The organism is Reyranella humidisoli (assembly GCF_019039055.1).
Lineage (GTDB): Bacteria > Pseudomonadota > Alphaproteobacteria > Reyranellales > Reyranellaceae > Reyranella > Reyranella humidisoli.
The window spans coordinates 2,946,422-3,167,463 of the sequence record NZ_JAHOPB010000001.1; the positions used below are offsets into that span (position 1 = coordinate 2,946,422).

Genomic DNA, 221,042 nt, shown 5'->3' on the forward strand with positions numbered 1-221,042 from the left:
TTACCGTCGTGGCGCTCGTGATCCTGGACCGCGCCTTCGGCCTGGAGCGCATGCTCGTAGGAAGGAGCGCCAGCCATGGCCGGTGAAGAGTACGATGTCGCGGTCGTGGGCGGCGGCCTGGTCGGCGTCGCCACCGCCTGGGGCCTGGCGCGCGAGGGCTGCAAGGTCGTCGTGCTCGACGAGGGCGACCGCGCGGTGCGTGCCAGCCGCGGCAACTTCGCGCTGGTCTGGGTCCAGAGCAAAGGGCTGGGCCTCGCGCCCTATGCCGGCTGGACCATCCGTTCGTCCCACGCCTGGCGCGGCTTCTCGGACCTGCTGAAGCAGGAGACCGGCCTCGACGTCTCGTTCCAGCGGCCCGGCGGCTTCCATCTCTGCCTGTCGGAGAAAGAGCTGGAGGCGCGCGCCAACATATTGAAGCGCCTCCACAATCAGCCCGGTATCCTCGACTACAAGACCGAGATCCTGACCCACGACCAAGTGAAGGCGATGTTGCCCGACATCGGCCCGGAAGTCGTGGGCGGCAGCTTCTGCGAACTCGACGGGCACGTGAATTCGCTGCGCCTGTTCCGCACCCTGCACACGGCGCTCAACGCACGCGGCGTCACCTATCTGCCGAGCCATCGCGTCGAGAACATCACGAAGGAGGGCGGCGAGTTCCGGCTCACGACACCGCACGGCGAGATCCGCGCCGCCAAGGTCGCGCTGGCGGCGGGTAACGCCAACATGCGGCTGGCCCCGATGGTCGGGCTCGAAGCGCCGATGCGGCCCGAGCGCGGCCAAATCGTCGTCACCGAGCGGCTGCGGCCCTTCCTCAACCATCCCGTCGTCACCCTGCGCCAGACCGACGAGGGCACGGTGATGATCGGCGATTCCAAAGAGGAGAGCGTCGATCCGAGCGGCCTCACGATCGGCGTCAGCGCCACCGAGGCCGAACGCGCGGTGCGCCAGTTCCCGCTGCTGGCCAACGTCAACGTGGTGCGCACCTGGAGTGCGATCCGCGTCATGACGCAGGACGGTTTCCCGATCTACGACGAGTCGAAGACCCATCCCGGCGCCTTCACCGTGTGCTGCCATTCGGGCGTCACCCTGGCCGCCAATCACGCGCTCACCATCGCACCCATGATCGCCCGCGGTGCGCTCGACGCCTCGCTCGTCGCTTCCTTCAGTGCCCGGAGGTTCCATGTTCAAGCGGCTGGCTGACAGCAGCCCTTCCGTCGGCATCGTTGTCGACGGCAAACCCTTGAGCGCGCGGGCCGGTGACACGGTCGCCGCTGCGCTGCTCGCCGCCGGCATCGGCCACTGCCGCACCACGCCGGTCACCGGCGCGCAACGGGCGCCCTATTGCCTGATGGGCGTGTGCTTCGACTGCCTCGTCACCATCGACGGCGTCGGCAGCCGACAGGGCTGCCTGATCCCGGTGCGCGAGGGCATGAAGGTGGAGACCCAGCTGGGTCGCCGGGAGGCGGGACGATGACTGAAGCCGCCGACCTCGCATCGTCGTACGAACTCGTCGTCATCGGCGGAGGTCCTGCCGGACTTGCAGCCGCTGCGTTGGCGGCGCGGGCCGGCGTGTCGACCGTGCTGTTCGACGAGAATCCTGGGGTCGGGGGTCAGATCTACCGCGCCATCACCACGACGCCCGTGAAGGACCGCGCGATCCTGGGTGAGGATTACTGGGATGGCGCGACGCTCGCCGACGAGGCGAAGGCCAGCGGCGCGCTAATCGTGAACGGCGCCACGGTGTGGAGCCTTGACCGGCAGCGCCTCGTCGGCGTCTCGCTCGGTGGCAAGGCGCGCCTGATCGAGGCCGGCCGCGTCATCATCGCCACCGGCTCTCAGGAGCGGCCGTTCCCCATTCCCGGCTGGACCCTGCCGGGCGTCATGACGGCGGGCGGCGCGCAGACTGCGCTGAAGGCGCAAGGGCTGGTCGCGTCGGGACGCACCGTGCTGGCAGGAAATGGGCCGCTGCTCTGGCTGCTGGCGGCGCAGACGCTGCGCGCTGGTGGGAAGATCGACGCCATCCTCGACACCACGCCGCGCCGCAACTGGCTGCAGGCGATGTTCCACCTGCCCGACTTCGCGCTGTCGCCCTACTTCGGCAAGGGACTGGCGCTCCTGAAGGAGGTTCGCGCCAAGGTGGCGATCCATCGCGCCGACACGATCGAGGCGGTGGGCACCGACCGGGTGCGCGAAGTCGTCTTCTCCGGCTCCGGTGGCACGAAGCGCTTGCCGGTCGACCTGCTGCTGCTGCACCAGGGCGTCGTGCCCAACGTCAATCTCGCCAATGCGGCTGGCGTGGCGCACGAGTGGAACGATCGCCAGCTCTGCTTCGTGCCGGTGCTCGACGCGGATTTCGGCAGCTCGGTGCCCGGGATCGCCGTGGCGGGTGACGGCGCCGGTATTGCAGGTGGCACCGCTGCCGCCGAGAGAGGCCGCATCGCCGCGATCGCCGCGGTGCGTGCGCTCAAGCCCGATTCCGTCGTGCCGGATACGCAGGCGATCCGCCAGAGCCTGCAGCGCGAGGAGATGGGCCGTTCCTTCCTCGACTGGCTGAATCGCCCCTCCGAGTCGTTCCGCCAGCCCGTGGGCGATACGATCGCCTGCCGCTGCGAGGAGGTGACGGCAAAGCAGGTGCGTGACACCGCGAAGATGGGCTGCGAGGGCCCGAACCAGATGAAGGCCTTCCTGCGCTGCGGCATGGGCCCGTGCCAGGGCCGACTCTGCGGCCTCACCGTCACCGAGCTGATCGCGGCCGAGCGCAAGTCGACACCCGACGAGGTCGGCTACTACCGGCTGCGTCCACCGGTGAAGCCGATCACCCTGGCGGAGCTTGCATCGCTGCCGATCAGCGAGGCCGAGCGCAAGGCTGTGGAGCGCTAGGATGGCCCGCACGGCCGATGTCGTGATCATCGGCGGCGGCATTCATGGCTGCTCCACAGCGCTGCATCTGGCGCTGCGCGGCCTGAAGCCAATCCTGATCGAGAAGGACTATGCCGGGCGTCATGCCTCGGGCGTGAACGCGGGCGGCGTGCGCCAACTCGCGCGCGACATTCACGAGATCCCGCTGTCGATCTCCTCGATGGACATCTGGGAGCGCATCGAGGAGCTGGTCGGTGACGATTGCGGCTTCGATGCCCATGGCACCGTGCTGGTGGCCGAGAGCGAGTCCGAGCTGGCGGGATTCCGCGAGCGGGTCGACGACCTCAACCTGCGCGGCTTCGGGCACGAGGAGCTGATCGACGGCGCCGAACTGCGCCGCCTCGTGCCGGCCGTGTCCGAGCATTGTCCCGGCGGCGTGGTCTCGCGCCGCGACGGCGCCGCCGATCCCTTTCGCACGACGCAGGCGTTTCGCCGTCGTGCCGTCGAGAAGGGCGCGGAGGTGATCGAGGGCGTGACCGTCACGGGGCTGTCGCGCAGCGGCGCCAACTGGCGGGTCGAGACGAGCGCGGGAGACTTCGAGGCGCCGAAGATCGTGAACGCCGCCGGCGCCTGGGCCGACCGGATCGCCGCAATGCTGGGCGAGCCGGTGCCTCTCACTGTGGTGGCGCCGATGCTGATGGTGACCAGCCGGCTGCCGGCCTTCATCAAGCCGGTCGTCATCCTTCGCGGCCGCAAGCTCTCTTTCAAGCAGCTCGGGAACGGCACCGTGGTGATCGGTGGCGGGCATCTCTCGACGCCCTATCGCGACAGCAACGAGACGGTGCTCGACTGGGAAAAGCTTGCGATCAGCGCGCGCACCGTCTGGGAACTGTTCCCCGCGATGCACGAGGCCACTATTGTACGCGCCTGGGCCGGCATCGAAGCCTATATGCCGGACGGTATCCCCGTGGTCGGCAAGAGTTCGACGTCGGACGGAATCTTCCACCAGTTCGGCTTCTCGACCCACGGCTTCCAGTTGGGGCCGGGCACCGGCGCGATGATGGCCGAGCTGGTGGCTACCGGTTCGACCAACACGCCGATCGATGGGCTCGGTATCGAGCGGTTTCAGGTGAAGCAGAAGTAAAGGTCCCTCGCTGACGCTCGGGATGACAATTCTGGCGGAATAACGGATGTGCGCCGACGCACTACGGTACGGCCGACAATGTTGTCATCCTGAGCGTCAGCGAGGGACCCTTAGCGGGCCACGCGCCAGTCGTAGCCGAGGCGCGGGAAGTGCACCGCGATCTGGCCGACTTCGTCGTTCTCGTGCAGGAGTGCAATCTCGTCGGCGTCGATAAAATGGACCTCGCCCTCGATCCAGTCCCTGGCGTTGTCGGAGGCGCGCACGCGGGCGCGCTGGCCGGGCAGGGGATCGCCCTCCTGCGGTTGCGAAGAACGCGGCGCTGCCGGCGTCGCGGCGCGCGCCTCGGCCAGCGCTTCGTCGGCATCGATGTCGATGCGGGTGCCGTGGCCGATCGCGGCCATTCGGTCGCGCCAGGCCAGCAGGCGGGGATAGGCGTTCAGCACCTGGCGGCAGTCGATGTGGCGGCCGCGGAAGAACCAGACGACGTGATAGGTCGCGAAATCGGCGATGCAGGGCGTGTCGCCCAGCAGGTATGGCCGTCCGTCCGCCAGCATGTCGGCGATCCATTTGACCTGCGGCCGCACGAGCTGGAGGTTGCGATAGGCGGCCTTGCGCACCGCCTCGATCGAAGGCTGCGGCAGCCCGTGCAGCTTGGCGCGATCGGCATGCAGCCCCTCGGGCATGTGGTCGGCATTGATGCCTGAGACGTAGAGCGCCGTTGGGCGCATGAACTGCTGCTCGGCCCACCAGGCGATGGCTTCCGCCGCGCCCGCGGTCTTCGCCGGGTAGAAGGTCGGCGCCAGGCTGCGCCGTTCCAGCTCCTGCGCGATCAGCTTTGTGTCGCACCAGACGTCGGCGCCATCCTGCAGCACGGGCGTGCGGCGATAGCCGCCGGTCAGCGGCGTGAGCTTGGGTTTGGGGGCGATAGGTGGGATTTCGACGGCGCGCCAGGTCAAGCCCTTGAGGCCCATCATCAGGCGTGCCTTTTCGGCGAAGTTCGAGAAATCGTACTGGTGCAGGATCAGGGTTTTCGGAGGCTCAACGCTTTGTGGCGACACGAGGGGAACGTCTCCTCTGAAAGGGGCACGGAACGGTGCTGGTCAACGAAAGGCACCGCTCGTGAAAAGAATGGCCATCGCGGTGGCCAGGATGGCCGCCGATGCGACCAGGAAGGATCCCAACAGGACGCGCCGGTTGCGAATCATGCGGCGCATGCGGATCGGCATTTCCACGAGGTGATAGGTGAGGCTCGCGAGACCCGCCGCAACGACTAGGGCCAGGGTGGCCTCGACTGGTGTCAGCAGGCGGCCCTGGACGGCGACCGCGAGAGACAACAGGGGCCAGTGCCAGAGGTAGAGGGCGTAGGAGATCTTGCCGACGTAGCGGATCGCCCTCACCCGAAGGACGGCGTAGTGCTCCCTGTCGAGTTCGAACAGCGCGAGCGCGCCAGCGGTGGCGAGGCACGCGACCAGGGTCTTCACCGTGACGGCCAGTGGTCCCGGATACGCCGGTACCAGGGGAGCGAGGATAATCGCGCCCACTGCGATGATCGACAGGATGGGACGGGGTGGCTGGGGAGCTTCCCGGATCTTCCGAACCAGGCAGAAGACCAGGACGCCAAGCGCCAACTGCCAGAATCGTCCGGGCAGCAGGAAGAAGGCGCTGTGCGGTGAAACGCCCATCGTGCCGAAGACGAGGTAGAAGACGAACGACAGAGCGGCGGCGCCGATCAGGGTCGGCCAGAAGAACTGGCGGCGCGTGGTCGTCAGCAGGCAGAGCCCCGCGAGGAGCAGGTAGAACTGCTCTTCGACCGCCAGGTTCCATGTATTCAGGAGCGGATTGGCCAACGGCGGCGTGAGCGCGTCGCCTCCGAGCCAGAAACTGAAGTTCTGGAGATAGAAAGGCTGCAGGAGGAGCGATTGCCCGAAGATCGCGAGGTCGACTGGCTTCAGCAGCACGAAGCTCGCGAGAGCTGTGAGCATCACCGTCAGGAAGAGGGCCGGCGCCAACCGACGGAAGCGGGAGGAATAAAAGTCGGCCAGCGTGGTTCGACGTTCCAGGACCGGAAAAAGATAGGCGCGCGAGATCACGTAGCCCGAGATGACGAAGAAGATGTCGACGCCCAGGAAGCCGGCCGGCACGAAGCCAGGATAGGCATGGAACAGGACGACCAGCGTCACCGCGATGGCGCGGAGCGTGTCGATCTCGGGCAGGTACCGGCGAATCAACGAGAGGCGTTCCTGGGGCGTGACTTCGGGATCACGCTGCCTTCAGGACTCCGTCGTCCGCCTCGAGGGGCAGGGGGTGCCAGTTGCGCGACACGACCCAATCGGGTCGCGGATTGTCGCCGAGCGCCGGCCTGTTGGCGACGGTGTTGCACGAGACGTAGATGTGCCAGCGGTCGTCCGCCGAGAGATTGTGGCCCGAGGCGTGCAGCACGTTGCAATGGAACAGCACGCAGGTGCCGGCGCGGCCGGTGACGGCAACGGGCTCCGGCGAGGTCTTGAGGATCTCGATCATGCGTTGCTTCGGCATTGCCCAGAATTTGTACGACGTCGATTCGTCGTAGACCGGCTCGATGCGGCCGATCTTGTGGCTGCCCGGAATGAGATAGAGCGCGCCGCCCATCTCCGTCGTGTCGGTCATCATCAGGTTGAAGGTCGCCATGTCGGGCTTCCGGCAGCCGTCGCGCATCCACGAGCCGTAATCCTGGTGCCACTGCCAGACCGTACCCTCGATGGCGGGCTTGGTGTTGATCTTGGTGTGATAGACGTAGACGCCGTCGTCCTTCAGCACCTGCTGCACCGGCCGCAGCAGGCGCGGCGTGCGGACCAGCGCGTGGAAAGGCTTCGAGCGGGTCGGTCCGTCATTCTCGTGGACCCGGAAGATGGTGCGGACGCCGCCGGTATGCTCGCGAACGACTTCCTCGCTTTCGACGCCGGAGAGCCGGGCGACTTCGCGGCGGAGGACGGCCACTTCGTTGCGGTCGAACAGGTCGGGGAAGACGAGGAACCCGTCGCGATCGAACTGCTCGATCTGCTGGTCGGTCAATTCCATGCCGCAGCCTCCCTTTCGTGTCGTTCTTCCGGCAACGCTAACTCAAGGGTCCATCACGTAATAGACCTTTTTCTCCCGCCGCATGCCGAGACGGTCGTAGAAGCGTTGCGAGCCGGAATTTCCCTCGCCGGTTGTCCAGATCACCCTCGTGTCGCCGCGCTCGCGGGCCAGTGCCCGGATGCCTTCGATCAGTCTCTCGCCGACCCCCGCAGAGCGTGCGGAGCCACCGACATAGAGTTCCTTGAGGAACAGCCCGTGGCTCAGGTTCGGGGCGGGGAAGTAGGGATTGAGAATGGCAAAGCCCAGGAGCACCCCGTCCTGCTCCGCGACCAGGCACATCGTACCGCCAGGCGGGGTGGCGATGAGGAAGGCGGCGCCCGCCTCACCCGCACCCCGGGCGACGGGCTTGCCGTAATGGCGCTCGTGCTCCTCCAGGAGGAGGGCGAGCTGGGCGTCGTCGCCCGGTTTTGCGTGCCTGATTTGCATGGACGCCCGTCTAACATCGCTGGCCCGCGTCCTCAAAGAACGGCAAAATTGGTGTCAAGCGGGAGTCATGATCAATGGAAGACGTCGTCAATATCGAGGACCTGCGCAAGCTCGCCAAGAAGCGGCTGCCCAAGATCGCCTACGACTTCATCGAGGGCGGCACCGACGACGAAGTCGGGCTCACGACCAACGAGCAGGCCTTCCGCAAGGCGCGCATCGTGCCGCGCTACCTGGTCGACGTCTCGGTGCGCGACCAGTCCACGACCCTGTTCGGCCGCACCTACTCGAGCCCGATCGGCATCGCCCCCACGGGCCTCGCCGGCCTGTTCCGCCACGGCGCCGACCTGATGCTGGCCGAGGCCGCGCGCGACGCCAACGTGCCGTTCATCATGTCGGGCTCCAGCACCGGCTCAATCGAGGATCTCGGCAAGCTGGCGCCCGACCATGGCTGGTACCAGCTCTATTCCGCCAAGGACCAGGCCGTCTCGGAAGACCTCATCAAGCGCTCCGCCGATGCCGGCCTCAGGACGCTGGTCTTCACCGTCGACGTACCGGAAGGCTCCAACCGCGAGCGCAACACGCGCAACGGCTGGGCACGCCCGCTGAAGCTCACCTGGAAGACCAAGTTTGAGGCGCTGATGCATCCGGCCTGGATGATGCAGTGGCTGAAGCACGGCACGCCCTATTTCGACAACTGGGCGAAGTATGCCGGCCCCGACGCCACGGCCGACAAGGTAGCGGACCTGGTCGCCTACCAGAATCGCGCGCCGATGACCTGGAAGCACGTCGAGCGCTTCCGTGAGCTGTGGAAGGGCAACTTCGTCCTGAAGGGCATCATGCATCCCGATGACGCGATCCGGGCGCACGCGCTGGGCGTCGACGGCGTCATGGTCTCCAACCACGGTGCGCGTCAGCTCGACCTGGCGCCGTCGCCGCTCGAAGTGCTGCCGGCGATCCGCGACGCGGTCGGCGACAAGATGACGGTAATGTTCGACGGCGGCGTGCGCCGCGGCCTCGACGCCATCATCGCGCTCTGCATGGGCGCCAAGTTCGTGTTCGTCGGGCGTCCGACGCTGTACGGCGTGACGGCGGGCGGTATTCCGGGGGCGGCCAAGGCGCTGCAGATCTTCCGGCGCGAGGTCGACATCAGCATGGCGCAGATCGGCGCGACCTCGATCGCCGACCTCGGGCCGCAGTTCATGATGTGGAAAGACGACGAGGATCTGCGCCGCAACAAGCGCTGATCCCGGCTACACTCGCTTCATCGCGTTTCGACGCGGGGTCCCGCTCTCTCGCCAGACCGTTCTTCGTTCTGGTCGGGAGAGTCCGGATGTTTTCTTCTTTCGCATCGTCGTCGCCGATTCTGGCCGGGGCGCTGGCCAGCCTTCTGGCAGGTCTCGCCACCGCGGTCGGCGCCGTTCCGATCCTCGTCATTCGCAAGCTGTCTGAGCAGGCGCAGGACATCATGCTGGGCTTCGCCGCCGGCGTGATGCTGGCGGCGTCGTTCTTCTCCCTGATCATTCCCGGCATCGACGTCGCGCAGGAGCAGGGCGCCACCAAGCTGGGCGCCGTCACCCTGGTGATCGTCGGCATTCTGTTCGGCGGCGCGAGCCTCTGGCTGGTCCATCGTTATCTTCCGCACGAGCATTTCGTGCTGGGCCGGCAGGGCCCACTGACGCCGCGCGTGCGGCGCATCTGGCTGTTCGTCATTGCCATCACCCTGCACAACTTCCCCGAAGGACTGGCGGTCGGCGTCGGTTTCGGCGGCGACGATCTCGGGAAGGCCGTGGCGCTGGCGATCGGAATCGGGCTGCAGAACATGCCGGAGGGGCTGGCTGTCGCGGTCGCGCTGCTCACCTTGAACTACAGCAGGGGCAGGCGTTCCTGGTCGCGCTGCTGACGGGACTGGTCGAGCCGGTCGGAGGCCTGCTTGGTGCCGGCGCCGTCACCTTCGCGCAATCGCTGCTGCCGTGGGGGCTGGCCTATGCCGGCGGCGCGATGATCTTCGTCATCAGCGACGAGATCATCCCCGAGACCCACCGCCGCGGCTTCGAGAACCGCGGCACGGTCGGCCTGATGATCGGCCTGGTGGTGATGATGTTCCTCGACGTCATGCTGGGCTGAGCAAAGAAAAAGCCTCCTCCGCCGGGGCGGAGGAGGCTCTTCTTGAACCAATTTGCGGTGGCTTACTGCACGACCTCGAAGAGGCCGGCGGCGCCCATGCCGCCGCCGATGCACATCGTCACGACGACGTTCTTGGCCTTGCGGCGACGTCCCTCGATCAGCGCGTGGCCGGTGCAGCGTGCGCCGGTCATGCCGAACGGATGGCCGATCGAGATCGAACCGCCGTTGACGTTCAGCTTTTCGTTGGGGATGCCGAGCTTGTCGCGGCAGTAGAGGACCTGCACGGCGAAGGCTTCGTTCAGCTCCCAGAGGTCGATGTCGTCCATCTTGAGGCCGAAGCGCTTCAGGAGCTTCGGGATCGCGTAGACCGGGCCGATGCCCATTTCGTCCGGCTCACAGCCGGCGACGACCAGGCCCTTGTAGATGCCGAGCGGCTTCAGGCCGCGCTTGGCGGCTTCGGCATCGCTCATGATGACCGAGGCCGAGGCGCCGTCCGAAAGCTGGCTGGCGTTGCCGGCGGTGATCCACTTGTCGGGACCGGCGACCGGCTGCAGCTTGGCCAGGCCCTCCAGCGTCGTCTCCGGACGATTGCCCTCGTCCTTGGTGAGCTTGACCGTCTTCTTGGTGGTCTCGTTCGTGTTCTTGTCGGTGACCAGCATCGTGGTCTCCATCGGCACGATCTCGTCGTCGAACTTGCCGGCCTGCTGGCCCGCCGCTGTGCGGAGCTGGCTCTGCAGCGAGTACTCGTCCTGCGCCTCGCGGCTGATCTTGTAGCGGGCGGCGACCGTGTCGGCCGTCGTGATCATGGCGTGGTAGATGCCCGGAACGTGTTCCTGCACCCACGGATTCACCAGGCGGTTCTTGTTGCCGCCCGGAGGACCCTGGACGAGAGAGACGGACTCGAGGCCGCCGGCGATCATCACCGGCACCTTGTCGACCAGCACGCGCTGCGCGGCCATCGAGATGGTCTGCAGGCCCGAGGAGCAGAAGCGGTTGACGGTCACGCCCGAGACGCTGACCGGGGCGCCGGCGCGCATCGCCGAGACGCGGGCGACGTTGGAGCCCGTGGTGCCTTCCGGCGCGGCGCAGCCCAGGATCACGTCCTCGACTTCGGCCAGGTCGACCTTGGCGCGCTCGGCGGCGTGCTTGATCACATGCGCGCCCATGTCGGCGCCGTGAGTGTCGTTGAACACGCCGCGGAACGCCTTGCCGATCGGCGTACGGGCGGTGGAGACGATTACTGCATCAGCCATTTTGAACTTCCTCTCTCTCTTCTTGGTTCCTCCCCATTCAAATGGGGAGGTGCCACGCGAAGCGGGGCGGAGGGGTCAGAGGCAGCGGTCGTGCGGCCTCTGACCCCTCCGTCTCGCGCTTCGCGCGAGCCACCTCCCCCGCTGACGGGGGAGGGTTGTTGGATCAGACGCTAGAGAACTTCTTGCCTTCCTGCACCAGCTTCTTGAGCAGCGGGGCAGGTTCCCAGAACGGGTCGCCGGAAGCGTCGCGATACTTCAGCAGCGCGTCGTGGATGGTCTTGAGGCCCACCACGTTGTCGGCCCACCACATCGGGCCGCCGCGATAGACCGGCCAGCCGTAGCCGTTGACCCAGATCACGTCGATGTCGAGCGAGCGCTGGGCCATGCCCTCTTCGAGGATCTTGGCGCCCTCGTTCACCATCGGGTAGAGCGCGCGCTCCAGGATCTCCTGGTCGGAGATGGCGCGGCGCGTGATGCCGAGCTTCTTCGAGGTCTCCTCGATGATCTTCTCGACCTCGGGGTCGGGGATCGGCGTGCGGTCGGGCAGATTGTACTTGTAGTAACCAGAGCCGGTCTTCTGGCCGAAGCGGCCCAGCTCGCAGATCGCGTCGGCGACGTAGCCGGTGTAGCGCACGTTGCGCTTTTCCTTCTCGTTCTTGCCCTGGCGGATGCGCCAGCCCACGTCGTTGCCGGCGAGGTCGCTCATGGCAAAGGGGCCCATCGGGAAGCCGTAGTCGTAGACGACCTTGTCGATCTGCTGGGGAAGGGCGCCTTCCTCCATCATGTAGGCCGACTGGATGCCCCTCATGCGAAGCATGCGATTGCCGACGAAGCCTTCGCAGACGCCGACGAGGACCGGGATCTTGCCGATCTTCTTGGAGAACGACATGACCGTGGCGATGACGTCCTTCTCGGTTGCCTTGCCGCGCACGTTCTCCAGCAGCTTCATGACGTTGGCCGGCGAGAAGAAGTGCATGCCGATCACGTCGCCGGGCCGCTTCGTGTAGGAGGCGATCTGGTTGACGTCGAGGCCGGACGTATTGGTGGCGAGGATGGCGCCGGGCTTGGCGACCTCGTCGAGCTTCTTGAAGACGACTTCCTTCACTTCCATCGTCTCGAACACCGCCTCGATGATGACGTCGGCGTCCTTGAGGGCGTTGTAGTCGAGGGTCGGCGTGATCAGCGCCATGCGCTTCTCGACGTCTTCCGCCTTCATGCCGCCGCGCTTGGCGGTGTTCTCGTAGTTGGTGCGGATCGTCTTGAGGCCACGGTCGAGCGCCTCCTGGCTGGTCTCCAGCAGGGTGACGGGAACGCCCGCGTTGGCGAAGTTCATGGCGATGCCGCCGCCCATCGTGCCGGCGCCGATGATGCCGCCGGTCTTGATCTCGCGCTGCGGCGTGTCGGCCGGGACATCCTTGACCTTGGCGGCCTCGCGCTCGGCGAAGAAGTAGTAGCGCTGCGCGGCCGATTCCGAAGAGGTCAGCAGCTCGCTGAACAGTTCGCGCTCGCGCTTCATGCCCTCGTCGAATGGCAATTCGACAGCGGCCTGTACCGTCTTGATGATGTTCCACGGCGCCTTGAAACCGCGCGCCTTGCGGGCGATCGACTTCTCGGTCTCGGCGAACAGGTCGGGTGATTCCAGGTTGACGGTGAGGTCGCGGACGCGGCGCAGCGGCGCCTTCTGCGCCAGCAGCATCTCGGCATGGGCGATCGCGCCCTTCAGCAGGTCGCCCTCGACGATCGCGTCGACGATGCCCTTGCTCTTGGCTTCGGGCGCCGGGATGTGGCGGCCCGAGAGCATGGCGTCGAGCGCGTACTTCGCGCCGGTGAGACGCGGCAGGCGCTGAGTGCCGCCGGCACCCGGCAGGAGGCCCAGATGCACTTCCGGCAGGCCCATGCGCGTGGTCGGGAGCGAAACGCGATAGTGCGCCCCCAGCGCCGTCTCGAGGCCGCCGCCCAGCGGCGTGCCATGCAGCGCCGCCACGATCAGCTTGGGCGAATTCTCCATGGTCGAGATTACGTCGTTCAGGTTCGGCCCCGACGGCGGCTTGCCGAACTCGCGGATGTCGGCGCCGGCGATGAAGGTCCGGCCGCCGCCGATCAGGACGATGGCGTCGACGCTGGAATCCTGGCCGAACGCCTCGACGCCCTCCTTGATGCCGGCGCGGACGGCCGCGGCCAGCGCGTTCACCGGCGGATTGTTGATGGTGAGGATTCCGATGCGCCCCTCTTTGGAGCGTATGACAGCGTCGGACATGGACGTTCTTCCCTGGTGAGACCCGTTTCGGACGGGTGGTCTTAGCAATCTCTGCCTGCCCCGCCCAGCGGCCTCGCGTTTCGCCTTGCGGAGATAGGTGCAGTTACACAGCCTAGCTCCTGACAAAGTCAGCCGCTATGCATCGCCGCACAAAAACGAAACTGGGAGGCCTTGAGCCAATGACCAAAGTAATCACCACCCGTCGCAGTCTCCTGCGTGCCGGCGCCGGCCTGATCGTCGCCGCCCCGTCGATCGTGCGTGCCCAGGGAGCGGCCTGGCCCAACAAGCCGATCACCATCGTCGTGAATTTCCCCGCTGGCGGTCTCACCGACGGCATCGCCCGAGCCTTCGGCCAGTCCGTGAGCCAGGCCACCGGCCAGCAGGTGATGATCGACAACAAGCCGGGCGCCAGCGGCAACATCGGCGCGGCCCTCGTCGCCCGTGCACCGGCCGACGGCTACACCTTCCTGCATTCGGTCTCGAGCACGCTCATCCAGAACCGGGTGATGTTCAAGACGCTGGGCTTTGATCCCGACAAGGATCTCACCGTCGTGTCGGGCACCTCTTCCGGCGTACTGCCGGTCGTCGTGCACAAGTCGCTGCCGGCCGAGGTGAACGACCTCAAGTCGTTCATCGAGTACGCCAAGAAGAACAAGGTGAACTTCGGCTCGTGGGCGATGGGCTCATCGGCCCACATCTTCGCCCAGACATTGAACGAGAAGTACGGGCTCACCATGGAGGTCGTAACCTACAAGGGCGAGGCGCCGATGTGGCAGGACATGGGGGCGGGCCAGCTGCAGGCCGCCATGGGCAGCCCGCAGGCGATGAACGCGCTGATCGTGAAGGGCGATGTCCGCGGCATCGCGGCGCCGTCGAAGGTGCGCGCCCGCGTATTTCCCAACGTGCCGACCTCGCGCGAGCAGGGCTTCGACGACGATGCCTTCACCGTATCGGGCTGGCTGGCGCTGGCTGCGCCCGCCGCGACGCCGAAGGATATCGTCAAGAGGATGTCCGATCTCTGGGTCGCCGCCGCCGACTCCGAGCCCGGCAAGAAGATGATGGACAGCTTCGCCCTCGTGGAGAAGCCGATGCCCCACGAGGAAGTCATGGCCGACTATGAACGGCTGAAGACGGTCCTCATCCCGCGCATCGTCGCGCTGGGCATGAAGCCCGAGTAGCGATCAAGCCGAGACCCGCTTCAGGGTTTCGTCAAACCAGCGCGCGAGGCCGGTCATGCGGGCGTCCTCGTGCTGCTGGCCCATGAGCTGCAGGCCGACCGGCAGGCCGCCGACGCTCATCAGCGGCAGGGTGACGACCGGCGCGAACAGCATCGAGCTGGGAGCGTTGAACACGAAGTCACCGGTCGGACGCGGCGCCAGCGGCTGGCCGGGCACGTCTCCGGACCAGACCGGCGCCGGACCGGGGCAGGCGAGCGTGATCGCCGCATCGGCAAGCGGTGCCATCGTTGCATGCATCCGCTGGGCGTTCTGGCGAGCCAGCAGCGCCATGCGATAATCGTCGAGCGACATCGTCTCGGCCTTCGCAAGCGTCGCCTTGGCACGCTCGCTGACGCCGGCCGGATTGTTGTCGACGATGCCGCGCTGTCCCCAGCGATTTTCCCAGCTTGTGACGCCACCGCAGACGTTGCGGCCGTTGGCGATCGACTGTTCCAGCGCCTCGACCCAGGGATGATCCTTGCGGCGGATCAGCTCGACGCCGGCGTCGCGCAGTTGCTTCAGCACGCCGTCGAAGGCGGCCTTGGTCGCATTATCGACCTCGGCCCAGCCCTCGGTCTCCAGCACGACGAGGCGGTTCGGCTTCACGGCGGCGGGCAGCGTCGAGGGACCCATCAGGCCGACCTCGCCGCGATCGCCGCCGGCGCGCCGGGCAATCTCGATCGCGACCTGCCACATGTCCTGCAGCGAATTGGCGTGCGGCCCGTGCGTGCTCTGGCTCGTCGCCTGGCGCTCGCCGCGATTGATGCCACCCTGCGTCGGCTTCAGCGCGTAGTTTCCGCAATAGGCGGCGGGGCGGATGATCGAGCCGCCGACCTGCGTGCCGATGGCGGCCGGCACCATGTTGGCGCCGACGGCAGCGGCCGAGCCGGAGGAGGAGCCGCCCGGCGTACGCGTCGCATCGAACGGATTGGTCGTGGCGCCGGGATGCGAGCCGCCCAGCTCGGCCGTCACCGCCTTGGCGAGGATGATCGCGCCCGCCTGGCGCAGCGCCCAGACGGCGGCATTGTCGCGCTTGGGGAAATTGCCCTTGAAGGCCTCGCAGCCCATCTGCGTGGGCATGTCCTTCGTTTCAAGCAGGTCCTTGATGGCGAGCGGCATGCCGTCGATGGCGGAAAGCGGCTTGCCTTCCTTCCAGCGTGCGGTGCTGGCGTCGGCTGTTTCACGGGCGCCCGCTTCGTTGATCGCCGTGAATGCCTTCACCACCGGCTCGCGCGCCGCCACCGTCTCCAGGCAGCGTTCGAGATAGGCGCGCGGCGTGTCGCTGCCGTCGGCGAAGCGCTTCGCGGCATCGTGGAAGGTAAGCGGCTTGAAATCCTTGTACGCGGTCATCGCTGGTCGGTCCTCTGTGGATTGGCTATCGAATATGATTCAAGGGTCCTTCGCTGCGCTCAGGATGACACCATTTTTTTCAGCGGCGCACTGCGCAAGCCCCAGCAACTTTGTCATCCTGAGCGCAGCGAGGGACCTTTGCTTCGTTCGTCGTGGCTCGGCAGACCGACCCTAGCATGGGACCTCAGCGCACCCGATAGCGCTCGATCGCATCCGGATCGAAGGTGAAGCCGAGGCCCGGACGGTCAGGCACGGCGATATGGCCATCCTCAACCGCGATGGGCTCGCGATAGAGCTTCGACGTCCACGGCATGTATTCGAGCCAGGTCGCGTTGGCGAAGGCGCCGAGCAGGGCGATGCTCTGCTGGGTGAAGAGATGGTTCGAGATGGCGATGTCGTGCGCTGCCGCGAGGTGCGCCACCTTCACGAACTCGCTGACGCCGCCGACGCGACCGAGGTCGGCCATCCAGATGTCGGCCGCGCCGTGCGCCAGCATCTCGCGGAAGCCGTAGCGCGTCGCTTCGGTCTCGCCGCTGGCGATCGGCGTGTCGAGCGCCGCCGCGACCCTCGCCGAGCCGCGATGGTCGTAAGGTGCGACGGGCTCCTCGAACCAGGTGAGATCGAATTCCTCGAGCTTCCGGCCGAGCCGGATCGCATGGTCGGCCGTGAAGCCACGGCTGGCGTCGCACATCAGGGACACCCTGGGGCCGATCGCCTGGCGCACGGCGGCGACGCGCTCGACGTCTTCTTCGACATGCGCCTTGCCCACGCGCATCTTCACGCCGCGAAAGCCCTCGGCCACGTAACCGGAAGCTTCCTTCGCCAGCTCGTCGGGCGTCGCCGACAGCCAGAGTCCAGCGCTGGAATAGACCGGGATGCGATCGTGGGCGGCGCCCAGCATGTGGGTGACGGACTGGCCGAGCGCTTTGCCCTTGGCGTCCCACAGTGCGGTGTCGACGCCCGCGAGGCCGAAGACCGTCACACCCTTGTGGCCGAGGAAATAGAGCTCGCGCCACATCCGGTCCCAGAAGCGTTCGGCGTAGCGGATGTCCTCGCCGACGAGGGCAGGCTTCAGACTGTCGACCATTGCGCGCAACACCTCGATCCGCCGTCCGCCCAGGGTGAAGAGGAAACTCTCGCCCGTTACGCCGACGTCGGTGTCGACGAAGATCAGAACGCAGCCGATGCGGTCGTTGCTGACGCCGCTGGAATTGCGCGTCGGCCGGTCGAGTGGCACTTCGACGAGAACGGTCCTGAGATCGGTGACGCGCATCGCTTCTGTTCCTCCAGGATCGGCTGACTCGAAAAAGGTTGCGTCACGAAAGTGTGTGACCAGCGCGATGAACCGGCGCCGAAGCAAGTGCGTACCATACAACGACAAGGCTGCAAGAGATGCGGTCCTGTCAGGCCTTCGGCGAGCGCGCCGCCGTCGGTCGCAACACATGAAGAATCATTCAACTGGAGAAAACCTATGCTCAAGCGTCATACGCTGATTGCAGCCGCGGCCCTGTGCGTTCTGTCCACGGCCCCCGCCTTCGCCCAGACAATGGCTCCCGCCTCCGGCACGGCCTCGACTCCGGCCAATCCGATGGTCGGCGGCGCGCCGATGTATGCCAACAAGAACATCGTCGAGAACGCTGCTGCCTCGAAGGACCACACTACGCTCGTTGCGGCGGTGAAGGCGGCGGGCCTCGTCGAGACCCTCCAGGGTCCAGGCCCGTTCACGGTCTTCGCGCCGACGGATGCGGCCTTCGCCAAGCTTCCGGCGGGCACGGTCGATATGCTGGTGAAGCCAGAGAACAAGGCCAAGCTCACCAAGATCCTGACCTGTCATGTGGTGGCCGCCAATGCGATGTCGCCGGCGATCGCCAAGATGATCGCCGACGACAAGGGTACGCATCCCGTCAAGACCGTGGGCGGCTGCGTGCTCCAGGCCAAGATGATGGGCGACAAGATCACGCTCACTGACGAGAACGGCAACGTCGCCACGGTGACTATCGCCGACGTGAAGCAGTCGAACGGCGTCATCCACGTGATCGACACGGTCCTCCTGCCGAAGGGCTAGGACGTCCCCCAGTCCTTCGCAGGACGGCAGCGGCGGGGCTTTTCCCCGCCGCTGTCATTTGCGCTAGGGTATCCGCATCCATTCGTCCGGGCGTCCGTTGTCCGGAATGCGCCCGAGTCGGCGCACGATGTTGTTGGAGGCGGATACATGGTCACGAAGCGACCGCGCATCGAGGGATTCGCCATCATTTCCAGCGAGGGCATGATCGCGGCTTCGGACGGCTCGTTTCCGGAGAACCTCAAGATTCCGGCAGACCACAAGTTCTACCAGGACTCCGTCGATCGGGCCGCCGCCGTCGCCAACGGCCGACACTCGTCCGAGGGGGGACCCAAGGAAGCAGCGCGCCGGCGCATCATCCTGACGCGGCGGGTCGAGCGCGTGATCGCCGATCCCGACAATGCCAACGCCGTGCTCTGGAACCCGGCCTCGGCTCCGTTCGAGGAGGCATGGCTCAAGCTCAACCTCGAGAACGGCACCCTGGCCGTCGTCGGTGGTACCGACGTGTTCGGCCTGTTCCTCAACATCGGCTACGACTCGTTCTTCCTCACACGTGCCGACGCCAGCGTCCCGCGCGGCCGCCCGGTGTTTCCCGGCGTCGGCAGGAATGCGACACCCGAAGAAGTGCTGCAGAAGCATGGCATGGTCCTGCGCGAGACGCGCATGCTCGACGCCGCCACCAATACGCGGGTCGAGGAGTGGGTCCCGAAGGGCTAAAAGTCGACGACCAGCCCGTCGTGCGCCGCTTCGAGCGCGATTTCGGAACCGCGGCCCAGGAGCTCGGCGCTCATGTGAGTGACGATCGTACGCTTGGCGCCGATCTGCGGCAGATGGTTGACCAGCGTGGTGTAGTCGATGTGGTACTTCATCACCTTGTCGAAGAAGTAGGCCTCGCAGATGAAGAGGTCGGCGTCGCGGGCCGCGGGGATCAATTCCTCCACCCATTCGGTGTCGCCCGAATAGGTGAGCACCTTTCCTTCGGTCTCGATGCGCAGGGCGTAGGAGGGGGCTCCGCTATAGTGGTTCATCAGGTAAGGCGTGACGGCGAGCCCGTTCGTCTCGACCCGCTCATGCAGCTCCAACTCGCGGATCTCCAGTTCGAACTTGCGCTGCACCTGGGTCGAGCCCGCGAACATCGCCTCCATGATCGTCATGAGACGGTCGCGAAACCCAGGTGGACCGGCCAGCAGCAGAGGCGCAGTGCGGCGGCTGACGAGCTGGGCGTCGAGCAGGAAGAAGGGCAGGCCTGCGAAATGATCGCCGTGCAGGTGGCTCACCAGTACCGTCGAGATCGCATTGGGCTCGACCTCCCATTTGCGGATGGCGACCATGGAGGAGGCACCGCAGTCCACCAGCAGGTTGCCGTGCGCCATGCGCTCGAGGTGGAAACAGGTATTGAACCGTCCGCCGCTGCCGAAGGCATCGCCGGAGCCGAGGAACTGGAGCCGCATGGATTAGGGTGCCTGCTCCAGGCTCGAGACCGAGTTGGTGAGCGTGGTGCGGCGCATGTCGCGCACTTCGGCCGAATTGAACCGGCGGGCGCGGTGCATGGTGGCGCGGTTGTCCCACATTACCAGGTCATGCGGCCGCCACACATGGGCATAGACGAACTGCCGTTGGGTGGCGTGCTCGGTGAGGTCACGCAGGAAGGCGCGCGCCTCGGGCATCGGCCAGCCCTCGATGCCGCCGGCATGGCTGGCGAGATAGAGCGACAGGCGGCCCGAGCCGGGATGGCGGCGCACGAGACGCTGGCGCACCGGCGCCCACTTCACGCGCTCGGCCTCGGTGAAGTCTTCGAAGCCCAGCATGCCGCGCGAGAAGATCTGGCTGTGCAGGCAGATGAGATCGTGCACCTCCCGCTTCTCGGCGTCGCTCAGTGCATCGTAGGCAGCGCGCATGTCGGCGAACTCGGTGTTGCCGCCGGCCGACGGGATCGTGCGCGCCGACAGCAGCGAATAGAGGGCCGGTACGTCCTTGAACGAGCTGTCGGAGTGCCAGAGCTGGTTGCCCAGGCTGAACAGGCGGCGGCGGTCGTCGCGCGCAAGCACGTTGCCGTGGCGGTCGAGATTGGAAATGTCGTTCAGGTCCATGCTCATGCGCCGTTCCTCCGGCGGCATGATGTCTCCGGTGGCCTGTTCGAGCGGCCCGAGCTGGCGGCTGAAGGCGAGCTGGCTCTCGTCGTCGAGCTTCTGGTCGCGGAACACCAGCACGCCGTACTGGTTCATCCCGTCGTGGATGAAGGCGACTTCCTCGTCGCTGAGGCGATGGGTGAGGTCGATGCCCCAGACTTCGCCGGCGAAGAACGGACGGTCCTGCGGATCGAGGGGGCGAATGGCTTTGCTCATGGTCCCGAGAGGCTAGCCCGGAAGCCGATGAACCGCGAGGCGCGACGGCGGCATTTTGCTATGTTGGCTCGCAATGCAGCATGACCCGTCCGTTCCGCCGCGCCGCAACATCGGCAAGGCGGAGCTCTTCTTCGGCTTCCTCAAGATCGGACTTCTGGGCTTTGGCGGCATCGCGCCGTGGGCACGCCATATCATCGTCGAGGAAAAGCGCTGGCTCACCGATCGGGAATTCGCCGAACTCCTGGGCGTCGGGCAGGTGCTGCCCGGCCCGAACGTGATGAACGCCTCCATTCTCATCGGCGACCGCAACCAGGGCCTGATCGGCGTGGCGCTCTGCCTGCTGGGGCAGTTGGTGATGCCCTTGATTATCGTGGTGGCGCTCGCCGTCTTCTACGATCGCGTCGCCTCGGTGCCCGAGGTCAACGCGGCGCTTATCGGGGCGGCGGCCGCCTCCGCCGGCCTGGTGCTGGGTACGGCGCTGAAGATGGTGCGCAACATCCGGCCGACCCTGCTGCCGCTCGGCATCGGCGCGGCGGGCTTCGCGGCGATCGGCCTGCTGCGCTGGCCGCTGGTGCCCGTCGTGCTTGTCCTGGTGCCGCTGGCCATCGCCGCCACCTGGCTGGGGCGCCGCAAATGACCGGCGTGCTCGTCGAACTGGCCCGCACGTTCGCGACCCTTTCGCTGGTCTCGATCGGCGGCATCAACGCGCTGCTGCCCGAGATCCACCGGCAGGTCGTCGACGTCCATGGCTGGATGACCGACCAGGCCTTTGCCAGCGCCTTCGCCATCGCCAATGCCTCGCCCGGTCCCAACATCATCTTCGTCAGCCTGATCGGCTGGCAGGTCGCGGGTCTGCCGGGCCTGCTGGTCTCGACCCTCGCCATCCTGATTCCGTCCAGCACGCTCGCCTATTTCGCCGGCCGTGCCCTCACGCGCTGGTCACATCATCCGGCCGTCGCGGTACTGCGCGACGCGCTGATCCCCGTCGCGCTCGGCCTGATGCTGGCCTCCGGCGTTTCCATGATGCGTACCGTCGACCGCGACGTCGTCACGGTCCTGATCAGCCTTGCGACGGCCGCCTTCGTCTATACGACCCGTCGCAATCCGCTGTGGGCGCTGGCGGCAGGCGCACTCGTCAACGTGGCGGCGCTGCATCTCTTCTAACTGTCGTCGTGAGCGAAATAGCTGTCGTCCGGAGCGCAGCGAAGGGCCTTGCGGAACGACCGAAGTACACCTTAACGAACGCCAGATCGTTCGCTTCGCTCAGGATGACAGCGGAGCAGGCCGCACCTTCGGCAGTTCCGACCACTCGCGGAACAGGCGGCCGTTGTCCTGGTCGAAGAGTTCGTCCAGCACCTTCGACGACTGGATGCGCTCCACGCGGAAGTTGCGATAGCCGTTGCGCAGCTCGCACCAGGCGCCGACCAGCGTGACGTCGACATAGTAGGCCATGGCGATCGGCCAGACGGTGCGGTTGGTTCGCCGGCCCTTCTCGTCGACATAGGCGATGTGGAGTTTGCGGCTGTCGCGGATCGCGCTCCGCACGTCGGCAAGATCGACTCCCTGGGGTTCGACCGTGTCCCCGGGCGAGACATAGACCGGCGTCTCGGTGAGTTGGCGGCGCAGTGCCTCCGGCAGCACCACCGTCACCTTGGAGAAGACGCTGTCGGCAGCCTCCTGCAGCTTGGTGTCACGCAAACGTCGAACGAGGCGGGCGCCGATGGCGATGGCTTCCACCTCGTCGGCGGTGAACATCAGCGGTGGCAGGTCGAAACTCTTGCGCAGCACGTAGCCGATGCCGGCGGCCCCATCGATCGGGACGCGGCGAGCCTGCAGGGTGGCGATGTCGCGATAGATGGTGCGGGGCGTCACTTCGAGTTCGCGCGCGATCGTTGCGGCGGTCACCGGCCCTGTGGCGGTGCGCAGATGCTGGATGATGTCGAACAGGCGATCGGAGCGTCGCATCAGGCCCATTTTATGGGCCTATTTCACTGCTGACACAACGTTGTCAGGAGGGCGTCGCTAGGGTGTCCGATCTTCCGGAGCGATGGAGAAATTGGTGCCCCGAATAGATACATCCATACCGCGCGTGCCGGCGCTCACCCCGGTCGCTCAACGCAACACGGTGCCGACCCAGCCGGTCTTCCGCGCCGACGACTTGGCCTATGTCTCTGGCCTGCCGCCGATGAATCCAGAGACCGGCGCCTATGACACCCTGCCGATCGACGCGCCGCCGCGGCGGATGCTCGACCATCTAAGATCGTGTTGGGAGCCGACGGGCTCGGCGTTGAAGCGCCTCGTGAGGCGCAACGTCTCCTGTTCGAACCCGGCCTATTTCGCGGCCATCGAGATGGGTCCCAAGTATTTCGGCGCTCCCAGGCCGGCGCGCATCTTCATGTACACCTTGGGCTGGTTAGGGCCCTTCGATCTCGGGATCCACCGTGTCGCCCTCACGAACTAGGCAAGCCCTCGTCGGAGCGGTGCTGCTCGCGGCGTCGGCCGTGGCCTATTCCAGCGGCGGCTTCTACACCCGGCTGATCGACCTCGACGCCTGGACGATGCTGTTCTGGCGCGGTCTGTTCGGCGGAATGTTTCTGGCCGGCATGGTGGCCTGGCGGGAGCGGGGGCGGGTCGGGTCGGCGGTTTTCGCGATCGGCCGCGACGGGCTGCTGATCGCGCTCGGCTCTGCGCTGGCGACGGTGTGCTTCCTGAATGCGCTGCGCCTCTCGACGGTGGCGGACGTGCTCGTGATCGATGCCACGATCCCCTTCGTGACGGCGGGCATCGCCTGGCTGGTGCTTCGAGAGCGCGAGGACTGGGTCACGCTGGCTGCGACCATTGCCGCCGCGGGCGGCGTCGCGATGATGATGGGCGCGGTCGGGGCGGAGGGCCGCCTGCCGGGTAACCTGCTTGCCTTCGGCATGGTCGTGCTGATGTCGTGCGTGCTGGTGTTGATCCGGCGCCATCCTGGGGTGAGCATGCTGCCGGCGGTCGGCCTCTCGGCGTTCCTGTGCGCGCTGATCGTGTTGCCCTTCGCGCGGCCGCTCTCGGTGAGCGGGGAGGAGCTGTTGCTGCTGGCGTTGTTCGGGGCCAGCCAGTTCGGTCTCGGCCTGTTGCTGCTGGCACTGGGCACGCCGCTGGTTTCGGCGACGCGCGGTGCGCTGATCGGCGTGCTGCAGACGCCGCTCGGAATCCTCTGGGTCTGGCTGGCCTTCGGCGAGACGCCGGGGCTTGCCACGCTGGGCGGCGGCTTCATTGTCGTCGCGGCGGTCGTTTGCGACATCGCCATCCGTCGCCCACAGGAGGAGATAACGTAACGAATCCAGTGGGTTGACGGGCGTGCTGATCAACCATACATTTGAACAGTTGTTCAAATGTCGAAAGTAAAGAAAACCCTCCTGTCCGACGACCACGCGGTGGCGCTGGCCGACCTGTTCCGGCTGCTGGGCGATCCGACCCGGCTCAAGATCGTGGTCTCCTGCCTGCGGGCACCGCTTGCGGTCTCGGACATCGCCGACCGGCTCGGCCTCTCGGTGTCGCTGGTGAGTCATCACCTGCGGCTCCTCAAGGGGGCGCGCCTGGTGCGGGCGGACCGGCAGGGCAAGCAGGTCTACTACGAGGCCGACGATCTCCATGTCCGCCGCATGGTCGAGGACATGGTCACTCACATAGCGGAGCATTGAGATGAGCGCCGGTTGCTGCGATCACGGTCACGAGCACGCCGGTGCCGCGGCGTCCTCGCCTGCCTACAAGCGCATCCTGTGGATCGCGCTGGCGGTGAACCTCGCCATGTTCGTCATCGAGATCGGCGCCGGCGTGGCCGCGCAGTCGGTCTCGCTGCTGGCCGATTCGCTCGACTTCCTGGGCGACGCCGGCAATTACGGCATCAGCCTGTTCGTGCTGGGCATGGCGATCCGGTGGCGCGCCCGCGCTTCGCTGCTGAAGGCCGCCAGCATGGGGGCGTTCGGCCTGTGGGTGGCGATCACCACCATCAACCACACGATGGCGGGCACCGTGCCGGCGGCGCCGGTGATGGGGATCGTCGGCGCGCTGGCGCTGGCCGCAAACTTCGGCGTGGCGCTGCTGCTCTATCGCTGGCGCGAGGGCGACAGCAACATGCGCTCGGTCTGGATCTGCACGCGCAACGATGCGATCGGCAACGTGGCCGTGCTGGCCGCCGCGGCGGGGGTGTTCGGCTCGGGTACCGGCTGGCCGGACTATCTCGTCGCGGCGATCATGTCCGGCCTGGCCCTGATGGGCGCCTTCCAGGTGACGCGCCAGGCGATTGCCGAGCTGCGTCAGTTCCGGAAAGGTACCCTTCAGGCGGTCGGGAGCCTGTAGCTCTCGAACTGCTTGCGCAGGGCGGTCTTGAGGATCTTGCCGGTGGCGCCGTGCGGGATGGCGTCGATGAACTGCACGTCGTCCGGCATCCACCACTTGGCGATCTTGCCCTCGAGGAACTTCAGCACGTCGGCCTTCTCGACGGCGGCCTCCGGGCGGCGAACGACGATGAGGAGCGGGCGCTCGTCCCACTTGGGGTGAGCGACGCCGATCACTGCCGCCTCGGCGACTCCAGGGCAGCCCATGGCGGCGTTCTCGAGATCGATCGAGCTGATCCACTCGCCGCCCGACTTGATCACGTCCTTAGAACGGTCGGTGATGACCACGGAGCCGTCTGTTTCGATCTTGCAGACGTCGCCGGTATGAAACCAGTCGTCCTCGACGAACTGGTTCCTGCCGTCGCCCTTCATGTAGCCCTTCACGATCCACGGACCGCGCACGACCATGTTGCCGGAGACGCTGCCGTCGTGCGGCAGGTCGTTGCCGGCATCGTCGACGATCTTCATCTCGCAGCCGAACACCGGGCGGCCCTGCTTGGCGGTGATGGCGAAGCGGTCGGCGTCGGGCAGGTCGCGCTCGCCCCTGTTGAACCGGGTCAGCGTGCCGAGCGGGCTCATCTCGGTCATGCCCCAGCCCTGGGCGACCTCGACCTCGTGTTCCTTCCAGAAGCGCTCGATCATCGCGTAGGGCACGGCCGAACCGCCGATCAGCGTGCGCTTGACCGACGACATCTTGAGCTTGTTCTGCTGGCAGTAGTCGAGCAGCGCCAGCCATACCGTGGGCACGCCGGCCGACAGCGTCACCTGCTCCTTGTCGAGCAGCTCGTAGATGCTGGCGCCGTCGAGCTTGAAGCCCGGGAAGACCAGCTTGGTGCCGCAGAAGGGGCCGGCATAGACGAGGCCCCAGGCGTTGGCATGGAACATCGGCACGACGGGCAGGATGGTGGTGTCGGGATCGAGCGCCAGCACCGGTCCCGAGCACATCATCATCGAGTGGATCATCGTCGAGCGGTGCGAGTAGAGCACACCCTTCGGATTGCCGGTGGTACCCGACGTGTAGCAGAGCGACGAGGCCGTCTTCTCGTCGAACTCGGGCCACTTGAGCGTGCCGGGCTTGTCGGCGATCAGCTCCTCGTAGCAGAGCAGTTTCGGGATCTTGGCCGAGGTCGGCATGTGGGCGCGGTCGGTCATGACCACGATGTGCTTCACGGTCTTGAGCTGGTCGTAGACGGCCTCGACGACCGGCACGAGGTTCAGGTCGACGAAGATGATCTGGTCCTCGGCATGGTTGGCGATGTAGGCAACATGCTCGGGCGCCAGGCGCGGGTTCAGCGTGTGCAGCACCGCGCCGATGCCGGAGATGCCGAAATAGAGCTCGAAATGGCGATAGGTGTTCCAGGCGATGGTGCCGACCCGGTCGCCGAGCTTGATGCCCAGACCCTGCAGGGCTTCCGCCAGCTGCTTGGCCCGCTTGTGCGCGTCCTTGTACCCGTAGCGGTGGATCGGCCCCTCGACGGTGCGCGTCACGATCTCGACGTCGGGATAGGCGGCGGCCGCATAGTCGATGATCTGCGAGATCAACAGCGGACGGTCTTGCATCAAACCCTGCATGGCGTTCCCTCTTTTACGCGTGCCGCTCGATATGAAGGCTTCTTAGGGTTAGGAGCGGCTTGATGTCCGGTTCTAGACCGAGTCCTTGCCCGCCGGGAAGGCTGACGCTTCCGTCACGCACCGAAAAAACGTCATGCAGGATGCCTTCGCGCAGCGGATTGGGATTGGCGTCGACTTCCAAAAGGCCGGGGCCACGTACGGCGGCCAGCAGGTGCAACGAATGGATGAGCCCGATCCCGCCGCCCAGGAAGTGCGGACAAAAGGTCCGGCCGGCGGCGAGGGCAGCGCGGGCTACCGGCAGGCAGCCCGAATGGCCGCCCCATTTGGCCGCGTCCGGCTGGATCACGCCGAACAGGCCGCTGTCGATCGCTTCCTGGAAAGGACCGGCGCCGCGCAGGTTTTCGCCGGCCGCAAGCCGGGTCGGCGCCACCGCGGCGACCTGCGTCCACTCGGCGAGCGGCCGGTCGGCCATTAATGGCTCCTCGATCCAGCCCGGTCCAAACTCGGCGAGCTTCGGCACCATCGCGCAGGCGGTGCGCAGGTCCCAGCCCTGATTGGCGTCGACCATCAGCCGTTCCCCGGCCCGCAGCTCTTGGGCGACCGGGCGCAGCGAGCCGAGATCGGTCTCCTCGCCGAAGCCTACCTTGACCTTGAAAGCGTGATAACCCGAAGCACGCATGCGGCCCACCGTGTCGTAGGCGGCGCGGCCGGGATTAAGGCCCGACGCGTAGACCGGGACCGGTCCATCGTCGGTGCCGCCCAGCGCGCGCCACAGCGGCAGGCCGCGCTTGCGCGCGCGCAGGTCGTGGATCGCGAGGTCGAGGCCCGCGGCCGCGGCGGAGAGGGCGCCGGCGTCTCCGCTCTGCACGCGCAGCACATGCAGTGCGCGGTCGATCTCGCTCCACAGGTTGACCGGGTCGTCGAGCGACTTGCCGAGCGCCCGTGGCGCCACGATGTCGGCGAAAAGAAGTGCGCGATGCTCGGCGGCTGCGTTGGGGAAGTTGCACCAGATCTCGCCCCAGCCGCGCGCGCCGTCGGAATCCTCGACGCGCACGAACACGGCGGCCCGTTCGGTCATGGTGCCGAAGGAGGTGCGGACCGGCTCCGCGATGGGGGTGCGGAAGACGTGGGCTTCGACGCGGGCGAGGGTTGCCCCGCTCATATTCACATGGTCCTCCCGAGCCCCGGCTTTCCGCCGGTGACGCGGGAAGTCTAGTCTTTCGTTTCGCTGAAGGTAAGCTTGTTGGCGAACGGGTCGGTCATGGTCACCGTGCGGGCACCCCAGGCTGGTCCTCGAGGCCCGGACGCGCGTAGCGATACTTCTATTCCGTGAGTTCGCGGTGAAGCGCCTCGATACCCTTCGTCTGGATCATCATCGCTGCACCCGGCGCGCCATCGCCGTGATGCTCGGTGAAATGGAGCACCACGCCGGCACGGGAGATCTGCGCGTAGACCGGTGCCTTGTGTCGTCGAAGCGATGCTCCCAGTTCCAGGTGAAGCCCAGGAAGTCGAGTTAGAACTTCCTGGCCTTGGCGACATCGAAGATGCGTTGAATGGGGATGACGGGGCCGAGCTTCGTCGCGTCGCTCAGTCGGCGGCTTTTGCGTCGGCGTTCAGCAGGTCGTAGGTCCGCTTCTGATACTCGACCATGTAGTCGGTGTACGAGGTCGTCGGGTATTTCGGCGGTCTGTCGGGACCTACCGTGGTCGGCACGGCGGCGATCGGCCAGTCGATGGTGTTGTCGCAGAAGAAGGCCAGCGCATAGCGCTCGCCGCCGCTGCGGTTGACGGCGCGATGCGGCGTGGCGAGGCAGACATCGTTGGTCCAGCGCTGCAACATCTGCCCGCCGTTCACGAGGTAGGCGTCGGGCAGGACGGGCGCCTCGATCCAATGCCCGTCCCGGCTGCGGATCGACAGGCCGGACACCTCGTTGGGCGCCAACAGGGTGAGGAAGCTCGTGTCGGTGTGGGGGGCAATGCCGAACTCATCGTCCGCAAGGGCCGGCTGATTCGGATAATGCGTCATGCGCAGCTTGTATTGCGGCTCGGCGAAGGGCGCGTCGAAGTATGTCGGGGGCAGGCCGAGGGCGCGGGCATAGAGCGGCACCAGCCTGCGAACCAGCCGCTCCATGGTGTCGCAATAGGCGACGACGGCCTCGCGAAAGCCCGGCAGGTCCGACGGCCACCGGTTGGCGCTGCGGAAGCGGCGGTCGGCCACGACGTCGGGATGGTCAGCCGGGAGATCGCGCGCGACGAAGAAGGCTTCGTTGAGATTTGGTTTGGTGACGGCCTGGACCGTGGATGTGCGCAGCGTATCGCCCCGCATCGGCAGGTAGCCGACATTGTGCTTGTCGATCCTGACTTCCATCTTCCGGTCCGGCGGCAAGGCATGAAACCGCGCCGCCTGATGGAAGGTGTTTCGGATCAGGTCCGGCGCCACGCCGTGATTGACGATGAAATAAAAGCCGACTTCGGTCAGCGCTGCGCGAAGCTCCCGGGCAGCGCGTTCGATCGCTTCGGGTTGGCCCGCAAGACAGGAGCCGAGATCGATGATCGGGATGTCGTCGGCGCGCGGGCTCATTCGGCGGCCTGCTGGGCCTCCGTGTTGAGCACGTCGTAGTTCCGCTTCAGGTACCAGGTCATGTAGTCGCTGTACCAGGTGGTGGGATACTTCGGCGGCTTGTCGGGACCGACCGTGGTCGGCACGGCGGCGACCGGCCAGTCGATGCCGCTGTCGCAGAAGAAGGGCAAGGCATAGCGCGCGCCGGCCGTCTTGTTGATGGCGCGGTGCGGCGTCGCCAGGAAGAGATCGTTGGTGTAGCGCTGCAGCATCTGGCCGCCGTTCACGACATAGGCATTGTCGATCGCCGGCATGTCGATCCAGGAGCCGCTCTGGCTGCGGATCGACAGTCCCTGCACCTCGTTGGGCGCCAGCAGGGTGAGGAAGCTGGTGTCGGTGTGCGGCGCCAGGCCGAACTCGTCGTCGATCGGTCCTTCCTGTGGCGGATAGTGCGTCATGCGCATCGAGAACATCGGCTCGGAGAAGGCGGTGTCGAAGTAGTTGGCCGGCAGGTCGAGCGCGCGGGCGTAGAGCCGGACCATCTTCTGGACCAGTCGCTCCATCTCGTTGCAGTAGTCGATCACCGTGTCGCGGAAGCCCGGGAGGTCGGGCCAGCGGTTCAGGCCACGGAAGCGGCGGCCCGACAGGACGTCGGGATGGTCCGGCGCCATCTCGCGCTTCACGAAGAAGGCCTCGTTGAGATTGGCCTTGGTGCCGGTCTGGACGGTCGAGGTACGCAGCGTGTTGCCGCGCATCGGCAGGTAGCCGGTATTGTGTTGGTCGAGCTTCAACTCGAGCTTCTTCTCGACCGGCTGGTCGTGGAAGCGCTTCACTTCGGCGAACATGCCGGCGATCTTCTCGCGCGCGATGCCGTGGTTCACGATGAAGTAGAAGCCGATTTCGGTCAGCGCGAAGCGCAGTTCCTTGGCGGTGCGGTCCATCGCACCGGGCTCGCCCGCGAGATAGGGCCCGAGATCGATGACGGGAATCGTTTCGGTTGCCACGGTCTGCTCCTCCTCGGGCTCCCTATTCGGCCCGGAAACGACGATAATGCCGCCGAAGCGCCGCGGTCCAGCGCGCGGACGGAAGGAATTTCGATGGTGTTCGGTATCCTGGCCCTGGTGACGGCGGCACTGTTCGCCGGTGCGGCCTTCTATGTGAGTTTCGCCGAGCATCCGGCTCGCTCTGAACTCGACGATCGCGCGCAGCTCCAGCAGTGGAAGCCGTCCTACAAACGCGGCACGCTCATGCAGGGTACGCTGGCCGCCCTTGGCTTGGTGCTGGGCCTTGCCGCCTGGTGGCAGAGCCGCGACGAACTCTACATCGTCGGCGCCATCCTGATGGGGGCCAACTGGGCCTACACGGCGCTGATGATCATGCCGGTTAACAACGAGCTGAAGGCGATCGCGCTCGACGATGCCGGTGAGGAGAGCCACACGCTGCTGCGCCGTTGGGGCAAGCTCCACGTCAAGCGCACGATGCTGGGCACCGGCGCGACGTTGCTGTTCCTCTGGGCGGCGTTGAGTTGAGATTGCCGTCGTCCCGACCGGAGCCTCGCGAAGCGAGGCGGAGTGGAGGGACCTGCTTTCCTCGGCTGCCGAAGCAGAAAAGAGGTCCCTCGACTGCGCTCGGGACGACGGAGGTTCCTACGCTGTCGGCAGCTTGTAGTCCTTGAAGTCCTCGCGCAGGCGGGTCTTCAGGATCTTGCCGGTGGCGGTGTGCGGGATCGCCTCGACGAACTGGACGTCGTCGGGCAGCCACCACTTTGCCACCTTTGTCGCCAGGAACTCGACCAGCTCCTTCTTGTCGATCTGCGCGTCGGGCTTCTTGTGGACGATCAGCAGCGGTCGCTCGTCCCACTTGGGATGCGCGATGCCGATGACGGCTGCCTCGGCGACACCCGGATGGGCCATGGCGGCGTTCTCGAGGTCGATCGAGCTGATCCATTCGCCGCCCGACTTGATCACATCCTTGGAACGGTCGGTGATCTGCATGTAGCCGTCGGGATCGATGGTCGCGACATCGCCGGTGGCGAACCAGCCGCCTTCACGCAGCACCTCGCCGCCTTCGCCCTTGAAGTAGCCCGAGGTGATCCACGGGCCGCGCACCAGCAGGTCGCCGAAGGCCTTGCCGTCGCGCGGCAGTTCCTTGCCGGCATCGTCGACGATCGTCATATCGACGCCATAGGGTGGGCGGCCCTGCTTCAGGCGCACCTCCAGCAGTTCCTGAGGCGACAGGCGCTGATGCTTCTCCTTGGGATGGTTCACCGTGCCGAGCGGGCTCATCTCGCTCATGCCCCAGGCGTGCAGGACCTCGACGCCATAATCCTTGTCGAAGGTCTCGATCATGGCGGGCGGCGCGGCCGAGCCGCCGATCACGGCGTACTTCACGGTCGACAGCTTGAGGTCGTTGGCCTTCATGTGGTTCAGCAGGGCGAGCCACACGGTCGGCACGCCGGCGGTGAAGGTGACGCGCTCCTTCTCGAAAAGCTCGTGCAGGCTGGCGCCATCGAGCGCGACGCCCGGGAAGACCAGCTTGGCGCCGACCAGGGCGGCCGAGTAGGGCAGGCCCCACGCATTGACGTGGAACATCGGCACCACCGGCAGCACCACCGAGCGCGCCGAGAGGTTCAGCGTGTCGGGCAGCGCCGCGCCATAGGCGTGCAGGATGGTCGAACGATGATGGTAGAGCACACCCTTCGGATTGCCCGTCGTGCCCGACGTGTAGCAGAGAGACGAGGCCGTGCGTTCGTCGAACTCCGGCCATTCGTAGGTGCCGGGCTTGTCGGCGATCAGCTCCTCGTAGACCAGCAGGTTGGGGATGTTGCAGTCCTTGGGGAGATGCGCGCGGTCGGTCATCGCCACGACATGGCGCACACCCTTCATCTGCGGCAGCAGCTTCTCGACCGCCGGCAGCAGGTTGAGGTCGACGAAGAGGAGCTGATCCTCGGCGTGGTTCACGATGTAGACGATCTGCTCGGGAAAGAGCCGCGGATTGATCGTGTGGCAGACCGCACCCATGCCGGAGATGCCGTAGTAGAGTTCGAAGTGGCGGTAGCCGTTCCAGGCCAGCGTGCCGATGCGGTCGCCGGTCTTGATGCCGAGCGCGAGCAGCGCCTCGGCCACCTTCTTCGCGCGCTTGTTGGCGTCGCGGTAGGTGTAGCGGTGGATCGGCCCTTCGACGGTGCGGGAGACGATCTCGGTGTCGCCGTGGTTGAGGGCGGCATGCTCGATGAGCTGCGAAATCAGAAGCGGGCGGTCCTGCATGAGGCCGAGCATCGGGCGTCTCTCCTGTCGTGTCGTCTGGCGGCTGGTTGCCAATTGGCTTAGGTTTGCCGGGACATTCTTTGGGGGAAAATCGATGAAACGGTCAAGCAGCGGCAGCGCCTCTGCAATCAGCGGGCTCGTCGGTGTCTGGGCGTTCCCCGCGGCGGCGCAGGCCGTGACGGCCGGCGAGGGGGCGGCGGCAAGCTTCCTCATGCTGATGACCGAGCGGTTCGAGTTTACCTTCGCCCAACTTCCCGCACTCGGCGCGCACCTCCTTGCCCTGCCGCAGGTCGTCGGCGGCCGAACCGCCTTGCTGCTGGTCGGAATTGTCGTGGCAGGCCTCGTTGCCGAAGGCATCGCGCGCCTGATCCTGAGCCGCGCTCGCGTCAGCGCCTTCGACCGCCTGGCCAGCAAGACGCCGCTGCGTGCCTTCTTGCGTGCCCTTCTGCTCGACGTCCTGGCCCTGGTCGCGCTGGCCGTCGCCGGCCGGCTCGTTCTGGGCCAGCTTGGCACGCCCGATAGCGTGGCCGGCAAGCTTGGCTCGCTGGTGCTTCATACGCTCGTCTATTGGCGCGGGTTCAATCTGGTGTTCCGGGCCTTCCTGCGCCCCAGCACGCCTGAAGGCCGCATAGCGCCGGTCGACGATGGCGCGGCGCGGCGTCTGCTCGTCGCCCTCAACCTCGTGGTTCTGCTGCCGATGCTGGCAAGTCTCGCGGCGCGCGCCCTCGCAGCGACGGGCGCCAACCGCGAGATCACCAGTGCCGCCATCATGCTCTACGTGCCCGTGATCGCCGTGCTGCTGCTGTTGATCGTGTGGCGCTACCGCCTGGACATGGCGGCCTGGCTCACGGCGATGGTCCCTTCGACGGGCTTCAGCCGCCAGCTCAAGCTCGATGCGGCCCGCAACTGGTGGATGGCGGGCCTCGCCTTCTATGCGCTGCTGGGACTGGCGGCCGTCTATGCCGCCCTGACGGAGAGCGGTACCGCCGCCCGCGGCATGGCCACCATCGAGTCGGCGTTGGTCGCCCTGCTACTGTTCGAGACGCTGATGCATCGCATCACGCGCCACATCGTCTCCGAACTGCCGATGGCGGGCGACGTGGTCGCCGATTGCGTGCGCCTGCTTGTTCGCCTCTATGTGGCGATCCTGGTCGCCGAGGCGCTGATGGTCCGCGTGCTCGCCGCCGCCACGCCCGAGGAATGGGGCCCCCACGACCGCGGCGCCAAGATCGCGGCGCTGAGCGCCGTCGCGATCTACGCCGGCTGGCGGTTCCTGAAGTACCGCATGGATTCCTACATCGCCTCCAACCCGTTGCCTTCGGCGGATGTGTCGGGCGATTCTGAGGAGGACGTGCAGGTCGCGGCTTCGCGTCTTCGCACTCTCATGCCGCTGCTGCGCGTCGTTGCCGGCGCGACCATCGCCGTCGTCGGCGGACTGCTCGTCCTGTCGGAACTCGGCGTCAACATCACGCCGCTGATCGCCGGCGCCTCGGTGTTCGGCCTCGCCGTGTCCTTCGGCAGCCAGTCGCTGGTGCGGGACATCGTGTCGGGCATCTTCTTCCTCGCCGAGGATTCCTTCCGCATCGGAGAGTATGTCGACTGCAGCAAGGTCAAGGGCACGGTCGAGGGGTTCAGCGTGCGCTCGCTGAAGCTGCGCCACCAGAACGGCCAGCTCCACATCGTGCCGTTCGGCCAGGTCGGTCACATCACGAACTTCAGCCGCGACTGGACCGTCGTGAAGTTCAATATCGCCTTCGCCAACGGCACCGACGTCGAGCTGCTGCGCAAGACGGTCAAGAAGATCGGCCTGCAGATGATGGAGGAGCCGACCTTCAAGCCCATCCTGCTGCAACCGCTCAAGATGCAGGGCGTCGTCGACATCAAGGACAACTCGCTGATCGTGCGCTTCAAGTTCATGGCGCGCCCGAAGAATCCGACCATGGTCCAGCGCATGGCGATCCGGCGCATGTACGACCAGTTCCCGGCACTCGGCATCCAGTTCGCTACGGGTAACAACTATCTGTTCCCCGTGCCGGCGACGCCGTCCGTGCCGCCGCAGGCCGCCGAGGCCGCACCCAAGGCCGCCGAATGAATATCCAAAGGAGTGACAGGATGCAGAAGCGCAAACTCGGGAAGTCCGACCTCGAATTCGTCCCCATCGCGTTCGGCGGCAACGTGTTCGGCTGGACGGCCGACGAGGCGACCTCGCACCGGCTGCTCGACGCCTTCGTCGATGGCGGCTTCTCGTTCGTCGATACCGCCGATGTCTATTCGCGCTGGTTTCCGGGCAACAAGGGCGGCGAGAGCGAGACCGTGATCGGCACCTGGCTGAAGAAGGATCCGGCCAAGCGCGACAGGATCGTGCTCGCCACCAAGTGCGGCATGGGCCTGCCGAGCGGCGCGCTGTCGGCCAAGAACATCAGGGAGTCGGTCGACGCCTCGCTTCAGCGGCTCAACACCGACCGCATCGATCTCTTCCAGTCGCACAAGGATGACAAGGACACGCCGCAGGAGGAGACCCTCTCGACCTATGGCGAGCTGGTGAAGGCCGGCAAGATCCGCTTCATCGGCGCCTCCAACTTCGACGCGCCACGCCTGGCCGAGGCCGCGAAGATCTCGAAGGAAAAGGGACTGCCCCGCTACGAGAGCCTGCAGCCGCATTACAATCTCATGGAGCGCGGCCTGTTCGAGGGCGCGCTCGAGGACGAATGCCTGAAGGAGGGGATCGGCGTGATCCCCTATTATTCACTGGCCAGCGGATTCCTGACGGGCAAGTACCGGTCGGAAGCGGATGTCGGCAGCGTCCAGCGCGGCGCGGGCGTGAAGAAGTACATCAATCCCAAGGGCATGGCGGTGCTGAAGGCGCTCGACGATGCCGCCGCCAGGACACATGCCACGCTGGCGCAGGTGTCGCTCGCCTGGCTGCTGCACCGCAAGTCGATCACCGCGCCGATCGTCAGTGCGACCAGCCTGAAGCAGCTCGACGACGTGCTCAACGCGACCACGCTGGAGCTCGATCCGGAATCGCTGGCCGCGATCGACACGGCGAGCGCGCCGGCTTGAGGAGTAGCGACCGATGCTCGTCTTTCGCCAACTCTTCGACCCGACCTCGTCGACCTACACCTACCTGCTCGGCTGCAGCGTCTCGAAAGAGGCGCTGCTGATCGATCCGGTCTTCGAGCAGGCGCGACGCGACGCGGCGCTGATCGGCGAGCTTGGCCTCACGCTGAAATGGACGCTCGACACCCACGTCCATGCCGACCATGTGACCGGGGCCTGGCTGCTGAAGCAGCGGCTGGGCAGCGGGATTGCGCTTTCGGCGGCGTCGGGCGCGGCTGGTGCCGACCGGCTGCTCCAGGACGGCGACCGCGTCGAATTCGGCCGCCGCGCGCTCGAAGTGCGGTCGACGCCCGGCCACACGTCGGGGTGCGTTACCTACGTGCTCGACGACGAGAGCATGGCCTTCACCGGCGACTGCATCCTGATCCGCGGATCCGGTCGCACCGACTTCCAGCAGGGCGATCCGCGCGCGCTCTATCGTTCCGTGCGCTCACGCATCTTCGCGTTGCCGGAGAGCTGTCTTCTCTACCCGGCGCACGACTATCGCGGCCTCACGGTCAGCAGCGTGATCGAGGAGAAGAAGTTCAATCCCCGGCTGGGCGGCGAGGTCGGCGAGAACGACTATGTCGGCTACATGAAGAACCTCGATCTGCCTCATCCGAAGAAGATCGACGAGGCCGTGCCCGCCAACCTGCGCTGCGGCCAGCCGGGAAATACGGCGGGCGTGCCGGCAGAGCCCGCGTGGGCGCCGCTGCGTTTCACCTTCGGCGGCGTCTGGGAAGTCGAGCCGCACTGGCTGGAGGAGCACCTCTCGGAGGTGAACGTGGTCGACGTTCGCGAACAGGCCGAGTTTTCGGGTCCGCTGGGGCACATTCGCGGCGCCACGCTCGTCCCCTTGGGCGAGCTTGCAGTGCGCGCCAAGGACCTGCCGACGGACAAGCCGATCGTTGCCGTCTGCCGCGCCGGCAGCCGCTCCGCGCACGCAACGGCCATCCTTCAGAAGGCTGGCCTTGCCGACGTCGCCAACCTTCCGGGCGGCATGCTGCGCTGGCGCGCCGAGGGCCGGGCCGTGGAGGGCGGGGCGGCGTAGGCGTCAGAACCCGTAAAGCTTCGACGGCGTGTCGATCAGGATGGTGCGCCGGGTCGCCTCGTTCGGCACCCAGTCCTCGAACGTCTTGAGCGTCGTCGGATAGGTCGTCACGCGGTTGAGGCCGGTGTCGGTGTGCGGCCAGTCGCTGGCCCACATCAGGCGCCCGGGACCGAAGGCGTCGAGCAGCATCGGCGCCGCCTGGCGTGCGCGTTCGGGCCCGACGCGATAGGCGCCGCTCAGTACGACGAACACGCGACCGGTCCTCGCGCTTTCCAGCAGCGCCTTGAAGCCGGGATCGCGCGCTGGACCCAGCGTGCGGTCGAACATGCCGTAGTGCGGGATCACCACCCTGTGGCCGCCGTCGAGCAGGAACGGCAGCATGTCGGGCAGGCGCTTGCTCTCGACATAGAGGTGAATCGGCCAGTCGCGTTTCAGCGCTTCGCCCAGCATGTCGGAATAGGCCGACCATTGCGGCGTCGGCAGGCCCAAGATCGGGAAGCGAAGCCCGCGCACGCCGATCCGCGCCATTTCCTCCCAGTCCTCGGGGCGCGTCTCGACCGAGGGCGAGATCCACGGCACGCCGCGGAAGCGCTGCGGCTCGGCCTTCAGCGCGCCGAAGAGATAGGAATTGTCGAAGCCCAGGAAGGAGGGCTGCAGCAGCACCGCCCGGCCGACGCCGTTGGCCTCCGCGAGCGCCAGCAGCGTCTGCCATGAGGCGTCGTAGTCGGGCGCATAGCGGGCATCGACGGCGAGCTTGAGGCCGCGCACGAAGGCGTGCGTATGGGCGTCGACCCTGGCTGAGGACGCGGCGCGCGCGGAACCGGCGAGTGCGCTCGCCGCAAGCGCCAGCGGCCCGAGCGCGCGTCGTGTGAGCCTCACGGCGGCAGGGTCGCGTCGCGCGACGTCTCGCGGAAGGTGAGGAGCGTGGCGATCGAGACGGCGGCGGCGGCCATGAACAGCCAGGCCGGGCTGAGATCGACTCCCGTGCGAGCGACGAGCCAGGCGGCGGTGAGCGGCGTCAGGCCGCCGATGACGCCGAAGGCGATATTGTAGCCCAGCGACACCGCCGTACAGCGGACGCGCCCCGCCACCGCCTCGGTCAGGATCGAGGGGATGATGCCGAGTCCCATGCCGGCCGGGATCACCAGGGCGAGTTGTCCCACGAGAATCAGCGCCGGGTCGGGATGATGCATCAGCCACAGGCAAGGCACCGCGCCGACGAAGCCCAACGCCATTGCCGTCAGCATGAGCGGTCGCCGCCCCACGCGGTCCGACAGCCAGCCGGATGCGAGCATTACCGGCAGCAGGAAGAACATGCTCGCCGTATTGATCTCCAGCGCGCGCGCCGGAGCGATGCCGTCGACATCCTGCAGCCAGGTCACGACGTAGAGGAACATCAGGTAGAAGCCGACGGCATTGAAGATCGTGATGCCGGCCACCCGCATCACGGCGCGGCCATGGTGGCGCAGCGTCTCCACCAACGGCGAGCCATGGCCCGACTGCGGCGGCGTTTCCTCGACGAGAACCTTGCGGATCCACCAGCCGACGACGCCGAGCACGAGGCCCAGCAGGAACGGGATACGCCAGCCCCAGGCGGCCAGTGCATCGGCCGGCAGGACGGCGGCGAAGGCGGCGCCGATCGCCGAGCCCAGCAGGAAGCCGCCGGTTGCCGCCAGCGAGCAGAAACTGCCGACCAGGCCGCGGCGGCCGGGCGGCGCCTGCTCGACCAGGAAGACCATCGAGGTCGTGGCCTCGCCGCCGACCGACAGGCCCTGGATCATCCGGAGCAGCGTCAGCAGGATCGGTGCGGCCATTCCAAGCGTCGCGTAGCCCGGCAACAGGCCGACCAGGAAAGTCGGCACGGCCATCGCGGCGATCGAGAAGGTAAGGGCGGCGCGGCGGCCGTAGCGGTCGCCGATGTGGCCGACCACCATGCCGCCGAGCGGCCGCATCAGGTAGCCCAGCGCGAAGATGCCGAAGGCGGCCAGTACCTGGGCGACCGGACTCTCCGCGGGGAAGAAGACGCGGCCGATGGTGGCCGCGAAGTAGCCGTAGATTGCGAAATCGTACCATTCGAGCAGGTTGCCGATGGTGCCGGCGGCGACGATGCGCCGTGTGCTGGGCGGGGTCATTGCGACCGACTATGCATGAGACGACGAAACGGCGTCACGTCTTCGGAGCGACCGTGGAGGGGGCGTCGGCCAGCCCGGTCCTGTCGGGAAACGAGGCGGTGGCGACGAAGGAAATTACCGCCGCCGCCATGACGAGGAAGGCGGGGCTGAGGTCGTTGTCGGTTCGGTGGATCAGCCAGGTCGCCGCGAGCGGCGCGAGCCCTCCCAGGATGCCCGCCGGGAGATTGAAGGCCAGTGCCACCGCCGTGCAGCGGATTGGGGCGGGGGTCGCTTCCACCATGAAGGCCGGTTCGATGCCGAATACGGTGCCGATGATGAGAACGAAGCCCAGTTCGCCGGCGAGGACCAGGAGGGGATCGGTGTGGTGCATGAGCCAGAACAGCGGTACCGCGCCGACCAGGGCCACCGCCATCGCGCCGAGGAGCAGCTTCCGCCGTCCGATCCGGTCGCTCAACCAGCCTGCGGAAAGGTAGATGGGGAGAGCTGCAGCCATGGCAATCGAGCTGAAGCCCAGGGCGCGCACCGGCGAGACCCCGTCGACGAACTGCAGCCAGCTCACCAGGTAGAGGAAGACGATGAAGAACGTCACGGCGCCCAGCGAGGCCATGCACGCCAGGCGCGCCAACAGCGGAAGATGGTGGTTGAACACCTCCCGCACCGGGGCCGCCACGATACCGGAGTCTCTGGGGGGCTCCGGCACGCCCCGGCGCAACCAGAGGCCCATCAACCCGACCGGAAGGCCGAGCAGGAACGGCAGCCTCCAGCCCCAGTCCTGCAGAATGTCCGGCGGCGTCACGGCGGTGAGGAGTGCGCCGGATGCCGATCCGAGGAGGAGGCCGGCCGCCCCGCCGCCGGTCGCCATCGCGCCGGCCAGGCCACGCCTGCGCGCGCCTGCATGCTCGATCATGAAGATGAAGGCGGTCGGGCACTCGCCACCCAGCGACAGGCCCTGCACCATGCGCAGGAGCGTCAGGAGCAGGGGAGCCGCCATTCCCAGGGTCTCGTAGCCGGGCAGGATTCCCACGAGAAAGGTCGAGAAGGCCATCGCCGTCATCGAAACGGTGAGCGCGGCGCGCCGGCCGTAACGGTCGCCGATACTACCCGACAGAAGGCTCCCCAGCGGCCGCATCAGGCAGCCTATGGCGAACACACCGAAGGTCGACAGCAGCTGCGCCACCGGATCCTGGTGCGGAAAGAAGGCCTGGCCGATGGTGATCGCGAAATAGCCGTAGATCGCGAAATCGAACCATTCGAGGACATTTCCGATAGCGCTGGCGCCGACGATGCGGGCCTTCTCGGGAAACACGGTGGCCCCCGGCGCGATCGCTGTCAGTTGCCCTTCTTCTCGATGTTCCAGAAAACGGGGATCGGGCTGGTGACAACGCCGCTCAGCCGGTCTGAACGTGTCGCGGTCGGCAGCGTGTACTGGCCGAGCGGAACGTGCGTGCCGTAGGTGATGGCGCGCGCCTGCAGGTCGGCCGCGATCTTCCTGCGGGCTTCCAGATCCGGCGCGCGGGCGAAGGCGTCACGCAGCCTTTCGACCTCGGCGTCGCACGGCCAGCCGAAATTGGCCTTGTCGCAGGAGGCGGTGAGCATGCTGTTGGTCAGCGGGTTCATCATGTCGACCGAGAGCCAGGCCGTCATGAAGCCGTTCCAGCCCCCATCCTGCGGCGGCGTCTTGCGCAGGCGTCGCGCCACGATGGCCTGGAAGTCGAGCGGTACCATCTGGACCTTGAAACCACCTTTCTCCAGAAGGTCCTTGGCGATCGGGCCGGCATTGGTCAGGACGGCGATGTCGGTCGTGTGCAGCATCACGATCGGCGTGCCGTCGTAACCGGCCTCCTTGAGGAGCTCCCTCGACTTGGCGAAGTTGCCGCGCACCAACCCGTCCATGCCGGCATTCGATTCGAGCGGCGTGCCGCAGACGAACATGGCATCGCAGGTCTGGTAGTATTTTTCGTCGCCGATCACGCCCTGAAGGAACGCCTTCTGGTCGAAGGCATATTCGGCGGCGCGCCGCACCTTCTCGTTGTCGAAGGGCGGCACCACCGTGTTCCAGCGGAAGACGTATTGCGCGCCGATCTTGTTGTAGACCTCGAGCCGCACGTTCTTGTCGGCCTGCAGCAGCGACTTCAGGTCATGCGGCGGGGCCTCGATATAGTCGATCTCGCCGGCCAGCAGCGCGTTTACCGCCGTCTGGTGATCGGGGATGGCCAGCCATTCCACGCGATCGACCTTCGCGACCTTGCCGCCGGCCAGGCCGGAGGCGGGCTCCGCGCGCGGCTTGTAGTCGGGGTTCTTCACATAGACGGTCTTTTCGCCGGGCTTCCACTCGTCGGCCTTGAAGATGAAGGGGCCGGAGCCGACGAACTCGCTGATCTGCTTGGCCGGATCGGTGTCGGCGATGCGCTTGGGCATCATCAGCGGCGTCGAGCCGCCGGGCTTGGCCAGCGAATCGATCAGCAGCCCATAGGGCTCCTTCAGTACGATCCTGAAGGTCCTGTCGTTCACCGGCTCGAAGGAGGCCACGAAGCTCAGCATCTTCACGCCGGTCGAATCGCGCGCACCCCAGCGCTTCAGGGAAGCGATGCAGTCCTCGGCGGTGACCGGCTTGCCGTCGTGCCACTTCAGCCCGTCACGCAGCGTGAAGGTGTAGGTGAGCTTGTCGTCGCTCAGCGTCCAGGTATCGACCATCTGGGGCTGCGGCCGCAGCTTCTCGTCCATCGCGAACAGCGTGTCCCACACCATGTAGCCGTGGTTGCGCACGATGTTGGCGGTGGTCCAGATCGGGTCGAGGACCTTGAGGTCCGAATGCATCACCGCCTTGATCGTCTTGGTCTGGGCGAAGGCGGGGGAGGCGAGCAGGAGCGCGGCGGCGGAGCCGGCCGTCAGAAGGGTACGCAAACGCATCGGTGTCAGGCCTGCCAGCGGGAGGTGGCGCGCTCGCCCGGCGCGATCTGTTCTTCTGTCGGTGCGGCGACCTTCGACATGTGGCCGTAACGCTGGGCGGCGAACCACAGCGCATAGTCGCCGAACTTGATCGGCGGATATTTGGCGGGCTTCTCCGCCGACTGGCACGACGGCAGGCACTCGATCATCGTGTCGTGGTCGGGATCGCAGAAGAATGGGATGGCATAGCGGATCTGACCCGAGACATTGCGCACGCGATGCGGCGTCGACAGGAAGCGCTCGTTGCTCCAGCGGTGGAGGATGTCGCCGCCGTTCACGACGAAGGCATTCTCGATCCCCGGCGCGTCCATCCAGCTTCCGTCGGGCAGCAGGATGGAGAGCCCCTGCACCTTGTTGGGCGGAAGCAATGTCATGAAGCCTGAGTCGGTGTGCGGCACCAGGCTCTCGACGCTCTCGTCGGCGCCGTCGATCTGCGGATAGCGCGACATGCGCAGGATCATGTGTGGCTTGGCGAAACAGGCGTCGAAATGGGTCTCAGGCAGGTCGAGCGCCAGCGCGTAGAGCCGCACCAGCTTCTGGCAGAGCTTCTCCAGCGTCGCGATGTATTCCAGCGTCGTCTCACGGAAACCCGGCAGGTCGGCCGGCCACTTGTTCGGCGCATGGAAGCGGCGGCCTGAGATCACGTCGGGATCGCTGGCATCGCGCTCGCGGCGCAGGAAGTAGGCCTCGTTCTGGCTGGGCTTCTTGCCCTGCGCGGCGGCATTGGGTGGCGCCTTCTGGGCGATCGGCATGTAGCCGATATTGTGCTCGTCGACCTTGACCGCGAGCTTGGCCTCCATCGGCTGCGCATGAAAGCGCGCGGCGGCGGCATAGGTGTCGTCGATCAGCTTCTGCGGCACGCCATGGCCGGTGAGATAGTAGAAGCCGACATTCTCGAACGCGTAGCGCAGTTCGGCGGCGGCCTTCTCGGCGGCCCCCGGCACGCCGGCCAGATAGTCGGCGACATCGATCAGCGGAATCTCGCCACCGATGAGGGGGGGAGCAACCGGCTGCCCGCTCACGGATTGGATGGATGGCTGCATCGACGACCTCCGACTAAGTTCCTCGAACGCTAACATGCGCACCGGAGCCCCTGCAAAAAGCAAGCCGTGTCCGTTTCGCAAGAGTGCTAGAAGTCTACCGTGCGCCAGTACGGCGTTCCCCGGAAAGGTGAATCTTGCAACCCGTCTGGATCTCGCTCGCGGCCTGCGGCGTCATGCTGCTCGGTGCGGTCATCGGTGTGCTGCTGCGCCGCAGACTGCCCAACCATCATCTCGACGACCATGCCCGGGACATCGTCCGGCTGGGAGCCGGCCTCGTGGGGACGATCGCGGCGCTGGTCCTCGGCCTGCTCATCAACTCGGCAAGCAGCATCTATGAGGCCCAGCGCGCCGAAGTGCGCCAGATCGCTGCCAATCTCATCCTGCTTGACGCAGTGCTTGATCAATACGGTCCGGAAGCGAAGCCGCTGCGCTCCCTGCTGAGGGTGGCCGTCGACCAGATGATCGAGCGAATCTGGCATGACAGGCCGGCCAGCGAAAATCTTGCGCTGTACGGCAGCGGAACGCTGGCGTCGGAGGTCTACGCCGGTCTGCATGCCCTGCCAGGTGGGACGGCCGTCAAATCGGCCCTCGCCACCCAGGCCCTCCAGCTCGCTCTTCCGATTTCGCAGGCGCGGCTCGCGCTCTTCGAGCAGTCGAGTTCCGGCTTGCCGCTGCCGGTCCTAATCGTGCTGATTTTCTGGCTCACCGTACTGTTCGCCAGCTACTGCCTCTTCTCGCCGGTGAACCCGACATCGGCCGTGGCGCTCGGACTGGTCGCGCTTTCGGCTGCGGCGGCCCTTTTCCTGATTCTCGAAATGGTCGAGCCCTTCTCGGGCCTCATGCAGATATCGAGCGCGCCGATCAGGGCTGCTTTGCCGTCGCTCGCGCCCTGAGCGCCCGCGGCGGACCTCACCGGTTCGGTTGTCTCAAGGCCCGACGGATAAGTTCCGGTGTCGACGATGCGCCGAGTTTCACCATCGCACGTGAGCGATGGATCTCGACGGTGCGATGGCTGATGCCGAGCGTCCGGCCGATGAACTTGTTGGCGGCGCCCTCGAGCACTTGGACCAGCACCTCCGTTTCGCGCCGGGTGAGGGAGTCCAGAGCGGCTTGTGGAAGCCGCCGCAGCAGTTCGGCGCCGGTGTAGGTCGTGGCCTGCAGATCCAACGGCTTGCCGGCGATCTCCGAAAGCCGCAGGCGCGCCGTGCTGCCGATGATGCGGCAGGCGGTGACGACCGGCCTGCCGCTGCTCCGCTCGACCTGCTGCGCCATCCCGCTCGTGTATCCCACCGAGTTCATCACGATCAGGTCCGCGCCCGACACGCGGTCGATGGCCTGGGTGAGATCGGAACTCTGGCTGCCGCCGATGCTGGCGAGCGAACTCTTCAGCATCGTGCCGTAGTCGCTCTCGCTCGCCGCCGATTGCTGGCTCGCCAGTGGAAAGATGATGCCGATCCGAGAATTGCTGGCGGTCAGGGCGGAAATCCAGGCGTCCAGCGCGTCCTGACCGTGGATGAGCGGCGTCCGCGTCGCAAGGCGCGCCCGCATGCCGGTCATTGCCAGGATGATGAGATCGAAGTTCTGCCCGTCGAGCTCCGTGACCAGGGCCTCCGTGCGGCTCGTCACGAAGCCGGCCTCGACGATGACGTGCCGGCCATCGCGCAACCGGGTGAGGTAACTCAGCTCGTCGTGGCACGGTGCGCTTTTCGCGATCAGGTCCTCGGAATCATTGTCGAGGGCACCGAACTCGTCGAGCGTGGCCTCGCCCAGCAGCGGCCGGATTTCGTCCATGACGTCCGGGCGTGGCGCGTGGCCCATGGTGACGACGGCAATGCGCGGAATGCGCCTGGTGCCCACCTGTCTCCTCCTCATACGTGTTCGCACGTATAGATCGCCGCCTGATTAATCCATAGACATGCCGTAACACGGGGCAAGATGTCATGCGGGCTGGACCTCGTCGCGCGACGAAAAACGCCGCTCGATGGTCCCGATCTTGCAAGGCCTCGCTCCGGCGGACCCCTCGTCCATCCCGACAAGAGCGACCTCGCCCGAAGCACCGGACCATGCCCCTGACCGAAATCACAATCGACGACATCGAATCGCTGGCCGTCGGCGCCTGGGTCCTCGGAACCGGTGGCGGCGGCAGTCCCTATCTCGGTCTCCTCAACATGCGCGCCCTCTACAAGGAGGGCTATCGCGTGCAGCTCATGCCGGCGTCCGAACTGGCCGACGACGATTGGGTTGCTGCTGTCTCCAACATGGGCGCGCCGCTGGTCGGGCAGGAGCGCCTCACCGACAGCCGCACCATCGCGCGCGCTGTCGACCTGATGGAGCGCCACACGCGCTACCGCTTCCGCGGGATCATGGCGCTCGAGATCGGTGGCGGCAATTCGATCCAGCCCCTGATGGCCGCCGCCCACCTGAAACGCCCGGTGATCGATTCCGACATGATGGGGCGCGCCTATCCGGAGGCACAGATGACGTCGGTTGCCGTGGGCGACCTCGAGCCCTGTCCGCTGACCACCGTCGACGTGCGCGGCCTCGAATCGGTCGTGGAGAAAGTGCCCACCTGGAAGTGGATGGAGCGCGTCAGCCGCAAGATCTGTGTCGAGTACGGTTCCATCGCCTCGACCTGCAAGGCGCCGCGCACCGGCGCCGAAGTGAAGAAGTGGGGCATCCACGGCACCACGACCAAGGCCATCGCGATCGGTCACGCCGTGCGTGAGGCCCAGCGCACGCACGGAGATCCTATCGCGGCCATCCTCTCCGTCGAGCCGGGCAAGGTGCTCTACAAGGGCAAGGTCATCGATGTGGAGCGACGGGCGACCGAAGGCTTCCTGCGCGGTCGGACGCGCTTCGACGGCATGGAAGAGTGGCGCGGCGCCGCCATGGAGATCAATTTCCAGAACGAATGGATCGTCGCCTGGCTCGACGGCACGCCCATTGCCATGTCGCCTGACCTGATCTGCGTGTTGGATTCGGTCTCGGGCGAGGCGGTCGGCACCGAGACCATCCGCTACGGCCAGCGGGTCACGGTGATCGCCCTGCCGCCGCCGCCGGTGTTCCTCAGCCCCAAGGGTCTGCAGCATGTGGGGCCCAGGGCATTCAGCTACGACATCGAGTTCAAGAGCGTGTTTGCATGAGGGTGCGGCGGTGAAGTTGCGCGACATCACCGAAGACGACATCGAATCTCTGGCCGTCGGCGCCTGGGTGCTGGGTACCGGCGGCGGCGGCAACCCGTATCTCTCGCTGCTCAACATGCGCGTGCTCTATCGCGAGGGCCGGCGCGCACGGCTGATGCCGGCATCGGATCTCGATGACGAGGCCTGGGTCGGCGTCATTGCCAACATGGGCGCGCCGCTGGTCGGCATCGAACGGCTGACCGACCACCAAACCATCGCGCGCGCGGCGCGGCTGATGGAAGAGCATACCGGACGCCGGTTCGATGCCGTGATGGGCATGGAGATCGGCGGCGGCAACGGCATCCGTCCGCTCATGGTGGCCGCGCATCTCGGCGTGCCGGTCGTCGATTCGGACACGATGGGCCGGGCCTATCCCGAAGCGCAGATGACGTCGGTCGCGGTCGGCGGCCTGAAGCCCTGTCCTCTCACCGCCGTCGACGTGCGCGGGCTCGAATCGATCGTCGAGACCGTACCGACCTGGACGTGGGCGGAGAGGATCGTGCGTAAGATCTGTGTCGAGTACGGCTCGACCGCGCCGACATGCCAGCCGCCGCGCACCGGCGCCGAGGTCAAGCGCTGGGGCATTCATGGCACGACCACGAAGGCGATCACCATCGGGCGCGCGGTCCGTGATGCGCAGCGCACGCACGACGATCCCGTTGCGGCCATCCTGGCCGTCGAGCCGGGCAAGCTGCTGTATCGTGGCAAGGTGGTCGACGTCGAGCGGCGGGCCACTGAAGGCTTCCTGCGCGGCATCGTGCGCTTCGAGGGCATGGACGACTGGCGGGGCGCCGGGATGCAGATCAATTTCCAGAATGAATGGATCGTGGCGCGACTGGACGGCGAGCCGGTCGCCATGACTCCCGACCTGATCTGTGTGCTCGACTCGGTGTCGGGGGAGGCCGTCGGCACGGAGACGATCCGTTATGGTCAGAGGGTGACGGTCGTCGCGCTACCGGGGCCGGATATCTTCCTCACCCGGGCGGGACTGGCCCATGTCGGCCCGCGTGCCTTTGGCTACGATATCGAGTTCAGGAGTGTGTTTGCATCATGAGGCGGATCGGTATCGACGTCGGCGGCACCAACACGGATGCCGTCCTGATCGAAGACGGCAAGGTCGTGGGCGCGGTCAAGGCGCCGACCAGCCAGGACGTGACGACAGGCATCCTCGATTCGCTCAGGAAGCTCGGCGCCACGGGTGTTCTCAAGGGCGAAGATGGCGCGCTGAAGAAGATCGACGGCGTGATGATCGGCACCACGCACTTCATCAATGCGGTGGTCCAGCGCCGGCATCTCTCGAGGGTGGCGGCGCTGCGGCTCGGCCTGCCGTCGGGCGCCTCGCTGCCGCCCTTCTGCGATTGGCCCGAGGATCTCGCAACACTGGTTCGCGGCGGTGTCTGGATGGTCGAGGGCGGCCATGAATATGACGGCCGTCCGTTCATGCCGCTCGACGAGGCGGCCGTCCTGAAGGCGGCCCGGGAGATGAAGGCGGCGGGCCTCCGCGCCGTTGGCATCTCGGCGGTCTTCTCGCCGCTCGATCCCACCCATGAGAAGCGGGCAGCGGAGCTGGTCGCCTCCGTCATTCCGGACGCCGCCATCACCTGCTCGTCGGACCTCGGCCGAATCGGCCTGCTGGAACGCGAGAATGCCGGCCTGCTGAACGCGGCGCTCGCCGACCTCTCGCGCGACACGATCGCTGCGTTCGAAAAAGCGATCCGCGATTCCGGCATCGATGCGCCGCTGTTCATCACCCAAAACGACGGCACGGTGGCCGAAGCGAGTCAGGCGCGACGCCTGCCGGTCTACAGCTTCGCCTCGGGGGCGACCAACTCGATGCGCGGGGCGGCCTATCTCTCGGGCCTCAGCGACGCGATGGTGATCGATGTCGGCGGCACCACCACCGACGTGGGCCAGCTGAAGCTCGGCTTCCCGCGCGAGGCCAATTCAGTGGTCAAGGTCGGCGGCGTTCGCACGCTCTTCCGCATGCCCGACCTGTTGTCGATCGGCCTGGGCGGCGGCAGCCACGTGGTGCTCGACCCGCTGTCCATCGGCCCGGTTTCCGTGGGCTATCGCCTTCTGACCGACGCCCTGGCCTTTGGCGGCACGCAGCTCACCACCACCGACGTGGCCGTCGCCGTGGGGCTTTTCGAGCTGGGCGACAGGTCCAGGGTTGCCCATCTCGATGCCGCGACCTGCGCGAAGGTCTTTGCCGAGGCGGCGCGGCTGGCGGAGGAGGCGATCGACCGGATGAAGACCGAGGCGGGCGACGTGCCGCTGGTCGCGGTCGGCGGCGGCGCCTTCCTGATCCCCGACAGGATGGCGGGCGTGTCGCAGGTGATCCATGTCGAGCACGGCGACTGCGCCAATGCCGTCGGCGCGGCCATCGCGCAGGTCTCTGGCGAGTGCGACCAGATCTTCAAGGACATGAGCCGCGTCGAGGCGATCGAAGCGGCACAGGCCATCGCCAACGACCGAGCCGTCGCAGCCGGCGCCGACCGCGCGACGCTGCATACGATCGAGAGCGAGGACATGCCGCTGGCCTACCTGCCCGGCAACTCGGTGCGCGTGCGCGTCCGGGTCGTCGGCGACGTCGCGGCCACGTCATGATCGTCGCGGCATGAATTCAGCGGCACGCCCTTCGCCGATCGCCTGGCTGATCGCGCCGGCCGGGCTGCTGTTCGTGCTGTTCTTCGTACTGCCGTTCGGCGTGATGACGGCGATGTCTTTCTTTTCCGGCAATCCCGTCACCAACCCGAACGCTTTCCTCACGACGCGCCACTACGAGCGCTTCATCTTCGATCCCGCCGGCATCTTCCATGATGCGCTGTGGTCGACCCTGCGCATCGGCCTCATCACGACGGTCATCGCGCTGCTGATCGGCTACCCGCTGGCGCACTGGATGGCGCGCATGCAGTCGCGACTCGGCCATGCGCTGGTCCTGATGGCGGTGATCGCGCCGATGCTGACCGGCATCGTCGTGCGTACCTTCGCGTGGATGACGATCCTGCAGGACAAGGGCGTCATCAACACGACCCTCATGCAGTGGGGCCTGATCGAAAAGCCGCTGCCGCTGATGTACAACGAGTTCGGCACGATCGTCGCGCTGGTCCATATCTACGTACCCTTCATGGTGCTGACCCTGACCGGGGTGATCGGCCGCATCGACGAGCGGCTGGAGCAGGCGGCGCGCAGCCTGGGCGCGGGACGTGTCCGGGCCTTCGCCGAAGTGACCCTGCCGCTCAGCCTGCCCGGCATCCTGGCGGGCTCGCTGCTGGTCTTTGCGCTGTCGATCAGCGCCTATGTCACGCCCTCGCTGATGGGCGGCACCGATGTGCTGACCCTGCCGATGCTGATCGCCCAGCAGGTCGGCACCAGTTTCAACCCCAACTTCGCGGGTGCCCTCGGCGTGATCCTGCTGCTGGTTTCGCTGGCCATCGTCATTGCCTACAACCGCATCCTCGCGCGGCTTGCGGGCGGGCAGGGAATGGCATGAGCGCCCAGCCCAACCGCCGGCCGTTCAATCCGGGCCGCGCCGCCTACCTCGCGCTGAACGCGCTGCTGCTTGCGTTCCTGCTGCTGCCGATCGCCATCGTGCTGGTGTTCGCGCTGAATCCGACGCCCTACATTTCCTTCCCGCCGGTCGGCGTCAGCCTGCGCTGGTTCGAGAAGTTCTTCGGCAGCGCGGAGTTCATGAACGCGCTCTGGCTGTCGCTGTGGGTGGCGTCGGTGGTGCTGGTCCTGTCGATCCTGATCGGCGGCGCCTGCGCGCTGGCGCTGGCGCGCGGCAACCTGCCGGGGCGCGCCGTCCTCACAGCCTTCTTCATGTCGCCGCTGATGCTGCCCGCGATCCTGACCGGCCTGGCGTTGTTCCAGGCCTATCTCCTGTCCGGCATCGGCCGGCCGGTCTGGGGCCTGATCATGGCCCACACGCTGGTCGCCGTGCCCTACGTCATCCGCACGACGCTTGCGGTGCTGCACAATTTCGACCGGCGAATCGAGGAGGCCGCCGCCGTGCTGGGCGCGAGCCCCTTGAGGGTCTTCTTCGAAGTCACCCTGCCGCTGATCCGACCGGGCGTGTTCGCGGGCGGCGTCTTCGCGTTCATCGTGTCTTTCGATCAGTTCCCGGTTTCGTTGTTCCTGGTGGTGCCCAAGGGCGAGACCCTGCCGGTGGTGCTGTTCAACTACATGAAATTCGACCTCGACGGCGCCATCGCCGCCGCCTCGATGGTCTCGATCTTGCTCGCATTGTCGGTGGTTCTGGTGCTGGAGAGGCTGATCGGCCTCAAGGCTTACGTTAAGCTCTGATGGAAACAAACAGGGGGTTTGCCATGATTACACGTCGCAAAGCGTTGCGTGCCGGTGCGGGTCTTGCGGCCCTCGCCACGGTGGGAGCACCGTCGATCCTCCACGCCCAGACAAAGACGCTCAAGATCACGACCTGGGGCGGCAAGTGGGGTGAGATCATGAAGGCCGCCGTGCTGCCGGCCTTTGAAAAGGAGTTCAAGTGCACGGTGTCGGCCGATCAGGCCTTTCCGTTTCTGCCCAAGCTGCAGGTGAGTTCGAAGAACGACCCGATCTACGACGTGCTGCACACCAATTCGAACGAACAGTGGAACGCCGTGACCGAAGGCTTGGTCATGAACAAGATCACGGCCAAGGAAGTGCCCAACGTCGCCGACGTCTATCCCTATGCGGTGAGCGACAAGATCGTGGGTGTCACGATCTTCACCAGTGCGATCGGTCTCGGCTTCCGGACCGACAAAGGCCTCACCAAGCCGACCTCGTGGAAGGACCTGGCCGATCCCAAGCTTGCCGGCTCGCGCGGCGGCTATCTCATCCCGGTGAACAGCCTGGGACAGGCGCACCTGATGATGCTGGGCAAGGTCTACGGCAAGGGCCTCACCGATCTCGACGCTGCCTACAAGGCGCTCGAGGCGCTGAAGCCGATCAAGCTGGTCGATTTCACCGGACAGATGGAGAAGATGCTGCTGTCGGCCGAGGTGTCGATGGGCGTCATCCACGATTCGGGCGTCTATCGCTATGAGGGCGCGAACATGCAGCCCGTCGACTTCGCGAGCCCCTCCGAGGGCGTGCTGGCGCTGGAGCAGGTGCTGAACGTCACGCCGGGCTCCAAGGTCAAGGAACTGGCCTTCGCCTATATCGACTACATGCTGCGGCCCGACGTGCAGAAGCTGCTGGCCGAGGCGGTATGGTATTCGCCGGCCAACAAGAAGGTGAAGCTCGAAGCCAAGTACGACGCTAAGCTCCTGACCACGCCGGAGAAGGTGGCGACGCTGATCCAGCCCGACTGGAAGTGGTACAATGCCCGCCGCGAGGACATCGACGCTCGCGTCACGAAGATCCTGAAAGGGTAGTGGCAGAGCGTGCGTTCATGACTTCCGCCGCCATCAAGCTCGACCAGGTGACCAAGACGTTCGACGGCCGCGTGATGGCCGTCGACGCGGTCACGCTCGACATCGCCGCGGGCGAGTTCTTCTCGCTGCTGGGACCTTCCGGCTGCGGCAAGACGACGAGCCTGCGCATGATCGCGGGCTTCGAGCATCCCGATTCGGGTCGCGTCCATGTCGGCGGCAAGGACATCACCGATCTTCCCGTGCACAAGCGGGACATGGGCATGGTGTTCCAGTCCTATGCCCTGTTCCCACATCGCACCGTGGCGGAGAACGTGGCCTTCGGCCTGCGCATGCGGGACGTTGCGAAGCCCGAGATCGAGCGGCGCGTCGCGGCGGCGCTGGCGCAGGTGGCGCTGACGGGGCTCGAGACGCGCAAGCCCGGTCAGCTCTCCGGCGGCCAGCAGCAGCGCGTGGCGCTCGCCCGCGCACTGGTCGTCGAGCCGCCGGTGCTGCTCTGCGACGAGCCGCTGGGCGCGCTCGACCGCAAGCTGCGCCAGCAGATGCAGTTCGAGCTGAAGGAATTGCAGAAGCGCCTCGGCGTCACCCTGGTCTTCGTGACGCACGACCAGGAAGAGGCGCTCGCCATGAGCGACCGTATCGCCGTGATGAACGGCGGCAGGGTCGAGCAGGTCGGCACGCCGACCGAAATCTACGAGCGCCCGCGGACGCGCTTCGTCGCGGACTTCATCGGCGAGATCAACATCCTGGAAGAGGGTGGACGTCCGCGCGCGCTGCGGCCCGAGAAGATCCGGCTGGTCGCGCCCGACGGCGCGCGCGTGGCCGGAACTGTCGAGACGGCGAACTATCTCGGTGGTTCGACACTCCTGCGCGTCCGTCCCGTCGCAGGAGCCTCGATGCTGGTGCGCGAGACGCATGCTGGCGAGCGGGCGTCCCGCGCGCCCGGCGATGCGGTGGGCCTTGCCTGGAATGATACCGACGCGGTTGCCCTGGAGGGCTGAGCCATGAGCATGCTGGGGATCGTCACCATCGGCCAGGCGCCGCGCGATGACATCGTCGCGCTGTTCGCGGCCCAGGCGCCGCCGGGAACGAAGGTGGTCCTGCGCGGGGCGCTCGACGGCCTCAGCGACGAAGAGGTCGACGCGCTGCCGCCGCTCAGCGGCGCCGACACCCTCTACACCCGCCTGCGCGGCGGTCGGGACGTGAAGATTTCCAAGCTGGCGGTGATCGCCCGCTCGCCCGCGACGCTGGCCAGGCTGCGCGCCGACGGCTGCGATGCGATCGTCTATGCCTGCACTGGCGAGTTTCCGCCAATGGAGGGGGATGCCGGCGTACTGTTTCCGTCGCGGGTGCTGAGCGGCATCGCCGAGGGCCTGTTGCCGCGCGGCAGGCTCGGCCTGCTCGTGCCGTTCGCCGAGCAGGGCGAGAAGCTCGCCACCAAGTGGGCGCGCAGCGGCGTCGACGTTACCGTTGAGGCGCTTGTGCCGAGTGCGTCACCGGAAGAGGCTGCCGCGGTCGCGCGACGTCTCGCGGCAACGCGGCCCGATCTCGTCGCCCTCGACTGCATGAGCTATGCGCCGGCCATCAAGGCCGCGGTGAAGGCCGAGGTGAAGGTGCCGACCCTGCTCGCCATCACGGCGACGGGCCGAGTGCTGCGCGAACTGCTGGACGACAATTAGGAGCCGCTGCCGACGGTGAAGGGTATCTCGCCGTCGACCTGCGGCGAGCCGCCGATCAGCCAGTGCAGGCTGTAGCGGCCGGGTGCCAGGGTCGGGGCGCGGGCGAACAGAACGTCGGGTGCCGATTCGAGTCGCGGGTGCAGGACTTCGATGACCCGTCCATCCCGCTTGATGGTGAGACGGGAATCCTCATGGTCGACCGGCCGGCTGAACCGCACGTAGAAGGCGCTGCTGCGCCCGCCGATCACGGCATTCGCCTGTGGCGCTGACTCCAGGACCCGGAGTTCCTCGGCGCGCGCCGGGCCGATGAAGGCGAGCAGGATGGCGGGGGCGCCGGCAAGAAGGGAGTGTCGTCGCGTGATCATGATGCGCGACTTCATCGCATGGCGGCGCCGTCCTGCCTAGATGAGCCACCCATGTCCCGCGGTGCTGGTGAAGTCGAGCTGGACGACGAGGTCGTTGAAGTCGCGGTCGCCGCCGCCGTAGAGGTCTTCCCAACCCCAGGTGTTGGCGCCGTAGTTCCACAGGTGTGCGACATTCTCGCCGCCGACCACTTCGTTGGCCTGGCTGAAGGCCCAGAAGGTGTCGTCGTTGGTCACGTTCGTGAGCTGCATGGCGATCAAATCGCCGGCATCGACGCCGGTGATCTGCGCCTGCCCGGCATTGCCATCGCCGGGGCCGGCAATGGTCGTGCCGCCGCCCGTGACGGCATAGGCTCGGGTCGCCGCGGCGGCGGCATAGCCGGCCTGGCCGGGGGCGAGTCCGCCGATCGTGCCATTGTAGTCGTCGACCTCGTAGAGCATCAGCGAGAGGTCGGCGCCGGCAACCTGGCGCATGCGCACGACGACGGTGAAGTCGTCGGCGCCGTTTGCCGTCTCCGCGACCGCGACCGACTGTGCGAGGCGCACCGTGTTACCGCTGTCGGCATAGAAATCGGCGAAGCCGGACGAGGCACTGAGGCTGGCCTGCGCGGCGACCGTTGTGTTGCCGTTGAAGGTGACCGACACGCTGTCGCCGGACGCGACCACGGCCTGGGTGAGGCTGCCCTGGGCCTGGCCGTCGAACAGTGCCAGCAGGTCGCTGTCGAAGTCGCTCTGCAGCGATTGCTGCGCGAGCTGGCTGGTCCAAGCGTAGGGGCCGTGGGCGGTGCTGCTGGCATCCGTCGTGTCGGTGCCGGTTTGCACGGCGACCGTGGCCGACGCCGTCGCGGTGGTCTGCAGCAGCAGGGTCTGCGCGGTGCCGCTGGTCCAGCCGCCCGTGCCGTTGGAGTCGATCAGGTCGGGCACGCTGCCAAAATAGATCTGCGAATGGGCGATCTCGGTGAGCGCGCGCGCCAGCAGCACGCCGTTGGGGGTACCCAGCCCCGTCACCAGGTCGTAGCCCGACGCGGCCGAATAGCCGTAGCCGGTCGGCGTGATGTCGACGCCGTCGCTGGTGTAGCCGCCGCCGTAGAGGAAAGAGGAAGTGCTGTTGCCGATGGTGATGTCGCTGAACGAGGCCGGCGATATGACCGCGGCGGTGTAGAGCAGGTCGTTCATGTAGCCCAGGTTGGGCAGGCCCTGGTCCGTGAAGACGGCATTGATCTGCGAGGCCAGGCTGGCCCAGAGCGGCGTCGCCGCGCTGGTGCCGTCATCGTTCTGGTTCTCGGTCATGGCCGCATTCGGCACGACGTAGAGCATGTTGCCGCCGGCGTTGGCCGAGACGTCGGGGATGCCACGCCCCGGTTGCTGCGAGGGATCCGACGTCATGGGATCGAGCCCGAAGGCGACCTGGTAGGCGGGCGCAAGCTGGCTGATATCGACGCCGCTCGCGCCGGTGTTGTTGTGGATGTAGCCGGTGCCGCGAGGATTGGCGATCGAGGTGCCGTCGACGTAGTAACGGTTCCACACCGTCTCGACGAGGCGGTTCGCGTCACCACTGGCCGGGAGCTGCATCAAGCCGCCGGCGATCAGTTGCCAGAGCGTCGGAAGGTCGCCTGCGTTCGCGTCGTCGACCAGGTCGCTCAGCGTGCTGTCGCCCTGCGCGGCGGACCCGGTGCTGATCGATGTGCCCCCGACGATGACCGCGTACGGGCTGTTGTGTGTGGAGCTGGCGTTGGGCAGTCCGTTGCCGAAGGTCTCGCCCGAGCCGCCGTCGCCGGCATCGTTGAACACCGAGATGTTGCGCAGCGCGGCGTCGACATAGAGCCCGTTCGACGCGATCAGGAAGGGCGAACCGGGTGCCGACAGCGACGCATAATTGAACGACGAGGTGATGACCGCGGGATTGTTGATCGTGTCCCAGAAGGCCGACTGGTAGGCGGTGAAGGCATTGCCGTGGGCGCCGTTGGCCGTTCCGGAGCCGGCGTAGACGACCAGCGTGCTCTGCGGATTGACGGCCGTCACGACGCCGACGTCGAGCGAGCGTTCGCCGGCGGGATTGAAGGCGGTGGGCGAACTGGGCGTCGGATACTCCTGTCCGCCGCCGGCCACGGAGATTACGTTGGCCGAGGTCGATATGCCCATCGAGGTGCGATAGGCGTCGAGCGCGGCCTGGAAGCCCGACCCGGTCGGATCGCCGGGCAGCGCCGTACCGACGCCGGGCTCGACCAACCCGATGGCGCCGGTCATCACCGCGTCGGGCGAGGTCGGATCCCAGAGAGAGCCCGCGAGAGGGAAGTTGTAATAGTCCTGTGCAATCGTCTGCGGATTGGCGTTGACCGTCGCGGTGCCGGCGGAATTGCCAGGGCTCTGCCAGCCCTGGGGCAGGGTGACGCCTGGCGTCGGCGGCGGGGCGTAGTCCGGATACTGACCAAAATCACCGGAATCGAACCACAGGCCGGTGACGCCATTGTCGGCGAGCTCGGCCGGCAGCGAGAGGTTGCCGCTCCAGTAGTGGACGGTCTGGGTGCCGGTGCCTGGAGACGGCGACGCGACGTCGACCGTCATCAACGTCGCACCGGGGCCGAACAGCGTCGTGAAATTGTCCTGGGTGACATTGACCCAGATGGTCCGCGATTCGGGCGAGGAGATGTATTGCGCGTCGGCCGTCCCACCGATGTCGTAAGTCGTGATGTGGAGATCGGCGAGGGCGCTCACGACGTTCGTGTAAGCCGTCGGATCGGCGCCGTAGGTCGACCATATCGCTCCCTGGTCGGCGAGGGCCGCCTGCCGCGTCGCCCAGTTCGAGGCCAGCAGATCCGTGGGATCGTTTGCGCGGTCGAGGACCAGCGCCACGTTGATCGAGAAGGTCGATAGCGGCGTGCCGCCGCTCGGCGCGTCGGCGTTGGTGCGCCAGCTCGCGAAATCGAGGTAACTCGAATTCGCCAGTTCTACATAGGTGGGCATGGCGTCTGTTTGCGTCCGGCGGATGTTTGAAGGGAGGCTGTCGCTCAGCATAACGAGCGCGGACATGTGGGCAATATGGGCCACCGGCGCACGGCGGCATCGCGTTGTGTACGGCGCGTGACGGAGAAGCCTCCGCGCCTAGTCGCGCTCCATCACGCGCTCCAGCCGCCGCGTCAGGAACCAGCCGAGAAGCAGGAAGGCGACCAGCATCGCGAGGCCGAATGCTGACAGCGCATCGCTCATCGTCCTGTCGGAGACGTATCCGAAAGCGTAGCCCGTCGACACGGCGATCCCGGCCCACAGGCCGGCGCCGATGAAATTCAGAGCGAGGAAGCGAGGCCAGCCGAGCGTCGAGGCGCCATACGCGAAGCCCGCGACGTTGCGGATGATCCGCGGGTAGCGGTGGATGAGGATCATCCAGACATGATGGCGGTTGGCGAGCCGCGCCGCGGTCTCAACGGCGCGCTGTAGTCTCGGGAAGGAGCCAAGCCAGCGCGTGCCGAAGCGGCGGCCGACCCAGAAACGCACCACATCGCCGGCGAAGGTCCCCGCCCAGCATCCCGCCAGCGCCTGCTCGTAGCCTAGCGCACCGGCCTGAGCGGCATAGCCTGCGAAAATCGCCAGCAGGAGACTGTTGGCCATCGAATAGAGGGTGAGGAAGGCGTAGGCGGCGTCGCCGTGCTGGCGGATGAAATCCAGGAAGGATGCGAGATCGCCAGCGAACATCGTCCCTGCCTACAACGAAAAAGGCGGCCCCGCGAGGGGCCGCCTTTCGTCGTATTTCAGCAGTCAGAGCTTAGGACGGGCCGATCGGACGGCCGGGCCAGCGATAACCCGGAGCCGGCAGCGGGATCTTCGCCGAGATCAGGGCGTCCTCGAGCGGCGGGATGCCGGCGGCGTAGTCGCCCGCGTCACACTTTGCCATGGCGGCCGCCGCACGCTCTTCGACCTGCGAGGTGCGATACTGGCGGTACTTGTCGCTCAGCGCCTTGCAGTAAGAGCGGGGATCCGAGAACACGGTGCTCACCGTGGTCTGGCCGCCGACGACGATCTCGACGCGACGGTTCTGCGGCTCGCGCACGTTGTCGCCGGTCTGGACCAGCAGGCCTTCCTCGCCACGGCCGTTGACCGTGATCGCGGTCGCCGGCACGCCTTCGCGCACGAGCTGTTCCTTGACCGAGTTCGCGCGGCGCAGCGACAGCGCCATGTTGTACTGCGGCGAGCCCGACGTGTCGGTGTGACCGGTGGCGACGATGTTGGCAGCGCCGCGGGTCTTGTAGGCCTGGGCGGCCTGGCGGACCGTGTCGACGGCCTGGCTGGTCAGGTTGGAACGGTCCCAATCGAAGAAGACCATGAAGGTCTGCGCCTGGACCGGCGGCGGCGGCGGGGGAGGCGGCGGCGGAGGCGGCTCCGACGCGCAAGCGCCCAACAGGAATGTCGCCGCGGCGACGACCAGGAGTTTCTTCAGCATGGAATGGTTTCCCTCGATTTTTCGGATCTGAGCCCACGGTGGGTTCGTCCGTAGACCCTAACGGCGCAGCCGGGCTGAAGTTCCGTCGGCATGCATAAAGAATCTTTCTGGCGTCCGGATGGCCGGATCTGGCCGGAGAGGATCAGTAGTCCCACTCCGCCTTTACACCCACGCGGCCGGTGGAGTTGGCGCCGATGTCGCCCTCGACCTTGATGTTGTCGAAGACGTCGAGCTGGACCACGCCGCGGCTCGAATTCCCGGCCGCCCCCTGCCTCGCCCCGACATAGACGCCCGGCGCCACGTACCGTCCGGCCTCGAGGGAAACGCCGTTGGCGCTCGAACCGCTAGGCTCGCTGCCTCTGGAGCCCGAGGAGCCGATGCTGAGCTGGTCGAGGCCCAGCCCCTTGCGCAGGCGGCTTAGCACGCCTTCGCCCGGGGACTGGCCGGCCAGCTCGGCCATGGCCTGCGCGACCTGCACCAGTTCCGAGGCGCCGAGCTGGGAGGCGGGCTTGCCGAAGATCAGCAGGGCCATCGCCTCGTCCGGCGGCATGGACGGCGTCGAGGTGATCTCGATCCTGGGCTCGCGGGAGGTCCCGGTGATGGCGACGCCGATCGTCGAGGACTGGGCCGAGGTGGTTGCCAGGAAGTCGAGCCGGGGGTCGATCGTGTCGAGATTGTCGAGCGTCACGATCCCCTTCGAGAAAGTGAGCCGCCGGCTGCCAAGGCTGAAAGTGCCACGCCGCATGGTGAAGCCGCCGATGACCGCCGGGGCGGCCGGGCTGCCGCTGACGGTCAGCTGGCCGCTCATTTCGGCGTCGAGACCGCGGCCGCGCACGAAGACAGCCTGCGGCGCGCGCACGTCGAGCGCCAGCTTGATCGGCGTCGCGTCGGGCGACGGCGGGGGCTTCCGCGACGGGCGGCGGGCCGGCGTCGGCTGGTTGGCCGCGATCGCGGCTCCCGGCTTGTTGATCTCGCGGACCTCGATGGTCGGGAAGGACGCAGTCTCGCCGCCGCCCACCGAGATCTCGGCGCGATCGATCGTGACGGGGCCCGAAATCTCGATGCCCGAGGAGGTCGCGCCGGTGATCCTGAGCGTGCTGCTTACGGTCGCCACCAGGTCGGGCCGGCTGACCAGCAGCGCGCGCTGGGTGGCCAGGCCGACGTCGAGCACCAGACCACGCTCGGCATCGAAGCGCATCGAGCCGCTGCCGGTGACGGTCCCGGTGCCCGCCTGGAACGTGAGGCGCTGGATCTGAAGCGCGTCGCCCTGAAGGTCGAAGCGGCCCTGGCCGTTGGCCAGTCTCAGGCCCGATTCGGGCATCGCCACTGCGCCGCCCTCGAAATCCACGACGCCCGTGCCGCTGATCTGCTTGCCGTCGACACTGAGAGAGAGGTTGGGCCGCAGCCGTCCCGTCACATTGCGGATGTCGTTCCCCAGCAGCGGGGCGAAGGGGGCGATATCAATGGCTCCGCCGAGCGCAATCTTGGCAGCGACAGGTCCGGCGCCGCGCGGGAGGGTCGCCGTGCCCTTGATCGACAGGTTGGTGTTGCCTGCGGCCGCGACGCGCGCATCGAGGCTCACCTGCTGGCCGACCATCGTGGCGGTGCCTTGAAGGGAAAGTGCGGGGATCAGCGCCGCGTCTGGGCGCCGGACCCGGATACCCGTCGCGGCATAGCTCGCCTCCACGCGCGGCGCCGCCATGGCGCCGGTGACGCGCGCCTTGGACTGCAGCGTGCCTTCCAGTCCGGTCCCAGGAGCGAACGTATCCACCAGCGCAAGAGGCAGTCCCGCGATCTCCACCTGCAGATCGCTCGCCGCCGGATCGAGTGCACCGCGCACCGCGACGCGGCCCGCGCCGACGCGCAGGTTGGTCGGATCGATCACGATGCGTGCGCCGGCGACGACAACCTTCGTCGGCGCGTTCAAGCCTATGGGGATGTTCAGATAGCGACCGGTGAACTTCGACAGGCCGATGCGGATTTCCTCCGCCGCGAATTCGATCCTCGCCGCGAGATCGGCCGAGAGCTCCGCCCCCGAGCCCTGCAGCGTGACGTCGATGCCGCTCTGGCGATCGCCCCTTGCGGTCGCCTTCAGTGCCGAAAGACCGCCGGCGCCGCGCAGCCGGGTCGCGGCCAGCGTCAGGTCGGCGGCGGCGCGGCCGGCAGGATCGTCGACACGGCCCGAGAGATCGAGTGTGCCCGCGCCGACGCCCTGGCCCACCAGGTCGCTGCCTTTTACGAAGATGTCGAGGCGGCCGGCTGGCGCGCTGGGGTCGGCGGTGACGTCGGCCACCAGCGAGCCTTCGAGACCGAACGTCTTCAAAGCCTCGATGTCCCTCAACTGCGAGACGGTGAGCCGCGCATGCCCGGTGGTGCGCGCCGAAGAGACGACGAGGTTGGCGATGTCGAGCACCGCGCTGGACCAGCGGCCCTGGAAGCTCGGCACCGAGAGACCCGCGGTCGCGTCATGCGCGAAGCGGCCGTTCAAGGTCAGGGGCTGGTTCTGTACGTCGCCTTCGGCCTGCACCGTACCGCCGAGCTTGCCATCGGCAGACAGAGACACGGTCGTGTCGAGGACGAGGCGCCGCGAGGCGATCGCCTGACCGGGGGCCCGATAGGTGACGTCCCGCGTTTCGGCCTTGAGCTTCAGCGATGTCTCGGGACCGCCGAAGCCCACGGTGGCGTTGACGGTCGCTGCGCCGCCCACGTCGGCGCGGAAGGCGGCGAGGCGCGGCAGATCGAGCACGAGATCGAGCGTGCCGGCCTGCTCGCGGCCGCGACCCGAGACGGTGAGCGTGCCGCTGTCGCTGCCGAGCCTGACATCGCGCATCGTCCAGGCGCCGTCGGCGGTCAGCGTGGCGTTGCCCGCGAGGCTCAGTGCGGCGACCAGGCCGGAGGGGACGTCCGGCGTGCCGAAATCGTCGGCGCGGCCCTGCCAACTCGCAGTGAGATTGCCCTTGTCGATCCCCGCATTGACCTGGACCTGAGCCTTGCCCATGAGCGCGCGGCCGGCCATCGCCGAAAGCGGCTCGAGGCTGGGCAGGTCGACGGTGGCACGCACCTCACCCTTGTCGGTCGACGGCACATAGTCGCCATCGCCCCGGATGCGTGCGAGTGGCAGCGAGACGTCGAAGGATCGCACCGTGATCTTGTCGCCCGTAACACCGGCCACGTTCGCGTCGAGCGTGACCGTGCCGGGTTGCGGCAGTCGCGGGTCGAGCGTCGCGAGCTTCAGCTCCTCGACCTTGCCCTTTACGCGGATGCCACCCGTGAGCTTGCCGTCGGCCTTCAGGCTGAGGCCCTTCCACGCGACACCCTGGGGGCGAACGTCGACGGGGCCGGCCTCGAGCGCGGACTGGAAGCTGGTGTCGTTGCCGTCCTGCAGCCAGCGCAGGGTGCCTTTCGCCGTCGCCCCGTCGCCTGCTTTGGCCGTCAGTTCCGCCGTGCCGTCCTGCTGATCGCCCTGCGCCGAGAGCTTCAGGGAGATTTCCGGCAGGTCGGGCCGCTGCATCAGCGCCGCGACCATGCCGCCGGGATCCTCGTCGAGCGTGATGTCAGCGGCGATCTTGCGCGGCGAGCGGTCGACACGCAGGTCGGCGGTCAGCCGCCCGTTCGGGCCTTCCAGCCGGTCCGCGCCCAGCCTGGCGCGGATTTCGCCCAGATCGCGGGCGACAGCCGCGTTGCCCGTGATCTTCCAGTGCGAATCGATGCCGCCCAGCGCGGCCGCCAGATGGAGATCGTCGACCTGCAGCGCCTGCAGGTCGATGTCGAAGGGAAGGCGCACGCCCCCGCTGCCGCCGGGCGTCGCAGCCGTCTGTTCTTCCTGCGGCGGGCGCAGCACACCGATCCGCGAAGCCGACAGGATTTCTACACGCAGGTTCCGTCGCAGGAGGGATCCAAAGGACCAGGTGAGCTGCGCGTTTTCGACCTGCAGCCACGGACCGGTGCGGTCGGCGATCTCGATTTGCGCCACGCGGAGATCGGTCGGAACGAACCCGTCGATGCCCGTGATGCGAATCTTCTGATCGGGCGAGGAGGCGGCGCTGGAAATGGCGGACGCCAGAAGCCGCTTCCCGGGGGCGGTCTGCACGCCCACAAAGGCGAGACCGAGCACCGCGACGAGCGCCACGAAGATATAGGAGCCTATGCGGAGCGCGCGCATCAGAAGGCCTGTCCCAGGCTGACATAGATGCCGAACGGCGGATCGGTCGGCCGGCGGTTCAGGGGGAGACCGACATCGGCCCGGATCGGCCCGAAGTCGGTATAGTAGCGGATGCCGACGCCGGCGCCGACGCGCGGCGGGAGCTGCGAGAAGTTTGGCAGGAAATCGGGGTAGGCGCTGCCGGCATCGACGAAGGCCACCGCGCCCCACGCCTGGCCGATCCTCTGGCGCAGTTCGACGTTGGCCTCGACCACGCTCGCGCCGCCGAGCGGATTGCCATAGGCGTCGAGCGGTCCGGCGGTCTGGTAGACGAAGCCGCGCACCGAGCCGCCGCCGCCGGCATAGAAGAGCTTGTCGGGAGGGATGCCGCCGATGCTGATGGCGGGCTCGGTGCCGAACGAGGCGCGCGTCGCCAGCACGGTGCGACCGGGCTCGGCGATGTCCCAGTAGTGACGGCCGGTCAGGCGCAGGATGGTGAACATGTCGCCGCCGGGTCCGGTGTCGATCCACGGTTGGACGTTGAACTCGATACGATACCCGCGCGTCGGGTCGAGGTCGCTGTTGGCACGATTGTAGAGGACCGTGCCCTGCAGGCCGAGCATGCGATAGCTCTGGGTGACGCCGTTGCGGGTGATGTCGGCGATCTCTGTCGCGAATCCGACGCGGGCCTGCCAGCGCGGCGAGAAGGTGCGGTCAAAGCCTGCGTAGAAAGTGGCGGCCTTTCTCGTATAGGCGGGGACTACTTCGCGCAGTGCTGCCGCTTCGATCCGAAGATCCTGTCCCGGCAGCCACCAGTCGGGTTTGCGGAAGGCGGCCCGGAAGGCAAAGCCGGTGTCGAGAATCGCGTAGCCTTGTCCGAGATGGTTGATCTCTCCTGACAGGCGCAGGCTCTCGGCCTGGCCGAACAGGTTGCGATGGACCCAGAAGCCCTCGACTCCGAAGCCGAGCTGCGTCTCGTAGCTCACGCCGAAGCCGATGGAGCGCTGCAGCCGGTCGGTCAGCTCGACGTCGATCGGCAGTTCGCCGTCCGCGTCGAGTTCGGTGGCGGGCTTGATCCGCACCGCGTTGAACGTGCCCAGCGACGTCAGCTTGCCGCGCAACGCCTCGACCTTGGCGGGGGAGTAGGCTTCGCCCTCCTTGAAGGGCACGCGGCGCTGCAGCCAGACCGTGTCGACCTTTTCCGTGCCGGAGAAACGCACCTTGCCCATCCTGGCGAGCGGTCCGGGTTCGGCGACGAACGTCACCTCGGCTTCGCGCGTGGCGTGGTCGACGATGACCTCACGATCCTTGATCGCGGCCAGCGCGTGCCCCTGTTTGCGCAATTCCTCCAGCAGCTTGTTCTGCGCCGCGATGATGGCCGAGGCGTCGGCGGGATCGCCAGGCGCGAGCCCGATTCCTGCAGGGTCGATGCCGGGAAGGGATTGCGGCGCGCCGGGGGGACGAATGGCAACCGATCCGATGCGGTAGCGCGGACCGGTGTCGATGGTGATGTTGATCGTCGCCGCTTCTGCGTCGGGGCGCGATTCGAGCGCCTCCAGGGCGGAGGCATCGGCAATCGGCTTCCCGTCGATCGTGGCGTTCAGGGTGGCGTCGTAGAATCCGCGCGACCGCAGCGCGGTGCTGAGTCGCGAGGCGACGGCCTGCGCTCCCTGCAGAACGCCCAGGGCGTCGCCCGTCAACGGCTGCTGCTTCTCGAAGTCCTGGGACAGTTCCTTGAGTTCGCTGGACATCGTCTCGTTGCCCGAAACAGCGAGGACGATGTTCCCCGTGCGGGCGTCGGCGGCGCGCGGCAACAGGCTCGCCACACCGCCCAGCGCCAACGAGACGAGGCAGCTTATGCGCACCCAGCGCAGGAACTCGCTTCTTAAACGCACCATGCCCGTCAGCCATACAACGCGAGGCGACGGAAAGGGATGCCTCTCTGCCTCCGGGGACGGTGCTAAATCCGTGGCCCGGAAGCCTGCGGAATCAGCACGGTATTCGGCAGGGCGGAGCGCCGGGTTGGTCAATGAACTTGATCATGAACAGTGTGCGGAAAGGCTGCTGGATCCGCGGATCGCTGGGGCCGCTCGCCGGCGCAAACGGGGGCTTCATTCAGGGATCAGCCCGTAGTCCGGGTGGGAGGCCTCGCTCCGATCGGGCCACTGAGACCCATGCTTGTAGCCGCAGGCTGAGGATCGACATGAACATCAAGAATTCCGTAATGTCGCCAGTCGCAACTGCTTAGGTTGGCGATGATAGAGAGCAAAAAGACATATAAATCATATTGTTAAGTATATTTGTTAATGTGATTTTTGAATATGGCGACCGGTTTCTGTTTTCTGTATTTCATGCGACAGATGAAGTCTGAATTTTCTGGAGGAACACTGAATGGCATCGCCGCTTTTCGACCTTACCGGCAAGGTCGCCGTCGTCACCGGCTCGAGCAAGGGCATCGGCAAGTCGATCGCCCTGCACCTCGCGCTGCAGGGTGCCAAGGTGGTGGTGTCGAGCCGCAAGGCGCCTGCCTGCGAAGAGGCAGCCGCTGAGATCCGGGCGGCCGGCGGCGAGGCCATCGTCATTCCCTGCAACATCTCCGACAAGGCCCAGTGCGAGAAGCTGATCGAGGAGACGCGCAAGCAACTCGGCCCGGTCGACATCCTGGTCTGCAATGCCGCCTCCAACCCGTATTACGGGCCGAACGAGAAGCTGCCCGACGACGTATTCATGAAGGTGATGCACAACAACATCCTGTCGAGCATGTGGCTGATCAACTTCTGCCTGCCCGACATGCGTGCCAAGAAGGATGGTTCGATCATCATCGTGTCCTCGATCGGCGGCGTACGCGGTACGCCCGTGATCGGCGCCTACGGCATCTCCAAGGCGGCCGACATGCAGCTCGCGCGCAACCTCGCGGTGGAGTACGGCAAGGACAATATCCGCGTGAACACGATCGCCCCGGGCCTGGTGAAAACCGACTTCGCCAAGGCGCTTTGGGACGATGAGAAGTACCTCGCCGTGCGCCTGAAGGGTGCGCCGCTCGGCCGGATCGGCGAGCCGGACGATATCGGCGGCATTGCCGTGATGCTGGCCGGCAAGGCCGGCGCCTTCATCACCGGCCAGACCATCATCGCCGACGCCGGCGTGACCATCGGCAGCGGCGGCTAGGGCGGGCCAGAACGGCACGCGGCCGCCGACGACAAGGCCGCACGGGAGGAAACAATGAAGCGCACAAGCGTTCTCGTAAGCGTCCTCGGTACCCTCGGCGTCCTGCTCGCAACGGCCGCCGGGGCTCAGTCCTATCCCACCAAGCCGGTGCGCATCGTGGCACCGTTCCCGCCGGGCGGCGTCGCCGACGTGCTCGCCCGGGCGATTCAGCCCGGGCTGCAGGAGGCACTGGGCCAGCAGGTCGTCATCGACAACAAGCCCGGCGCCGGCAGCACTATCGGCGCCGAGATCGTGGCCGGCGCTGATCCCGACGGCGGCACGCTGCTGTTGGCCTCGGCCGAATAGCGGAGACCGCATGAGCCTCTATCAGGTCCAGAAGCTGATCTATCGGCTCAACCGCGACCCGCGCGCGCAGCAACGCTATGCCGAGGAGCGGGACGCGGTGCTGGGTGAGTACGACCTCACGCCGGAAGAGACTGGCGCGCTGGTGAAGCCCGACATCGGGCTGCTGTATGTGCTGGGCGTCAACGGCCAGCTCCTCATGCATTTCGCGGCGCTGCACCGCATCGACTGGCCGGACTATCTTGAGCGGATGCGGCAGGGCCTCAAGGATCACGGCCCGGTACGCGAAGGCGTCTATGCCGCCACCGGCTACGAGGGCGTCGAGGCCCACGACGCCCGCCTCAAGGCAGAACGGGAGACACGCTGATGCCTCTGGTCTATTGCGGCGCCTGCAGTCATGCCCCCGGCATGACGGGCCGCGCCGAGCGTGCGGATACCCAGACGCGCCAGGCGCTGGAAGCCGCGTTCCGGCGCATGGGCGACGACATCCGCGCGACGAAGCCCGATGCGCTGGTCGTGATCGCGGCCGAGCACTTCGCCAATTTCTTCATGGACAACATGCCGGCCTTCGCCATCGGCATGGCCGATGGCTACGAGGGGCCGATCGAGGACGAGGCGTTCCTGCGGATCAAGCGCACGACCGTGCCCGGCAACAAGGCACTGTCGCGCCGGCTGATCGAGAACGTGATGCAGACGGTGGACGTGGCCTATGCCGAGGAATGGAAGTTCGACCATGGCATCTCGGTGCCGCTGCATTTCCTGACGCCCGACTACGACCTGCCGATCGTGCCGGCCAACATCAACTGCCAGGGTCCGCCGCTCGCGCCGCTGGCGCGTGCCTGGGCCTTCGGCGAGGCGCTGCGCCGCGCCGCCGATTCGGTGCCCGAGCGCATCGCCCTGATCGGTACCGGCGGCCTCTCGCACTGGCCGGCAACGCCCGACTCGGGGAAGATCAATCGAGAGTGGGACAAGGAGTTCCTGCGCCGCTGGTCGGCCAACGATCGCGAGGCGCTGCTGTCCTACACGGATGCCGAGACCTATCGCGAAGCAGGGCAGGGTGGCTTCGAGATCCGCACATTCATCGCGGCCGCGGCGGCCGCGAAGGGCGCTAAAGGAACGGTCGACTTCTGCGAACCGGTCCCGATCTTCGCGGTGAGTTGCACGCTCGCGCACATGCACATCGCAGCATGAAAAGATAAGGATCCTTCGCTTCGCTCAGGATGACACAGTTGTTGTGGTCCGCGCGGTGCGCCATCCGCAAGATGGGCGCAGTGCGCCGCTCAAGAAAACGGTGTCATCCTGAGCGAAGCGAAGGATCCTTGCGCGTTCGACGGCCAGTCGAAGCCGTCAGGGCTTCTTCTTGAACGTCACCACCAGCACGTCGCGATAGGCGGGGTGGGCCGGATTCTCCGGCTCGACCGGCGTGACGCCGTGATAGCAGCGGGCGTCGTCGACCAGCGCGGCATCGAGCGGATCGGTGAGGGTGAAGCTGCCGAGCGCGCGCTTGTCGAGGTCGTGCACCGTCGTGGTGCCGCTGGCGATGTTGCGGCGGTTGATCAGCAGCACCAGCACATAGTCGACACCGTCGCGGTGCATGCCTTCGGGCGTCGGCTTGCCCTGCTCGCCGGTCTTCGCCTCGATGCGGAACTGGTGGACCTCGACGTGCCACTTCGCTGTCTCAGGCGCGAGGCGGCCGAACAAGGCGCGGCAATATTCGAGGATGGTCCGCATGGAGGCGCCGCCACCGATCTCGTCGTTCAACGGCTTGAACCAGCGCTCGATGCCGCCGTTCAGGTTGTTGTAGCTGAGGCCCTGGTAATGCGGCTGGTGTGCGCCACGCACAATCGCGCCCTGGCGCTCGGCTTCGTAGACGCCGAAGCGGCGCTTCCGGTAGCGGCCGCCATCGCCCATGTAGGTGTCGACCTCGAGATCGTTCCAGCTCTCGGCAAAGGCCGGCCAGTCGGCGAGCGTCCCGAAGCGCGCAAACGCAGTGCGCATGTCGGAGGCTTCGACGAAGGCATAGCCCGCGCGCTCGACGGAGGCGCGGATGCCCGAGGCATTCTGGAGACCGGTTCCGATTTCGCTCATGCGGCCAAGCATAGCACCGCATGTCCATCGTTCGGCAGGTGAGGCGCATGAAGGTTTCTAGGGATTGCGCCGACCACGGCCAGGCCGCATCGCGGCTGACATCAAGGTGGATTTGCCGCGGCCCTCTACGTCACAATCGCCGGGCTTCGTCGCTCTGGCCCGTGAACTGCGCGGGCTGGTCGGCGCCGAGAGGGAGAGCGAGTGATGGCTTATGCAACGACCGACGATGGCGTGAAGCTCTACTACGAAGAGACGGGGGCGGGCGCGCCGATCGTGTTCGTGCACGAATTCGCCGCCGACCACCGCTCGTGGGAAATGCAGATGCGCCATTTCGGCCAGCGCTATCGCTGCATCACCTACGGCGCGCGCGGCTATCCGCCGTCGGACGTACCCGAGAAGCCCGAGAGCTACAGCCAGAACCGCGCCACCGACGATATCCTGGCGGTGATGGATCATCTCGAGATCGACAAGGCCCATATCGTCGGGCTGTCGATGGGCGGCTTCGCCAGCCTGCATTTCGGCTTCCGCCATCCCGCCCGCGCCCGTTCGCTGGTCGTGGCCGGCGTCGGCTACGGCGCAGAGAAGCACGAGCAGGCGAAGTTCAAGGCCGAGGTCGGCATCGTTGCCAGGTCGCTGCTGGAAGAGGGCATGGCGGCCTTCGCCGGCAAGTACGCCTACGGCCCGACGCGCGTTCAGTTCGAGAACAAGGATCCGCGCGGCTTCGCCGAGTTCAAGGCCGCCCTGGCCGAGCATTCGGCGCTGGGCTCGGCCAACACCCAGCTCGGTTGCCAGGGCGAACGGCCCTCGCTCTACGACCTGGTCGACAAGATGCGCGCGATGACGGTGCCGACGCTGGTGCTGACCGGCGACGAGGACTGGCCCTGCCTTGCGCCGTCGATGCTGATGAAGCGCGAGATCCCGTCGGCGGCGCTGGCGGTGATGCCGAACTGCGGCCACACGATCAATCTCGAGGATCCCGACCAGTTCAATCGCATCGTTGGCGATTTCATCGTCCAGGTCGAAGCTGGCCGCTGGCCCAGGCGCGATCCGCGGGCCATTTCGGGCTCGATCACGGGGATGAAGTCCTAGCGCCATTCCGGTCGAGGAAGAATCGCCACTGCAAAGACCACCTCACCCTGAGAAGCGCTCCGCAGGAGCGCGTCTCGAAGGGTGGGCACGCGCACCGAGTTTGTTGCCCATCCTTCGAGACGGCGCTTCGCGCCTTCTCAGGATAAGGTCGGTGGGTCAATGTGAGACGGAAAGACTCTAGAGGCGCCACGGCCTATTTGTTGAAGCGACGGAAGGATCCTTCGCTGCGCTCAGGCTGACACCTTTGTTTGAATCGGCGCACTGGGCCAATGCCACTACCCGTGTCATCCCGAGCGTAGCGAGGGATCCTTAGGCGGTGAGTCCCCCGTCGCACACGAACTCGGATCCCGTCGAAAAGGTCGACTCGTCCGAGAGCAGGAACAGGATCATGTGCGCGACCTCGTCGGCCTGGCCGAGGCGGCCGAGCGGGTGGAGGTCTTCGAGTGCCTGGCGGCCGGTCATGTTGCCCACGTTGCTGTCGAGCCGCGGCGCGATCATCGGCGTGTCGATGTAGCCCGGATGCACCGAATTGCAGCGGATGTTGTACTTCTGCTGTGCACAGTGGAGCGCGATGTTCTTGCTGAGGGTGCGCACCGCGCCCTTGGAGGCGCAGTAGGCCATGGCGTAGGAGGCGCCACGCAGGCCCAGCACCGAGGAGATGTTCACGATCGAGCCGCCGCCTGCCGCCTTCATCGCCGGGATGGCGTGCTTGCAGCCGAGGAACGTGCCCAGCGAGTTGATGTCGTTGACGCGGCGGTATTCCGCAAGCGTGCAGTCCTCGATCGAGTTGCGCACGCCGACGCCTGCAGCATTGAGCAGCCCGTGCAGTGCGCCGAATTTTTCGACGGTGGCGGCGACGGCGGCCTGCCAGCTCTCTTCCTGCACGACGTCGAGCGGCACGAAGTGCGCGGCCGCGCCGAGTTCGGCGGCGAGCGCCTGGCCCCTGGTCTCATCGCGATCGGCCAGCACCGCCTTGCCGCCCTCGCGCACGACCATGCGCGCGGTCGCCGCACCGATGCCCGACGCGCCGCCGCTCAACAGGACGACCTTGTTCTCAAGACGGGGCAAGGAGCGACCTCCTCTGCAATCCGGCAGTCAAACCTCCGTCGGAGGTGAACTCCGCGCCGGTGACGAAAGACGAGCGGTCCGAGGCCAGCCACAGCACCAGCTCGCCCAGATCCTGCGGCTCGGCCATGCGGCCGATCGGATGGCGCGATCCCAGGAAGGCCTTGCCCTGCTCGCGGCCGACCGCCTGCCACAGCGGATTGAAGATCGCGGTATCGACGCCGCCCGGATGCACGGAATTGCAGCGGATCCCGTATTTCTGCTCCGCGCAGTAGAGAGCCACGCTCTTGCTCAACAGCCGCACCGCGCCCTTGCTGGCGGTGTAGGCCGTGGGGCCGGCGCCGCCGACCAGGCCGGCGATCGAGGAGATGTTGACGATCGAGCCGCCGGACGCGGCCTTGCCGGCGCCGAGATGCTTCATGCCCTGGATGGCGTACTTGCAGCCGAGGAACACGCCCTCGGAATTGATCGCCTGGACCTTCTGCCAGTTCTCTACGGTGGTGTTCTCCGGGTTGCCGGGGCCACCGGAGATGCCGGCATTGTTGACCATGATGTCGAGCCGGCCTTCATGCTGCAGGACGTCTGCAAGCAGAGATTGCCAGGACTCCTCCGATGCAACGTCGTGCATCACGAAGCGGCCTGCGGACGCCTCCTTCGAACCCTCGGCCAGATCGGCCACGATCACCACGGCGCCGGCCGCCGCAAGCAGGGTCGCCGATGCAGCGCCGATACCGGACGCGCCGCCGGTGACGACCGCCACCCTCCCGGAAAGTTCATCGCTCATGTCGAGGCGACCATAGCGGCTAACCGCGCGCTGCGTTAGCGTATCGTCAGGAGGATCGCATGGCGAAGTTGACGCATGTTCTCGGACTGATGGCGGCGCCGCTGGCGCTGGCGGCCTGCACGCAGACGGCGGGCGGACCGCCGCCCGGCATGACGGCGGCCCAGGGGGCGGCCTATTGCAGCAAGCTCACCACGGTCTACAGCGAGTACGTCGCGGGCGTCAGCACTTCGATGGGCGGCGTCGGCCGTGGCGGCGGGCAATCCGACATCGATGCCCGGGTGGCGATCGCCCAATGCCAGGACGGCAACACCGCCGCCGGCATTCCGGTGCTGCAGCGCGAGCTGCGCGACAACAAAGTCGAGGTGCCGGCGCCATGATCCGGATTACGCGCTCGCTGGCCCGCCTTGCCGGGCTCGCTCTCCTGCCGCTGCTGGCGGCGGCCTGCACACAGACGGCCAGCGGCCCGCCGCCCGGCATGTCGGCGGCCCAGGCCGCTGCCTATTGCAGCAAGCTCAGCTGGGCCTACGGCGAGTATGTCGCCAGCGGGCTGGGCGACAGCGCGGGCGACGACGACAACACCAACGCCGACATCAACGCCCGTCTGGCGATCGCCCAGTGCCATGAGGGCCAGACCGGCGCCGCCATCCCGGTGCTGCAGCAGGAGCTCCGCCGCAACAAGGTGCCGGTGCCTCCGGTCTGATCCGGCCTGCGCAAAAGAAAACCCGCGCGGTCTCCCGCGCGGGTTCGTTTTTCTCACCTGCGGACGAAGGCTAGAAGAGCAGATCGCCCTTCACCAGTACCCAGCGGCCGTTCTTGACTTCCTGGATCTGGGTGATCGTCGTCGCCAGATGGTTGGTCTTGGAGAACTTGGTCGGTGGTGAGCCGAAGATGTCCTGGTAGACGCTTCCCGACTCCATCGCATCGAGCAGCTTCTGGCCCGTGAGGTCCTTGCCCGCGACCTGCGCGTAGTGGGCGAAGGTCATGACGGCGTTGTAGCCAATGACGGCCTGGCTGTTCGGCTCGACATTGAACTTCTTGAAATAGGCTTCGCACCAATCCTTGACGGCACCTGTCGAGGTGTCGCGATAGGGAATGACGAAGCCCGCCGCCGCGTACAGGCCCTCGACCAGTTCCTTTCCGAGCGCGGGGATTTCGAGCACGTTGACCGGCGTCGCGCCGAGCCAGACCGGCGCGAACCCGATCTTCTTGGCCTCTGCCATCAGGCCGATCGTCTCGCGAATGACGGTACCCATCACCACGAGGTCGCATCCGTCGGACTTCATCTTCGCGGCCTGGGCGCTGAAGTCGGAGGCGCCGCGCTTGTAGGTCGTGACCGACGCGGGCTTCATCTTCATGGCTTCGAGCTGCTGGGTGAAGCCGTCGAACACGTTCTTACCGTATTCGTCGTCCTGGTACATGATGCAGGCGGCCTTGGGCTTCTTCCATTCGACCATGTACTTGACCGCGGCCCGCGTGCTCTCGACGTAGGGCAGCAGGTTGTTGAACTTCAGACGCTCCTGCGGCTTCTTCGGGTCGAACTTGAAGGTGAACTCCGCTGCCGTCAGCGGGAATAGCTGAGGGACGCCCGCGTCGAACAGGATGTCCTGCGAAGCAAGGACGGTCGGCGAGCCCATCGGGCCCACCATGGCGAACACCTTGTCCTTCTCCACCATCTTCTGGCTCGCCAGCACCGCCTTCTTCGGGTCGTACTGGCTGTCCTCGGCGACGAGGCGGATCTTGCGCCCGTGGATGCCGCCCTTGGCGTTGACGTCATCGACGGCGAGCTGCATGCCGTTGAGGACGGGGACGCCCCATACCTTGATCGGACCTGAAAGGTCCTGATGAGTACCCAACACGATTTCGGTGCTGGTGACGCCCTGATTGGTGACCTTGGTCTGCGCGACGGCGGGCAATACCGCCAGCGTGGTCGTGCAGGCAAGCGTCACCGCGAATGCCTTGAAATGCATGTTTCGTTTCCTCCACTGCTGCGCTCTTTGTCTTTTCGGCGGGTGGCGCAAACGACCCGGTCCGTCGTCGCTTTGCGCGACTTATAAGCAATTAGAGCAGTTTCGCAGCGGTTATGCACGACGAAACGGAGGACTCTGGCTTTCAAAAAAAGCCCGGCGCTGGCTTGGGTCTTTGCGGCAGAGGGGACCACCTCTATCCGCTCCTGAGTTCGCGCTTCAGCACGATCCAGCGGCGGTCCGTGACCTGCAGCAAGCGCGTACATGGTGACTGCGGCGGCAGTCAGCCCGGGCTCGGGGACGGCCTCGTTGCAGCCGTCCAGTACGTTCCCGCCGAACTCGTCGTCATGGTTGGTCACGCAGGGCTTCTTGGTGACCTGCTCCTGCATCAGGTGGCGCGCACTGGCGCGCACGCTCCTCCAACTAGACTCTACGGAACTCTCTCGGACCCGGTTCGCCCCGGCTCAGGCCGCCTGGGGGCGGTACATCGCGTCGATCTGGTCCTTGTACTTGGTGTTTACGAACGACCGCTTGAGCTTCATCGTCGGTGTCAGTTCCTCGTCCTCGGGCGTGAGCTGCTGCTCGATCAGGAAGAAGCGTTTGATCGTCTCGACGCGGGCGAAGTTAGCGTTGACCCGCTCGATCTCCGCCCAGATCAGGTCCTGCACTTCCTTGGAACGGCACAGGCTGGTGTAGTTGGTGAAGGGCACGTCGAGATCCTGGGCGAATTTCTCGACCGTCTCGCGCTCGATCATCACCAGGCAGGTGAGATAGGCGCGCTTGTCGCCGATCACGACGGCGTCGCTGATGTAGGGCGAGGCCTTGAGCTGGTTCTCGATCTCCGACGGCGTGATGTTCTTGCCGCCCGCCGTGATGATGATGTCCTTCATCCGGTCGGTGATCTTGACGTAGCCTTCCTCGTCGATCAGGCCGACGTCGCCGGTGTGCAGCCAGCCATCCTTGTCGACCGTCTCGGCGGTCTTCTCGGGCTGGTTCAGGTAGCCCATGAACACCATGTCGCCCTTGATCAGGATCTCGCCGACCGAGGAGATCGCGACCTGGCCATAGGGAACCGACTTGCCGACCGTGCCGAGCTTGATGCCGTTGGCCGGCATCGCCGTTGCCAGCCCGCAATTCTCGGTCTGGCCATAGACCTCGTACATGTCGAGGCCGAGCGCCAGGTACCAGCGGATCAGCTCAGGGGAGATCGGCGCGGCGCCGGTGAACAGCCAGCGGCAGCGGTCGAGGCCGATCATGCGGCGGATGTTCTTCAGCACCAGCCAGTAGGCGGCCTGGAAGCGCAGCTTTTCGAAGGCGGTCGGTTCCCGCCGGGCCAGCCGGGCGTCGGCGATGGCGAGGCCGGCGGAGATCGCGCGCCGGTAGGCCCATTGCTGCAGCGGCGTGGCATCCTTCAGGGCGATCGTGATGCCGGCGTAGAACTTCTCCCAGACGCGGGGCACGGCGCCGAACAGGGTGGGCTGGACCTCGCGGATATTGTCGGGAACCGTCTCCGGGCTTTCGGCGAAGTTGCTGCAGACGCCAGTCGCCACCGAGTAGTAGCTGCCGGCGACGCGCTCGGCGACGTGGCAGAGCGGCAGGAACGCCAGACGCTCGTCGCCCTCGTACCAGGAGAGCGACAGCTCGGGGTGCATGCAGTTCTGCATCGTGTAGACGACGTTGCGATGGCTGTGCATCGCGCCCTTGGGCGGCCCGGTGGTGCCGGACGTATAGACGAGGATGGCCAGGTCGTCGGGCTTGCGCGAGTCGACCAGTTGTTCGAAGAGCGCATCCTTGCCCTGGCCGTAGTTGCGGCCCGACGCCATGAACTCGTCGAGCGAGATCACCATCGGATCGTCGAAGGTGCGAAGCCCCTCCATGTCGAACACGACGATCTTGCGTAAGCTGGGACAGCGGTCGCGCACGTCGAGCGCCTTGTCGAGCTGTTCGTCATCCTCGACGAACAGGACGGAGGTCTTCGAATCGTTGATCAGGTACTCGACCTGCTTGGCCGAATCGGTCGGATAGATGCCGGAGGAAACGCCGCCCGCACAGAGGATGCCGAAGTCGGCGTAGTTCCATTCCGGCACGGTGTTGGCCAGTACCGAGGCGACGTCGCCCGGCCGGAAGCCCATTTCGTGCAGCGCCAGGCTGATGGCGCGCGAGCGCTCCAGCCACTGGTTCCAGGAGATGGCATTCCAAATCCCGAAGAGCTTCTCGCGCATCGCCGGCTTGTCGCCGCGCGTCCGGCAGGACAGGACGAAGCTCTTCGGAAGGGTCTCCGCAACGGTCAGTGTCGCTTTGGTGGGCATTGTTTCCTCGCGTCCCGTCAGCGCCAGTTCTTTTTCTTCTTCCAGCGGCGTTCGCCGCGGGCGCCTTCTTCCTTGGCGCCGAGATAGAACTCCTGGATGTCCTTGCTGCCCATCAGGCGCTCGCAGGTATCGTCCATCACGACGCGGCCGACCTCGAGCACGTAGCCGTAGTGGGCCGTCTCCAGCGCCATCTTGGCATTCTGTTCGACCAGCAGGATCGAGGTGCCTTCCTCGGCGTTGACCCGGCGGATGATGCTGAAGATCTCCTTCACCAGCAGCGGTGACAGGCCGAGCGAGGGCTCGTCGAGCAAAAGGAGCTTCGGCCGGTTCATCAGGGCGCGGCTGATCGCCAGCATCTGCTGCTCGCCGCCCGACAGCGAGCCGGCGGGCTGGTCGATGCGCTCCTTGAGGCGCGGGAAGTAGACGAAGATCTTTTCGAGGTCCTTGGCGACGCCGTCGCGGTCCTTGCGCAGGAAGGCGCCCATGGCAAGGTTCTCGCGCACCGAGAGGAACGGGAAGACCTCGCGACCCTCCGGCACGTGACTAAGGCCCAGGCGCACGATCTTGTCGGCATCCATGCGCTGGATCGGCTTGCCCTCGAACTCGATCGTGCCCTTGAGCGGATCGAGCACGCCGGAGATGGTCTTGAGGATCGTCGTCTTGCCCGCGCCATTGGCGCCCAGCACGGTGATGATCTTGCCGCGCGGCACGGCGAGGCTGACGCCACGGATCGCCATGATCGGGCCGTAGTAGCTCTCGATATTGGAGACCTTGAGGATCGGATCGTCGCTCATCTCTTCTCCGCTCAGGCGCCGAGATAGGCCGCGATGACGTCGGGATGCGCCTGCACCTCGGCCGGCGTGCCCGAGGCCAGCACCTTGCCGTAGTTCAGCGCCAGCACGCGGTCGGATACGCGGTTCACCAGGGTCATGTCGTGCTCGACCATCAGCACCGTGACGCCGAGTTCGGTCCGGATGTCGCGGATCCAGAACGACATGTCGTCCGTCTCCTCGACGTTCAGGCCCGAGGACGGTTCGTCGAGCAGGATCAGCTTGGGTTCCGAGCACAGCGCGCGCGCGACCTCGACCACCTTGCGCACGCCGTAGGGCAGGCCCGCGATCAGCTTCTCGCGATAAGGCTGCAGGTCGAGGAACTCGATCACCTCCTCGACCTTGCGTCGATGCTCCTTCTCCGCGCGCCGCACGGAGGGCAGGAACAGGATTTCCTGCCAGAGCTGCGTCGTGGCGTGGCAGTGCCGGCCGACCAGCAGATTGGCCAGCATGGTCGCGTTCTCGAACAGCTCGATGTTCTGGAAGGTGCGGGCGATGCCGAGCTTGGCGATCTGGTGCGCCGGCACGTCGGTAATGTCGCGGCCCTCGAAGAACAGCTTGCCCGAGGTCGGGTCGTAGAGGCGCGAGATCAGGTTGAAGATCGAGGTCTTGCCGGCGCCGTTGGGGCCGATGATGGTGAAGATCTCGCCCTTCTCGACGCTGAAGCTCACGCTGTCGACCGCCTTGAGGCCGCCGAACTGGAGGGAGATGCCGTCGACCGTGAAGAAGCTCATCGGTTGCGCTCCGACTTCACGTAGGTCTTCTGTCGCTTGAAGGTCGCCTTCTTGTAGAGCGGGAACAGCTGGAAGAAGAGCTTCACCTTGAGCCAGCGTCCGTAGAGGCCGTAGGGCTCGAACAGGATGAACATCATGATGATCAGGCCGTAGATCGCGCCCTTGAGTCCGGCCGCGGAACCGATCGAGGACATGGTTTCGCGCAGCTTGCCAGAAGCCTCGGGCGACATGCCGAGCGACGACGCGAGGCTGGCCCCGAGCACCGGCACGTCGTCCTTCAGCGCCGTCAGGAAGGGGTCGACCATGACGATGAAGATCGCGCCCAGCACCGCGCCGTGCACGCCGAAGGCGCCGCCGATGATGATCACCATTATGAACTCGATGGAGAGCAGCAGGGTGAACATTTCGGGCGAGATGAAGGACATCTTGTGGGCGAACAGGACGCCCGCCATGCCGGTGAGGGCGGCGCTGATGGCGAAGGACTTGACCTTGTAGCCGGCCAGGTCGATGCCCATGCTCTTGCCCGCGGTCTCCGAATCGCGGATGGCGATGAAGGCCCGGCCGGTGGGGGAACGCAGCAGGTTCAGCGCCAGCAGGATCGAGCCGACCAGAACCAGCAGACACAGGAAATAGAACGCGTCGCTGTCTCGCGGCATGGGCTGGCCGAGCAGATCGAGCGTCCTGACCCGCATGCCCTCGTTGCCGTGCGTCACCGATTCCCAGCGGGCCAGGATTTCCTCGACGATGAAGGCGAAGGCGATGGTGGCGATCACCAGGTAGATGCCACTGAGGCGCAGCGCCGGGAAGCCCACCATCGCCCCGACCGCGCCGGTGATGATCGCCGCTGCCGGGAAATAGACGATGAACGGTATGCCCTTGCTCTGCATGAAGCCGGCCGTATAGGCGCCGATCGCGAGGAAGGCGGCGTGACCCAGCGAGGCCTGGCCGGTGAAGCCGGTGAGGATGATCAGCGCCACGCCCACGATGGCGTAGATGAAGACGAATACGATCTGGCTCTGCAGATAGCTGCCGATCAGGTAGGGCGCGGCGATCATCACCGCCAGCAACGCGCCGTAGGACCACCAGTAGCCGCCGTGTTTCAGCAGCTTGATGTCCTGATTGTAGTCGGTCTTGAAGACGAAACGCATGGGCTCAGACCTTCTTGCGCATGCTGGGACCGAACAGCCCGTGCGGCCGCACCAGCAGGACGATCAGGAGCACGACGTAGGGGGCGACATCCTTCCAGCCCTGCGGCAGGTAGAAGCCGGCCAGCGTCTCGATCACGCCGATGATCAGGCCACCGATCACCGCGCCGGGGATCGAGCCGAACCCGCCCAGAACCGCGGCGGGAAAGGCCTTAAGGCCGAGCGCCAGGCCCACGTTCGAATGGATGAAGGTGATGGGCGCCAGCAGCACGCCCGCCGTCGCCGCCACCGCCGCGCTGATCGCCCAGATCAGCGAGACCACGCGCTTCACGGGAATGCCCATGTAATAGGCGGCCAGCATGTTTTCCGAGGTGGCGCGCATGGCGGTGCCCATCCGCGTGTAGTTGAAGAAGGCGTAGAGCACGATGCACAGGATGACGGTGGCCACGATCACGGAGAGCTTGTCGTGGGCGATCACCAGGTCGCCGAGCTTCAGTACGCCGGTCGAGAAGGGGGTCTCGATCTTGAGGTCGTCAGTGCCCCAGATCATGCCGGCCAGGGAGCGCAGGAAGTAGCCTAGCCCGATGGTGGCCATGACGATCGAGAATTGCGGATAACCCAGGATGGGCCGGATGAGGATGCGTTCCGTGGCCATGCCGAACACGGCCATGCCGCAGACGGCGAACAGGAAGCCCAGCCAGTAGTCGAGACCGATCAGCCCGATGAAGGTGAAGACGAAGAACCCGCCCAGCATCATCAGGTCGCCCTGGGCGAAATTAACGACTTCCGTCGCCTTGTAGATGAGCACGAAGCCCAGCGCGATCAGGCCGTAGACGCAGCCGAGCGCGATTCCGCTCACCAGCTGCTGGATGAAATCGAGCATTCCCCTACCCTGTAAACCGGCCGTTTGTTGGCTTCGCGTTTAACTGGATTGATATGACATGGCAGCGCTGCGGAGAGTCAATGGATTTTCGCTCTGTGCGTTGTACTGTTGATCGATCAAGCGTCATCACCGGAGAAGCCCATGTCGCTCGCCGAGCAGGCCATCCCGTCGGGGAGGCCGCCGTCGCCGTTCTATACCGAGGAGCACGAGGCCTTCCGGAGCACCGTCCGCCGGTTCGTCGAGCGCGAGATCATGCCCCATGTCGACCAGTGGGACGAGGCGGAGGAGTTCCCGCGCGAGCTCTATCGCAAGGCCTCGGCCGCGGGGCTGATGCAGCTCGGCTTCCCGGAGGAATATGGCGGCGTCCCGACCGATCCGTTCTTCGGCATCGTCAAGGCCGAGGAGATGGCGCGCCACGGCAGTGGCGGGCTCAACGCCAGCCTGAACAGCCACACGATCGGCGCGCCCCCTATCGCGGCCCTCGGGCCGGAATGGATGAAGCGCAAGGTGCTGCCCGAAATTCTGGCCGGGGAGAAGATCAGCGCACTCGCCATCACCGAGCCCAGCGGCGGCTCCGATGTCGCGAACCTCAAGACCACGGCACGGCGCGAGGGCGACCACTATGTGGTCAACGGCTCCAAGATGTTCATCACCTCCGGCATGCGCGCCGATTACTACACGGTCGCGGTCCGCACCGGCGGGCCGGGGGCGGGTGGCGTCTCGCTGCTGCTGATCGAGCGCGACCGCGAGGGCTTTGCCCGCACCAAGCTTAAGAAGATGGGCTGGTGGGCGTCGGATACCGCCCAGCTCTTCTTCGACAATGTGAAGGTCCCGGTCGAGAACCTGATCGGCGAGGAGAATCGCGGCTTCATCGGCATCATGCTGAACTTCAATTCGGAGCGTCTGGGCATGTCGGCCGGCGCCTGCGGCTACGCCAAAGTCTGCCTCGATGAGGCGATTGCCTATGCCCGCGAGCGCCACACCTTCGGCAAGCCGCTGATCGCCAACCAGGTGGTGCGTCACCGGCTGGTCGATATGGCCATGCGCATCAACGCCGTGAAGTCCACGCTCGAGCTGCTGGCCTACCGGGTCGGTCAGGGCGAGAAGCCGGTCGCCGAGATCTGCATGTTGAAGAACCTCGCGACCTCGACCATGGAGTTCTGCGCCAACGAAGCAATGCAGGTGTTCGGCGGTGCGGGCTATCTGCGGGGCGCCAAGGTCGAGCGCATCTATCGCGAGACCAAGGTCATGTCGATCGGCGGCGGCTCGACCGAGATCATGAAGGATCTCGCCGCCCGCCAGATGGGGCTTTAGATGGAAAAGGACGCGCGCATCGCGCTCTTCCAGCAATGGTTCTCCGACAACATCCCGCACAACAAGGCGCTGGGCCTTAAGGTGATCGGCGCCTCGCGCGGCTTCGCCTCGATGCAGCTCGAGTGGCGCGAGGAGCTGGTCGGCAATCCCGAGACGGGCGTGCTGGCGGGCGGTCCGCTCACCGCCATGCTCGACGGCTGCTGCGGCATGTCGGTCGCCACCATGCTCAAGGCGCCCGAGCCCTTCGCGACGCTCGACCTGCGCATCGACTATGTTCGGCCGGCGGAGCCCGGCAAGCCGGTGATCGCCGAGGCCGAATGCTATCGCATCACGCGGTCGGTCGCGTTCACGCGGGCCTTCGCCCATCACGGCGATGCCAAAGACCCGATCGCGGCCGCCGCCGGAACCTTCATGCTGGGGACCAAGGGCAAGGCCACCAGGCCGGCACTGGCGGACAAGCCATGAGTGCCTTGCTCGAACGCCTCGCTGAGGCACGCAAAGAGGGCAATGTGGCGCGCCTGGCCGAGGCCATTCCCTATGCGCGCTGGATGCAGATCGCGCCGGAGAACGGCACCGGCGAGCTGCTGACCCGCATGCGCTTTCATCCGGAGCTGATCGGCAACACGTTCCTGCCGGCGATCCACGGTGGAACCCTGGGCGCCATGCTGGAAATGGCGGCGATCTTCCATCTCCTTTGGGAGACGGAGACCGAGACGGTACCGAAGATCGTCAACATCACCGTCGACTACCTGCGCTCGGCACGCCCGGTCGACGTGATCGCCTGCGCCAAGGTGACGAAGCAGGGGCGGCGCATGGTCAACGTCTTCGCCGAAGCCTGGCAGGAGGATCGCTCCCGCCCCGTCGCCACCGCCAATGCCCATTTCCTGGTCAAGTCCGACGCCGACGCGCCGCCGTCGCTCTGAGAAGAAGGATCCTTCGCTGCGCTCAGGATGACACCGTTTTCTGCCGGGGCGCTCTGCGCCAGCCTCAAAAATCATGTCATCCTGAGCGCAGCGAAGGATCCTTGCTCGGTCGCCGATAAGCTCACCCCAGCGGGTTGCTCAGATCGACGCCGTAGTGCCGGGCGTTCAGCGCCATGTAGTGATCGCGGCCGTGGACCGGATCGCCGCGAACGGCGGCCTCGACCATATCCATGAAGGTGTGCCACCCCATGGCGTTGAGCTTCACGAAGCGCTCCTGCACCGGCAGATGCTCGAGCGTGAACGTCGTGCCCTCGACGGCCGCCGCCAAGGTCAGGATCAGGTAGGATTCGGGATACGGCGAGGTCGCGTCGCCCGGATTGTAAACGTTCCATGTGTAGGCAATCCGGCCGGGCGGTTGCCATTGCGTGACTACGCCCCGGATATGGCCGCCCATCAGCGAGACGGCGCCGCCGACCCGCGGTTCGATGGCTCCGTCGCCGTACCAGCCGGGAAGGCGGCCGGTGTCGGCGAGGAAACCCCAGGCCTGGGCAGGCGGGCCGGGAAGGCGCCGTTCGAAGCGCACCATATGCGCATGGGTGAATTGCGCGCCGTCGCTCATGGACTTTCCCGCCTCTTGGCTTAAAGAAAACGCCGCATGGATTACGATTCCCTCAAGACAGCGGGCGACGACGTCGTTCGTGACGGCGCCAGCTTCGAGGCCTATCGGCTGCCGGGCGACTTGATCGATTCACAACACCCGATAATCGTGGCCTATGCAAGGCGTGTGGCCGGCGAGGGCAGCGACCGGGACAAGGCGCTGCGCCTCTACTACGCCGTGCGCGACGAGCTGCGCTACGATCCCTACAACACGCCGATGAAGCGCGACGCCTATCGCGCCAGCACGACGGTGGCGGCGGGTCACGGTTACTGCGTGAACAAGGCGGGCGTCATGGCCGCGGTCTGTCGCGCCGCCGGCATTCCGGCCCGCCTCGGCTATGCCGACGTGCGCAACCACATGACGACGCAGCGGCTTTCGGAGCTGATGGGCAGGGACGTCTTCTACTATCACGGCTACACCGACGTCTGGCTGGACGGGCGCTGGATCAAGGCCACGCCCGCCTTCAACCGCGAGCTCACCGACAAGTTCGGCCTGAAGCCGCTCGACTGGGACGCCGTGGGCGATTCGATCTATCACCCGTTCGATCTGAGCGGGCGCCGTCACATGGAATATCTCGCCTACCGCGGCGTCTTCGCGGATATCCCGTTCGAGGAGATCCGCGGCGCCTTCCGCCACTATTACCCACGCCTGACCAAGGCGCAGGAGGAGATGGCTCCGGGTGGCGATTTCGGCGCCGAGGGCGCGGCAGAATCAGGGATCGGGGCGAAGACCAAGTGAATCTCGCACCGCGGTCGCCCGCCTACATTGCCCTGCTGGTTGCACTGGGCAGTTTCGGCCCGCTTACCATGAGCATCTACACCCCGGTCATGCCGTCGGTCGGCCACGAACTGCTGGCGACACCGGAGAATGTGAAGCTCACGCTCACGACCTACATGCTGGGCTTCGCGGTCGGGCAGCTCTTCTACGGGCCGCTCAGCGACCGTTACGGGCGCCGGCCGGTCCTGCTGGGCGGGCTGCTGTTCTTCACGATCACGAGTTTCGCCTGTTCCTTCGCGCCGTCGATCGGCGGATTGATCGGCCTGCGCATCCTCCAGGGGCTGGGTGCGGCCTCAGGCTCGGTGCTGGGCCGGGCGCTGACGCGCGATGCCTACACGTTCAAGGAAATGCCGCTGGTCATGAGCTGGATCTCGCTCGGCCAGAACATTGCACCCTCCCTGGCGCCGACCGTCGGCGGCTTCCTCGGCGAATGGGCGAGCTGGCGGGCGACCTTCTGGTTCGTGGGCGGCTTCGGCACGATCCTGTTCCTGGTGACGCTCGCGGGTCTGCGCGAGACCAACAAGTTCCGCAGCGAGCGCATCGACCTGTCGAGCCTGCTGCGTGGCTCGGGCGAGATGCTGCGCGACCGGCGTTTCCTCGGCCACATCCTGCCGCTGGGCTTCGCCTTCGCGCTGAACTTCGGAATGCTGGCGGGCGTGCCCTTCGTGCTCCAGGAGAGCATGGGCTTCAGCCCGCGCGAATTCGGCCTGATCGTGCTGCTCTCGGTCGGCGGCTTCACGCTGGGCACCTTCGTGAACAACCGGCTGGTGGGCCGCGTCGCACCGGTCGACATCATCATGTTTTCCGGCTGGTTCCACGTGGCGGCATTGGTCGGGATGGCGGCTCTTTCGCTCGCCGGCATCGTCACCTGGTGGGCCATCGTCGGGCCGCACATGCTGCTGAGCTTCGGGACCGGCATGATCGTGGCCAATGCCAATGCCGGCGCCGTGGGGATGTATCCGCGGCTGGCCGGCACGGCCTCGTCGCTGGCAGGCCTCGCGCAGATGGGCATGGGGGCGATGGGCACCGTCGCCGTGGCCGCACTCACGGTCGTCGGCAGCCGCTATATCGCCATGCCGATGGTGATTGGACTGGCGCCGTTCGCCGTTGCCACGGTGCTGAGCGCGCGGTTGTTGCGCGGCGAGCCGCGGACACCGAAACTGGATCAATAGAAGAGGGAGAGAGAAGACCATGACGAACATGCTGAAGGACAAGGTCGTGCTTGTGACCGGCGCGGGCGGCGGCATCGGCCGCGAGATGGCGCTGCTGGCAGCCCGTGAAGGCGCCAAGGTCGTGGTCAACGACCTCGGCGGCGCGGTCGACGGCGAGGGCAGCGGCAGCGCGACGGCGGCCGAGAAGGTCTGCGAGGAAATCAAGGCGGCCGGCGGCCATGCCGTTCCGAACGGCGACAGCGTCTCCGATCCGGCCGGCGCCGAGCGCATGGTCAAGGCGGCCGTGGAGAATTTCGGCCGCATCGACGGCGTCATCAACAATGCCGGCATCCTGCGCGACCGCATCTTCCATCGCATGAGCCACATGGACTGGAAGATGGTCATCGACGTCCATCTGAACGGCTCGTTCAACACCAGCCGCGCCGCCGCCAACTACTTCAAGGAGCAGAAGTCGGGCGCCTTCGTGCACTTCACCTCGACCTCCGGCCTCGTCGGCAATTTCGGCCAGGCCAACTACTCGGCCGCCAAGATGGGCATCATCGGCCTGTCGCGCTCGATCGCGCTGGACATGGCGGCGTTCAACGTCCGTTCGAACTGCATCTCGCCGTTCGCCTGGACGCGCATGATCGGCACCATTCCCGCCGACACCGATGCCCAGAAGGCGCGCCTGGAGCGCTCCAAGAAGATGACCCCGGCCAAGATCGCGCCGATGGCCGTCTACCTGCTGTCGGACTCGGCACAGGAGCAGGGCATCACCTCGCAGATCTTCGGCGTGCGCATGAACGAGATCATGCTGTTCAACGCCAACCGCCCGGTACGCTCCGTGCACAACTCCGAGGGCTGGACCCTGGAGGACATCGCCGAGCACGCCGTACCGTCGATGAAGCCCTACTTCACCGACCTGAAGCGCTCGCCCGAGTACTTCACCTGGGATCCGATCTAGGTCCCAGACGCCAACAGCCCCTCATCCCGGGAAGGCGACGCCTTTGCGGGATGAGGGTCGCCAACCGGAGTTGAGAGATGGCCGCCGAGAGCATGAAGAACGAGCCAAAGATCGATCCCAAGGAGATCCTCGAAGGGATCGTCGAATGGATCGAGATCGAGAGCCCGAGCCACGACGCGAAGGCGGTCAATCTCATGGTCGACAAGGTCGAAGGCCAGTTCCGCGACCTCGGCCTCGACCTCGATCGCACGCCGGGCCGCGACGGTTTCGGCGACATCCTGGAAGCGAAGACCCCGGCCGAGTGGAGCACGGGGCAGGGCAAGGGCATCCTGGTCCTCGCGCACCTCGACACGGTGCATCCGCTGGGGATGAAGGAGAAGGAGCTGAAGATCCGCCAGGAAGGCGACAGCGTCTTCGGTCCCGGCATCTACGACATGAAGGCGGGCGGCTACATCGCCTATTACGCGCTGCGCCACCTGATCCGCCAGGGCAAGAAGACCAAGCTGCCCGTGACGTTCCTGTTCATTCCCGAGGAAGAAGTCGGCAGCCCGACCTCGCGTGCCCGCATCGAGGAAGCCGCCCGGGGCCACAAATATGCACTGGTGATGGAGCCGGGGCGCGACGGCGACAAGGTCGTCACGTCGCGCAAGGGCGTCGGCCGCTTCACCCTGACGGTCAAGGGCCGCGCCGCCCATGCCGGCGTGCGCCATGAAGACGGCCGCAGCGCCATCCTGGAAATCGCCCGCCAGATCGTGCGCATCGAGGAGAAGACCGACTACGCCCGCGGCATCACCTGCAATGTCGGCCTTATCCGCGGCGGCTCGGGCGTCAACGTCACGCCGGCCGAATGCACCATCGACGTCGACCTGCGCGTGCCCAGCATGCAGCTCGCCGAGGAGATGACGCACTGGTTCCTGAACCTCGAACCGATCGGCAAGGAAGTAGAGCTGACGGTCGAGGGCGGCATGAACCGGCCGCCCTACCAGAAGGACGCGGGCATCACCGATCTCTTTCAGAAGGCGCAGGCGATCTATCGTGAGATCGGCAAGGAACTGAACGACGTGCCCCTGACCGGCGGTGGCAGCGACGGCAACTTCACCGCCGCGCTGGGCATCCCGACGCTCGACGGCCTCGGCGCCGACGGCAAGGGCGCCCACGCCATCACCGAGCAGATCTATTATTCCTCGCTGCAGCCCCGCACCTACCTCTGCGCCCGCCTGCTCGAGACGCTGGAGTAGGAGCTGCGTGTCGCCCGAGCGGAGCTCAGGGTGACAACATCGCCTAATACGCCGCGGTAAACCGCTTGCGGAGGTGCTTGGGCTTCTCGATCTCGTTCACGATGGCGACCGCGAAGTCCTCGCGGCTGATCCGGCTCTCGCCGTTCTTGTCTTCCAGCAGTTGATCCTTGCCGAGCCGGAACTTGCCGGTGCGGTCGCCGGGCTGGATCGAGGCGGGCGGCGAGATCGCCGTCCAGTCGAGATCCTTGATCTTGCGCACCTCTTCCAGCGCCAGCGACGCAGGCTTCGAGGTCGGCGGCTGGATGCCGCGATCAGCCATGTGGTCGAGATGGGTGCGGCCGTCGGCGCGCAGCAGGCTGCCGGCGCCGACCACGAACAGGACGCGCTTCACGCCGCTGGCACGCACGGCCTCCAGCACGTGATGGACGCTGGCCTCGTTCCACTTCACCGAGGCCACGACGATGTCGTGGCCCTTGAGGATGGACGCCATCGACACGGCGTCCGTGGTGCTGCCCTGCCGGACGGTCATGCCGGGGCGCGGCTTCAGCTTCGAGCCGTCGCGCGTGATGGCGGTGACGCTGTGTTTGCGGGACAGCGCCTCATCGAGGACGTGGCTGCCGATATTACCCGTGGAGCCGATGAGGGCGATGGTCGTCATTCTGGCGTTTCCTTCATGAGATCGCGCAGGGCCGCGACCGTTTCGGCCGGCGCCTCCTGGGGGACGTTGTGGCCGATGCGCGGCAGCATGCGCCGCTCGTATCCGCCGGTAAACTTCTCGGATTGCCCGTCGCGATCCGACGCGGGGCCCACGCCGTCGGCGGCGCCGTGCAGGTTGATGGTCGGCACCGCGATCGCCGGCTGCTTTGCCAGCTCCGCTTCGAGCGGCTCCAGCATCGGATCGCCCTTGGTATAGCCGTAGCGGTGCCGATAGGACTGGATCACCACGTCGACGAAGTCGGGATTGTCGAAAGACGACGCCGTCCTCTCGAACGCCGCCTCGTCGAAGGTCCATTCCGGCGACCACAATTTCCACAGGAGCCGGCAGACGTCGCGGCGGTCCTTCGTCAGGCCCGCGCGGCCGCGCTCCGTATTGAAGTAGTACTGGTACCAGAGCCGATGCTCGGCGGCTGCCGGCGCCGGCTCGACCGAAGCGGCGATGTTCTGGAGATTGTAGCCGGTGCAGCTCACCAGGCAGCGCACACGCGCGGGCCACAGCGCCGAGACGATGCAGGCCGCCCGGCCGCCCCAGTCGTAACCCGCCAGTGCTGCGCGTTCGATGCGGAGCGCCTTCATCAACTGGTGCAGGTCGTGGCCCAGCGCCGCCTGCTCGCCCGAGCGCAGCGTGTCCGGGGACAGGAAGCGGGTCGGGCCGTAGCCGCGCAGATACGGCACCAGCACCCGGTTGCCGTCGGCCGCCAGCGCCGGCGCCACCTCGTCGTAGGCACGCACGTCGTAAGGAAAACCATGCAGCAGGATCACCGGCGCGCCATCGGGCGGGCCGTGTTCCTCGTAGGCGACGTCGAGGACGTCGGTGCGGACGGATTTGCGTTGCATCCACCAACATATAGCTGCACCCAGCCGGCGTTGACAGTCGCCCGTGCCGCGACCAGCCTCGCAGAATGAGCCGGATCGGCGAATTCCTGACCCTGGAGCAGACCCGGAGGCTCGGCGCCCGGTCTAACCTGATGGGCGCGCTCCTGGTGCTGCATGCCTGGGGGCTGATCGCGGTCGCCATGGCTCTCTTCGCCTGGTGGCCCAATCCGTTCACGTTCCTGCTGGGGGTCATGCTGATCGGCGGCCGCCAGCTCGGCATCGCGATCCTGATGCACGACGCCGCGCACGGGCTGCTGTTCGCGGAACGTCGCCTCAACGACTGGGTGGGAAGCTGGCTCTGCGCCTATCCGGTCTTCACCAGTCTCACGCTCTACCGGCCTTACCATCTGCAGCATCACCGCTTCACCCAGCAGCCCCAGGATCCCGATCTCGGCCTGTCTGCGGCGTTTCCGACCAGCCGCACCAGCCTTCGGCGCAAGATCGTCCGCGATCTCACGGGGCAAACCGCCTTCCTGCGGCGGGGCGAGCAGCTTCGTCGCGCGCTCGGGCCCGCCGACGCGCCGCTCGCCATGCAACTGGGCAACCTGTGGCGCAAGGAGAAGGGACCGCTGGTCGCGAACGCTGTCCTGCTCGCGGGCCTGTCGGCCATCGGTTACTGGTGGCTGTACCCCGTGATGTGGCTGCTGCCGCTCGCGACCTGGTATCAGCTCGTGAGCCGCATCCGGAACATCGCCGAGCATGCGGTGGTGCCAGACAATGACGATCCCCTGCGCAACACGCGCACAACCCACGCCAATCCCCTGATGCGGCTGCTGGTGGCGCCCTACTGGGTGAACTATCACCTCGAACATCACCTGTTCATGTTCGTGCCCTGCTGGCGCCTGCCGCAGGCGCATCGCGCCCTTCTGACGGCAGGCCGCGGTCCGTCGATGGAGCTGAAGCCGGGTTATCTCGCCGTCCTGAAAGCCGCCACCACGGGCGCGTCGCGCGACGGCCATGGCCCGGGCGAAAGGACTGCACAGCACATTTGAAGCAGCCCACAAAAGAAAAGGCGGCCCGGGCGGGCCGCCTTTTCGTCTCTTCCTGTTCGACTCGTCTTGCTTACTGAGCCGGGCAGGCGTGAATGTTCATCTCCGGGCCGAGATCGTACGGCGGCGGCACCTGCGCCAGCGTCGTGACCTTCGGGTCCATTGCCCAGTCGAAGGCACGCTTGCCGCGGGAACAGAAATCCTTGTCCGTCGGTGCGCGCTGCGCCGTGCGGTTGGCGATCTCGGTCACGAACACGTCGGTGTTGAAGCGCTTGCGGCCGGCGATCTGCGACAGCGAGCGGGCGTTGGTTGCGAACTCGGCGCGGAACTTGCCGACGAAGTCGGCGTAAACCTGCTCATACGCGCGGCGTCCACCGGGGCCCTGGCACTGAAGGGTCACCACCTGCAGCTCCTGCTGCACCATGCGGGCGCGCACGATGGAGAGGTCGGCCTCATTGTAGCAAATGGCCCGGATCTGATTCGCGGGAGGCGAAGGCGGAACGGCTGCCTGATAGTCGGCCGCCGGGGCCTTCGCGGGCGCCGCTGCGGTCTTGGTCTGGCCAAGCGTGCAGCCGCCCAAGGCCAGGATACTTCCTGTAAGAACTGCCGCCTGTGTAAGCCTCTTGAACATCCGCATACTCCCAACGCCGTTGGCCCGGAAACCGCAGCGGGTACAACAGTTAGACGCCCGTTTCAAATCCAAATACCAGTTACGGGGGAGGAAGCGCCGAATTCGCTCAATTTTCACTGTAAAGCTTTGGTGAGCGCCCGGTCGAAGATCTCGAGGCCGAGGTCGATTTCCGCTTCGTCCACCGTGAGAGGAGGCGCGATGCGGAAGATGCCGAAGCCGCCGCGAACGGTGCTGGTCATCATCCCAAGCTCCAGGCAGGTGCGGGCCACCGTCTGTGCGAGTTCGGGGTCGGGCGTGCGGGAGCGCCTGTCCTTGACCAGGTCGAGGCCCAGCAGAAGCCCCCGTCCCCGTACATCGCCGATACAGTCGTAGCGCTGCTGCAGCGCCATCAGTCCGTCCTTCAGGCGCTTGCCGAGAGTTGCCGCGTGTTCCGTGAATTTATCCCGCAGGATGACCTCGATCACCTTGAGCCCGACGGCCGCAGGCAGGGGGTCGGAGGCATGCGTCGTATAGAATAGGAAACCGCGCTCGGCGGCCACGTCCTCGATCTCGGGCGTGGTCAGCATGGCGGCCAGCGGCAGGCCGGCGCCCAGGGTCTTGGAGAGGGTGAGATACTGCGGCACGACGCCGTCGCGTTCGCAGGCGAACAGGGTGCCGGTCCGGCCGAGGCCGGTCTGCGCCTCGTCGAAGATCAGGTGCATGTCGCGCTCGCGGCATTTTCCGGCGAGAGCCGCCATCCAGCCTTCGGGCGGTTCCAGCACGCCGCCCGAACTCAGGATCGGCTCGACGATGCAGGCTGCCAGCGCGCCGCTCGACTGGCGGTCGATTAGCTCAAAGCCGAAGTCGAGTTCGCTCCGCCAGTCATAGACGCCGCGATCGTCGATGAAGCGCGAACGGTAGGTGTCGGGTGCGGGCAGGACCAGCGCGCCCGGCTGCGGCGGCCCATAGCCCTTGCGGCTCGACGAGTAGGTGGCTGCGGCAGCGCCGCCGGTGACGCCGTGCCAGGAACGGCTCATCGCCACGATCTCGTGCCGGCCGGTCACCAGCTTGGCCATGCGGAGCGCCGCCTCGTTCGATTCGCCGCCGGTCGAGACCAGTAGTACGCGGTCGAGCTTGCCAGGCGAAATTCTGGCGATCAGGGCCGCCAGCTCGACCACGGGACGCGACAGGATCGTCGAGTAGAGGTGGTCGAGCTCGCCGATGTAGTGACGCGCCACCTCGACGATCTCGCGATGACTGTGGCCCAGGATGGCACTCATCTGGCCGGAGGTGAAATCGAGGATCTTCCGCCCGTCGGCGTCGGTGAAGTAGTTGCCCGCCGCGCTCTCGGCGATCAGGGGCGAGAAGGCGCCGCCATAGCGCACCAGGTGGGCGTTGGCCTTGGCCCAGAACTCAGGATCGGCGTTGCGGCTCATGCGGCCTCCAGAGCGGCCTTGACCAGCGGCATGCGGTCATTGCCGAAGAACATGTCGTTGCCGACGAAGATCGTCGGGCTGCCGAAGCCGCCGCGGGCGATCAGCTCGTCGGTATTGGCGCGCAGCCGCGCCTTGCAGGACTCCGTTTCTATGCCGGCGAAGAAGCGCTGGCGCTCGATGCCGGCGCGCTGGGCGATGTCGGCCAGCACCTCTTCCCGGGAAAGGTCGCGGTCGCCGCCCCAGTAGGCCTCGAAGGCGGCGGTGGCGTAGGGGGCGAGTTTCCCCTCGTCGAGCGCGACGAAGGCACCGCGCATGCATTTGACGCTGTTCACCGGGAAAATCGACGGCGGGAATTTTATGGCGAGACCGTAGAGGCGGGCCCAGTCCTGCATGTCCTTCAGACTGTAGGCCTGCTTGAGCGGATTGGGCTTGGCGCGGTTCTCGTAGACCGTCTGGTTGACTGCGTTGAACACGCCGCCGACCAGGATGGGCTTCCAGACGATCTCGGCTGCCGTTTCCCGCGCCACCGCCTGGATCGCGTGGAAAGCAAGATAGGTCCATGGACTCGAGCAATCGAAGTAGAAATCCAGCTGCCGCGCCATTTCGTCCCCCTGGAAGCCGTTCGCCTTGTCGTTGCCATACATGGCGCGTATTTTGCAAATCCATGACGGTACCGACTGGCCAGTGTAGAGAAATGGGCCCTAAAAAAATCGCCATCGTCGTGCATCAGCAGCATTCGCGGCCCGGGCGGGTCGGCGCCCTGCTTGAACAGCGCGGATACGAACTCCATCGACTTTGCCCCAATCTGGGCTGCAACCTGCCCGAGGACATGTCCGACTATGCCGGCGTGGTGATCTTCGGCGGCCCCATGTCGGCCAACGACTGTGGCACGCTGGCGGGCATCAAGTGCGAACTCGACTGGATCCCCAAGGTCGTCGATGCCGGCGTCCCCTTCCTCGGCCTCTGTCTTGGCGCCCAACTCCTGACGCGCGCGGCGGGCGGGCGGGTTGGGCCGCACCCCGAAGGCCTGGTCGAGATCGGCTATGTCGACGTCGAGCCGACGGAAACGGGCCGCGCCTGGTTCAGGGCGCCGATGAAAGTCTATCAGTGGCATCGGGAAGGCATGACCATTCCGGACTGCTGCGAACTGCTCGCGACCAACGACCGCTACCCGGTCCAGGGCTTCCGCTGCGGGCCGAATGCGTTCGGTTTCCAGTTCCATCCCGAGGTAACGCTCGAGATGAAGAGCATCTGGACCCTGAGCGCGGCGGAGCGCCTGAAGATGCCGGGCGCACAGCAGCGCGGCGTCCACCTCTCGATGCACGCGCTCTACGATCCGCCACTCGACCGCTGGATCAACGGCTTCCTCGACCGCTGGCTCGCGACCGATCAGCGGATTTCGGCTCCGTCCACCAGAGAAGCCGTTGCGCAACCCGAGTTCGCCGCCGCCGCCGACTAGCGGCGCTTCTGGCGGCAAGTTGGTCCCACGCGCCGGCATGGGCTAGGGTCCCTGTGAAATCCAGGGAGACGCTCAATGTTGTCGGGTGCGCTGATATTCGTGTTGGCCGTCGTCCTCGTGGCGCTGGTGCTGATCTTCGCCGGCGTGAAGACGGTGTCGCAGGGCACCAACTGGACCATCGAGCGGTTCGGCCGCTACACGCGCACCCTGGCGCCCGGGCTGCATTTCATCGTGCCCTTCGTCGACACGGTCGGCCGCAAGATGAACATGCAGGAGAACGTCCTCGACATTCCGGGACAGAAGGTCATCACCAAGGACAATGCCACCGTGCAGGTGGATGCCGTTGCCTTTTACCAGGTGGTCGATGCGGCGCGCGCGGCCTACGAGGTCCAGAACCTTCATCTCGCCATCACCAACCTGGCGCTGACCAACATCCGCTCGGTCATGGGCAACATGGCGCTCGATGAAGCCCTGTCGAAGCGCAACGACATCAACAACACCCTGCTGGCCGTCATCGACCAGGCGACCGGCCCGTGGGGCGTCAAGGTCCTGCGCATCGAGGTCAAGGACATCGCGCCGCCCGAGGATATCGTGGTCGCGATGGGCCGGCAGATGAAGGCCGAGCGCGAGAAGCGCGCCACCATCCTCGAGGCCGAGGGCGTGCGCGAATCGAGCATCCAGCGCGCCGAAGGCGAGAAGCAGTCGGCCATCCTGACCGCCGAGGGCCGTCGCGAAGCCGCCTTCCGCGATGCCGAGGCACGCGAGCGCATGGCGCAGGCCGAAGCCAAGGCCACCTCGGTAGTGGCCGAGGCGATCGCCGGCAACGGCGTGCAGGCGACCAACTACTTCCTCGGCACCAAGTACGTCGAAGCGCTGTCCAAGATGGGCTCGAGCCCCAACGCCAAGGTGTTCTTCCTGCCCGTCGAAGCCGCCGGCGTCATGGCCTCGATTGCCGGCATCGGCGAACTGGCCAAGGAGGCGCAGGCGCGCGGCGTCGAAGCCAGCGGAAGGCCACGCGGCTCCGTGCCAAACGCGGGCTAGACCACGATGTTCAAGATCGTCTTCTGGTACTGGTGGGCGGTCGCGGCGGTGCTGCTCGTCTTCGAGATGATGCTGCCGGGCGTCGTCTTCCTGTTCCTGGCCATTGGCGCGGCGGCGGCGGGTCTCTTCCTGCTGGTCGTGTCGGACCTGTCGCTCGAGCTACAGCTCCTGACCTTCGCCGTGATTTCGGTCGTGGCGGCGGTCGGGCTTCGCCGAACGCTGCGCCGGCTGCAGCATGCCGACAATCCCGCGACGTCGACGCTCAATGCCCGCGCCGATGCGCTGATCGGCAGGATCATCGTTCTCGACGAGCCGATCCTGAACGGGCGCGGCAGGGTCATTCTGGGCGACGGGAGCTGGAGCGTGACTGGCCCTGACATGGTGAGGGGGGCCAAGGTGAAAGTGAAATCCGTGAGCGGCACCGAGCTGGCCGTCGAGCCTGCGCCATGAGACGCCGGGTTCTATTGGCGCTCCCTGGACTGCTTGCGTTCAAGACCGCGAGCGCCCAGACGCCCTATCCGACCAAGACCGTCCGCTTGATGGTCGGCGCCAATGCCGGAGGCGGCACCGACATCGTGGCCCGCATGCTGGCGGAGAAGCTGGCCGAATCGATGAAGGGCACCTTCGTCGTCGAGAACAAGCCGGGTGCTTCCAACACGATCGCCGCCGATCTCACGGCCAAGGCGCCGCCCGACGGACACACGATCCTCGTCGCGACCAACACCGGGCAGGCCATCGCACCGCATCTGCTCAAGCTCGGCTTCGATCCGATCAAGGACCTGATCCCGATCGGCCTCGTGGTGAACGTGCCCAACGTGCTGGTTGTCGGCGCCTCGGTGCCGGTCAACTCGGTGGCCGAGCTGATCGCCGCGATGAAGGCGAAGCCCGGCGAGTTCAAGTACGCCTCCTCGGGCGTCGGCAGTACGCAACACATCGCGGGCGAGGCTTTCGACGTGGCGGCAGGCGTGAAGGGCCTGCACGTCCCCTACAAGGGCAGCGCTCAGGCGCATCTCGATATCATCGGCGGCAACGTCCAGATGATGTTCGACACGACTTCCTCGTCGATGGGCCAGATCAAGGCCGGCAAGTTCAAGCCTCTGGCGGTGACGTCCGATCGCCGAAGCAGCGAGCTGCCCGGCGTGCCGACGCTCGCCGAGGCGGGCCTGCCGGGTTTCGACATGACGACCTGGTACGCCGTCTATGTGACGGCGGGCACGCCGCCCGACGTGGTGGCGAAGCTGCAGGCTGAACTGATCCGCATCGTGGCGCTGCCCGATGTCCAAGCGAAGCTGCGCGGGCTCGGCGGGGAGCCGGGCACGATGAGCGTGGAGCAGTTCACGCGCTTCAACGCGCAGGAATACGAGCGATTCGGCCGCCTGATCCGCGAGGCCAACATCAAGCCGGAGTAGTCTCCGGGGCGAGATTTCCGTCATCTCGACCGGAGCGCGCAGCGCGGAGCGGAGAGATCTTTTTTCCACGATTAGCCGGCTTTTGGTGGAGCGAAGGTCTCTCCACTCCGCACCTTCGGTACTCCGGTCGAGACGACGTTGCTCGATAGCTTGCCAATAATTAACCAGAAAGTTAAATATAGACCTCCTCAAGGAGGATCGCGATGGAACGGTCTTACGGCTGGGTGATCGTCGGCGCCGGTGCGCTGATGGGTTGCGTCGCCATCGGCGCATTGTTTTCGCTGGCGGTCTTCCTGCAGCCGATGTCGGAGGCGACCGGCTGGTCGCGCACCGGCATTTCGAGCGCCATGACGCTCGACTTCCTGGCAATGGGCGTCGCAGCCTTCGGCTGGGGCGCGCTCAGCGACAGGTTCGGCCCGCGCATCGTCGTCCTGTCGGGCACCCTCCTGCTGGGGCTTGGTCTCGCGCTCGCCAGCCGGGCCACCAGCCTGCTCGAATTCCAGCTCATCTACGGCATCGTGGTCGGTGTCGCCGCGGGCGCGGTTTTCGCGCCGATGATCGCCACCGTCACCGGCTGGTTCGACAGGCATCGCAGCCTTGCCGTCTCGCTGGTGTCGGCCGGCATGGGCGTGGCGCCCATGACCATCTCGCCCTTTGCGCAGTGGCTGATCTCCGCTCACGACTGGCGGACCGCGATGTTGACCATCGCCATCGGTGCCTGGGGGCTGCTGGTCCCGGCGGCCCTGCTGGTCCGCCGCCCGCCGGAGGTCACGGCCGCGTCGCCCGGAATGCCTGCGGAAGGTGGGGAGGGAATGAAAGTGGGGCAGGCGCTGCGCTCGCCGCAGTTCATCGTCCTGTCGCTCACTTTCTTCTGCTGCTGCGCGGCCCATTCCGGCCCGATCTTCCACACGGTGAGCTATGCGCTCGCCTGCGGCCTGCCTGCCATGACGGCGGTGACGATCTACAGCGTCGAGGGACTGGCGGGGCTGGGCGGCCGCATCCTGTTCGGCCTGCTGGGCGACCGGTACGGCGCGCGCAGGATCGTCGTCATCGGGTTGATGGTCCAGGCAATCGGGGCGGGCAGCTACTACTTCACGCGCGACGCCGGTGAGTTCTATGCCGTCGCGATCCTGTTCGGCATGGCCTATGGCGGCGTCATGCCCCTCTATGCGGTGATCGCTCGCGAATATTTTCCCCTACGGATCATGGGCACGGTGTTCGGCGGCGCGGCGATGATCTCCAGCCTCGGCATGGCGCTGGGCCCGGCCGTCGGCGGCTGGATCTTCGATACCTTCCACGGATACGGCTATCTCTACATCGCGTCCTTCGGCATCGGCCTCGCGGCAGTGGCCATGGCGCTGGCTTTCCCGCCGCTTCCGTCGTCGCAACGCGGCATGGAGGTCCAGCCGGCATAAAATCTGCGCAGGCAGCGCAACGCCGGGGCCGCTCTCCGAGTTGATCGGAAAACGCAACCCGGAGATTTCGATGAAAGTGGCTCTGTCTGCCCTTCTGGTCGTCGCTGTCGCTAGCGGCGTCGCCTACGCCCAGCCGCAGCGCTTCAATTCCGACTTCAGCACCATGCAGGAGTCCGGTCCGCCGGTCGCCGGCGGCAACGGCACGACGGTCGGTCCGAATTGGAAAAACCAGGCGACGTCGCCAATGCCCAGCTCCCAGGAAATCAGCGAGCTGCCGCGCTACCCGATCACGGAAGAGCCGATCTGGGTAAAGCCGATGCCGACCCGAAAACTGCCGCCGCGCGCCCAGCAATAGGGCTAGATGATCGCTTCGCCGTCCTTGAGGAAAGCTTCGAGGGCCTGCTCGTGCGGCGCGAGGTCTAGCCCCTGCGCGGCAATCCACTCGTCGTTGTAATAGGTGTGGCCGTAGCGCTCGCCGCTGTCGCAGATAAGCGACACCAGCGAGCCCTTGCGGCCCTCCGCCTTCATGCGCGATGTGAGGATGCACAGCGCCACGAAGTTGGTCCCGGAGGAGCCGCCGACCTTCCGTCCGAGCAAACGCGACAGGACCCGCATGCCGGCCAGCGACTGCGCGTCAGGCACACGCATCATGCGATCGATCATGTTGGGCATGAACGAGGGCTCGACCCTCGGTCGGCCGATCCCTTCGATGCGGGAGCCGCGATCGCAGGTCGCTTGCATGTTGCCTTTCGAGAAAGCCTCGAAGAAAGCCGAGAACTCCGGATCGGCCACGCACAGACGCGTCGCGTGGCGCATGTAGCGAATGTAGCGGCCGAGCGTCGCTGTCGTGCCCCCGGTGCCGGCGCTCATCACGATCCAGGTCGGCACGGGATTGGGCTCGCGACTCATCTGCTCGAAAATCGATTCGGCGATGTTGTTGTTGCCGCGCCAGTCGGTCGCCCGCTCGGCGTAGGTGAACTGATCGACGTAGACGCCCTTCAGTTCGGTGGCGAGCTTCTCGGCGGCGGCATAGATGCCGCTTCCGTCGGCGATGAGATGGCAGATGCCGTGCCGCCGTTCGATCTCGGCGATCTTCTCCGGCGAGGTCGAGGCCGACATCACGGCATGGAAGGGAAGGCCGAGCAGTCGCGCGAAATAGGCTTCGGAAATGGCCGTCGAGCCCGACGAGGCTTCGACGATCGGCGTGTCGTGCCGGATGCGCCCGTTGCAGATGCCGTAGAGGAACAGCGAGCGCGCCAGCCGGTGCTTGAGGCTACCGGTCGGATGGGTCGATTCGTCCTTGAGATAGACGTCGATCCCGTCGAGCACCGGCAGGTCGAGGCGCAGCAGGTGGGTATCGGCCGAGCGGCGCTGGTCGTTGCGGATCAGCTCCAGCGCGTGGCGGGACCATTCGGCATCGTTGTGACGAGCCACCGCCTCGTCGAGAAGCTGCAGGTGCGTCATGGTCCGCTCGTCCGGTTCCCGGTTCTTTTCGTCAGCCGCCGATGATCTTCTTCTCGATCATGCAGTGGATGCCCTTGTTGCCGTCGACCGTCTGCGTGACGTGCAGATCGGCCTGCAGGCTGCAGAGCATGTACGCGTCCTCGGGCTTGAGGCCGGTCTTGGCGGTGATCAGCCGAATCATGTCGCGCAGCGCTTCCTTGGCGGCGTCGTCGAGATCCTGGTCGAAGCCGTGGGTGATCCAGTGCGTCGCCGTCTCGGCGCGCGGATTGTTGAGCTTCATGCCCTTGTGAAGGGTGAACTTGAAGGTGCCGCTCAGGCTTGTCTCCAGCGCCGTCAGGTTGACCTCGCCGTCGCCCTGCACGCCGTGGCCGTCTCCCGTCGAGAACAGGCCGCCGTCGGCGAAGACGGGGAAATAGACGGTCGTACCCACGCGGAAGTGCTTGTTGTCGATGTTGCCGCCGAAGGCGCGCGGCTCGACCGAGCTGCACTGGCCCCATTCCGGCGGCGGGGCGACGCCCATGATGCCGAAAAAGGGCTTGAGCTCGATCTCGGTGCCCCACGGCATGGTGCAGATGCCGCGGTTGGAATCGATCGGAATGTGGGTGAGGCGGAAGAAGGGAAAGTCCTCGGGCAAGGTGCCCATCAGCGGCCGCTGGACGTTCCAGCCCCAGTTGGTGCGGAACTTGATGTCGAGCACCTCGACCGCGAGCACGTCGCCGCGCTCGGCGCCCTCGACATGGACCGGGCCGGTCAGGATGTGACGGCCGATATGCGGCTTCAGCTTGGCCAGGATCTCACGGTGCTCGGGCAGGACGTTGAAGGGCTCGCCCGGCAGGATCTCGGCGGCGCCGGAGACGCAGTGGATGGTGGCCGTGTCGCCCGACTTGATGCGAAGCTGCGGCGGAAGCTGGCTGTCGAAGTAGCCCCAGTGGCAGGTCTCGGGTGAAGAATGCAGCTCGTGGTTGGCCATTTCGATCCTCAACTGTAGTGTCCTGCGCCCGAAGCACATACCGTGCCCGGGGAATCATCTCAAATCGGGTCAGAATCTTCCGTGAACTACCGCCATGGTTATCACGCCGGCAATTTTGCCGACCTGCTGAAGCATACCGCGCTCTGCGAACTGCTGCGTCTGCTGACGGCCAAGGACAAGAAGCTCCTCGTACTCGATACCCATGCCGGTGCCGGCGGCTACGATCTTGCCGGGTCGCAGGCGCGCCGAACGGGCGAAGCGGAGGCGGGCATCGTGCGGCTGATGGCTGAGCCCAGGGCCGGCATGCCGGGCGCGGTCGCGCGCTATCTGGCGGCGGTCCAGGCCTACGATCGCAAGTTCGGCCCGGCCGGTGGAGCGCTGCAGCGCTATCCCGGATCCCCGCGCCTGGTGCGCGCGGCGCTGCGGCCGGGCGACCGGTTCATCGCCTGCGAAAGGCACCCCGAGGAGGCGCTGAAGCTCAAGCGCGAATTCGCAGGCGACCGTGCGGTCGAGGTACGCCAGGCCGACGGCTACCACGCGGTGAAGGAATTGCTGCCGCCGGCAGAGCGCCGCGCGCTTGTGCTGATCGATCCGCCCTTCGAGGCCAACGACGAGTTCGAGGTGCTGACTCGCGCCGTGCGGCACGGGCTGCGCCGCTTCGCGACCGGCTGTTATGCGGTCTGGTACCCGGTCAAGGACGAGGCGCCGGTGGCGACGTTCATCGATTCGCTGGCCGGGGTGAAATACCTCAACATGGAACTCGACCTGGGGCCGAGCACGCCGGAAGGCAAGCTCGCGATCTGCGGGCTGGTCGTGATCAATCCGCCGTGGAAGTTCGAAGAGGCGATGCGCGAGGCCCTGCCATGGATCGCCGCGCACCTTGGCGACGGCGTCAGCGCGAGCTTCTCCACGTCGCCGCCAAACGCGCCGGCTCAGGCGTGAGCGGCGTGACGAACAGCAAGGAAGCTTACTTCTTTTTCATCTTCTTATCGGCCGCCTCGGGACGCCAGCCCCAGGCCTCGTAGGCGGCTTCGGCGATCCTCGGATCGAGCGCGCGATCCTCGAGCGTCACACCGTCGCCCAGCGCATCGGCCACGATCCGCAAACCCGCCAGCCGGGCATGCATCTTGTCGTCGCTGGCGACGAGGTGCCAGGGCGCATGCTCGGTGTCGGTCTTCTGCAACACGTCCTGGTAGGCATCGAGATACTGCTCGCGCTTGGCGATGTTGCGGAAATCCTCGAGGCCGATCTTGTAGTGTTTGCTGGGCTTGCTCAGACGCTCGATCATGCGTCGCTTCTGCTCCTCGGCACTCACATGCACGAGCAGCTTCACAATTCGCGCCCCGTCGTCGGTGAGCTGGCGCTCGAACTCGTTGATCTCGCGGTAGGCACGCTTCCACGCGGACCGGTCGCAGAAGCCCTCGATGCGCTCGACCAGCACGCGGCCATACCAGGTCCGGTCGAAGATCGCCCAGTTGCCGGGGGCCGGCAGTCGGTTCCAGAAGCGCCAGAGATAGTGCCGGCCCTGTTCCTCGGGAGTCGGTGCGCTGATCCGATGCACCTGCACCGATTTGGGTTCCAGCCCGGCCACCAGGCGTTCGATCAGACCGCCCTTGCCGGCGGCATCCCAGCCGTCGATGCAGATCACCACGCGTCCACCCGTGCGCAAGTGGTGGATATGGAGGTCGAGCAGCCGCTGCTGCAGGTCCTTGAGCTGTTGTTCGTAGCTGTCCTTGTCGATTGGACCGTCGATCATCTCGATCTTGTCCAGGCGCGGCCATTTGCCCATCGAATCCTCCGGTCGTGATCGTGACAGCGGGGCGGCGGCGAGGCAATCGCTCGGAGATTGACAGCGCTAACCTACGCGACGACTAATCAAGTCGGATGGCCGAAGCGGAACCCACAATTCGTTACACGGAGCGCGCGGGCAGGCCCGTCGTCGAGGTCGGCGGGACGTGGACCGTCTTCAGCGTGCGCGGCATCCGTGAAAAAGCCGGGAAGGCGCTGAAGGCCGCCGGAGCCGTGGAGAAGGGCAAGCGCACCGTCGACGCGACCGGGCTCGAACGGGTGGACACCGCCGGCGCGCTGGAAATCCTGGAACTGGCCGGCGGAGAGGCCGAGGTCGAGACCAAGAACGACGAACAGGCTGCGCTCTTCAAGATCGTTCGCGAAAACATGTGCGAGCCCCACCCCGCTCATAATGTCAACGGGCTGGTGCATTGGCTGGACGAGATCGGCCGCAGCTCGATCGACTTCTACAAGCAGGTCATCAATCTCTGCGCCTTCTTCGGCGAGATCCTGGTCGTGGTCATCGAGGCTATCCTGCAGCCCAAGCGGTTCCGGCCCAATGCCGTGATCCAGCAGATGTACGAGGTCTGGATCCGGGCTCTGGTGATCGTGGGCGTGCTCTGCTTCCTGATCGGTGTCGTGATCGCCTACCAGGGCGTCCAGCAGCTCCGCCAATTCGGCGCGGAGACCTTCACCGTCGAGGCGGTTGGCATCGGCATGTTCCGCGAACTTGGCCCGCTGCTCACCGCCATCATCGTCGCCGGCCGTTCGGGCAGCGCCTTCACCGCCCAGATCGGCACGATGCAGGTCAACCAGGAGGTCGATGCAATGCGCACCATCGGCCTCAACCCGATCGAATGGCTGGTCCTGCCGCGCATCACCGCGCTGCTGATTTCGATGCCGCTGCTGGCCTTCTGGGGCGACATGGCGGGACTGCTGGGTGGCGCGGTCGCCTGTACCGTCTATCTCGACTTCACCTTCGTGCAGTTCTTCGACCGGCTGCGCGACACGGTCGGCGCTTGGCACTTCTATACCGGCATGATCAAGGCGCCAGTGTTCGGCATCGTCATCGCCGTCATCGGCTGCTTCGAGGGTCTGCAGGTGAGGGGCAGTGCCGAAAGCGTCGGTCAGCTCACGACAAAGGCGGTGGTCGAATCGATCTTCTGCGTGATCGTGCTCGACGCGGTCTTCTCGATCATCTTCCTGCTCGCGGGCGTGTGATGGCCGAAGCGGGCCTGGCCAGCACCGAGGATTTGCCGCCGAAAGCGCCTTTGGTCGAGGGCGGGCAGATCAGCGATCATCGCGACGGGCGAGAAGTCGTGCTGCGCCTGCGCGGGATCCGGACCCAGTTCGGCGACAAGGTGATCCACGACAATCTCGATTTCGACGTATTCCGTGGCGAGATTGTAGGCCTTGTCGGCGGTTCCGGCACCGGCAAGTCGGTGCTGCTCCGGACCATCATCGGCTTGAACCGGGCGCGTGAGGGTACGATCGAGATGCTGGGCGTGGACACCAGTACGCTGCATGGCAAGTCTCAGCGCGAAATGCTGGCCCGCACCGGCGTGCAGTTTCAGGACGGCGCGCTCTTTTCGTCCCTCACCGTCACTGAAAACATCATTGTGCCGATCCGCGAGCATGCCGAGCTCGAGGACCAGACTATGCGCGAAATCGCTGCCCTGAAGATTGGCATGGTTGGGCTGCCGGCAGACACCGGGATGAAGAAGCCTTCGGAACTGTCGGGGGGCATGCGCAAACGTGCCAGCCTGGCGCGGGCGCTGGCGCTCGATCCGGAACTTCTGTTCCTCGACGAACCCACCGCCGGCCTCGACCCGATCGGCGCGTCGCACTATGACGAGCTCGTGAAAGGCCTGTGCCGCAACCTCGGGCTCACGATCCTGATGGTCACGCACGACCTCGACAGCCTCAACGCCATTTGCGACCGGATCGCGGTCCTTCTCGACAAGCGCGTCGTGGTTGGTACCATGGCGGAATTGCTGGAATACGATCATCCCTGGGTCCGGGAGTATTTCCACGGACCGCGGGGACGTGCAGCGCGGCAGGAGCATAAGTAAGCGTCGATGGAAAGAAAATCGCCCTATGTGCTGATCGGCGCGGCGATGATCCTGTTCGTTGCGGCCGTGGCAGGCTTCGTGATCTGGAAGCTGCGCGCCGGCGATCGCACCTCCTATGCCTATTACGACATTCTCTTTTCGGGCGACGTGCAGGGTCTGACCAACGATTCGCCGGTGTTCTATCGCGGCCTCCGCGTGGGACGGGTCGCCAACATCCAGCTGACCTCGCGTGTCGATACCCAGCGCTCGACGGGCCGTGAGCGGCTCACGGAGAAGATCGAGGTCACGGTCGCCGTCGACTGGTCGATCGACATTCGTGACCGGTCCTATGCGGTGTTCGAAAAGCCGTTCATCGCCGGTGCGCCCTTCATCCAGATCGTCGGCCGCCTCGACGTCGACCAGGTGAAGCCCAAGAAGAAGCTGGGCGACAAGCCCTATCCCGAGATTCGCGAGGGCGCCTCGTTCCTGCAGGCCACCTCGACCTCGGCGCAGGAACTGCTGACCAAGGCGAGCACGACCGTCGATCGCCTGAACGACCTGTTGAGTCCCGACAATATCGGCGCCGTAACCGACTCGCTGAAGAACCTCCAGACGGCGACGAATGCGTTTGCCAAGTCCGATACCGCGATCCAGGCGACCCTGGCCGAACTGCCGGGCGCCATCGCGGACTTCCGCAAGACGTTCGCCAAGCTGGACAATCTCACCAACTCGTTGACCCTGATCGCCCAGGAAATCGGACCGCAGGATGCCGAGACCCGGAAGGCGTTGGCCGGGAAGGACCCGGGCGAGCTTCGCAAGACGCTGAACGAGACAAGGGCGGCGCTGGCCAACATCAATTCCGCCGCAGGCCAGCTCAGCAAGCTGGTGACGGACAACAGCCGCCCGATCAAGAACTTCACCGAGACCGGCCTGACCGAATTCTCGCTGGCCCTCCGGGACCTGCGCCAGCTCACCGCCAACCTCAACGTCATCGCCACACGGTTGGAGCGGGACCCGGCCAATTTCGTGTTCAGCGGCAAGCAGGGATACACGCCGAAATGATCCGTTGCCTGGCCGCCTGCGCTGTCGCCGTCGCGCTCCTGACCGGCTGTTCCTTCGTCAGTGCCGTCGACTCGGCCGGTGAGCCGACCGATCTCTATACGATCTCGCCCAAGAGCACCTTCGACGCCGATCTGCCGGCCGTTTACTGGCAGCTCGCGGTCGATGCCCCGGTGGCGGCGGCCAGCCTCAATACCGGCCGCATCGCCATCGCCATGACGCCGACCTCGACGGATTACTACGCCAAGGTGGCGTGGACCGACCGGGCGCCGCTCATGGTGCAGACGCGCATCGTCGATTCCTTCGAGAACACGCGCAAGATCGTGGCGGTCTCGCGCGAGTCGATCGGCCTGCGTGCCAACTACGTGCTGCAGCCCGACCTGCGCAATTTCGAGGCGATGTACTTCTACGGCCAGCCGCCGATCGTGAAAGTGCGGATCATCGCCAAGCTGGTGCGCATGCCCGACCGCCAGATCATCGGCGTCGCCTCCTTCGAGCGCTGCGTGCGGGCGCGTGCCGACAAGGTGCCGAAAGTGGTCGAGGCCTTCGATCAGGCACTGGGCAGCGTCATCAAGCGGCTGGTCTCGTGGACGCTGAAGACGCCGCCGGCACGCCCGCCGAGCGAGTCGGCGCCTTACGACATCGAGCGCTTTCGCAATCCGGCCAACGCCATCATCGACAGCGAAAATTGCCCCAGGGGCCAGGACGCCTCGATGGTGCCCTACGCCGACGAGTAGGCTGGCGACGCGGCTTCAGGCGCGCTTTTCGACCATTTTCCAGGCGAGATCGGCCATGGCGCGGGCGCGGTTGCCGTACTTGGTCGCCGTTTCGGACGAGGCATTGCCGTCGAGGCCGCGCTTGTAGACGCCCTGCACGATGGCGGCGAGGCGGAACAGGGAGAAGGCCAGGTAGAAGTCCCAGGCCGGCACTTCCGTGCGGCCGGTGCGGCGGGCATAGGCCGCCAGGTATTCCCGCTCGGTGGGGATGCCGAATTCCCGCAGATCCTTGCCGGCATAGCCGCCCGAGGCGCCGAAACCCTCGCCGAAATGGTACATCATGCAGTTGTAACCGAGGTCGGCCAGCGGATGGCCGAGCGTCGACAGTTCCCAGTCGAGCACGGCGATGACGCGCGGCTCGGTCGGATGCACGATCGTGTTGCCGAGGCGATAGTCGCCGTGATTGATGCGCGTCTCATCGCCCGGCGGGATATTCTCCGGCAGCCACTTCTTCAGGGCTTCCATCGATTCGATGTCCTCGGTGCGGGCGAGGTCGTACTGGCTGGACCAGCGCGCGAGCTGACGCTGGATGTACTGGCCCTCGCGGCCATAGTCGCCGAGGCCGACAGCGCGGTAGTCGACATTGTGCAGGCGGGCCAGCACGTCGTTCATCGAATCGAAGATCTTGCCGCGGTCGGCCGGCGAGATTCCCGGCATTTTCACGTCGGCGAGAACGCGGCCGGGCAGGAACTGCATGATGTAGAAGGTGGTGCCGATGACCGAATCGTCCTGGCAGAGCGCATAGGGCTTGGGCACCGGCACGTCGGTATGGTCGGCCAGCGCCTTGATCACGCGATACTCGCGATCGACCTGGTGGGCCGAGGGCAGCAGCTTGCCCGGCGGCTTCTTGCGCAGGACGTACATGTTCCCACCGCCGTCGGTGACGTGGAAGGTCGGATTGCTCTGCCCACCCTCGAACTGAAGCACGCTGATCGGGCCGCGAAAGCCCTCGACATTGGCCTTCATGTAGTCGGTGAGCCGGGCCTCGTCGAAGACGTGGGCCTGGCGGACGGGCGTGAGATTGTCGGGCAGATTGGACATGGGATTGTTCTAGAACCGTGGCTGGGGGAATTCGAGACGCGTTTGCGAGGGGATCCGCAGGGCGGTCAATGACGCCGATCAGTTGATGTTGCGCTCCAGGCCTTCCCAATAGGGCTTGCGCAGCTCGCGCTTCAGCAGCTTGCCGGTCGGATTGCGCGGCAGGACATCGATGAAATCGACCGACTTTGGCAGCTTGTAGCCGGCGATGCGTTCGCGAGCCCATCCGATAAGGTCGCCGGCCGTGACCTCGGAGCCTGTCTTGCGCACGACGACGGCCTTCACGGCCTCGCCCCAGCGCTCGTCGGGCACGCCGATCACCGCCACGTCGGAAACCGCGGGATGACCGAACAGCGCGCTCTCGACCTCGGCCGGATAGATGTTCTCGCCGCCCGAGACGATCATGTCCTTCACCCGGTCGTAGATGAAGAGATAGCCTTTCTCGTCGAGATAACCTGCGTCGCCGCTCAAGAACCAGTCGACGCGAATCGCACGCTTCGTGGCGTCGGGGAGGCGCCAGTAGCCGCGCATGACCTGCGGCGAGCGGATGGCGATCTCGCCGACCTGGCCGGTGGGCATGTCGGCGCCGGTCTCGTCGACGATGCGCAACTCTACTCCGACCTGCGCATAGCCGCAGGACAGCAGCTTCTTGGGGTCGGACGGGTCGTGATCCTCGGGCGGAAGGAGGGTGATGGCGCCGGTCGTCTCGGTGAGTCCGTAGACCTGCTGGAAGCCGCAGCCGAAGGTCGCCATCGCCTGTTTCAGCAGCTCGGCGGGGATCGGCGCGGCACCGTAGACGATGAGGCGCAGGCTCGACAGGTCCGTCTCGCGGATCTGCGGCGCCTGCACCAGAAACAGGATCATCGCCGGAACCAGCAGCATGACTTCGATGCGGTCCCGTTCGATGATTTCCAGCACGCGCGCCGGCACGAACTCGCGCACCACATGGTTGGTCGCGCCTGCAAAAAGACCGGCGATGGCCCAGCCGGCCCCGCCGATGTGGAACATGGGCAGGCAGACGATGTTCTGCGTACCAGGTTTCATGAGCCAGCTTTCCGTCCATTGCTCGAACATGAAGGCGAAGTTGGCGTTGGTAAGCTCGGCGCCCTTCGGCAGGCCCGTGGTGCCGCTGGTGTAGAACTGGACGGCAGTGTCCTCCAGTCGGGCGGGCACACGAGGGTCGATGTCGGGATGCCGGTCGCGCCACTCGGCGAAGGCTTCCCAGGCGCCGTGACGAGGACCCAGGGTCACGATCCTGCGGACGCTCTTGAGCTGGTCGCGAATCTTCTCGACCACCGGGAAATATTCCTCGCCGACGAACAGGATTTCGGCCTCGGCGTCGTTCACGATCTGCAAGACCTCGGGCGGCGCCAGCCGCCAGTTCACCGAGACCATCACCGCGCCGGCCTTGGCGACGCCGAACAGCAGCTCGAAATAGACGTCGCTGCTCTTGTCGAGATGGGCGACGCGAGCCTGCGGCCTGACGCCTTCGGCGATCAGTCCCGAGGCGATCCGGCTGGAGGCTCGGTCGAGGGCGCCGTAGCTGGTCCGCCGGCCTTCATAGACGATCGCCACCGTGTCCGGGTGCGACGCGCCGTGGGCGCGCACGATGTCGGCCAGGCCCACCATCTCAATACTCATACGACGCTTCCCCCTGCCAAACGCCCGTCCGTCGTTGCAGCCGGGCAGTATCATCCTTCGGCGGTTTTGAAGTGAATTCAAGAGCTTGATCGCCTAGTGTCGGCCGCGAAACACGGCGATTGCACGAGGCACCATGGGCAAGCGGATTCTGGTCACCGGCGGCGCAGGCTTCCTGGGCTCCCACCTGTGCGAGCGCCTGCTCGAGGCCGGCCACGACGTGCTGTGCGTGGACAACTATTTCACCGGCACCAAGGCCAACGTCATGGCCTGCCTCGACAATCCCCGCTTCGAGCTGATGCGTCACGACGTGACCTTCCCGCTCTATGTCGAGGTCGACGAGATCTACAATCTCGCCTGCCCGGCCTCGCCGGTTCACTACCAGCACGACCCGGTGCAGACGACCAAGACCAGCGTGCACGGCGCCATCAACATGCTGGGTCTCGCCAAGCGTGTGCGAGCCAAGATCTTCCAGGCCTCGACCAGCGAGGTCTATGGCGATCCGACCGTGCATCCCCAGGTCGAGAGCTATCGCGGCAACGTCAATCCGCTGGGGCCGCGCGCCTGCTACGACGAGGGCAAGCGCTGCGCCGAGACGCTGTTTTTCGACTATCACCGCCAGCACAATCTGCGCATCAAGGTGGCGCGCATCTTCAACACCTACGGCCCGCGCATGCACCCGAACGACGGGCGCGTGGTGTCGAACTTCATCGTGCAGGCGCTGAAGGGCGAGGACATCACGATCTATGGCGACGGCATGCAGACCCGCGCCTTCTGCTATGTCGACGACCTGCTCGACGGCTGGCTGCGCCTGATGGACCACACGCCCGACGACTTCACCGGCCCGGTCAACATCGGCAACCCGGTCGAGATGCCGATCCGTCATCTGGCAGAGAAGATCCTCGACAAGGTCGGCGGCAAGGGCAAGCTGGTGTTCGCGCCGCTGCCGGTCGACGATCCGATGCAGCGCTGTCCCGACATCACTCTGGCGCGGGAGAAGCTGAAGTGGGAGCCGAAGGTCGCTCTCGATCAGGGCCTGACGAAGACGATCGCCTTCTTCGACGAGCTCCTGAAGAGCAACCGCGACGTGAGCCGCGTCGGTCGCTAACCGCCGCTTCCCCATTCAGATGAGGAAGTGCCCTCGTCTTACGAGGGCGATGGGGTCATGACCCCTCCGTCGCATGAAATGCGGCACCTCCCCATTTGAATGGGGAGGCAACTGATCGAAGCCCAAATGCGAAGCGCCGCGAAGTTTCCCTCGCGGCGCTTGAAGATACTTGCAGGACGCGTGCCTTACTGGGCGGCGAGGGCCTGTTTCGGCAACGCGTTGACGACCGAGACCTTGCCCGAGGTCATCTCGTCGTAGATCCACTTGTAGGTCTTCTCCATGCCGTCCTCGAGACGGATGGACGGGGCCCAGTTCATCAGCTTCTTGATCAGCGTGTTGTCGCTGTTGCGACCGCGCACGCCCTTCGGAGCGTCGAGCTTGTAGCTGCGCTTCAGCTTGATGCCGGCGATCTTCTCGACCATGTCGACCAGCGTGTTGATGCTGACCAGCTCGTCGCTGCCGATGTTCAGCGGCTCGATGATGTCGCTGTCGGCGAGCTTGATCGTGCCCTGCGTGCAGTCGTCGATATACATGAACGAGCGGGTCTGCTCGCCGTCGCCCCAGATCTCGATCTCGTGCTTGCCCGACAGCTTGGCGGCGATGACCTTGCGGCACATCGCGGCCGGGGCCTTCTCGCGGCCGCCGTCATAGGTGCCTTCCGGCCCGTAGACGTTGTGGTAGCGCGCCACGCGGGTCGCGATGCCGAAATCCTCGCGAAAGTGGCGGGCCATGCGCTCGCTGAACAGCTTCTCCCAGCCGTAGCCGTCTTCCGGCAGCGCGGGGTAGGCGTCTTCTTCCTTCAGCGCCGTGACGTTGGCGTCGGTCTGCTTGTCGCCGTTGTAGACGCAGGCCGATGAAGAATAGAAGAAGCGCGGCACGCCGGCTTCCTTGGCGGCGACCAGCATATGGGTGCTGGTAAGCACCGACAGCATGCACTCGGCCTTGTGGGTCTCGATGAAGCCCATGCCGCCCATGTCGGCGGCGAGGTTGTAGATCATCGCGGCGTCCTTGGCGGCCTTGCGGCAGGGCTCGAGCAGGGCGAGGTCGCCCACCTGATTCTCGACGCCCGGAGTCTTCTGGTACCACTCGTCGAGCGGCTTCACATCGACCGCACGGATCTTGGTGTGGCCCCGCTGCTGCAGGACCTTGACCAGATGGCCGCCGATGAAGCCACCGGCGCCGGTGACGACGACGAGATCACTCTTGGACATGAACGAAAGCCTTTCGAATCGAAGCGAGGGGTTTTATCCGACTTATCAACGACTTGGCGAGTCTGGCGCCGCGCCTCGGTCGAGCACGCGATCGGGGGCCCGGAAGGGAAACGGGCCGCGCGAGGAAGTCCGTTTGATCGGAAGTACCCGCCTCGTCAAGCCGCCGCCGTGCCGCATGCCTTGTGCATGATCTTGCGGTAGAGAGGCGTCGCTGAATCTCCAGGGCCGGTGAAAAAGATGGTCCCACCCGAAAATTGATCTATACCAACAACATAGGCGTAATTTTTCGCGATGCCCGACCTTTTTGCATGACCTATATCCTCGGCCTCAACGCCTATCATGCCGACGCGGCTGCCTGCCTGGTAAAGGACGGCGAACTGGTCGCGGCGGTTGAAGAAGAGCGGTTTCGCCGGATCAAGCACTGGGGCGGTTTCCCCAGCGAATCGATCCGCTACTGCCTCCGCGAGGCCGGCATAGCGCTGGCCGAGGTCGATCATGTGGCGATCAACAGTGACAACGCCGCCAACCGCTGGCGCAAGCTCGCCTATGCGCTGACCTCGGGTGTCAGCCTGAACTATGTTTTGAGCCGGCTGCGCAATCGCGGCGAACGGGCCGACGTCGCCGGCAACCTGAAGCAGCACCTGCCGGAGCAGGAGTTCCGCGGGACGGCCCACACGGTCGAGCACCATCTCTGCCATCTGGCCTCGGCCTTCCTGGTCTCGCCCTACGACAAGGCCGTCGCGGTCTCGGTCGACGGGTTCGGCGACTTTTCCTCGGCGGCCTGGGGGCTGGGCGAGGGTGGCAATCTCGCGGTCGACGGCCGGGTCTACTTCCCGCACTCGCTGGGCGTCTTCTACGAGGCGATGACCCAGTTCATCGGCTTCCCGCACTATGGCGACGAGTACAAGGTCATGGGCCTCGCGCCCTACGGCCAGCCGACCTATGTCGACCAGATGAAGGAAATCGTCCGTCTCAAGAATGACGGTACCTTCGCCCTCGACCTGCGCTACTTCCGCCACGCGTCCGGCGAGGGCGCGAATTACCAGGTGACGGACGGCATTCCCTCGGGTGGCCGCCTGTGGAGCGACGAACTCGTGAAGCTCCTGGGGCCTGCACGCGATCCGGCGGCGCCCCTCGAGGACAAGCACCGCGACATCGCACGCTCGGCCCAGGTTACCTACGAGAACGCCTTTTTCCACCTGCTGAATACGCTGCATGCGCGTTACCGAGCCGATGCTGTCGTCCTGGCGGGCGGCTGTGCCTACAATTCGGTGGCCAACGGCAAGGTGCTGGAGCGCACGCCGTTCAAGAAGCTCTACGTCCAGTCGGCCGGCGGCGACGCCGGCGGCGCCATCGGCGCGGCCTTCGCCACCTGGCACAAGACGGAGGGCGCAACAGCGAAGCGCCACTTCGTGATGGACCATTCCTACTGGGGTCCGTCGGCGACGCCGGACGAGATCGCGGCCGCCATCGACCAGCGCCGCGCCGACTTCGAGGCGGCAGGGTGCCGCATCGAGCGCATCGCCGACGAGGCGACGCTGTGCCGGCATACGGCGCAGGCGATCTCCGAGGGCAAGGTGATCGGCTGGTTCCAGGGCCGTATGGAATGGGGGCCGCGCGCGCTCGGCAACCGCTCCATCCTGGGCGATCCTCGCCGCGCCGACATGAAGGACATCCTCAACCTCAAGATCAAGCGGCGGGAATCCTTCCGGCCGTTCGCGCCCTCGATCCTGCGCGAGGCCGTCCCCGAGTGGTTCGAGACCGACGACGACGTGCCGTTCATGATGCAGGTCTTCCGCATCCGCGAGGAAAAGCGGGCCGAAATCCCGGCCGTCACCCATGTCGACGGCACCGGCCGCCTGCAGACCGTCACCTGGTCGGGCAACCCGCGCTATGCGCGCCTGATCTCGGCGTTCCGCGACCTCACCGGCGTGCCGATCGTGCTCAATACCAGCTTCAACGAAAACGAACCGGTGGTCTGCAAGCCGGAGGAGGCGATCGACTGCTTCCTGCGCACCAGGATGGACGTCCTCGTGCTTGGCGACACGCTCATCCAGCGCTGATCGGCTGGCGCAGCAGGACCGGTTCCGGCAATTGAGCTATCCTGCCTGCAAGGCATTCGCCAGCAAGGCATTCGAGTGGGGGACGGCATAGTGCGTGTTTTGGTGGCGGGGGGCGCGGGCTATATCGGCTCGCATACGTGCAAGGCGCTTGCGCGCGCCGGCCACCTGCCGATCGTCTACGACAATCTCCACACCGGCCATCCCTGGGCGGTGAAATGGGGGCCGCTGTTCCAGGGCGACATCAACGACCCCGTGGCACTGGGTGCGGCGATCCGTGAGCACCGGCCCGATGCGGTCATCAATTTCGCCGCGCTGGCCTATGTCGGAGAGTCGATGGCCGAGCCGACGCGCTATTACCGGGCCAACGTCGCGGGCATGATCACGCTCGTCGAGGTGATGCGGGCCCACGGCATCGGCTCGATCGTCTTCTCGAGCAGTTGCGCCACCTATGGCATCCCGGAGCGCCTGCCGGTCGTCGAGGGCATGTGCCAGCGGCCGATAAATCCCTACGGTCGGACCAAACTGATGGGTGAGGAGATCCTGCGCGATGCCTGTGCCGCCCACGGGCTGGGCGCCATTTCGCTTCGCTACTTCAACGCGGGCGGCGCCGATCCGGAGGGCGAACTGGGCGAGGAGCACGATCCCGAGACGCATCTCATCCCGTTGGTGTTGCAGGCGGCGCACGGAACGCGGGCGAGCATTTCCGTATTCGGTACCGACTACGACACGCACGATGGCACCTGCGTGCGAGACTACGTGCATGTGACCGACCTCGCGGCGGCTCACGTATCGGCGCTCATGCGATGCAAGCCGGGCACGTACCAGGCCTACAATCTCGGTGCCGGCTATGGCGCCAGCATCGGCGAGATCATCGCGCGAGCCCGTGTCGTCACGGGCCGAAATATCCGAACCGTCGAGGCCCCCCGGCGTCCTGGTGATCCGCCCGTCCTGGTGGCCGACGTATCGGCGGCACGGAAAGCACTCGACTGGTCGCCGGCCCATTCGTCCATCGACGACATCATCCGCAGCGCCTGGACCTGGATGACGGAAAGCCGGTCGGGCGCGATGCAGGCCAAGGCCCGCTGAGCGACGCCCCATGGACCGCGATCTCGTCACGCCGCTGCTGATCACCTTCAACGAGATCGCGAACATCGAGCGGACGCTGGCGAAGCTCGATTGGGCCCGGCGCATCGTCGTGATCGACAGCGGCAGTACTGACGGTACGCTCGACGTGCTGGCGAAGGATCCGCGCATCGAGGTGATCCATCGGCCGTTCGACAGCTTCGCGGAGCAGTGCAATTTTGGCCTCGCGCAAATCCGCACGGACTGGGTCCTGTCGCTCGACGCGGATTATGAGTTGAGCGATGGCTTCGTCCCGGAACTGGAGAGCCTGCAGCCGGCAGCCGAGGATGTCGGCTACAGGGCAGCCTTCGTCTACCGCATCCATGGCCATGCGCTCCGTGGCACGCTCTACCCGCCGCGCGCCGTGCTCTACCGCGTCGCGGGTGCGCGCTACGAGAACGAGGGGCACGGGCATCGTATCCGCCTGCAGGGGAGGGTCTCGAACCTCAGGAGTGCGATCTATCACGACGACCGCAAGCCGCTGTCGCGCTGGCTGGGTTCGCAGCTCAAATACGCCGCGCGCGAGGCCGTCCACCTTCTCGAGACGCCGCGCGAGCGGCTGGGGCGCGTCGACAGGATACGCCTGATGGGATGGCCCGCGCCGATCCTGGTGCTGGGCTACGTGTTGTTCGCCAAAGGTGCCGTGCTCGACGGCAAGGCGGGCTGGTTCTACGCCTTCCAGCGGCTGCTGGCGGAGGTGTTGCTGGCGCTGGAACTGCTGGACCGGCGTCTGTCGGCCGCTCAGGGTTTCAGCAGGCCCGGCCAGTAGTGACCGTCCGGCGTCGGCCGCTTGCCGAAGATCGCCTGGCCGACGCGCACGACGTTCGATCCTTCCTCGATCGCTTCCTCGAAGTCGCCCGACATGCCCATCGACAGTTCGGTCAGGCAAGGGTTGAGCTTGATCGCCTCGTCGCGCAGGCGGCGTAGCAAGTCGAAACAGGGCCGCACCTTCTCCATGTCGGCATTGAGCAGGGCCAGGGTCATCAGGCCCCGCGGCTTCAGGCGCGAGTATCGTCCGAGTGTCTCGATGAAGGACGGCAGGTCGTCGGGATGCAGGCCGTACTTGGTGTCTTCGTCCGACGTATTGACCTGGATGTAAACGTCGAGGACGCGGTCCTCGATCTCCAGCCGCTTGTCGAGGAGTTCGGCCAGCTTCGCGCTGTCGAGCGCGTGGAACTCGCGGGCGAAGCGCGCCAGATACTTTGCCTTGTTGCTCTGCAGATGGCCGACGATGCACCAATCGATGGGGAGGTCCTGCAACGCGTCGCGCTTGCCCATCGCCTCCTGGATCTTGTTCTCGCCGAACGGATGGACGCCGGCGGCATGGGCGAGGCGCAATATGTGCGCTGGCACGGTCTTGGTGATGGGCAGCAGCCGCACCGACGACCTGTCGCGCCCGGCCCGCGCGCAGGCGGCGGCGATACGCGCCTCCACGGCGGCCAGATTGACCCGGAAGGCGGCCTGCGGATCGGGACCGAAGCGTTCGGTATCTTCGGGAGAGAGCGTCAGGAGCGGGTCAATGTGGGAGGTCATGCAGCACGGCCCTGTCGCTGGAAGTGCGGGAGAAGGCCGGCGCGCCACCGCCCGGGAATGGTGCCGGGTGAGGGGATCGAACCCCCGACCTTCGGTTTACAAAACCGCTGCACTACCGCTGTGCTAACCCGGCGCCGGACCTTGCGGCGGGACGTTTACCTCAAACCGCCGGCCGTTGTCGCGCCCACTCGTAAGCCGCGACGGCGGCGGCATTGGAGACGTTGAGGGCGGACAGGGCGTTGCTGGTGGGAATTGTCACCAGCCGGTCGCATTTCTCCGCGGTCAGCCGCCGCAGCCCTTCGCCTTCCGCGCCGAGCACGATGCAGGTGCGGCCCTTGAGGTCGAGGTCGCCGATCTTCGTGTCACCGCTCTCGGCCAGCCCGTAAGTCCAGAAGTCGGCTTCCTTGAGCTGGTCCAGGGTGCGGGCAAGGTTGACGGCGCGCACCAGCGGCACGACTTCGAGGGCCCCGGAGGCGGACTTGGCCAGGGTGCCGGTATCGGAAGGGGTGTGGCGGTCTGTCACGATCACCCCGGCGGCGCCGAAGGCCGCGGCGGAGCGCAGGATGGCGCCGACATTGTGCGGGTCGCTGACCTGGTCGAGCGCCAGGACCAGGGCATTGTCGCCGCAGCGGCCCAGTATGTCTTCGATACCGGGCTCTTCCAAGGGTGCCACGAGGGCGGCGATGCCCTGGTGGACGGAGCCGTTGGGCAGCCGCTGGTTGAGATCCTCGCGCGACGTGATGGTCATGTCCGTCTTGCCGATCTCCGCGGCATGGTTATCGGCCATTTCCTTCGTGGCGAAGACGCGCTCGATGCGGCGGTCGGGATTGGCGAGGGCCGCGAGCACGGCGTGACGGCCGAAAATCCAGATGGATTGGTTACCGGTGCGGGACTGGCGGTGGGGGCGGTTGGGGCGAGGGCGCATGGCGAGCCTTGTATGGCGCTGAGCCCCTGTGGGCAATGCTGCGGCCGCGCTGCTACCCCGGCGGTGGGGTGCGGCACAGCCGGCAGCCGGACTGCGCGGGTTTTGCGGGTGCCGGGACCTTCTGTTCCATTGGCTTTTAAGGAAGTGCTTGCAGCCGACCGGGCGGCACTGTATCTCCGCGCCCCTACAGGCTTTTTCGTTCTATGCCCGTTGGGACGGAGGGGTGGCCGAGCGGTCAATGGCAGCAGACTGTAAATCTGCCGACTTCGCGTCTACGAAGGTTCGAATCCTTCCCCCTCCACCATCGGACCATTGCGCGGGATTGGCTGTAATCGGGCGTTGCGGGTGTAGCTCAATGGTAGAGCAGAAGCCTTCCAAGCTTACGACGAGGGTTCGATTCCCTTCACCCGCTCCAGGATTGGCCTCGTCGGCCAGTTAGTTCGGTCTGTGTCTGAAAGAATCACGAGGGTCGTGACACCATGTCGAAGGCGAAGTTTGAGCGGAACAAGCCGCACTGCAACATCGGTACGATCGGTCACGTTGACCATGGCAAGACGTCGCTGACGGCGGCGATCACGAAGATCCTCGCGAAGACGGGCGGCGCGACGTTCACGGCCTACGACCAGATCGACAAGGCTCCGGAAGAGCGCGAGCGCGGCATCACGATTTCGACGGCGCACGTCGAGTACGAGACGGCGAACCGCCACTACGCGCACGTGGACTGCCCGGGCCACGCCGACTACGTGAAGAACATGATCACGGGCGCGGCGCAGATGGACGGCGCGATCCTGGTGGTTTCGGCGGCTGACGGCCCGATGCCGCAGACGCGCGAGCACATCCTGCTGGCGCGCCAGGTCGGTGTTCCGGCGCTGGTGGTGTTCATGAACAAGTGCGACATGGTCGACGATCCGGAGCTTCTGGACCTGGTCGAGCTTGAGGTTCGCGAGCTTCTGAAGAGCTACCAGTTCCCGGGCGACGACCTTCCGGTGGTGCGGGGCTCGGCGCTGATGGCGCTGGAAGACAAGAACCCGGAGCTGGGCGAGCAAGCTGTCCTGAAGCTGATGGAAGAGGTCGACAAGTACATTCCGCAGCCTGCGCGCGACAAGGACAAGCCGTTCCTGATGCCGATCGAGGACGTTTTCTCGATCTCGGGCCGCGGCACGGTGGTTACAGGTCGCGTCGAGCGCGGCATCGTGAAGGTGGGCGAGGAAGTCGAGATCGTGGGCCTGAAGGCCACGACGAAGACGACGGTGACGGGCGTCGAGATGTTCCGCAAGCTGCTGGATTCGGGCGAGGCGGGCGACAATATCGGCGCGCTGCTGCGCGGCGTCGGTCGCGAGGACGTGGAGCGCGGTCAGGTCCTGGCGAAGCCGGGCTCGATCACGCCGCACACGAACTTCGAGGCCGAGGCGTACATCCTGACGAAGGAAGAGGGCGGCCGTCACACGCCGTTCTTCACGAACTACCGTCCGCAGTTCTACTTCCGGACGACGGACGTTACGGGCGTGGTGACGCTGCCGGAAGGCACGGAGATGGTGATGCCGGGCGACAACGCCCGCCTGGTGGTGGAGCTGATCCAGCCGATCGCCATGGACGAGGGCCTGCGCTTCGCCATCCGCGAGGGCGGACGCACCGTCGGCGCCGGCGTCGTCACCAAAGTCGTAAAGTAGTGCTATAGAGGATCGCCGCCGGCACCAAACGGCGGTGATTTGACTGCAGGAGTGTAGCTCAGTTGGTAGAGCATCGGTCTCCAAAACCGAGGGTCGTGGGTTCGAGTCCCTCCGCTCCTGCCATTATTTGAAGAACGGCGATCATGACAAAGAATCCGCTCGAGTTCGTCCGTGAAGTCAGGGCCGAGGTGGCGAGAGTCACCTGGCCGACTCGGCGTGAAACCATGATCACCACCAGCATGGTGTTCATCTTCGTCGTCATCGCGGCGCTGTTTTTCCTCGTGGCCGACAAGGTCATTGGCTTCGTCGTGAAGCTTCTGCTCGGAGTTTCCTGACATGGCTCATCGCTGGTACGTCGTTCACGCCTACTCGGGCTTCGAGAACAAGGTTGCCCAGTCGATCCGCGAGCAGGCCGGCAAGAAGGGCCTCGACGACGAGATCACCGAGGTCATCGTGCCGACCGAAGAGGTTGTCGAGATTCGCCGCGGGGCCAAGGTCAACACCGAGCGCAAGTTCTTCCCGGGCTATGTGCTCGTGAAGATGGATCTCACCGACGACTCCTGGCACCTGGTCAAGAACACGGCCAAGGTCACGGGCTTCCTGGGCGGTGGCGGACGCGGCAAGCCGGTGCCGATCTCTGATGCCGAGGCCAACCGCATCCTGAAGCAGGTCCAGGAGGGCGTGGAACGGCCCAAGCCGGCCGTCAGCTTCGAGATCGGCGAGCAGGTGAAGGTGGCCGACGGCCCGTTTGCCTCTTTCAACGGCACCGTCGAGGATGTGGACGAGGAACGGGCACGTCTGAAGGTCGCCGTGTCGATCTTCGGTCGGTCGACCCCTGTCGAACTCGACTACGCGCAGGTGGAAAAGATCTGATCCGTTCCCCTGCCGGGGGACAAATAGAGGGTTGTGGCGGGCGATCTTATTTGGTAGATCGCGCGCCCTCGGAAGGGCTGGCCATGCGCCGGCCTTTTCTCATGAGGCTGGTTTTCTCAAAAAATCCTTTTGGATCAATGAGTTGACCGGAATATTGGTGCGGGAGGCCTGCCATGGCCGGACCGCGCCGCCCACAGAAAGGGGCATGCATGGCTAAAAAGATCCAAGCCTACGTCAAGCTGCAAGTGCCGGCCGGGAAGGCCAATCCGTCTCCGCCGATCGGGCCTGCGCTCGGTCAGCAGGGCGTCAACATCATGGAATTCTGCAAGCAGTTCAACGCTCGCACGCAGAAGATGGAACCGGGCATGCCGATCCCGGTGGTCATCACCGTGTTCCAGGACCGCAGCTTTTCGTTCGTCACCAAGACGCCGCCGGTGAGCTACTTCCTGAAGAAGGCGGCCGGCGTCGAGGCCGGCGCCAAGACGGTCGGTACGCAGATCGTCGGCAAGGTCACGAAGCAGCAGGTCAAGGAGATCGCCGAGCAGAAGATGCCCGATCTCAACTGCGATACCGTCGAGTCGGCGATGGCCCAGGTGGTGGGCTCGGCCCGCTCGATGGGCCTCCAGGTGGTGGAGTAGGACCATGGCCCAGGGCAAGCGTTACAAGACGGCGTCCGCTACGGTCGACCGCGATAAGATGTACCCGCTCGACGAGGCGGTTAAGATCGTCAAGGCCAACGCCAAGGCGAAGTTCGACGAGACCATCGAGGTCGCGATGAACCTCGGTATCGATCCGCGTCACGCCGACCAGGCGGTGCGCGGCATGATCGAACTGCCGAACGGCACCGGAAAGTCGGTGCGCGTGGCGGTGTTCGCTCGCGGCCCCAAGGCGGACGAGGCCAAGGCGGCCGGTGCCGACCTGGTGGGCGCCGAGGACCTGGCCGAGAAGATCAACGGCGGCGAGATGGCTTTCGAGCGCTGCATCGCCACGCCGGACATGATGGGCATCGTCGGCCGTCTCGGTAAGGTGCTGGGCCCCCGCGGCCTGATGCCGAACCCGAAGCTCGGCACAGTGACGCAGGACGTCGCTGCCGCGGTAAAGGCCGCAAAGGCCGGCTCGATCGAGTTCCGCGCCGAGAAGGCTGGCATCATTCATGCTGGCGTCGGCAAAGCCTCGTTCAGCGAGGAGGCGATCACCGCCAACGTCAAGGCGCTGGTCTCGGCCATCAACCGGGCCAAGCCGTCGGGCGCCAAGGGCACCTTCATCAAGAAGGTTTCGCTCAGCTCGACGATGGGTCCGGGCATCAAGCTCGACCCGGCCACCGCGCTGACGAGCTGAGGCGCGGGCTAAAGTTTTAGAGTTTCCGTCGCAGGCCGCGAGGCCCGCGACGGAGGGAGCGAAGGAACCGCAAGGTTTTGAGCTCCACCTGTCCGAGACCGCCGGTACTTGGCCTCCAGGGGCCTCGTGTAATGGGGAAACCCGCCAGCGCAGACGGGGGCAAGGGAATCGACGCTGCACCGTTTGGTGCGCGCACGCGCCCGAACTTCCGGGGCAGGCGAACCGGACCGCAAGGTCTCCGTTCGCGCTAACCCGCTAACGGAGGCTGCGCAGTCTGTAACGCAGCCGGTCCGATCCGGATTCCCCGGGTTGGACCTAAGTTGGAGAAAGCCGTGAATCGTTCGGAAAAGGCCGAAGCGATCGTCGAGCTGAACCAGATCTTCAAGGACGCCAACCTGATGGTGATCACTCGCCAGTCCGGTCTGACCGTCCAGGAAGTGACGGACCTGCGTCGCAAGATCAGGGCAGCCGGCGCTAGCTACAAGGTCACGAAGAATCGGCTCACGCTGCGTGCCCTCGAGGGCACGCCCTTCACGGCGCTCGGTCCCATGTTCACGGGTCCGACTGCCATCGCCTATTCCAAGGATCCGGTCGCAGCGGCGAAAGTCGTCGCGGCCTATGCCAAGGACAACGAAAAGCTGACCATCGTCGGCGGTTCTCTGGATGGTGAGACATTGGACGTCGCTGGCGTCCAGGCCCTCGCCACCCTGCCGTCCCTCGATGCTCTGCGCGGGAAGATCATCGGCCTCCTGCAGGCTCCGGCGACCAAGGTCGCCGGCGTGCTCGTGGCACCGGCTGGTCAGCTCGCTCGTGTGTTCGGGGCTTATGGAGCCACGGAAGACGGCGCGAAGGCGGCGTAAGTCGCTACCAAATCGACGTCACGAAATCGAAGTTCGGGTTACTAGGAGACTAAAATGGCTAATCTCGAAAAGCTGGTCGAAGAGTTGTCGGCCCTGACGGTCCTCGAGGCCGCTCAGCTCAGCAAGCTGCTGGAAGAGAAGTGGGGCGTCAGCGCCGCCGCTCCGGTCGCCGTCGCCGCCGCTGGTGGCGCTGCTGCCGCTCCGGTTGAGGTGAAGGACGAGTTCAGCGTCGTTCTCGCCGCCGCCGGCGACAAGAAGATCAACGTGATCAAGGTGGTCCGCGAGATCACCGGCCTGGGCCTCAAGGAAGCCAAGGATCTGGTCGAGGCTGCGCCGAAGCCGATCAAGGAAGGCGTGCCGAAGGCCGATGCCGAGAAGCTCAAGGCCAAGCTCGAGGCCGAAGGCGCCAAGGTCGAACTCAAGTAAGAACGTTTACCGGCCGGGCCGGCTTCCTTCGGGAGGCCGGCCCGTTCGGGCCTCTTTTCCGAACGGATTTCCCTGCGGGGTCCGTTCCGACAAGTGGCCCTCTGCAACGGATGGGGCGAACGGCTGGCGGGCCGGGAGCTCCGAGAAAGCAGCGGGTGTTTATCACCGCCCTTGAACCTTCGAGGACGCAGGATGGCCACGGCCTTCAACACGCGCAAACGGATTCGTCGTTTCTTCGGCCACATCGAATCGGTGGCCCCGATGCCGAACCTCATCGAGGTCCAGAAAAGCTCCTACGAGAGCTTTCTCCAGCGCGTCACGCCGGCGGCCAAGCGCACGCAGTCGGGCCTCCAGGAGGTCTTCCGTGGCGTGTTCCCGATCAAGGACTTCGCCGAGCGCGCCAGTCTCGAGTTCGTCAAGTACGAGTTCGAGGAACCCAAGTACGACGTCGAGGAGTGCCAGCAGCGCGGCATCACCTACGCTGCCCCGCTCAAGGTGACCCTGCAGCTCGTGGTGTGGGACATCGACGAGGAAGCCGGCTCGCGCTCGATCCGCGATATCAAGGAGCAGGACGTCTACATGGGCGACATGCCGCTCATGACCGACAACGGCACCTTCATCGTGAACGGCACCGAGCGCGTGATCGTCTCGCAGATGCACCGCTCGCCGGGCGTCTTCTTCGACCATGACAAGGGCAAGACCCACAGCTCGGGCAAGTACCTGTTCGCCGCCCGCATCATCCCGTACCGCGGCTCGTGGCTCGACTTCGAGTTCGACGCCAAGGACCTGATCCACGTCCGCATCGACCGTCGCCGCAAGATCCCGGTGACGACGCTGCTGCTGGCGCTCGACAACGACGCCACCTGGAAGAAGCGCACGACGGCTATCGCCAAGAACCAGACCCTCGATCCCGCCGAGGCCCAGGGCCTGTCGCCCGAGGAAATCCTGGCGGCGTTCTACGGCCAGGTCGTCTACAAGCGCGACAAGGACGGCTGGAACACGCCGTTCGAGGCCGACTCGATGCGCGGCGTGAAGCTGACGCACGACCTGGTGAACGGCAAGACCGGCAAGTCGGCCGCCGAGGCCGGCACCAAGATGACGCCGCGCCTGCTCAACAAGCTCAAGGAAGCGGGCCTCAAGGAAATCCGCGTCTCGCAGGAAGAGCTGATCGGCCGCTATGCCGCGCTCGACGTCATCAACGAGAAGACGGGCGAGATCTACGTCGAAGCCGGCCAGGAGATCACCGAGGCGGTCCTCGAGCTCTTCAACGAGAACGACATCGACCTGCTGCCGACGCTCGCCATCGACCACGTCAATGTCGGCCCGTACATTCGCAACACGCTGGCCGCCGACAAGAACACGAACCGCGAAGAAGCGCTGCTCGATATCTATCGCGTCATGCGCCCGGGCGAGCCGCCGACGCTTGAGCAGGCCGAGACCCTGTTCCAGGGCCTGCTGTTCGACATCGACCGCTACGATCTGTCCCCGGTCGGCCGCGTGAAGATGAACATGCGCCTTGAGTTCGAGGGCGTTCCCGACACGCAGCGCACGCTGCGTCGCGAGGACATCCTGGCGGTGGTTCGCGTGCTGCACGGCCTGAAGGACGGCCGCGGCGAGATCGACGACATCGACCATCTCGGCAATCGCCGCGTTCGCTCGGTCGGCGAGCTGATGGAGAACCAGTACCGCGTCGGCCTGCTGCGCATGGAGCGCGCGATCCGCGAGCGCATGAGCTCGATCGACATCGACACGGTGATGCCGCACGACCTGATCAACGCCAAGCCGGCGGCGGCGGCGGTGCGCGAGTTCTTCGGCTCCTCGCAGCTCTCGCAGTTCATGGACCAGACCAACCCGCTGTCGGAAGTCACCCACAAGCGCCGTCTCTCGGCGCTTGGACCGGGCGGCCTGACCCGCGAGCGCGCCGGCTTCGAGGTGCGCGACGTGCATCCGACGCATTACGGCCGCATCTGCCCGATCGAGACGCCGGAAGGCCCGAACATCGGTCTGATCAACTCGCTGGCGACCTACGCGCGCGTCAACCAGTACGGCTTCATCGAGAGCCCGTACCGCAAGGTCACGGCCGGCCGCGTCAGCGACGAGGTCGTCTACCTTTCGGCGATGGAGGAGGGCCGCTACACGGTCGCCCAGGCCAACGCCGAGATCGACGCCAAGGGCAAGTTCGTCTCCGAGCTGGTGCAGTGCCGCAAGGGTGGTGAGTACATCCTCGGCCGTCCCGAGACGATCGACTTCGTCGACGTCTCGCCCAAGCAGATCGTGTCGGTCGCCGCGGCGCTCATCCCGTTCCTCGAGAACGACGACGCCAACCGTGCGCTGATGGGCTCGAACATGCAGCGCCAGGCAGTGCCGCTCATCCAGGCCGAATCGCCGCTGGTCGGCACCGGCATGGAAGAGGTGGTGGCCCGCGACTCGGGCGTCGCAATCTCGGCCCGCCGCACCGGCATCGTCGACCAGGTCGACGCCATGCGTATCGTCGTGCGCGCCACCGACGACGTCGGCCCGAACCGGCCGGCGGTCGACATCTACAACCTGCTGAAGTTCCAGCGTTCCAACCAGAGCACCTGCATCACTCAGAAGCCGCTCGTTCGCGTCGGCGACACTGTGAAGAAGGGTGACATCGTGGCCGACGGTCCGTCGACGCAGAACGGCGAGCTCGCGCTCGGCCGCAACGTGCTCGTCGCCTTCATGCCGTGGAATGGCTACAACTTCGAGGACTCGATCCTGCTCTCCGAGCGCATCGTGCGCGATGACGTCTTCACCTCGATCCACATCGAGGAGTTCGAGGTCATGGCCCGCGACACCAAGCTCGGGCAGGAGGAAATCAGCCGCGACATCCCGAACGTCGGCGAGGAAGCGCTCAAGAATCTCGACGAGGCCGGCATCGTCTACATCGGCGCCGAGGTGAAGGCGGGCGACATCCTGGTCGGCAAGGTGACGCCGAAGGGCGAGAGCCCGATGACGCCGGAAGAGAAGCTGCTGCGCGCCATCTTCGGCGAGAAGGCGGCCGACGTGCGCGACACCTCGCTGAAGGTGCCGCCGGGCGTCGAGGGCACTGTCGTCGAGGTCCGTGTGTTCAACCGCCGTGGCGTCGACAAGGACGAGCGCGCTCTGGCGATCGAGCGTGACGAGATCGAGCGTCTCGCCAAGGACCGCGACGACGAAAAGGCCATCCTCGAGCGCAGCTTCTACAGCCAGCTCCAGGAAATGCTGATGAACCAGGTGGTCGCCGGCGGGCTGAAGGGCCTGAAGCCGGGGACGAAGATCATCGACACGGTGCTGGGCGAGTACACGCCGGGCCAGTGGCGCCAGATCGCCGTCAAGGCGGACAAGAAGCAGGCTGAAATCGAGGCGGTGAACAAGCAGTTCGACGAATCGATGAAGCGCCTGCAGGACCGGTTCGACAGCAAGGTCGACAAGCTGCAGCGCGGCGACGAGCTGCCGCCGGGCGTGATGAAGATGGTCAAGGTCTTCGTGGCGACCAAGCGCAAGCTGCAGCCGGGCGACAAGATGGCCGGCCGCCACGGCAACAAGGGCGTCATCTCGCGCATCATGCCGCTGGAAGACATGCCGTACCTCGAGGAGGGCGGCCCGGTCGACATCGTGCTGAATCCGCTCGGCGTGCCGTCGCGCATGAACGTCGGTCAGATCCTCGAAACCCATCTCGGCTGGGCCGCGTCGGGTCTCGGCAAGAAGATCGGCAAGATGATCGAGGATGCCCGGGAGATCTCGGTCGCGCAGATCAAGAAGCAGCTGCGCGAGATCTACGGCGAGAAGTCGTTCAAGAGGGACATTGCGGACCTGAGCGACGAGCAGACGATCGATCTCGCCCGCAACCTCAGCAAGGGCGTTCCCTTCGCGTCGCCGGTATTCGATGGCGCGCACGAGCCGGACATCGTCGAGATGCTCAAGATGGCCGACCTCGACTCGTCGGGGCAGGTCACCCTGGTCGATGGTCGCACCGGCGAGCCGTTCGATCGCAAGGTGACGGTCGGCTACATCTACATGCTGAAACTGCACCATCTCGTGGACGACAAGATCCACGCCCGTTCGATCGGACCGTACAGCCTCGTCACCCAGCAGCCGCTGGGCGGCAAGGCGCAGTTCGGCGGACAGCGCTTCGGTGAAATGGAAGTGTGGGCGCTCGAGGCCTACGGCGCGGCCTACACGCTGCAGGAGATCCTCACCGTCAAGTCGGACGACGTGGCCGGTCGCACCAAGGTCTACGAGGCCATCGTGCGCGGCGACGATACGTTCGAGGCGGGCATCCCGGAATCCTTCAACGTGCTGGTCAAGGAGCTGCGCTCCCTCGGCCTCAACGTCGAATTGAACCAGTCGGCCACCTGAGCGTGACCGACCTTCCGACTTCGCGAATTACGTCCACAGAACAGTAGGACAACGATGACCGACCTTATCAACGTACTGGGCCAGCCGCAGGGCACGCCGACCTTCGACGAGATCCGCATCTCGATCGCCAGCCCCGAGCGCATCCGCACGTGGAGCCACGGCGAGATCAAGAAGCCGGAGACCATCAACTACCGCACCTTCAAGCCGGAGCGGGACGGCCTGTTCTGCGCCCGCATCTTCGGGCCGATCAAGGACTACGAGTGCCTGTGCGGCAAGTACAAGCGCATGAAGTTCCGCGGCATCACCTGCGAGAAGTGCGGCGTCGAAGTGACCCTCACCAAGGTGCGCCGCGAGCGTATGGGCCATATCGAGCTGGCCTCCCCGGTCGCCCACATCTGGTTCCTGAAGTCGCTGCCGAGCCGCATCGGCCTGCTGCTCGACATGACGCTGCGCGACCTCGAGCGCATCCTCTATTTCGAGAACTACGTCGTCAGCAATCCCGGCCTGACGCCGCTCAAGTACCGCGAGCTGCTGAACGAGGAGCAGTACCTCAACGCGCTCGACGAGTACGGTGACGGCTCGTTCGAGGCCGAGATCGGCGCCGAGGCGATCCGCGGCATGCTGCAGGCGATCGATCTCAACGAGGAGCGCCCGCGCCTGCGTGAGGAGTTGCGCGAGACGACGTCGGAGGCCAAGCGCAAGAAGCTGGTGAAGCGACTGAAGCTCTGCGAGAACTTCATCGAATCCGGCGCACGCCCGGAATGGATGATCCTCGAGCTGGTGCCGGTGATCCCGCCGGAGCTGCGCCCGCTGGTGCCGCTCGACGGCGGCCGCTTCGCCACGTCCGATCTCAACGACCTCTATCGCCGCGTCATCAACCGCAACAACCGCCTGAAGCGGCTGATGGAGCTGCGCGCGCCCGACATCATCGTGCGCAACGAGAAGCGCATGCTGCAGGAGTCGGTCGACGCCCTGTTCGACAACGGCCGCCGCGGCCGCGTCATTACCGGCGCCAACAAGCGTCCGCTGAAGTCGCTGTCCGACATGCTGAAGGGCAAGCAGGGCCGCTTCCGCCAGAACCTGCTCGGCAAGCGCGTCGATTACTCGGGCCGTTCGGTCATCGTGGTCGGCCCGGAACTCAAGCTGCACCAGTGCGGCCTGCCGAAGAAGATGGCGCTCGAGCTGTTCAAGCCGTTCATCTACTCGCGCCTCCAGAACTACGGCATGGCCAACACGATCAAGGCCGCCAAGCGCATGGTCGAGAAGGAGCGCCCGGAGGTCTGGGACATCCTCGAGGAAGTCATCCGCGAGCATCCCGTCCTGCTGAACCGTGCGCCGACGCTGCATCGCCTGGGCATCCAGGCGTTCGAGCCGGTGCTGATCGAGGGCAAGGCGATCCAGCTTCATCCGCTGGTCTGCACGGCCTTCAATGCCGACTTCGACGGCGACCAGATGGCAGTGCACGTGCCGCTGTCGCTGGAAGCCCAGCTCGAAGCGCGCGTGCTGATGATGTCGACCAACAACATCCTGTCGCCGGCGTCGGGCAAGCCGATCATCGTGCCGTCGCAGGACATCGTTCTCGGCATCTACTACATCACGCTCGAGCGCGAGGGTGAGCCGGGCGAGGGCTCGACGTTCTCCGACATGGGCGCCCTCGAACACGCCCTGCACAGTCGCGCGCTTTCGATGCATGCCCGCATCAAGATGCGTCTGGAGACCTATGACGACAAGGGCGTGCTCGCCCGCCGCGTCGTGGAGACGACTCCGGGCCGCGTCCTGCTCGCGCAGATACTGCCCAAGCACGAGAACCTGCCGTTCTCGCTGATCAATCGCCTGCTGACCAAGAAGGACCTGCAGAACGTCATCGACTCCGTCTACCGCCACTGCGGTCAGAAGGAGACGGTGATCTTCGCCGACCGCCTGATGGGACTCGGCTTCTATCACGCCTGCCGTGCCGGCATCTCGTTCGGCAAGGACGATCTCGTCATCCCCGCCGCCAAGGTGAAGCTGGTCGCCCAGACCACCAAGGAAGTGAAGGAATACGAGCAGCAGTACCAGGACGGCCTGATCACCTCGGGTGAGAAGTACAACAAGGTCGTCGACGCCTGGTCGCGCTGCTCCGATCGGGTGGCCGAGGAAATGATGAAGGGCATCTCGACGCCGCAGCCGGGCCGCCCGGTCAATGCGGTGTGGATGATGGCCCATTCCGGCGCGCGTGGCTCGGCCACGCAGATGAAGCAGCTCGCGGGCATGCGCGGCCTGATGACCAAGCCCTCGGGCGAGATCATCGAGACGCCCATCCTGTCGAACTTCAAGGAAGGCCTGTCGGTTCTGGAGTACTTCAACTCCACCCACGGCGCCCGCAAGGGACTGGCCGACACCGCGCTCAAGACGGCGAATTCGGGTTACCTGACCCGCCGTCTGGTCGACGTGGCGCAGGACTGCATCATCATCGAGGAGGATTGCGGCACGGAACGCGGCCTCACGATGCGCGCGGTCGTCGACGGCGGCGACGTGATCGAGCCGCTGTCGGAGCGGGTCCTCGGCCGCACCTCGCTGGACGACATCATCGACCCGCTCACCGGCGTGGTGATCAGCAAGGCCGGCGAACTCATCGACGAGGTCAAGGTCGAGCAGATCGACAAGGCCGGCATCGAGGAGCTTCGTATCCGCTCGGTGCTGACCTGCGACACCAAGATCGGTGTCTGCGGCAAGTGTTACGGCCGCGACCTGGCCCGCGGTACGCCGGTCAACATCGGCGAGGCGGTGGGCGTCATCGCCGCGCAGTCGATCGGCGAGCCGGGCACCCAGCTCACGATGCGTACCTTCCACATCGGCGGCGCCGCGCAGCGTGGTGCGGAGCAGTCGAACATCGAAGCCAGCCATGACGGCACCATCCAGGTGCGCAACCGCAACGTCGTGGTAAACAGCGCGGGCGTGCCGGTCGTGATGGGCCGTAACACCGAGCTGGTGCTGGTCGACGGTACCCAGCGCGAGCGTGCCAAGCATCGCGTGCCCTACGGCGCGCGCCTGCTGGTCGACAGCGACACTCCCGTCTCGAAGGGCCAGAAGCTCGCCGAGTGGGATCCGTACACCCTGCCGATCATCACCGAGAAGGCGGGCAAGGCGATCTACGTCGATCTCGTCGAGGGCGTGTCGATGCGCGAGGTTATCGACGACTCGACCGGCATCTCCAACCGCGTCGTGGTCGACTGGAAGGGCCAGCCGCGCGGCGGAGACCTGCGTCCGCGCATCGCTATCCACGATGCCGACGGCAACCCGATCATGCTGGCCAACGGCCAGGAGGCCCGGTACCTGCTGTCGCTCGACTCGGTGCTCTCGGTCGAGAACGGCCAGGACGTTCACGCCGGTGACATCCTGGCGCGTATCCCGCGCGAGGGTGGCAAGAACCGCGACATCACGGGCGGTCTGCCGCGCGTGGCGGAGCTGTTCGAGGCGCGCAAGCCCAAGGATTTCGCGATCATCTGCGATATCTCGGGCCGCATCGAATTCGGCAAGGATTACAAGAACAAGCGCCGCATCCTCATCGTGCCGGAAGGCGAGGGCGCGGAGCCTGTCGAGTATCTGATCCCGAAGGGCAAGCGCATTGCCGTCCAGGAAGGCGACTTCGTGGAGCGGGGCGACCTGCTGATCGATGGAAACCCGGTGCCGCACGATATCCTGCGCGTTCTGGGCATCGAGAAGCTGGCGGAATACCTCGTGAACGAGATCCAGGAGGTCTACCGGCTGCAGGGCGTGAAGATCAACGACAAGCACATCGAGACGATCGCTCGCCAGATGCTGCAGAAGGTCGAGATCACCGACGCCGGCGACACGACGTTCCTGATCGGCGAACAGGTCGACAAGGCCGAGTTCGAGGTCGAGAACGCCAAGATCGTCGCGGAGAAGCTGCGGCCGGCCAAGGCCGACCCGGTCCTCCTCGGCATCACCAAGGCGTCGCTGCAGACCAAGTCGTTCATCTCGGCGGCCTCCTTCCAGGAGACAACCCGCGTCCTGACCGAGGCGGCCGTCAGCGGCCGCGTAGACACCCTTCAGGGCCTGAAGGAGAACGTCATCGTCGGCCGTCTGATCCCGGCGGGTACCGGCGGGGTCGTGAACCGCCTCAAGGCCATTGCCGCCCAGCGCGACCGGGCGATCCTGGCCGCCGGCATCGACGGCGAGGACCTGCCGGTCCCGACGCTCGAGGAAGAACACGCGGCCGATTGATATCGGTCCACGAGACTGAAAAATGGGAAGGCCGCGCTCGCAAGAGGGCGGCCTTCTTCAATTGTGGCCGCGGCGTGAAAAAGCCACCAGATATAGTTGTTAGATTCTTGCGCCCTTCGCTTCATGCGAGTCAGGAACGAGTCGGATTCAAACGACTCAGAAATAACCAACGATATCAATGCGAAAAGCGATGGAGCGCGCTTGACGCTTGGGAACAGCGGCCATATAAGCGCGCCACCTCGTCGAGGGGCTGGTGGTTGGCGTGAGCCAAAACGCAGCCTGACGCCGAGGACCGCTACAAGTCAGGCCACCAGGCCACAAAGCTATTCATCCGCGCGGGGCAGTGCGTTAGTCGCTATGCCCGCGCATATGCTTTGTGCCGACGCGTCGATGTTGGGCGGACCCGAGACGGCGTTAAGGAAACCGGAAATCAATGCCGACTATTAACCAGCTGATCCGCAAGCAGCGCCACGGCCTCAAGGCCCACAACAAGGTGCCGGCGCTCGAGGCTTGCCCGCAGAAGCGTGGCGTTTGCACCCGCGTCTACACCACGACGCCCAAGAAGCCGAACTCCGCGCTGCGCAAGGTCGCCAAGGTGCGTCTGACCAACTCTTACGAGGTGGTGAGCTACATCCCGGGCGAGGGTCACAATCTCCAGGAGCATTCGGTGGTCATGATTCGCGGTGGTCGCGTGAAGGACCTTCCGGGCGTTCGCTATCACATCATTCGCGGCACCCTCGATACGCAGGGTGTCAAGGACCGCAAGCAACGCCGTTCGAAGTACGGCGCGAAGCGTCCGAAGTAGGCGAGGGAGAAAAGCATGTCCCGTCGTCGCGCAGCTGAAAAGCGTGAAGTCCTGCCGGACGCCAAGTTCGGCGATATCGTTCTCAGCAAGTTCATGAACACGCTGATGGAGCGTGGCAAGAAGTCGGTCGCCGAGCACATCGTCTACGGTGCGCTCGATGAGGTCGAGGCCAAGCTCAAGCAGGATCCGGTTCCGGCCTTCCACGAGGCGCTGGAGAACGTGAAGCCGGCCGTCGAGGTCCGCTCGCGTCGCGTCGGTGGTGCCACCTATCAGGTGCCCGTCGAGGTCCGTCCGGAGCGTCGTCAGGCGCTGGCCATCCGCTGGATCATCCAGGCCGCCCGCGACCGCTCCGGCCACAGCATGACCGAGAAGCTCTCCGCCGAGCTGCTCGACGCCTTCAATCGTCGCGGTAACGCGGTGAAGAAGCGCGAGGACACCCACAAGATGGCCGACGCCAACAAGGCGTTCGCGCACTACCGCTGGTAAGCGCTCTCCAGGCCCCCTCCAAGAAAGCCCAGTTCCATGGCTCGTACTACCCCCATCGCCGACTACCGTAACATCGGTATCATGGCGCATATCGACGCCGGCAAGACGACGACGACCGAGCGCATCCTGTACTACACCGGCAAGTCGCATAAGATCGGCGAAGTCCATGACGGCGCCGCGACCATGGACTGGATGGAGCAGGAGCAGGAGCGCGGCATCACGATCACGTCTGCGGCCACGACGTGCTTCTGGCGGGTCGAGAGCGGCCCCTACAAGGACGTGAGCTATCGCGTCAACATCATCGACACGCCCGGCCATGTGGACTTCACGATCGAAGTCGAGCGTTCGCTGCGCGTGCTCGACGGCGCCGTCTGCGTGTTCGACTCGGTGGCCGGCGTGGAGCCGCAGTCCGAGACGGTGTGGCGCCAGGCCGACAAGTACGGCGTGCCGCGCATCTGCTTCATCAACAAGATGGATCGCACCGGCGCGAACTTCTATCGCACGGTCGACATGATCGTGGACCGCCTTGGTGCCAAGCCGCTTGTCACCCAGCTCCCGATCGGTTCCGAGGGCGAGTACAAGGGCCTGGTCGACCTCGTCTCGAACAAGGCCATCATCTGGCTGGAAGAGACGCTCGGCGCCAAGTTCGAGGTCGTCGAGATCCCGGACGAGATGAAGGAAAAGGCCGCGGAATACCGCGCCAAGCTGCTCGACATGGCCGTCGAGCAGGACGACGTCGCCATGGAAAAGTTCCTGGATGGCGAGGAGCCGGACTACGACACGCTGATCAAGTGCATCCGCACGGGCACGATCAACTATGCGTTCGTTCCCGTGCTGTGCGGTTCGGCCTTCAAGAACAAGGGCGTGCAGCCCATGCTTGACGCCGTCGTGAACTATCTTCCGGCCCCGAACGACGTTGCCGACGTCAAGGGCGTCAAGATGGGCACGGACGAGGCGATCACGTTGCCGTCGAGCGACGACGCGCCCCTGTCGGCGCTGGCATTCAAGATCATGACCGACCCGTTCGTCGGTTCGCTAACCTTCGCGCGCGTCTATTCGGGCGTGCTCGAGTCGGCCACCGGCGTGCTGAACAGCACGAAGGACCGCAAGGAGCGTATCGGCCGCATGCTGCTCATGCATGCCAACAACCGTGAAGACGTGAAGGAAGCCCGTGCCGGCGACATCATCGCCCTGGCCGGCCTCAAGAGCGTCACGACCGGCGACACTCTGTGCTCGCCCGAGCATCCGGTCATCCTCGAGCGGATGGACTTCCCGGAGCCCGTCATCGAGCTCGCCATCGAGCCGAAGTCGAAGGCCGACCAGGAGAAGCTTGGCCAGGCGCTGGGCCGCCTCGTCCAGGAAGATCCGACCTTCCGCGTCACGACCGATGCCGAAACCGGCCAGACCGTCATCAAGGGCATGGGCGAGCTCCATCTCGAGATCAAGGTCGACATCCTGCGCCGCACCTACAAGGTCGAGGCCAATGTCGGCGCCCCGCAGGTCGCGTATCGCGAGACGCTGGGTCGCAAGGCCGACATCGACTACACCCACAAGAAGCAGTCCGGCGGTTCGGGCCAGTTCGCCCGCGTGAAGCTGACCTTCGAGCCGGGCGAGCCCGGGTCGGGCTACTCCTTCGAGAACAAGATCGTCGGCGGTTCGATTCCCAAGGAGTTCATCCCGGGCGTCGAAAAGGGCCTCGAAGCCTCGCGCGAAACTGGCGTGCTTGCCGGCTTCCCGGTGATCGACTTCAAGGTCACGTTGACCGACGGCAACTACCATGACGTCGACTCCAGCGTACTCGCCTTCGAAATCGCCGCCCGCGCGGCGTTCAAGGAGGGGCTTGCGAAGGCCCAGTGCAAGCTCCTGGAGCCGATCATGAAGGTCGAGGTGGTCACGCCCGACGACTACATGGGCGACTGTATCGGCGACCTGAACAGCCGCCGTGGCCAGATCCTGGGCATGAACGCGCGCGGCAACGCGCAGGTTATCGACGCCATGGTGCCGCTGGCCAACATGTTCGGCTACGTGAACACGCTGCGCTCCATGACGCAGGGGCGTGCTGCGTATTCCATGACGTTCGACCACTACGCGGCCGTGCCGCAGGCGGTGGCGGACGAAGTGGTCGCCAAGCTGGCTGGCTAACAAACCGAATTTAAGTAAGGAAGACGACTATGGGTAAAGCTAAATTCGAGCGGAACAAGCCGCACTGCAACATCGGTACGATCGGTCACGTGGATCACGGCAAGACGTCTCTGACGGCGGCGATCACGAAGATTCTGGCGAAGTCGGGCGGCGCGACGTTCACGGCCTACGACCAGATCGACAAGGCTCCGGAAGAGCGCGAGCGCGGCATCACGATTTCGACGGCGCACGTTGAATACGAGACGGCGAACCGTCACTACGCGCACGTGGACTGCCCGGGCCACGCCGACTACGTGAAGAACATGATCACGGGCGCGGCGCAGATGGACGGCGCGATCCTGGTGGTTTCGGCGGCCGACGGCCCGATGCCGCAGACGCGCGAGCACATCCTGCTGGCGCGCCAGGTCGGTGTTCCGGCGCTGGTGGTGTTCATGAACAAGTGCGACATGGTCGACGATCCGGAGCTTCTGGACTTGGTCGAGCTGGAAGTGCGCGAGCTGCTGAAGAGCTACCAGTTCCCGGGTGACGACCTGCCGGTGATCCGCGGCTCGGCGCTGATGGCGCTTGAGGACAAGAACCCGGAGCTGGGCGAGCAGGCTGTCCTGAAGCTGATGGAAGAGGTCGACAAGTACATTCCGCAGCCTGCGCGCGACAAGGACAAGCCGTTCCTGATGCCGATCGAGGACGTTTTCTCGATCTCGGGCCGCGGCACGGTGGTTACGGGTCGCGTCGAGCGCGGCATCGTGAAGGTGGGCGAGGAAGTCGAGATCGTGGGCCTGAAGGCCACGACGAAGACGACGGTGACGGGCGTCGAGATGTTCCGCAAGCTGCTGGATTCGGGCGAGGCGGGCGACAACATCGGCGCGCTGCTGCGCGGTGTCGGCCGCGAGGACGTGGAGCGCGGTCAGGTTCTGTCGAAGCCGGGCGCGATCACGCCGCACACAAACTTCGAGGCTGAGGCGTACATCCTGACGAAGGAAGAGGGCGGCCGTCACACGCCGTTCTTCACGAACTACCGTCCGCAGTTCTACTTCCGGACGACGGACGTTACGGGCGTGGTGACGCTGCCGGAAGGCACGGAGATGGTGATGCCGGGCGACAACGCCCGCCTGGTGGTGGAGCTGATCCAGCCGATCGCCATGGACGAGGGCCTGCGCTTCGCCATCCGCGAGGGCGGACGCACCGTCGGCGCCGGCGTCGTCACCAAAGTCGTAAAGTAAACGTAACGGACGCGACAAGGCGAACATCATGGCCATGGACAACACAAACATCCGGATCCGGCTGAAGGCCTTCGATCACCGCGTGCTCGATTCGTCGACCAGCGAGATCGTCAGCACGGCCAAGCGGACGGGCGCACAGGTGCGTGGGCCCATCCCGTTGCCGACCGGCATCGAGAAGTTCACGGTCAACCGTTCGCCGCACATCGACAAGAAGTCGCGTGAGCAGTTCGAGATCCGTACGCATAAGCGTGTGCTCGATATCGTCGATCCGACGCCGCAGACCGTGGACGCGCTGATGAAGCTCGACCTCGCCTCCGGCGTGGACGTCGAGATCAAGCTCGGCGCCTAAGCGGACCAGGAAAGAAGGAAGAAGACCATGCGTTGCGGTCTCGTCACCCAGAAGGTCGGCATGACCCGCGTCTTCAACGACGCCGGGGAACATGTGCCCGTCACCGTTCTGAAGGTGGATCAGCTGCAGGTTGTTGCTGTCCGCTCGGAAGAGAAGGACAAGTACGTCGCCGTGCAGCTCGGCTATGGCAAGGCCAAGGTAAAGAACGTGACCCAGCCGATGCGCGGTCACTTCGCCAAGGCCAAGGTCGAGCCGAAGAAGAAGCTCGTCGAGTTCCGGGTCGCCAAGGACGCCGTTCTCGAAGTCGGCGCCGAGCTGGTGCCCAGCCACTTTGTGCCGGGCCAGTTCGTCGACGTCGTCGGCACCACGATCGGCCGCGGTTTCACCGGCTCGATGGTTCGCTGGAACTTCCACGGCCTCGAGGCCAGCCACGGCGTGTCGGTCTCGCACCGTTCGCATGGCTCGACCGGTAACCGCCAGGATCCCGGCCGTACGTTCCCCGGCAAGAAGATGGCCGGCCACTACGGCAACGAGCGCGTGACCACGCAGAACCTGAAGGTCGTCGCCGTCGACGACGAGAAGGGCCTGTTGCTGGTGTCCGGCGCCGTTCCCGGCCCGGCCAACGGCTACATCATCGTCAAGGACGCCTCCAAGCGCGCCCGTCACAAGGATGCTCCCTACCCGGCCGGCCTGCGCAAGGCTGCTGGCGAGGCGGCTCCGGCGGCTGAAGCCGCTCCGCAGGCTTAAGGATCAGGTCATGAAGATCGCGGTCAAGACCATCGAGGGCGGCAGCGCCGGCGAGATCGATCTCGCCGATGCGGTGTTCGGCGTCCCCGTTCGCAAGGACATCCTGCAGCGCTGCGTCGTGTGGCAGCTGTCGCGCCGCCAGCAGGGCACGCACAAGACCAAGGGTCGCTCCGAGATCACGGCGACGGCCAAAAAGATGTACGCCCAGAAGGGCACCGGTCGCGCCCGTCACGGCAACGAGGCGGCGCCTCAGTTCCGCGGCGGCGGCAAGGCCTTCGGTCCGGTCGTGCGCAGCCACGCCAGCGACCTGCCGAAGAAGGTCCGCCAGCTCGCGCTGCGCACCGCGCTGTCGGCTAAGGCGGCCGAGGGCAAGCTGATCGTGGTCGAGGCGGCGGCGCTGGCCGAGCCGAAGACCGCCCAGCTGAAGGGTCACTTCGGCAAGCTCGGCGTCACCAGCGTCCTGGTGATCGGCGGCGCCGAGATCGACACGAACTTCGCCCGTGCCGCGGCCAACATCGCTCATGTCGATGTGCTGCCGCAGCAGGGCGCGAACGTCTACGACATCCTGCGCCGCGACACGCTGGTGCTCACCAAGGATGCCGTGAAGCACCTCGAGGAGCGTCTGCAATGAGCGCCAAGCGGTACATCCCCGCAACCGTCTCGCGTTCGCGCATGTACGAAGTGATTCGTGCACCGCTGATCACCGAGAAGACGACCAACGGCTCGGAGCACAGCCAGGTGACCTTCAAGGTCGCCGCCGACGCGACCAAGCCGGAGATCAAGCAGGCCATCGAAGGTCTGTTCAAGGTCAAGGTCAAGGCGGTGAACACCGTCACGGTCAAGGGCAAGAGCAAGGTTTTCCGCGGCCGTCCCGGCGTGCGGAGCGACTGGAAGAAGGCGATCGTCTCGCTGGTCGAGGGTCACAAGATCGACGTGACCACGGGCCTGTAGGACGGGAGACAGACAAATGGCCTTGAAGACATTTAAGCCGATCACGCCGTCCCTGCGACAGCTGGTCATCGTCGACCGTACCGGCCTCTGGAAGGGCAAGCCGGTCAAGGAACTGACGCGCGGCAAGAGCAACACCGGCGGTCGCAACAACCACGGTCACATCACCAGCCACCACATGGGCGGCGGTCATAAGCGCCGCCTGCGCCTCATCGACTTCAAGCGTCGCAAGTTCGGCGTGACGGCGACGGTCGAGCGGCTGGAATACGACCCCAACCGGACGGCGTTCATCGCGCTGGTCAAGTACACCGACGGCGAGCAGGCCTATATCCTGGCGCCGCAGCGTCTGAAGGCCGGCGACGAGATCGTCTCGGGCGAGCGCGTCGACATCAAGCCGGGCAACGCCATGCCGCTCGCCAACATGCCGGTCGGAACGATCGTGCATAACGTCGAGCTGAAGGTTGGTCGCGGCGGCCAGCTGGCCCGTTCGGCCGGCAACTACGCCCAGCTCGTCGGCAAGGATGCCGGCTACGCGCAGATCAAGCTCAGCTCCGGCGAGCTGCGCCTGGTGCCGGGCGGTTGCCTGGCCACCGTCGGTGCCGTTTCGAACCCCGACAACCAGAACATCGTCATCGGCAAGGCTGGTCGCCAGCGCTGGCTCGGCCGTCGTCCCACCGTCCGCGGTGTCGTGATGAACCCGGTCGACCATCCGCACGGCGGTGGTGAAGGCCGCACCTCGGGTGGCCGTCATCCGGTCACGCCGTGGGGCAAGCCGACCAAGGGCAAGAAGACCCGTAAGAACAAGGCGACGGACAAGCTGATCATCCGCCGCCGGCATGCGACGCGCTAGGAGATAGGACAGTGGCACGTTCCGTTTGGAAGGGCCCCTTCGTTGAAGGCAGCCTGATCAAGAAGGCCGAGAAGTCGCGCGGCAGCATCCGCAGCGAAGTGATCAAGACATGGTCGCGTCGTTCGACCATCCTGCCGCAGTTCGTCGGCCTGACGTTCGGCGTCTACAACGGCAAGAAGTTCATCCCGGTGAACGTCACCGAGGAGATGGTCGGTCACAAGCTCGGCGAATTCTCGCCGACCCGCACCTTCACTGGCCATGCCGGTGACAAGAAAGTGTCGAAGGATTAACGCGCGATGAGCAAGCCATCCGCTCCCCGCCGCGAGGCGGACAACGAAGCCAAGGCCGTCCTGCGCGCCGTGCGTATCAGCCCGCGCAAGCTCGACCTCGTGGCCGCGACGATCCGCGGCAAGAAGGCCGCGACGGCCGTCAACGAGCTCACCTTCTCCAAGAAGCGGATCGCCCGCGACGTGAAGAAGGCTTTGAATTCGGCCATCGCCAATGCCGAGAACAACCACAACCTCGATGTCGACCGCCTGGTCGTCGCCGAGGCGTCGGTCGGCAAGGGCCTGGTGATGAAGCGTTTCCAGACGCGCGGCCGCGGTCGTGCGGCAGGCATCGTCAAGCCGTTCGCTCATCTCACGATCGTGGTGCGCGAGCGCGCCGAGGCGGAGGACAAGTAATGGGTCAGAAGGTCAATCCGATCGGCCTGCGGCTCGGCATCAACCGGACCTGGGATTCGCGCTGGTACGCCGAAGGCGCCGAATATTCCAAGATGCTCCATGAGGACATCCAGATCCGCAAGGTGCTGCGCGAGCGGCTGGCTCAGGCGGGTGTCGCGAAGATCGTCATCGAGCGTCCGGCCAAGCGTGCCCGTGTCACGATCCACACCGCCCGTCCGGGCGTCGTGATCGGCCGCAAGGGTGTCGACATCGAGAAGCTGCGGACCGACCTCGGCAAGATGACGAAGGGCGAGGTCGCCCTGAACATCGTCGAGATCCGCAAGCCCGAGATCGATGCCACGCTGATCGCCGAGAACATTGCCCAGCAGCTCGAGCGCCGCGTCGCTTTCCGTCGCGCCATGAAGCGCGCCGTCCAGTCGGCGATGCGCCTGGGTGCGCTCGGTATCCGCATCAACTGTTCGGGCCGCCTCGGCGGTTCGGAAATCGCTCGCATGGAATGGTACCGCGAAGGTCGCGTGCCGCTGCACACGCTGCGCGCCGACATCGACTACGGCACCGCCACCGCTTTCACCACCTTTGGCACCTGCGGCGTCAAGGTCTGGGTGTTCAAGGGCGAGATCATGGCGCACGACCCGATGGCGCACGACAAGCGCGCCGAGGAAGCCGCGCCGCAACGTACGCCGGCGCGCCCGGAGCGCACCGAGCAGAGGGACGCGTAATCCACCATGCTGCAACCCAAGCGCACCAAGTACCGCAAGGCCTTCAAGGGCCGTATCAGCGGCGCTGCCAAGGGCGGCTTCAACCTCGACTTCGGCTCCTACGGGCTGAAGGCGATGGAGCCGGATCGCCTGACCGCGCGCCAGATCGAGGCGGCCCGCCGCGCCATCACGCGTCACATGAAGCGTGCCGGCCGCGTCTGGATCCGCGTGTTCCCGGACGTCCCCGTCTCGAAGAAGCCGGCTGAGGTCCGCATGGGCTCCGGCAAGGGCGCGCCCGAATTCTGGGCGGCCCGCGTGAAGCCGGGCCGCATCCTGTTCGAACTCGAGGGCGTCTCGGGCGTTATCGCCAAGGAAGCCCTGGCGCTCGGCGCCGCGAAGCTGCCGATCAAGACCCGCTTTGTCAGCCGCGTCGGCGCCGAAGGCTGAGGGAGAAGGACATGAAGGCCACCGATCTGCGCCCCAAGACCAAGGACGAGCTCAAGAACGAGCTCGGCAACCTTCGCAAGGAGGCATTCAACCTGCGCTTCCAGAAGGCTGGGGGCCAGCTGCAGAAGACTTCCCGCGCGCGCCAGGTTCGTCGCGACATCGCCCGCATCAAGACGGTGCTGGGCGACAAGGCCGCCGGTTAAGGAGCACGAAATGCCGAAGCGTATCCTGGAAGGCGTCGTCGTCAGCGACAAGATGGACAAGACCATTGTCGTCAAGGTCGAGCGCCGCGTTCAGCATCCGATCTACAAGAAGTTCATTCGCAAGTCGAAGAAGTATCACGCGCACGACGAAGCCAACGCCTTCAAGGGCAAGGTTGGTGAAATCGTCCGCATCCGCGAGTGCCGCCCGCTGTCCAAGACCAAGAGCTGGGAAGTTCTGGTCGAAGGCGCCCAGGCTTAAGCGGTCGGAGCAAAAGTCATGATTCAGATGCGAACCAACCTCGAGGTCGCCGACAATTCGGGCGCCCGTCGAGTCCAGTGCATCAAGGTGCTGGGCGGCTCCCGCCGCAAGTATGCAAGTGTCGGCGACGTCATCGTCGTGTCGATCAAGGAAGCCATTCCGCGCGGCAAGGTGAAGAAGGGCGAGGTGCATCGCGCCGTCGTCGTCCGCACCTCGTTCGCCCTGCGCCGCCCCGACGGCAGCGCCATCCGTTTCGATCGCAACGCCGCCGTGCTCATCAGCAAGCAGGACGAACCGATCGGCACTCGTATCTTCGGACCGGTGACGCGCGAGCTGCGCGCCAAGAAGTTCATGAAGATCATCTCGCTTGCGCCTGAGGTGCTCTAGCCATGGCAATCAAACTGAAGATCAAGAAGGGCGACCGGGTGAAAGTCATCACCGGTGGCAGCAAAGGCAAGGTGGGCGACGTTCTGCGCGTTCTTCCCAAGGAGAACCGCGTGGTCGTTTCCGGCGTGAACATGATCAAGCGCCACACCAAGCCGAGCCGTGCGGAAGCCGGCGGCATCATCGAACGCGAGGCCACGATCCACGTCTCCAACGTGGCCCTGCTGGATCCCAAATCGGACAAGCCGACGAAGGTCGGGTTCCGGTTCCTTGAAGACGGCCGCAAGGTGCGCATCGCGCGTGCCTCCGGCGAGACCATCGACCGCTAGGAGAACGGGCCATGCCCGCGCGTCTGCAAGAACACTACACCAAGACCGTGCGTGAAGCGCTGATCAAGGAGTTCTCCTATCAGAACCCCTTCCAGGTGCCGAAGCTCGAGAAGATCGTCATCAACATGGGCGTCGGCGAGGCGGTCAATGACCGCAAGGCCGTCGACGGCGCCGTGGCCGACCTGACGGCGATTACCGGTCAGAAGCCGGTGATCACCCGGTCGCGCAAGTCGATCGCGACCTTCAAGCTGCGTGAAGGCATGGCGATCGGCACCAAGGTCACGCTGCGCCGCGACCGGATGTACGAATTCATCGACCGCCTGATCAACATCGCCCTGCCGCGGGTTCGCGACTTCCGCGGACTGAACGGCAAGTCGTTCGACGGCAATGGCAACTACGCCATGGGCCTGAAGGAGCAGATCGTGTTCCCTGAAATCGACTACGACAAGGTCGACCAGGTGCGCGGTATGGACATCATCATCTGCACGACGGCGAAGACGGATGCGGAAGCCAGGTCGCTTCTCCGCGCTTTCGACTTCCCGTTCGTGAACTGAGGCCGGAGAAACACATGGCCAAGACTAGCTCGGTCGAGAAGAACAACCGGCGTGCAAAGTTGGCGAAGCAATACGCCGGCAAGCGCGCCAAGCTGAAGTCGATGGCGGTCGACGACAAGTTGACGCCGGAAGAGCGCTTCGGGGCCCGCCTCAAGCTGGCGGACCTGCCGCGCAATTCGTCGCCGACGCGTGTCCGCAATCGGTGCGAACTCACGGGCCGCCCGCGGGCCGTGTATCGCAAGTTCAAGCTGTCGCGCGTTGCGCTGCGTCAGCTGGCGTCGCTGGGTGCTCTGCCCGGCGTCGTGAAGTCGAGCTGGTAAACGGGGACCGTAGACCATGGCGATGACAGATCCCGTCGGCGATTTGCTGACCCGTATCCGCAACGGCCAGTCGGCGCGCCTCGACAGCGTGACGGCGCCGGCTTCGCGGCTTCGGTCGAGTGTTCTCGATGTGCTCCAGCGCGAGGGCTATATCCGCGGCTGGTTCGAAGAAGAGCTGCGCCCCGGCGTTAAGGAGCTCCGCATCGAGCTGAAGTATGACAACGGCCGTCCGGTCATCAAGGAGATCAAGCGCGTCTCCACTCCGGGGCGTCGCGTCTATTCCAAGATCCGCGAGCTGCCGCGCCACTTCAACGGGCTCGGCATTTCGATCCTCTCCACGCCGCGCGGTGTCATGTCCGACGCCGAGGCGCGGGCCGCCAATGTCGGCGGCGAAGTCATCTGCAAGGTGTTCTGACCATGTCGCGCGTCGGTAAAAATCCGGTCGCCATCCCGGCCGGTGTCACCATCGAGCTCAAGGGCCAGCACCTCAAGGCCAAGGGCAAGCGGGGCGAACTCCAGCTCATGGTCCATGACGACGTCACCGTCGCCAAGGAAGCCGAGGGCCTGGTCTTCAAGCCGCGGAACGAGAGCCGTCGCGCCCGCATGCAGTGGGGCACGGCACGTAACCTGGCCAGCAACGTCGTCCGCGGCGTTTCCGACGGGTTCACCATCAACCTCGAGATCAACGGCGTGGGCTATCGCGCCGCGGCCGATGCCAAGATGCTGAAGATGCAGCTCGGCTTCAGCCACGATGTCGAGATTCCCATTCCGGCCGGCATCCAGATCAAGGCTCTGAAGCCGACCGAAATCGAGATTTCCGGCGCCGATCGTCAGCGCGTGGGCCAGATTGCGGCCGAGATTCGCAGTCTGCGTCCGCCGGAGCCCTACAAGGGCAAGGGTATCAAGTACTCGACCGAGACGATCCGGCGCAAGGAAGGCAAGAAGAAGTAGAGGCGAGAGAACCATGTCCGACCGCAATGCTCTTTTCGCCCGCCGCCAACGGCGCACGCGCTATGCGCTGCGCCAGGCCGCCGGCGGCCGTCCGCGTCTCAGCGTTTTCCGCTCAGGCAAGCACATCTATGCCCAGGTCATCGACGACCGTAAGGGCGTGACCCTGGCCGCAGCCTCGTCGCTCGACAAGGATGTCCGGGGGGCGCTCAAGACCGGCGCCGACAAGGGCGCTGCTGCCGAGGTTGGCAAGCTGATCGCCGCCCGCGCCGTCGCGGCTGGCGTCAAGGAAGTCATCTTCGATCGCGGTGGCTACACGTATCACGGCCGCATCGCTGCGCTGGCCAATGCCGCCCGTGAGGGCGGCCTGTCGTTCTGATCGGGAGTTAGAATATGGCTCGTTCACCCGGTGGTTCCGGCCGTTCTCCGCGCGATCGCGATCGGAGCCGCGACCGCGACCGCGACGAGGACAATGAACTGACCGACAAGCTGGTCACGATCAATCGCGTCGCGAAGGTCGTGAAGGGCGGTCGTCGCTTCGCGTTTGCCGCCATCGTCGTCGTTGGCGACCAGCGTGGACGCGTCGGCCACGGCGCCGGCAAGGCCCGTGAGGTTCCCGAGGCGATTCGCAAGGCCACGGAAGCGGCCAAGCGCGGCCTGATCCGCGTGCCGCTGCGCGACGGCCGCACGCTGCATCACGACGTCAAGGGTCGCTTCGGTGCTGGCAAGGTGACGCTGCGCGCCGCCCCGGCCGGTACCGGCATCATCGCCGGCGGCCCGATGCGTGCCATCTTCGAGACGCTCGGCATCAAGGATATCGTTGCCAAGTCGGTCGGCACGTCGAACCCGCACAACATGATCAAGGCGACGTTCAAGGCGCTCGAGCAGCTCAACTCGCCGCGCATGGTCGCCACCCGCCGCGGTAAGAAGGTCGGCGACCTTCTCGGCCGCCGTGACGAGACGACCGCGGAAGCGGCGGCTTAAGGAACCGGACCATGGCCAAGACAGTCAAGATCACCCAGACCGGCAGCCACATCGGCCGCACGGACGATCAGCGCGCGACGCTGATCGGCCTGGGGCTCAACAAGCGTCATCGCACCCGTGAGCTCGTGGATACGCCCGAAGTTCGCGGCATGATCAACAAGGTGCGCCATCTCGTGCGCGTCGAAGAGGAAGCGCGCTAAGGCCCTTGGGCCGCGGCGCGGAGGTAATTACCATGAGACTGAACCAGATCTCGGACAACCCGGGCGCCCGCAAGGGCCGCATGCGCGTCGGCCGCGGTATCGGCTCCGGCAAGGGCAAGACCGCCGGTCGCGGCGTCAAGGGCCAGAAGTCCCGTACCGGCGTCGCCATCAAGGGCTTCGAGGGCGGCCAGATGCCGCTTTACCGCCGCATCCCGAAGCGCGGCTTCCGTCCGCCGCACCAGAAGAGCTATCAGGTCGTCAATTTGGGCACGCTCCAGAAGGCGATCGACGACAAGAAGCTCGACGCCGCCAAGGTGATCGACGCCGAGGCGATGCTGGCAGCCGGCCTGTTCAAGAATGCCGCGGACGGTGTCCGCCTACTTGGCAAGGGCGAGATCAAGACCAAGATCGAAGTGAAGGTTGCGGGCGCCTCGGCGTCGGCGATCGCCGCGGTCGAGAAGGCCGGCGGCAAGGTCGAACTCCCGCCCAAGCCCGTGGCCGAAGCGGCCTGATCCGGACGGCGTCAACGGGGGCGTCGCTTCCCCCTTGTGTCGTTCACGCGTGAGGTTTCATGGCATCCGCCGCCGAGCAACTTGCTTCCAACCTGAACTGGGGTTCGATCGGTAGGGCGACCGAGCTGAAGAAGCGGCTGTGGTTTACCGTGGCCGCGCTCGTCGTCTTCCGTATCGGCGCCTATATCCCGGTCCCCGGTGTCGATCCGGCCGCCCTGGCCGAGATCTTCAAGCAGAATTCCGGCGGCATCGCGGGCCTGCTGGACGTGTTCTCCGGCGGCTCGATCGGCCGCATGTCGGTGCTGGCGCTCAGCATCATGCCGTACATCTCGGCCTCCATCATCATGCAGATCCTGACGACGGTCGTTCCGTCGCTCGAGGCGCTGAAGAAGGAAGGCGAGGCGGGCCGCAAGAAGATCAACCAGTATACGCGCTACGGTACGGTCATCCTGGCGACCTTCCAGGCCTACGGAATTGCGGTCGGACTCGAGAGCCAGGTGGCCACGGCCGGCCCGGTCGTGATCGATCCGGGTGTATTCTTCCGGTTCGTGACGATCATCACGCTGGTCGGCGGCACACTGTTCTTGATGTGGCTGGGCGAGCAGATCACCGCGCGCGGCGTCGGCAACGGCGTCTCGCTGATCATCTTCGCCGGCATCGTCGCGGCCCTCCCGGACGCGCTGGTGCAGACCCTCGAACTCGGCCGGACGGGCGCCCTGTCGGCGCTGTTCATCATCGCGCTGGTGCTGGGTATCGTGCTGGTGGTGGCGGTGGTCGTCTTCGTCGAGACCGCGCAACGACGAATCGTCGTTCAGTACCCCAAGCGCCAGGTCGGCAACCGCATGTATGGCGGCGAGGCCTCGCACCTGCCGCTCAAGATCAATACCGCCGGCGTCATTCCGCCAATCTTTGCCTCTTCGCTGCTGCTGTTCCCGGCGACCATCGCGTCGTTCCAGGGCAATTCCGGCGAGCCGGGCTGGATGCAGTGGATGTCGACCTATCTCGGCCACGGCCAGCCGCTCTACCTTTTTGCCTATATCGGCCTGATCGTCTTCTTCTGCTTCTTCTACACGACCGTTGTGTTCAATCCGGCGGACACAGCTGATAATCTGAAGAAGAACGGCGGCTTCATTCCGGGCATTCGCCCGGGCAAGAACACGGCCGAGTATCTCGAGTACATTCTGAATCGCCTCACGGTGATCGGCGCCCTTTATCTCTCGGCAGTGTGTATCCTGCCGGAACTGCTGATCGCCCGCGGCGGCGTGCCCTTCTACTTCGGCGGCACCAGCCTCCTGATCGTGGTTTCGGTCACGCTCGACACTGTGACCCAGGTGCAGGCGCATCTGCTGGCTCACCAGTATGAGGGCCTCATCAAGAAGGCCCGCCTGAGGGGCAAGGGCCGATGAACATCATTCTTCTGGGACCGCCGGGCGCCGGCAAGGGCACGCAGGCGCAGCGGCTGCAGCACGAGCGGGGGCTGATCCAGCTCTCGACCGGCGACATGCTGCGGGCGGCCGTGGCCTCGGGCAGCGAGCTCGGCCAGAAGGCCAAGGGCATCATGGAGCGGGGCGAGCTGGTCCCGGACGAGCTGATGGTCGGCCTGATCAAGGACCGTATCGCCCAGCCGGACTGCGCCAAGGGCTTCATCCTGGATGGTTTCCCGCGGACCGAGGCCCAGGCCAGGGCACTGGACAAGATGCTGGCCGAGACGGCCAGGAAGCTCGACCGGGTGATCGAGATGGAAGTCGACGAGAAGGCGCTGACGGAGCGCATCGTCGGCCGGTTTTCCTGCGCCAAGTGCGGCGCGGGCTATCACGACAAGTTCAAGCGGCCGAAGGCCGAAGGTGTCTGCGACGTCTGCGGGTCGAAGGAATTCACCCGCCGCAAGGACGATAATGCAGAGACCATGAAGACTCGCATGGCTGCCTACAGGGCTCAAACCGAGCCCTTGTTGCCCTACTACAGCGCCCGCGGGGTGTTGCGGAAGGTCGATGGGATGGCCGCGATGGACGAAGTTTACCGCCAGATCACGGGAGTTCTGGTGGGGACTTGACAAGGGTTAGTTCCATTGACTCGGGGGCGCGGGTACATATAATCGCGCGCTTTTCCGGGGCCAGCGGAACTGTGACGGGCGCGCGCGAGCGCGCCATAAGTCTTTGAAGGAGTTGGGACTTTGGCTCGTATAGCCGGTGTGAACATTCCGACCGCCAAGCGTGTCGTGATCGGACTTCAGTACATCCACGGGATCGGCGCGGCGAAAGCCAAGGAGATCTGTGGAAAAGTGGGGATCGACGAGTCGCGGCGCGTGAACACGCTGAGCGACGACGAGGTCATTCGCATCCGCGAGACCATCGACCGCGACTACTCGGTCGAAGGCGATCTGCGTCGCGAAGTGGCGATGAACATCAAGCGTCTGATGGACCTCGCCTGCTATCGCGGCCTGCGTCATCGCCGCGGCCTGCCGGTCCACGGCCAGCGCACCCATACCAATGCGCGCACCCGCAAGGGTCCGGCCAAGCCGATCGCCGGCAAGAAAAAAGTGACGAAGTAAGAGGGGATAGAGGTCATGGCCAAAGCTGCAGCCGCCACCGGCGCCGCGCGTCCCCGTCGCAAGGAACGCAAGAACATCATCGCGGGCGTCGCTCACGTGAATGCTTCGTTCAACAATACGATCGTCACGATCACCGACGCCCAGGGCAATGCGATCGCCTGGTCGTCATCTGGCCAGCAGGGCTTCAAGGGCTCGCGCAAGTCGACCCCGTTTGCCGCGCAGATGGCCGCCGAAGGCGCCGGTCGCAAGGCGATGGAGCACGGCATGCGCACCATCGAGATCCTCGTGCGCGGTCCCGGGTCGGGTCGCGAGTCGGCGCTGCGCGCGCTGCAGGCCGTCGGCCTCGCCGTGACGTCGATCCGCGACGTGACGCCGATCCCGCACAACGGCTGCCGCCCGCCGAAGCGTCGTCGCGTCTGATTTCGAGTGGAGGCGGCGCTCAGGCGCCGCCCGCTCTTTGAGAATGTATGGCGAGTCCTGAGGGGCTCGCTCGAACCGGTCTAGAGGGGTAGCCCACGTGCTTCAGAAGAACTGGCAGGACCTGATCAAGCCGGAGAAGCTTGTCACCGAAGCCGGCGTCGATCCCGGTCGCGTCGCGACCATCGTCGCCGAGCCGCTCGAGCGCGGTTTCGGTCTCACTCTCGGCAATGCTCTGCGTCGCGTACTCTTGTCGTCGCTCCAGGGTGCGGCCGTCACGTCGATCAAGATCGACAACGTGCTGCATGAATTCTCGTCGATTCCCGGCGTCCGCGAGGACGTGGTCGACATCGTGCTGAACATCAAGGCGATGGCCGTGAAGATGCAGGGCGACCGCCCGCAGCGTCTGTACCTGCGCGCCGTCGGCCCCGGCGAAGTCACCGCCGGGATGATCGAACTGCCGGGCGACGTCCAGATCATGGACCCGAAGCACCTGATCTGCACGCTCGACGACGGCGCGTCGATCTCGATGGAATTGATGGTCGCCACGGGCAAGGGCTACGTCCCGGCGTCGGCGAACCGTCCCGAAGATGCCCCGATCGGCCTGATCCCCGTCGATTCGGTGTTCAGCCCGGTCAAGCGTGTCTCCTACAAGATCGAGAACAGCCGCGTTGGCCAGGTCACCGATTACGACCGCCTGTCGATGACGGTCGAGACCAACGGCACGACGATGCCGGCCGATGCCGTGGCGCTCGCCGCCCGCATCCTGCAGGACCAGCTGCAGCTCTTCATCAACTTCGAAGAGCCGCGCGAAGTCCGGAAGGAAGAGCAGCAGGACGACTTCCCGTTCAACCGCAATCTTCTGCGCAAGGTCGACGAGCTCGAACTGTCGGTTCGCTCGGCCAACTGCCTGAAGAACGACAACATCATCTACATCGGCGATCTGGTTCAGAAGACCGAGGCGGAGATGCTGCGCACGCCGAACTTCGGCCGCAAGTCGCTGAACGAGATCAAGGAAGTGCTGGCTGGCATGGGCCTCCACCTGGGTATGGAAATCCCGGGCTGGCCGCCGGACAACATTGAGGAAATGGCCAAGCGGCTGGAAGAGCCGTACTAGGCCGGTAGAAGGAAATAAGTCATGCGTCACAATAATCGCGGCCGGAAGTTCCACCGCACGGCTGAGCATCGCAAGGCGATGTTCATGAATCTCGCCGGTGCCCTCATCAAGCACGAGCAGATCACGACTACGCTGCACAAGGCGAAGGACCTGCGTCCGATCGTCGAGAAGCTGGTCACGCTCGGCAAGCGCGGCGGTCTGCATGCGCGTCGTCAGGCGATCGGCTTCCTGCGCGATCCCTACATCGCCGACAAGCTGTTCACCACGCTGGGCCCGCGCTACTCCAAGCGCAATGGCGGCTACCTGCGCGTTCTAAAGGCCGGCTACCGCTTCGGCGACGCCGCCGAGATGGCGGTGATCGAGTTCGTCGAGCGCGACACCACGGCCAAGGGCCAGGACAGCGGTCCGTCGGCGGACCAGGCCGAGCAGCAGGAAGCGGCGTAAGCCACTTCCTCTCGCATCGAGATCGAAAACGCCCGGTCGAAAGACCGGGCGTTTTTCTTTGTGCCCGGTAGAGGGTTAGTCTCGCGGCATGACCTTTACCTTCAGACTAGCCCTCCCGTCCGAGCGCGCCGACGCCGACCGCATCCTGCGCGCGGCCTTCACGCCCTATCTCCGGAGGCTCGGCCGCGAGATCCCGCCCGACTATTACGGCTGGCTGCCGGCCTCGATCGAGCGCGGCGACCTGTTCGTGGCGGAGGAAGGCGGCGTGGTAGTGGGCGTCGCGGCGACCGAGCGGCGCGAGAAGGAACTCTTCCTCGACCGGCTCGCCGTCGATCCGGCGAAGCAGGGCGCGGGGCTCGGCCGGTGGTTGCTCGAGCGGCTTGACGAGGTGGCCCACGCGCGTGGCGACCTCACCCTTTCGCTCGTTACCGCCGAGATGATGGATCATCTCATCAAGCTCTACGGCAGCCACGGCTTCGAGATCGTCCACCGTGGCCCACCGGACCACGGCAAGGACGTGCATACACGCGTCCGCATGGTGAAGAAGCTGTAGAGGGATGAAGCAGCTTCAGAACTGCTCCTCGGAGAGCACGAACACCGTCCGCCCCGCCGCCTTGAGCGGGCCTAGTTCGGCCAGAGCCGGCGGCAGGATCACCTCGGCATAGAAGCGCGCCGTCACCAGCTTGGCTTCCAGGAAGGCGGGATCGCCGTCGCGCTGACCCAGCCTCGTCTGGGCGACCAGGGCGCCGCGGGCGAGCAGCCAGCCGCCCAGCGCCGTGCCGGCCAGGCGCAGGAAGGGTACCGAGCCCGCCAGGGCGTTCACCAGCTCGGCCTTGACCGACTGGGCGACCCATTTGGTCGCGTCTTCCAGCGCGTCGGCCGCGGCCTCGAGGCCCGTGCGGATGGCTTCGAGGTCGTCGCCGGGCGCGGCCTTCATATCCTCGGCCGTGGTGCGCATCTCGGCGACCAGCGCCAGCATGGTCTCGCCGCCGTCCTTGGCGACCTTGCGGCCGACCAGGTCGCGCGCCTGGATGCCGTTAGTGCCCTCGTAGATCGGCAGGATGCGGGCGTCGCGGAGATGCTGGGCGGCGCCGGTCTCCTCGACGAAGCCCATGCCGCCGTGGATCTGCACGCCCGTCGAGGCGATCTCGTTGCCGAGATCGGTGAACCAGGCCTTCACGATCGGGATCAGGAGATCGACCCTGTCCTGGATCCTGCGGGCCGCCGCCTTGTCGGGCTGCTTGAGGGCGCCGTCGATGCCGGCGGCGGTATAGTAGCCCAGCGCCCGCATCGCCTCGATCTGGGCTCGCATGCTCATCAGCATGCGGCGCACGTCGGCATGATGGACGATCGAGACCGAGGCCGGCGCCGCACTGCCATCGTCCTTCGACTGGACGCGGCTGCGCGCGAAGGCGGCGGCCTGCTGATAGGCGCGCTCGGCGATCGCCAGGCCCTGGATGCCGACCGACAGGCGGGCGTTGTTCATCATGGTGAACATGTAGGACAGGCCCCGGCCTTCCTCGCCGACGAGATAGCCGACGGCGCCACCATCGTCGCCGAACGACATCACGCAGGTCGGGCTGGCATGGATGCCGAGCTTGTGCTCGAGCGACACGCAGCGCAGGTCGTTGCGCTTGCCGGGCGTGCCGTCTTCGTTGGCCAGATATTTCGGAACGATGAACAGCGAGATGCCGCGCACACCGGCCGGCGCATCGGGCGTCCGCGCCAGCACCAGGTGCACGATGTTCTCGGCCATGTCGTGCTCGCCGTAGGTGATGAAGATCTTCTGGCCGGTGACGAGATAATGGTCGCCGCTCTTCACCGCGCGGCTCTTGAGCTGGCCAAGGTCGGAGCCGGCCTGCGGCTCCGTCAGGTTCATCGTCCCCGTCCATTCGCCAGAGATCATCTTGGGCAGGTAGGTGGCCTTCTGCGCGTCCGAGCCGTGATGGTGGATGGCGTCGATTGCGCCCTGGTTCAGCAGCAGCACCAGGCCGAAGCCCATGTTGGCGGCCTGCCACATCTCCTGGACCGTGGTCGCGAGCAGCCACGGCATGCCCTGGCCGCCGAATTCGGGGTCGAAGGGCAGGGAATTCCAGCCGCCTTCGACAAATTCCTTGTAGATGGCGGCGAAGCCCGGCGCGGTGCGGACCACGCCGTTCTCCAGCTTGGCGCCGACCTTGTCGCCCTCGCGGTTGAGCGGGGCGAGGCCGTTGCCAGCCAGCTTGGCGGCCTCCTCGAGCACGGCGTCGATCGTGTCGTCCGTGGCATGCTCGTAACCTGGCAGGGCGGCGACGCCGGAAAGGCCGGCCACTTCGCGCAGGGCGAAACGCATGTCGGCCAGCGGGGCAGTGTAAGTCATGTAAAATCCTCCGTTCCGCAATATGCCGCGCTCGGTCGCTTTTGGCGACCGGCTCGGCTATTTTGGAGGTCACATGACAAACTCAGTCCTCTTCGCCATCGACGGCCCCACGGCCACCATCACGCTGAACGATCCGGCCAAGCACAACCGCCTTGATCCCGCGGGGCTGAAGCTGCTGCGCGAGGCGGTGGAGAAAGCCGACGCCGACCCCAACGTGCGCGTGACGGTGATAACCGGCGCCGGCGAGAAGACCTTCTGCTCCGGTTATGATCTGGGCTCGATCCCGGCCGGCGAGCGCAAGGACGAGGGCGGCGACAATACCTTCGAGGTCGTCATGGATCGCATCGAGGCGATGCGCATGCCGACGCTGTGCGCGCTGAACGGCGGCGTCTATGGCGGCGCCACCGACCTCGCGCTGGCCTGCGACTTCCGGCTGGGCGTGAAGGGCATGCGCTTCTTCATGCCGGCGGCGCGCTTCGGCCTGCACTACTATCCGAGCGGCCTGCGCCGCTATACGCAGAAGGTGAGCCCGAGCTTCGCCAAGCGCGCCTTCCTGCTGTCGGAGGATTTCCACGACACCGAGCTGCTGGCCGTCGGCTATCTCGACTGGCTGGTCGACCGTGCCGAGTTCAAGGACAAGGTGGCCGAGAAGGCCGCGCGCCTCGCGGGCCTCGCGCCGCTGTCGATGTCGGGCATGAAGCGCGCCATCGAGCAGTTCGCCCAGGCGGCTCCCGACATGTCCTCGATCCGCCAGACCCAGCGCGCCTGCGCGACGTCCGACGATCTCAAGGAGGGGCTGGCGGCGCTCGGCGAGCGGCGCACCCCGGCCTTCAAAGGCCGGTAAATGACGCGTGCCGGCATCCGCGGGTGCCGGATTGTCGCAAGATTGCCGCGATTCAATGCAGGATGCCGGCAACATCTCAGGCCGTGCCGCCACCCGGCGGCCGGTGTATCTTGCAGACGGGCGGCAATCCGACAGGGCCGCTGAACCGAAGACAAAATGCAACGCCGCCTAGCCGCCATCGTCCACGCCGACCTCGCCGGGTTCACCCGGATGATGGAAGGCGCGGAGACACGCACCTTCCGTCATCTCAAGTCGGCCCAGACCGAGGTCTGGCGCCCGGCCATCGACTCTGGCCGTGGCCGCCTGGTCGGCACGGCGGGCGACGCCATGCTGGCCGAGTTCGGCTCGGCCGTGTCGGCGGTCGCCGCCGCAATCGACATCCAGGAGCGGATGGCCCGCTTCAACGACGCGTTGAGCGAGGAGCAGCGCATGCTGTTCCGCATCGGCGTGCATCTGGGCGAAGTCATCATCGACGACGAGGACCAGAACATCTTCGGCGACGGCGTGAACCTGGCCGCGCGCATCCAGACCCTGGCCGAGCCGGGCGGCATCGCCGTGTCGCGCGCGGTGCGTGACCTCGTCGAGCTGCGTGTGGAGTACGTGTTCCACGACGGCGGCGAGCACCAGCTGAAGAATGTCAGCCGCGCGGTACAGGTGTTCCACGTGCGTCAGGCCAGGCTCGTGTCGCCCGGCACGACGACGCGCATGGTGCCGCAGATCACTCTGCGCTTCGAGGGGCCCGATTCGGCGGGCCGCAAGCACACGTTCGAAGTGTCGATGGAGAAGCTCGTCGGCCAGTCCCAGGGCATGTGCATCGGCCGCGCCGCCGACCAGTGCCAACTGGTCGTGCCGCACCCGACGGTGTCGCGGCGCCACGCCAAGCTCAGCCTCGCGGGTGAAGCGCTTCAGGTCGAGGATCTCGGCTCCACCAACGGCACGGCGGTCAACGGCGCTGTCCTCAAGGCCGGTGCTCCCGTGGCGCTGCAGGCAGGATCGAAGCTGCGGCTCGGCGATGTCGAGCTGGTCGTTCATCACACCTAGCGGCGTGCAACGCCCATGAACGAACCCACTACGATCGCCGGCGCCACGCCGCCCGAGCCCGAAGTCGACTACGTTTCGCTGAAGGCGGGCCAGACGATCGGCCGCTACGAGATCGTGTCGGTGCTGGGCCAGGGCGGCTTCGGCATCACCTATCGCGCCCGCGACGTGCAGCTCGGTCGCGAAGTTGCGATCAAGGAGTATCTGCCCTCGGCGCTGGCGGTGCGTCAGGACGGCTCGACCGTTCTGCCGCGCACAACCAAGATGGCCGACGATTTCGGCTGGGGCCGCGACCGCTTCGTCACCGAAGGCCGCACGCTGGCGAGCCTGCATCGCGTGCCGGCGATCGTGCAGGTCTTCGATTTCCTCGAAGCCAACGGCACGGCCTATATCGTCATGGAGCTGCTGAGCGGCGCCACGCTCGAGGACCGCATCAATAACGGCGGCAGGCTCAAGCCCGAGGAAGTCGATCGCATCCTGTGGCCGCTGCTCGACGGACTGGAGCAGGTTCATGCCGCGGGGTTCCTGCATCGCGACATCAAGCCGGCCAATATCCTGCTCGACGCCGCCGGCAATCCGACGCTGATCGACTTCGGCGCTTCGCGCGCCGCGATGGTCGGCCGCACGGCGGCGATGACGGCGATCTTCACGCCGGGTTACGCGGCGGCCGAGCAGATGACGTCCGCGAAGCAGGGGCCGTGGACCGACATCTACGGTCTCTCCGCCACGATCTATCACGCCATCGCCGGCAAGGCGCCGCCCAACGCCTTCGATCGCATGCTCGACGACTGCTACGAGCCGCTCGCCAGGATCGCATCGCCGGGTTTCTCGCCGGGCCTGCTCGCCGGCATCGACGCGGGTTTGACCGTCGCGGCGCGCGACCGGCCGCAGTCGATCGCGGGCTGGCGGCCGATCCTCGGCATGACGTCGGCGCCCGAGCCCGGCGCCACGATGGTGATGGGCAAGGCAGACGATCCGCCGGCCGGGCGCGTTTCGGTGCTCGGCCCTGCGACGCCCCCCGTTGCAGCCGACGCCCCGCTGCCGCCGCCAACCAAAAGCAAGGCGGGGCTGTGGGCCGGCATTGCCGTGGTTCTGCTGCTGGCGCTCGGCGGCGGCGGCTACTACGCCATGGCAACGCGCGGACCGGATCCGGAGATGGTGAAGGCGCGCGCGGCGGCCGAGTCGGCCGAGGAAGCGCGACGCCAGGCAGCCGAAGAGGCCGACAAGCTGCGTGCAGAGAAGGCCGAGCAGGATGCCAAGGCGAAAGCCGAGCAGGAAGCCCGGGCAAAGGCCAATCTCGAGGCGAAGCAGAAGGCCGACGCCGAGGCGGCGCGGCGCCAGTTCGAAGAAGACACGCGTCGCAAGGTCGAGAACGAGATCGCCGAGAAGAAGCGCGCCGACGAGGAAGCGCAGCGCCAGGCCGCCGAGGAAGCCGCCGCTCGCCAGAAGGCGATCGAGGACGCGCGCAAGGCCACCGAGTTCGTCGCCGGCAACTTCGACCATTTCGGCAAGACGCTGATGCTGATCGGCCTCAAGGATCGCAGTGGCGAGATCAGGCTGCAGGGCGTCGACAGCGTCGACGATCCGGCCCTGCACAAGCTCGCGGCCGACGCGCTGGCCACGCAGCCGCGAAACCTGCGCTGCCGCCAGACCGATCGACTGACCGACGGCACGCCGCTCTACCGTTGCCTGATCACCAGGCGCACCGCAAAGGACGGATTGGCGGACATCCCGGACTCCGACAGAGACGACCTCGCCCTGGTCCTCGTGCGGACCGGACTGCTACTCGCCTCGTGCGATGCGCCGCGCTCCTATGCGGATGCGGAGGACGAAGCCCGTGGCAGCAAGCAGTACCTTTGGAGTAGAGTGACCGTCCCAGATTACAAACGGAGATGCACGAGATGACTGCATTGACTGCTGCCACGGCCTTTCCCTCCGCAAGGAAGGTTGCGCTGAGGGTCGTGGGTGTGATCGCGGCCCTCGGACTTGCAGCCGCCTGTACGAACGATCGCGGCCAGCCGACCAACCAGACGACCGGTACCGTCATGGGCGCCGCGCTCGGCGGTGTCGTGGGTGGCCTGGCCTTCGGGTCCGTCGGCGGTGCCGTCGGTGGCGCTCTGGTCGGTGGCCTGGCGGGTAATCTCGTCGGTCGTGCGCTCGACGATCAGGAACGCCGTCGCCTGGCCGAGGCCACGCAGTATGCGTTCGTCGCCGACAACAACGTGCCGACGACCTATACGGTCGAGCCGACCAAGACTTCCTCGTCGTCCTCGACGCAGGCGCCGCCGACCGTGGTGAGCGCCAAGCCGGTCGCGCCGGCCAGCAGCCGTGCCGACGGCAGCACCTGCCGCCCGATCGAACTGACCGCCACCAAGAACGGCCAGACGACGACCGAGACCACGACCTTCTGCAAGTCGGCGGGCTCCCAGGAGCTGAAGCCCGTCTCAGTCTGATCGGCTGACATCCCACCAAAGAAGCGGCCGGCGGTCCCTGATCGCCGGCCGTTTTCGTTGTCGCAGGACTGGTCCCGTCGACACAACTCCGTCATTTTCCTGGGCGAGGAGAGAGACATGGCAGGCAATCGACAGGCAGCGAAGCTGCGCGACTTCCTGGCGCGGGGCGAGTTTATCCTGGCGCCGGGCATCTACGACGGCATTTCCGCGCGCGTCGCGGACCGCATGGGGTTTCCGGCGCTCTACATGACGGGCTATGGCGCGACCGCATCGATGCTCGGCCTGCCGGATGCGGGGCTCGCGACCTATTCCGACATGCTGGGCCGTGCCGAGATGATCTGCTCGGTGGTCGAGACCCCACTGATCGCCGACGCCGATACCGGTTACGGCGGACTGCTGAACGTGCAGCGCACGATCCGCGGTTACGAGGCGGCGGGCGTTGCGGCGATCCAGATCGAGGATCAGGAGATGCCGAAGAAGTGCGGCCACACGCCGGGCCGGCGCGTCGTGCCGGCCGAGGAGATGGCGGTGAAACTCCGCGTCGCCTCGGATGCGCGCCGGCACGAAGAGACCCTGATCGTGGCGCGCACGGACGCGCGCACCGCGCTGGGGCTCGACGAGGCGCTGCGCCGGGCGAAGCTCTACGAGGAATCCGGTGCCGACATCATTTTCGTCGAATCGCCCGAGAGCGAGGCGGAACTCGAGCGCATTGGCCGGGAAGTGAGCAAGCCGCTGCTGGCCAACATGGTCGAGTTCGGCAAGACGCCGCGCGCCGAGGTCGATCGGCTGAAGAAGTGGGGCTTCGATCTCGCGATCTACCCGGTTCTCGGTCTCACAGTGGCGGCGGAAGCGATGCGCCGTTCGTTTGCCCACCTCAAGGCGGCGGGCACCAGCGTCGGCGACACGGCGCCGCAGTACGACGACATCCACGGGCTGATGGGATTCGGCGAGGTCTGGGAATTCGAGAAGCGCTGGGCACCATGAACGGCAAGCAATTCCTCGAAATGCTGTCGCGCTTGCCGCCACGCGTCTGGATCCAGGCGATCCTCGGGCTGATCGGCTTCGTCGTGCTGGCGGTGCTGGGCTTTGCCGTGATCGCGGGCGTAGCCGCCGTCCTGCTCGTGCTGTTGCTGGCCTTCCGGGCCAAACGCTGGATCCTGAGTTTCTTCCGCCGCGACGTGGAGCCCACGCCGCCGGCGCGTCCGCATCACGACGGCAAGATCACCGACGTCCAGTTCGAGATCGTCGACCGCACCAACGACCGCACGCCGCGGCCGTAACAGATCAAACCCGGACGATCTTGCCCGGGTTCATCAGGTTCTGCGGATCCAGCGCGCGCTTGATGGTGCGCATCGTGTCGATCTCGACCTTGCTGCGGTAGTGGGCGAGTTCGTCGACCTTTAGCAGGCCGATCCCGTGCTCGGCCGAGATCGAACCGCCGTAGCCCACGACGATATCGTAGATCGCGGCGTTCACGGCATGGGTGTGCGGCATGAAGCGCGCCTTGTCCCAGCCGGCCGGCGCCTGGCAGTTGAAGTGGAGGTTGCCGTCGCCGACATGACCGAAGGCGACCGGGCGACACTCGGGGAGAACCTTCCTCATCGCCGCAAGACCCTCGGTGACGAAGGAGGGGATCCTGCTCACGGCAACGGAGATGTCGTGCTTCACGGAAGGGCCTTCCTTCTTGGAGGCTTCCGAGTGGTTCTCGCGAAGCGCCCACAGAGCGCGCGCCTGCGCCTCATTCTGGGCGATGGTGGCGTCGAGCACGAGGCCTTGTTCCATCGCCTCGCCGAGATAGGTCTCCATCTTCTCGCGCAGGCCGCCCGCGTTTTCACCCTCGCGCCGGGCGCGCGTCGATGACCATTCGAGCAGGACGTACCAGTCGTGCTTCTCAGACAGGGGGTCGGTGGCGCCGGGGATGTGCTGCAGCACGAGGTCGATGCCCTGGCGGCCCATCAGCTCGCAGGAGGTGACGTTGTCCTCGGACGCGGCATGCGCGCCACTCAACAGCGCGACGGCGGCCTCGGGCGAGGGGATTGCTACCCAGGCGGTCGCCACGTCCTTGGGCTTGGGCCAGAGCTTCAGCACCGCGCGGGTGATGATGCCCAGTGTGCCCTCCGCGCCGAGATAGAGGTCGCGCAAATCGTAGCCGGTATTGTCCTTCTTGAGCGCGCGCAGCCCGTTCCAGATCTCGCCCTGCGGCGTCACGACTTCGAGGCCGAGCACGAGCTGGCGGGCATTGCCGTAGTGCAGGACCTGCACGCCGCCGGCATTGGTCGAGAGATTGCCGCCGATCGTGCAGCTTCCCTCGGCCGCCAGAGACAAGGGGAACAGGCGATCGTTCGCCGCCGCCGTCTCCTGGATGGTCTTCAGGATGACGCCGGCCTCGACGGTCATCGAATATCCGATGAGATCGATGTCGAGGATGCGTGTCATGCGGTTGAGCGACAGCACGATCTCGCGGCCCTTCTCATCGGGCGTGCCGCCGCCCACCAGGCCGGTGTTGCCGCCCTGCGGCACCACGGCGACCTTCTCGGCCGCGCACAGCCCCACGACGGCGGCGACCTCCTCGGTGTTGGCTGGCCGTACCACGGCGAGCGCATTGCCCGCGAAGTTCTCGCGCCAATCCGTAACGTAAGGGTGCTTGCCCTGTTCGTCGGTGATCAGGCCCTTGTCGCCGACGATGGCGCGCAGCTTTTCGACGAATTCGGTCTCAGACACGCAGCACCTTGCCGGGGTTCATGATGTTCTTCGGATCGAGCGCGCGTTTGATGGTGCGCATCGTGTCGAGCTCGATGCGGCTGCGGTAATGGGCCAACTCGTCGAGCTTGTCGATGCCGATGCCGTGCTCGGCCGAGATCGATCCGTCGAGGCTCGTCACCAGATCGTTCACCGCGCGGGTGATGGCGGGTGAGTATTGCTTGAGCGTCTCGCGATCCATCCCCTTCGGTCCCATGAAGGAGAAATGGATGTTGCCGTCGCCGATATGGCCGAGCGGATAGGGGCGGATGCTGGGCAGGATGTCGAGCGCGGCCTTGAGCCCGCGTTCGATGAACTCCGGCACCTTCGAGATCGAGACCGAGATGTCGTAGCTGAGGCCCGGCCCTTCGGCGCGCGACGCGGGCGCGACCGATTCGCGGATCACCCACATGTTGCGCGCCTGCGCCTCGCTCTGGGCGATGACGGCATCGATCACGCGGCCGGCTTCCATCTGGTCGGCGAGGAACTGCTCCATCTTTTCCGACATGCCCTCGGACCCCTCGGTCTTGGGACGCGCCGACGTCCATTCGAGGAGCAGGAACCATTCCGTGTCGGCTTTCAGAGGATCCTGCGTGCCGGGGATGTTGCGGAGCACCATGTCGGTACAGGTCCGGCTCATCAGTTCGCACGAGCCGACATTGTCTTCCGACGCGCCGTGCGCCTCGGACAGGATCTCGATGGCTGCCTGCGGATCGCGGATCGCGAGCCAGGCGGTCGCCACGTCCTTGGCGGCGGGCCACAGCTTCAGCACCGCCTTGGTGATGATGCCCAGCGTGCCCTCGGCGCCCATGAACAGGTGCTTCAGGTCGTAGCCGGTATTGTCCTTCTTCAGCGCGCGCAGCCCGTTCCAGATGTCGCCGTTGGGCAGCACCACTTCGAGGCCCATGACGAGGTTGCGCGCGTTGCCGTAGCGCAGCACCTGCACGCCGCCGGCGTTGGTCGAGAGATTGCCGCCGATCATGCACGAGCCCTGGGCGCCCAGGAACAGCGGGAAGAAGCGGTCGTGGCTGGCCGCAGTCTCCTGCAGCGTCTGCAGCACGCAGCCCGACTCGACGGTCATCGAGTAACCGACCGGATCGACGTTCAGCACCTTGTTCATGCGGCCGACCGACAGGACGATGCCGGTATGCGAGGGCCAGGGCGTCGCGCCGCCCATCAGGCCGGTGTTGCCGGCCTGCGGGACGATGGCGATCCCGTTGTCGTGGCAGAGCTTCACGACCTTGGAGACTTCCTCGACGTTCGCCGGGCGCACGACCACGGCGGCGTTGCCCACGATCGAGCCGCGCCAGTCGGTGACGAAGGGCTGCTTGCCCTGGTCGTCGGAGATCAGGCCCTTGTCACCCACGATGGCACGTAGGCTCTCGAGGATCGCGGGTGTGACGGGGGCCGTCGGAATCGTCGGGATGATGGCGGTATCGGGCATTGTTTCCTCGCTTTGGCGGCAGACTAGCGCTGCCTGTTGGAGCCGTCATCCGCTGCGGCCCGCCTCAGCCTGTCGTTGATCGCAAGGCCGAGGCCGGTGTGCGGAATGGGTGCGACGGCGATGCGGCCGATGCCGGGCCGGTCGAGCGACCGCATCATGGCGAACAGGTTGGCGGCGGCCTCGCCCAGATTGCCGGTGGGGCTCAGGTTCATCGTCAGCATGGCGCCCGCGGGCACGCTTTCGCCAAAGGCCAGCAGGCCTTCGTCGGGCGTGACGGACGTCGCCTCAAGCCGGACGGGCCGCGACGGTGCATAGTGGCTTTGGAGTTGGCCCGGCGACTTGCGCGCTGCATCGCCGCTCGGAATGGCGTCGCTGAGGGCGATCTGTCCGATCACCGCTTCGATCGCCTCGCGTGTCGCGCCGCCAGGACGCAGCAGGATGGGCGTTGCGGCCGTGAGATCGAGCACGGTGGATTCCACGCCGACGAGACAGGGGCCGCCATCGAGGATCATCGGCGCGCGCGCACCCAGAGACTGCGCGACATGCTCCGGGCGTGTCGGGCTGACCTCGCCGCTGCGGTTGGCGGAGGGCGCGGCGATCGGCCGGCCGGTCGCGCGCATCAGCGCCTGCGCCACTGGATGAGAGGGCGCCCGGATCGCAACCGTGTCGAGGCCGGCGGTCGCGAGCAGGGCGATGGTCGAGCCTTCGGCCCGCGGCAGCACCAGGGTCAGGGGACCGGGCCAGAAGCGGGCCGCGAGCTTCTCCGCCGTGTCGTTCCAGCGCACGAAGGCGCGGGCGGACGCGGCATCGAGGACATGGCTGATCAGGGGATTGAATTGCGGCCGGCCCTTGGCCTCGAAGATGGCCGCGACGGCACGCTCGTTGGTCGCGTCGCCGCCCAGGCCGTAGACGGTCTCGGTCGGGAAGGCGACGAGGCCGCCGTCGCGCAGCGTTGACGCGGCCTCGGCAATGGATTGCGCCGTCGCCTCGATCACGCTCATCGCGCCGCCAGGCTGCGGGCGATGAAATGCGGATTGGAGAAGCGCGGCTTGCCGTAGAGCAGGGGACGGTCGTCGGTGGTGACGACTTCTCCGCCAGCGGCCTCAAGCACGCCCTGCGCCGCGGCCGTGTCCCACTCGTTGGTCGGCCCAAAGCGCGGATAGATGTCGGCCTTGCCCTCGGCGATCAGGCAGAACTTCAGCGATGACCCCGCCTGCACGCGGTCGGCCACGGTGAGGTTGTTGTTGCGGAACCAGATGTCGAGGTCGCTGTAGATCGCGTGGCTGCGGCTGGCGCAGGCGGTCAGCCCGTGGCTCGGCGGCGTGCGTGTGCGGATGGTCTCGAAGGCGCCGTTGCCCTCGCGCTTGTCGGCGCCCAGCCCCCTGGCACCGCGCCACAGGGTTTCGGTGGCCGGTGCCAGCACGATGCCGAGGGTCGGGCGGCCGCCTTCGATCAGCGCAATGTTCACCGTGAACTCGCCGTTCCTCTTGATGAACTCCTTGGTGCCGTCGAGCGGGTCGACGAGCCAGAAGGGCCGTCCGTCCTGAAGTGTGGGGACGCGACCGGCGGCCATCTCCTCCTCGGCGATTATCACGGTGTCGGGCGTGAGTTTGCGCAGGCCGGCCAGGATGACCGCCTCCGCCGCGTGATCCGCGTCGGTGACAGGGCTCTTGTCGGCCTTGTCGCGGGCGCCGAGGTCGCCGGCATAGATGCGCATGATCTCGCGCGCGGCCTCTTCGGCGATGGCGGAGCAGGCGTCGCGAAGCGTCTCGATCGGGGGAAGGGCATTGGTCATGGGCGGTTCTTATAGACGTTGCGGCCTTCACCTTGACACCAAACTTCGGCGACGCGAGTATTATGGAACAGTGTTCCAATATATAGCACTCCTGGAGGAAGCATGCCCGTCAAAGTGATCGGAATGATCGGGGTGGCCCCGCCACAGGGGACCGCGCTGCATGTGATCGCCGGGGGCATCTCGCCGACCTTCCTCCGCGAATTCTCGCAGGCCCACGAAGCCGCGGGCTTCGACTACGCGCTCGTCGGCTACTACGCGTCGTCGGCCGAGGGCTTCAACGTCGCGAGCTACGCGGCCTGCCAGACAAGGACGCTGTCCTTCCTGATCGCCCATCGCCCGGGCGTCGTGGCGCCGACCATCGCGGCGCGCGCCGCGGCGACGCTCGACCAGCTCTCCGGCGGCCGTCTGGCGCTGCACATCATCGTGGGCAACAGCGATGCCGACCAGCAGCGCGAGGGCGACTTCTCGCCCAAGGAAGAGCGCTACGTGCGCGCCGCCGAGTATCTCGACGTGATGCGCAAGGTCTGGACCTCGACCAAGCCTTTCGACTTCGAGGGCAAGTTCTACCGCTTCAAGGACGTGTTCTCCGAGGCTAGGCCCTTCCAGCAGCCCTATCCGCCGCTGTTCTTCGGCGGCTCCTCGCCGGGTGCGATGGAGATGGGCGCGCAGCATTGCGATGCCTTCGCGATGTTCGGTGAGCCGCTCGCCGAGACGGCCGAACGCATCGCCCAGTTCCGCCGGATGACCCAACCGTTCGGTCGCACGCCGCGCTTCAACGTCTCGTTCCGCCCGATCATCGCGGAGACCGAAGGCAAGGCCTGGGACAAGGCGAAGAAGATCCTCGACGACCTGAAGTCGAGCGGCACCATGCCGACCAAGGCGCAGGACAAGTCGGCCGAGCGCCTGGTCGAACTGGCCAAGCGCGGCGACGTGCACGACGAGCGTCTGTGGATGCCGGTCGCCGGCGCTGCTGCCGGCAAGGGCAACACCTCGTGCCTGGTGGGAACGCCGGAGCAGGTCGCCGAGGCGATGCTGAAATACTACCGGCTGGGCGTGGCCTCGTTCCTGATCCGCGGCTTCGACCCGTTGGGTGACGTCACCGATTTCGGCCGCGAATTGATCCCGCGCCTGAAGGCGGGCGCTCTCGAGATCGATCGCGAACTCGCGGCAGCGGCCTAGGTCCGTTCGTCGCGCAAGACGGAAGACAAGCGTACAAGCAGGAGGAAGCGTGTTCAGGAAGCAATTTTGCGTGGCTCTCGCGGGTGCCGTCGCCCTCTCGCTCGGCTTGGTGGGCGGGGCATCGGCGCAGCAGTATCCGGACAAGCCGATCAAGCTGATCGTGCCCTATCCGCCGGGAGCGACCAACGACCTGCTGGCGCGCGTGCTGGCCGAACCGCTGGCGAAGGAACTGGGCCAGCCAGTGATCGTCGACAACAAGGGCGGCGCCGCCACCGCGATCGGCGCGACCGCGACGGCAAACGCGCCGGCCGACGGCTACACGATGCTGCTGGGCACGGGCACGACCTACACGCTCAATCCGCTGCTGAAGAAAGGCCTGGCCTACGACACCGATCGCGACTTCAGGATGGTGTCGATCATCGCCGAGGTTCCGGTGGTGTTCATCGTCAACCCGAAGTTCCCCGCGAAGACGCTGTCGGAGTTCGTGGCTTACGCGAAGGCCCATCCGGGCAAGGTGAACTATTCCTCGTCGGGCCTCGGTTCCTCTCTGCATCTCGCGGCGGAACTGTTCGCCCAGCAAGCCGGGATCAAGATCACGCATATCCCATACCCAGGCAGCGCCGGCGCGATGCGCGCCCTGCTGGCCGACGAAGTGCAGATGTTTTCGGAAGTGGTTTCCGGCGCGCTGCCGCACATCGCCCAGAAGACGGTGGTGCCGCTCGCCATCACCAGCGCCAAGCGCCTCGCCGTCGATCCGTCGATCCCGACCGTCGCCGAAAGCGGCTATCCGGGGTTCGAGGCGCTGGGCTGGTACGCATTGGCCGTACCGAAGGCCACGCCGGCGCCGGTGGTCGCGCGCATCGAGGCCGCGATCAACAAGATCCTGGCCTCGGGGGTGCTGCAGGCTCGCTTCGAGCCGCTGGCGATCGTGATCCCCGGCCCGCAGGAGCCGGGGTCGGCCGACAAGTACATGGCGAAGGACCGCGCCCTCTGGGAGCCGCTGGTCCGCGCGCTCAACATCACGCTCGACTGATGGATACGACGGTCGTCAAGGCACTGACGGTGCTGGAGGCCCTGGCCTCCAGCGGGGCGCCCCTCGGCGTCACCGAGCTGGCGACGAAGCTCGGCCTGTCCAAGAGCAACGTGCACCGCCTGCTGCAAACCCTGTCGAGCCGTGGCTACGTCAGCCAGGTCGAGCAGCGCTACACCGTCACGACCCGGCTGTGGGAACTGGGCGCGATGATCATCAGCCGCCTCGACGTCGCGCAGATCGCCACGCCGGTGATGCAGCGCCTGGTCGCCGAAGTCGACGAGACGGCGCATCTGTCGATCCTCGACATGGCCTCGTGCGAGGTGGTGTCGATCCACAATGTCGAGAGCACCCAGCCGGTTCGTGCCTACTCGCGCATCGGCCAGCGCACGCCCGCGCATTGCGTCGCAACCGGCAAGGTGCTGCTTTCGGTGCAGTCGCCAGAGGCGTTGCAGGCGTTGCCCGAGGAACTGCAGCGCTTCACGCCGCATACCCTTTACCGGCGCGACGATCTCCTGGCGGCGCTGGTGAAAATTCGCCTCGATGGCTATTCGACCAACGCCGGCGAGTGGCGCGAGCAGGTGGGCGGCGCAGCTTCCGTTATCTGGGACCACGCCGGCCGCCCGGCCGCCGCGATCGGACTGACGGTGCCGGTGGAGCGCCTCAAGCCCGAGGTGATGGACCGCTACATCCCGCGGCTGATGGCAGCGGCGGATGAGATCTCGCGCCTGATGGGCGCGCCGCAGCGCGCTCGCTGACGTCTACTTCTTCAACACGCGGCCGGCGACGGCATCGAGCTTGGCCACCATCTCCGCCGATCGCGCGGTCGGCGAGGTGATGAGGGCATGTTCGAGCGCGTGATCGCAGCCGGCCGGGCAGGGGGCGGGACGCGACGCCTTCAGGCGCGGCGCTATCATGGCGACCAGCGACTTGGCCTTCTCGGCATTTTCGAGCAGCACGCGGACGATGTCTGCGACCTGCACATGGTCGTGGTCGGGATGCCAGCAGTCGAAGTCCGTGACCATGGCGACGGTCACGTAGCATATCTCTGCTTCGCGCGAGAGCTTCGCCTCCGGCATGTTGGTCATGCCGATCACGTCGCAGCCCCAGCTGCGGTAGAGGCGCGACTCGGCCAGGCTGGAGAATTGCGGGCCTTCCATCGCGAGATAGGTGCCGCCCATCTTGATCGGGAAGCCGGCCTTCTGGCCGCAGTCGTAGACGACTTCGGCGAGGCGATTGCAGGTCGGCTGCGCCATCGAGACGTGCGCCACGAGCCCATCGCCGAAGAAGCTCTTCTCGCGGGCGAAGGTGCGGTCGATGAACTGGTCGACGACGACGAAATGGCCCGGCGGCAGATCCTCGCGCAGGGAACCGCAGGCCGACAGCGACAGGATGTCGGTGACGCCGCTGCGCTTCAGCGCGTCGATGTTGGCGCGGTAGTTGATCGAGCTCGGCGAATGGCGGTGGCCGCGGCCGTGGCGCGGGACGAAGATGACGTCGAGCCCGTCCAGCACGCCGAACAGAAACTCGTCGGAGGTCTCGCCGAACGGCGAGGCAACCTTGCGCCACTCCGCGCTCTTGAGGCCGGCCATGTCATAGAGGCCGCTGCCCCCCAGAATACCCAACACCGTCATATGCTTCTCCTGGTTGGCGGTGGTGTATCATTCCCGTCCGGCAAAGGGGAGAGAAGCATGGGCAAGCTCGACGGCAAGATCACCATCGTGACGGGGGCGACCAGTGGCATCGGACGGCGCACGGTCGAACTGTTCGTCGCGGAGGGCGCGAAGGTGGTGGCCACCGGGCGGCGCGAGGAGCTGGGCCGTACGCTCGAGGCCGCGCTGGGCAGGGACAATTGCCTTTTCGTGACGGCCGACGCGACGAGCGAGGAAGACGTGAAGCGGATGTTCGACGTCTGCCTGTCGAAGTGGGGCCGGGTCGACTGTCTGTTCAACAATGCCGGTGGGCCGGCGCCGGTCGGTGGCATCGAGACGGTGCCAGTCGAGGGCTTCGACGCGGCGATGGCGACCCTGGTGCGCTCGGTGATGCTGGGCATGAAGCATGCCGCCCCGCTGATGATGGCGCAGGGCTCGGGCAGCATCATCAACAATGGCAGCGTCGCGGCGCGCCGGGCGGGCTACTCGACGTCGATGATCTACGGGGCGGCGAAGGCGGCGGTGAACCATCTGACGGTCTGCACCGCCATGCAGCTCGGCGAAAAGAACGTGCGCGTGAACTCGATCTCGCCCGGCGGCATCGCCACCGGCATCTTCGCCAAGGCGCTGGGCCTGCCGCCGGACAAGGCCGATTCCTATGCCGAGTCGATGAAGGCCAGCATGGCAAAGGCCCAGCCGATTCCGCGTGCGGGCATCGTCGATGATATCGCGAAGGCGGCCATCTTCCTGGCGTCTGACGATTCGACCTTCATCAACGGCCACGATCTGGTCGTCGATGGCGGCATGGTCGGCGGTCGCTTGTGGACGCCGCACCAGGAAGGCGTGAAGGCGATGCGCCAGGCCTTCGGCGTCGACGAGATCTGACATGGCTTCTCTTTCCGGCAAGGTCGCGCTGGTGACCGGCGCCTCGCGCGGCATCGGTCGCGCCGTCGCCCTGTCGCTCGCCCAGCAAGGCGCTGCGGTCGCCGTGAACTATCGGGAGCGGGCGGCCGATGCGGAGGACGTGGTCGCTGCCATCAAGAAGGCGGGCGGCAAGGCAATATCCGTCGCCGCCGACGTGTCGGACAGCGCCGCCGTCACGACCATGATCGTGGCGGTGGAGCGCGCGTTGGGGCCGGTCGATGTGCTGGTGAACAATGCCGGGCTCGCGATCATGAGCAGCATCGACGATCTCACCGAGGAAGACTTCGACCGTACCATCGCGGTCAACCTGAAGTCGGCGTTCCTCTGCACCAAGGCGGTGCTGCCGGGCATGCGGGCCCGCAAGTGGGGTCGTATCGTCAATGTCTCTTCAGGCGCAGCGCGCGGCGCGGGCGGCATCGGCCCGCACTACAACGCCTCCAAGGCCGGCATGGAAGGCCTGACGCGGGGCTACGCCGCGCGTGTCGTGAAGGACGGGGTCACCGTCAACGCCGTGGCGCCGTCGCTGATCGAGACGGACATGGTGCGCGGCGGCCTTGCTTCGTCGCCGGACCGCATCCCGCTCGGCCGCTTCGGCACGTCGGAGGAGTGCGCGCAGACGGTCCTGATGGTGATCGGCAACGCCTACATGACGGGCCAGACCGTGGCGCTGAGCGGGGGCCTGTCGTTCCTGTAGTTCACTTCTTCGGCTCGACGTGCCCGCCGAAGGCGTGGCGCATGGCGGACAGGAGCTTGTTGGCGGTGCCCTCGCGGTCGCGCGAGCGGAAGCGGGCGTAGAGGGCGGCCGAGAGGACGTCGGCCGGCACGGCTTCCTCAATAGCGGCGTTGATGGTCCAGCGCCCCTCGCCGGAATCATCGACGAAGCCGGAATATTTCGAGAGGGCCGGGTCCTCGGCCAGCGCCGACGAGGTGAGGTCGAGCAGCCACGAGCTGACGACGCTGCCGCGCCGCCAGACCTCGGCGATGTCGGCCAGGTCGAGGTCGTAGCGCCGTTCCGCGGGCACCGCCTCGGACGAGACCTTGCGCAGGATCTCGAAGCCCTCGGCATAGGCCTGCATCAGCCCATACTCGATTCCGTTGTGCACCATCTTCACGAAGTGGCCGGCGCCGCTCGGACCGCAATGGAGGTAGCCGCGCTCGACACGGGGATCGCGCGTCTCGCGCCGCGGCGTCTTCGGGATCGTCCCCTCACCGGGGCTGAGGGCGGCGAAGATCGGATCGAGGCGTTCCACGGCTTCCTTGTCGCCGCCGATCATCAGGCAATAGCCGCGCTCCAGCCCCCAGACGCCGCCGCTGGTGCCGCAGTCGAGATAGTGGATGCCCTTTTCCTTCATCTCGCGGGCGCGCCGCACATCGTCCTGGAAGAAGGCGTTGCCGCCGTCGACGATCGTGTCGCCAGGCGCAAGCAGCCGGCCGAGTTCGGTCACGGTCTGCTCCGTGATCTCGCCCGCCGGCAGCATCACCCACACGTTACGCGGTTGGCTGAGCTTGTCGACCAGGTCTGCGAGATCGGCTGCGCCAGCGATATTCTGCCCGACGAGGCCCGCGACCGTCTCGGGATTCTGGTCGAACACGACGCAGTCGTGGCCCTGCCGCACCAGCCGGCGCACGAGGTTGGCGCCCATCCGTCCCAGACCGATCATGCCGAGTTGCATCCGTCTCTCCCGTTCGTTTCCTGATCCCGGGTCCATGATAGACTTGGCCGCAATGAAGACCATCGTCGTCGTGATGGGCGTCTCGGGATCGGGCAAGACCACCGTCGCCAGCCTGCTGGCCGAACGGCTCGGTTGCGCGTTCCAGGACGGGGACGATCTTCACCCGCGAGAGAATGTCGAGAAGATGCGCAGCGGCACGCCGCTCACCGACACCGACCGGCTACCCTGGCTGCAGGCGATCGCCCACCACATCGACGGCTGGCGGGAGCGGGGCGAGGCGGGGGTCGTCACCTGCTCCTCGCTGAAGCGGATCTATCGCGACGTCATCGTGGGCGACCGACGCAACGTGGCGCTGGTCTACCTGAAGGGTACGCAGGCACTGATCCACGGCCGTCTCACCGCGCGCACGTCGCACTTCATGCCGGTCGGCCTGCTCGACAGCCAGTTTGCGACGCTGCAGGAGCCTGCTGAGGAAGAGCGACCGATCGTTGTCGACATCGGCCCCGAACCTGCGCGGATCGTGGACGCGATCGTGCGCAGGCTGGAACGACGATGAGGATCATCGGCAAGGCCAGCTCGATCAACGTGCGAAAGGTCCTGTGGGCTTGCGACGAGATCGGCATCGCCTACGCGCGCGTCGACGATGGGCCGGAGCTTTCGCAGAATCCCAACGGGCTGGTGCCGGTCATCGTCGACCGCGATTTCGTGCTGTGCGAGAGCAACACGATCCTGCGCTACCTCGCCCACAAATGGGCCGCGCGGGCGCTGCTGCCCGACGAGCCGCGCCGGCGCGCCGAGGTTGAGCGCTGGATCGACTGGCAGGCGACCGAGTTCAACACGGCCTGGCGCTATGCCTTCTCCGCCATCGTGCGCCGCAATCCGGCCTTCCGTGATGCGGTGCAGATCGAGACCTCGCGCCGCGATTGGAACCGCATGGCGGCCATCGTCGATGCGCAACTTCAGGCGACGGGCGGCTACATCGCCGGTGCCGCGTTCAGCCTCGCCGACATTCCCATCGGGCTTTCGATTAATCGCTGGATGGTGACGCCGATGGACAGGCCGTCGCTGCCTCATGTCGACGCCTACTACGAAAGGCTGGCGTCGCGGCCGGGTTTCCTCAAACATGGGCGCAACGGAATTCCCTGAGGGAGGAAAGAATGAAGACGATGATGCGGCGCGCCGCCTGCGCGCTGGTACTGGCTGCGGTCGCGGCGCCGGTGTTTGCGCAGGACTATCCCACCAAACCGATCAAGCTGGTCGTCCCCTATGCACCGGGCGGCGGCGCCGATTCGGTGGCGCGCATTGTCGCGAAGAAGGTTTCGGAGAATATCGGGCAGGCGATCGTGATCGAGAACAAGGGGGGCGCCGGCTCGATCGTCGGCACCGATCTCGTCGCCAAGGCCGAGCCTGACGGCTACACGCTGCTGCTCGGCCAGTCCGGCCCGATCTCGATCAATCCGGCCGTCTACAAGTCGCTGCCCTACGATCCGGTGAAGGACTTCGCGCCGGTCACGATGACGACGGCCTACCCCTATGTCCTCGTCGTCAATTCCGAGTCGCCCGCCAAGACCCTCCAGGAGTTCGTGGCGCTGGCCAAGAGCAAGCCCGGTACGATGAACTACGGCTCGACCGGCGTCGGCGCCGCCAACCATCTCGTCGCCGAGTTGTTCGCGAGCAAGGCCGGCCTGAAGATGACGCACGTGCCCTATCGCGGCACGGCGCTGGCAGTGGGCGATCTCGTGGCTGGCACGTTGAACGTCGTGTTCGGAGACCCGATCAGCGTCCTGCCGCACATCAAGTCGGGCAAGCTGCGCGCGCTGGCCGTCACCAGCCTCGAACGGTCGCCGGTCGCGCCTGAGGTGCCGACCGTCGCCGAGAGTGGCTATCCGGGTTTTGAGGCGCTGGCCTGGCACGGCATCCTCGCACCGGCCAAGACACCGCCCGCGGTCGTGAAGAAGCTCAACGCCGAGATCGTGAAGGCCCTGGCTGACCCGGCAACGAAGGCGTTGCTGGTCAACCAGGCCATGCAGACCGTGGGCAACTCGCCGGAAGCCTTCGCGGCCTTCATCCAGAAGGACATCGCGACCTGGAAGGCGGTCGCGGCGGCCGCCAACGTCACCGTCGAGTAGGCACCGCCAGCGACAGCAGGTTCGACACATCCTCGCTGCGGTCGAGCGCCCACACGGCGTCGATCAGCGGCTGGATGTCATGGTCCGGCTCCCAGCGCTTCGCCTCGTCGCGCAACTTGGCCTCGATCTCCGCATCCTTCAGCGGGTTCGAGGAACTGCCGCGCGCGGCCTGGGTCGATAGCGCGTGCTTCCTGCCGTCGACCGTCCAGATGTCCATCTCGGCGGCGATGGTCGAAATCCGGTCGTCGCTCGAACACTCGAACTTCGCGCGGAGCGCCTTGATGGCGGGATCGCCGACGCAGGCATCGGTCAACTGGTCGAGGCCCGCCTTGCCGAGCACGAGGGCCGCTGCCACGCAATGCTGCAGGCTCACCTGCGCCTCGCGGCCCGTCGCGATGTCGGCACGGTCGGTGCGCTGCAGGAGCAGGGGATTGCCGCGCACGGCAATGCGCTCGATCGCAACGTCCGGATGGTCGCGCTTCCAGTCGAGGGCGAGGTCGAGCAGGGGATGGATCACGAAACCCGCGGCATAGGGCTTGATCGAGTTGTTGGTGACCTGCCAGTCCTTGCCGAGACCGTCGAGCAGGGCCGCCCAGTTCGGCGGCTCGCCCATGGCGGCGAGGAAGCCCTGGGCGCCGGCGATGGGCTCGGGCGGGCCGGCAAAGCCCTTCTCGGCCAGCAGGGCGGAGAACAGGCCGTTGCGCGCGGCATTTCCGACGCTGACGCTCTTGGCCGGCCAGCCGAGGCATTCGCAAAGACCCGCCGACTGCGTCGAGGCGCTGCCCAGCGCCCAGACAGTGCGCTCGGAATCGAGGCCAAGCAGCTTGGCGGCACCCGCCGCGGCGCCAAAGACGCCGCAGGTCGAGGTGATGTGCCAGCCCTTGGGGTAGTGGCCCGGCGAGATCGCGCCGCCGACGCGACATTCGATTTCGAAGCCCAGCGCGAAAGCCAGCAACAGTTCGGGGCCGGTCACCTTGCGGATTTCCGACAGGGCCAGCAGGGCGGGCGCCAGGGGCGAGGTCGGGTGCACCACGGTCGGCAGGTGGGTGTCGCAATAGTCGAAGACGTTGGCGCCTGCCGCGTTCAGGAACGCCGCCGATAGCGGATCGATGCGCTCGGGCCGGCCGACGATGGTCGCCTGCCGGCCGCCGGAGAATTCGCCCAGGGTGCGCAGCGCCAGTTCGACCGGCTGCGTGCGGCAACCCGCGATTGCCACGGCGAAGAAGTTCATCAGCGCGCGCTTGGCTTCGTGTCGCGCCGTCTCAGGCAGGTCGTCCCATTTGGTGTCGACGATGAAGCGGGCGAGTTCGGGCGTTACGCCTTGTCTGGGAAGCATGGGTACTCTTTCGTTAACGGGACGTGCCTATTCGCGAACCGGATTGCCTTCGATTTTCAGGGATGAATCGGCCGCCGGCTTGATGCCTTCGTCGAGTCGCAGACAGCCGGCGTTCAGGCCGTCGCCCGGCTTCTTGTCGACTGGGGCGATGAACAGCGCCGTGACCTTGATGTCGCCCACGGCAAGCCGCGCTTCGCTCAGCCAACGCGTGGCGCGGATCGAGGCACCCGCCTTGTCGAGCAGGACCCAACCGCACATCACGGTCCGCTCCCCCGACGGGTCGATGCGGATATGGGCAGTGTCGTTGCCCTTGAAGGTGCCCGCCGCGCTCGTCACCTGCCACTCGAACGGCACGGCGCGGTAGAGCCTGGCGTCATCGGACGAGACGTCGATGGTGCCGACATAGTCGGCCTTCGCCAGCGACGGATCGCGGATCCATCCCAGCGACGCCGCGATGCCGAAGAGCACCAAAGCGGCCGCCAGCAGCAGCATCACCCAACGCGGAATGCCGGTCATGGGCGGGGCTCGATCAGGCGAGGATCGGGGAGAGGCCGCCATCGACCACCAGCGTGTGGCCGGTGATGTAGCTGCCGGCATCCGACGCCAGCAGGAGAAGCGCGCCGCGCAGGTCCTCCTGCTTGCCCCAGCGCGCGACGGCGGTGCGACTCTCGAGCATGGCGTTGAAATCCTTGTTCTGCTGCAGCGGCACGTTCAGCTCGGTCCGGATGTAGCCCGGCGCGATCGCGTTCGCGGTAACGTGGGGCCCGAGTTCCGCGGCCAGGTTCTTGGTGAACCCGATCAGCCCGTGCTTGGCGGAGACATAGCCCGCGACCGATGAACGGCCGACGACCCCCAGGACAGAGGATATGTTGACGATCCTGCCGTACTTGCGTGTGAGCATGTGGCGGCCGACCTCGCGGGACACGACGAACTGCGAGATCAGGTTGGTCTCGATCACCTTGCGGAAGTCCGGTGTCGCGGTGTCGACGATGTCCTGGCGGTGGATGATGCCGGCATTGTTCACCAGCACGTCGATGCGGCGATGTTTGACGATGATACCGCGGACCTTGGCCACGACGTCCGCCTCGTCGGTGATGTCCAGCGGGACGACATGCGCCTTGCCGCCCTTGCGGGCGATGGCGCGGGCCGTCGCCTCCAGCTCTTTCACCGTGCGGCCCGCGCACAGCACTGTGGCGCCAGCGCCCGCCAGGGCCAGCGCCATGTCGCGGCCCAGTCCGCGCGAGGCGCCGGTGAGCAGCACCACGCGATTCTTCATCGAAAACAGATCGGCCATGTTCCCGCCCGCTACCCGTTTCTTTGCCTTGGAGGGCGATCCTAGCCTATGAAAGGTGCCGCAGATATCGGGAGAAACGACATGGCGAAATCGAACAAGGTGGCGATCGTGACGGGCTCGGCGACGGGACTGGGCGCCTCGTGTGCCCTCGACCTGGCGGAGCGCGGGTGGAACGTCGCGATCAACTACACCAAGAGCAAGAAAGAGGCGGACGAGACCTACGAGGCAGCTAAGGCGAAGGGCGTCGAGGCGATCCTCGTGCAGGCCGACATGGGCCAGGATGCGGACTGCCGCAGGCTCGCGGCCGAGACGATGGCGAAGTGGGGCCGCATCGACGGCCTGATCAACAATGCCGGCACCACCAAGTTCCAGAACCAGGGCGACCTCGACGGGGTCACGCCGGAGGATTTCGATCGCATCACGCGCGTCAACGTCACCGGCCCCTACATGATGAGCCGTGCCGTCTATCCGACCATGAAGAAGCAATGGGAGGAGAAGCAGGAGCGCGGGTCGATCGTGAACATCTCCTCGATCGCCGGGGTCATGGGCGTCGGCAGCTCGATCCCCTATGCCTGCTCCAAGGGCGCGCTGAACACGCTGACGCTGACCCTCGCGCGCTGGCTGTCGCCGGCGGTGCGCGTCAACACGGTGTGCCCGGGCTTCATCCAGACGCGCTGGCTGCTGGGCGGCATGGGCGAGGAAAACTACAACAAGATGAAGATGGGCCAAGAGCAGAACACCCCGCTGCGCCAGGCCGGCACGCCGGAACAGATGGCCGAGGCGGCGCTCTTCTTCCTGACCAGCGCCAGCAACATCACCGGCGAATTCCTGATCGTCGACGCCGGCATGCATCTCGCCAGCCTGCCGATGAAGGCACGGTAGGCTGACGGGCAGGGCTTCATTTATGTCATCCTGAGCGCGCGCGGAGGTCACGCCCGCAGGGGAGCCTGCGGGCCGCTATGTGAGGTCCTTCGCTCTGCTCAGGACGACTTCTAGGTCGGAATCTCGTGGCCGCGGCCGATGTTGCGGACGACGTCCTTGAGGTGCGGCTTCACGTCGAGCAGCGCCTTGCGGTAGGCGACCAGGCCTCGCAGCATCGCGCCGTCGCGCTTCAGCAGCGTGTCGGCGAACTCGATCATGCGGGTGTTGGGCCAGCCATGCTTGCGCAGGTCCAGCAGCTTCAGGAAGGCCTCTTCCTCGTTTCCCGGCGCGAACTGCGTCATCAGGATGGCCGCCGCGGCGGTCGAGCGCGAGATGCCGGCGTGGCAGTGGACGAGGACATGGCCGTCGGGCCGCGCATGCACCCGTTCGCCGAAGGCCAGGACCTGTTCGATATGTGCCGGAGTGCAGGCCTCGAAGCCGGGATATTCGGCCACGACGTCGTCGAACCGGATCAGCTCGTGGTCGATGCTGCGATAGGTGTCTAGCGCCGGCGGTCGCGGCTCGTGGGTGTCGATGATCGACAGGACGTGGCTGACGCCGACGGCGCAGTGCTGCGGCAGCTCGGGGATGCCGCAGATCGTGACCTTGAAGAGGGGGAGTGCCATGGCGGAACCCTACAACAAGCCACGCGCCATGTGCAGCCCGATGCCGAGCAGGCCGATCAGGAAGACGCGGCGGAACATCTCCGGAGACAGCGCATTGCGCGACTTCTGGCCAAGCCAGACGCCGATCGAGGTCGGCACGATCGCGGCCATGCCGCCGATCACGTTGGTGGCGTCGAAGGCTCCCTGGCGCAGCAGCGCGATGCCGAGCGCGCCGATCAGAAAGATAAACAGGATGCCCAACGCCTGGACGAGGTCATCCTTGTTGATCTCGAGCGACTGCATGTAAGGCAGGAACGGGACCGCCGCGATGCCGGTGATGCCGGCCACGAAGCCGCTGGCGGCGCCCATGACGGGGTTCATCCAGCGCTCGGCCTCGCGCGACACGCGGGGCCGCCAGGCGAGAAGGGCGATCGTCGAATAGACGACCAGCATGACGCCGAGCCAGGCCGTGGCCTTGGGCGAGCCGAGCTGGTGCAATGTCGCGGCCACGATCAGCAACGTGATCGTCGCGGTCAGCGCCAGCGTCCAGAAGCGACGGAACAGGCGCAGGAGCCCGCGACCGTAGATCGCCTGCCAGACATTGGTGGTCAGCGTCGGGATGGTCATGATGGCGAGCGAGTCTTCGAGCGGGACGGCCAGCGTCATCAGGCCAACGGCGATGGGTGGCAGGCCGATGCCGATCGCGCCCTTGGCGATGCCCGCGACGATGAACGCCACGGCGATCATCAGGATCTGTCCCTCGGTCAACGCCATCAGCTCAACACGCCTTTCGCCAGACGGTCGAAGGCTTCCCAGAACAGGGCCCGAATCTCGTCGGTCTCCATCATGATCTCGTGGCGGGCGTGGCCTATGGTGAAATGCTCGCCGTGCTTCAGCCGTGTGACCAGCGGGCCGTGGCTGCGCGGGTCGATCAGTCGGTCCTCGCCGGCCGTGATGAGCAGGACGGGGATGTCGATGCGCTCGAGATAGCCCGGCGCCTGGGCGGCGGTCATCGAACGGACGGCCTGCCGGGACCAGCCCAGGGTCGGACCGCCCAGCGACAGGCGGGGATCGGACGCGAACCAGTCCTCGGTGAACCGGTAGCGCCGCTCGTCATGGGTGACGAAGTTTGAGGCGAACTCGCGGGCCAGCAGGACGAAGGGGCCCGTGCCGAACAGGTAGCGTTCCTCGACCGAGGGGACCTCGGGCATGATCATCAGGACCGAGCGCAGCATCGCCTCGCGGCGCAGCGCCGTCATCGGCGAGACGAACAGGGCGGCCGAGAAGGGGCCGGTTCCGTTCTCGGCAATCTCCCGCATTGCGATGTGGCCGCCCATCGAATGGCAGAGCGCCATCACCGGGCGCGGGGCGTCCGGTGTAACGATTGTGTCGAGGAACAGCCGAAGGTCGGCCATGTAGGTCGAGAAATGGTCGATGTGACCCTTGCCAGGATCGGCCAGCGGACGATGGGAAAGCCCCTGTCCTCGCCAGTCCAGGGCAGCGACGGCAAATCCGCGTTCCAGAAGCTCGCCGACCACCTCGGTGGCGTACTTTTCGATGAACTCACCGCGTCCGGTCAGGACGACCACGGTGCCGCGGGGCGTCGCCAGGGCATTCCAAAAGGCATACCGCAGCGGTGCGCCCTCGCGCACAAGGAAGCCGTAACGGTCAGCCGGGCGGTACGTTGCGACGAGAGAGGGGGGAATTCCCCGGGGCGCCGCAGCTTGATCCTGTTCGGTCATCGTTTGTGGCGTTTTGGCGAAGGACGCGCGTCAAGGCCAGAAGAGAATTGGGCATTTAGGCCATCATCGTGCACGGTCTCTTTACCGTACCCGGAGCCGCAGGGTATAGAGCCGCCTGTCGCCTCACCGACGGAGAAGGGTCTCCGGCGAGGAAATCGGGCGCAAGGAAACCTCGAAGAGGTCCGCCGCACTGCGTGGTAGTCGGCTCGTCGGTTAGAGTCGATCCGGCACGGTCCTTGCGTCGACGATTGTCGTCCGCAGGAGACTTGCGACCGCGATCCCGAAGCGAGCATTCACCACCGGCGGATTGCCGGAGCAATCGTCTCTTCATGATGCGTCGGGGCTTGGTTCTTCTCATCGTCGTCGCAGCCACTCTGGTGGGCTGGCGCCTTCTCGACAGCCGCGTCACTGCGGCCGATCTGGAAGGTCCCTTGCACGGCGTCACCTACGCGCCCTGGGCCAAGGACCAGGATCCGCTGGAAGGCAAGGCGAGCGGCCTGTGGAGTTTCCTGCGGAGCGCCGTCAACGAAGCGCCCACACCGCAGATCAAGCCACGCAAGGACCAGATCGAGCGTGACTTCGCGATGCTCGGCGGCAAGGTCAAATACGTCCGCACCTATCGCACGACCGACGGCGGCGATTCGATGCCGGCGCTGGCGGCGAAGTACGGTCTCAAGCTGGTGCCCGGCGCCTGGATCTACAGCCCCAACGAGGCCAAGCTGCAGTTCGGCCGAGAGTCGAGCGAGGTCAATGCCGAGGAAACCGGCGCGCTGATCCGCATGGCCAACCAGAATCCGAGCATCGAACGCATCCTGGTCGGCAACGAGAACATCCTGCGCTGGGATGGCGAGAAGGACGTCCGCGATCCCAATGCGACGAGCCCGGCCCAGCTCATCCGCGAGATCCGCAACGTCAAGCGCAACGTCAAGGTGCCGGTCAGCACCGCCGAGCCGTGGCATGTCTGGATCAACTATCCGGAGCTCGCGCGCGAGGTCGACTACCTCGCGGTCCACATCCTCCCGTACTGGGACGAGAAGTCGAGTTCGACGCCGCTCGAGTACGTGAAGGAGAAGATCGCCCTGCTGCGCAAGCAGTACCCGAACAAGAACATCATCGTGACCGAGGTGGGCTGGCCCTCCAACGGTGCGGCGCGGCGCAGCCCGGGGTCCGGACTCGTGAAGTACGCCACGCCGGCCGAGCAGGCCAGGAACGTGCGTGACATGGTGGCGTGGCTGCGCTCCCAGAACATCGACACCTTCGTCGTCGAAGCCGTCGACCAGCCCTGGAAGTCCTACGATCTGGAAGGCAAGGCGGGCGGCTACTGGGGCCTGTGGAACGCCGACCGGCAGCAGAAGTTCGCCTGGACCGGCTCGATCGAGACCTTTCCGCAGTGGCTCTCCTGCGCGGCCTGGTCGCTGGCGGCGGCGCTGCCGCTGATGCTGCTCTTCCTGTGGCGCTGGCCGCGCCTGGGCATGGCGGGGCAGGTGGGCTTCTGTGCCCTGGTGGCCCTGTCGGCTAGCGCCGTGGCCTATGGCGCCTCGGTGGCGGCCGGCACCTACATGCTCACCTCCGAGAAAATCGGCTGGGGTGTGCTGGCCTTTTTCCTGGTGTCGAGCCTTGGCATGGCCCTCGTGCAGGCGCTCGAGATGGCGGAGACGATCTGGCGCGGCCGCTGGATGCGCGAAGCGCTGCCCGCCGCCGAGATGATCGCGCGCCAGCCGGCCGACCGCGACTGGCCCAAGGTGTCGCTGCATCTGGCGATCTGCAACGAACCGCCGTCGATGGTCATGCAGACCCTCGATTCGCTGGCCGGGCTCGACTACCCCAATTTCGAAGTCATCGTCATCGACAACAACACCAAGGATCCCGCGGTGTGGCGCCCGGTGCAGGATTACTGCGCCCAGCTCGGCGAGCGCTTCAAGTTCTTCCACTTCGACGTCATGAAGGGTTTCAAGGCCGGTGCGCTCAATTTCGTGCTGAGCCAGACTGCGCCCGACGCCAAGGTGATCGGCGTCATCGACAGCGACTACATGGTGCGTCCGGACTGGCTGAAGGCGCTGGTGCCGTATTTCGACGATGCCAAGATCAGCTACGTGCAGGCGCCGCAGGACCATCGCGACTGGCGCGGCGACCGGTTCAAGGAAATGCTGAACTGGGAGTATGCCGGCTTCTTCGATATCGGCATGTGCCTGCGCAACGAATACGACGCCATCATCCAGCACGGCACGATGACGCTGGTGCGCCGCTCCTGCATGGAGGAGATGGGCGGCTGGGCGACCTGGTGCATCACCGAGGATACCGAACTCGGCCTGCGCCTGATGGAGAATGGCTACGGTGCCATGTACAGCCGCGAGCGGTTCGGTCATGGCCTGACCCCTGACCATTTCTCCGGCTACAAGAAGCAGCGCTTCCGCTGGGCCTACGGCGCCATGCAGATCATGAAGGCGCATGCCGGCAAGATGTTCTTCGGCGATACCAAGCTGACCTTCTGGCAGAAGTACCATTTCGTGGCCGGCTGGCTGCCCTGGTTCGCCGATGCGCTGAACCTGATCTTCACCTGGGCGGGGCTCGCCTGGGTGGCGGCCGTCGTCCTGCCGCCGCTGTTCGGCATGAAGCCGGTTGGGCTGCCCCCGGCCGAGTTCATCGCGCCGACCATCGGCATCTTCGTCTTCAAGCTGCTCTACTCGTTCGGCCTCTATTTCGATCGCGTGCGCTGCACCTTCCGCCAGAGCATCGGCGCCTCGCTGGCTGGCCTTGCGCTCACCTATACCGTGGGCCGGGCGGTGATCTACGGCCTGGCGACCAGCCGCCTGCCGTTCATGCGCACGCCGAAGATGGACGAGCGGGCGACGCTCGGCATGGCGCTGGGCATGGCGCGCGGCGAGGCGATCCTGGCCGTGCTCCTGTGGATCGCGGCGGCGGTTCTGTGGTTCGGCAACGGTGTCATCGACCCCGAGGCGCGGCTGTGGGCGGTATTCATGATCGTGCAGTCGCTGCCTTTCGCCGCCGCGGTGTACGTGTCCATGGTCAACGCGCTGGAGCAGATGCGGCACGCCGAACCGGTGTTCGAGGCGGCCGCCCCGGCGAGTCCCCCCGCACCAGCCATGCAACCGGCGCAATAGGGAGCGGCTGCTTTTTCCTGTCGACTTGGGAAAGCGTCTGTTAGCGTTTCGACATGCCCCCGATCGAGTCTCGTACCGGCCTCGACTCGCGCGCCGGGACCACGCTTTTCCTGAAGCGCTGGCTGCGCAATCCCTTTTCGATGGGCGCCGTCGTGCCGAGTGGCCGGCTGCTCGCCCAGGCCATGGCGCGCGCGACCTTCGCGGAGATGCGCGGCCGCGAGGGCCATGTGATCGAGCTGGGCGCCGGCACGGGTGAAGTCACGAAGGCGCTGCTGGCCGCGGGCATTCCGGCCCACCGGCTGGCCCTGATCGAGCGTGAACCGGAACTTTCGGCCTTCCTGCGGTCGCACTTCGACGGCCCCCGCATCGTCGAGGGGGACGCTGCGCGTCTGCCGAAGCTGCTGGCGGAGCAGGGGATCGGGGCGGTCTCCGCCGTGGTCTCGAGCCTGCCGCTGCTGTCGCTGCCCGCCGATGTCGTGCACGGCATCGTGAAGGGCGTCTTCGACGCCCTCCCGCGCGGCGGAGCGCTGGTGCAGTTCACCTATGGTCCCTCGCAGCCGGTGCCGCGCGCCCTGACCCAGGAACTGGGTCTGGTGGGTACGCGCGGGCCGCGCATCTGGCGCAACGTGCCGCCGGCCGTCGTCTGGACCTTCCGGAGACCGGTCGGCGCGTGAAGTCCATTCCGTTGGATGAGGCGTTGCGCGCCCGGGTCACGTCCCATCTCGGCCGTTTCGACCTGCGACGTCGCAACGATGCGGGCGGTCTGAAGCGCGCGGCTGTGGCCATCGTCATTGCCGAGGCCGACGAGTCGGGGGAGGCCGCCTTCCTGCTGACGAAGCGCACGCCCCGGCTGCGTGCCCATGGCGGGCAATGGGCGCTCCCGGGCGGGCGCGTCGATCCCGGCGAGACGATCGAGCAGACCGCGTTGCGCGAGCTGCACGAGGAGCTGGGCGTACTCGCGTCGACCGACGACATCCTGGGCACGCTGGACGACTATCCCACACGGTCGGGCTACCTGATCGCGCCCGTCGTGGTTTGGGCACCGGGCGTCACGCTGACGCCCAATCCCGGCGAGGTCGCCGGCGCCTACCGGATCGCCTGCAACGAACTCTTCCGGGACGGCTCGCCGGAGATCGTGGCGATCGAGGAGTCCGACCGGCCGATCATCCGCCTGCCCTTGCCCGTTGCCACGGTGAACGCTCCGACGGCAGCCCTTCTGTTCCAGTTTCGCGAGGTCGCCCTCGCCGGCCGCGACACGCGCGTCGACCACTACGAACAGCCGGTCTTCGCCTGGCGTTAGGCCCGCAGGGTGGCGGTGCGCCGCTTCAGGAACACCGCCGTCTCCTGTTCCATTACCTGCTCGCCGCGCTGGTTGACCGTCACCTGGCGGATCCGGACGATGCCACGGTCGGGCCGGGAGGCCGAGGTCCGCAACTCGACGATGTCGGTGACGACATGCAGCGTGTCGCCGGGCCGAACGGGACGCGGGAACTGGACCTCTCCGATGCCGGGCGAGCCCAGGCAACATGCGCGGAAGACGCCGAGGTCGAGCCACAGGCGCAAGGTCAGGCTCATCGTATGGAGGCCTGAGGCGATCAGGCCGCCGAACGCCCATTTGGCGGAGAACTCGGCATCGATGTGGAAGGGCTGCGGATCCCACTGGCGGGCGAAGTCGATGATGGCGGCCTCGGTCACCGTCATGCCGCCGCTCACGAAGCGGTCGCCGACGTTGAAATCCTCGTAGAAGCGATCGGTCAAAGGACCAGCTCCATGTAAACGGTGCCCGGTACCGGGCTGGGGTAATAGGGCGCGATCTCGGTGAAGCCCATCGTGCGATAGAGCTTGATGGCGGCCTCCATTTTGGGACCGATTGTGTCCAGCCTGAGACGTCGATGCCCGCAGGCGCGCGCCGCCTCGACGATCCCGTGCGCCAGCGCGCGGCCGATGGAGTTGCCGTCTTCCAGCCGCAGCGTGCGGAAATCGGGCCTGACGTACAGGCGCTTCATTTCGCCGATGCCGGCCGCCAGCTCCCGCAAGGCCACCGTCCCGGCCGCAGCGCCGTCGACTCGTGCCAGCAGCAGGGCGCCGCCGGGCGGGCCGTATTTGGTAGCGAGATCCGCCAGTTCGGCCTCGAAATTCTGGTAGTCGAGCGAGAAGCCCAGCGACCCCGCATACTCGCGGACCAGGTCCGCGATCGCGTCGTGGTCCGCCGAGTCGCGTGGCGGAGCGATGAGGATTTTGCCCGTCATGGCGGTCATTCTCCGGGGCTTGTGCTAACGTGTCACTCGAAACGAACTGGGAGGTTCCAGAAATGAATCCGACGCGTCGCCAGGTCCTGGCGCTCGCCGGCGCGGCCGGCGCAACACTTGCCGCCCCGGCCATCGCGCAATCGCCGTGGCCCAACAAGCCCGTGCGCTTCGTCGTGCCCTTCCCGCCGGGACAGGCGGCGGACATTTTCGCGCGACTGATGGCCGAGAAGCTCGGCGAGATGTGGAAGCAGCAGGTCATCGTCGAGAACAAGGCCGGCGGCAGCGGCATCCCCGCCACGGAGTACGGCAAGGCGGCGGCGCCCGATGGCTACACGCTTATGGTGGTCTCCAGCGGCACGTTCGGCGTCAATCCCAGCCTCTATCCCGACCTGCCGTACAAGCCGCTTACCGACTTCCTGCCGATCTCCAACATCTTCCTGGTGCCGCTGGTGATCGTGGCGCATCCCAGCCTGCCGGTGAACACGCTGGCCGAGCTGATCGCGCTCGCCAAGAAGGAGCCGGGCCAGCTCTCCTACGCCTCGGCGGGGCCGGGGACGTCGCAGCATCTCAGCATGGAGCTGTTCAAGCTGAAGGCCGGCGTCGACATCGTGCACATTCCCTACAAGGGTAGCGGCCCGGCGATGGCCGACCTGCTGGGCGGCCACGTGAAGCTGATGATGGACAGCACGGCGTCGGCGCTGAACCACATCAAGGACGGGCGCATCAAGGCGCTGGCCGTGACGACGGCGCGGCCCGCGCCGGCACCGCTCGACAAGATTCCGCTGATTGCAGCCACCATCCCCGGTTTCAATGCCGCCGGGTGGTCGGGTCTCGCCGCGCCGGCCCGCACGCCACTGGAGATCGTCGCCAAGATCAGCAAGGACATGCAGACGCTGCTGAACGACGAGGCGGTGATCAAGCAGATCGAGCAGCGCGCCGCTCTGCCGGCGCCGGGCACGCCCATCCAGTTCGCCGAGTTCATCAAGAACGAGATCGACACCTGGGGCGCCGTGGTCAAGGCGACCGGCACCAAGCCGGGGACCTGATCCCACTCATCATGCCTCCCCCGTTTGACGGGGGAGGAATCGGTTGAGCGCTAGAGACCGAAGCTGCGCAGGCCGTAGATCAGGCCGACCACCAGCAGGCCGACGAAGATCGTCTCGGTGATCAGCAGCATCACCGGGCCCATCCCGATGCGCACCAAGGCGAGCAGCGAGGTCTTCATGCCCAGCGCCGCGATGGCGGTGATGATGAGGAAGGCCGAGATCTGGCCGACCGCGTCACGCACGCCGGCCGGGATGAGACCCAGAGAGTTCAGCGCCGCGAGCGCCAGGAAGCCGAACAGGAAGACCGGCGGAGTAGGCCGGGCCGAACTCTGCGGCCCGCCGCTCTTGGCCACCCACCACGCGATGCCGGCGATGGCCGGGAGCAGGGCCGCCACGCGCAGCAGCTTGGTTATGACCGCATCGCTCAGGACCTGCGGGCCCATCGTCTGGCCGGCGCCGGCGACCTGTGCCACGTCGTGGATGGCACCGCCGAGGAACACGCCCATCTCGAAGAGAGAGAAGCCCAGCGCCTCTCGCAGGGTGGGATAGATCACCATCACCACCGTGCTGAGGAAGTTGACGCCCATCACCGTGAAGGCGAGGTCGCGGTCGGAATTCTCGTGCTTGGGCAGGACCGCCGAAGCCGCCATTGCCGCCGCCGCGCCGCAGACGCCGGTGGCGCAGCCGGTCAGCAGGCCGAAATTCTGGCTGAGGCCGAACAGGCGTGCCGCCCAGGCGCCGAACACGATGGTGCAGCCGACCGCCGCCACCGCAATCACGATCGGCAGCGCGCCGCCCTCGACGAGATTGCCGAGCGTCAGGCGCGCGCCCAGCAGCGCGACGCCGATGCGCAGCAGGGTGCGGCCGGCGAATTCGAGGCCGGGCTTCAGCACCGGCCGGGCGGAAAGCGGCTGCAGCGCCATGCCGATCACCAGCGTCAGGATCAGCGGCGGCACCCAGACGGCACCGAAGCGCAGCAGGCTGCGCGTGTCGGCGTAGTAGGCGACGGCGGCAATCACCGCACAGAGAGCGATACCGGGAGCGGAGCGGCGAAGATTGTCGGGAGCCCAGAGCTTGGCGAGGTCGGCGGCGACGGCGCTGTTACGCATCGATCACGGCCACGAGCTGGCCTTCGCCGATTGCCTCGCCTTCGTTGACCTTGATCTCCCGGATGACGCCGGCCTTGGGCGACAGGACGGGGATTTCCATCTTCATCGACTCGAGGATCATGATCTCGCCGTCGGCCTCGATTCGATCCCCGGGCTTGGACTGGATCTTCCAGACATTGCCGGCGATCTCCGACTTCACATTGACGACGGCCATGTCCCAAGTCTCTCCCGTGCAGGCGTTATTCAGCTTTTTCGGCCAGTGCGCGCGCCAGTGCAAGCGCGGAGCCTCCCACGCGCGCGCCGAGCCGGTATGCGATGTCATTCACGTCCGAAATCGTGCCGTCCTGCAGGGTAGAACGGCCGTCGCCGATACGCGCCGACTGCGCAGCGACTGCGATGGCGGCGATGTCCTCCCGTGCGAGTTCGGGCAGGGCCAGCACGCCGCCCCGGTCGGCGCCGAATCCGGCGTCGTTGAACATTAGAAGCAGCGGCTGGAAGGGCGCCGTCGCCTTGTAGGAGTTGAGCGCGCCATGGCTGCCGGTCGCGACGATGCGGCCCCGGTCCTCCGGCACCAGCAGGGTGGCGGAGTCCACGCAGGCCGCCCCCTCGACCATGTACCGGCTCTCGCCCTTGGCGGGCGGCATCGTGTGCGGCCACGGCGCCTGCTTCAGCAACTCGGCCGCCGTGCGCGCCGACATTCCCGGGATGACGCCGCAGGCGGCGGCCAACCCGTTGGCCCGGCTGATGATGCCGCGTTCGTGCAGGTCGGCGCCGTCGCCGATGCGCGCGCTGGCCGTGGCGACGGCCGCCATCGCCATGCCGAGCCCGTCGGCATAGGCGAGGCCGCTGACCCCGGCTTCGTCCTTGCCGATCCCGGCGTCGTGGTGGATCGCGGCACGGCAGCCGAATTTGGCCGACATGTAGGCCGCATAAACGGCGGCGTGGCTGCCGCCGATGACGACCGCGCCGGCCGCTTCGGGCGGCAGCTTGGTCACGCTATCGAACACGAGGATGGGAACGTCGGCGGGAAGAGGCATCGCGCAACCCTAGCCGGGAGGCTATACCCTCGGCCATGTCGCAACCGGTGGACAACAAAGTAACGATCCTCGTCCTGCAGCACCCGCAGGAGCAGGATCGCGTGCTGGGCACCGCCGGCCTGCTGGCGGGTGCGCTTTCCAACGCCAAGGTGGTCGTGGGCCTGTCGTGGCGGAACCTTGCGCACGCGGCGGGCGCGCCGGCTGAGCCGCGCAACTGGGGCGTGCTCTATCTCGGCTCGACCCAGACCAAGGCGCCCGCCAACGGGCAGGCGCCGCTGGTCGCGGTGGACAGCAAAGGTGCGGTGCTGCCCGATCAGGAAGCGGCACGGGCTGGGCTCAGGGGCCTGATCGCGCTCGACGGCAACTGGGCGCAGGCCAAGGCACTGTGGTGGCGCAATGCGTGGCTGACCAAGCTGCGCCGCTTCGTCGTGGTACCCGACGGCCCGTCGCTCTACGGCGACCTGCGGCGCGAGGCGCGGCCCGACGCGGTCTCGACCCTCGAAGCCGTGGCGCTCTCCCTTCAGGTTCTCGAAGGCGATGTTGCGGTGCGGGAGAAACTCCTGGCTCCTTTCCGTGCGTTGCTGGCCAAGGCGCGCCTCGAAGGTGTGCGTGATTCCAAACGGGATCGTCGCGTCCGGCGTTAGCCCCTATACTTCGCGCCATGCTCGACCAGCCGGCGGCCCAAATTCCCGTCTCCCAGCGGACCAATCCGGAACGCTCCTTTACCGAGGAAGTGCGCGCGCTGCGGCTGGGCGAGGGCGAGCTCTTCCGGGGCGAAGGCATCCTCGCCGTCACCAAGGCGATCCTGCAGTCGGGCGTCGCTTATGTTGGCGGCTACCAGGGCGCGCCGGTCTCGCATCTGGTCGACGTGCTGGTCGAATCGCAGGACCTGCTCGACGAACTCGGCGTCCATCTCGAAACCTGTACCAACGAATCCTCGGCGGCGGCGCTGCTCGGCGCCTCGATCAACTATCCGATGCGTGGCTGCGTCACCTGGAAGTCGATCGTCGGCACCAACGTGGCGGCCGATGCGCTTTCCAACCTGGCGTCACCGGGCGTGATCGGCGGCGCGCTGATCGTGGTCGGCGAGGACTACGGCGAGGGCGCCTCGGTCATCCAGGAGCGCACACAGGCCTATGCGCTGAAGTCTTCCCTCTGGCTGATGGATCCGCGTCCGTCGCTGCCGACCATCGTGCGCTGCACGGAGAAGGCGTTCGAGCTTTCGGAGGCGACCAACACGCCGGTGATGATGGAGCTGCGCATCCGCGCCTGCCACGTCACGGGCGAGTTCGTGGCCAAGGACAATGTCCCGCCCGCCATCTCGCGTAACCATCGCCTCGCCGAACCGGCGGCGCACAATTACGATCGCATCTCCCATCCGCCGTCGACCTACGCGCACGAGAAGATCAAGGTCGAAGTCCGCCAGCCCGCCGCCGAACGCTTCATCGTCGAGAACGGCCTGAACGAATTCTTGGCCGGCGAGCGCTCCGATCTCGGCATCATCGTGCAGGGCGGCATCACCAACGTGCTGGTGCGCGGTCTCGACCGGCTCGACGTCGAGGGCAAGATCCCGACGCTCGTACTCAACGTCACGCATCCGCTGGCGCCCGATCAGATCGCCGACTTCTGCAAGGGCAAGCGCGCCGTGCTGGTCGTCGAGGAGGGCGCGCCCGACTACATCGAACAGGCGATCCACGTCCTGCTGCGCAAGCGCGATATCGACACCAAAATCTACGGCAAGGACGTGTTGCCGATGGCGGGCGAGTACACCGCCGAGGTGATGACCGAGGGGCTGCTGAAGTTCTTCGCCCAGTCGGCCAATGACATCGACCTGAGCAGGCCGCGCGAGCGTTTCGAGGCGGTGCGCGCCGGCCGTGCCGAGGCGCAGCGCCTGCTGGGCGGGCCGCTGCCGTTGCGTCCGCCGGGCTTCTGCGTCGGCTGCCCGGAGCGGCCAGTCTTTTCGGCCATCAAGCTGCTCGAACGCGAGGTCGGCAAGGTCCACATCTCGAGTGACATTGGCTGCCATTCCTTCGCGACCCTGGCGCCGTTCAACCTCGGCAATTCGATCCTGGGCTTCGGTATGTCGCTCGCCGCGGCCGGCGCTGTGGCGCCGGTGATGCAGAAGCGCACCATCTCGGTGATGGGCGACGGCGGCTTCTGGCACAACGGGCTGCTGAGCGGCGTCGCCTCCTCGATGTTCAATCGCGGCGACCGTGTGCTGGTCATCATGCAGAACGGCTACACCTCGGCGACCGGCGCGCAGTTCATTCCCAACACGTCGGGCAATCGCCGCGACGGCGAAACGACATCCGACATTGCCGCCACCCTGAAGGCGATGGGCGTCGGCTGGCTGCGCACCATCCGCACCTACAATGTCGGCACCATGCTCAAGACGCTGCGCGAGGCGATGAGCACCGACGACAAGGGGCTGAAGGTCATCGTCGCCGACGGCGAATGTCAGCTCGCGCGCCAACGCCGCATCCGCCCGCAGATCGCCGCCCAACTGAAGCGCGGCGAGAGGGTCGTGCGCACGCGCTACGGCGTGGACGACGAGGTCTGCACTGGCGACCATTCCTGCATCCGCCTCTCCGGCTGCCCCTCGCTGGTGGTGAAGCCCAGCCCCGATCCGCTGCGCACCGATCCGGTGGCGAGCGTCAACAATGGTTGCGTCGGCTGCGGCCTCTGCGGCGAGGTCGCCGATGCCGCCGTTCTGTGCCCGTCTTTCTACAAGGCCGAGATCGTGCAGAACGCGACGTGGTGGGACCGGCTGAAGTGGCGCATCCGGTCGAAAATGATCGGAGCAATGGCGTTATGAGCTCCTCCCCATTCAAATGGGGAGGTGTCCGCGTCTTCGCGGGTGGAGAGGGCATGGATTCCACCATCCCGCGTTTGACCCCTCCGTCGGCGTATGACACCGCCACCTCCCCATCTGAAGGGGGAGGCAAAGACATATGAAGCCTCTCACCATCCTAATCGGCGCACTTGGCGGCGATGGCGGCGGCGTGCTCTGCGACTGGATCGTGGCCGCAGCGCAGAGCCAGGGATTGGGGGTGCAGGCGACGCAGATTCCGGGTGTGGCGCAGCGCACGGGCGCCACCACCTACTACCTGGAAGTGATGCCGGCCGGCGCCCGGATATCCGCCACCTCCGTGCTGGCGCTGAACCCGGCGATGGGTGAGGTCGACGTCGCGCTGGCGACCGAGCTGCTGGAAGCCGGCCGCATGATCTTCAACGGCTTCGTGACGCCCGACCGCACCACGCTGATCGCCTCGACGCACCGCGTACTGGCAATCGGCGAGCGCATGGCGATGGGCGACGGCAGCTTCGATGTCGGCCGGCTACTCCGCGCCGTGAAGGAACGCAGCCGCGCGCAGATCCTGTTCGACATGGACCAGGCTGCCGAGGAATCCGGCGGTGTCATCAACGCCGTCCTGCTGGGCGCGCTGGCCGGATCGGGGAAGCTGCCGATCCCCGACGGCGCGTTCGAGGCCGCGATCCGCCATTCCGGAAAGTCGATTGACACCAACCTTGCTGCCTTCGCCTTCGGGCGCGGCCATGCGCGTGGCGAGCTGGAGCAGGCCGTGCGCGAGCATCGCAAGCGGCAGACGGCGGTGCAGGGAGCCGAGGATCTGATCGAGCGCGCGCGGCGCACCCTCCCGGTTGCCAGCCTCGATATCGTTGAGGAGGGCATCCGGCGGCTCACGAGTTACCAGGACCGGCGCTACGCGACACTCTATCTCGACCGTCTCGACACGATCCATGCGCTTGGCTCGGGCGAGCTGCTGCGGGAAGTGGCGCGCCATCTCGCGGTGCGCATGTCCTTCGAGGACGTGATCCGCGTCGCCCAGGCCAAGACTTCGGCCGAGCGGATGATGCGCGTGCGGGCAGAAGTCCGCGCCAAGGATCACGAGCCGCTGGCGATCACCGAGCATTTCAAGCCCGGTATCGAGGAGATCGCCGCCGTGCTGCCGCCGTCGATAGCGAAGCGCCTGCTGGGCTGGGGCGAGCGGACGGGGCGCCTCGGCAAGACCTACTTCTCCATGCAAGTGCGCACGACGACGATCCTGGGCTTCGCGCGGCTACGCCTCGTGGCCGGCCTGCGCTGGTGGCGGCCACGTACCTCGCGCTACGTCGCGGAGCAGACCGAGATCGAGCGCTGGCTCGGCCAGATCCGTGCCGCATCGCCGCTCGGCATCGACCTCGCCCGCGAGATCGCGGAATCGGCGCGCCTCATCAAGGGCTATGGCGACACCCACAAGCGCGGCCTCGGCAATTATCGCCGCATCGCCGACGAGGTGATCGCGCCGGCCCTGGCGGGCCGCCTGACGCCGCGTGCCGCGGCCGATGCCGTCGCCAACGCGCGGGTAGCGGCGCTGGCCGATCCCGAAGGCGAATCGCTGTCCCGAACGCTGACCGCCATCGCAGGCGCAACATCGCCGCTCAAGCAGGCCGCGGAATGAGCAACAAGTCCGAACCGGCCGTGATCGACGTCGCGGCGCTGGCCCGCCGTGACGAATTCTGCACGAGTCTCGGCATCCAGTTCGTCGAGGCCTCGCTCGGCCGCGCCGTGACTCGCGTGACGATCGAGCAGCGCCATCTCAACTTCAACGGCGTCGGTCACGGCGGCCTGACCTTCACCCTGGCGGATGCCGCCTTCGGCTTCGCCTGCAACTCGCAGGGCGTCGTCTCGGGCAGCATCGACGCCCACATCCTCTACAGCGTGGCGGTGCGACTGGGCGATGTGCTGACCGCCACAGCGGTCGAAATCTCGCGCTCCAGCAAGGCCTCGAACTATCGCATCGACGTCGTCCGCGCCGACGACAAGCTCGTCGCCGCGATGACCGGTACCGCCCTGATCAGCGGCAAGCCGGTGGTGGTCTAAAGGCGCCGTCGTCCTGAGCGAAGCCACCCGCAGGGCGTCGCAGTCGAAGGACCTCTTTTCCGGCGCACGGCGTGTCGAAGCGAAAAGAGGTCCTTCGACTACGCTGCGCTCCGCTCAGGACGACGGCGTTTTGCTTAAGCCGCGCCCTTCAGGATATCCGCCATCTTCTCGCCGACCATGATCGACGGGGCATTGGTGTTGCCCGAGGGCATGGTGGGGAAGATCGAGGCGTCGGCGATTCGCAGGCCCTGGATGCCGTGGACCCTGAGCTTGTCGTCGACCACGGTGTTCTGGCCCTCGGGGCCCATGCGGCAGGTGCCGATCGGGTGATAGGCGGTCTGCGAGTTGTTGCGGATCCACGTCAGGATCTCCTCGTCGGACTGCACCGACGGGCCGGGCGAGAACTCCTCGTCGCGATAGGCGTCCATCGGCTTGGCGTCGACGATCCTGCGCATCATGCGGAAGCCGGCGGTCATCGCATCCTGGTCGATCCTGTCGGCAAGGAAGTTGAAGCGGATCGACGGATGCGCCTTGGGATCGGCCGAGCGGATGTGGATCGAGCCCAGGCTCTCGGGCCGCAGCTGGTAGCAGGCGATCGTCATCGACGGGAAGTCCTGCAGCTTGCGGGTCTTCGGGTCCTTGATCGAGTAGGGCACGAGATGCATCTGCACGTCGGGCGTCTCGAGTTCGGGCCGGGTCTTCAGGAAGCCGAGCAGCGGCGCCGACGGCAGGCTCATGAATCCGCCGCCGGTGGCGAGGTATTTCATCATCTGCGTCACGGCGCCGATGCCGCGCGCCATGTGGTTGTAGGAGACGTTGGCCACTTTCAGGCGCCAGATGATGCGGGCGTTGATATGGTCGCGGAAGTTCTCGCCGACCGCTTTCAGCTCGTGCTTCACCTCGATGCCGTGCTTCTTAAGCAGTTCCGGTTGACCGATGCCCGAGAGCTCGAGGATCTGCGGGCTGGCGACACCGCCGGCCGACAGGATCGTCTCTTTGGCGCGGGCCTGCACCGTCTTGCCGTCCTTCTCGTACTCGACGCCGATGCAGCGCTTGCCGTCGAGCAGGACTCGCAGCGTGTGGGCGTTGGTGACGACGTGCAGGTTGGGCCGTTTCATTGCCGGTTCGATGTAGCAATGCGCCACGCTCATGCGCCGGCCCTTGTAGATCGAGGTCTGCGTCTTCACGACGCCTTCCTGATCCTCGCTGTTGTAGTCCGGGTTGGTCTTGAAGCCGGCGGCCTTCGACGCTGCGAACAGCGCGTCGTAGAGCGGGTTCTGGTCGGGCACGGTCGAGACCTTGAGCGGCCCGTCGGTGCCACGGCCGTTCGAGCCGTCGCCGTCGACGAAGTTCTCCATGCGGGTGAAGAGCGGGGCGACGTCACGCCAGCTCCAGCCGCGGCAGCCCATCTGTGCCCAGGTGTCGAAGTCGAGCGGCTGGCCGCGCACCCAGACCAGTCCATTGATCGAGCTCGATCCACCCAGGACCTTGCCGCGCGGCACCGGGATCACCCGGTTCGCGGTATTTGGTTCCGGTTCGGACTGGTAGAGCCAGTTGGCGGCGGGGTTGTCGATCAGCAGGCCGAAGGACAGTGGCATGCGGGAGTAGGGGTGGCTGGCCGCGCCCGCTTCCAGCAGGAGCACCTTGTTGGTTGGTATCTCGGTCAACCGCGCGGCCAGTGTGCCGCCCGCCGAACCCGCGCCAACGATGATGTAGTCGTACTCGGCCATTTCCCCGGATCCTTGCGTATTGTCGTCATGCAACCCTAGCGCACCGCCACGGAGATAGCAGGGGCAATCTCGCCTCTACAGGCAAGTGGTCCCGGGTTCCGGCGAGCGGTCGCCGAATTCCGGCGATGCAACGGCCCGACTGGCGAGCGCAGACAGGTTCGCTCCGGCATCGGCATCATGAGGATCTACTTCCAGTTGGCGTCATCGCATCAGGCCCGCCGCCGTGCGATAAATGCCTTCCGCCACGGGGGCGGCGGAGACGGCGATGATCGAGACGGAAAAGGGCAGGGCCGAGGTCACACGGTTCACGATCGATGTCGCGGTTCGACTAGGCCTGATCGCGACCATCGTCTATGTGAGCCTGCTCCTGTTGCAGCCGGTGGCGCCGTTGATGCTCTGGGCCATCATCCTGTCGGTCGCCGTCTTTCCCCTGTTCAACCTAGTGCGCCGCCGTCTGCACGTCCGCGACGGTCTGGCCGCGGCACTGTTCTCGGTCCTGCTGCTCGTACTGCTGCTGACGCCGGTGGTGATCCTGGCCGGATCGGCGATCGACAGCCTGGACGCCTATGCGCGAATGCTGTTGCGGGGCGAGCATGTCGTGCCGCCTCCTCCTGAATCGGTTCGCGACTGGCCGATGGTCGGCAAACGTGTCTACGAATTCTGGCTGAACGGCTCCAACGATATCCGCGCGCTGGTGACGACCCATGTCGGCCAACTCGCATCGGCCGGTCGCTGGATCGGTCGCATCGCCGCAGGGGTGTTCCTGGAGGTCCTGCAGTTCGCCGGCGCAATCATCGTGGCGGGTATCCTGCTGGCCTATTCCGACGAGCTGCTGGAGACGGTTCGCGGCCTGGCAGGCCGTGTCGCCGACAAGCGCGGCCGGCACTTCCTCGAGATCGCCGGCTCGACGATCCGCAACGTCTCGCAGGGCGTCATCGGCATCGCGCTGCTTCAGTCGGCGCTTCTCGGCATCGGCATGCTGGTAGCGGGCGTGCCCTTTGCCGGCCCCATCACCTTCGTCTGTCTGGTGCTGGCCATCGTCCAGGTCGGCCCTAACATCATCATGATTCCGGTCATCATCTGGAGCTGGATGTATCTTCCCGCCCTGCATGCCGGTCTCTTCACCGTCTACACGCTGCCGCTGCTGCTGCTCGACAACGTGCTGCGGCCGATCCTGATGGCGCGCGGCCTGCCCACGCCGATGGCGGTGATCCTGGCCGGCGTGATCTGCGGCACGCTGGCCGGCGGCCTGATCGGCCTGTTCGTCGGCCCGGTGGTTCTTTCCGTCTTCTACGACCTGTTGGTCGCATGGATCGCATCCGGCGCCAGGCCGGAGGAGGGCGACGCCTCCGCCCCCTCGGCCTGACAGGTCGCGCTGGTCGATCCGCTACTTCTTCTTCGGACGGATCGCGTCCCACTGCTCGTCGGTCCAGTCGAGCATGGCGGAGGTGTTGGCGCCGCCGCCGCCGGACTGCAGCATCTTGCCGCCATCGATGACGATCGCGTCGCCGTTGATGTAGGCGGCGCCGTCGCTCACCAGGAAGGCGGCGAGGTTGGCCAGCTCGATATGTTCGCCGGTGCGACGCATCGGGATGGCCTTGATCATGTCCTCGTTGCCGCCGCGCTCCTTCGGCATCAGGCGGCTCCAGGCTCCTTCGGTCGGGAAGGGGCCGGGCACGATCGCGCAGGTGCGGATGCCCTTGGGACCCCATTCGACGGCGAGGCTCTTCGTCATGGCCAGCACGCCCGCCTTGGCCATCGCCGACGGCACGGTGAACGGCGCGCCGGTCAGCGAGGAGACGGTCAGGATCGACATCACGACCTTGTTGCGCTCGCCGGCCTCGATCCAGCGACGGCCGGCCGAGATGGTGCAGTAGGCGGAGCCGTGCAGCACGATGCCGAGCACGGCGTCGATCGCGCGCGAGGACATCTTGTGGGTCTGGGCAAGGATCTGGCCGGCGGCGTTGTTGACCAGGATGTCGAGCGGCCGCTTCTCCCAGATCTTATCCATCATCGCTTCGACGGCGTCGGGCACGCGCACGTCGCAGCCCACGGTCTCGATCTCGCCACCGGTCTCCTTGGCGAGTTCGTCGGCGGTCTGCTTCAGCACATCCTCACGACGGCCGCAGATCACGACATTGGCGCCGAGCTCGAGATAGCGATGAACCATCGAGCGGCCGAGGCCGGTGCCGCCGCCGGTGACGAGGATGCGCTTGCCCTTCAGCAGGTCAGGTTGAAACACTCGTCTTCTCCTACTTCTTGATCTCGGTGAGTGCGATGCCGGACGCGACAAGCTTGTCGATCTCGGCCGCGGAATAGCCGGTCTCGGCCAGTACGGCGCGCGTATCGGTACCGAACTTTTTGGGCTTGGTGCGGGCCTTGGGCGGGGTGCGGGAGAGCTTCACGGGATTGCCGACGTTCCGCCAGCCGTCCTTCTCCCACACCATGCCGCGGTGCTTGGTGTGCGGATGTTCCATGACGTCGGAGACTTCGAGCACGGCCGCCGAAGGGACGCCGCCCCTCATCAGCTCCTGCGAGAACTCGTTGGCATCACGGTCCTTCAGTAGCTCGCGCAGCTCGGATTCGAGCTCGGCACGATGGGCGACGCGATCCTTGTTGGTCTTGAAGCGCGGATCGTCCGCGAGTTCCGGCTTGCCCAGCATCTGCGTCAGCTTCCGGAACTGTCCGTCATTGCCGGCGCCGACCACGATGTTGCGGGTCTTCGTCGGGAAGTTGGAGTAAGGCACGAGGCTGGCATGGCTGTTGCCGACGAGCTTCGGCTTGAGGCCGGCCATGAAGTAGTTCGGCGCGTGCGGCTGGTGCAGCGCGATGGCGCTGTCGTAGAGCGTCGCGTCGACGAACTGGCCCTTGCCGGAACGGTTGCGCTCGTAGAGCGCCATCATGATGCCGATTGTGGCGTTCATGCCGGTCGAGAGATCGACCACCGGCACGCCGATGCGCACCTGGCCGCCCTCGGGCGAGCCGTTGACCGAGACGAGGCCGGCCGAGGCCTGCACCATGGCGTCGTAGCCCGGGAAGCCGCCCAGCGGCCCGTCGGCGCCGAAGCCCGAGACGCGGGCATGGACCAGGCGCGGGAACTTCGCAGCCAGTACGTCGTGGTAGCCGATACCCCACTTTTCCATGGTGCCGGTCTTGAAATTGTCGATCAGCACGTCGGCCGTCTCGAGCAGCTTCATCAGGACGTCGCGGCCCTCCGGCTTGGAGAGGTCGAGCGCGATCGTGCGTTTGTTGCGGTTGATGCCGGCGAAATAGGCGGAAACACCTTCGGCGTCGAACGGAGGGCCCCAGGTGCGCGTCTCGTCGCCCTGCGGCGGCTCGATCTTGATCACGTCGGCGCCGTGGTCGGCCAGCATCTGGCCGCAATAGGGGCCTCCCAGAACACGCGACAGGTCGATCACTTTCAGGCCGTCGAGCGCGCCCCCATTTGCCACCGCCATTTCGTTCCACTCCTCGGGTTCAGACAGGAGGCGCGGTTATAGACCATGGGGCTGGAGCCCGGTACCGTCCGGCCATGATCGAACGCGAACTGGATATCGCCACGCAAGATGGCGCCATGAACACTTATACGGTGCGGCCCGACGATGGCGGACCGCTGCCGGTGGTCATCATGCTGATGGACGCACCCGGGGTGCGGGAGGGCCTGCGGGAAATCTGCCGGCGCATTTCGCAGTCCGGCTACTACGTGCTGCTGCCCAATCTCTACTACCGCTCGACTCGCGAATTCGTGTGCGGGCCGACCCGCAATCATCCCGACGGCGAGGCCAACCTCAAGCGCATGTTCGGCCTGATGGAGACGCTGTCCAACGCCAAGGTTGCCGCGGATACCGGTGCGGTGCTCGACGTGCTGCCGACCCTGCCCGACGCGAAGCCCGGCAAGGTAGGGTTGGTGGGTTATTGCATGAGCGGCGCTTTCGTCACGGCGGCGGCGGCGAAGCATCCCGATCGCATCGGCTGCTTCGCGTCCTACTACGGAACGCGCCTGATCACCGACAAGCCCGACTCGCCGCATCTCATGCTGGGCGACATCACGGCAGAGGGCTACTACGCCTTCGCGGAACACGACACCTACGTGCCGCTTTCGGACGTTGCCAAGTTCGAAAGGCTGCTGGCCTCCGCTCCGTTCCCATCGAAGGTGGAGACCGAGGTCGGCACGCATCACGGCTACGCTTTCTCCGACCGCGGCAACCTGAACGAGGCCGCCCGCGAGAAGCATTACGAGCGCATGCTGGCGCTCTACCGCCGGCACCTGGGTTAAGCGCACACCTCGCCCTGAGGAGCGGCCAGCGGCCGCGTCTCGAAGGGTGGGCAACAATCTTGTCGTTACCCATCCTTAGAGACGGCGCTGCCGCGCCTCCTCAGGATGAGGATTGAGGGGGCAAAACCATGCTGAACGGCATCCACGGACATCAGGACGTCGAGCGCGTCGTCTATGGCAGGCCAGCGGGCATTGCGCTGCGCGCCGAGGCCGAGCGGCTGGGCGCGAAGAAGGTGTTCATCACCACCTCGAAGTCGGTGGCGCAGAGCGCGCTGCTGGCGTCGGTGATCGACGATCTCGGCGAGCTGCACGCCGGTACCTACGCTGGCATTACCGCGCACTCGCCGCGGCCTTGCGTCGTCGAGGGTGCTGAGATGGCACGCAAGGCCGGTGCCGATCTGATCGTGGCGGTCGGTGGCGGTTCTGTGATCGATGCCACCAAGACGATCCTGATCGCGCTCTGGCAGAACGTGAAGACGGTCGACGACCTGGATGCCTATCGCGCCGGTAAACCGAAGGAAGGTGCCGCGCCGCCGTCGGAGGCGATCAGGCCGCCGGCCGATGCGATCCGCATGATTGCCGTACCGACTACGCTGTCGGCCGCCGAGTTCAATGCCTTTGCCGGCATCTCCGATCCGCGCAAGGGCATCAAGGAGAGCTTCGGCCACCGGCTGATCGTGCCACGGGTCATCGTCCTCGATCCCGCCGCCACCCTGGCGACGCCGATGGACCTCATGCTGTCGACCGGGCTCAAGGCGGTTGACCACGCGGTCGAGCGTCTGTGTTCGCAGCAGGCCCATCCCTTCGTGCTCGGCACCGCAACCGAGGCCCTGAAGCTGCTGGCCCGCGCCCTGCCGGCGCACAAGGCCAATCCCGACGACATGGCCACGCGGCTCGACCTCCAGTTCGGCATGTGGCTGTCGATCGGCGCCGGCACCTCCGGAGTCGGCGTCGGCGCAAGCCACGGTATCGGCCACGTGCTGGGCGCCGCCTGCCACGTGCCCCATGGCCATACGTCCTGCGTGATGCTGCCGTCGGTATTGCGCTGGAACCTACCGGCCAACGAGGAGCGCCAGAAGCGGGTGGGCGAGGCGTTCGGCCAGCCCGAGGCCGCGGCCGGCGACCTGGTCGAGAGGCTGGTGAAGTCGCTCGGCCTGCCGGGGCGCCTCTCCGAAGTCGGTGTCGGCAAGGACCGCTTCCGCGAGATCGCGGAGAAATCGATGCACGATCGCGCCGTCCTCAACAATCCGCGGCCCATCAGGGGACCGGAGCAGGTCATGGAAATTCTGGAACTCGCAGCCTGAAGCGACATGACCCCATGAATTCTTCTCGTGAGCCTGCGGGGTGCCAAGCGGCTAAAGCCACACGATCTAAAGGGGGCTAACGCTTCAAGTCACGGGTGAAACCATGGTCGATATCCGAACCGTCGAATCTGCCGCTACGAGGCCGCCGTTGGCCCACTGGGTCGAGGCGCCCATCCAGTATCTGGCCGATCTCAGCATCAAGCCCGTGACCTATAACCCGCCGCACGGCACCGGCCTGCCGCGACGCGAGGGCAACTATCGCGACTTCACGATGCGTATCCACGATGCCCGCCCGATCGCACACGACCTGTCGCTGGACCGGCAGGCCTTCATCCTGACCCACCACGACACCGAAGTGCGCGACTTCTATAACGAAGACGAGGTTCGCGCGAAGTATCACGCCGAGGTCGAGGCCTTGATCAAGCGCGAGACCGGCGCGTCGAAGGTCGTGGTGTTCGATCACACGGTGCGCACGGCCGATCGCGCCGTCGAGCGCGGCCTGCGGACGCCGGTGCGCAGCGTCCATTGCGACTACACCGAAAGGTCGGGGCCGCAGCGCGTGCGTGACCTGCTGCCGCCCGAGGAGGCGGAGCAACGCCTCGGGAAGCGCTTCGCCGAGTACAATGTCTGGCGCAGCATCGCGCACGAGCCCGTCGAGATGACGCCGCTGGGCCTCGTCGATTCCGAAAGCCTTGCGCCGCGCGATCTCGCCATCTGCGATATCGTCTACGCCGATCGGACCGGCGAGATCTACCAGGGCGTCCACAACGCCGATCACCGCTGGTTCTATTTCCCGAAGATGACGCGCGACGAGGCAATCCTCATCAAATGCTACGACTCGGCGAAGGACGGAAGGGCGCGCTTCTCGCTGCATTCCGCATTCGACGATCCGACGACGCCGGCGAATCCGAAGCCGCGTCAAAGCATCGAGGCGCGGGCCTTCGCGTTCTTTGATTAGGTGCGCAATTGGAACCGTGCGGGCTCTCGCGCCTCAGAAGGCGCTGCCGCCCGCCGGCGCGTCTGAACGCGCCGCCGCAATCGTCTCCAGGTGCTCCACCAGCTCTTCCGGATTGCTGAAGAACGGCGAGTGGCCGCTTTCCAGCCTCAGCACCTTGCAGGGCGTCGCCTTCACCATCGCGCGCTGCAGGGCGATGCGGATGGCGTTGTCGTGGGTGCATTCGATGTACCAGCGCGGCACCGAGCCGAAGCGTTCCTCGGTCAGGGTCACCGGCGTGGTCGAGATGGCCAGCGGCTGCGGCCTCAGCCGCTCCATCGCCTTGTAACGGTCCTCGGGCGAGACGTCGGCGTAGAAAAGGCTCGGCAGCTTGTCGCGCGCGAAGGTGTAGGTCTTGCCGTCGGGGCTGACCTGGCGCGAAAGGCGGAACAGCGCGTCGGGTTCGAGCGCGGTCATGTCCCTGCCGCTCTTGCCCGAGGTCGGCAGCAGGGCGCAAACATAGACCAGCGCCTTCAGCTTGCGACGCCGGGCCTCGGCGAGCTGGCTGATCGTAATGCCGCCCAACGAATGGCCGACCAGGATGACCTGGTCCTCCATCTTGTCGAGGAGACGGGCGAGTTTCTCCACATTGTCGGCCAGCGTCACGTTGGCCGGCGGCGTCTGGTCGTTGCCCAGGCCCGGCAGGTCGGGCGCGCAGACCTTGTGGCCGGCCGTCTCGAGCAGCGGCACCACCTTTTCCCAGCACCACCCGCCTGTGCAGGCGCCATGGATCAGCAGGAACGTCGCCACGGTCAGGCCTTTCCGACGACGGTGCGCGCGCCGGGGGCGGGCACGAAGAAGTCGGGCATCAGCTTCGTGCCGGGCGAGACGGCATACTTGTCGAAGTCGGTGACGCCCTCGGCCGCCAGCACCTCGTCGTCGATGAAGAAGTTGCCGGTGCAGGCGCGCGACGGGCGGGTAAAGATCGCATGGGCGGCATCGGCCATGATCTCGGGCTTGCGGCACTGCTTCATGCCCTCGTCGCCGCCCAGGATGTTCTGGATGGCCGAGGTGGCGATCGCGGTGCGCGGCCACAGGCAGTTGAAGGCGATACCCTTGTCCTTGAACTCGGCGGCCATCGACCAGGCGAAGACCGACATGCCGTACTTGGCGAGCGTGTAGGCCGGGTGGTTCGCGAACCACTTCACATCGAAGTCGAGTGGCGGCGAGAGGTTCAGGACATGCGGGTTGGCCGCCTTCAGCAGATGCGGGATGCACTTCTGCGAGACCATGAAAGTGCCGCGCGCGTTGATCTGGTGCATCAGGTCGTAGCGCTTCATCGGCGTGGCCAGCGTGCCGGTCAGGCTGATGGCGCTGGCATTGTTCACCAGGATGTCGATGCCGCCGAACTTCGCGACGGTCTCGGCTACGGCCTTGTCGACGCTCTGCTCGTCACGGATGTCGCAGGCGAGGGGCAGCGCCTTGCCGCCGGCCTTCTCGATCTCCTCCGCCGCGGTGAAGATCGTGCCCGGCAGGCGCGGATCGGGCTTCACCGTCTTCGCGGCGATGGCGATGTTGGCGCCGTCGCGCGCCGCGCGCAGTGCGATGGCCAGTCCGATGCCGCGGCTCGCGCCGGTCACGAACAGGGTTTTGCTACCCAAGCTCATGGCGTCCCCAAGAAATCCTCGGGCTCTATAGCCGGGGCGAGGGAGGGGCGGCTAGTCTCGCGAAACTCAGGGGAGGCATGCATGAATCCGTGCTTTGAAACGGCGACGCGGCTTGCACGCGCCATACGAAACGGCCGGCTGAGTTCGGTGGAGGCGACGAAGGCGCATCTCGAACGGATCGCACGTGAGAACGGGTCGCTCAACGCGCTGGTCGTGGTCGATCGCGATGGCGCGATGAAAGCGGCAAGGGCCGCCGACCGCGCGCTCGAGGCGCGGAAAACCAGCGCGAAGAAGCCGCTCGGGCCACTGCACGGTGTTCCGATCACAATCAAGGAAGCGTTCGATGTAGCGGGTCTGAGGACGACGTCCAGTCATCCGCCGCTCGAGGCCAATGTTGCCCGGCAGGACGCGACCCTCGTGGCGCGGCTGCGGGCCGCCGGCGCGGTGATCCTCGGCAAGACCAATGTGCCCGAACTCTGCGCAGACTTTCAGACCGACAGCCCGATTTTCGGCACGACGAAGAATGCCTGGGACGAGCGCCGGACGGCCGGTGGCTCGACCGGCGGCGGCGGTGTCGCCGTGGCGGCGCGCCTGTCGCCGCTGGAGCTGGGCAGCGATATCGGCGGCTCCGTGCGCAATCCGGCCCACTACAACGGCATCTTTTCCCTGAAGCCCACCGAATGGCGGGTGCCGGGACACGGCCATGTGCCGGACCTTCCGGGAGCGACGCGGAGCACCCGCTACATGGGCACGTTCGGGCCGCTGGCGCGCTCGGTCGACGATCTGGAACTCGCGCTTCGCATCGTCGCCGGGCCGGACGGATACGAGGCGGAGGCGGCGCCGGTGCCGCTCGGACCGACCCCCAAACTGACGGCCAAGGGACTGCGCATCGCGGTCCTGACCAGCAATCCGCTGGTGCCGGTCTCGGCCGACACGGTGGCGGTGGTGGAGGCGACCGCGAAGCTGCTGACGACGGCCGGCGCAAGGGTGAGGCGTGCCGAGCCCGAGGGGCTGGACTGGCAGCAGGGCTGGGACGACTGGGCGGACCTGTTCCAGTACATGATCATGAATGCCCTGCCGCTCGCCGAGCGCGAACGGCATTTCCGCAAGATCCATTCACCCGATCCGACGGCACGCTCGGTCGCGCGCGCGGCACGCCTCGGCATGGCGCAGTTCTTCGCCGTCCTCGACCGGCGCGACCAGATTGCCCGCCGGTGCGAAGCCTTCCTCGACGACTATGACGCCTGGCTGATGCCGGTGATGCCGGATGCGGCCTTCGTCCGTCAGTCGCAGAAACTGCCGCTCAAGATCGACGGCGTCGACCATCCGTATTTCTTCGCCGGTACCGCCTACAATTTCCTGGCCAACCTGACGGGCCAGCCCTCGATCGTGCTGCCCTGCGGCTTCTCGAAGGGGGGAATGCCGATCGGCCTCCAACTCACCGGCAAACGCTGGGGCGAGGCGAAGCTGCTCGGTGTGGCGAAGGCGCTGGAGAAGCTGCTGCCGCCGTGCCCTGTGCCGCCGGCGTTTGCGTAAAGAGAAAAGGAAAGATCCTTCGCTTCACTCAGGATGACACCTTCCGTGTCATCGACGCAGTGCCGCCTATTCCACCAACAGTGTCATCCTGAGCGAAGCGACGGAGCCTTCGGTTGCGCCTCAGGATGACACGCAGGCGTCAGTCGACCTTCACGCCGGCCTTGTCGATGATGGGCTTCCATTTGGCGAACTCGGCCTTCTGATAGGCACCGAAGACGTCGGCTTTCATCTGCTCCGGCGTCGGGATGTCCTGCCCGAGGTCCTCGAGCTTGCGGCGGATTTCCGGGTCCTGCAGGGCCTTCACGGCAGCGGCATTGATCTTGTCGATGATCTCCTTCGGCGTTCCCTTGGGCGCCCAAAGCCCGTGCCAGATCGCGACCTCGATGCCGGGGAAGCCGGCTTCGGCGGTCGTGGGGACGTCGGGCGCGGCCGCCGTGCGCTGCTTGGCTGTCACGGCGTAGACCTTGAGTTTGCCGGCGCGGATGTGGGGCAGGGAGTTCGACGACTGATCGATCATGACCTGGATCTGGTTGGCGATCAGGTCCTGCACGGCGGGGCCGGTGCCGCGATAGGGCACGAGCTGGTAGTTGGTGCCGGTGACCGCGAAGAAGGCCAGCGCGCCGATATGCGAGCCGGAGCCGAGGCCCGCGGTACCGCCCGAAATCTTGTCGGCATTGGCCTTGAGGTAGGCGACCAGCTCCTTCAGGTCCTTGGCCGGCACCTGGTTCGACGTCACGACCAGCAGCGGGTTGGATGGCAGGAGCGCGATCGGCGCCAGATCGTTGATCAGGTCGTAGTTCAGGTTCTTGTAGATTGCGCCGTTCACGACGTTGGTGCCGAGATGGCCGATGCCGATCGTGTAGCCGTCGGGTGCGGAGCGGGCGAGCTTGCCCATGGCGATCGAGCCCGCCGCGCCGGTGACGTTGTCGATGATGATCTGTTGGCCGAGTTCCTTGCCCATGCGCTCGCCGAGGATGCGGGCCATCACGTCGGTCGGGCCGCCGGCCGCGAAGGGCACGATCAGGTTGATCGGCTTGTTGGGATAGGCCTGGCCGAAGGCCGGGCCGGCGGCAGCCACGGCAAGCAAGGCGAGCGCAACTCTACGCAGCATGGCAATTCCTCCCTGGACTTCTCTTGTTGGGAGGAGCCTAGCGTCAACTGGCGGCGGGCTCCATCGTCACCAGCACGGTCCGGTTGGAAACCTGCTGGCCCTCCTGGACGGAGACGGCCTCGATCCGGGCATCCAGGGCGGCCTTGAGCTGGTGCTGGATCTTCATGGCTTCGAGGACGATCAGTGTCTGGCCGCGTAAGACCTTGTCGCCCGGCATAACCTTGATCGCGACGATGCGTCCGTCCATCGGTGCCCGCAACTTGCCGTCGCTGCCGGCGGCGGCGGCCTCGGGCGGGGCGTAGGTGCGGTCGGTGAAGCGCACCGTGAGGGCCTCGAGGTCGAGCACGATGTCGCTTCCGTCGATATGGAAGGGGACGTCGGGCGTTTCGGCCTCCCGGACCTGCAGCAGGCGCTCCGTGCCGCCGGCGGCGAGCCGGATCGGCGTCGGCTCGGGGTTGGAGTTGCGCCAGCCCCGCATCGACGGCGGATACTGCGCGGCCGAAGCCTGCCACAGCAGATGGGCCGCGGCGGTCCAATGGGCATCGCCGATCTCGGGTGCGGGAAACTGGTGCTTTGTTAGAAACGCCGTCGTGGCCTCGCCGGCCGCGAAGTCGGGATGCTCGAGCAGGCGAATCAGGAAGTGCCGGTTGGTCGTCGGTCCCAGCACGACCGTCTCGGCGAGTGCCCGGATCAGCCGCACCCGCGCTTCCTCGCGCGTCGCGCCATGGGCGATCACCTTGGCGATCATTGGGTCGTAGTAGGGCGAGATGGCGAGCCCGTCCTTCATGCCGTGGTCGATTCGCACACCGGGACCGGTTGCGGGCCGCCACACGTCGATGCGGCCGGTCTGCGGCAGGAAGCCGGCATAGGCATCCTCGGCGTAGAGCCGGACCTCGATCGCGTGTCCGTTGAAACTCACCTGCTCCTGCGTGAGCGGCAGCTTCTCGCCGCGCGCGACGCGGAGTTGCCATTCGACGAGGTCGAGACCGGTGATGGCCTCCGTCACGGGATGCTCGACCTGCAGGCGGGTGTTCATCTCCAGGAAGTAGAAGGCGCCGTCGGCGCCCAGCAGGAACTCGACCGTGCCGGCGCCGCGATAGAAGATAGCCCGGGCGGCCGCGACGGCGGCCTCGCCCATGCGCGCCCGCAATCCCGGGTCGACGGCGGGCGAGGGCGCCTCCTCGATCACCTTCTGGTGGCGGCGCTGCACCGAGCAGTCGCGCTCGCCGAGATGGATGACGTTGCCGTGGGCATCGGCAAAGACCTGGATCTCGACATGCCGCGCATCGATCACGGCCTTTTCGAGGATCAATTCGCCCGAGCCGAAGGCGCTCTCCGCCTCGGTCCGCGCCGTCCGGATGGCCTCCAGGAGGTCGCCGTCGCGCTCGACCAGCCGCATACCGCGTCCACCACCGCCGGCTGCGGCCTTCACCATGACGGGCAGGCCGATCTTGCGCGCCTCGGCTTCGAGGTTGGCGTCGCTCTGGTCGGCGCCCTGATAGCCCGGCACGCAGGGCACGCCGGCATCGATCATGCGTCGCTTGGCAGCCGCCTTGTTGCCCATCGCGCCGATGGCAGCAGGCGGTGGCCCGATGAAGGTGACGTTCGCGGCCTCGCAGGCCGACGCGAAAGCCTCGTTCTCCGACAGGAAGCCGTAGCCGGGATGGATCGCGTCGGCGCCGCTCCTGCGCGCGGCGTCGAGGATGCGATCGATGCTGAGATAGCTCTCGCCGACGGGCGGTGGCCCGATGCGCACCGCCTCGTCGGCGAAGGCGACGTACGGAGCATCCTTGTCGGCGTCGGAGTAGACCGCGACGGTACGGTAGCCCATTGCCCTGGCCGTACGCATCACGCGCCAGGCGATCTCGCCGCGATTGGCGACCAGGACCTTGCTGAAGTTCATCACTCGACGGCCCAGCGCGGCGGCCGCTTCTCGGCAAAGGCGCGCAGGCCTTCCCCGGCCTCCGGGCCACGGCGCGCTTCGGCGAATTTGTCGGCGGCGAAGTCGAGCACGTCCGACAGAGGTTCCGTGCCGACCCTCATGACCACCTGCTTGGTGAGCGCATTGGCGATCGGCGCGCACTTGTCGATCTGCTTCAGCACCTCTTCGAGCTTGGCGTCGAGGGCGGCTGAATCGGGAACGAGATAGTGGGCGATCCCGAGCCTCAGGGCTTCGGCGCCCTTGAAGCGCGCCGCCGTGAGCGCAAGGTGCCTCGTCTGCGGCACGCCGATGCGCACGGCGACGAAGGGCGCAATCTGGGCCGGCACGATGCCGATGGCCGTCTCGCTCATGGCGAAGCCCGCGCCCTCGGTGCAGATGGCCACGTCGGAGACGCAGAGGATGCCGAAGCCGCCCGCGATGGCATAGCCCTCCACCGCGGCCACCACGACCTGCGGCGTGTTGTTCATCATCTCGAGGAAGGCGCCGAACTGGCGGTTCCAGACCGCGATCGGATCCTTCTCGCCGGGCTTCGGCTTGTCGGTGAAGCTCTGCTCCATGTTCTTGAGGTCGGCGCCCGCGCAGAAGGTGCCGCCGGCCCCACGCAGGATCACGACCTTGATGTCGCGTCGGTCGCGCAGGATCGTGAACACCGACTTGAGTTCGCCGATCAGCGTCGGGTTCAGCGCGTTCTTCACCTCGGGCCGGTTCAGCGTCACGTAAAGGCGCGACCGCTCGCGGCGGAGGATGAGGGCTTCGTACTTGTCGGCGAATTCAGTCATGACTCAAACTCCGTGTCATCCCGAGCGCAGCGAGGGATCCTTGATCGGCGTCGCTAAGGATCCCTCGCTGCGCTCGGGATGACACCATTTTCTTCACTATCGATTCTCCAAGCGGGGCAGCGTGCCCATGTGCTTGGAGATGATCTGCAGCATCACCTCGTCGGCGCCGCCGCCGATCGAGGCGAGGCGCGAATCGCGGAAGGCGCGGGCCGTCGGCGATTCCCAGAGATAGCCGGCACCGCCCCAGTATTGCAGGCAGCCGTCGGTGACGAGGCGCACCATGCGGCCGGCCTTGAGCTTGGCCATCGAGGCCAGCATCGTGACGTCGGCGCCGTCGAGATATTCCTCGCAGGCGCGGTAGCAGAGCGAGCGCACCAGCTCGATCTCGGTGCGCAGCTCGGCCAGCTTGAAATGGATCACCTGGTTGTCGAGCAGGGGGCGGCCGAACACCTTGCGTTCGCGCGTGTATTCGATCGTCTGGTCGATCAGCCGCTCCATGCCGACCACGGCACTGATCGCACCCCACAGCCGCTCCTCCTGGAACTGCTGCATCTGATAGACGAAGCCGAGCCCTTCCTGGCCGATCAGGAAGCGCTGCGGCACCTTCACTTCGTCGAGGAAGATCTGTGCGGTGTCGGAAGAGCGCATGCCGAGCTTGTCGAGCTGCTTCACGACCTCGACGCCCTTGGTCTTCATCGGCAGGCAGATAAGCGACTTGTTCTTGTGGATCGGGCCGTCGCCGGTGCTGGCCAGCAGGCACATCCAGTCGGCCTGCGTGCCGTTGGTGGTCCACATCTTGCCGCCGTTGATCACCCAGTCGCCGCCCACCTTGCGGGCGGTGGTCTTGATCGAGGCGACGTCGGAGCCGGCACCGACCTCCGAGACGCCGAGGCAGGCGACGTAGTCACCGGCGATGGATGGCGCGAGGAACTCCTTGCGCAGGTCGTCGCTGCCGTAGCGGGCCAGTGCGGGCGTCGCCATGTCGGTCTGCACCCCGATCGCCATCGGCACGGAGCCGCAATGGATGTGGCCCAGCTCCTCGGCCATGACCATGGCGTAGGAATAGTCGAGCCCCATGCCGCCGAACTCGGTGGATTTGTTGATCCCAAGCAATCCGGCATTGCCCAGCTTCTTGAAGACCTCGTGGGCGGGAAAGATGCCGTCCTCCTCCCACTGGTCGACATGCGGATTGATGTCCCTGTCGATGATCGCCCGCAACGTGCGGCGGATCTCGTCATGTTCCTGTGTGAACTGCACAGATTAACTCCTCTTTGAACTCTTCTCCCCCGCTAGGGGGAGAGGTTGGGTGAGGGGGCTACGCACCGACTCACCCCCTCACCTAGCCTCTCCCCCTAGCGGGGGAGAGGAACATGATTTCGTGTTCATCATCGATTGCCCAAGCGGGGCATCGTGCCCATCAGCTTGGAGATGATCTGCAGCATGACCTCGTCGGCGCCGCCGCCGATCGAGCCGAGGCGGCCGTCGCGATAGCCGCGTGCCACCGGATTGTCCCAGAGGTAGCCGGCGCCGCCCCAGTATTGCAGGCAGGCGTCGGAGACTTCGCGACGCAGGCGGCCGGCCTTCAGCTTGCCCATCGAGGCCAGCATGGTGACGTCCTTGCCGGCGAGATAATCCTCGCAGGCGCGATAGACGATGGAGCGCAGCGCCTCGACCTCGCTCTTCAGCTCGGCCAGGCGGAAATGGATCACCTGGTTGTCGAGCAGCGGCTTGCCGAAGACCTTGCGCTCGCGCGTGTAGTCGATGGTCGCGTTGATGATCCGCTCGCAGGTGTTGAGCGAACCCGCGCCGGCCCACAGCCGCTCCTCCTGGAACTGCTGCATCTGGTAGGTGAAGCCCATGCCCGGCTGGCCGATCGTGTAGCGGACCGGCACCTTCACCTCGTCGAAGAAGGTCTGCACGGTATCCGACGCGCGCATGCCGAGCTTGTCGAGCTTCTTGGCGATCTCGATGCCCCTGGTCTTCATCGGCACGACGATCAGCGACTTGTTCTTGTGCGCGGGCCCGTCGTCGGTGCTGGCCAGCAGGCAGATCCAGTCGGCCTGCGCACCGTTGGTCGTCCACATCTTCCCGCCGTTGATCACCCAGTCGCCGCCGACGCGGCGCGCCGTCGTCTTGATCGAGGCGACGTCGGAGCCGGCACCGGTCTCGGAGACGCCGAGGCAGGCCACGTAGTCGCCGGTGATCGAGGGGGTGAGGAACTCCCGACGCAGCTCGTCGCTGCCGTAGCGGGCAAGGGCTGGCGTCGCCATCGAGATCTGCACGCCGGTCGCCATCGGGATCGAGCCGCCGTTCACCCATCCCAGCGATTCGGCGCAGACCATGGCGTAGGAGAAGTCGAGGCCGGAGCCGCCGAACTCGACGGGCTTGTCGACGCCTAGAAGACCGGCATTACCCATCTTCTTGAACAGCTCGTGAGCCGGGAACTGTCCGTCCTTCTCCCACTGGTCGACATAGGGATTGATCTCGCGATCGATCAGCGTCTTCCAGGTCTGGCGCAGCGCCTCATGCTCGGGGGTGAATTTCATTTGGACGACTCCTTGCGCACAGTCATGCGATCCGCTTCCCGTGTCATCCCGAGCGCAGCGAGGGATCCTTGTCGGGCGGCGTTGGTAAGGATCCCTCGCTGCGCTCGGGATGACACGGATGCTGCTGCGCTCATCGCTTACATCCTCGCCACGCCGAAGGTGATGGGATTGAGCGGCCGCACCATCGATTCACGGGCGATCGAGAGCGTGAAGGCGAGGACTCTCCGCGTATCTCGCGGGTCGATGATGCCGTCGTCCCACAGATGGGCGGTGCCGTAGAGCGCCGTCGACTCGCGCTCGAACTGATCGACGATGCCCTTGAACATCTTGTCGATCTGCTCGTGAGGCGGCTCCTTGCCCTCGCGCAGGAACTTCTGCTCGGTCACGGTCTTCATGACGCCGGCCGCCTGCTCGCCGCCCATCACCGCGGTGCGGCTGTTGGGCCAGGCGAAGATGAAGCGCGGATCGTAGGCGCGGCCGCACATGCCGTAGTTGCCGGCGCCGAAGCTGCCGCCGATCACGATGGTGATCTGCGGCACGGTCGCGTTGGCCACCGCCTGGATCATCTTGGAGCCGTGCTTGACGATGCCGCCGCGCTCGCTCTCGGTGCCCACCATGTAGCCCGTCGTGTTCTGCAGGTAGACGATGGGCGTGCCCTGCTGGCAGCAGAGTTGGATGAACTGGGCGGCCTTCACGGCGCCCTTGGTGGTGATCGGGCCGTTATTGCCGATCAGCGCCACCGGTTCGCCCTCGATGGCGGCCCAGCCACAGATCGTCTGCTGGTCGAACAGCGCCTTGAATTCGAGGAAGTCCGAGCCGTCGACCAGGCGCGCGATCACCTCGCGCACGTCGTAGGGCTCCTTGTGCGACGGCGGGACGACGCCGCACAGATCCTCGACGTCGTAGAGCGGTTCCTTGAACGGCCGCGCCGCGCGCGACGGCAACTTGTCGTTCCAGTGCCACTTGGCGATCACGTCGCGGGCCATCCGGATGCCGTCGGCATCGTTCTCGGCCATCCATTCGGCGACGCCCGAGACGGTGGCGTGCATCTCCGCGCCACCCAGCTCTTCGTCGGTCGCGATCTCGCCGGTCGCGGCCTTCAGCAGCGGCGGCCCGGCCAGGAACACCTTGGCCTGGTTGCGCACCATGATGACGTAGTCGGAGAGGCCGGGCAGGTAGGCGCCGCCCGCCGTCGAGGAGCCGTGCACGACGGTGACCTGCGGGATGCCGCGCGCCGACATGCGAGCCTGGTTGGCGAAGCCGCGGCCGCCGGGCACGAAGATCTCGGCCTGGTAGAGGAGGTTGGCGCCGCCGGACTCGACCAGGTTCACGACCGGCAGTTTGTTCTCCATCACGATCTGCTGGACGCGCTGGCCCTTGCGCTGTCCGGAGGGGGCAACCGTGCCGCCCTTGATGGCGCTGTTCGAGGCCGAGACGACACAGCGCACGCCCTCAACGTACCCGATGCCCGCGACCGAGCCGCCACCGGCGCTCGACCCGTCCTTGTCGTCGTGCATGCGATAGCCGGCGAGCGGCATCAATTCGAGGAAAGGCGCGCCGCGATCGAGCAGCAGTGCGATGCGCTCGCGCGGCATCAACTGTTTGCGCTTGGCAAAGCGTTCGCGCGACTTCTCGGTCGCCGCCTGCACGCTCGCCTCGGCATCGCGGAACTCCGCGATGGCGGCCAGCATGCGTTCGCGGTTCTTCCTGAATTCGTCGCTGTTGCGATCGACCTGGCTTTCGAGGATGGGCATGTCGTTCTCAGCCGCCCAGCACTTTGGGTGTCTTGGCGAGATGGAAGCCGTTGAAGGCTTTCGACTTGTCGGTCGCCGGCAGGTCGACCGAGCGGTTGGCCAGCGGCACGCCGCCGTCGATGCGCAGTTCGGTCCCGGTCATGTAGGCCGAGGCATCGCTCAGCAGGAAGCAGACGGCGGCGGAGATCTCGCTCTCGGTGCCCAGCCGGCCCAGTGGGCAATAGCCCCTGAGCTTGGGGATCTGTTCCTTGAAGTCGCCGGTGTAGGTGTCCATGCCCGATGAGGCGATCCAGCCCGGCGCAACGGAGTTCACGCGCACGCCCGCCACGGCCCATTCGTAGGCCAGGGTCATGGTGAGATTGGCCATGCCGGCCCGCGCGGCGCCCGTATGCACCATGTTGGGGAAGCCGTTGCGATAGTCGGCCGTCATGTTGACGATGGAGCCGCCGTGGTTCTGCATCGATTGCGTGAAGACCTCGCGGCTCACGATGAAGCCGCCCGTCAGGTTGTTGCGCACCACGACGTCGAAACCCTTGGCGCTGAGCGAGGCGGCGGGCGAGGGGAACTGGCCGCCGGCATTGTTGAACAGGCCGTGGATGCGGCCGTTCCTCGCCACGATGGCGGCGACCGCTTCCTTGACCTGCGCTTCCTCGCGGATGTCGAAGATGTGCGTCTCGCAGGTGCCGCCGGCCGCTTCGATCTCGGCCTTCACCGTATCGAGCTTCTCCTGCCTGCGGCCGGTGATGACGGCGTGCGCCCCAAGCGCCGCGACCTCGTGCGCCGTGCAGCGCCCGATGCCGCTGCCGCCGCCGGTCACGACGATGGTCTGGCCTTCAAACAATCCCGGTTTGAAGACCGAGCGATACGTCATGTTCCCTCCGATGAATGGCCGTTTACCGGCCTATTTGACGTTTACGTAAAGGTCAAGTAAGCCCCCCAGACCATTGCCGACTGGAGGAACTCGTCCATGACCTTGCAGGAAATCACCGCGAAAATGAAGGAAGGCTCTTCGACCAAGTCGGCCTTCGGAAACAGCGTCAAGTTCGCCACCGATCAGGGTGTCGTTCACATCGACGGCAACCAGACCCCGCCCGACGTCACCAACGACGACAAGGCAGCGGACTGCACCATCAAGATGGATTTCAGCGACTTCGCCGACCTGATCGGCGGCAAGCTGGACGGCATGACCGCGTTCATGACCGGCAAGCTCAAGATCGAAGGCGACATGGGCGTCGCCATGAAGCTGCAGAGCATTTTGCGTTAAGCGCAAAGCGCTGTGCGACACTAACAAGGGCCCCTTCACGGGGCCCTTTCTCTGTCTGCGGTCAATAGTTGCTCAACGGGCCATGCGGTCGGTCGAAGAATTCGATGATGCAGAACCCTTCGTCGATTGATTCGAACAAGGTGCGGTAGCGTTCCTCGCTTTCCGCAAGCGCTTCCTCGGCTTCACGCAGACGTGCCGCGTGGCCGTCTCGCGCCTTGAGGCGAGCATTCTCGGCTTCGAGGGTCTTCAGTCGCTCGACGAGGTGGTGGACCTCCTCAGGTGTCACGAACTATCCACTGATAGGAGAAGCGACCATCGTCTCGTTCTTTGCGACCGGCGGGAGAGACCGCATCACAACGTCGGAATCATGACAATGTTTCGATAAGTCAGGCCTGCTTGCTCTTGTGATAGTGCCTCTTGGCCTTGGCGCGATTGCCGCACGACGACATGGTGCACCAGCGCCGCTTTCCGGCGCGGCTCTCGTCGAGGAACAGGTAGAGGCATTCGGGGTTGGCGCAGCGGCGCACTTTGGCCAGTTTCGCGCTGGCCAGCAGGTCGCCGGCCGACCACAGGACAGGGGCGAGCAGGGCCAGCGCCGTGCCTGTCCTCAGGTCGAGATCCCAGTCGTACCCGTCCTTTTCGCGCTTGAGCGCCGTGCGGGCGGGGGCGTTGGCGAGGGCCGCGTTCAGCTCCTCGAAATCCCGGCCTGCGGGCGTCTTTCCCTGGGCCACGGCATCGAACAGCCGATGGATCGTCTCGCGCAGAGCCAGCGCCTGTTCGAATTCCTTCTGGATAGGAGGCTTCGGTGCCTTGAGCCAGGCCGACAGGTCGGACGGCTCCTTCAGCGTTTCCGTAGGCGTTTCCTGCCCGCGCCAGTAGCGCGTGTTCGCAAACTCCAGACAGAGATCGGCATTCATCGACGGGACTTACTAACCGGTTGTCGGGTTGACAAGGCGGCCTCCCGATAATAACCATATAACCAGTTATATAGTTATTCAGAGGGAGATTGCCATGTTCGACCATGTTTCCATCGGCGTTGCGGACATTCCCCGCGCCCGGACGTTCTACGACGAGGCGCTCAAGCCGCTCGGCTACGCGCGCCTGAGCGACGGCGAGACCTCGTTGGGTTATGGCGAAAAGGAGGTCGGCCTGTGGATCGGCAAGGCTGCAAAGCCGGTGAAGGCCGACATGGAGTCGGGCCTGCATTTCTGTTTCGTGGCCCGGGATCGCAAGGCTGTTGATGCGTTCCATGCCGCCGCGCTCCGGAATGGCGGCAAGGACAACGGCAAGCCTGGCGTCCGCTCGGACTACAGCCCGACCTATTACGCGGCCTTCGTGATCGATCCCGACGGCTATCGGATCGAGGCCTACTGCGGGAAGTGACCGAATCGGGTTGCAAGGATCGCTATTGCTCCCGATGTTGAAGGGAACGATAGCGACCCTGCGAGGCTACGATGACCAACACTGTCCGGTCGGCGACTCTACCGGAGGAGGCAGCGGCGATCGCCACGCTGACGCTCGCCTTTGGCGCCGATCCGGCAACACGCTGGACCTGGCCGGATCCGCAAGCCTATCTCAACGCCTTTCCACGCTTTGCAAAAGCGTTCGGCGGCGCGGGCTTCGCGAAGGGCGGCGCCCATGTCGTGGGCGACCATGCCGGAACGGCCCTGTGGCTGCCGCCGGGCGTCGAGCCGGATGGGGCGGCGCTGGGCGAGTTGATGCGGACGACGGCATCGCCGGAGTCGATGAGCGACGGCATGCAGGTGATGCAGCAGATGGCGAGCCATCACCCGCGCGAGCCGCATTGGTACCTGCCATTGATCGGCATCGACCCGAAGCACCAAGGCAAAGGGCTGGGCAGCGCGCTGCTCGCTCATGCCACCGATATTTGCGATCGCGATGGCGTGCCGGCCTATCTCGAATCGTCGAATCCCAGAAACGTGCCGCTCTACCAGCGCCACGGTTTCGAGATCACGGGCGAGATCCAGCACGGCAGCTCGCCGACCATCGTGCCGATGCTGCGGCGGCCGCGGCGTCGCTGAAGGCTCAGGCCGCCTTCTTGCCGTGATGGCTGTGCAGCTTCGCGCTCAGCACGCGGCGGATGGCATTGAACTCCGGGCTCGCGACATCGCGGGGACGCTGGAGGTCGAGCGGGTTGTCGCTCTCGATTCGGCCGGGGCCCGGCGTCATCACGACCACCCGGTTGGCCAGCAGGATCGCCTCCTCGACCGCGTGCGTCACGAACACGACGGTGAGCTTGGTGCGTTCCCAGATGTCGAGAAGCTCGTCCTGCAGGCGCTCGCGCGTCATGGCGTCGAGGGCGCCGAAGGGCTCGTCCATCAGCACGAGTTCGGCATCGTTGGCCAGCACGCGCGCGATCGCCACCCGCTGCTTCATGCCGCCCGAGAGTTGATGCGGATAGGCGTTGGCGAATTTGGCGAGGCCAACCAGGTCGATGAACTTGTCGACGATCTGCTTCACCTCGGCGGCGCCGAGGCCGCGCGACGCCGGACCGAAGCCGATGTTGGCGCGCACGCTGAGCCACGGGAACAGCGCATAGTCCTGGAAGACCATGCCGCGCGACGGATCGGGTCCGGCGATCGGCTTGCCCCACATCAGCGCCTCTCCGGAGGAGGGCTGATCGAAGCCGGCCATGATGCGCAGCAGGGTGGACTTGCCGCAGCCCGAGGCGCCGATCAGGCAGATGAACTCGCCCTTGTTGATCGAGAGGTTGGCGCCCGAGAGCGCATGGATCGTCTGGTCCTGTAGCTGGAAGACCTTGGACACGCCCTTGATCTCGACGATGGGAGTGGCGGACTCAGCCATGATGGTTGGGACTCCAGCGCAGGAGGTAGTTGCCGAGCGCCACGACGACGCGGTCGGAGATGTAACCAGCGAGACCGATCACGATCATGCCGCAGATCACCAACTCGGTGCGCGACAGGGTGCGGCCATCCATGATCACGGCACCCAGTCCCTGCGGCACACCAGTCATCTCGCCGACGACGATGACGAACCAGGCGAGGCCGAGGCCGAGCCGCAGGCCGGTGAAGATCGACGGCGTCGCCGCCGGCAGCACCACCTTGTAGAACTGGGCATTGCCGCGGCAGCCCAGCATCGAGGCCGCCTCGAACAGCTTGGGGTCGACCGAGCGAACGCCGAAGATCGTGTTGAGAAGGATCGGGTAGAAGGCGCCCAGGCAGACCAAGGCGAAGGCCGACTTCGCGCCGAGGCCGAACAGGATCATCGACAGTGGCAGCCACGCCGTGACCGGGATCGGCCGCATCACCTGCAGGAAGGGATCGAGCACCATGCGTGCGGTCGGCACGCGGCCGATCAGGATGCCGATCGGCAGCGCGAACAGCGCGGCCAGCGCGAAGCCGCCATAGACGCGGCTCATCGAGGCGAGCAGATGCGTGGTCAGCGTCGCGGAGTAGGCGTCGTCGTAGATGCCGCCCACCGCGAAATCGATCATGTACTCGCCGACCGCATAGGGCGTCGGGATGAGCCTGGTCCATTGCTGAGTCGTGGCGACCTGCCAGAAGACCAGCAGGATCAGCGGCACGATCAGCGCCAGCACGATCGGCTTGAAGCGTGACCAGGTCGAGCGCGTTGCCGCGCGTGTTGGCCCGGCGGCCCCGGCCGCCGCCGGAGCCGATACTGTCTCGACGATCGCCATGCTGCGCTCCGCCGCTTGCCGTCGCCTAGCTGGCGATCTCGTTCGAGAACTTCGGATTGAGGAAGGTCTCGAACTTCGGCAGCGCGCGGATCTGCTTCAGCTCAAGCATGTGCTGGGCGTAGGTCTTGGCCTGGCCCTGTACCTTGTCGTCGAGCTTCCACACGTACTCGACGTTGTTGGCGCCGAGCACCTGCTCGACCGCGGCGCGGTTGGCGCCGAGCTTCTGCACCGTCATGTCGACCACGGCCGGCTTGTTGGCCGACATGAATTCGACGGCCTGGCGGTGGGTCTTCAGCATGGTCCGGATCATTTCCGGATTCTTCGCAACCGTCTCTTCGTTGGTGCCGATGATCATGTTGAGGCCGCCCATGGCCGTGCCATAGGGATACTCGACGAGCTGGCCGACGCCGGACGTGATGGAAAGGGCCGGGCCCGGTTCGGCGCCGACATAGGCGTCGATGTCGCCGCGCGACAGCATGGCGGGCATCTCGCCGAAGGGTACGCGGACCGAGGTGATGTCCTTCGGCGTGAGACCCTCCATGCGCATGCGCTCGAAGATGAAGACTTCCTGGGTCGAGCCCGGCCAGATGCCGACCTTCTTGCCCTTGAGATCCTTGACCGTCTTGACGTCGGAGCCGGCCTTGGAGATGACGCCCATGCCCTTGTTCGACATGGCGCCCACGACGACCACGGGCTCGCCGGCAGCGGCGCCCAGGATGCCCGCGGCGATGCCGAACGTGCCGAGGTCCACCGACTTGGTGACGACGGCGTTCTTGCAGTCGGTCGGGCTGTCGAAGGTGATGATCTCGATCTTGAGGCCGGCGGGCGCGAACTTCTCGTAGAAGTGGGGCGGCATCGAATGGACGAGGCGCAGAGCTCCCATCTTGACCGTCTGCCCGCTTTGCGCGCGCAGGATGGACGGCGCGGCCAGGGTTCCCACGGCAGCAAGGCTGGCCCCGGCCAGCAGACGACGACGATTGATCATGAAATGCCTCCCAAGCAGTACCCTCGGAAGGCAACAAGCGTGCCAATGTCGGCACGCTTGTTGTGGGCAAGACTTTCGGGCGGTCTCTAGAAGCCGACCGCCGCGCCGTCGCGACGGCTCTCGGAGGCGCCGAGATAGGCGCCGCCTTCCGGGAACCGCCAGATGATCTGGCTCGATCCGAAGTCGAAGCTGGGCATCTTCGTCCGCGTCAGGCGATGGCCGCGGCTTTCCAGCCCGTCGAGCGTGCCCTGCGGCATGTGCTCTTCCGTCCAGACCGTGCCGTCGGTCTCGTGCACGCGCCAGCGCGGGGCGTCGATCGCGGCCTGCGGGTTCTGCCCGTAGTCGACGATGCGGGAGAAGACCTGCATGTGACCCTGCGGCTGCATCGCGCCACCCATCAGGCCGAAGGTCGCCACCGGCCGGCCGTCCTTGGTGATGAAGGCCGGGATGATCGTGTGGAAGGGCCGCTTGTTCGGCCCGACCTCGTTGGGATGTCCCTTGGTCGTGACGAAGCCGGTGCCGCGGTTCTGCAACGCAATGCCGGTGCCCGGCACCACGATGCCGGAGCCGAAGCCCGTGTAGTTGGACTGGATCAGCGACACCATCATGCCCGAGGCGTCGGCGGTGCCGAGATAGATCGTGCCGCCGTCCTTGGGCGTGCCGGGGCCGAAGTCCTTCGCCTTCTTCGGATCGATCAGCTTGGCACGGCTCTTGAGATAGGCCTTGTCCAGCATCTGCGCCGGCGTCACTTCCATGAAGCGCGGGTCGGCGACGTAGCGGTAGATGTCGGCGAAGGCGAGCTTCATCGCCTCGATGCGGAGATGCGCGACCTCGGGACCGTCGCAGTCGAGCCCGGCCAGTTCGAAGTTCTCGAGGATGCCCAGCGCCATGCAGGCCGCGATGCCCTGGCCCGACGGCGGGATTTCGTGCAGCGTCGTGCCACGATAGGCGAGGCCGATCGGGTCGACCCAGTCAGGCTTGTGCGCCGCAAGGTCTTCCTTGCGCAATGCGCCGCCGGTCTCGCGGGCATATTTGTCCATCGCCTCGGCGAGTTCGCCCCGATAGAACGCCTCGCCCTTGCTCTCGGCGATCTTGGTCAGCGTCTTCGCCTGGTCGGGGAACTTCCACAGTTCGCCCGGCTGGGGCGCGCGGCCGTTCGGCAGGAACGCCTTCACCCAGCTTTCCTGGCCCTTGAGCCGGTCGATCGCGCGATGCCATTGGTGCGCCACCATGTAGGAGACGCGGAAGCCGTCATGGGCGTACTTGATTGCCGGTTCGAACAGGTCGGCGAAGGGCAGCTTTCCGTAGCGCTTGTGCAGTTCCATCCAGAGCGACACGGCGCCCGGCGTCGTTACGCTGCCCCAGCCGACATGGGGCATCTTGTCGAGGCCGGCATATTGGTCGGGCGTCATCAGCGCCGGCGAATGGCCGTGCGCGTTCAGGCCCACGAGCTGCTTGCCATCCCACAGGATGCAGAAGGCGTCGGCGCCGATGCCGTTCATCGTGGGCTCGACCACGGTGATGGCGGCCGCGCTCGCGATGGCCGCGTCGACCGCGTTGCCGCCCTTGGCCAGCATGCGCAGGCCGGCCGTGGAGGCGAGGTGCTGGGACGTGGAGACGACGTTCTCGGCGAAGACCGGCAGCTTCTTGGTCGAATAGGGAAAGTCGTACGTGAAAGACGGCACCTCGAAATCCTTTCTACTTCTTCGAGGCCTGGAGGGCCTCGATGCGCGCCACGAAGCGTGGCGTCTGCAGGAACTGGCGATGCTCCGCGGCGCTCTTGCCGAACAGGCGGGAGAGATCGAGCACACCGGAGCCCGCGATCTCGCCCATCCGCCCGGAGAGCGTCACGCGTTCGCCAAGCCGCAGGGTTTTTAGCGCCGCAACGGCCGCCTCGGAAAGGCCCGGCGGGGGAGCGGCACGCGATCGTGTGGAGAAAAAGTCGGTGACGGTGCCGGCGAAGGCCAGCGCCCAGTCGTTGAATGCGTAGAGCGAAACCTGGCGGCCGATGTCGATCGTCACCGCCGCGGTCTGGGCGTTGCCCTCGATCCTGGTCAGCGTGCCGCACCAGTCCTCGAAGGCGCCGACCTTGCCGGCCAGCGCGATGCTCTGGCGCGCGGCTTCCTCGACCCTGAGCGGGTTGTTGGAGGCGAGGGCGGGCTTGGCCATTTCCTGCAGCCCGTCGAGAAACACCTTCTGCGCCGGATTGCGCTCGTGGCACGGCCGGTCGAAGCAGCCGGTCAGCACGAGGCCCGCGCCGCCGAGCAGGAAGTTTCTGCGCAACGCGTCCTCTCCGCCCGCGCCAGAGGGGGGAGAGGAAGGGGCCCCGCGCGTCAGCGCGGGGGAGGTGAGGTGGGTCATGCGCCGCGTCACCCCCTCACCTTACCTCTCCCCCATGGGGGAGAGGAACAAGAGAGCGATCACGCCGCCTTCGACTGCGCCTTGGCCCGCTCTTCTTCCTTGAGTTCCTTCTTGGAGAGCTTGCCGACCGGGGTCTTGGGCAACTCCGGGCGGATCTCCAGGGCAACCGGCATCTCGTGCTTGCCGATCTTGCCCTCGAGATGCTTCTTCAGTTCCTCGAAGGTGAGCGACGCGCCGGGCTTCAGCTTGACGAAGACCTTGGGCGCTTCCTGGCGATAGGGATCGGGGATGCCGATCACGATCACCTCGTCGACCGCCGGGTGCTCGTAGACCGCTTCCTCGATCATGCGCGGATAGACGTTGTAGCCGGAGGAGATGATGAGGTCCTTCGAACGGTCGACCAGGTAGAGCCAGCCGTCCTCGTCCATGTAGCCCATGTCGCCGGTACGCAGCCCCATCCAGTTGCTCGATGGATGGCGGAACAGGACCTTGTCGGTCTCTTCCTGCTTCTTCCAGTAACCCTTCATGACCTGCGGGCCGATGATGCAGACTTCGCCGACATGCTCCTTGCCGGGCGGCAGCACCTTGTCGCCGTCCTCCATGTCGCGGATCTCGATCACGGTCCCGGGCATCGGCACGCCGCACGAGCCGACGCGTCGGACGCTCTTGTCGACCGGGCAGATCGCGCCGGTCGGCGAAGTCTCGGTGAGGCCGTAGCCCTCGATCAGCGTGGCGCCGGTCAGCTTCTCGAAGCTCTGCTGCACTTCGACGGGCAGCGGGGCGCCACCCGACATGCAGATCTTGAGCGAGCTGAGGTCGAGGCCCTGCGCCTTGGGGTGCTTGTTGATCGCGGTGTAGAGCGTCGGCACACCTGGCAGGAAGGTCGGCTTCTTCTTCCCGAGGTCGTTGACGATCATGTCGATGTCGGGCCGCGGGTAGAGGATGAGCTGGTTGCCGTTGCGCACCGCGCCCAGCATGATTCCCGACAGCGCGTAGATGTGGAACAGCGGCAGCACGCACACGACTTTCTCGGTGCCCGGTGTCGTGTAGGGTACGGTCCACGCCTGGCCCTGGCTCATCGCCGCCATCACGCAGCCATGCGTCAGCATCGCGGCCTTCGGGAGCCCGGTCGTGCCGCCGGTGTATTGCAGCAGCGCCACCTCGTCCCACAGATTGTCGCTCGACGGCTTGTAGGCGAGGTACTTGCCGTCGTTGTTCAGGAGGTCCTTGAACGACATGTGCCAGTCGTCGCGCGGCCAGGTCGACAGCTCCTTCTTCTTGGCGATCGGGTAGAGCCAGCTCTTGGGCCACGGCAGGTAGTCGGCGATCGAGCCGACGATCAGCTTCTTGAGACGAGTCTTGCCGCGCATCGCGGCCATCTTGGGATAGAGCGCAGCGACGTCGAGCGTCACCAGCACGTCGGTCTCCGAATCGCCGATCTTGAATTCGAGTTCACGCGCCGCATCGAGCGGCGAATAGTTCACCACCCGGCCACCCGCCTTCAGCACGCCGAAGAAGGCGATGATGTAGTGGGGGGTATTGGGCAGGTAGAGGCCGACGTTCACGCCCGGTTTCACGCCCAGCTTCTGGAAGCCGGCGGCGGCCCGGTCGGATGCTTCCTTGTAGTCGCGGAACGTCATCACCTTGTCGAGGAAGTCGGTGAAGGGCCGGTCGCCGTACTTGGCGCAGCTTTCCTCGAAGCTCTGGTGGATCGTCATCCGGGGGACGTCGAGTTCCCACTTCACGCCCGGCGGATAGCTCTTCTCCCAAGGATAGTTCGACATTTTTAGGTTCCTCCCTGCATCGACTATGCGAGGGGGAACACGGGAGGGTCAAGAAGCCGGCGGTACGCGATACTCGTAGGCGTAGACCGTGCGGAAGCCCTGCGCCTCGTAGAGCGCCATGGCGGCTTGATTGGTCGCCACCACCTGCAGATAGGCGTGTCGCGCGCCCCGTTCCCAGGCCCAGGCATAGAGGCTCTCGGTGACCCGGCGTGCCAGACCCTGGCGACGTGCCTCGGGCATCACCAGCACGTCGAACAACCCCATGTGATCGCCCTCGACGGCGCCGATCGCCATGGCCATCGGCCGGTCGTCCCGCTGGACGAACGCGAATCCCACCGGCAGGGCGATCGCCTGCAGCATCTTCTGCATGGTCCCGCGATGCTCCGGTTTCACCGGACTGTGGATGGCGAAGGCCTCGATCCAGGCCGCGCTGGCTGCCGCGGAGATCGCAACGGCCGGATCGGCCCGGAAGCGGTCGTGGAGCGGACAAACCTGCAGCAGGCTGCGCTCGATGGTCTGGTAGCCCCGCTCGGCCAAGAGAGGCCCCACCTCCGGCGGGGCGAGGGGCGTCAGGCGCCAGGCGGGCACCTGCCTACGGTTACGATAGGGCGCTTCCAGGGCTTCGATATCAGTTGAGAAGTCTGGCCCTAATGCATTGATTGAATGCGCTCTTTTTGTATAACCGCCAGACAGGCGCAGCCGCCATCCGCCAATGTCCCGGCTTTCGAGGGCCGGCCAGCCCTTGAAGGCGAGGAGTTCCAGGCGCCGGATTTCATCCAGATTCTGAGGAACTTCATCCAATTTCTGAGGAGATGACATCGGGCGCGATCCGTGATAGGTTAATATCCAATAATAACAGTCATTTATTTTTGAAACTGTAAGTTACGCATGAAGTCCGACCCCCTCGATGTCGACTTTCGTGTTTGCTGGCAGCCGCTGCATCGTCCCACCTCCAGGATCGACGCGCGGTTGCCAGCAACCCTTCTTTTCGTCCTGCTTCTGGCCCTCGCGCTCGCCGGCTGCGGCGGCGCGCCAGGCGATACCGACCGGCCTCCCAGCGACAAGGTCGCCTACACGGCCTGGAAGGAATGGACCAAATTCGGCCGGGCGACCGTCGTCTATGGCGGGCAGGCCAACGGCTACACCAACCGTCACGGCATGACCGAGCGCAGCGAGCCGCTGTCGAGCCGGGTGGGTGAATACTGGGGCGCCTGCGGGCGCCCTCAGTGGAACGGCACCTCGGACAAGCCCTGGTCGGGCGCCTTCGTCACTTGGGTGATGGTCCAGTCGGGCTACAGCGCCTCGCAGTTCCCGCGCGACGGCCGCCACGGCAGCTACCTCTCGGCGCTCTACGATCGCGAGCGCGCCTCGCGCGGCGCGCCGTTCCTGCTGCACGCGCCGAATGAGTACTCGCCCAAGCCTGGTGACCTCGTCTGCTCCGGCTCGGCCGGGGCGACCTGGCGCTTCGCCGACCCGCGCACCGCCCATCGCCGCATCGACAATACCGCCGCCCATTGCGACATCGTCACCGACGTGCGCGGTGGCTACGTCCACGCGATCGGCGGCAACGTGAAGGACAGCGTGGCCATGAGCCTGTTCCCCGTCGACTCGCGCGGCCGCCTGATGAACGTCTCGGGCCGGCCCTGGCTTCTGGTCGTCGAAAAGCGCGGCTGAGGCCGAACCCGGCTCAGTTCGTCATTCCCGCCGCGTGCATGATCGCGGCGGTTCGCTCGGCCAACATGATGCTGGGGGCGTTGGTGTTGCCGCCGATCAGCGTCGGCATCACCGAGGCATCGACCACGCGCAGTCCTTCGACGCCGTGCACCAGCAGCTTGTCGTCGACCACGGCCATCGGATCGCTGGCCGGGCCCATCTTGCAGGTGCCGACCGGGTGATAGATCGTCTCGCACTTCGCGCGGATCCACTGCTCGATCTCGGCGTCGGTCTTCGCGGCCGCCCCCGGCGCCAGTTCGTCGGCACGATAGGGATCGAGGCCGGACTGGGCGAAGATGTCCCGCCCGATCTTTACGCCGGCGATCAGCGCATCGAGATCCTGCCGCTCGCTGAGATAGTTCGGATCGATCAGCGGATGTTCCTTGGGATCCTTGCTGCGCAGGCGGATCGTGCCCTTGCTCTCGGGCCGCAGGGTGCAGATGTGCAGGCTGTAGCCGTCCTTGTTCAGACGTGTGCGGCCATGGTCCATCACCAGCACCGGCAGGAAGTGGAGCTGGATGTCGGGGGCCGCCAGGCCCGGGCGTGTGCGCAGGAAGCCGCCGGACTCGGCGATGGGAGAAGTGCCGGGGCCCTTCTTGTTCACGACATACTGGTAGAGCGACGCCAGCTTGTTGGCGCGGTCGTAGGTGTCGCGCGTCTTGCAGAACTGCAGCAGTGCCGCGTCGACATGGTCCTGCAGGTTGCCGCCGACTCCGGGCAGGTCAAGGATCGGGCGGATTCCGATCGACGTCAGGTGATCGGCCGGACCGATGCCCGACAGCATCATGAGCTGCGGCGAGTTGATGGCGCCGCCGCACAGGATGATCTCTCGCGTGACGCGGGCCACCTCGTCGCGGCCGTTCAGCGTGTAGCGCACGCCCATGGCGCGGTTCTGGTCGAAGATGATGCGCTCGACGAGCGCGCCGGTGATGACCTCGAGATGGGCGCCGCTGTTGGCGACCGCCGGCCGGAGATAGGCGCTGGCCGTGCTCCAGCGCTGCTTGTTCTTCTGCGTGACCTGATACATCCCGACGCCATCCTGTTCGGCGCCGTTGAAGTCCTTGGTGCGCTTGTGCCCGGCCTCCTCGGCCGCCTTCAGGAAGGCCTCGTTCAGCTTGCAGGGGTCGACCTGGTCGGCGACGTTCAGCGGCCCGCCGGTGCCGTGGAAGGCATCGGCGCCGCGTTCGTTGTTCTCCGCCTTCTTGAAGTAAGGAAGCACATCCTCATAGGACCAGCCCTCGTTGCCGAGCTGGCGCCAGTGGTCGTAGTCCGAGGCATGGCCCCGGATGTAGAGCATGGCGTTGATCGACGAGGAGCCGCCCAGGGTCTTGCCGCGCGGCCAGTACATGCGCCGGTCGTTGCAATGCTTCTGCGGCGTCGTCTCGTAGTGCCAGTTGAACGGGTTCTTCTCGCCCAGCGACGCGAAGCCGGCGGGCATCTTCAGCAGGAACGACTTGTCGGGACCACCGGCCTCCAGCACCAGGATGCGCAGCTTGGGCCGTTCCCAGGCGAGTCGGGCGGCCAGTGCGCAACCGGCCGAGCCGGCGCCGACGATGATGTAATCGTAGAGCGAAGACATGGTCCTTCCTTCAGGGCAGCCTGTTCTCGATGACGGCGAAGAACGGTCGGCCGGATAAGGGCGACAAAAACCCGTTCCCGTCCAGTGGAAAGACGCTCCGTGTGACGGAGTCGCCCACGTTGCCGCCGATGGCGAAGACCTGCCCGGGGCGGACGTCGACCACGATGTCGCAATGGCCGGCGCCGCGGTTGAGGTTCTGCAAGGTCGTGCCGCTGCCGTCGCGCGAGGAGCAGATGAGGTCCCCGACCTGCGGCGCACGTCCGGCCGGCGGATGCGGGATGAAGGCGGCGCCGGGGCTCTTCGCGCGCTCGACCATCCTCTCCACATAGATCGTGTGGCGCTGGTCCGGGCAGAACAGGTCGCGCGGCACGCCGGCGCTCTGGATGTCCCAGGAAATGAACGCGGCCGACCACGGCACGTCGTTGAGCCCGCTCAACTTGTTGCCGACGGAAGCCCAGTAGTCGGCGATGCGTTGCGGGGCCTCGCGTTCCTTGATGCCGAGCTGTTCGGTCTTGGCGGGGGCGTTGTCGGAATAGGTGATGACCTGCTTGCCGAAGCGGCCCCATTCGCCGACCGCAAGCAGGACCATCGAGGTCCTGGCGCTGGCGGTAGGCGGGGGTGCCTCGGGCTTCCAGGACGACGCCGGGCAGGGCCCGAGCGGCGGCAGGTCCTTCGCCTGCACGACAGGCTTGCCAGCCGGCGCCTGCGTGCAACCGGCGAGAACGAGAAAGGCTATCGTGACGAGGATGCGCATGCTGCTGTCTATCGGCGCTGCGTCACCAGCGCCCGACTCCGCCAATCAGGATTGTCGGCACGCCCTCGGTGCCGTTCTTCACGGTGCAGACCTGGCTGCCGGGGCGGCGTCCGTCGCGCGGCTCGGAAACGTCCAGGCCGGCTTTCGTGAGCCGCGCATGGGCGGCCGCGATGTCGGGAACGCGCCAGGACAAGCCCCAGAGATGGTCGGGCCCGTCGGACACGCCTTTCTTGAGGTCGTGCGCGATCTCGACCACGAGGTCGCCGCAGCGGAAGAACAGCAGGCGGGCGCCCCACTTGGGTTTGCTGCGGTCGAGCCGCAGGTCGAGGCCCAGGCGGCCGCCATAGAAGGCGACGGCGCGCTCGGGGTTGGGCGTGCGCACCACGACATGATCGAGGCTGGCCACGGCGGCGGCTTCGACGGTCTCGAGGGGAGAGGGGACGTCATTGCCCATCGTGCAAAGACCGATCGCAACACCGTTGCCGGTGAGGGCGACACCTTGGTCCGTGCGCGTCGCCTCCACCGCGCGGCGCTCGAGCAGCGCGGCTTCCTTGTCGAGATCGGCCGTCGCGAAAACCATCGAGCGCAGGCCCGACACTCCATTCTCGAAGCGCAGCCCGACATTGCCGGTACGCAGCCGGCCGTCGGTTGCGCTTCGTCCCAGCAGCGTCTCGTAGGCGGCGACCGAGCCGCCGATGACGAGATGGTCGAGGGAGGCCAGCACGGCGTCAGCCGATGCGCTTCAAGTTCGTCTTGTAGTCCTGGCTGCGCTTCACGTAGCTCTCCGCGCTCATGGAGAGCCGCGAGGCGTTCTCCTCGCTCAGTTCGCGCACGACCTTTGCCGGAGCGCCAAGGATCATCGACCGGTCGGGGAAGCTCTTGCCCTCGGT

The 221,042-nt window shown here is 66.1% G+C and carries 228 protein-coding genes, 4 tRNA genes and 1 pseudogene (2 of these 233 running past the window's edge); 136 read left to right on the top strand and 97 right to left on the bottom strand.

Going from position 1 to position 221,042, the window contains the following annotated elements:
* The 5 genes in view from KQ910_RS14265 to KQ910_RS14285 are tightly spaced (at most 1 nt apart) and all read left to right on the top strand, a layout consistent with a single transcriptional unit that may run on beyond the window.
* Positions 1-86, top strand: partial view of an ABC transporter permease gene (locus tag KQ910_RS14265; RefSeq protein ID WP_068194280.1) — the end only. It extends 724 nt beyond the left edge of the window; only the last 86 of its 810 coding nucleotides appear in the window; its start codon lies beyond the left edge, outside the window; its stop codon occupies positions 84-86.
* Positions 76-1,200, top strand: coding sequence for an NAD(P)/FAD-dependent oxidoreductase (locus tag KQ910_RS14270; RefSeq protein ID WP_216961369.1), 1,125 nt, complete (start codon positions 76-78; stop codon positions 1,198-1,200). Before KQ910_RS14265 ends, KQ910_RS14270 begins: the two co-directional genes overlap by 11 nt.
* Entirely contained in the window at positions 1,181-1,474 is a 294-nt protein-coding gene (locus KQ910_RS14275; RefSeq protein ID WP_216961371.1) for a (2Fe-2S)-binding protein, read from the top strand. Before KQ910_RS14270 ends, KQ910_RS14275 begins: the two co-directional genes overlap by 20 nt.
* The gene (locus KQ910_RS14280; protein ID WP_216961374.1) at positions 1,471-2,880 is read left to right on the top strand and encodes an FAD/NAD(P)-dependent oxidoreductase; all 1,410 of its coding nucleotides are present in this window, start codon (positions 1,471-1,473) and stop codon (positions 2,878-2,880) included. The genes KQ910_RS14275 and KQ910_RS14280 overlap by 4 nt, the downstream gene beginning before the upstream one ends.
* A 1-nt stretch (position 2,881) precedes the next feature.
* Positions 2,882-4,003: an NAD(P)/FAD-dependent oxidoreductase gene (locus KQ910_RS14285; protein WP_216961376.1), complete on the top strand. Its 1,122-nt coding sequence runs from the start codon at positions 2,882-2,884 to the stop codon at positions 4,001-4,003.
* 110 nt (positions 4,004-4,113) lie between these two features.
* Here KQ910_RS14285 and KQ910_RS14290 read toward each other — a convergent pair whose 3' ends face one another.
* The 4 genes from KQ910_RS14290 to KQ910_RS14305 are packed head-to-tail and all read right to left on the bottom strand — an operon-like array spanning position 4,114 to position 7,546.
* Entirely contained in the window at positions 4,114-5,061 is a 948-nt protein-coding gene (locus tag KQ910_RS14290) for a glutathione S-transferase family protein (RefSeq protein WP_216961379.1), read from the bottom strand.
* A gap of 42 nt (positions 5,062-5,103) precedes the next feature.
* On the bottom strand, positions 5,104-6,231 hold the full coding sequence (locus KQ910_RS14295; protein ID WP_216961382.1) for an acyltransferase family protein: 1,128 nt from the start codon (positions 6,229-6,231) through the stop codon (positions 5,104-5,106).
* Between the two features lie 31 nt (positions 6,232-6,262).
* The gene (locus tag KQ910_RS14300; RefSeq protein ID WP_216961385.1) at positions 6,263-7,060 is read right to left on the bottom strand and encodes a phytanoyl-CoA dioxygenase family protein; all 798 of its coding nucleotides are present in this window, start codon (positions 7,058-7,060) and stop codon (positions 6,263-6,265) included.
* A 42-nt stretch (positions 7,061-7,102) separates the two neighbouring features.
* Positions 7,103-7,546 (bottom strand): GNAT family N-acetyltransferase, encoded by a 444-nt coding sequence (locus tag KQ910_RS14305; RefSeq protein WP_216961388.1) that lies wholly within the window; start codon positions 7,544-7,546, stop codon positions 7,103-7,105.
* Positions 7,547-7,620: 74 nt separating this feature from the next.
* Between KQ910_RS14305 and KQ910_RS14310 the strand changes: the two genes are divergently transcribed.
* From KQ910_RS14310 to KQ910_RS26980, 3 genes are all read left to right on the top strand, one after another.
* Positions 7,621-8,790, top strand: coding sequence for an alpha-hydroxy acid oxidase (locus KQ910_RS14310; RefSeq protein ID WP_216961391.1), 1,170 nt, complete (start codon positions 7,621-7,623; stop codon positions 8,788-8,790).
* 86 nt (positions 8,791-8,876) lie between these two features.
* Entirely contained in the window at positions 8,877-9,446 is a 570-nt protein-coding gene (locus tag KQ910_RS14315; protein WP_216961394.1) for a ZIP family metal transporter, read from the top strand.
* Between the two features lie 98 nt (positions 9,447-9,544).
* The gene (locus KQ910_RS26980; RefSeq protein WP_255560196.1) at positions 9,545-9,670 is read left to right on the top strand and encodes a hypothetical protein; all 126 of its coding nucleotides are present in this window, start codon (positions 9,545-9,547) and stop codon (positions 9,668-9,670) included.
* Between the two features lie 62 nt (positions 9,671-9,732).
* Here KQ910_RS26980 and KQ910_RS14320 read toward each other — a convergent pair whose 3' ends face one another.
* A complete protein-coding gene (locus KQ910_RS14320) occupies positions 9,733-10,923 on the bottom strand; it encodes an acetyl-CoA C-acyltransferase (RefSeq protein ID WP_216961397.1) in 1,191 nt (396 codons plus the stop codon).
* A 163-nt stretch (positions 10,924-11,086) separates the two neighbouring features.
* Complete coding sequence (locus KQ910_RS14325; RefSeq protein WP_216961400.1) at positions 11,087-13,180, bottom strand: 3-hydroxyacyl-CoA dehydrogenase NAD-binding domain-containing protein; 2,094 nt, start codon at positions 13,178-13,180, stop codon at positions 11,087-11,089.
* 179 nt (positions 13,181-13,359) lie between these two features.
* On the opposite strand from KQ910_RS14325, the gene KQ910_RS14330 reads away from it, so the two are divergent.
* The gene (locus tag KQ910_RS14330; protein ID WP_216961403.1) at positions 13,360-14,358 is read left to right on the top strand and encodes a Bug family tripartite tricarboxylate transporter substrate binding protein; all 999 of its coding nucleotides are present in this window, start codon (positions 13,360-13,362) and stop codon (positions 14,356-14,358) included.
* Positions 14,359-14,361: 3 nt separating this feature from the next.
* Here the strand turns inward: KQ910_RS14330 and KQ910_RS14335 are convergent, their stop codons facing one another.
* Together KQ910_RS14335 and KQ910_RS14340 are read right to left on the bottom strand one after the other, a co-directional pair.
* Complete coding sequence (locus KQ910_RS14335) at positions 14,362-15,747, bottom strand: amidase (RefSeq protein ID WP_216961406.1); 1,386 nt, start codon at positions 15,745-15,747, stop codon at positions 14,362-14,364.
* Positions 15,748-15,931: 184 nt separating this feature from the next.
* Positions 15,932-17,020: a mandelate racemase/muconate lactonizing enzyme family protein gene (locus KQ910_RS14340; protein WP_216961409.1), complete on the bottom strand. Its 1,089-nt coding sequence runs from the start codon at positions 17,018-17,020 to the stop codon at positions 15,932-15,934.
* Positions 17,021-17,293: 273 nt separating this feature from the next.
* Here KQ910_RS14340 and KQ910_RS14345 point away from each other — a divergent pair, with 273 nt between their 5' ends.
* Both KQ910_RS14345 and KQ910_RS14350 read left to right on the top strand, forming a co-directional pair.
* Complete coding sequence (locus KQ910_RS14345; RefSeq protein ID WP_229600743.1) at positions 17,294-17,812, top strand: fasciclin domain-containing protein; 519 nt, start codon at positions 17,294-17,296, stop codon at positions 17,810-17,812.
* Positions 17,813-17,959: 147 nt separating this feature from the next.
* On the top strand, positions 17,960-18,526 hold the full coding sequence (locus KQ910_RS14350; protein ID WP_216961414.1) for a dihydrofolate reductase family protein: 567 nt from the start codon (positions 17,960-17,962) through the stop codon (positions 18,524-18,526).
* Here KQ910_RS14350 and KQ910_RS14355 read toward each other — a convergent pair.
* Entirely contained in the window at positions 18,523-19,260 is a 738-nt protein-coding gene (locus KQ910_RS14355) for an MBL fold metallo-hydrolase (protein ID WP_216961418.1), read from the bottom strand. The genes KQ910_RS14350 and KQ910_RS14355 overlap by 4 nt on opposite strands.
* Before the next feature lie 3 nt (positions 19,261-19,263).
* Entirely contained in the window at positions 19,264-20,154 is an 891-nt protein-coding gene (locus KQ910_RS14360) for a TauD/TfdA dioxygenase family protein (protein WP_216961421.1), read from the bottom strand.
* A gap of 73 nt (positions 20,155-20,227) precedes the next feature.
* Between KQ910_RS14360 and KQ910_RS14365 the strand changes: the two genes are divergently transcribed.
* Both KQ910_RS14365 and KQ910_RS14370 read left to right on the top strand, forming a co-directional pair.
* Positions 20,228-20,791, top strand: a complete 564-nt coding sequence (locus KQ910_RS14365) for a chromate transporter (RefSeq protein WP_216961424.1) — start codon at positions 20,228-20,230, stop codon at positions 20,789-20,791.
* Positions 20,788-21,318 (top strand): chromate transporter, encoded by a 531-nt coding sequence (locus KQ910_RS14370; protein WP_216961426.1) that lies wholly within the window; start codon positions 20,788-20,790, stop codon positions 21,316-21,318. The genes KQ910_RS14365 and KQ910_RS14370 overlap by 4 nt, the downstream gene beginning before the upstream one ends.
* A 99-nt stretch (positions 21,319-21,417) precedes the next feature.
* Here the strand turns inward: KQ910_RS14370 and KQ910_RS14375 are convergent, their stop codons facing one another.
* Positions 21,418-22,119 (bottom strand): helix-turn-helix transcriptional regulator, encoded by a 702-nt coding sequence (locus KQ910_RS14375; RefSeq protein ID WP_216961429.1) that lies wholly within the window; start codon positions 22,117-22,119, stop codon positions 21,418-21,420.
* Between the two features lie 94 nt (positions 22,120-22,213).
* Between KQ910_RS14375 and KQ910_RS14380 the strand changes: the two genes are divergently transcribed.
* From KQ910_RS14380 to KQ910_RS14395, 4 genes are read left to right on the top strand one after another with little or no spacing between them, the layout of a single operon-like run.
* The gene (locus KQ910_RS14380) at positions 22,214-22,615 is read left to right on the top strand and encodes a RidA family protein (RefSeq protein ID WP_216961432.1); all 402 of its coding nucleotides are present in this window, start codon (positions 22,214-22,216) and stop codon (positions 22,613-22,615) included.
* A gap of 19 nt (positions 22,616-22,634) precedes the next feature.
* Complete coding sequence (locus KQ910_RS14385; RefSeq protein ID WP_216961435.1) at positions 22,635-23,471, top strand: DMT family transporter; 837 nt, start codon at positions 22,635-22,637, stop codon at positions 23,469-23,471.
* 57 nt (positions 23,472-23,528) lie between these two features.
* Positions 23,529-23,837, top strand: coding sequence for an ArsR/SmtB family transcription factor (locus tag KQ910_RS14390; protein WP_216961438.1), 309 nt, complete (start codon positions 23,529-23,531; stop codon positions 23,835-23,837).
* A 1-nt stretch (position 23,838) separates the two neighbouring features.
* On the top strand, positions 23,839-24,495 hold the full coding sequence (locus tag KQ910_RS14395; RefSeq protein ID WP_216961440.1) for a cation efflux transmembrane domain-containing protein: 657 nt from the start codon (positions 23,839-23,841) through the stop codon (positions 24,493-24,495).
* On the opposite strand, the gene KQ910_RS14400 is transcribed toward KQ910_RS14395, so the two are convergent.
* From KQ910_RS14400 to KQ910_RS14420, 5 genes are all read right to left on the bottom strand, one after another.
* Positions 24,474-26,105: a long-chain-fatty-acid--CoA ligase gene (locus KQ910_RS14400; protein WP_216961445.1), complete on the bottom strand. Its 1,632-nt coding sequence runs from the start codon at positions 26,103-26,105 to the stop codon at positions 24,474-24,476. The genes KQ910_RS14395 and KQ910_RS14400 overlap by 22 nt on opposite strands.
* A 13-nt stretch (positions 26,106-26,118) precedes the next feature.
* Entirely contained in the window at positions 26,119-27,267 is a 1,149-nt protein-coding gene (locus KQ910_RS14405) for a mandelate racemase/muconate lactonizing enzyme family protein (protein WP_216961448.1), read from the bottom strand.
* A 160-nt stretch (positions 27,268-27,427) separates the two neighbouring features.
* Entirely contained in the window at positions 27,428-27,532 is a 105-nt protein-coding gene (locus KQ910_RS27235) for a glyoxalase superfamily protein (protein ID WP_369408339.1), read from the bottom strand.
* A 160-nt stretch (positions 27,533-27,692) separates the two neighbouring features.
* A complete protein-coding gene (locus tag KQ910_RS14415; protein ID WP_216961450.1) occupies positions 27,693-28,685 on the bottom strand; it encodes an isopenicillin N synthase family dioxygenase in 993 nt (330 codons plus the stop codon).
* Complete coding sequence (locus tag KQ910_RS14420; protein ID WP_216961453.1) at positions 28,682-29,668, bottom strand: isopenicillin N synthase family dioxygenase; 987 nt, start codon at positions 29,666-29,668, stop codon at positions 28,682-28,684. The genes KQ910_RS14415 and KQ910_RS14420 overlap by 4 nt, the downstream gene beginning before the upstream one ends.
* A gap of 93 nt (positions 29,669-29,761) precedes the next feature.
* Between KQ910_RS14420 and KQ910_RS14425 the strand changes: the two genes are divergently transcribed.
* A complete protein-coding gene (locus KQ910_RS14425; RefSeq protein ID WP_229600405.1) occupies positions 29,762-30,193 on the top strand; it encodes an anthrone oxygenase family protein in 432 nt (143 codons plus the stop codon).
* A 117-nt stretch (positions 30,194-30,310) separates the two neighbouring features.
* Here the strand turns inward: KQ910_RS14425 and KQ910_RS14430 are convergent, their stop codons facing one another.
* On the bottom strand, positions 30,311-31,942 hold the full coding sequence (locus tag KQ910_RS14430; protein WP_216961456.1) for a 3-(methylthio)propionyl-CoA ligase: 1,632 nt from the start codon (positions 31,940-31,942) through the stop codon (positions 30,311-30,313).
* Positions 31,943-32,024: 82 nt separating this feature from the next.
* Between KQ910_RS14430 and KQ910_RS14435 the strand changes: the two genes are divergently transcribed.
* The 3 genes from KQ910_RS14435 to KQ910_RS14445 are packed head-to-tail and all read left to right on the top strand — an operon-like array spanning position 32,025 to position 36,080.
* Positions 32,025-34,022 carry a mechanosensitive ion channel family protein gene (locus KQ910_RS14435; RefSeq protein ID WP_216961461.1) on the top strand — a complete coding sequence of 666 codons (1,998 nt, stop codon included), beginning with the start codon at positions 32,025-32,027 and terminating at the stop codon, positions 34,020-34,022.
* Positions 34,023-34,042: 20 nt separating this feature from the next.
* A complete protein-coding gene (locus KQ910_RS14440; protein ID WP_216961464.1) occupies positions 34,043-34,993 on the top strand; it encodes an aldo/keto reductase in 951 nt (316 codons plus the stop codon).
* Positions 34,994-35,006: 13 nt separating this feature from the next.
* A complete protein-coding gene (locus tag KQ910_RS14445; protein ID WP_216961467.1) occupies positions 35,007-36,080 on the top strand; it encodes an MBL fold metallo-hydrolase in 1,074 nt (357 codons plus the stop codon).
* Positions 36,081-36,083: 3 nt separating this feature from the next.
* Here the strand turns inward: KQ910_RS14445 and KQ910_RS14450 are convergent, their stop codons facing one another.
* From KQ910_RS14450 to KQ910_RS14470, 5 genes are read right to left on the bottom strand one after another with little or no spacing between them, the layout of a single operon-like run.
* Positions 36,084-36,959, bottom strand: coding sequence for an amidohydrolase family protein (locus KQ910_RS14450; protein ID WP_216961470.1), 876 nt, complete (start codon positions 36,957-36,959; stop codon positions 36,084-36,086).
* Complete coding sequence (locus tag KQ910_RS14455) at positions 36,956-38,212, bottom strand: MFS transporter (RefSeq protein ID WP_216961474.1); 1,257 nt, start codon at positions 38,210-38,212, stop codon at positions 36,956-36,958. Before KQ910_RS14455 ends, KQ910_RS14450 begins: the two co-directional genes overlap by 4 nt.
* 34 nt (positions 38,213-38,246) lie before the next feature.
* Complete coding sequence (locus KQ910_RS14460) at positions 38,247-39,518, bottom strand: MFS transporter (protein ID WP_216961477.1); 1,272 nt, start codon at positions 39,516-39,518, stop codon at positions 38,247-38,249.
* A gap of 23 nt (positions 39,519-39,541) precedes the next feature.
* Positions 39,542-41,122: an ABC transporter substrate-binding protein gene (locus KQ910_RS14465; RefSeq protein WP_216961480.1), complete on the bottom strand. Its 1,581-nt coding sequence runs from the start codon at positions 41,120-41,122 to the stop codon at positions 39,542-39,544.
* Between the two features lie 5 nt (positions 41,123-41,127).
* A complete protein-coding gene (locus KQ910_RS14470; protein ID WP_216961482.1) occupies positions 41,128-42,204 on the bottom strand; it encodes an isopenicillin N synthase family dioxygenase in 1,077 nt (358 codons plus the stop codon).
* A 173-nt stretch (positions 42,205-42,377) separates the two neighbouring features.
* On the opposite strand from KQ910_RS14470, the gene KQ910_RS14475 reads away from it, so the two are divergent.
* Complete coding sequence (locus tag KQ910_RS14475; protein WP_216961485.1) at positions 42,378-43,097, top strand: bestrophin-like domain; 720 nt, start codon at positions 42,378-42,380, stop codon at positions 43,095-43,097.
* A 16-nt stretch (positions 43,098-43,113) separates the two neighbouring features.
* Here the strand turns inward: KQ910_RS14475 and KQ910_RS26775 are convergent, their stop codons facing one another.
* The gene (locus KQ910_RS26775) at positions 43,114-44,061 is read right to left on the bottom strand and encodes an AroM family protein (protein ID WP_369408341.1); all 948 of its coding nucleotides are present in this window, start codon (positions 44,059-44,061) and stop codon (positions 43,114-43,116) included.
* Between the two features lie 206 nt (positions 44,062-44,267).
* Between KQ910_RS26775 and KQ910_RS14485 the strand changes: the two genes are divergently transcribed.
* The 8 genes from KQ910_RS14485 to KQ910_RS14520 are packed head-to-tail and all read left to right on the top strand — an operon-like array spanning position 44,268 to position 52,437.
* On the top strand, positions 44,268-45,347 hold the full coding sequence (locus tag KQ910_RS14485; protein WP_216961488.1) for an S-methyl thiohydantoin desulfurase family protein: 1,080 nt from the start codon (positions 44,268-44,270) through the stop codon (positions 45,345-45,347).
* A 10-nt stretch (positions 45,348-45,357) separates the two neighbouring features.
* Positions 45,358-46,440 (top strand): S-methyl thiohydantoin desulfurase family protein, encoded by a 1,083-nt coding sequence (locus KQ910_RS14490; protein ID WP_369408342.1) that lies wholly within the window; start codon positions 45,358-45,360, stop codon positions 46,438-46,440.
* Positions 46,437-47,993, top strand: coding sequence for a hydantoinase/oxoprolinase N-terminal domain-containing protein (locus tag KQ910_RS14495; protein WP_216961494.1), 1,557 nt, complete (start codon positions 46,437-46,439; stop codon positions 47,991-47,993). Before KQ910_RS14490 ends, KQ910_RS14495 begins: the two co-directional genes overlap by 4 nt.
* A 10-nt stretch (positions 47,994-48,003) precedes the next feature.
* On the top strand, positions 48,004-48,879 hold the full coding sequence (locus KQ910_RS14500; RefSeq protein WP_216961497.1) for an ABC transporter permease: 876 nt from the start codon (positions 48,004-48,006) through the stop codon (positions 48,877-48,879).
* Positions 48,876-49,691, top strand: coding sequence for an ABC transporter permease (locus tag KQ910_RS14505; RefSeq protein WP_216961500.1), 816 nt, complete (start codon positions 48,876-48,878; stop codon positions 49,689-49,691). The genes KQ910_RS14500 and KQ910_RS14505 overlap by 4 nt, the downstream gene beginning before the upstream one ends.
* Positions 49,688-50,761 carry an extracellular solute-binding protein gene (locus KQ910_RS14510; protein WP_216963872.1) on the top strand — a complete coding sequence of 358 codons (1,074 nt, stop codon included), beginning with the start codon at positions 49,688-49,690 and terminating at the stop codon, positions 50,759-50,761. Before KQ910_RS14505 ends, KQ910_RS14510 begins: the two co-directional genes overlap by 4 nt.
* 17 nt (positions 50,762-50,778) lie before the next feature.
* Positions 50,779-51,759 (top strand): ABC transporter ATP-binding protein, encoded by a 981-nt coding sequence (locus KQ910_RS14515; RefSeq protein ID WP_216961503.1) that lies wholly within the window; start codon positions 50,779-50,781, stop codon positions 51,757-51,759.
* A gap of 3 nt (positions 51,760-51,762) precedes the next feature.
* Entirely contained in the window at positions 51,763-52,437 is a 675-nt protein-coding gene (locus KQ910_RS14520; protein ID WP_216961506.1) for an AroM family protein, read from the top strand.
* Here KQ910_RS14520 and KQ910_RS14525 read toward each other — a convergent pair.
* From KQ910_RS14525 to KQ910_RS14550, 6 genes are all read right to left on the bottom strand, one after another.
* The gene (locus KQ910_RS14525) at positions 52,434-52,802 is read right to left on the bottom strand and encodes a copper resistance protein CopC (RefSeq protein ID WP_216961511.1); all 369 of its coding nucleotides are present in this window, start codon (positions 52,800-52,802) and stop codon (positions 52,434-52,436) included. The two genes, KQ910_RS14520 and KQ910_RS14525, sit on opposite strands and share 4 nt — an antisense overlap.
* Before the next feature lie 36 nt (positions 52,803-52,838).
* Positions 52,839-55,763, bottom strand: a complete 2,925-nt coding sequence (locus tag KQ910_RS14530; RefSeq protein ID WP_216961514.1) for a DUF4114 domain-containing protein — start codon at positions 55,761-55,763, stop codon at positions 52,839-52,841.
* 138 nt (positions 55,764-55,901) lie between these two features.
* Entirely contained in the window at positions 55,902-56,489 is a 588-nt protein-coding gene (locus KQ910_RS14535; RefSeq protein WP_216961517.1) for a DedA family protein, read from the bottom strand.
* Positions 56,490-56,559: 70 nt separating this feature from the next.
* Positions 56,560-57,234: an OmpA family protein gene (locus tag KQ910_RS14540; protein WP_216961520.1), complete on the bottom strand. Its 675-nt coding sequence runs from the start codon at positions 57,232-57,234 to the stop codon at positions 56,560-56,562.
* Between the two features lie 142 nt (positions 57,235-57,376).
* On the bottom strand, positions 57,377-61,396 hold the full coding sequence (locus KQ910_RS14545; RefSeq protein WP_216961524.1) for a translocation/assembly module TamB domain-containing protein: 4,020 nt from the start codon (positions 61,394-61,396) through the stop codon (positions 57,377-57,379).
* The gene (locus KQ910_RS14550) at positions 61,396-63,273 is read right to left on the bottom strand and encodes an autotransporter assembly complex protein TamA (protein ID WP_216961527.1); all 1,878 of its coding nucleotides are present in this window, start codon (positions 63,271-63,273) and stop codon (positions 61,396-61,398) included. The genes KQ910_RS14545 and KQ910_RS14550 overlap by 1 nt, the downstream gene beginning before the upstream one ends.
* A 493-nt stretch (positions 63,274-63,766) precedes the next feature.
* Here KQ910_RS14550 and KQ910_RS14555 point away from each other — a divergent pair, with 493 nt between their 5' ends.
* Genes KQ910_RS14555 through KQ910_RS14570 form a run of 4 tightly spaced genes read left to right on the top strand, consistent with a single transcriptional unit; the run spans position 63,767 to position 66,076 of the window.
* Positions 63,767-64,543, top strand: a complete 777-nt coding sequence (locus tag KQ910_RS14555; protein WP_216961530.1) for an SDR family NAD(P)-dependent oxidoreductase — start codon at positions 63,767-63,769, stop codon at positions 64,541-64,543.
* 54 nt (positions 64,544-64,597) lie between these two features.
* Positions 64,598-64,888, top strand: a complete 291-nt coding sequence (locus KQ910_RS14560) for a Bug family tripartite tricarboxylate transporter substrate binding protein (RefSeq protein WP_216961531.1) — start codon at positions 64,598-64,600, stop codon at positions 64,886-64,888.
* A gap of 10 nt (positions 64,889-64,898) precedes the next feature.
* Positions 64,899-65,252, top strand: coding sequence for a hypothetical protein (locus KQ910_RS14565; RefSeq protein ID WP_216961534.1), 354 nt, complete (start codon positions 64,899-64,901; stop codon positions 65,250-65,252).
* Complete coding sequence (locus KQ910_RS14570; protein ID WP_216961537.1) at positions 65,252-66,076, top strand: DODA-type extradiol aromatic ring-opening family dioxygenase; 825 nt, start codon at positions 65,252-65,254, stop codon at positions 66,074-66,076. The genes KQ910_RS14565 and KQ910_RS14570 overlap by 1 nt, the downstream gene beginning before the upstream one ends.
* 156 nt (positions 66,077-66,232) lie before the next feature.
* Here KQ910_RS14570 and KQ910_RS14575 read toward each other — a convergent pair whose 3' ends face one another.
* The gene (locus KQ910_RS14575; RefSeq protein WP_229600407.1) at positions 66,233-66,973 is read right to left on the bottom strand and encodes a 2OG-Fe dioxygenase family protein; all 741 of its coding nucleotides are present in this window, start codon (positions 66,971-66,973) and stop codon (positions 66,233-66,235) included.
* 204 nt (positions 66,974-67,177) lie between these two features.
* On the opposite strand from KQ910_RS14575, the gene KQ910_RS14580 reads away from it, so the two are divergent.
* Positions 67,178-68,062 (top strand): alpha/beta fold hydrolase, encoded by an 885-nt coding sequence (locus tag KQ910_RS14580; RefSeq protein ID WP_216961540.1) that lies wholly within the window; start codon positions 67,178-67,180, stop codon positions 68,060-68,062.
* A 309-nt stretch (positions 68,063-68,371) separates the two neighbouring features.
* Here KQ910_RS14580 and KQ910_RS14585 read toward each other — a convergent pair whose 3' ends face one another.
* Both KQ910_RS14585 and KQ910_RS14590 read right to left on the bottom strand, forming a co-directional pair.
* Positions 68,372-69,130 carry a glucose 1-dehydrogenase gene (locus KQ910_RS14585; protein WP_216961543.1) on the bottom strand — a complete coding sequence of 253 codons (759 nt, stop codon included), beginning with the start codon at positions 69,128-69,130 and terminating at the stop codon, positions 68,372-68,374.
* Positions 69,117-69,911, bottom strand: a complete 795-nt coding sequence (locus KQ910_RS14590; RefSeq protein ID WP_216961546.1) for an SDR family oxidoreductase — start codon at positions 69,909-69,911, stop codon at positions 69,117-69,119. The genes KQ910_RS14585 and KQ910_RS14590 overlap by 14 nt, the downstream gene beginning before the upstream one ends.
* A gap of 59 nt (positions 69,912-69,970) precedes the next feature.
* Between KQ910_RS14590 and KQ910_RS14595 the strand changes: the two genes are divergently transcribed.
* A complete protein-coding gene (locus KQ910_RS14595) occupies positions 69,971-70,288 on the top strand; it encodes a hypothetical protein (protein WP_216961549.1) in 318 nt (105 codons plus the stop codon).
* Positions 70,285-70,611: a hypothetical protein gene (locus tag KQ910_RS14600; RefSeq protein WP_216961553.1), complete on the top strand. Its 327-nt coding sequence runs from the start codon at positions 70,285-70,287 to the stop codon at positions 70,609-70,611. Before KQ910_RS14595 ends, KQ910_RS14600 begins: the two co-directional genes overlap by 4 nt.
* A gap of 70 nt (positions 70,612-70,681) precedes the next feature.
* Here KQ910_RS14600 and KQ910_RS14605 read toward each other — a convergent pair whose 3' ends face one another.
* Genes KQ910_RS14605 through KQ910_RS14635 form a run of 7 tightly spaced genes read right to left on the bottom strand, consistent with a single transcriptional unit; the run spans position 70,682 to position 77,776 of the window.
* The gene (locus tag KQ910_RS14605) at positions 70,682-71,878 is read right to left on the bottom strand and encodes an ABC transporter substrate-binding protein (protein WP_216961557.1); all 1,197 of its coding nucleotides are present in this window, start codon (positions 71,876-71,878) and stop codon (positions 70,682-70,684) included.
* Positions 71,854-72,288: a hypothetical protein gene (locus tag KQ910_RS14610; RefSeq protein ID WP_216961560.1), complete on the bottom strand. Its 435-nt coding sequence runs from the start codon at positions 72,286-72,288 to the stop codon at positions 71,854-71,856. Before KQ910_RS14610 ends, KQ910_RS14605 begins: the two co-directional genes overlap by 25 nt.
* A 51-nt stretch (positions 72,289-72,339) precedes the next feature.
* Entirely contained in the window at positions 72,340-74,184 is a 1,845-nt protein-coding gene (locus KQ910_RS14615; protein ID WP_216961562.1) for an AMP-dependent synthetase/ligase, read from the bottom strand.
* A 17-nt stretch (positions 74,185-74,201) separates the two neighbouring features.
* Positions 74,202-74,978, bottom strand: a complete 777-nt coding sequence (locus KQ910_RS14620; RefSeq protein ID WP_216961565.1) for an ABC transporter ATP-binding protein — start codon at positions 74,976-74,978, stop codon at positions 74,202-74,204.
* An 11-nt stretch (positions 74,979-74,989) separates the two neighbouring features.
* Positions 74,990-75,748, bottom strand: a complete 759-nt coding sequence (locus KQ910_RS14625) for an ABC transporter ATP-binding protein (RefSeq protein ID WP_216961568.1) — start codon at positions 75,746-75,748, stop codon at positions 74,990-74,992.
* Positions 75,745-76,896: a branched-chain amino acid ABC transporter permease gene (locus tag KQ910_RS14630; protein WP_216961571.1), complete on the bottom strand. Its 1,152-nt coding sequence runs from the start codon at positions 76,894-76,896 to the stop codon at positions 75,745-75,747. The genes KQ910_RS14625 and KQ910_RS14630 overlap by 4 nt, the downstream gene beginning before the upstream one ends.
* A 4-nt stretch (positions 76,897-76,900) precedes the next feature.
* Positions 76,901-77,776, bottom strand: coding sequence for a branched-chain amino acid ABC transporter permease (locus tag KQ910_RS14635; protein WP_216961574.1), 876 nt, complete (start codon positions 77,774-77,776; stop codon positions 76,901-76,903).
* A gap of 141 nt (positions 77,777-77,917) precedes the next feature.
* On the opposite strand from KQ910_RS14635, the gene KQ910_RS14640 reads away from it, so the two are divergent.
* From KQ910_RS14640 to KQ910_RS14650, 3 genes are read left to right on the top strand one after another with little or no spacing between them, the layout of a single operon-like run.
* The gene (locus KQ910_RS14640; RefSeq protein WP_216961577.1) at positions 77,918-79,090 is read left to right on the top strand and encodes an acyl-CoA dehydrogenase family protein; all 1,173 of its coding nucleotides are present in this window, start codon (positions 77,918-77,920) and stop codon (positions 79,088-79,090) included.
* The gene (locus tag KQ910_RS14645; protein WP_216961579.1) at positions 79,091-79,555 is read left to right on the top strand and encodes a PaaI family thioesterase; all 465 of its coding nucleotides are present in this window, start codon (positions 79,091-79,093) and stop codon (positions 79,553-79,555) included.
* Entirely contained in the window at positions 79,552-80,013 is a 462-nt protein-coding gene (locus tag KQ910_RS14650; RefSeq protein WP_068199910.1) for a PaaI family thioesterase, read from the top strand. Before KQ910_RS14645 ends, KQ910_RS14650 begins: the two co-directional genes overlap by 4 nt.
* 121 nt (positions 80,014-80,134) lie before the next feature.
* On the opposite strand, the gene KQ910_RS14655 is transcribed toward KQ910_RS14650, so the two are convergent.
* Complete coding sequence (locus tag KQ910_RS14655) at positions 80,135-80,632, bottom strand: SRPBCC domain-containing protein (RefSeq protein WP_216961582.1); 498 nt, start codon at positions 80,630-80,632, stop codon at positions 80,135-80,137.
* Positions 80,633-80,668: 36 nt separating this feature from the next.
* Between KQ910_RS14655 and KQ910_RS14660 the strand changes: the two genes are divergently transcribed.
* The 4 genes from KQ910_RS14660 to KQ910_RS14675 all read left to right on the top strand — a co-directional run bounded on the left by KQ910_RS14660 (position 80,669) and on the right by KQ910_RS14675 (position 84,801).
* On the top strand, positions 80,669-81,409 hold the full coding sequence (locus tag KQ910_RS14660; protein ID WP_216961585.1) for a transglutaminase-like domain-containing protein: 741 nt from the start codon (positions 80,669-80,671) through the stop codon (positions 81,407-81,409).
* Positions 81,406-82,620, top strand: a complete 1,215-nt coding sequence (locus tag KQ910_RS14665) for a multidrug effflux MFS transporter (protein ID WP_216961588.1) — start codon at positions 81,406-81,408, stop codon at positions 82,618-82,620. The genes KQ910_RS14660 and KQ910_RS14665 overlap by 4 nt, the downstream gene beginning before the upstream one ends.
* A gap of 19 nt (positions 82,621-82,639) precedes the next feature.
* Entirely contained in the window at positions 82,640-83,563 is a 924-nt protein-coding gene (locus KQ910_RS14670; protein ID WP_216961591.1) for an SDR family NAD(P)-dependent oxidoreductase, read from the top strand.
* A gap of 77 nt (positions 83,564-83,640) precedes the next feature.
* Positions 83,641-84,801 carry a M20 family metallopeptidase gene (locus KQ910_RS14675; RefSeq protein WP_229600408.1) on the top strand — a complete coding sequence of 387 codons (1,161 nt, stop codon included), beginning with the start codon at positions 83,641-83,643 and terminating at the stop codon, positions 84,799-84,801.
* Between the two features lie 43 nt (positions 84,802-84,844).
* Here the strand turns inward: KQ910_RS14675 and KQ910_RS14680 are convergent, their stop codons facing one another.
* Positions 84,845-85,459 carry an NAD(P)-dependent oxidoreductase gene (locus tag KQ910_RS14680; RefSeq protein ID WP_216961594.1) on the bottom strand — a complete coding sequence of 205 codons (615 nt, stop codon included), beginning with the start codon at positions 85,457-85,459 and terminating at the stop codon, positions 84,845-84,847.
* The gene (locus tag KQ910_RS14685; protein ID WP_216961597.1) at positions 85,456-86,355 is read right to left on the bottom strand and encodes an alpha/beta fold hydrolase; all 900 of its coding nucleotides are present in this window, start codon (positions 86,353-86,355) and stop codon (positions 85,456-85,458) included. The genes KQ910_RS14680 and KQ910_RS14685 overlap by 4 nt, the downstream gene beginning before the upstream one ends.
* A gap of 65 nt (positions 86,356-86,420) precedes the next feature.
* Here KQ910_RS14685 and KQ910_RS14690 point away from each other — a divergent pair, with 65 nt between their 5' ends.
* Positions 86,421-87,386, top strand: a complete 966-nt coding sequence (locus KQ910_RS14690; protein ID WP_216961601.1) for a fatty acid desaturase family protein — start codon at positions 86,421-86,423, stop codon at positions 87,384-87,386.
* A gap of 70 nt (positions 87,387-87,456) precedes the next feature.
* Here KQ910_RS14690 and KQ910_RS14695 read toward each other — a convergent pair whose 3' ends face one another.
* The 3 genes from KQ910_RS14695 to KQ910_RS14705 all read right to left on the bottom strand — a co-directional run bounded on the left by KQ910_RS14695 (position 87,457) and on the right by KQ910_RS14705 (position 90,031).
* The gene (locus KQ910_RS14695) at positions 87,457-88,020 is read right to left on the bottom strand and encodes a hypothetical protein (protein ID WP_216961603.1); all 564 of its coding nucleotides are present in this window, start codon (positions 88,018-88,020) and stop codon (positions 87,457-87,459) included.
* Positions 88,021-88,127: 107 nt separating this feature from the next.
* Positions 88,128-89,429, bottom strand: a complete 1,302-nt coding sequence (locus KQ910_RS14700; RefSeq protein ID WP_216961606.1) for an aspartate aminotransferase family protein — start codon at positions 89,427-89,429, stop codon at positions 88,128-88,130.
* Positions 89,426-90,031: a 2-hydroxychromene-2-carboxylate isomerase gene (locus tag KQ910_RS14705; protein WP_216961609.1), complete on the bottom strand. Its 606-nt coding sequence runs from the start codon at positions 90,029-90,031 to the stop codon at positions 89,426-89,428. The genes KQ910_RS14700 and KQ910_RS14705 overlap by 4 nt, the downstream gene beginning before the upstream one ends.
* Positions 90,032-90,123: 92 nt before the next feature.
* Here KQ910_RS14705 and KQ910_RS14710 point away from each other — a divergent pair, with 92 nt between their 5' ends.
* The 6 genes from KQ910_RS14710 to KQ910_RS14735 all read left to right on the top strand — a co-directional run bounded on the left by KQ910_RS14710 (position 90,124) and on the right by KQ910_RS14735 (position 95,108).
* Positions 90,124-90,888, top strand: coding sequence for a glutamine amidotransferase-related protein (locus KQ910_RS14710; protein WP_229600409.1), 765 nt, complete (start codon positions 90,124-90,126; stop codon positions 90,886-90,888).
* A gap of 78 nt (positions 90,889-90,966) precedes the next feature.
* The gene (locus KQ910_RS14715; protein ID WP_216963882.1) at positions 90,967-91,929 is read left to right on the top strand and encodes an SPFH domain-containing protein; all 963 of its coding nucleotides are present in this window, start codon (positions 90,967-90,969) and stop codon (positions 91,927-91,929) included.
* Between the two features lie 6 nt (positions 91,930-91,935).
* Positions 91,936-92,379, top strand: coding sequence for an NfeD family protein (locus KQ910_RS14720; RefSeq protein WP_216961614.1), 444 nt, complete (start codon positions 91,936-91,938; stop codon positions 92,377-92,379).
* The gene (locus KQ910_RS14725) at positions 92,376-93,338 is read left to right on the top strand and encodes a Bug family tripartite tricarboxylate transporter substrate binding protein (protein ID WP_216961617.1); all 963 of its coding nucleotides are present in this window, start codon (positions 92,376-92,378) and stop codon (positions 93,336-93,338) included. Before KQ910_RS14720 ends, KQ910_RS14725 begins: the two co-directional genes overlap by 4 nt.
* A 203-nt stretch (positions 93,339-93,541) precedes the next feature.
* Complete coding sequence (locus KQ910_RS14730; RefSeq protein WP_216961620.1) at positions 93,542-94,753, top strand: MFS transporter; 1,212 nt, start codon at positions 93,542-93,544, stop codon at positions 94,751-94,753.
* Positions 94,754-94,823: 70 nt separating this feature from the next.
* Positions 94,824-95,108, top strand: a complete 285-nt coding sequence (locus KQ910_RS14735; protein WP_216961624.1) for a hypothetical protein — start codon at positions 94,824-94,826, stop codon at positions 95,106-95,108.
* A 2-nt stretch (positions 95,109-95,110) separates the two neighbouring features.
* On the opposite strand, the gene KQ910_RS14740 is transcribed toward KQ910_RS14735, so the two are convergent.
* Positions 95,111-96,217, bottom strand: a complete 1,107-nt coding sequence (locus tag KQ910_RS14740; RefSeq protein ID WP_216961627.1) for a PLP-dependent cysteine synthase family protein — start codon at positions 96,215-96,217, stop codon at positions 95,111-95,113.
* 31 nt (positions 96,218-96,248) lie between these two features.
* Entirely contained in the window at positions 96,249-97,187 is a 939-nt protein-coding gene (locus KQ910_RS14745) for an acetamidase/formamidase family protein (protein WP_216961631.1), read from the bottom strand.
* A gap of 81 nt (positions 97,188-97,268) precedes the next feature.
* Between KQ910_RS14745 and KQ910_RS14750 the strand changes: the two genes are divergently transcribed.
* Positions 97,269-98,129, top strand: coding sequence for a 23S rRNA (adenine(2030)-N(6))-methyltransferase RlmJ (locus KQ910_RS14750; protein ID WP_216961633.1), 861 nt, complete (start codon positions 97,269-97,271; stop codon positions 98,127-98,129).
* 25 nt (positions 98,130-98,154) lie between these two features.
* Here KQ910_RS14750 and KQ910_RS14755 read toward each other — a convergent pair whose 3' ends face one another.
* A complete protein-coding gene (locus KQ910_RS14755) occupies positions 98,155-98,976 on the bottom strand; it encodes a polyphosphate kinase 2 family protein (RefSeq protein ID WP_216961636.1) in 822 nt (273 codons plus the stop codon).
* A 95-nt stretch (positions 98,977-99,071) separates the two neighbouring features.
* Here KQ910_RS14755 and KQ910_RS14760 point away from each other — a divergent pair, with 95 nt between their 5' ends.
* Genes KQ910_RS14760 through KQ910_RS14775 form a run of 4 tightly spaced genes read left to right on the top strand, consistent with a single transcriptional unit; the run spans position 99,072 to position 102,822 of the window.
* Positions 99,072-100,196, top strand: coding sequence for an MlaE family ABC transporter permease (locus KQ910_RS14760; protein ID WP_216961640.1), 1,125 nt, complete (start codon positions 99,072-99,074; stop codon positions 100,194-100,196).
* The gene (locus KQ910_RS14765; RefSeq protein ID WP_216961644.1) at positions 100,196-101,047 is read left to right on the top strand and encodes an ABC transporter ATP-binding protein; all 852 of its coding nucleotides are present in this window, start codon (positions 100,196-100,198) and stop codon (positions 101,045-101,047) included. The genes KQ910_RS14760 and KQ910_RS14765 overlap by 1 nt, the downstream gene beginning before the upstream one ends.
* A gap of 6 nt (positions 101,048-101,053) precedes the next feature.
* Positions 101,054-102,088, top strand: coding sequence for an MlaD family protein (locus KQ910_RS14770; protein WP_216961647.1), 1,035 nt, complete (start codon positions 101,054-101,056; stop codon positions 102,086-102,088).
* Complete coding sequence (locus KQ910_RS14775; RefSeq protein WP_216961650.1) at positions 102,085-102,822, top strand: ABC-type transport auxiliary lipoprotein family protein; 738 nt, start codon at positions 102,085-102,087, stop codon at positions 102,820-102,822. The genes KQ910_RS14770 and KQ910_RS14775 overlap by 4 nt, the downstream gene beginning before the upstream one ends.
* Before the next feature lie 15 nt (positions 102,823-102,837).
* Here the strand turns inward: KQ910_RS14775 and KQ910_RS14780 are convergent, their stop codons facing one another.
* Positions 102,838-103,902, bottom strand: a complete 1,065-nt coding sequence (locus KQ910_RS14780) for a phosphotransferase (RefSeq protein ID WP_216961654.1) — start codon at positions 103,900-103,902, stop codon at positions 102,838-102,840.
* 78 nt (positions 103,903-103,980) lie between these two features.
* Positions 103,981-105,540, bottom strand: coding sequence for a fatty acid--CoA ligase (locus KQ910_RS14785; RefSeq protein ID WP_216961657.1), 1,560 nt, complete (start codon positions 105,538-105,540; stop codon positions 103,981-103,983).
* A 133-nt stretch (positions 105,541-105,673) separates the two neighbouring features.
* Between KQ910_RS14785 and KQ910_RS14790 the strand changes: the two genes are divergently transcribed.
* On the top strand, positions 105,674-106,645 hold the full coding sequence (locus KQ910_RS14790; RefSeq protein ID WP_216961660.1) for a UDP-glucuronic acid decarboxylase family protein: 972 nt from the start codon (positions 105,674-105,676) through the stop codon (positions 106,643-106,645).
* A 185-nt stretch (positions 106,646-106,830) separates the two neighbouring features.
* On the opposite strand, the gene KQ910_RS14795 is transcribed toward KQ910_RS14790, so the two are convergent.
* The gene (locus KQ910_RS14795) at positions 106,831-107,856 is read right to left on the bottom strand and encodes an NAD-dependent epimerase/dehydratase family protein (RefSeq protein ID WP_216961664.1); all 1,026 of its coding nucleotides are present in this window, start codon (positions 107,854-107,856) and stop codon (positions 106,831-106,833) included.
* Positions 107,857-108,164: 308 nt separating this feature from the next.
* On the opposite strand from KQ910_RS14795, the gene KQ910_RS14800 reads away from it, so the two are divergent.
* From KQ910_RS14800 to KQ910_RS14810, 3 genes are all read left to right on the top strand, one after another.
* Positions 108,165-109,919, top strand: coding sequence for a carbamoyltransferase family protein (locus tag KQ910_RS14800; protein WP_216961667.1), 1,755 nt, complete (start codon positions 108,165-108,167; stop codon positions 109,917-109,919).
* A 90-nt stretch (positions 109,920-110,009) separates the two neighbouring features.
* Positions 110,010-111,005 (top strand): UDP-glucose 4-epimerase GalE, encoded by a 996-nt coding sequence (gene galE, locus KQ910_RS14805; protein WP_369408345.1) that lies wholly within the window; start codon positions 110,010-110,012, stop codon positions 111,003-111,005.
* 10 nt (positions 111,006-111,015) lie between these two features.
* Complete coding sequence (locus tag KQ910_RS14810) at positions 111,016-111,810, top strand: glycosyltransferase family 2 protein (RefSeq protein WP_216961671.1); 795 nt, start codon at positions 111,016-111,018, stop codon at positions 111,808-111,810.
* On the opposite strand, the gene KQ910_RS14815 is transcribed toward KQ910_RS14810, so the two are convergent.
* From KQ910_RS14815 to rlmB, 3 genes are all read right to left on the bottom strand, one after another.
* Positions 111,783-112,574 (bottom strand): YggS family pyridoxal phosphate-dependent enzyme, encoded by a 792-nt coding sequence (locus KQ910_RS14815; RefSeq protein ID WP_216961674.1) that lies wholly within the window; start codon positions 112,572-112,574, stop codon positions 111,783-111,785. The two genes, KQ910_RS14810 and KQ910_RS14815, sit on opposite strands and share 28 nt — an antisense overlap.
* A 58-nt stretch (positions 112,575-112,632) precedes the next feature.
* Positions 112,633-112,707: transfer RNA gene (locus tag KQ910_RS14820), tRNA-Thr, on the bottom strand.
* 27 nt (positions 112,708-112,734) lie between these two features.
* A complete protein-coding gene (gene rlmB, locus KQ910_RS14825; RefSeq protein WP_216961676.1) occupies positions 112,735-113,499 on the bottom strand; it encodes a 23S rRNA (guanosine(2251)-2'-O)-methyltransferase RlmB in 765 nt (254 codons plus the stop codon).
* A gap of 217 nt (positions 113,500-113,716) precedes the next feature.
* Between rlmB and KQ910_RS14830 the strand changes: the two genes are divergently transcribed.
* From KQ910_RS14830 to KQ910_RS15045, 44 genes are all read left to right on the top strand, one after another.
* A tRNA-Tyr gene (locus tag KQ910_RS14830) sits at positions 113,717-113,803 on the top strand.
* 37 nt (positions 113,804-113,840) lie between these two features.
* Positions 113,841-113,914, top strand: a tRNA-Gly gene (locus tag KQ910_RS14835).
* Between the two features lie 64 nt (positions 113,915-113,978).
* On the top strand, positions 113,979-115,169 hold the full coding sequence (tuf, locus tag KQ910_RS14840) for an elongation factor Tu (RefSeq protein WP_216961679.1): 1,191 nt from the start codon (positions 113,979-113,981) through the stop codon (positions 115,167-115,169).
* A 47-nt stretch (positions 115,170-115,216) separates the two neighbouring features.
* Positions 115,217-115,292, top strand: a tRNA-Trp gene (locus KQ910_RS14845).
* 20 nt (positions 115,293-115,312) lie between these two features.
* On the top strand, positions 115,313-115,504 hold the full coding sequence (gene secE, locus KQ910_RS14850; RefSeq protein ID WP_216961681.1) for a preprotein translocase subunit SecE: 192 nt from the start codon (positions 115,313-115,315) through the stop codon (positions 115,502-115,504).
* A 1-nt stretch (position 115,505) separates the two neighbouring features.
* Positions 115,506-116,042, top strand: a complete 537-nt coding sequence (nusG, locus tag KQ910_RS14855; RefSeq protein WP_216961682.1) for a transcription termination/antitermination protein NusG — start codon at positions 115,506-115,508, stop codon at positions 116,040-116,042.
* Between the two features lie 209 nt (positions 116,043-116,251).
* Positions 116,252-116,680, top strand: a complete 429-nt coding sequence (gene rplK, locus KQ910_RS14860) for a 50S ribosomal protein L11 (protein ID WP_216961684.1) — start codon at positions 116,252-116,254, stop codon at positions 116,678-116,680.
* A 4-nt stretch (positions 116,681-116,684) separates the two neighbouring features.
* A complete protein-coding gene (gene rplA, locus KQ910_RS14865; protein WP_216961686.1) occupies positions 116,685-117,380 on the top strand; it encodes a 50S ribosomal protein L1 in 696 nt (231 codons plus the stop codon).
* Between the two features lie 332 nt (positions 117,381-117,712).
* Complete coding sequence (gene rplJ, locus KQ910_RS14870) at positions 117,713-118,240, top strand: 50S ribosomal protein L10 (RefSeq protein WP_216961688.1); 528 nt, start codon at positions 117,713-117,715, stop codon at positions 118,238-118,240.
* Between the two features lie 54 nt (positions 118,241-118,294).
* Positions 118,295-118,666 carry a 50S ribosomal protein L7/L12 gene (gene rplL / locus KQ910_RS14875; protein ID WP_216961691.1) on the top strand — a complete coding sequence of 124 codons (372 nt, stop codon included), beginning with the start codon at positions 118,295-118,297 and terminating at the stop codon, positions 118,664-118,666.
* Between the two features lie 192 nt (positions 118,667-118,858).
* A complete protein-coding gene (gene rpoB / locus KQ910_RS14880) occupies positions 118,859-123,028 on the top strand; it encodes a DNA-directed RNA polymerase subunit beta (RefSeq protein ID WP_216961692.1) in 4,170 nt (1,389 codons plus the stop codon).
* Positions 123,029-123,082: 54 nt separating this feature from the next.
* Positions 123,083-127,255, top strand: a complete 4,173-nt coding sequence (rpoC, locus tag KQ910_RS14885) for a DNA-directed RNA polymerase subunit beta' (RefSeq protein WP_216961694.1) — start codon at positions 123,083-123,085, stop codon at positions 127,253-127,255.
* 433 nt (positions 127,256-127,688) lie between these two features.
* Positions 127,689-128,060, top strand: a complete 372-nt coding sequence (rpsL, locus tag KQ910_RS14890) for a 30S ribosomal protein S12 (protein ID WP_068199662.1) — start codon at positions 127,689-127,691, stop codon at positions 128,058-128,060.
* A gap of 15 nt (positions 128,061-128,075) precedes the next feature.
* The gene (rpsG, locus tag KQ910_RS14895) at positions 128,076-128,546 is read left to right on the top strand and encodes a 30S ribosomal protein S7 (RefSeq protein ID WP_068199663.1); all 471 of its coding nucleotides are present in this window, start codon (positions 128,076-128,078) and stop codon (positions 128,544-128,546) included.
* A 36-nt stretch (positions 128,547-128,582) separates the two neighbouring features.
* Positions 128,583-130,688, top strand: a complete 2,106-nt coding sequence (gene fusA, locus KQ910_RS14900) for an elongation factor G (protein WP_216961699.1) — start codon at positions 128,583-128,585, stop codon at positions 130,686-130,688.
* 29 nt (positions 130,689-130,717) lie between these two features.
* Entirely contained in the window at positions 130,718-131,908 is a 1,191-nt protein-coding gene (tuf, locus tag KQ910_RS14905; protein ID WP_216961701.1) for an elongation factor Tu, read from the top strand.
* 34 nt (positions 131,909-131,942) lie between these two features.
* Positions 131,943-132,257, top strand: a complete 315-nt coding sequence (gene rpsJ / locus KQ910_RS14910; RefSeq protein ID WP_068198221.1) for a 30S ribosomal protein S10 — start codon at positions 131,943-131,945, stop codon at positions 132,255-132,257.
* A 27-nt stretch (positions 132,258-132,284) separates the two neighbouring features.
* The gene (gene rplC, locus KQ910_RS14915; protein ID WP_216961703.1) at positions 132,285-133,004 is read left to right on the top strand and encodes a 50S ribosomal protein L3; all 720 of its coding nucleotides are present in this window, start codon (positions 132,285-132,287) and stop codon (positions 133,002-133,004) included.
* Between the two features lie 10 nt (positions 133,005-133,014).
* Positions 133,015-133,635 (top strand): 50S ribosomal protein L4, encoded by a 621-nt coding sequence (rplD, locus tag KQ910_RS14920; protein WP_216961705.1) that lies wholly within the window; start codon positions 133,015-133,017, stop codon positions 133,633-133,635.
* A complete protein-coding gene (locus tag KQ910_RS14925; RefSeq protein ID WP_216961707.1) occupies positions 133,632-133,955 on the top strand; it encodes a 50S ribosomal protein L23 in 324 nt (107 codons plus the stop codon). Before rplD ends, KQ910_RS14925 begins: the two co-directional genes overlap by 4 nt.
* 16 nt (positions 133,956-133,971) lie before the next feature.
* Positions 133,972-134,802: a 50S ribosomal protein L2 gene (gene rplB / locus KQ910_RS14930; RefSeq protein ID WP_216961709.1), complete on the top strand. Its 831-nt coding sequence runs from the start codon at positions 133,972-133,974 to the stop codon at positions 134,800-134,802.
* Between the two features lie 11 nt (positions 134,803-134,813).
* On the top strand, positions 134,814-135,092 hold the full coding sequence (gene rpsS / locus KQ910_RS14935) for a 30S ribosomal protein S19 (protein WP_068198238.1): 279 nt from the start codon (positions 134,814-134,816) through the stop codon (positions 135,090-135,092).
* A 6-nt stretch (positions 135,093-135,098) separates the two neighbouring features.
* The gene (gene rplV, locus KQ910_RS14940; RefSeq protein ID WP_020695011.1) at positions 135,099-135,485 is read left to right on the top strand and encodes a 50S ribosomal protein L22; all 387 of its coding nucleotides are present in this window, start codon (positions 135,099-135,101) and stop codon (positions 135,483-135,485) included.
* Positions 135,485-136,204, top strand: a complete 720-nt coding sequence (gene rpsC, locus KQ910_RS14945) for a 30S ribosomal protein S3 (protein WP_216961712.1) — start codon at positions 135,485-135,487, stop codon at positions 136,202-136,204. The genes rplV and rpsC overlap by 1 nt, the downstream gene beginning before the upstream one ends.
* A 6-nt stretch (positions 136,205-136,210) precedes the next feature.
* Entirely contained in the window at positions 136,211-136,630 is a 420-nt protein-coding gene (rplP, locus tag KQ910_RS14950) for a 50S ribosomal protein L16 (RefSeq protein WP_216961714.1), read from the top strand.
* Positions 136,631-136,641: 11 nt separating this feature from the next.
* Positions 136,642-136,833 (top strand): 50S ribosomal protein L29, encoded by a 192-nt coding sequence (gene rpmC / locus KQ910_RS14955; protein WP_216961716.1) that lies wholly within the window; start codon positions 136,642-136,644, stop codon positions 136,831-136,833.
* A gap of 10 nt (positions 136,834-136,843) precedes the next feature.
* A complete protein-coding gene (gene rpsQ, locus KQ910_RS14960) occupies positions 136,844-137,092 on the top strand; it encodes a 30S ribosomal protein S17 (RefSeq protein ID WP_068188010.1) in 249 nt (82 codons plus the stop codon).
* A gap of 18 nt (positions 137,093-137,110) precedes the next feature.
* Complete coding sequence (rplN, locus tag KQ910_RS14965) at positions 137,111-137,479, top strand: 50S ribosomal protein L14 (RefSeq protein ID WP_068188012.1); 369 nt, start codon at positions 137,111-137,113, stop codon at positions 137,477-137,479.
* Between the two features lie 8 nt (positions 137,480-137,487).
* Positions 137,488-137,805, top strand: a complete 318-nt coding sequence (rplX, locus tag KQ910_RS14970; RefSeq protein WP_216963888.1) for a 50S ribosomal protein L24 — start codon at positions 137,488-137,490, stop codon at positions 137,803-137,805.
* An 11-nt stretch (positions 137,806-137,816) separates the two neighbouring features.
* The gene (gene rplE, locus KQ910_RS14975) at positions 137,817-138,359 is read left to right on the top strand and encodes a 50S ribosomal protein L5 (protein ID WP_216961717.1); all 543 of its coding nucleotides are present in this window, start codon (positions 137,817-137,819) and stop codon (positions 138,357-138,359) included.
* A 14-nt stretch (positions 138,360-138,373) separates the two neighbouring features.
* A complete protein-coding gene (gene rpsN, locus KQ910_RS14980) occupies positions 138,374-138,679 on the top strand; it encodes a 30S ribosomal protein S14 (RefSeq protein ID WP_216961720.1) in 306 nt (101 codons plus the stop codon).
* A gap of 16 nt (positions 138,680-138,695) precedes the next feature.
* Complete coding sequence (gene rpsH / locus KQ910_RS14985; protein WP_068188017.1) at positions 138,696-139,094, top strand: 30S ribosomal protein S8; 399 nt, start codon at positions 138,696-138,698, stop codon at positions 139,092-139,094.
* Between the two features lie 2 nt (positions 139,095-139,096).
* Entirely contained in the window at positions 139,097-139,630 is a 534-nt protein-coding gene (gene rplF / locus KQ910_RS14990) for a 50S ribosomal protein L6 (protein ID WP_216961723.1), read from the top strand.
* Positions 139,631-139,643: 13 nt separating this feature from the next.
* Positions 139,644-140,006, top strand: a complete 363-nt coding sequence (rplR, locus tag KQ910_RS14995; protein WP_216961725.1) for a 50S ribosomal protein L18 — start codon at positions 139,644-139,646, stop codon at positions 140,004-140,006.
* Between the two features lie 14 nt (positions 140,007-140,020).
* Positions 140,021-140,611, top strand: a complete 591-nt coding sequence (gene rpsE / locus KQ910_RS15000; protein WP_068188022.1) for a 30S ribosomal protein S5 — start codon at positions 140,021-140,023, stop codon at positions 140,609-140,611.
* Positions 140,612-140,622: 11 nt separating this feature from the next.
* Complete coding sequence (gene rpmD / locus KQ910_RS15005; RefSeq protein WP_068188024.1) at positions 140,623-140,811, top strand: 50S ribosomal protein L30; 189 nt, start codon at positions 140,623-140,625, stop codon at positions 140,809-140,811.
* Positions 140,812-140,843: 32 nt separating this feature from the next.
* Positions 140,844-141,323 carry a 50S ribosomal protein L15 gene (gene rplO, locus KQ910_RS15010; protein WP_068188027.1) on the top strand — a complete coding sequence of 160 codons (480 nt, stop codon included), beginning with the start codon at positions 140,844-140,846 and terminating at the stop codon, positions 141,321-141,323.
* A gap of 59 nt (positions 141,324-141,382) precedes the next feature.
* A complete protein-coding gene (gene secY, locus KQ910_RS15015; RefSeq protein WP_216961728.1) occupies positions 141,383-142,729 on the top strand; it encodes a preprotein translocase subunit SecY in 1,347 nt (448 codons plus the stop codon).
* The gene (locus tag KQ910_RS15020; RefSeq protein WP_216961731.1) at positions 142,726-143,376 is read left to right on the top strand and encodes an adenylate kinase; all 651 of its coding nucleotides are present in this window, start codon (positions 142,726-142,728) and stop codon (positions 143,374-143,376) included. The genes secY and KQ910_RS15020 overlap by 4 nt, the downstream gene beginning before the upstream one ends.
* Positions 143,377-143,496: 120 nt before the next feature.
* Positions 143,497-143,874: a 30S ribosomal protein S13 gene (gene rpsM, locus KQ910_RS15025; RefSeq protein WP_068188030.1), complete on the top strand. Its 378-nt coding sequence runs from the start codon at positions 143,497-143,499 to the stop codon at positions 143,872-143,874.
* A gap of 15 nt (positions 143,875-143,889) precedes the next feature.
* A complete protein-coding gene (rpsK, locus tag KQ910_RS15030; RefSeq protein WP_216961746.1) occupies positions 143,890-144,294 on the top strand; it encodes a 30S ribosomal protein S11 in 405 nt (134 codons plus the stop codon).
* Positions 144,295-144,391: 97 nt separating this feature from the next.
* Positions 144,392-145,408 carry a DNA-directed RNA polymerase subunit alpha gene (locus KQ910_RS15035; RefSeq protein WP_216961749.1) on the top strand — a complete coding sequence of 339 codons (1,017 nt, stop codon included), beginning with the start codon at positions 144,392-144,394 and terminating at the stop codon, positions 145,406-145,408.
* A gap of 21 nt (positions 145,409-145,429) precedes the next feature.
* Positions 145,430-145,852: a 50S ribosomal protein L17 gene (gene rplQ / locus KQ910_RS15040; protein ID WP_216961752.1), complete on the top strand. Its 423-nt coding sequence runs from the start codon at positions 145,430-145,432 to the stop codon at positions 145,850-145,852.
* 88 nt (positions 145,853-145,940) lie between these two features.
* The gene (locus KQ910_RS15045; RefSeq protein WP_216961755.1) at positions 145,941-146,405 is read left to right on the top strand and encodes a GNAT family N-acetyltransferase; all 465 of its coding nucleotides are present in this window, start codon (positions 145,941-145,943) and stop codon (positions 146,403-146,405) included.
* A gap of 15 nt (positions 146,406-146,420) precedes the next feature.
* On the opposite strand, the gene KQ910_RS15050 is transcribed toward KQ910_RS15045, so the two are convergent.
* On the bottom strand, positions 146,421-148,211 hold the full coding sequence (locus KQ910_RS15050; RefSeq protein WP_216961758.1) for an acyl-CoA dehydrogenase: 1,791 nt from the start codon (positions 148,209-148,211) through the stop codon (positions 146,421-146,423).
* 73 nt (positions 148,212-148,284) lie between these two features.
* Here KQ910_RS15050 and KQ910_RS15055 point away from each other — a divergent pair, with 73 nt between their 5' ends.
* The 6 genes from KQ910_RS15055 to KQ910_RS15080 all read left to right on the top strand — a co-directional run bounded on the left by KQ910_RS15055 (position 148,285) and on the right by KQ910_RS15080 (position 153,826).
* Positions 148,285-149,055, top strand: coding sequence for an enoyl-CoA hydratase/isomerase family protein (locus KQ910_RS15055; protein WP_216961761.1), 771 nt, complete (start codon positions 148,285-148,287; stop codon positions 149,053-149,055).
* Between the two features lie 156 nt (positions 149,056-149,211).
* Positions 149,212-150,096, top strand: coding sequence for an adenylate/guanylate cyclase domain-containing protein (locus KQ910_RS15060; RefSeq protein ID WP_216961764.1), 885 nt, complete (start codon positions 149,212-149,214; stop codon positions 150,094-150,096).
* A 15-nt stretch (positions 150,097-150,111) separates the two neighbouring features.
* Complete coding sequence (locus KQ910_RS15065) at positions 150,112-151,998, top strand: protein kinase domain-containing protein (protein WP_216961766.1); 1,887 nt, start codon at positions 150,112-150,114, stop codon at positions 151,996-151,998.
* A complete protein-coding gene (locus KQ910_RS15070) occupies positions 151,995-152,546 on the top strand; it encodes a glycine zipper domain-containing protein (protein ID WP_216961769.1) in 552 nt (183 codons plus the stop codon). The genes KQ910_RS15065 and KQ910_RS15070 overlap by 4 nt, the downstream gene beginning before the upstream one ends.
* A gap of 117 nt (positions 152,547-152,663) precedes the next feature.
* A complete protein-coding gene (locus KQ910_RS15075) occupies positions 152,664-153,530 on the top strand; it encodes an isocitrate lyase/PEP mutase family protein (RefSeq protein ID WP_216961772.1) in 867 nt (288 codons plus the stop codon).
* Positions 153,527-153,826 carry a hypothetical protein gene (locus KQ910_RS15080; protein ID WP_216961775.1) on the top strand — a complete coding sequence of 100 codons (300 nt, stop codon included), beginning with the start codon at positions 153,527-153,529 and terminating at the stop codon, positions 153,824-153,826. Before KQ910_RS15075 ends, KQ910_RS15080 begins: the two co-directional genes overlap by 4 nt.
* A gap of 4 nt (positions 153,827-153,830) precedes the next feature.
* Here KQ910_RS15080 and KQ910_RS15085 read toward each other — a convergent pair whose 3' ends face one another.
* The 4 genes from KQ910_RS15085 to cysQ are packed head-to-tail and all read right to left on the bottom strand — an operon-like array spanning position 153,831 to position 158,524.
* Entirely contained in the window at positions 153,831-155,267 is a 1,437-nt protein-coding gene (locus KQ910_RS15085; RefSeq protein ID WP_216961778.1) for an FAD-binding oxidoreductase, read from the bottom strand.
* Positions 155,260-156,729 carry an FAD-binding oxidoreductase gene (locus KQ910_RS15090; protein ID WP_216961781.1) on the bottom strand — a complete coding sequence of 490 codons (1,470 nt, stop codon included), beginning with the start codon at positions 156,727-156,729 and terminating at the stop codon, positions 155,260-155,262. The genes KQ910_RS15085 and KQ910_RS15090 overlap by 8 nt, the downstream gene beginning before the upstream one ends.
* Before the next feature lie 23 nt (positions 156,730-156,752).
* Positions 156,753-157,730, bottom strand: a complete 978-nt coding sequence (locus tag KQ910_RS15095) for an L-threonylcarbamoyladenylate synthase (RefSeq protein WP_216961784.1) — start codon at positions 157,728-157,730, stop codon at positions 156,753-156,755.
* Complete coding sequence (cysQ, locus tag KQ910_RS15100; protein ID WP_216961787.1) at positions 157,727-158,524, bottom strand: 3'(2'),5'-bisphosphate nucleotidase CysQ; 798 nt, start codon at positions 158,522-158,524, stop codon at positions 157,727-157,729. The genes KQ910_RS15095 and cysQ overlap by 4 nt, the downstream gene beginning before the upstream one ends.
* 102 nt (positions 158,525-158,626) lie before the next feature.
* On the opposite strand from cysQ, the gene KQ910_RS15105 reads away from it, so the two are divergent.
* The 3 genes from KQ910_RS15105 (at position 158,627) to KQ910_RS15115 (ending at position 161,491) form a co-directional block, all read left to right on the top strand.
* A complete protein-coding gene (locus KQ910_RS15105; RefSeq protein ID WP_216961789.1) occupies positions 158,627-159,703 on the top strand; it encodes an LLM class flavin-dependent oxidoreductase in 1,077 nt (358 codons plus the stop codon).
* Positions 159,704-159,773: 70 nt separating this feature from the next.
* The gene (locus tag KQ910_RS15110) at positions 159,774-160,736 is read left to right on the top strand and encodes a Bug family tripartite tricarboxylate transporter substrate binding protein (protein ID WP_216961792.1); all 963 of its coding nucleotides are present in this window, start codon (positions 159,774-159,776) and stop codon (positions 160,734-160,736) included.
* The gene (locus KQ910_RS15115) at positions 160,736-161,491 is read left to right on the top strand and encodes an IclR family transcriptional regulator (RefSeq protein ID WP_216961794.1); all 756 of its coding nucleotides are present in this window, start codon (positions 160,736-160,738) and stop codon (positions 161,489-161,491) included. The genes KQ910_RS15110 and KQ910_RS15115 overlap by 1 nt, the downstream gene beginning before the upstream one ends.
* Positions 161,492-161,494: 3 nt before the next feature.
* On the opposite strand, the gene KQ910_RS15120 is transcribed toward KQ910_RS15115, so the two are convergent.
* Positions 161,495-162,367 (bottom strand): S-methyl-5'-thioadenosine phosphorylase, encoded by an 873-nt coding sequence (locus tag KQ910_RS15120; RefSeq protein WP_216961797.1) that lies wholly within the window; start codon positions 162,365-162,367, stop codon positions 161,495-161,497.
* 57 nt (positions 162,368-162,424) lie between these two features.
* Between KQ910_RS15120 and KQ910_RS15125 the strand changes: the two genes are divergently transcribed.
* Both KQ910_RS15125 and KQ910_RS15130 read left to right on the top strand, forming a co-directional pair.
* Positions 162,425-163,270, top strand: a complete 846-nt coding sequence (locus KQ910_RS15125; RefSeq protein WP_216961801.1) for an SDR family NAD(P)-dependent oxidoreductase — start codon at positions 162,425-162,427, stop codon at positions 163,268-163,270.
* A 1-nt stretch (position 163,271) separates the two neighbouring features.
* A complete protein-coding gene (locus KQ910_RS15130; protein ID WP_216961804.1) occupies positions 163,272-164,003 on the top strand; it encodes an SDR family NAD(P)-dependent oxidoreductase in 732 nt (243 codons plus the stop codon).
* Between the two features lies 1 nt (position 164,004).
* Here the strand turns inward: KQ910_RS15130 and gnd are convergent, their stop codons facing one another.
* The gene (gene gnd, locus KQ910_RS15135; RefSeq protein WP_216961806.1) at positions 164,005-164,982 is read right to left on the bottom strand and encodes a phosphogluconate dehydrogenase (NAD(+)-dependent, decarboxylating); all 978 of its coding nucleotides are present in this window, start codon (positions 164,980-164,982) and stop codon (positions 164,005-164,007) included.
* 52 nt (positions 164,983-165,034) lie between these two features.
* Between gnd and KQ910_RS15140 the strand changes: the two genes are divergently transcribed.
* From KQ910_RS15140 to KQ910_RS15150, 3 genes are read left to right on the top strand one after another with little or no spacing between them, the layout of a single operon-like run.
* On the top strand, positions 165,035-165,538 hold the full coding sequence (locus tag KQ910_RS15140; RefSeq protein ID WP_229600412.1) for a gluconokinase: 504 nt from the start codon (positions 165,035-165,037) through the stop codon (positions 165,536-165,538).
* Positions 165,535-166,128, top strand: a complete 594-nt coding sequence (locus KQ910_RS15145; protein ID WP_216961808.1) for a glutathione S-transferase family protein — start codon at positions 165,535-165,537, stop codon at positions 166,126-166,128. Before KQ910_RS15140 ends, KQ910_RS15145 begins: the two co-directional genes overlap by 4 nt.
* 11 nt (positions 166,129-166,139) lie before the next feature.
* Entirely contained in the window at positions 166,140-167,111 is a 972-nt protein-coding gene (locus KQ910_RS15150; RefSeq protein WP_216961810.1) for a Bug family tripartite tricarboxylate transporter substrate binding protein, read from the top strand.
* Here KQ910_RS15150 and KQ910_RS15155 read toward each other — a convergent pair.
* The 3 genes from KQ910_RS15155 to KQ910_RS15165 are packed head-to-tail and all read right to left on the bottom strand — an operon-like array spanning position 167,098 to position 169,741.
* Positions 167,098-168,447 (bottom strand): MmgE/PrpD family protein, encoded by a 1,350-nt coding sequence (locus KQ910_RS15155; protein ID WP_216961811.1) that lies wholly within the window; start codon positions 168,445-168,447, stop codon positions 167,098-167,100. The genes KQ910_RS15150 and KQ910_RS15155 overlap by 14 nt on opposite strands.
* A 27-nt stretch (positions 168,448-168,474) precedes the next feature.
* Positions 168,475-168,963: a hypothetical protein gene (locus KQ910_RS15160; protein ID WP_216961814.1), complete on the bottom strand. Its 489-nt coding sequence runs from the start codon at positions 168,961-168,963 to the stop codon at positions 168,475-168,477.
* Between the two features lie 13 nt (positions 168,964-168,976).
* Positions 168,977-169,741 carry an SDR family NAD(P)-dependent oxidoreductase gene (locus tag KQ910_RS15165; RefSeq protein WP_216961816.1) on the bottom strand — a complete coding sequence of 255 codons (765 nt, stop codon included), beginning with the start codon at positions 169,739-169,741 and terminating at the stop codon, positions 168,977-168,979.
* A gap of 81 nt (positions 169,742-169,822) precedes the next feature.
* On the opposite strand from KQ910_RS15165, the gene KQ910_RS15170 reads away from it, so the two are divergent.
* Positions 169,823-170,623 (top strand): SDR family NAD(P)-dependent oxidoreductase, encoded by an 801-nt coding sequence (locus KQ910_RS15170; protein ID WP_216961820.1) that lies wholly within the window; start codon positions 169,823-169,825, stop codon positions 170,621-170,623.
* 110 nt (positions 170,624-170,733) lie between these two features.
* On the opposite strand, the gene KQ910_RS15175 is transcribed toward KQ910_RS15170, so the two are convergent.
* From KQ910_RS15175 to KQ910_RS15185, 3 genes are read right to left on the bottom strand one after another with little or no spacing between them, the layout of a single operon-like run.
* The gene (locus tag KQ910_RS15175; protein ID WP_216961823.1) at positions 170,734-171,288 is read right to left on the bottom strand and encodes a tyrosine phosphatase family protein; all 555 of its coding nucleotides are present in this window, start codon (positions 171,286-171,288) and stop codon (positions 170,734-170,736) included.
* A 9-nt stretch (positions 171,289-171,297) separates the two neighbouring features.
* Positions 171,298-172,041 carry a sulfite exporter TauE/SafE family protein gene (locus KQ910_RS15180; protein ID WP_216961826.1) on the bottom strand — a complete coding sequence of 248 codons (744 nt, stop codon included), beginning with the start codon at positions 172,039-172,041 and terminating at the stop codon, positions 171,298-171,300.
* Entirely contained in the window at positions 172,041-173,009 is a 969-nt protein-coding gene (locus KQ910_RS15185) for an alpha/beta fold hydrolase (RefSeq protein WP_255560199.1), read from the bottom strand. The genes KQ910_RS15180 and KQ910_RS15185 overlap by 1 nt, the downstream gene beginning before the upstream one ends.
* A gap of 344 nt (positions 173,010-173,353) precedes the next feature.
* Here KQ910_RS15185 and KQ910_RS15190 point away from each other — a divergent pair, with 344 nt between their 5' ends.
* The 3 genes from KQ910_RS15190 to KQ910_RS15200 are packed head-to-tail and all read left to right on the top strand — an operon-like array spanning position 173,354 to position 177,431.
* On the top strand, positions 173,354-176,131 hold the full coding sequence (locus KQ910_RS15190; RefSeq protein ID WP_216961846.1) for a glycosyltransferase: 2,778 nt from the start codon (positions 173,354-173,356) through the stop codon (positions 176,129-176,131).
* A 53-nt stretch (positions 176,132-176,184) separates the two neighbouring features.
* Positions 176,185-176,805 carry a class I SAM-dependent methyltransferase gene (locus KQ910_RS15195; protein WP_216961849.1) on the top strand — a complete coding sequence of 207 codons (621 nt, stop codon included), beginning with the start codon at positions 176,185-176,187 and terminating at the stop codon, positions 176,803-176,805.
* On the top strand, positions 176,802-177,431 hold the full coding sequence (locus KQ910_RS15200) for an NUDIX hydrolase (RefSeq protein WP_369408346.1): 630 nt from the start codon (positions 176,802-176,804) through the stop codon (positions 177,429-177,431). Before KQ910_RS15195 ends, KQ910_RS15200 begins: the two co-directional genes overlap by 4 nt.
* On the opposite strand, the gene KQ910_RS15205 is transcribed toward KQ910_RS15200, so the two are convergent.
* Together KQ910_RS15205 and KQ910_RS15210 are read right to left on the bottom strand one after the other, a co-directional pair.
* Positions 177,428-177,889: a MaoC family dehydratase gene (locus KQ910_RS15205; RefSeq protein ID WP_216961852.1), complete on the bottom strand. Its 462-nt coding sequence runs from the start codon at positions 177,887-177,889 to the stop codon at positions 177,428-177,430. The two genes, KQ910_RS15200 and KQ910_RS15205, sit on opposite strands and share 4 nt — an antisense overlap.
* Positions 177,886-178,380, bottom strand: a complete 495-nt coding sequence (locus tag KQ910_RS15210; RefSeq protein WP_216961855.1) for a GNAT family N-acetyltransferase — start codon at positions 178,378-178,380, stop codon at positions 177,886-177,888. Before KQ910_RS15210 ends, KQ910_RS15205 begins: the two co-directional genes overlap by 4 nt.
* Before the next feature lie 62 nt (positions 178,381-178,442).
* Here KQ910_RS15210 and KQ910_RS15215 point away from each other — a divergent pair, with 62 nt between their 5' ends.
* A complete protein-coding gene (locus KQ910_RS15215; RefSeq protein ID WP_216961857.1) occupies positions 178,443-179,426 on the top strand; it encodes a Bug family tripartite tricarboxylate transporter substrate binding protein in 984 nt (327 codons plus the stop codon).
* A 50-nt stretch (positions 179,427-179,476) separates the two neighbouring features.
* Here the strand turns inward: KQ910_RS15215 and KQ910_RS15220 are convergent, their stop codons facing one another.
* The 3 genes from KQ910_RS15220 to KQ910_RS15230 are packed head-to-tail and all read right to left on the bottom strand — an operon-like array spanning position 179,477 to position 181,572.
* Complete coding sequence (locus KQ910_RS15220) at positions 179,477-180,535, bottom strand: YeiH family protein (RefSeq protein WP_216961860.1); 1,059 nt, start codon at positions 180,533-180,535, stop codon at positions 179,477-179,479.
* Complete coding sequence (locus tag KQ910_RS15225; RefSeq protein ID WP_068187867.1) at positions 180,528-180,749, bottom strand: biotin/lipoyl-binding carrier protein; 222 nt, start codon at positions 180,747-180,749, stop codon at positions 180,528-180,530. The genes KQ910_RS15220 and KQ910_RS15225 overlap by 8 nt, the downstream gene beginning before the upstream one ends.
* Before the next feature lie 25 nt (positions 180,750-180,774).
* Positions 180,775-181,572 carry a hypothetical protein gene (locus KQ910_RS15230; protein WP_216961862.1) on the bottom strand — a complete coding sequence of 266 codons (798 nt, stop codon included), beginning with the start codon at positions 181,570-181,572 and terminating at the stop codon, positions 180,775-180,777.
* Between the two features lie 35 nt (positions 181,573-181,607).
* Between KQ910_RS15230 and KQ910_RS15235 the strand changes: the two genes are divergently transcribed.
* From KQ910_RS15235 to KQ910_RS15250, 4 genes are all read left to right on the top strand, one after another.
* On the top strand, positions 181,608-182,216 hold the full coding sequence (locus tag KQ910_RS15235) for a tRNA-uridine aminocarboxypropyltransferase (protein ID WP_216961865.1): 609 nt from the start codon (positions 181,608-181,610) through the stop codon (positions 182,214-182,216).
* A 17-nt stretch (positions 182,217-182,233) separates the two neighbouring features.
* A complete protein-coding gene (locus KQ910_RS15240; RefSeq protein WP_216961868.1) occupies positions 182,234-184,387 on the top strand; it encodes a thiamine pyrophosphate-dependent enzyme in 2,154 nt (717 codons plus the stop codon).
* A 136-nt stretch (positions 184,388-184,523) separates the two neighbouring features.
* Complete coding sequence (locus KQ910_RS15245; protein WP_216961870.1) at positions 184,524-186,032, top strand: indolepyruvate oxidoreductase subunit beta family protein; 1,509 nt, start codon at positions 184,524-184,526, stop codon at positions 186,030-186,032.
* A complete protein-coding gene (locus tag KQ910_RS15250) occupies positions 186,029-186,454 on the top strand; it encodes a PaaI family thioesterase (protein ID WP_216961873.1) in 426 nt (141 codons plus the stop codon). The genes KQ910_RS15245 and KQ910_RS15250 overlap by 4 nt, the downstream gene beginning before the upstream one ends.
* A 134-nt stretch (positions 186,455-186,588) precedes the next feature.
* Here KQ910_RS15250 and KQ910_RS15255 read toward each other — a convergent pair whose 3' ends face one another.
* Positions 186,589-188,184 carry a GMC family oxidoreductase gene (locus tag KQ910_RS15255; RefSeq protein WP_216961876.1) on the bottom strand — a complete coding sequence of 532 codons (1,596 nt, stop codon included), beginning with the start codon at positions 188,182-188,184 and terminating at the stop codon, positions 186,589-186,591.
* 265 nt (positions 188,185-188,449) lie between these two features.
* On the opposite strand from KQ910_RS15255, the gene KQ910_RS15260 reads away from it, so the two are divergent.
* Positions 188,450-189,550, top strand: a complete 1,101-nt coding sequence (locus KQ910_RS15260; protein WP_216961881.1) for an AI-2E family transporter — start codon at positions 188,450-188,452, stop codon at positions 189,548-189,550.
* Positions 189,551-189,571: 21 nt separating this feature from the next.
* On the opposite strand, the gene KQ910_RS15265 is transcribed toward KQ910_RS15260, so the two are convergent.
* A complete protein-coding gene (locus KQ910_RS15265; RefSeq protein ID WP_216961884.1) occupies positions 189,572-190,426 on the bottom strand; it encodes an SDR family oxidoreductase in 855 nt (284 codons plus the stop codon).
* A 10-nt stretch (positions 190,427-190,436) separates the two neighbouring features.
* Complete coding sequence (locus KQ910_RS15270) at positions 190,437-191,642, bottom strand: CaiB/BaiF CoA transferase family protein (protein WP_216961885.1); 1,206 nt, start codon at positions 191,640-191,642, stop codon at positions 190,437-190,439.
* Positions 191,643-191,758: 116 nt separating this feature from the next.
* On the opposite strand from KQ910_RS15270, the gene KQ910_RS15275 reads away from it, so the two are divergent.
* From KQ910_RS15275 to KQ910_RS15285, 3 genes are all read left to right on the top strand, one after another.
* Complete coding sequence (locus KQ910_RS15275) at positions 191,759-192,460, top strand: dienelactone hydrolase family protein (RefSeq protein WP_216961890.1); 702 nt, start codon at positions 191,759-191,761, stop codon at positions 192,458-192,460.
* A gap of 128 nt (positions 192,461-192,588) precedes the next feature.
* Entirely contained in the window at positions 192,589-193,764 is a 1,176-nt protein-coding gene (locus KQ910_RS15280) for an iron-containing alcohol dehydrogenase (protein WP_216961893.1), read from the top strand.
* A 148-nt stretch (positions 193,765-193,912) separates the two neighbouring features.
* Entirely contained in the window at positions 193,913-194,722 is an 810-nt protein-coding gene (locus KQ910_RS15285) for a CmcJ/NvfI family oxidoreductase (protein WP_216961897.1), read from the top strand.
* Between the two features lie 33 nt (positions 194,723-194,755).
* Here KQ910_RS15285 and KQ910_RS15290 read toward each other — a convergent pair whose 3' ends face one another.
* Both KQ910_RS15290 and KQ910_RS15295 read right to left on the bottom strand, forming a co-directional pair.
* A complete protein-coding gene (locus KQ910_RS15290) occupies positions 194,756-195,508 on the bottom strand; it encodes an alpha/beta fold hydrolase (RefSeq protein ID WP_216961900.1) in 753 nt (250 codons plus the stop codon).
* Between the two features lie 2 nt (positions 195,509-195,510).
* Complete coding sequence (locus KQ910_RS15295; protein ID WP_216961903.1) at positions 195,511-196,365, bottom strand: SDR family oxidoreductase; 855 nt, start codon at positions 196,363-196,365, stop codon at positions 195,511-195,513.
* Positions 196,366-196,446: 81 nt separating this feature from the next.
* Here KQ910_RS15295 and KQ910_RS15300 point away from each other — a divergent pair, with 81 nt between their 5' ends.
* The gene (locus KQ910_RS15300; protein ID WP_216961906.1) at positions 196,447-197,901 is read left to right on the top strand and encodes an amidase; all 1,455 of its coding nucleotides are present in this window, start codon (positions 196,447-196,449) and stop codon (positions 197,899-197,901) included.
* Between the two features lie 139 nt (positions 197,902-198,040).
* On the opposite strand, the gene KQ910_RS15305 is transcribed toward KQ910_RS15300, so the two are convergent.
* The 7 genes from KQ910_RS15305 to KQ910_RS15335 all read right to left on the bottom strand — a co-directional run bounded on the left by KQ910_RS15305 (position 198,041) and on the right by KQ910_RS15335 (position 206,904).
* On the bottom strand, positions 198,041-199,012 hold the full coding sequence (locus KQ910_RS15305) for a Bug family tripartite tricarboxylate transporter substrate binding protein (RefSeq protein ID WP_216961909.1): 972 nt from the start codon (positions 199,010-199,012) through the stop codon (positions 198,041-198,043).
* Between the two features lie 43 nt (positions 199,013-199,055).
* Positions 199,056-200,915, bottom strand: a complete 1,860-nt coding sequence (locus tag KQ910_RS15310) for an acetyl/propionyl/methylcrotonyl-CoA carboxylase subunit alpha (protein WP_229600413.1) — start codon at positions 200,913-200,915, stop codon at positions 199,056-199,058.
* A complete protein-coding gene (locus KQ910_RS15315; protein ID WP_216961913.1) occupies positions 200,915-201,733 on the bottom strand; it encodes an enoyl-CoA hydratase/isomerase family protein in 819 nt (272 codons plus the stop codon). The genes KQ910_RS15310 and KQ910_RS15315 overlap by 1 nt, the downstream gene beginning before the upstream one ends.
* Before the next feature lie 96 nt (positions 201,734-201,829).
* Positions 201,830-202,990 (bottom strand): acyl-CoA dehydrogenase family protein, encoded by a 1,161-nt coding sequence (locus KQ910_RS15320; protein ID WP_216961915.1) that lies wholly within the window; start codon positions 202,988-202,990, stop codon positions 201,830-201,832.
* 128 nt (positions 202,991-203,118) lie between these two features.
* Entirely contained in the window at positions 203,119-204,279 is a 1,161-nt protein-coding gene (locus KQ910_RS15325; RefSeq protein WP_216961917.1) for an acyl-CoA dehydrogenase family protein, read from the bottom strand.
* A gap of 137 nt (positions 204,280-204,416) precedes the next feature.
* Positions 204,417-206,033, bottom strand: coding sequence for an acyl-CoA carboxylase subunit beta (locus KQ910_RS15330; RefSeq protein ID WP_216961919.1), 1,617 nt, complete (start codon positions 206,031-206,033; stop codon positions 204,417-204,419).
* 7 nt (positions 206,034-206,040) lie between these two features.
* The gene (locus KQ910_RS15335) at positions 206,041-206,904 is read right to left on the bottom strand and encodes an SDR family oxidoreductase (RefSeq protein ID WP_216961921.1); all 864 of its coding nucleotides are present in this window, start codon (positions 206,902-206,904) and stop codon (positions 206,041-206,043) included.
* Between the two features lie 96 nt (positions 206,905-207,000).
* Between KQ910_RS15335 and KQ910_RS15340 the strand changes: the two genes are divergently transcribed.
* On the top strand, positions 207,001-207,297 hold the full coding sequence (locus KQ910_RS15340) for an SCP2 sterol-binding domain-containing protein (protein WP_068196233.1): 297 nt from the start codon (positions 207,001-207,003) through the stop codon (positions 207,295-207,297).
* Positions 207,298-207,361: 64 nt separating this feature from the next.
* Here KQ910_RS15340 and KQ910_RS15345 read toward each other — a convergent pair.
* Both KQ910_RS15345 and KQ910_RS15350 read right to left on the bottom strand, forming a co-directional pair.
* Positions 207,362-207,583: pseudogene (locus tag KQ910_RS15345) on the bottom strand (hybrid sensor histidine kinase/response regulator); the annotation flags it as partial.
* Between the two features lie 100 nt (positions 207,584-207,683).
* Positions 207,684-208,214: a CGNR zinc finger domain-containing protein gene (locus KQ910_RS15350; RefSeq protein WP_216961931.1), complete on the bottom strand. Its 531-nt coding sequence runs from the start codon at positions 208,212-208,214 to the stop codon at positions 207,684-207,686.
* Between the two features lie 94 nt (positions 208,215-208,308).
* On the opposite strand from KQ910_RS15350, the gene KQ910_RS15355 reads away from it, so the two are divergent.
* Positions 208,309-208,680, top strand: a complete 372-nt coding sequence (locus KQ910_RS15355; RefSeq protein ID WP_216961934.1) for a VOC family protein — start codon at positions 208,309-208,311, stop codon at positions 208,678-208,680.
* Between the two features lie 71 nt (positions 208,681-208,751).
* Positions 208,752-209,339 (top strand): GNAT family N-acetyltransferase, encoded by a 588-nt coding sequence (locus tag KQ910_RS15360; RefSeq protein ID WP_216961936.1) that lies wholly within the window; start codon positions 208,752-208,754, stop codon positions 209,337-209,339.
* 4 nt (positions 209,340-209,343) lie between these two features.
* Here the strand turns inward: KQ910_RS15360 and KQ910_RS15365 are convergent, their stop codons facing one another.
* The 7 genes from KQ910_RS15365 to KQ910_RS27355 form a co-directional block, all read right to left on the bottom strand.
* Positions 209,344-210,123 (bottom strand): ABC transporter ATP-binding protein, encoded by a 780-nt coding sequence (locus tag KQ910_RS15365; protein WP_216961939.1) that lies wholly within the window; start codon positions 210,121-210,123, stop codon positions 209,344-209,346.
* Complete coding sequence (locus KQ910_RS15370) at positions 210,116-210,976, bottom strand: ABC transporter permease (RefSeq protein ID WP_216961941.1); 861 nt, start codon at positions 210,974-210,976, stop codon at positions 210,116-210,118. The genes KQ910_RS15365 and KQ910_RS15370 overlap by 8 nt, the downstream gene beginning before the upstream one ends.
* Before the next feature lie 25 nt (positions 210,977-211,001).
* Positions 211,002-211,961, bottom strand: a complete 960-nt coding sequence (locus KQ910_RS15375) for an ABC transporter substrate-binding protein (protein WP_216961944.1) — start codon at positions 211,959-211,961, stop codon at positions 211,002-211,004.
* A gap of 86 nt (positions 211,962-212,047) precedes the next feature.
* Positions 212,048-213,646 (bottom strand): gamma-glutamyltransferase, encoded by a 1,599-nt coding sequence (gene ggt, locus KQ910_RS15380; RefSeq protein WP_216961949.1) that lies wholly within the window; start codon positions 213,644-213,646, stop codon positions 212,048-212,050.
* 13 nt (positions 213,647-213,659) lie between these two features.
* On the bottom strand, positions 213,660-214,244 hold the full coding sequence (locus KQ910_RS15385; protein WP_216961952.1) for a hypothetical protein: 585 nt from the start codon (positions 214,242-214,244) through the stop codon (positions 213,660-213,662).
* A gap of 137 nt (positions 214,245-214,381) precedes the next feature.
* Positions 214,382-216,106 (bottom strand): long-chain-fatty-acid--CoA ligase, encoded by a 1,725-nt coding sequence (locus tag KQ910_RS15390; protein WP_216961955.1) that lies wholly within the window; start codon positions 216,104-216,106, stop codon positions 214,382-214,384.
* Between the two features lie 48 nt (positions 216,107-216,154).
* Complete coding sequence (locus KQ910_RS27355) at positions 216,155-216,925, bottom strand: GNAT family N-acetyltransferase (RefSeq protein ID WP_439653322.1); 771 nt, start codon at positions 216,923-216,925, stop codon at positions 216,155-216,157.
* A gap of 69 nt (positions 216,926-216,994) precedes the next feature.
* On the opposite strand from KQ910_RS27355, the gene KQ910_RS15400 reads away from it, so the two are divergent.
* The gene (locus KQ910_RS15400) at positions 216,995-217,780 is read left to right on the top strand and encodes a DUF2272 domain-containing protein (protein WP_216961961.1); all 786 of its coding nucleotides are present in this window, start codon (positions 216,995-216,997) and stop codon (positions 217,778-217,780) included.
* A 13-nt stretch (positions 217,781-217,793) separates the two neighbouring features.
* On the opposite strand, the gene KQ910_RS15405 is transcribed toward KQ910_RS15400, so the two are convergent.
* The 4 genes in view from KQ910_RS15405 to KQ910_RS15420 are tightly spaced (at most 22 nt apart) and all read right to left on the bottom strand, a layout consistent with a single transcriptional unit that may run on beyond the window.
* On the bottom strand, positions 217,794-219,398 hold the full coding sequence (locus tag KQ910_RS15405) for a GMC family oxidoreductase (protein ID WP_216961964.1): 1,605 nt from the start codon (positions 219,396-219,398) through the stop codon (positions 217,794-217,796).
* 10 nt (positions 219,399-219,408) lie between these two features.
* Positions 219,409-220,152 carry a DUF2272 domain-containing protein gene (locus tag KQ910_RS15410; protein WP_216961968.1) on the bottom strand — a complete coding sequence of 248 codons (744 nt, stop codon included), beginning with the start codon at positions 220,150-220,152 and terminating at the stop codon, positions 219,409-219,411.
* Positions 220,153-220,174: 22 nt separating this feature from the next.
* Complete coding sequence (locus tag KQ910_RS15415; protein WP_369408348.1) at positions 220,175-220,876, bottom strand: VOC family protein; 702 nt, start codon at positions 220,874-220,876, stop codon at positions 220,175-220,177.
* Positions 220,877-220,880: 4 nt separating this feature from the next.
* Positions 220,881-221,042, bottom strand: partial view of a gamma carbonic anhydrase family protein gene (locus tag KQ910_RS15420; protein WP_216961981.1) — the 3' portion only. Its footprint extends 363 nt past the window's final position; the window shows 162 of its 525 coding nt (coding positions 364-525); its start codon lies off the right edge, out of view; its stop codon occupies positions 220,881-220,883.

Bases quoted from the DNA above. Each gene is read 5' to 3' on its own strand.
- KQ910_RS15410 (WP_216961968.1), bottom strand. From the start codon at position 220,152: ATGCGCATCCTCGTCACGATAGCCTTTCTCGTTCTCGCCGGTTGCACG.
- KQ910_RS14520 (WP_216961506.1), top strand. From the start codon at position 51,763: ATGAGCATGCTGGGGATCGTCACCATCGGCCAGGCGCCGCGCGATGAC.
- KQ910_RS15340 (WP_068196233.1), top strand. From the start codon at position 207,001: ATGACCTTGCAGGAAATCACCGCGAAAATGAAGGAAGGCTCTTCGACC.
- rpoB (WP_216961692.1), top strand. From the start codon at position 118,859: ATGGCCACGGCCTTCAACACGCGCAAACGGATTCGTCGTTTCTTCGGC.
- KQ910_RS15170 (WP_216961820.1), top strand. From the start codon at position 169,823: ATGGCGAAATCGAACAAGGTGGCGATCGTGACGGGCTCGGCGACGGGA.
- KQ910_RS14660 (WP_216961585.1), top strand. From the start codon at position 80,669: ATGGATTACGATTCCCTCAAGACAGCGGGCGACGACGTCGTTCGTGAC.
- KQ910_RS14415 (WP_216961450.1), bottom strand. From the start codon at position 28,685: ATGAGCCCGCGCGCCGACGACATCCCGATCATCGATCTCGGCTCCTGT.
- nusG (WP_216961682.1), top strand. From the start codon at position 115,506: ATGGCTCATCGCTGGTACGTCGTTCACGCCTACTCGGGCTTCGAGAAC.
- KQ910_RS14285 (WP_216961376.1), top strand. From the start codon at position 2,882: ATGGCCCGCACGGCCGATGTCGTGATCATCGGCGGCGGCATTCATGGC.
- KQ910_RS14485 (WP_216961488.1), top strand. From the start codon at position 44,268: ATGCCCCTGACCGAAATCACAATCGACGACATCGAATCGCTGGCCGTC.
- KQ910_RS14730 (WP_216961620.1), top strand. From the start codon at position 93,542: ATGGAACGGTCTTACGGCTGGGTGATCGTCGGCGCCGGTGCGCTGATG.
- KQ910_RS15355 (WP_216961934.1), top strand. From the start codon at position 208,309: ATGTTCGACCATGTTTCCATCGGCGTTGCGGACATTCCCCGCGCCCGG.
- gnd (WP_216961806.1), bottom strand. From the start codon at position 164,982: ATGCAACTCGGCATGATCGGTCTGGGACGGATGGGCGCCAACCTCGTG.
- KQ910_RS14580 (WP_216961540.1), top strand. From the start codon at position 67,178: ATGGCTTATGCAACGACCGACGATGGCGTGAAGCTCTACTACGAAGAG.
- KQ910_RS15300 (WP_216961906.1), top strand. From the start codon at position 196,447: ATGAATCCGTGCTTTGAAACGGCGACGCGGCTTGCACGCGCCATACGA.
- KQ910_RS14760 (WP_216961640.1), top strand. From the start codon at position 99,072: ATGGCCGAAGCGGAACCCACAATTCGTTACACGGAGCGCGCGGGCAGG.
- KQ910_RS14505 (WP_216961500.1), top strand. From the start codon at position 48,876: ATGAGCGCCCAGCCCAACCGCCGGCCGTTCAATCCGGGCCGCGCCGCC.
- KQ910_RS14565 (WP_216961534.1), top strand. From the start codon at position 64,899: ATGAGCCTCTATCAGGTCCAGAAGCTGATCTATCGGCTCAACCGCGAC.
- KQ910_RS14430 (WP_216961456.1), bottom strand. From the start codon at position 31,942: ATGCTCGGCCTCATGCAGGACCGCCCGCTTCTGATTTCGCAGCTCATC.
- KQ910_RS14445 (WP_216961467.1), top strand. From the start codon at position 35,007: ATGCTCGTCTTTCGCCAACTCTTCGACCCGACCTCGTCGACCTACACC.
- KQ910_RS14540 (WP_216961520.1), bottom strand. From the start codon at position 57,234: ATGCTGAAGAAACTCCTGGTCGTCGCCGCGGCGACATTCCTGTTGGGC.
- KQ910_RS15090 (WP_216961781.1), bottom strand. From the start codon at position 156,729: ATGCCCGATACCGCCATCATCCCGACGATTCCGACGGCCCCCGTCACA.
- rplE (WP_216961717.1), top strand. From the start codon at position 137,817: ATGCCCGCGCGTCTGCAAGAACACTACACCAAGACCGTGCGTGAAGCG.
- rplQ (WP_216961752.1), top strand. From the start codon at position 145,430: ATGCGTCACAATAATCGCGGCCGGAAGTTCCACCGCACGGCTGAGCAT.
- rplN (WP_068188012.1), top strand. From the start codon at position 137,111: ATGATTCAGATGCGAACCAACCTCGAGGTCGCCGACAATTCGGGCGCC.
- KQ910_RS14330 (WP_216961403.1), top strand. From the start codon at position 13,360: ATGACCAAAGTAATCACCACCCGTCGCAGTCTCCTGCGTGCCGGCGCC.
- KQ910_RS14790 (WP_216961660.1), top strand. From the start codon at position 105,674: ATGGGCAAGCGGATTCTGGTCACCGGCGGCGCAGGCTTCCTGGGCTCC.
- KQ910_RS14725 (WP_216961617.1), top strand. From the start codon at position 92,376: ATGAGACGCCGGGTTCTATTGGCGCTCCCTGGACTGCTTGCGTTCAAG.
- KQ910_RS15120 (WP_216961797.1), bottom strand. From the start codon at position 162,367: ATGACGGTGTTGGGTATTCTGGGGGGCAGCGGCCTCTATGACATGGCC.
- cysQ (WP_216961787.1), bottom strand. From the start codon at position 158,524: ATGACCAATGCCCTTCCCCCGATCGAGACGCTTCGCGACGCCTGCTCC.
- rlmB (WP_216961676.1), bottom strand. From the start codon at position 113,499: ATGCGCCCTCGCCCCAACCGCCCCCACCGCCAGTCCCGCACCGGTAAC.
- tuf (WP_216961679.1), top strand. From the start codon at position 113,979: ATGTCGAAGGCGAAGTTTGAGCGGAACAAGCCGCACTGCAACATCGGT.
- rpmC (WP_216961716.1), top strand. From the start codon at position 136,642: ATGAAGGCCACCGATCTGCGCCCCAAGACCAAGGACGAGCTCAAGAAC.
- KQ910_RS15375 (WP_216961944.1), bottom strand. From the start codon at position 211,961: ATGATCAATCGTCGTCGTCTGCTGGCCGGGGCCAGCCTTGCTGCCGTG.
- KQ910_RS14555 (WP_216961530.1), top strand. From the start codon at position 63,767: ATGGCATCGCCGCTTTTCGACCTTACCGGCAAGGTCGCCGTCGTCACC.
- KQ910_RS15095 (WP_216961784.1), bottom strand. From the start codon at position 157,730: ATGAGCGTGATCGAGGCGACGGCGCAATCCATTGCCGAGGCCGCGTCA.
- KQ910_RS14710 (WP_229600409.1), top strand. From the start codon at position 90,124: ATGGGCCCTAAAAAAATCGCCATCGTCGTGCATCAGCAGCATTCGCGG.
- KQ910_RS14270 (WP_216961369.1), top strand. From the start codon at position 76: ATGGCCGGTGAAGAGTACGATGTCGCGGTCGTGGGCGGCGGCCTGGTC.
- rplD (WP_216961705.1), top strand. From the start codon at position 133,015: ATGAAGATCGCGGTCAAGACCATCGAGGGCGGCAGCGCCGGCGAGATC.
- KQ910_RS14635 (WP_216961574.1), bottom strand. From the start codon at position 77,776: ATGCTCGATTTCATCCAGCAGCTGGTGAGCGGAATCGCGCTCGGCTGC.
- KQ910_RS14605 (WP_216961557.1), bottom strand. From the start codon at position 71,878: ATGCATTTCAAGGCATTCGCGGTGACGCTTGCCTGCACGACCACGCTG.
- KQ910_RS14455 (WP_216961474.1), bottom strand. From the start codon at position 38,212: ATGACCCCGCCCAGCACACGGCGCATCGTCGCCGCCGGCACCATCGGC.
- rplB (WP_216961709.1), top strand. From the start codon at position 133,972: ATGGCCTTGAAGACATTTAAGCCGATCACGCCGTCCCTGCGACAGCTG.
- KQ910_RS15350 (WP_216961931.1), bottom strand. From the start codon at position 208,214: ATGAATGCCGATCTCTGTCTGGAGTTTGCGAACACGCGCTACTGGCGC.
- KQ910_RS14745 (WP_216961631.1), bottom strand. From the start codon at position 97,187: ATGGCCAACCACGAGCTGCATTCTTCACCCGAGACCTGCCACTGGGGC.
- rpsE (WP_068188022.1), top strand. From the start codon at position 140,021: ATGGCTCGTTCACCCGGTGGTTCCGGCCGTTCTCCGCGCGATCGCGAT.
- KQ910_RS14600 (WP_216961553.1), top strand. From the start codon at position 70,285: ATGATCCGGATTACGCGCTCGCTGGCCCGCCTTGCCGGGCTCGCTCTC.
- KQ910_RS14755 (WP_216961636.1), bottom strand. From the start codon at position 98,976: ATGGGCAAATGGCCGCGCCTGGACAAGATCGAGATGATCGACGGTCCA.
- KQ910_RS14370 (WP_216961426.1), top strand. From the start codon at position 20,788: ATGACCGGCGTGCTCGTCGAACTGGCCCGCACGTTCGCGACCCTTTCG.
- KQ910_RS15370 (WP_216961941.1), bottom strand. From the start codon at position 210,976: ATGGCGATCGTCGAGACAGTATCGGCTCCGGCGGCGGCCGGGGCCGCC.
- KQ910_RS14810 (WP_216961671.1), top strand. From the start codon at position 111,016: ATGGACCGCGATCTCGTCACGCCGCTGCTGATCACCTTCAACGAGATC.
- KQ910_RS14675 (WP_229600408.1), top strand. From the start codon at position 83,641: ATGGCCGCCGAGAGCATGAAGAACGAGCCAAAGATCGATCCCAAGGAG.
- KQ910_RS14525 (WP_216961511.1), bottom strand. From the start codon at position 52,802: ATGATCACGCGACGACACTCCCTTCTTGCCGGCGCCCCCGCCATCCTG.
- KQ910_RS15185 (WP_255560199.1), bottom strand. From the start codon at position 173,009: ATGACCGAACAGGATCAAGCTGCGGCGCCCCGGGGAATTCCCCCCTCT.
- KQ910_RS14405 (WP_216961448.1), bottom strand. From the start codon at position 27,267: ATGAGCGGGGCAACCCTCGCCCGCGTCGAAGCCCACGTCTTCCGCACC.
- KQ910_RS15160 (WP_216961814.1), bottom strand. From the start codon at position 168,963: ATGACCGGCATTCCGCGTTGGGTGATGCTGCTGCTGGCGGCCGCTTTG.
- rpmD (WP_068188024.1), top strand. From the start codon at position 140,623: ATGGCCAAGACAGTCAAGATCACCCAGACCGGCAGCCACATCGGCCGC.
- KQ910_RS15260 (WP_216961881.1), top strand. From the start codon at position 188,450: ATGATCGAGACGGAAAAGGGCAGGGCCGAGGTCACACGGTTCACGATC.
- KQ910_RS15295 (WP_216961903.1), bottom strand. From the start codon at position 196,365: ATGAGCTTGGGTAGCAAAACCCTGTTCGTGACCGGCGCGAGCCGCGGC.
- KQ910_RS15070 (WP_216961769.1), top strand. From the start codon at position 151,995: ATGACTGCATTGACTGCTGCCACGGCCTTTCCCTCCGCAAGGAAGGTT.
- KQ910_RS14300 (WP_216961385.1), bottom strand. From the start codon at position 7,060: ATGGAATTGACCGACCAGCAGATCGAGCAGTTCGATCGCGACGGGTTC.
- KQ910_RS14475 (WP_216961485.1), top strand. From the start codon at position 42,378: ATGCTGCTCGGTGCGGTCATCGGTGTGCTGCTGCGCCGCAGACTGCCC.
- KQ910_RS14335 (WP_216961406.1), bottom strand. From the start codon at position 15,747: ATGACCGCGTACAAGGATTTCAAGCCGCTTACCTTCCACGATGCCGCG.
- KQ910_RS14465 (WP_216961480.1), bottom strand. From the start codon at position 41,122: ATGCGTTTGCGTACCCTTCTGACGGCCGGCTCCGCCGCCGCGCTCCTG.
- KQ910_RS14695 (WP_216961603.1), bottom strand. From the start codon at position 88,020: ATGCGGATGTTCAAGAGGCTTACACAGGCGGCAGTTCTTACAGGAAGT.
- KQ910_RS14345 (WP_229600743.1), top strand. From the start codon at position 17,294: ATGGCTCCCGCCTCCGGCACGGCCTCGACTCCGGCCAATCCGATGGTC.
- KQ910_RS14320 (WP_216961397.1), bottom strand. From the start codon at position 10,923: ATGGCTGATGCAGTAATCGTCTCCACCGCCCGTACGCCGATCGGCAAG.
- KQ910_RS15270 (WP_216961885.1), bottom strand. From the start codon at position 191,642: ATGGCGGTGGCAAATGGGGGCGCGCTCGACGGCCTGAAAGTGATCGAC.
- KQ910_RS15130 (WP_216961804.1), top strand. From the start codon at position 163,272: ATGGCTTCTCTTTCCGGCAAGGTCGCGCTGGTGACCGGCGCCTCGCGC.
- KQ910_RS14500 (WP_216961497.1), top strand. From the start codon at position 48,004: ATGAATTCAGCGGCACGCCCTTCGCCGATCGCCTGGCTGATCGCGCCG.
- KQ910_RS14640 (WP_216961577.1), top strand. From the start codon at position 77,918: ATGTCGCTCGCCGAGCAGGCCATCCCGTCGGGGAGGCCGCCGTCGCCG.
- KQ910_RS14275 (WP_216961371.1), top strand. From the start codon at position 1,181: ATGTTCAAGCGGCTGGCTGACAGCAGCCCTTCCGTCGGCATCGTTGTC.
- KQ910_RS14735 (WP_216961624.1), top strand. From the start codon at position 94,824: ATGAAAGTGGCTCTGTCTGCCCTTCTGGTCGTCGCTGTCGCTAGCGGC.
- KQ910_RS14575 (WP_229600407.1), bottom strand. From the start codon at position 66,973: ATGAGCGAAATCGGAACCGGTCTCCAGAATGCCTCGGGCATCCGCGCC.
- KQ910_RS15280 (WP_216961893.1), top strand. From the start codon at position 192,589: ATGCTGAACGGCATCCACGGACATCAGGACGTCGAGCGCGTCGTCTAT.
- KQ910_RS14375 (WP_216961429.1), bottom strand. From the start codon at position 22,119: ATGCGACGCTCCGATCGCCTGTTCGACATCATCCAGCATCTGCGCACC.
- KQ910_RS15335 (WP_216961921.1), bottom strand. From the start codon at position 206,904: ATGACGTATCGCTCGGTCTTCAAACCGGGATTGTTTGAAGGCCAGACC.
- KQ910_RS15245 (WP_216961870.1), top strand. From the start codon at position 184,524: ATGAAGCCTCTCACCATCCTAATCGGCGCACTTGGCGGCGATGGCGGC.
- KQ910_RS15150 (WP_216961810.1), top strand. From the start codon at position 166,140: ATGAAGACGATGATGCGGCGCGCCGCCTGCGCGCTGGTACTGGCTGCG.
- KQ910_RS14395 (WP_216961440.1), top strand. From the start codon at position 23,839: ATGAGCGCCGGTTGCTGCGATCACGGTCACGAGCACGCCGGTGCCGCG.
- KQ910_RS14620 (WP_216961565.1), bottom strand. From the start codon at position 74,978: ATGAGCGACGATCCGATCCTCAAGGTCTCCAATATCGAGAGCTACTAC.
- rpsL (WP_068199662.1), top strand. From the start codon at position 127,689: ATGCCGACTATTAACCAGCTGATCCGCAAGCAGCGCCACGGCCTCAAG.
- KQ910_RS14785 (WP_216961657.1), bottom strand. From the start codon at position 105,540: ATGAGTATTGAGATGGTGGGCCTGGCCGACATCGTGCGCGCCCACGGC.
- KQ910_RS15020 (WP_216961731.1), top strand. From the start codon at position 142,726: ATGAACATCATTCTTCTGGGACCGCCGGGCGCCGGCAAGGGCACGCAG.
- KQ910_RS14815 (WP_216961674.1), bottom strand. From the start codon at position 112,574: ATGACCTCCCACATTGACCCGCTCCTGACGCTCTCTCCCGAAGATACC.
- KQ910_RS15180 (WP_216961826.1), bottom strand. From the start codon at position 172,041: ATGGCGTTGACCGAGGGACAGATCCTGATGATCGCCGTGGCGTTCATC.
- KQ910_RS15175 (WP_216961823.1), bottom strand. From the start codon at position 171,288: ATGGCACTCCCCCTCTTCAAGGTCACGATCTGCGGCATCCCCGAGCTG.
- KQ910_RS14495 (WP_216961494.1), top strand. From the start codon at position 46,437: ATGAGGCGGATCGGTATCGACGTCGGCGGCACCAACACGGATGCCGTC.
- KQ910_RS14685 (WP_216961597.1), bottom strand. From the start codon at position 86,355: ATGCAACGCAAATCCGTCCGCACCGACGTCCTCGACGTCGCCTACGAG.
- KQ910_RS14625 (WP_216961568.1), bottom strand. From the start codon at position 75,748: ATGAGCTTCTTCACGGTCGACGGCATCTCCCTCCAGTTCGGCGGCCTC.
- KQ910_RS14515 (WP_216961503.1), top strand. From the start codon at position 50,779: ATGACTTCCGCCGCCATCAAGCTCGACCAGGTGACCAAGACGTTCGAC.
- KQ910_RS15045 (WP_216961755.1), top strand. From the start codon at position 145,941: ATGACCTTTACCTTCAGACTAGCCCTCCCGTCCGAGCGCGCCGACGCC.
- KQ910_RS14315 (WP_216961394.1), top strand. From the start codon at position 8,877: ATGTTTTCTTCTTTCGCATCGTCGTCGCCGATTCTGGCCGGGGCGCTG.
- KQ910_RS15075 (WP_216961772.1), top strand. From the start codon at position 152,664: ATGGCAGGCAATCGACAGGCAGCGAAGCTGCGCGACTTCCTGGCGCGG.
- rpsN (WP_216961720.1), top strand. From the start codon at position 138,374: ATGGCCAAGACTAGCTCGGTCGAGAAGAACAACCGGCGTGCAAAGTTG.
- KQ910_RS14690 (WP_216961601.1), top strand. From the start codon at position 86,421: ATGAGCCGGATCGGCGAATTCCTGACCCTGGAGCAGACCCGGAGGCTC.
- KQ910_RS14780 (WP_216961654.1), bottom strand. From the start codon at position 103,902: ATGTCCAATCTGCCCGACAATCTCACGCCCGTCCGCCAGGCCCACGTC.
- KQ910_RS15405 (WP_216961964.1), bottom strand. From the start codon at position 219,398: ATGTCTTCGCTCTACGATTACATCATCGTCGGCGCCGGCTCGGCCGGT.
- KQ910_RS14535 (WP_216961517.1), bottom strand. From the start codon at position 56,489: ATGTTCGCTGGCGATCTCGCATCCTTCCTGGATTTCATCCGCCAGCAC.
- rpsG (WP_068199663.1), top strand. From the start codon at position 128,076: ATGTCCCGTCGTCGCGCAGCTGAAAAGCGTGAAGTCCTGCCGGACGCC.
- secY (WP_216961728.1), top strand. From the start codon at position 141,383: ATGGCATCCGCCGCCGAGCAACTTGCTTCCAACCTGAACTGGGGTTCG.
- KQ910_RS15145 (WP_216961808.1), top strand. From the start codon at position 165,535: ATGAGGATCATCGGCAAGGCCAGCTCGATCAACGTGCGAAAGGTCCTG.
- KQ910_RS14360 (WP_216961421.1), bottom strand. From the start codon at position 20,154: ATGAGCAAAGCCATTCGCCCCCTCGATCCGCAGGACCGTCCGTTCTTC.
- KQ910_RS15155 (WP_216961811.1), bottom strand. From the start codon at position 168,447: ATGCTTCCCAGACAAGGCGTAACGCCCGAACTCGCCCGCTTCATCGTC.
- KQ910_RS14705 (WP_216961609.1), bottom strand. From the start codon at position 90,031: ATGGCGCGGCAGCTGGATTTCTACTTCGATTGCTCGAGTCCATGGACC.
- KQ910_RS15105 (WP_216961789.1), top strand. From the start codon at position 158,627: ATGCCCGTCAAAGTGATCGGAATGATCGGGGTGGCCCCGCCACAGGGG.
- rplK (WP_216961684.1), top strand. From the start codon at position 116,252: ATGGCTAAAAAGATCCAAGCCTACGTCAAGCTGCAAGTGCCGGCCGGG.
- KQ910_RS15240 (WP_216961868.1), top strand. From the start codon at position 182,234: ATGCTCGACCAGCCGGCGGCCCAAATTCCCGTCTCCCAGCGGACCAAT.
- KQ910_RS15315 (WP_216961913.1), bottom strand. From the start codon at position 201,733: ATGACTGAATTCGCCGACAAGTACGAAGCCCTCATCCTCCGCCGCGAG.
- tuf (WP_216961701.1), top strand. From the start codon at position 130,718: ATGGGTAAAGCTAAATTCGAGCGGAACAAGCCGCACTGCAACATCGGT.
- KQ910_RS15275 (WP_216961890.1), top strand. From the start codon at position 191,759: ATGAACACTTATACGGTGCGGCCCGACGATGGCGGACCGCTGCCGGTG.
- rplV (WP_020695011.1), top strand. From the start codon at position 135,099: ATGAGCAAGCCATCCGCTCCCCGCCGCGAGGCGGACAACGAAGCCAAG.
- rpsH (WP_068188017.1), top strand. From the start codon at position 138,696: ATGGCGATGACAGATCCCGTCGGCGATTTGCTGACCCGTATCCGCAAC.
- KQ910_RS15220 (WP_216961860.1), bottom strand. From the start codon at position 180,535: ATGCGTAACAGCGCCGTCGCCGCCGACCTCGCCAAGCTCTGGGCTCCC.
- KQ910_RS14700 (WP_216961606.1), bottom strand. From the start codon at position 89,429: ATGAGCCGCAACGCCGATCCTGAGTTCTGGGCCAAGGCCAACGCCCAC.
- KQ910_RS15360 (WP_216961936.1), top strand. From the start codon at position 208,752: ATGACCAACACTGTCCGGTCGGCGACTCTACCGGAGGAGGCAGCGGCG.
- KQ910_RS14400 (WP_216961445.1), bottom strand. From the start codon at position 26,105: ATGCAGGGTTTGATGCAAGACCGTCCGCTGTTGATCTCGCAGATCATC.
- rplP (WP_216961714.1), top strand. From the start codon at position 136,211: ATGCTGCAACCCAAGCGCACCAAGTACCGCAAGGCCTTCAAGGGCCGT.
- KQ910_RS15080 (WP_216961775.1), top strand. From the start codon at position 153,527: ATGAACGGCAAGCAATTCCTCGAAATGCTGTCGCGCTTGCCGCCACGC.
- KQ910_RS14355 (WP_216961418.1), bottom strand. From the start codon at position 19,260: ATGCGGCTCCAGTTCCTCGGCTCCGGCGATGCCTTCGGCAGCGGCGGA.
- KQ910_RS14655 (WP_216961582.1), bottom strand. From the start codon at position 80,632: ATGAGCGACGGCGCGCAATTCACCCATGCGCATATGGTGCGCTTCGAA.
- KQ910_RS15250 (WP_216961873.1), top strand. From the start codon at position 186,029: ATGAGCAACAAGTCCGAACCGGCCGTGATCGACGTCGCGGCGCTGGCC.
- rplL (WP_216961691.1), top strand. From the start codon at position 118,295: ATGGCTAATCTCGAAAAGCTGGTCGAAGAGTTGTCGGCCCTGACGGTC.
- KQ910_RS14280 (WP_216961374.1), top strand. From the start codon at position 1,471: ATGACTGAAGCCGCCGACCTCGCATCGTCGTACGAACTCGTCGTCATC.
- KQ910_RS15400 (WP_216961961.1), top strand. From the start codon at position 216,995: ATGAAGTCCGACCCCCTCGATGTCGACTTTCGTGTTTGCTGGCAGCCG.
- KQ910_RS15115 (WP_216961794.1), top strand. From the start codon at position 160,736: ATGGATACGACGGTCGTCAAGGCACTGACGGTGCTGGAGGCCCTGGCC.
- KQ910_RS15310 (WP_229600413.1), bottom strand. From the start codon at position 200,915: ATGAACTTCAGCAAGGTCCTGGTCGCCAATCGCGGCGAGATCGCCTGG.
- KQ910_RS14305 (WP_216961388.1), bottom strand. From the start codon at position 7,546: ATGCAAATCAGGCACGCAAAACCGGGCGACGACGCCCAGCTCGCCCTC.
- rplF (WP_216961723.1), top strand. From the start codon at position 139,097: ATGTCGCGCGTCGGTAAAAATCCGGTCGCCATCCCGGCCGGTGTCACC.
- fusA (WP_216961699.1), top strand. From the start codon at position 128,583: ATGGCTCGTACTACCCCCATCGCCGACTACCGTAACATCGGTATCATG.
- KQ910_RS14545 (WP_216961524.1), bottom strand. From the start codon at position 61,396: ATGCGCGCGCTCCGCATAGGCTCCTATATCTTCGTGGCGCTCGTCGCG.
- KQ910_RS15390 (WP_216961955.1), bottom strand. From the start codon at position 216,106: ATGTCGAACTATCCTTGGGAGAAGAGCTATCCGCCGGGCGTGAAGTGG.
- KQ910_RS15050 (WP_216961758.1), bottom strand. From the start codon at position 148,211: ATGACTTACACTGCCCCGCTGGCCGACATGCGTTTCGCCCTGCGCGAA.
- KQ910_RS15255 (WP_216961876.1), bottom strand. From the start codon at position 188,184: ATGGCCGAGTACGACTACATCATCGTTGGCGCGGGTTCGGCGGGCGGC.
- KQ910_RS14530 (WP_216961514.1), bottom strand. From the start codon at position 55,763: ATGCCCACCTATGTAGAACTGGCGAATTCGAGTTACCTCGATTTCGCG.
- KQ910_RS15060 (WP_216961764.1), top strand. From the start codon at position 149,212: ATGCAACGCCGCCTAGCCGCCATCGTCCACGCCGACCTCGCCGGGTTC.
- KQ910_RS14340 (WP_216961409.1), bottom strand. From the start codon at position 17,020: ATGCGCGTCACCGATCTCAGGACCGTTCTCGTCGAAGTGCCACTCGAC.
- KQ910_RS14390 (WP_216961438.1), top strand. From the start codon at position 23,529: ATGTCGAAAGTAAAGAAAACCCTCCTGTCCGACGACCACGCGGTGGCG.
- KQ910_RS14570 (WP_216961537.1), top strand. From the start codon at position 65,252: ATGCCTCTGGTCTATTGCGGCGCCTGCAGTCATGCCCCCGGCATGACG.
- KQ910_RS27355 (WP_439653322.1), bottom strand. From the start codon at position 216,925: ATGTCATCTCCTCAGAAATTGGATGAAGTTCCTCAGAATCTGGATGAA.
- KQ910_RS14365 (WP_216961424.1), top strand. From the start codon at position 20,228: ATGCAGCATGACCCGTCCGTTCCGCCGCGCCGCAACATCGGCAAGGCG.
- KQ910_RS15225 (WP_068187867.1), bottom strand. From the start codon at position 180,749: ATGGCCGTCGTCAATGTGAAGTCGGAGATCGCCGGCAATGTCTGGAAG.
- rplA (WP_216961686.1), top strand. From the start codon at position 116,685: ATGGCCCAGGGCAAGCGTTACAAGACGGCGTCCGCTACGGTCGACCGC.
- KQ910_RS14650 (WP_068199910.1), top strand. From the start codon at position 79,552: ATGAGTGCCTTGCTCGAACGCCTCGCTGAGGCACGCAAAGAGGGCAAT.
- KQ910_RS14800 (WP_216961667.1), top strand. From the start codon at position 108,165: ATGACCTATATCCTCGGCCTCAACGCCTATCATGCCGACGCGGCTGCC.
- rpsK (WP_216961746.1), top strand. From the start codon at position 143,890: ATGGCCAAAGCTGCAGCCGCCACCGGCGCCGCGCGTCCCCGTCGCAAG.
- KQ910_RS15330 (WP_216961919.1), bottom strand. From the start codon at position 206,033: ATGCCCATCCTCGAAAGCCAGGTCGATCGCAACAGCGACGAATTCAGG.
- rpsC (WP_216961712.1), top strand. From the start codon at position 135,485: ATGGGTCAGAAGGTCAATCCGATCGGCCTGCGGCTCGGCATCAACCGG.
- KQ910_RS15325 (WP_216961917.1), bottom strand. From the start codon at position 204,279: ATGAAATTCACCCCCGAGCATGAGGCGCTGCGCCAGACCTGGAAGACG.
- KQ910_RS14325 (WP_216961400.1), bottom strand. From the start codon at position 13,180: ATGTCCGACGCTGTCATACGCTCCAAAGAGGGGCGCATCGGAATCCTC.
- rplR (WP_216961725.1), top strand. From the start codon at position 139,644: ATGTCCGACCGCAATGCTCTTTTCGCCCGCCGCCAACGGCGCACGCGC.
- KQ910_RS14775 (WP_216961650.1), top strand. From the start codon at position 102,085: ATGATCCGTTGCCTGGCCGCCTGCGCTGTCGCCGTCGCGCTCCTGACC.
- KQ910_RS15140 (WP_229600412.1), top strand. From the start codon at position 165,035: ATGAAGACCATCGTCGTCGTGATGGGCGTCTCGGGATCGGGCAAGACC.
- KQ910_RS15210 (WP_216961855.1), bottom strand. From the start codon at position 178,380: ATGACGGGCAAAATCCTCATCGCTCCGCCACGCGACTCGGCGGACCAC.
- rpoC (WP_216961694.1), top strand. From the start codon at position 123,083: ATGACCGACCTTATCAACGTACTGGGCCAGCCGCAGGGCACGCCGACC.
- KQ910_RS14740 (WP_216961627.1), bottom strand. From the start codon at position 96,217: ATGACGCACCTGCAGCTTCTCGACGAGGCGGTGGCTCGTCACAACGAT.
- KQ910_RS14645 (WP_216961579.1), top strand. From the start codon at position 79,091: ATGGAAAAGGACGCGCGCATCGCGCTCTTCCAGCAATGGTTCTCCGAC.
- KQ910_RS14440 (WP_216961464.1), top strand. From the start codon at position 34,043: ATGCAGAAGCGCAAACTCGGGAAGTCCGACCTCGAATTCGTCCCCATC.
- KQ910_RS26980 (WP_255560196.1), top strand. From the start codon at position 9,545: ATGATCTTCGTCATCAGCGACGAGATCATCCCCGAGACCCACCGCCGC.
- rplC (WP_216961703.1), top strand. From the start codon at position 132,285: ATGCGTTGCGGTCTCGTCACCCAGAAGGTCGGCATGACCCGCGTCTTC.
- rpsQ (WP_068188010.1), top strand. From the start codon at position 136,844: ATGCCGAAGCGTATCCTGGAAGGCGTCGTCGTCAGCGACAAGATGGAC.
- KQ910_RS14670 (WP_216961591.1), top strand. From the start codon at position 82,640: ATGACGAACATGCTGAAGGACAAGGTCGTGCTTGTGACCGGCGCGGGC.
- KQ910_RS14435 (WP_216961461.1), top strand. From the start codon at position 32,025: ATGAAACGGTCAAGCAGCGGCAGCGCCTCTGCAATCAGCGGGCTCGTC.
- KQ910_RS15215 (WP_216961857.1), top strand. From the start codon at position 178,443: ATGAATCCGACGCGTCGCCAGGTCCTGGCGCTCGCCGGCGCGGCCGGC.
- KQ910_RS15230 (WP_216961862.1), bottom strand. From the start codon at position 181,572: ATGCCTCTTCCCGCCGACGTTCCCATCCTCGTGTTCGATAGCGTGACC.
- KQ910_RS15365 (WP_216961939.1), bottom strand. From the start codon at position 210,123: ATGGCTGAGTCCGCCACTCCCATCGTCGAGATCAAGGGCGTGTCCAAG.
- KQ910_RS15065 (WP_216961766.1), top strand. From the start codon at position 150,112: ATGAACGAACCCACTACGATCGCCGGCGCCACGCCGCCCGAGCCCGAA.
- rplO (WP_068188027.1), top strand. From the start codon at position 140,844: ATGAGACTGAACCAGATCTCGGACAACCCGGGCGCCCGCAAGGGCCGC.
- KQ910_RS14595 (WP_216961549.1), top strand. From the start codon at position 69,971: ATGGCGAAGTTGACGCATGTTCTCGGACTGATGGCGGCGCCGCTGGCG.
- KQ910_RS15055 (WP_216961761.1), top strand. From the start codon at position 148,285: ATGACAAACTCAGTCCTCTTCGCCATCGACGGCCCCACGGCCACCATC.
- rpsJ (WP_068198221.1), top strand. From the start codon at position 131,943: ATGGACAACACAAACATCCGGATCCGGCTGAAGGCCTTCGATCACCGC.
- KQ910_RS14550 (WP_216961527.1), bottom strand. From the start codon at position 63,273: ATGGTGCGTTTAAGAAGCGAGTTCCTGCGCTGGGTGCGCATAAGCTGC.
- KQ910_RS14615 (WP_216961562.1), bottom strand. From the start codon at position 74,184: ATGCCCACCAAAGCGACACTGACCGTTGCGGAGACCCTTCCGAAGAGC.
- KQ910_RS14350 (WP_216961414.1), top strand. From the start codon at position 17,960: ATGGTCACGAAGCGACCGCGCATCGAGGGATTCGCCATCATTTCCAGC.
- KQ910_RS14770 (WP_216961647.1), top strand. From the start codon at position 101,054: ATGGAAAGAAAATCGCCCTATGTGCTGATCGGCGCGGCGATGATCCTG.
- KQ910_RS14470 (WP_216961482.1), bottom strand. From the start codon at position 42,204: ATGCAGCCATCCATCCAATCCGTGAGCGGGCAGCCGGTTGCTCCCCCC.
- KQ910_RS14795 (WP_216961664.1), bottom strand. From the start codon at position 107,856: ATGTCCAAGAGTGATCTCGTCGTCGTCACCGGCGCCGGTGGCTTCATC.
- KQ910_RS15235 (WP_216961865.1), top strand. From the start codon at position 181,608: ATGTCGCAACCGGTGGACAACAAAGTAACGATCCTCGTCCTGCAGCAC.
- KQ910_RS14765 (WP_216961644.1), top strand. From the start codon at position 100,196: ATGGCCGAAGCGGGCCTGGCCAGCACCGAGGATTTGCCGCCGAAAGCG.
- KQ910_RS14425 (WP_229600405.1), top strand. From the start codon at position 29,762: ATGGTGTTCGGTATCCTGGCCCTGGTGACGGCGGCACTGTTCGCCGGT.
- KQ910_RS14680 (WP_216961594.1), bottom strand. From the start codon at position 85,459: ATGACGACCATCGCCCTCATCGGCTCCACGGGTAATATCGGCAGCCAC.
- secE (WP_216961681.1), top strand. From the start codon at position 115,313: ATGACAAAGAATCCGCTCGAGTTCGTCCGTGAAGTCAGGGCCGAGGTG.
- KQ910_RS14560 (WP_216961531.1), top strand. From the start codon at position 64,598: ATGAAGCGCACAAGCGTTCTCGTAAGCGTCCTCGGTACCCTCGGCGTC.
- KQ910_RS14720 (WP_216961614.1), top strand. From the start codon at position 91,936: ATGTTCAAGATCGTCTTCTGGTACTGGTGGGCGGTCGCGGCGGTGCTG.
- KQ910_RS15195 (WP_216961849.1), top strand. From the start codon at position 176,185: ATGCCCCCGATCGAGTCTCGTACCGGCCTCGACTCGCGCGCCGGGACC.
- KQ910_RS15125 (WP_216961801.1), top strand. From the start codon at position 162,425: ATGGGCAAGCTCGACGGCAAGATCACCATCGTGACGGGGGCGACCAGT.
- KQ910_RS14310 (WP_216961391.1), top strand. From the start codon at position 7,621: ATGGAAGACGTCGTCAATATCGAGGACCTGCGCAAGCTCGCCAAGAAG.
- KQ910_RS15165 (WP_216961816.1), bottom strand. From the start codon at position 169,741: ATGGCCGATCTGTTTTCGATGAAGAATCGCGTGGTGCTGCTCACCGGC.
- KQ910_RS14590 (WP_216961546.1), bottom strand. From the start codon at position 69,911: ATGAGCGATGAACTTTCCGGGAGGGTGGCGGTCGTCACCGGCGGCGCG.
- KQ910_RS14630 (WP_216961571.1), bottom strand. From the start codon at position 76,896: ATGCGTTTCGTCTTCAAGACCGACTACAATCAGGACATCAAGCTGCTG.
- KQ910_RS15305 (WP_216961909.1), bottom strand. From the start codon at position 199,012: ATGCTGCGTAGAGTTGCGCTCGCCTTGCTTGCCGTGGCTGCCGCCGGC.
- KQ910_RS14925 (WP_216961707.1), top strand. From the start codon at position 133,632: ATGAGCGCCAAGCGGTACATCCCCGCAACCGTCTCGCGTTCGCGCATG.